The organism is uncultured Roseibium sp. (assembly GCF_947496995.1).
In the GTDB taxonomy this organism is placed as follows: domain Bacteria; phylum Pseudomonadota; class Alphaproteobacteria; order Rhizobiales; family Stappiaceae; genus Roseibium.
Genome location: NZ_CANMFD010000001.1, coordinates 1,605,180 through 1,835,865, shown reverse-complemented (window position 1 = coordinate 1,835,865; position 230,686 = coordinate 1,605,180). Strand labels below are relative to the sequence as shown.

Genomic DNA, 230,686 nt, shown 5'->3' with positions numbered 1-230,686 from the left:
CGGAGCGCGCCTTCCGCCAAGCCCGTCGGCCGAGCAATACGACCTCTTCCGCGAGTATCTGCAGGCCAGACACGAAAATGGCGGCATGACGGAGATGAGCGTTCTCGACTACGCGATGATGGTCGAGGACACCCATGTGGAGACGCTGGTGCTCGAATACCGTCGCCGCGGGCCTGACAGTTTCCTGACCGGAACCGGGGACGGACCGCTGCTCGGCGTCGCACTCAGCGATCAGCTCTCCGACGGGCTGTCGATGGTCTATTCCTTCTACGATCCGACCTATGAGGCAACCGCGCTCGGCACCTACATGATCCTCGATCATATCAACCGGGCGCGCAGGTTGCGTCTGCCATACGTCTATCTGGGCTATTGGGTCGAAGGCTCGGCCAAGATGGCCTACAAGGCACGCTTCCGGCCGCAGGAACATCTGGGACCGAACGGCTGGGTGGTCGTCGACGCGGACGCGACCGTCAAGGAATGACACTCCCCTATTGACGGGCGAAGTACAATTTTCAGGGAATATGCAGGCGGATCTTGTCAAAGACGGATCTGAACATCTCTTCCGTCAGGCGCCCGGTGTTGGTGTTGTAGCGTGAGCAGTGATAGCTGTCGAAGAGGTCCATCCCGTATCCGGGCAACTCATGCTGCGCGCCGTGGCCGAAGGGATATCGCGCCCTTTTGAGGTCTAGTGCGGTCAGAAAGGTCTCATGGGCGATGCGTCCGAGCGCCAGAACCGCGCGGATGGACGGATTGGCGGCCAGTGTCGCCAGCAGATAGGGCCGGCACGTCCTGATCTCCTCGCCGGTCGGCTTGTTCTGCGGTGGCAGACAGCGGACCGCATTGGTGATCAGGGCGTCGTTCAGCGTCAGCCCGTCATCGGGCCGGGCACGATAAGTGCCCTCCGCGAACCCGTAGTCGAGCATGGTCTTGTAGAGCAGGTCCCCGGCATAGTCGCCGGTGAACGGACGGCCGGTGGCATTGGCGCCCCTCATTCCCGGCGCCAGGCCAATGACGAGAAGACGCGGCTTTGATGCCCCGAAGGATGGAACCGGTGCGTTGTGCCAGCCGGGATGAAGCCCCTGCAGCTCCTCGCGAAAGGCGACAAGCCGAGGGCATGCCGAACAATCCGAAGGCGGGTCGACCGGTCCCATATCTGCATTCGCGAAGATCATTTGCCGACCTTAGTAGTCGTCGTCCTCGTCATCGTCATCGACGTCCGCCGCCATCTGCGGGCGCACGGGGCGCTCGGAAGGGTCACGGCCGATCTTGTTGGCAAGGCTTGCCAGATCAATGAAGTGATCCGCCTGCCGGCGCAGGTCGTCGGCGATCATGGGCGGCTGGGTTTTCAGGGTCGAGACAACACTGACCTTGCGGCCCTTGCGCTGCAACGCCTCGACCAGCGAACGGAAGTCGCCGTCACCGGAGAACAGCACGATGTGGTCGACGGACTCGACCAGCTCCATGGCATCGACGGCAAGCTCGATATCCATGTTGCCCTTCACCTTGCGGCGCCCGGCGCTATCAACAAATTCCTTCACCGGCTTCGTGATGACCTTGTAGCCGTTATAGTCCAGCCAATCGATCAGCGGGCGGATGGAGGAATATTCCTGATCTTCTATCAGCGCCGTGTAATAGTAGGCGCGCAGAAGGTAGGCGTGTCCCTGGAACTCTTTCAACAATCGCTTGTAGTCGATGTCGAAACCGATGGCTTTGGCCGTCGAATACAAGTTGGCTCCGTCAATGAACAAAGCAACCTTTTCTCGAGCGTCAAACATCCTATTTGAAACCTTTCAGAGTGATATGTGCTGTTTTTTAATTTGCGACGGCTTCCCAGGCTTCCCGCAGCCTGACATTGCTAGTCCAATACTTTAAACAACACATATTTGCTGTAATGGGACTGCTAATTTTCGCAACTCCAGACAGCTTATATTTTTGTTTTTCCCGAACGGTCCTTGATTCTCAGCAAGTCCGTTCAGGTGCCCTACACCATTATATTGGACAGCCGCAACGCAAAAGCGAGAGCCGATTTGAAAAAGGCTGCGAAAATTCGGCACAAAGCCTCAGTCCTCTCCCAATGTAGCACACACCACCCGTCAGGTCTGGCGGGGGGTTGCTTTTTGGAAACGTGAACACTATACGCTGTTTCTTCAAGTTCCTTAAACCTATGGAGACGTCGAATGGCGCGCGTGACCGTCGAGGACTGCATCGACAAGGTCGAAAACCGGTTTGAGCTGGTACTGATTGCTGCGCATCGCGCTCGCATGATTTCCAGCGGCTCTCCGCTTACGATCGACCGCGACAACGACAAGAACCCCGTCGTTGCCCTTCGTGAGATCGCCGAGCAGACCGTCAGCCCGGAAGACATGAAGGAAGACCTGATCCACTCGTTGCAGAAATTTGTGGAAGTCGATGAGCCGGAGGCAGATGCCGTGCCGGTTGTTCCTTCCGCAAATCAGCACCAGGTGACACAGGTCAATGCCGTCGATGACGGCGCGGTCGAGTTCGACCGTATGTCCGAAGAAGACCTTCTGCGCGGCCTTGAAGGCCTGGTTCCGCCGGAGCGAACCGACGACGTGTGATTTTTCGTCACAGGCAGGCCTGAAGCGCGTCCGGTCCCTTCCGGCGCTTCGGCCTGTCTTTCTTTTTCATTCTGCTGATCTCCCGGCCGGTTGCCGGGTTCGGTTGCTGCCATGATGCGTCAATACGAACTCGTTGAACGGGTTACGCGCTATAATCCGGAAGCGGACGAAGCCTTGCTCAACAAGGCTTACGTCTATGCCATGCAAAAGCACGGCAGCCAGATGCGCGCATCGGGCGATCCCTATTTCTCCCATCCTCTCGAAGTCGCCGCCATCCTGACCGGACTGCGTCTGGATGACGCGACCATTGCCGTCGCGCTGCTGCACGACACGATCGAGGACACGGACGCCACCCGGGCGGAAATCGACAGCCTCTTCGGCGAGGAGATCGGCAAGCTCGTCGAGGGTCTGACCAAGATCAAGCGTCTCGATCTGGTGTCCCAGAAAGCCAACCAGGCGGAGAACTTCCGCAAGCTTCTGCTCGCCATCGCCGACGACGTGCGCGTGCTCCTGGTGAAACTGGCGGATCGTCTGCACAACATGCGCACGCTCCATCACATGCCGGAGCACAAGCGCGGCCGCATCGCCGAAGAGACCATGGAGATCTATGCGCCGCTGGCCGGGCGCATGGGCATGCATGACATGCGCGAGGAGCTGGAGGACATTTCCTTCCGCACACTCAACCCGGAAGCCTATGAGACCATCACCGAAAGACTGGAAGATCTGCGCGAACGCAACAAGGACCTGATCCTTGAGATCGAATCCACTCTCACGGAACGGCTCAGCGAACGCGGCATGGCGGCACTCGTCAAGGGACGGGAGAAACGCCCCTACTCGATCTTCCGCAAGATGCAGCGCAAGGCGATCGGCTTCGAGCAGCTCTCCGATATCTACGGCTTCCGGGTGACCGTCGGCACGGTTGAGGCCTGCTACAGGGTTCTGGGGGTCATCCATACGACCTGGCCGACCGTTCCCGGGCGGTTCAAGGACTATATCTCGACGCCGAAACAGAACGACTACAAGTCGATCCACACCACCATTGTGGGTCCTTCCCGCCAGCGCGTTGAACTTCAGATCCGCACCATTTCCATGGACAGGGTCGCCGAATACGGAATTGCCGCCCACGCCCTCTACAAGGACGGCGAGTTGGGCGGCCGCAATATTGCCCACTACTCGGAATCGGAAGACTTCCGCGCCTTCGAATGGCTGCGGCGGACGACGGAACTGCTCGCCCAGGGAGACACGCCCGAAGAGTTTCTGGAAAACACCAAACTGGAGCTCTTCCACGACCAGGTCTTCTGCTTCACGCCCAAGGGCCGCCTGATCGCCTTGCCGCGCGGTGCGACACCCATCGATTTCGCCTATGCGGTCCACACCGGCATCGGCAATACCTGCGTCGGCTGCAAGATCAACGGCAAGATCATGCCGCTGGTGACCGAACTCCACAACGGCGACGAGGTGGAGATCATCCGCTCGCCCGCGCAAACACCGCCGCCTGCCTGGGAGACAATCGCCGTCACCGGCAAGGCGCGGGCAGCCATCCGCCGGGCGACGCGCGAATCCGTGCGCAAGCAATATGGCGCCCTCGGCGAACACATCCTCACACGCGCCTTCGCGCGCGCCGAGAAAGCCTATTCGGAAGACCTTCTTGTCGCCGTTCTGGACGAACATCATCAGGCCAGCGTTGCGGATCTGCTGGCCGCCGTCGGCCGCGGCGACCTGAGTGCGCAAGCGGTCCTGAAATCGGCGCATCCCGATTACCAGGACGAACGTGTCGCGATTTCCGGCCCGCCCGTGGAAGAAGGCTGGTTCGACCTGAAACAGGGGCATGGCCTGAAGTTCCGCATACCGCCGGGCGAACTGGATCACGAGCGGCAGGTATCTGGCCCCGCCGACGAGAACGGTGCCGGCCCGGCCCTGCCGATCCGCGGCCTGTCCGGCGATATTCCGGTCACCTACGCTCCGGACGGCGGTGCTGTCCCCGGTGACCGTATCGTCGGCATCTTGACCCCTTCGGAAGGACTGACCATCTATCCCATACAGTCTCCCTCCCTGAAGGAATTCGACGATCAGACGGAGCGCTGGGTGGATGTCAGATGGGATATAGACGTCGATAATCCGGAGCGGTTTCCTGCGCGCCTCGATATCTCGGCGGCCAATGAACCGGGCTCACTTGCGACAATCGCCCAAGTGATCGGTGAAAACAGTGGAAATATCGACAATGTGAAGATGATGCAGAGGGCGCATGATTTCCATCAGATGATTATCGATCTGGAAGTCTGGGACCTGAAGCATCTGAACCGGATCATCAATCAACTGCGTTCCAAACCGAATGTTTCAAGCGTCAGCCGGGTCAACGGATAGCTGCGCGTCAGATTGAGGGAAACTGTTTATGACACGTGACGAAGTCTTGTCCCTGTTCCGGGAATCCGGCGCGATCCTGGAAGGGCATTTCATTCTGACGTCGGGCCTGCGCAGCCCCGTGTTTCTGCAGAAAGCCCGGGTGTTCATGTATCCCGACAAGACCGAGAAACTCTGCAAGGCTCTGGCGGAAAAGATCAGGGCCGCCAACCTCGGCCAGATCGACTACATTGTCTCCCCTGCCCTTGGCGGTCTCATTCCGGGTTATGAGACCGCCCGTCATCTCGGCGTTCCGGCAATGTGGGTGGAGCGTGAGGACGGCGAATTCCGGCTGCGCCGTTTCGAACTTCCCAAGGGAGCACGGGTCATCGTTGTTGAGGATATCGTGACAACCGGGCTCTCCAGCCGGGAAACGGTAACCTCGTTGAAATCTCTTGGTGCTGAAGTCCTCGCACTGGCGTGCCTCATCGACCGGTCGGGCGGTGAAGCCGATGCGTCCGTACCGGTCATTGCTTTGGCGCAATACAAGGTGCCGGCCTATGAGCCGGACAATCTCCCGCCGGAACTGGCAGCCCTGCCGGCGGTCAAACCGGGCAGCCGCGGGTTGACCTGAGCAGGAACGAGCAGGAACAACGGAGACCACCTCAAGACCATGCTGTTTCGCCGAAGAAATAGGCCATCCCGCGTCGAGCGCCTGCGCGTCGCCGTGTGGCCCCGCAACAGCTGGTCCCGGTCAACGCGTTATTTCAGCAAGCGTGTACTGCGGCTTACGGCAACACCGCACACCATCGCCATCGGGTTTGCCGCCGGCGCGTTCGCTTCCTTCACTCCGCTGATCGGCTTCCACTTCCTGACCGCTTTCGCTCTGGCCTACCTGCTGCGCGGCAATCTTATTGCCGCAGCGCTCGGGACCTCCGTCGGCAACCCGCTGACATTCCCCTTCATCTGGGCCATCACCTACAAGATCGGCCAGTGGGTGCTGCACGGCCGGGCACCAAGGGCCGATCCTCACCAGGTTCACCAGCAATTTCAGCACGGGCTTTGGGAGAGATCTTTCGATGCCCTCTGGCCGATGCTCAAACCGATGTTCATCGGGGCGGTTCCTCTCGGTCTGATCGTCGGTTCGATTTCCTACGTGGTCGTCCTGAAAAGCGTCGAAGTTTATCAGCGCCGCCGGCGGCGCACGCTCGCTGGAAAGAACGGCCGCCTCTTCCCCGCACCCGATACGCCTGCGGAAGAAGACGGCAGCGCTTGAAAAAAAGCCGAACGATCCTCATAAGTGCCCTGGGCCAGCTTTCTTCGGCCCGGCAACCATGAATTCCCTTCCTCGTCATGGCGCCGCGGGGAGAAAGCGCAGCGGCCTTCGCATGAAGTTCTCCCGAAGGGCTCGCCGCGTCTGTTTTTAAGGGTATGACCATTCACGGGAAGCTTTCCCCGCATTGCTTCCATTCGATTGAAGAGCTAAGAGTCCCGCTGAATGGCGGCGTCTCCCTCCGGGATTCCGGACAACTTGCCTAAGGGATAAAATGAGCGTGACAGACCACAAGAAAGACAAGGAAGGCGGCCTTTACGAGACTGTGAAGGTCATCGTCCAGGCTCTGCTGCTTGCCCTGATCGTCCGGACCTTCCTTTTCCAGCCGTTCAACATCCCTTCCGGCTCCATGAAGGATACGCTGCTCATCGGCGACTATCTTTTCGTGTCCAAATACAGCTACGGCTATTCGCGCTTCTCGTTCCCCTTCGGGCTCGGCCCCTTCTCCGGACGGGTGTTCGCTTCGGATCCCGAGCGCGGCGATGTGGCCGTCTTCAAACTTCCGACCAACACGTCGATCGACTACATCAAACGGGTGATCGGCCTGCCCGGCGATACCATCCAGGTGACCGACGGTATCGTTCATATCAACGGCGTGCCGGTCAAACGCGAGCGTATCGACGACTATATCGAACAGTCTCCGTCCGGCGTTGTGCGCCGGGTTCCGCGTTTCAGGGAAACCCTTCCGAACGGCGTCTCCTACGATACGCTCGATCTCACGACACGCGGCCAGCTCGATAATACGCGCGAGTACAAGGTGCCGGAAGGTCATTATTTCATGATGGGCGACAACCGGGACAATTCCGTCGACAGCCGTGTCCTGAGCCGCGTCGGGTATGTGCCGATCGAAAACTTCATGGGACGCGCGGAAGTCCTGTTCTTCTCCATCAAGGACGAAACACCGGCCTGGCAGATCTGGACCTGGCCATGGAACGTGCGCTGGGAGCGGATCGGCCGGACGCTTTGAGCTCCCGGCTCCGCGTCCGTCTCCGCTGAAGGACCAGGCAGGTCGCATGATCAAGCAACCACAACAGCAAAAGAACTCCATCTCGGCACTCAAGGCTGCGCTGCATTACGATTTCAGGGATCTGGAACTGTTGCGCGTCGCGTTGACGCATGCAAGCGCGCTCACCCCGTCGGAGACAGTCGCGGGAAGCTATCAGCGCCTGGAGTTTCTCGGCGACCGGGTGCTCGGTCTGGCGATCGCGTCCATGCTGCACCGTCACTTTCCCAAGGCCGACGAAGGCGAGTTGGCCCGGCGCTTCAACCATATGGTCAAGCGTGAAACCTGCGCGGAGATCGCGCAGGAACTGGGCATCGGTGACGCCATGCGCATCGGTCTTGCGGAAGCGCAGACCGGTGGACGCAAGAAGACAGCACTGCTCGCCGATATCTGTGAGTCGGTGATCGCCGCTATCTATCTGGATGGCGGCTACGAGGCGGCAGAGGCTTTTATCCAGCGCCTTTGGGAACCGCGTATGTTATCGTGGTCGGGACCGCTCAGGGATGCCAAGACCACCTTGCAGGAATGGGCGCAGTCCAGAAGTCTGCCGACACCGCATTATGAAGTTACCGGCCGGGACGGGCCCGATCATGAACCGAATTTCACGGTATCGGTGATCGTGCAGGGCCTGAAACCCGGTGAAGGCAAAGGCGGTTCGAAACGGATCGCAGAACAGAGCGCGGCCGAGGCCGTGCTCCGCCGTGAAGGCGTTTGGAAGGAATAGAAGTACCTTGAGCGACGAAGACCAGGATGTGAGCCCTACCGGCGAACCGGAGGAAGAGGATAACGGCTACCAGCCCCCCAAGGGCCGGTTCGACTTTCCCCTGCCCGATCCCGTTTCAGCCATGCCGTCTGATACGAAGGCCGGCTTCATCGCCCTCATCGGTGCGCCGAATGCGGGTAAATCCACCCTGATCAATCAGCTTGTCGGCACCAAGGTCTCCATCGTGACCCACAAGGTGCAGACCACGAGGTCCATCGTGCGCGGCGTTGCCATGCACGGCAAGGCCCAGCTCGTGTTCATCGATACGCCCGGTATCTTCAAGCCGAAACGCCGTCTGGACCGCGCCATGGTCGATACCGCCTGGGGCGGTGCACGGGACGCCGACCTGATCGCGCTTCTGATCGATTCCCGCAAGGGCATCGACGAGGAAGTCGAAAACATCCTGAAACGGCTTTCAGGCCAGTCGGCGCCAAAGGTGCTGATCCTGAACAAGACGGATATCACCAAAGGCGAAAAGCTGCTGAAACTGGCGCAGAAAGCCAACGAATTCGCGCCGTTCGAGGAAACCTTCATGGTTTCGGCTCTGACCGGCGACGGAACCGAGACCATTCTGGACTATTTTGCCTCCAAGGTGCCTGAAGGCCCCTGGCTTTATCCCGAGGACCAGCCCTCCGACCTGCCCCTGCGCATTCTCGCGGCCGAGATCACCCGGGAAAAGCTGTTCGAACGGCTGCATCAGGAACTGCCCTATATTTCCACCGTCGAGACCGAACGCTGGGAAACCCGCAAGGACGGCTCGGCGCGCATCGAACAGACGATCTACGTTGAGCGCGACAGTCAGAAGAGTATCGTCCTGGGAAAGAGCGGCCAGACCATCAAGGCGATCTCGCAGATGGCCCGTCACGAACTTTCCGAAATTATCGGGGCGCCCGTGCATCTGTTTCTGTTCGTGAAAGTCAGGGAAAACTGGGCCGACGACCCGGAACGCTATCGGGAAATGGGGCTTGAGTTTCCGAAGTAAGACCACAGAGCGTTGATTATTCCATCCGCTGAAACCGGTCTCCACTAGGTCCTGATCCACGCTCTTTGGTATAATTGGCGTCCCGGGCCAGAATCCGCCAAACTCCGGATCGGCTCTTTACGCAGGAAACAGCATTTGGAATGGACCGGACGCGGGATTGTCCTGACCACCCGCAAGCATGGCGAAAACGATGTCATTCTGGAGGTGCTGACGCTCGAGCGGGGCCGGCATCTCGGCCTGGTGCGTGGCGGCCGTTCGAAACGCCACCGTCCGGTGCTTCAGCCCGGCAACGAGGTGGAGCTCACCTGGAAGGCCCGTCTTTCTGATCATCTCGGCCAGTTTCAGGTTGATCCGGTTACCCTGCGCGCCGGCGACCTGATGACCAGTTCTGTCGGCTTGACCGGCGTCCAGCATCTGGCTTTTCTCGTCAGGCTTCTCCCGGAACGGCACCCCTACCCCGGACTGTTCAACGCCGTCAGCGTCGTGCTGGACCATCTGGACGCGGCGGAGACGGCGGGCGCTCTTGTCATCAGGTTCGAACTGGAGCTCTTGCGCGAACTCGGGATAGGTCTCGATCTTTCCTCCTGCGCAGCGACAGGAACCCGGGACGACCTTGCCTATGTGTCCCCGAAATCGGCACGCGCGGTCAGCCGCGAGGCCGGCCTGCCCTTTCATGACAAGCTTCTGCCGCTGCCGTCGTTCCTGCTGGACGGCCAGCGTCAGGCCGGCAGTGAACTGATGTGGACAGACATCACCCAAGGCTTTGACCTGACGAGCTTTTTCCTGAATCGCCATCTTCAGGAGAGAGAGGCCACAGACAGCGGCACACGCTCGCAGCTTCTCGGCGCTCTGGAAAAACGCTACCGCGAGGACTTCCCGTGGAACTTTTAGGCCGCCACTAACGCCAAAAGAACCCACAGCCGGTCGAAATCCGTTGAAAATCCGCCGATCCCGCCTGTGAATGCCCGCAAGCGAATTGCGCTGATTGCCTGAACCGGCTAGCAAGCAGATATGGGAAAAGAGACCACACTACCGCCCGGCGGCATTGAAGGCATCAACCTGAAGGACGCGCTGGAAGAGCGCTACCTGAACTATGCGCTGTCGACCATCATGCACCGGGCCTTGCCCGACGTGCGCGATGGATTGAAACCGGTGCACCGGCGCCTTCTCTATGCCATGCGTCTTTTGAAACTGGACCCCGGTTCCGGGTTCAAGAAATGCGCCCGTGTCGTCGGCGACGTGATCGGTAAATACCATCCGCACGGCGATCAGGCCGTCTATGACGCCCTCGTCCGGCTTGCCCAGGATTTTGCTCAACGTTATCCGCTGATCGACGGCCAGGGCAACTTCGGCAATGTCGACGGCGATAACGCCGCCGCGATGCGCTACACCGAAGCGCGCATGACCGACACGGCCCGGCGCCTTCTGGACGGGCTTGACGAGAACGCCATCGACTTCCGGGAAACCTATGACGGCGAGGACAAGGAGCCCATTGTCCTGCCCGGCGGTTTCCCGAACCTGCTCGGCAACGGCTCCTCTGGTATCGCCGTCGGCATGGCGACCTCGATCCCGCCGCACAACGCCTTCGAACTGTGCCAGGCCTGCGAACACCTGATCCGCAACCCGAAAGCCGAAGTCGACGAACTTCTGGAGTTTATCAAGGGACCGGATTTCCCGACCGGGGGACTTCTGGTCTCCGATCAGGGGTCCATCCGCGAAGCCTATGCGACGGGGCGCGGCAGCTTCCGCGTAAGGGCGCGCTGGGAAGTGGAAGATCTCGGCCGCGGCCAGTGGGCGATCGTCGTCACGGAAATCCCCTATCAGGTTCAGAAATCGCGCCTGATCGAAAAGATCGCCGAGCTTCTGACGGCCCGCAGGCTGCCTCTGCTCGACGATGTCCGGGACGAATCGGCGGAAGACATCCGCGTCGTTCTGGTGCCCCGCTCGCGCAATGTCGATGCGAACATCCTCATGGAGTCGCTGTTCAAGCTGACGGACCTTGAAAACAGGTTCTCGCTGAACATGAACGTGCTGTCCATGGGCAAGGTGCCCAAGGTCATGGGCGTGAAGCAGGTGCTGCGCGAATGGCTGGACCACCGCAAGGAGGTGCTGATCCGGCGCTCCGAACACCGGCTGGGCCAGATCAATCACCGGCTTGAGGTTCTGGAAGGCTATCTCGTCGCCTATCTGAACCTGGACGAGGTGATCCGCATCATCCGCGAAGAGGACAATGCCAAGGCCGAACTTATCCGGACCTTCGAGCTGACCGACGTGCAGGCCGAAGCCATCCTCAACATGCGTTTGAGATCCTTGCGCAAGCTTGAGGAACTGGAAATCCGCAAGGAGCATGACAAGCTCACCGCGGAAAAGGACGGCCTCACCACACTGCTCGGCTCCGACGCGCGTCAGTGGACGAAGATTTCCAAGGAAATCGCCGAGATCTCCAAGGTCTACGGCCCGGAAACCGAAATCGGCAAACGGCGGACCGACCGGGCGGAAGCACCGGAAACGGATCTGGTCGATATCCAGCAGGCGATGATCGAAAAGGAACCGGTCACCGTCATCATTTCGGAGAAGGGCTGGATCCGCGCACTGAAGGGCCATCAGGCAGACCTTTCCACCCTGACCTTCAAGCAGGGCGACAAGCTGAAACTGTCCTTCCATGCGGAGACGACCGACAAAATCCTGGTCTTCTCCACGGGCGGCAAGTTCTTCACACTCGGCGCCGACCGCCTGCCGGGCGGACGCGGACATGGCGAGCCGATCCGCCTGATGGTGGAGATGGACGAATCCCAGGATGTGGTGAGTGCCTTCGTGCACAAGCCGGGCCGCAATCTCCTGCTCGCCAGCAACGAGGCGCGCGGCTTCATCGTCGGCGAGAACGACGTGATCGCCAACACCCGCAAGGGGAAACAGGTTCTCAACCTCACAATGCCCGCCGAGGCAACGCTCTGCGTGGAGGCCGCCGGCGACCAGGTGGCGATCATCGGCGAGAACCGGAAGCTTCTTCTGTTCCCGCTGGCCCAGATCCCGCAGATGGGACGCGGACGTGGTGTGCGCCTGCAACGCTACCGGGACGGCAACCTCGCCGATATCCGCGTCTTCAAGGGCGAAGAAGGTCTCACCTGGAGTGACAGTTCCGGCCGCAGCTTCACCCGGTCACTGGAGGAGCTCGCGGAATGGCGCGGCGAGCGCGGCCAGGCGGGCCGCCTGCCGCCAACAGGCTTCCCGCGATCCAACAAGTTTGGGCCGGGACGCCTGTAGACAATGAGGGCAGCGCACCGGCGCTGCCTTGAGGGCCTGTGTTCAGGTAAATCAGACCGGCCACAGGCCACGCTTTCTTCAGGTGAACGGCTTCCTCTTCAAATCCGTGCGCTTTTTCCACTCGACGCACAGGTTGCCAGCGGGCACTCTACAGTGAAAAAGATGGCCTGGAGGGACCGATGATAAGCGCGTTTACGTTCAATACCAGCCAACGTATCGTCTTTGAAAACGGCTCTTCGGCCCAGCTCAGCCGTCATGCAGCGCCATTTCTCGGTGAGCGTCCGTTTCTGGTGACAGACCCGGGCATTGTCGCCCTGGGTTTGCAGGACCCATGCGAGGCCTCCTTGCGGCAGGCCGGATGCGTGGTGGCGCGATTTACCGATGTCACCGCGGACCCGCCGAGAGCCCTGGTGGACAAGGCCATCGATGCAGCCAGGGCTCATGGAGCGACATCCGTTGTCGGGTTCGGCGGCGGGTCGTCGCTGGACGTTGCTAAACTCGTGGCCCTGATCGCCAGAAGCGACGAAGACCTGGATGATGCCTGGGGCATCGGCAACGCGAAGGGGCCACGGTTGCCGCTCGTTCTCGTTCCCACGACGGCGGGGACCGGGTCCGAGGTGACGCCGATTTCGATCATCACCGTCGGAGAAGAGGAAAAGCGCGGCGTCGTCTCCCCGCTCCTGCTTCCGGACCTGGCCGTTCTGGATCCTCTCTTGACGCTCGGCCTTCCGGCTCCGGTCACAGCGGCGACCGGTATTGACGCGATGGTTCATGCCATCGAGGCTTATGCGTCGAAATCTGCCAACAACAACCCCTTGTCCAGAACACTGGCCGTCGAAGCCCTCAGGCTCCTGGGGGCGAACATCGAGCAGGCGGTGCAGTCACCCGGCGACGAGGATGCACGGGGCGCGATGCTGCTCGGCTCGATGCTGGCGGGAATGGCCTTTGCAAATTCACCCGTTGCCGCAGTACACGCCCTCGCCTATCCGCTCGGCGGCACCTTTCACGTTCCGCACGGGCTGTCCAATGCGCTGGTCCTGCCGCATGTGCTGGAATTCAACAATGCTGTTGCCGCGCAGACCTATGCGGAGATCGCCCCGGCCCTGTTTCCCGACCTTGCCGGCATCGAGGACGTACCCGAACGCGCCGGACAATTTGCCGGCCGTCTGGCGGCGCTGTCTGCAAAACTGGGTCTGCAGACCCGGTTGCGGGATGTCGGCGTCGGCGAGGCCGACGTGCCGAAACTGGCTGCGGACGCCATGAAACAGACCAGACTTCTGGTGAACAATCCGAGAGAGCTGACGGAAGCCAATGCATTGGCCATTTACCAGGCTGCCTTATGACGTCCACAGATTATCCACCGGCTCCTCGCCCCGAACCGCTTTCACGCGAAGATTTCAGAGACTTCCTCACAATCCCCACACGGTGGATGGATGTGGATATCTACGGCCATGTTAACAACGTGCAGTATTTCAGCTATTTCGACACGGCTGTGAACCGCTGGTATGTAGAACACGACATCCTTGATCCGGCAAACAGTTCTCAGATCTTTCTCGTGGTCGAGTCCGGATGCCACTATTTCAGCGAGCTGAATTTCCCCGATGACGTCATCGCCGGGCTGAGAATAGAAAAAATCGGCTCAAGCTCTGTGGTTTTTCAAATCGGATTGTTTTCCGGTGGAGCTTCGACAACTGCGGCCCATGGCCGGTTCGTGCATGTCCATGTCGACCGCGCTTCGCGCAGGCCGGTGCCGATTCCGGAACAAAAACGAGCTGTTCTAAGCCGCTTGACGCTATGAATGACGTTATTTCGCGGCTAAGAACCTTGCCGTGTCCATGCACAGGTTTCGCACAGCAAATGCTCTGCACAAGACAGAACATCATTCGCAGTTACTACACAGGATACAAACAGCTTATGCGCAGCTTCTCAACAGGCTACGCACAGGCCATGCTTTAGCGGCAAGACAAGTTCAACCGGCGTTCTTCATGATACGCGATTTCTCGCGGTCCCAGTCGCGCTTCTTTTCCGTTGCGCGCTTGTCGTGCAGCTTCTTGCCGCGCGCGACGGCCAGTTCCAGCTTCGCACGTCCCTGGTCGTTGAAATAAAGCTTGAGCGGGACAATCGTCTTGCCTTCCTTCTGGACGGCCCCCGCCAGCTTGCCGATCTCGCGCTTGTGCAAAAGCAGCTTTCGCGGCCGGCGAGGCTCATGGTTGAACCGGTTCGCCTGCAGGTACTCAGGAATATAGACGTTGTAGATCCAGATTTCGCCGCCACGCTCGGCCGCATAGGATTCGGCGATATTCGCCTTGCCGTTGCGCAGGGATTTCACTTCCGTTCCCTGCAGCTCGATCCCGGCTTCCAGCGTATCCTCGATTTCGAAATTGAACCGGGCTTTCCGGTTGTCGGAAATGATCGTCCGTCCCGGAACGCCCCCTTTTTTCGGAGCCATTTTTATCCTTCCGAGCTTTCCCTGCTCAATTGATCAGACCGGCATGAGCCATCGCACTGCGGACTTCTGTCTGCGCCGCTTCGGAAATCGGCAGCAACGGCAGGCGCAGCTCTTCCTCAATCTTGCCCAGCAACGAGAGCGCATATTTCGCGCCACCCGGGCTCGGTTCAAGGAACAGCGCACGGTGCAAGGGCGCCAGACGGTCCTGGTAGTCAAGCGCCGTCCTGAAGTCTCCGGCGAGCGTTGCAGCCTGGAATTCCGCGCACAGGCGCGGGGCGACATTCGCGGTCACCGAGATGCAGCCCACGCCGCCATGGGCATTGAACGCCAGGGCGGAAATGTCCTCGCCGGAAAGCTGAATGAAGTCCGGACCGCACAGATGGCGCTGCCGGCTTGCTTTTGCAAGATCGGCGGTCGCATCTTTCACACCCTTGATGTTCTCACAGGTCTCGTAGAGCTCCGCCATGGTTTCCGGCGTCATGTCGACGATGGACCGGCCCGGGATGTTGTAGATGAGGATCGGCAGACCAACAGCCTTGTCGATGGCGCTGAAATGCGCCTTCAAACCGGCCTGGTTCGGCTTGTTGTAATAAGGAGTAACGACCAGAAGACCGTCGGCACCGGCTTTTTCCGCATGCTGGGCGAAATCAATCGCTTCCACGGTGTTGTTCGATCCCGCACCCGCGATGACCGGAACACGGCCCGCGGCCGCTTCCACGCAAAGTTCGATAACCCGCTTGTGTTCGTCATGGGTGAGCGTCGGGCTTTCGCCTGTCGTGCCGACCGGCACAAGTCCGGAAGAGCCTTCGGCGATCTGCCATTCCACAAAGTCCTGAAACCGTTTCTCATCAAGCGCTCCGTCCTTGAACGGGGTAATCAGCGCTGGAATGGAGCCTTTGAACATCTCGGTTTCCTCTTGGATGAAGTTTCTTGTGGCTGTGGTCTGGACGTTGCCGGGTTTCGATGGAGGCGCACCATACTCATCTGCCGGTCAAGGGGCAATGCTCCGCTCGTCATTCCGGCCCGGCTTCGCGACATTTCTGCGTCCTGCTGGGGCTTTTGGGCGACACGGGCCCGTAACCTTGAAAGACCCTACCAACGTCAACAAACAAGAAGCTGTTCGATGATGTCGGTATAAGGAGTCTTCCTATTGGCAGCCGGTCGGAAACGCCTTTATCCTTGTGGAAGCCGGCTTACCAATTATCGCGCGGGAGGCGCTCATGCATACTGTCTTGCAAACAGCGGGATCGGCTTCCGGTTCCCAATCGCCTCGTTCACGATTCACCTGGAAGAGCCCCGACGGTCTCACGCTAGCCGGGTGTGAGTGGCTTCCAGCACGGAACAATCCGGAGGTGACCGCGGCAGAAATTCCGGTTCTCTGCCTCCCAGGACTTTCGAGAAACACACGCGATTTCAATGATCTATCTGAATATCTTCAGTCCCTGGGTCACCATGTGATCGCGCTCGACTACCGCGGCAGGGGCATGAGCGAATGGGATCCCGACTGGCGGAACTACGATCTGACCATCGAAGGCAAGGACATCGATGCAGCAATCGAGCAGCTTGGGCTTGAGCGTTTCGCCCTTCTCGGTACGTCAAGGGGTGGCTTGCACGCACTTGCCATGAGCGGACGGTATCCGGCCGAGCGCATGGCGGCGGTGATTTTCAACGATGTCGGTCCGCATCTGGAGATGCGCGCCATCCACCGGATCGCGGCGACGCTCGGGCACAGGATGACCCATGCCTCGCTTGAAGATGCGGCAGTTTCCTTGCAGCAAACACTGGGAAATCAGTTTCCCGCATTTCATCTTTCCGACTGGCGAAAATTTGCAGGACAAGTGGCGTCCGAAAATGGCGGACGGATGGTCATGGATTACGACCCGGCTCTCGCACATCAGTTGGCGAGCCTGGACGACGCTACTCCGATCGCGGATCTCTGGGATTTATACGAAAAGCTGACGGACCGCCCTGTCCTCATTCTTCATGGAGAACATTCCGATCTCCTGAGCGAGGAGACGTGCCGGCGTATGCTGGACACCCACCCGAACGCGCGATTGAAAACAATCCGCGACCAGGGACATGCTCCCGTACTGTGGGAAAGGGAAACCCAGGAAGAAATCGCTCGGTTCCTGGAAGAACTTTAATCCGGCAGATCCTTGAAAATCGGACGTTCCACCGGCTTCATGGTTTCAGCACAACGCCCGAGGCGGTGTTTGCATTGCACATCCGTCGGGGCGAGTTCCTGATTTCAATCTGACGCAGCCTGTTTCAGGCACTTGGACGAACAGGAAACATGTCTGCGAAATTCTTCCCAAAAAAAGACAAAAGAAAACCCGGCGTTTCCGCCGGGTTTTCCCTCAAACCTCAAGATGAGGATTGATTAGAACGTGCGCTGCATACGAACACCGAAGAGGAGTTCGTCGGTGTCGCCAGTGACGTCGTAGTCGGTGTTGGCGTAACCAACGTCAGCACCCATTACGAAACCGGAGACCGGCTCCCACTGTACGGAACCGTCGATTGCCCAACGGGTCACATCGTTCAGGCCAGCGGCTGCGTCAACGTCGAGGTAAGAACCGTCGAGTGCGAGACCGATGGTCGAAGTTGCCTGGATGAAGGCACCAGCGGACAGGGAGTAACCTGTGGAGGTGTCACCCGAACCGTTGCTGTCTGCAACACCACCGAAGGTGGAGATGTAGGCCATTGCGCCGTCGCCGTAGAAACCCTGGAAGAAGATGTTCGAACCCGGGGTAACCATCGGCAGGTTAACGACTACGCCACCGCCGACTGCAAAGCCCATTTCGTCTTCGCCGCCGTTGTTGCCGCCGTTAGCAGCTGCATCCGGGTAAACCTGGTGCAGAGCACCGGACAGCTGTGCGGAACCCCAACCCTGGGAGATGCCGAGAGCAGCAACGACGTCCGGAGCACGTGTGCCGCCGTAGTTCACTACGCCGCCGCCTGCTGCGGAGCCGGTAACTTCACGGCTGGAACGGTCTTCAAGAGCGATGGTTGCGGAGAAACCGTTGCCGAAAGCTGCAGTGTAAGCAACCTGGTTCACGGTTACGTCCGACCAGTCACGGCTGACAACACCGATGAAGGCCTGGCCAGTGAAGATGTCGAAGTTAGAAGTCAGACGACCAGCTGTCAGGCCGCCCCACTGGATGTAGGCGTTGTCCATGGCGAAACCGGAGTTGTCACCATTCTGGGAGTTGCCGTACATGGAGACGTATGCGCGCAGCGTGCCGAATTCGGTAGCCGTGCGAGCGTCAAGGTACAGGTAACCACGAGCCAGCCAAGAGTAGCCGTCGGAGTCACGATCGCTCCAAGCGCCATCTTCGAGAACGTTGTTGGCTACGATCTGGGTACGAACACGGCCGCCAACGCGGAGGCAGGTTTCGGTGCCCGGGATGTAGTAGAAGCGTGCGCCGTAAGCGTCACAGACGCGAACGTAATCGACCGGCTCCGGAGCAACCGGAAGATCGGCTGCCTGGGCGGTGGTAGCTGTAGCAACTGCTGCAGCGCCGAGCATCAAGCTCTTGAGTTTCATATCTGACCTCCAATCAGTCATTTCAATTGGCACTAAGAATAAGTACCATTGTCCCCGCGAATTAAGTCTGTGTTTGCCACCGACCGGAGGTTGGATGTCCGAGGCATGCAAACCAGTGCGGCTCGAAGCCGCTCGCAAAATGACCATACGCATCCGCATTCCCTGTTCAACATCGAAAACGCCCTACCCCTACCCAGGGGGCTGTTTTCAAAAACCGGTGTTGCGCGAATGTCACAAAAACGGAGGGGAAATTTAGACTCTGTTAGGAAACAGCGCCTGAAAGAGCCTCGTCGGGCTCATTTCACAAGACGTCCCGGCGACTCAAATACGCCGCTTCCGCGTTTTGTACAGAATCAAAACGGGGACGGCCCGGCAGATTGGAGCCTGCCGGGCCGCATGACTGACTGGAGTTCAGAGTCTTCAGTCAGATCCTAATCGGATGATTAGAACGTGCGCTGCATACGAACACCGAAGAGAAGCTCGTCGCTGTCGCCTACAGTGTCGGTGTCGGTGTTGGCGTAACCAACGTCAGCACCCATTACGAAACCGGAGACCGGCTCCCACTGTACGGAACCGTCGATTGCCCAACGGGTCACATCGTTCAGGCCAGCGGCTGCGTCGATGTCAGAGTAGGAACCGTCGAGAGCCAGACCGATGGTCGAAGTTGCCTGGATGAAGGCACCAGCGGACAGGGACCAACCGGTGGACAGGTCGCCCGAGCCGTTGCTGTCGGCTACGCCAGCCTGGTTGCCCATGTAGGACAGAGCGCCGTCAGCATAGAAACCCTGGAAGAAGATGTTCGAACCAGAGGTGACCATCGGCAGGTTGAAGACAACGCCACCGCCGACTGCAAAGCCCATTTCGTCTTCGCCGCCGTTGTTGCCGCCGTTAGCAGCTGCGTTCGGGTAAACCTGATGCAGAGCACCGGAAACCTGAGCAGAACCCCAACCCTGGGAAATGCCGAGAGCAGCAACGACGTCCGGAGCACGCGTTCCACCATAGTCACCGCTTTCGCGGCTGGAACGGTCTTCAAGAGCGATGGTTGCAGAGAAGCCGTTGCCGAAAGCAGCGGTGTAGGCAACCTGGTTCAGAGTCTTATCCGACCAATCGCGACCGACAACACCAACCAGGACCTGACCGGTGAAGATGTCGAAGTTGGAACCCAGACGACCAGCCGTCAGGCCGCCCCACTGGATGTAGGCGTTGTCCATGGCGAAACCGGAGTTGTCACCATTCTGGGAGTTGCCGTACATGGAAACGTATGCGCGCAGCGTGCCGAATTCGGTAGCCGTGCGGGCGTCGAGGAAGAGGTAACCACGAGCCAGCCAGGAGTAGCCGTCGGAGTCGCGCTGACCCCAGGCACCGTCTTCGAGAACGTTGTTGATCACAACCTGGGTACGAACACGGCCGCCAACGCGGAGGCAGGTCTCGGTGCCCGGGATGTAGTAGAAGCGTGCGCCGTAAGCGTCACAGACGCGAACGTAATCAACCGGCTCCGGAGCAACCGGAAGGTCGGCTGCCTGGGCGGTGGTAGCTGTAGCAACTGCTGCAGCGCCGAGCATCAAGCTCTTGAGTTTCATTATCTGACCTCCAAAGTCAATTTCTATTGGGACCTGAGCCGCACCTCGAAAAGCTTGGCAGATCCCGTCCCCGCGATTTCCTAAAAAAACGATCCGGTAAATTCAAACGAACCGTTTTTACTGACGATTACTCGCCGTCGCAGATCTCAAGAACCAAACCTGAAGCTCGTCAGCAAGCTCAAAATAGCCAATCAGGGCAAGGACAGCAGGACATGTGTGCTTTTTGCAACATGCTGTAATGCAACACTTAATTCCTTACCCGGCGTCATTTTGTTGAAAGTGAATCCGCATATTTAATTAATTGTTAAAGATCGATATACTTGCCTCGAAGCCCATACTTATAGATTTATATAAAATTCCGAAAAATATTGAAACGTTCTTATGACGCAGTGCAAAATTTTGTGATGTCATCAGCGTAAATATCAAAGTAAATAGATTTATTTTCTTGTTATTGTGGCGAAGAATAAAAATTTTGCCTCTTTTTGGTCGTTATTTCGCCTAGAAAATGCACCTTCCCCTAGCGCACAATCGATTGCAGACGGAAACGCCCCACTTTCCGGGAAAAAGACACGCATCCGCCTGAGGCCCGAACCAATCGGCCTCCTTACGCTGCAATGTGAAAGTTTGGAGATTCGTGCCTGTTTCAGGAAAACCGCCAGGGGTCCCCTTTCAGAAACAGGTCACAAGCACCCTAATTCAGCGCAGGAAAACAGTAATCCCAGCGCTTTCCCCGTTGGCATCGAGGATCGTGACATTCAGGTAGCCCGGTGCGTCCGGCTGCCAGACCAGTTGATGTCTGTGTGCCTTCTCGGCGAGCGGCGTTCCGTTGACCAGAACCGAAAACGGCGTCGAACCGCCCTTGAGCTTGACGACAAGCGGCTGAGACCGCCCGTCCCCGTTGCCGTGCGCGCCGAATCCCAGATCCAGTTCGGCCCCATCGGGCGGGTAGGATATTCTCAAGGCATCACTGACGCGTGCGGCCTCGTGGCGTCCCGGCAGCCTGGCATATCTGAGCGGCTCCGGTACCTCGCGCTCCGTCATCTGGAGGACGTCCGGCGGAGCCTCGGGCAGCGGCCTGCGGCCGGGTCCCAGTTTCTGGAAAATTTCAAACAGCACGGGAACCGCCGCACTTGCCCCGGTTTCGCCGGGAACCGGGGTTCCGTCCGCCCGGCCGAGCCAGACCGCGACCACATAGCGTCCGTCGTAGCCGACGGCCCATGCATCCCGGTAGCCGTAGGCCGTTCCGGTTTTGTAGGCGATGTGGGAGGTCTCGGCCCCTTGGGCCTGGGGAAGACCCGCGAGAATATCGCTCACCAGCCATGCGGACTTGCGAGACAGAACATCGGCCGTCTGGCCCGAAACGGCACCTGCCCCCTTGTCGGCTCCCGTGGCATGCGTGGAATCGCGTTCGCAGTCAGTGCGGCAGACGGACAGGGAAACCGGTTCGCCTTGCCGCGCCAGCGACGCATAGAGCTGTGTCAGGTCCTTCAGGGTCAAACCGAGGCCGCCCAGACCGATCGCAAGGCCCGGCGCTGCCCCCTTCTCCAGAGTGGGCCGGACCCCTGCCCGCTTGAGCCTGGCCATCAGTCTTGCAGGACCGACGGCCTCCAGCAATTGCACCGCAGGCGTGTTCAAAGACAGCTGCAACGCCTCGCGAAGGGTGACGGTGCCTTGATAGGCCTGATCGAAGTTGGTCGGCTTGTAGCCGCCGATGTCCGTCGGCCTGTCATGGATAAAGCTTTCCGGAAGACCTATGCCTTCCTCGAAAGCCAGTCCGTAAATGAAGGGCTTGAGAGTCGATCCCGGGGAGCGGACCGCGCGGGTCATGTCGACATGTCCCTGTCTGGTGCCGTCCAGAAGATCAGGAGCGCCGATGCTTGCCAGAATGTCTCCGGTCCGGTGATCGGCGACCATGACAGCCATCGAGACCGGTTTCGGATGGGAACCGATCTTCTGGCGGGACAGTTTCTCCAGCGCTGCCTGCAGGTCCCGGTCGATCGTCAGCCTGTGCACCGGTTTCAGCGGGTCGGTCAGGCGGGCATGCCGGCTTTCATGGGCTGCCAGGAAGGGCATGGGATCGCGTGCCGCCCGCACAGGTTCGGCGGCGGCCGAGCCGGCCTCTTCCGGCGTCAGGACACCGGCGGTGGCGGCACGCGCCAGCACCCGGTTGCGCGCAGTGCGCGCATTTTCGCGAAACCGGTCGGGCCGCCGCGCTTCCGGGCTCTGCGGCAGGGCGACAAGCAAAGCCGCCTCCGCCGGGGTCAAGCGTCTGGGCTCCTTGCCGAACCATGTCAGACTGGCGGCGCGGATACCTTCAAGATTGCCTCCGAAAGGCGCCCGAAGCGCGTAGAGCCGCAGGATGTCCTGCTTGGACAGGCTCCGCTCGAGCTGAACGGCTTTCAGAAGCTGCTCGTATTTCCGGCTGAAGGTCCTTGTCGGCACCTCGTCCAGAAGCCTCGCCACCTGCATGGTCAACGTTGAGCCGCCCGAGACGATGCGTCCGGCGCGCGCGCTCTGGAGGGCTGAGCGGACCAGAGCGCGGACGTCGATCCCGCCATGGTCGAAAAACCGCCTGTCCTCGAAGGCAAGCAGCATCTGGAAATAGAGCGGATCGATCTCTTCCAGATCAACCGGCAGCCGCCACTTGTCATCGCTGCTGGTAAACGCTCTCAGCAGCCTGTCGTCCCGGTCGAGTACCGTGACCGAAAGAGACAAGTCGCCGATTTGCGGCAGGGGCGGCAGCGCGTTGAAGTCGTCGCGGACCTTGAGCCCACCGCCGACGGCAAGCACGAGCACCCCCAATCCGGCGGCGATTGCCCACCGCCGGGTTAAGCGCCAGCCTTGTAGCAGCCCTTTTTTCATTGTCCTGCCTTGCCGGCCCTAGCGGGTCGGTCCGAGAACGACAAACCGGCCGGTTGCCGTGATCGCGCGCCGGTCCGGCCGGTACATGTCTTCAACGGATGCCGGGGGATGGGCAAAAGTTCCCGGCGTCGCCGCGCGGGCAAGGTAGGCGAAGGTCATTTCCCTGCCCTGTTGCCGGGTCTGATCCACCGCCACTTCGAAACGGTCGGAATAGAAGGCGGAGTGTTCCGGCTGATCGATGGTGGACAGGAACGACAGGCCGCCAAGATCCCCGGACCGCACCAGGCGCGGGTTGTCGATGACAAAGCCCGCAGGCAGCCGGTCGACCACCATCAGCCGCCCGGGCTGATCCGTCAGCGCGCGGACCGTCACCACGATCGCCAGACGGGTGTTGACGGGGACCGCTGAGGGATCCACCGGATTGCCGTCAAGATCATAGACCGTGCGTTCAACCGCGAAGTCCTTGCCACCAGCAGGTTCCGGCGTCACAGGCTGTCCGACGACCGAAACCAGAAGGTCCGTCGCCTCGCCGCCGTTGTTCGTCACGGCAGCCGGAGCCCCTGCGATGGCCATTCCGTCCAGGGACCATGCCAGGCGCCCGGGTGTTTCTTCGCCATCAACCGAGATCCGGGCTTCCTGCGCCGATTCGTTCAACGCCTGCGCGGCGAGAAGCAGCCAGGCCATGTCCTGCGTCGAGCGCGAGGAGGTGCGTGTCTGCGCGGTTTTCAGAAATTCAACCGCTTCTCCGGTCAAGTCGGCGCCCATGGATGTGGAGACGACATAGTCGGTCACGCCGGCGCTGTCGCGCAGGACGGAGCCGTAGTCGTCCCGGTATGTCTGCTGTTTGTCCTCGGGCAAGGCGGCAAGGGCAGCCCTGAATCCGGTTTCGGCACGCTGACGTTCGCCATAGAGGGCAAGGCTGGCCGCCAACTGGGCCTTTGCCAGCGGTGTCGCGAAGCTTTGCAGCCTGGCATCGAGGTAATAGCGCAGATCGCCCATGGACGCGCGGCCGTTGCGGGCCAGCACATAAAGCGCATAGGCGATTCCCTCGCCGCCATCCTGAAAATCGGACGCATAGGCGAGCCGGTTCTCCAGATTGTCCAATGCGGTGGTGAAGGCGACCTCGGGAACCTGATAGCCCTTTTCCTTCGCGCGGGTGAGGAAATCCGTCACATAGGCATCAAGCCAGGTGTCGCCGCCGCCATAACTGTTCCACAGGCCGAAATCGCCTGAAGACGACTGATTGGCAAGCACTCCGGCTATCGCCTTGACCACCCGCTCGCGAATGGCGCTGTCCGACCCAAGACCTGCGGCCTCGGCGACGTCACTCAGATAAAGCAGCGGCAGAGCGCGGCTGGTTGTCTGTTCCGTGCAGCCGAAAGGATAGCGGTCGAGCGCATCCAGAAGGCCTGCAACATCGATACTCGCCGCGCCGCCCGCCGTCAGGGTCACGCTGACGGTTTCTGGACGCAACCCATCGAAACTGTCGGCGGTCAGCGACAGGCTTCCGCCCGAAGCCAGCTGGAACGCGGAATTTCGAACCACATTCGGCTGGGTATCCCTGATCTCGACGCCGAAGCGCTTGATATAGGTCTTGCCCTCAGGCCCGGTCAGCGAGGCCACAACTTCACTGTTGCCGGCCTCCTTGCCGGCGGAAACCGGCAGGAGGACAAGAGCTTTCCTGCCCGCTTCGATTTCTAGCGTCCGGTTCTGAACCGCCGTGCCGTCCTCAAGCGTCAGCCCGTCCGCAACGGAAACATCCAGCGCATAGGCGCCGGGTGCGCCGTCGACATTGTCGATCTCGATGGCCAATCGTGACTGGTCACCAGGCGCGAGGAATGCCGGCGCACTTGCCGTCATCACCACCGGTGAGCGGACTTCCACCTCCCGGTCCGCATGACCGACCCCGTCCTTCGTCCAGGCCACAGCCATCACCTTCAGGGCGCCGTTGAAAGCCGGTATGTCGAAGGAAACCACGGCTTCGCCGTCGGTTCCCACATCCACAAGGCCGGAGAACAGCGCGACCGGTTCATCATCCGGCGGCGGGGCGTCCAGACGCATGCCCATGGCATCGCCTCCGGAGCGAACCCGCCCCATCGTGCCCGCCATGCGGTCGATCAGCTGTCCGTAGAGATCGCGGACATCGGTGCCGAGCCGACGCTGGCCGAAATACCAACCTTCCGGATCGGGTGTTTCGTATCGTGTGAGGTTCAGGATGCCGACATCCACGGCCGCCACGGTGAGATAGGCTTGTGTGCCGGGTTCGAGGTTGGCAAGCCGGACCGGGATCTCCAGCGTCGTTTCGGGCAGGATCCGATCAGGCGCGGTCAGTTCGACGTCGATGGCCCGGTTGCCCGGATCGACCTGCAGCCAGGAAAGACCGATCGCCCGCGAGGGCATGCGTCTCTGCTCGAGATCCATCGGCCGGTAGAGGCTGGCCGTGATATAGGCCCCTGCGCCCCAGTCATCGCTGACCGGAATTTCCACCTCGGTTTCCTCGCCGGTCACTTCCACCGTGCGGCTGGCAAGAAGGCCACCGGAGACGACATTGACCACGGCGATCCCGGCCATCTGCGGCTTCAGCCGCAAGATGGCGGTGTCGCCCGGCCTGTAGCTCGACTTGTCCAGCCCGACATCAAGATAATCCGGTGTGTCCGAGGTGGCATCGGCAGTATACCAGCCGGCGTCGAAGGTGACGCTGGTGGATGTCTGGAGAGAACCGCTGCCCTGGATATCAAGCCGGTACTCCCCCCATTCCACCGGCAGCGACAGACGGGCGGGCGCGCCGGGCGCTGTTTCGATCTCACCGCTCGCCACCCGCTGCGAAGTGGTGATGGGTTCATAGGACCAGCGTCCGTCCAGGCGGTACCACTGATAACGGCGGTCGATTTTGGAAAGTGTCCAGCCAAGCCCGGAGGCTGTCTCTTCCTCGCCATCGGCACCAACGACAATGATCGAGAAGTCAGCCGGTCCGCCCTCGTCGACACCGCCGTCAAAAGCCGGTTTGATACCGATCCGCGGGCCATCGAGGGCCACCGGCAGATCCAGGTTGCGCTCGACATAACGCCCGCCGGCCTCGACAAGGCGCGCATTCAACTGGCCGTCATAGAGCATCGTCGCCTCGGGCAACTCCGGAAGGCTGACTTCGAAGCTGAGCTTGCCCTCATCGTCGGTTTTCAAACCGGAAGGGATCTCGCCGCGCTGCGAATAGGCTTCCTCGTCCTCCAGTCCGAACCGATAACCCGGATATGCTTCCAGGGTGCGGACCGGACGAAGGATGATGTCCCCTTCCAGGGACTGCCCGCTTGCGGGAGAGCCATAGAGGAACTTGGCGGAGAGCGAAATTTCCGTCGGCCCGGTCCGGCTGAAGGTCTTCGCGCCGGTCTCAAGCTCGAAATCGACCCGTTCGGGCTGATAGTCCTCCACCAGGAAGGTTTCCTGGGCCAGCGAGCTGCCTTTCGGATCGGCATAGACATGCCACGACCAGATGCCCTGCTGCGCGGATTGCGCGAGTGTCAGGTCCTGCAGGTGTCCACCGAGGCCACTGTCATTGACGGTAAAGCGAGCGTGCTCGACGCCGTCCGGGCGGGTAAAGACCAGCGTCAGCGGAAAATCTTCCTGTGCGACTGCGCTCGCATTGCGCAGGAGCGCCTGGGCATGAACGGTTTCCCCGGCCTTGTAGATGCCCCGGTCAGTCCAGGCGAACACATCCAGCGGTCCGGGTGCCGGGCGGCCTTCGACACCCCGGTCCGAAAGATCGAATGCCGGTTTGCGCAAGTCGAGGAAGGAATAGTCACCGGAGCCGGTTTCCGCGACCAGGATGCCGGGGGCCCGACCGCCGCGGCCGCGTGTCAGACCGGGAGCGAATTCCGCGAAGCCTTCCGCATTGGAGCTTGTCTCGCCGAGAATCTCGTTGTTCACGGCAAGCAGCCGGACCGTCACGCCCTCAAGAGCCTCGGCGGTGGACAGCGAGCGAATGTTCGCCGCGATGCCGTCATCTCCGGTAAGTGCGGTCACGCCCAGATCCGAGACGAGGAACCATTGCGTTGCCTGGGTTCCCCAGCGGTTCTGAAGGTCAAGCCTGGAGCGCGCCGTCATAGCGTAGATACCAGGTTTCAGTTCAATGCCGGTTTCGGTGATCGGTATCGCCGTGGTGATGTCCTGATTGAGCCGGTTTTCCGTTTCCACGATGCCGGACCAGATTTTCTCCCCGAGTTCGTCGCCGATCTGCTCGGCTTCATAGGCATTGAGCTGCCGCAGGAACCTGTTTTCCCGCAGGGTATCGGCGACGGACCGGTCGCCGATCCTGTAGATCGACGCTTCCACTTCACTGGTGTTCACCGAAACGATGGGAATGGTCGGGTTGCCGCCGGCAGGCAGAACGTAGGAGCGGCCGAGGAAATTCACCGTCGGCGTGCGGTCCTTAACATAGGCGGATATCTCGACGGACTTCTCGAGCTTTTCACCGTCCGCCGCAGGAAGACCGCTGCGCGCGTTCACCTGATAGCGCTTGCCGTGCTGAAGGCCGTCCACACAGATCTGGTTGCCCTCCGCCTCGACTGACAGGAGCCCCTCACCGCGCATGGTGACGTAGGGGTTCATATCCTGGCCGACCGGCAGTTTCTGCGAGAAGACAAGGCAGATGCGCGGAGAGACGCTGTCGGAATCCACCTGATGATCGACAATCCGGAAACCGTGTTTCGCCACCAAATTGTCATAGCGGCTGCGCAGGCCGGAATTTTCCTCAAGCGCCAGCGACGCGCGCAAGGCCTTGATCGCCGTCTTGAACTCGCTGCGCCGTTCCAGTGACCGGCTCAAGAGGTCAAGCGCCTGCGCTTGCTCGGGGACGCTCACCGCGCGCAAATATGCGTTCACGGCGGCGGAAACCGCATTTTTCTGCTTGTTCTCCCGGTCCTGCCAGTTCTCCGGTTCCTGCAGAAGCAGCGCGGCCGTCAATTGCTTCCAGACATCGAAGTCACCGGGCTCCAGCACAGCCAACTGCAGAAAATCGGCCTCCGCCAGCGACCCGTTGCGGCTGGACAGAGCTGCCTGACCGTCACGGCGGAGCTGATCCGCGCTCTGGCCACGGGGGCGGACGGAATTGGCAATACTGAGGGAATAGGTCTCGGCAGCTTCGAGCCGTGATTGCGGCAGGAACGCGAGCTCTGCCTTCCGGTCGGCACTCAGATCCGGCCGCGGTGCCTGAACCTCGACGACCCGGCCCGCAATTGCACCGGAAAAGCCCTGCAATTCGCCGAAGTCGGATTTCAGGAAGCACCAGCCGGCGGAGGTGTTGAACGTGAAGGCGCGGCACTGATCGTCCTGCAGGCAGACGGACTTGCATCCTTCAAGATCGACGTCCTTCACCGTTCGATAGTCGCTGCCGAAAAAGTCAGCGTCTTCAATGGTGACGATGCGCCGGTCCTGGGCTTCGGCAGTGGAAACCGGCATGGCCGCTCCCCAGCCCAGCAGTGACGTCAGAACCAAGGCAAGGGCGAAGGATGTGCGACCGTTTTTCATCTGATGTCCTGAAAATGACTGAAATCTAAAAGAAAGCTGCGAAAAAGGAGACATGGCCAGACCTCCCGGGCCGAGAACTTTTCCCATCAAGGCACCGGATCATGACAAGGACAAGGCAAAAATGCACTGCTGAGAAAAAGCCGGTGAAGTTCCGGGCGGACGTCAAGAAAAGGATGGGGCAGCGTCGACGGCAGTGATCGCGATACGCAAGGTCCCGGGTGTTATCCTATCCGCACGATCAGTTCATCCACCAGCAGACCGACCTCCTGCGCCGCCTTGCTGGAGGGCGCTTCCTCCATCACCGAGTGTCCTCTTCCCATGGCCGAGGCGAAAACGGTGCGGTTTCCAAGGCGGGCGTCCAGGGCATCGTAACCGGAGGCCTTGATCGCATCCGCCATTTCCTGCGTAAGGGACGCGCGGGGCGGTACCCGGTTGAGAATCAACAGGGCGGGCGTATCCTCGCGGGCGGCCAGTTGAACGGTTTGCGCCGTTGCCCACAGGTCGACCGGTGTCGGCTGGATTGGAACGATCACGAAATCGGCGGCGTCAATGGCGGGCTTGGCGTCGGTGTCGGTCTTGGGCGCCGTGTCGATCACCACGTAGCCGTGGGATCTGGCAAGCGATCTTGCTTCCCGCCGCGCGCCCCAGCCGGATGCAGTGCGAAATTCCAGGCCGGTGTTGTCCTCTCCCAGCCGGTTTTCCCGCGCTTCGTACCAGGTGCCGAGAGACCCTTGCGGGTCCACATCGAGGATTGCGACCGGTTCGCCCGATTGTCTTGCGAGCGCCACGGCGAGATGCGCAGCGAGCGTCGTTTTTCCCGAGCCGCCCTTTTGCTGCGCAACAGTCAAAATTCGTCCCGACATGTCATTCCTCCAGAAAATCGCCAATATATTGCGCCGCGTTCTACTGCATTGCAACAAACCATTGCCGGACACGATGCATATACGCATCGCCATCAGGTTTGATGAAGTAAACCGCGCTGCAAATCGGGTATCGTTTCGAAAGAACGCAGGGATCCGGAGAGCTTTCAAAGCCCCCCACCCGTCTTTCTGGAAAACGTCGCGTTAAATTGACCTCAGGAAATCGCCCGACCGCATTTGCAATGCAAACGCTGCCTTAGGCGCATTCCTTCCGCTTAAACGCGGCAGTCTCTAGCGTCCACCAAGGGCGTAATAGACGTTCCAGGAGGGCCGACCCGTTTCCGGCATGCCGTATTTAGCTTCCGCCTTGCGGATACCCGCCCGCGTTGCCGGACCGACCTTGCCGTCAGGCTCGCCCACGTCGAAACCGTTCCGGTTCAGCAGTTTCTGGAGGTCGAGCCGCTGGGCCCGGGACAGCCCGGGATTGTTGGTCGGCCACGGGGTCTTGAACGGCTCGCCGCCGGAAACCAGTTCGGACAGAAGGGCAATCGCCAGGCCGTAGGATGTCGAGGCATTGTAGGATCGCAGCGCGCGGAAGTTCCGGGTGACGAGAAAAGCCGGTCCATTCGCACCGGCCGGGCGGATCAGCGCCGCCTCGAGATTGCCGGAAAGACGGTTGCCATCGATGCCGACAAGGCCGCGTTTGCCCCAGGTGGCGAGCGAGGAATAGGACTTCCGGCCGGAAGGACCCGAGTATCCGTCCGGCACCTTGACCTCATAGCCCCAGGCACGGCTGTTCTTCCAACCGGCGTTCTTCAGAAAATTCGCCGTCGACGCGAGCGCGTCCGGCACCGAGTTGACCAGATCCTTGCGGCCGTCGCCGTCGTAATCGACCGCCAGACTGTTATAGGTGCTCGGCATGAACTGGGTCTGGCCGAAAGCCCCCGCCCAGGACCCGCGAAAATCCTTTGCCGGAACATCGCCGCGCGAGGCGATCTGCAAGGTCTTGATCAGTTCGCCGCGGAAATATTTCTGGCGGCGTTTACCCGCGCAGGCCAGGTTCGCCAAGGCGTGCGGCGTATAGAAGTCGCCCTGAAACTGGCCGTAATCGCTTTCGATGCCCCAGACGGCCAGCACCACGTGACGATCCACACCGTAGCGTTTCTCGATCGCGGCCAGCGTGCGGGCGTGTTTCTTCAGGTTCGACTTGCCATCCTTGATCCGCTGAGCGTCGACCAGAAAGGCCATATAGTCCCAGATTTCAGTCTTGTGTTCAGGCTGGGACGTGGAAAAGCGGATGACCTTCTCGTCATATTTCGCGCCCGAGAGCATGCTTTCGGCAACGTCCGGACGAACGCCTGCGGAGACAGCCTGTTTCTTCAGGGCCGCGACACAGCTTTCAATCGCATGCGCCGGACCGGTTGCCGGAAGGAACCCAAGTCCGCCTCCTATGACCGCAGCTGCCAGTTTCCATTCCATGCCTTGTCGCATTGCCCGCTCCGTCCCCCTCGAATCACCTCAAGACGCTGCCATGCCACCACGACCTAAATGCGGCACAAATCAGGATCTGGCAGTTATCAAGCGAAAAGCAATGACAGATGACATCACCCGGATTTTCGGCCCTCGATCAATTTGCGGCGCAGCCAGCCTGAAGTCTGGTCCATCGCTATGACCACAACGATGGTGAGAATGATGATGTAGCTGGTGTTTTCCCAGTCGCGGGAGGTCTTCATGGTTTCCACCAGAAGCAGGCCGATGCCCCCTGCCCCGAGCGCGCCGATGACTGTGGCCGAGCGGGTGTTGGATTCCAGATAATAAAGCACCTGGGAGACGAACACCGGCAGGATCTGGGGGATCACGCCAAAGCGGTAGCGCTGGATCTGGCTTGCCCCGGTCGCCTTGACGCCTTCCACCTGCCTGTTGTCGATGTTTTCCAGAGCCTCGGAAAACAGCTTTCCAAGCGAACCTGTGTCCGTGAAGGCAATTGCCAGCGCTCCGGTCAGCGGCCCGAGCCCGAAGGCGCGGATGAAGATCAGCGACCAGATCAGCATGTCGATGCCGCGCAGGAAATCGAACAGCCGGCGGGTACCGAACCGCAGCACCTGCGACGGGGTGAAATTACGCGCCGCCAGAAAGGCCAGCGGCAGGCCGAACAGGGCGGCCGTGAGGGTTCCGAGCACGGCCATCATGATCGTTTCGAACAGCGCCACGAACACATCGCCATGCTGCCAGTCGGGATTGCCAAGGAATTCGTGAACGATGAACCACAGGTTCGAATAGTCCGGATCCAAACGGTCGGCACTGAGCGCAAGCGCATAAAGCTGGCTGAAGGACTGGCCATGCAGCGGCGACCTGAACGGGAACCAGAAATTTTCCCAGCCGCCGAAATAGTTATGGATCTCGATCTTTGTCTTGGTGACCTGCAAACGCTTGTCGAGGCTGGGGCGGGCGTCGAGCTTGCGCGGATCGTCCTTGAGCCAATCGGGAACCTCGCCCTCGGGAAGGATGGTCTCGACGCCCTTTTTGGTAGCCGTCGTCTCGATCATTCCATAGCCGGGAACGTCGAAATAGGCCGTGTTGCCCTTGATCTCGACGGTGTAGCCGTCGCCAAGGTCGACAAAGGCGTTTTTGCCGTCGAGCGTCACCCAGTCGGGCAGCTCTGCGTTGTCATAGGTGGCGGTCCGCTCGCCTTCGATCGCAACTTCCATCTCGCCGCGGCGGAAGTCCTTGGTGACGTGCACCTTGTAGGCGACGGAGTCCGTAGCCAGGATCGCCGCCCGTTCGGGCTGGGCCCTGGACAGAAGGTCCGACACGTCGAATGCGAACCACGTGTAGACGAGATAGGCAACGACGGCCAACGGTGCCAGAACCGTTATCCAGGCTCTGCGGCGCACCTTCTGCCAGACATCGCCGAGATTTACGACCGGTTCGAGGGTATCGGTTGTCATGTCAGATCCCCTCAATGCGCCCGGCCGGAGCCGACCAGCCTGCCGCGCAGGTAGGACGACAGCTGGTCGATGGCCATGATGGTGAGAAACAGGAGCACGAAGATCGCCGCGGTTTCATCCCCTGCCCCCTTGCCCCAGCCGATGGTCCGCCGGAGTTCCTGGCCGATACCACCCGCACCGACGAAGCCGAGAATGGCCGAGGCGCGCACGTTGATTTCAAGACGGAGAAGAAAGTAGCTCAGGTAGTTCGGCGCGACTTGCGGCATCACCGCGAAGCGGATGCGCTGCAGCCAGCTCGCGCCGCAGGCGGACAGGCCCTCAATGGGTCTGCGATCGATGTTCTCGTTGACCTCGGAAAAAAGCTTGCCCAGCGCCCCGGCCGTGTGGAAGGCAACGGCGATCATGGCCGGCACCGGGCTGGAGCCCAGAACGAAGATCAGGAACAGCGCGACGATCAGTTCCGGAAAGGCGCGCATGATGTCCATCATGCGCCGGACCACCGGAATGAGCGGACCCCAGCTGTCGACGTTACGTGTGGAGGCCATGGCCAGAACGACTGCAATCGCACCGCCGAGAAGGGTCGCGACCCCGGCGATGTTCAGCGTTTCCAGCATCGCCGGAGCAAAATGCACCACCAGCGCGAAAAACGCCGGACCGGCCTGCCAGGCCTCCACGACGATCTCGCCGGGATAGTCGAAGAACTTGGACAGGCCCTGCAGAAAGCCGCCGGAATTCATCTCGTTGGCCTTCGAATAGCCGGAAACGAGAACCGCAACCAGCAGCAACAGGCCGATCATCGAATAGAGCTGGCGGTGTTTGCGCAGCGACAGAATTTCCTGCTCGAGAGCGGCAACGGCCATGTCGGTGGAACCTTGAAGTTATGGTTTTGAATGTCCGCTCCGGCTTTCTACGGAGCCTGGACAGATGCCGGACTCCCGACGTGTCATTACTACGCAAGCAGGGATGACACCCGGAGGAAACGGATACCAAAACGCGGACCGGAGACCGGCCCGCGTTCTTTTGGAACGATGTGATTATTCGCTCTTGGCCTTGCGTGCTTCCACGATGGAAACGTAAGCGTCGTGGGTGATCGGCATGAAGCCCTTGGTGTCACCTGCTGCAACGCCGTAAGCGCATTCCGGATCGAGGGAGTTCAGAGACGCCATCAGAGCTGTCATCTGGATCTTCACGTCTTCCGGCAGCTTCTTGGACAGAACGATCGGGCCTTCCGGGATCACCGGCGAACGCCAGATTTCCTGGATTTCGGTCATGTCGATCAGACCGGCATCGGAAGCCTTGCGCAACGCGCCGGAGTTGTAGCCGTCTTCCCATTCGCCGAGGCCGTCGGCCCAGGTGACGCCGGCGTCGATGTCGCCGTTGGAAACGGCAACGATGGTCTGCTCATGGCCGCCGGTGAAAACGACATCGCCGAAATAGTCGCCCGGGGTCATGGAGTAGCCGAGTTTCGGAATTTCGATGGAGGGGATCAGGTAGCCGGAAGTGGAATTGGGGTCACCAAAACCGAACTTCCTGCCCTTCATGTCTTCCAGAGAGTTGATCTCGCTGTCGACGCGGGCGAAGCCGATGGAATAGTAGCCGTAGCTGCCGTCGACGTTGACCTTCACCAGCACCGGATCAACAGCTTCCGGATCGGTCAGAAAGACCTTCGCGTAGCCGGACGCGCCGAGCCAGGCCATGTCGAGGTTGCCGCCGAGCAGGCCTTCGATCACGCCGTTATAGTCGGCCGGGGCGAAGAGCTTGACCGGAACACCGAGCAGGTCGGCGGTTTTCTCTTCCAGGCACTCGTAGGCGCGCAGACGGTCCGAAGCGTTTTCACCGCCCAGGATGCCAATGCGGAATTCGGTGATTTCTGCTGCACCGGCAACAGAAGCGTTCAGAGCGATCATGCTGACAGCAGCAAGCGCGGCAATTTTGGAAACGAGTTTCATTTGGGACACTCCCCGAGAGTTCTCGATGTAGATGACGTTTGGAAGATGCGCGGGCGGCTCAAACCGCCGCCGCCGCCGGGGTCATCGCTCCGGCGGATTCTTGTGAACCGGACTGGCCGGCATCGATGGCAGTGGAGGTCGCGGCCTCGTTGAAGCTTTCATTGGCGCCATAGATCTCGCGTGCGACGTGGGTCGTCAGCTCCTCGGGCTTGCCGTCAAAGACAAGGAACCCGTCGCGCATGCCGATCACCCGGTCGCAATAGTTGCGCGCCGTATCGAGCGTGTGCAGATTGCAGATGACGATCTTGTTGTCGCGCTCGTGGATTTCGCGCAGTGCGTCCATGACGATCTTGGCGTTCATGGGATCAAGCGAGGCGATCGGCTCGTCCGCAAGGATCATGTGCGGGTCCTGCATCAGTGCGCGGGCGATCGCCACGCGCTGCTGCTGGCCGCCCGACAGTTCCTCGGCGCGTTTGTTGGCTTCCTGGACAATGCCGAGACGGTCGAGCGCGGCGAGCGCAGTCCTGACATCGTCCTCGCCGAAGATATTGAAGAGGCTCTTGAGCGTCCCGTGGCCGTTCAGACGCCCGAGCATCACGTTGGTCACCACGTCGAGACGCGGGACCAGGTTGAACTGCTGGAACACCATGGCGCAATCGCGCTGCCAGCGGCGCATCATGCCGCCCCTGAGGCTGAGGATGTCACGGTCTTCGAAGAGGATCTGGCCGGACGTTGCCGGGGTCAGCCGGTTGATCATGCGCAGCAGGGTCGATTTCCCCGCGCCGGAGCGCCCGATGATCCCGATCATCATTGGCTTGCCGATGTCGAAACTGACCTTGTTCACCGCGGTCCGAAACCCGAAGGTCTTGGTCACTTCTCGAAATTGAATCACCCGCCAGCCCTGTCCGTGTCTGTTCATCTTGCCAGCGACAAGAGCCATCGGACCGTTACAAACAGATGACAGTTACTTGAACCGAAGGTCAAAGATTTATGACAGATGAATGACATTCAAGCGGGACAGCCGGCAAATCCGCGAAGTTCTGAAAACTTCAGCTTCACAATCAGCGACTTATTTATAAAGGCGAGAAAAAACGAATTGCCGCTTTTTGAAGCAGACGCGGATCTTTGTGCCAGACGACCCGCGATCAGGCATTCAGATTTTCATGGTGAAGAGTGTTCAAAAAACTGAATACTGTCATAGGGGTGTCATCTATCCGTCATCACGCACTTTGTCTGGCTCGCTATAAACCTCATTCGCCTGTCTGCAACCCTCCATCCGGAGCATCGAATGTCCGTCCCAACGCAAAAACCCGTGCTGAGCGAAGCCCCCAATGTTCACGTCGAGGCAACGGTCCTTGATTGCGAACTTGGCATCTGGACGGAGGTAGGCGCGCGCACCGAAATGCGCGAGAGCCGCATGGGCGACTATTCCTATATCGTCGAGGATGGCGACGTGGTCTGGTCGACCATCGGAAAGTTCTGCTCCATCGCCCGCCGCGTGCGCCTCAATCCGGGCAACCACGCCACCTGGCGCGCGTCCCAGCACCACTTCACCTACCGTGCGGCGGCCTATGGGCTGGGTGAGGACGATGCCGGCTTCTTCCAGTGGCGCAAGGATGACTGGGTGACCATCGGCCACGATGTGTGGATCGGCCACAATGTCACCGTGCTTGCCGGCGTCACGATCGGAACCGGCGCGATTATCGCCGCGGGCGCCGTCGTCTCGAAGGATGTCGCGCCCTACACGATCGTCGGCGGCGTCGCCGCAAAACCGATCAAGCGCCGGTTCACGGTTCCCCAGGAGGAAGCCCTCATGGAAATCGCCTGGTGGGACTGGACACACGCGCAGCTCAAGGAACGACTGCCGGATTTCCGCCAGTTGCCGATTGACGCCTTTATCGAGAAATACCGGTAAAGCCCATTGCCCCCTTCCGCGCAAAGACGCGATACGGGCGAGTTAACTTTGCGACGAGACCTGGCTCTGTCCGGACCAGCGGTGATAGACCGCCCCGCGCAGGGTGGCGGGCAGAAGACCGAGGGCGCCGATGGCTGCGGACATGGGACGCGGGAAGGAAATTTCGGTCCGCCCCGACCTCGCCGCACCGACGATCTGCCTCGCAGCCTGCCGAGGGGTCATGCTGAACGGCCGCCAGGTGCCGCTCTCTCCCATGCCTTCACTGAGGAAGCCTGGCAGTGCGATCGTGATTCCGACGCCGGTGCCCGCAAGGCGCGCGGACATTGAAAGTCCGTATGCCCTCAGCCCCGCTTTTGTCGCCGCATAGACGGGCGCATCCGGATAACCGAGCAGCGCCGAAAGCGAACTTATCAGAACGAGCCGCCCTCCGCCGTTGCCAATCATCATTTCCGAGGCGATGCGGCACTGTTCGATGGCCGACCTCAAGTTGATCTCAATCAGCGAAGCGGTCCGCCCAGGATCCTCGCAAAGCGCCCCTTGCGGAGACGGTCCGCCGAGCCCTGCATTGACAATCATCCAGTCGAGCGGCGCTCGCTCGCGGCATGCGGCGAGCCAGAGCCTCAGCGCATCGTCATCACCGACATCTACCGGTGCCGGGTGGATCTCGGCCCTTCCCTCCTCCGGCACCCTCCGGGAAATGCCGTCAAGACGGCCGATATCGAGATCGGACACGGACAGATGCGCGGCCAAGGGCGACAGGACGTCGATCAAGGCACGACCGAGTTGCCCTCCCGCACCGCTAATGGCCACATGCCGCGGCCTTGACCCGCTCATGCCGCACTCATCGCGCTTTCTCCGGCACCGGTGAGCGCTTCGGGAAACCGGGTACTGACAGTTTGAAATGCTTCCAGGGCCCGGCAAAAACCGGCCTCGGTCAGAGTCGGAGGGAAAGTGATCCGAAGCAGATCCTTGCCCTTCGGCACACCGGGATTGACCGCCGGGCTGACAAGAACTCCGGCGTCTGCAAGCGCCATGGTCACCTTGAAGGCCAGAGCATCATTTCCCAACAGGATAGGCACCATCTGGGTTCCGTCTCCGCCGCATCGCCATCCCATGGAACGCAAGGCCTGACGCGCCCGGTCTCCAAGAGCGCAGGCCCGTTCCGCGATTTCCGGCTCCGCGATCAAAATGTCGAGGGAGGCAAGGGCTGCCGCCGCTTGCCCTGGGGCAAGAGCATTGCTGAAAAGAAAGGAGCGTGCGTTGAAACGAAGGTGATCGATGAGATCCGCGGAGCCGGCGACGAACCCGCCCGTCGAGGCGAAACACTTGCTGAAGACACCCATGATGACCGGAATCCTGTCGGTCATGCCCGTTGCATGTGCAAGGCCCCGCCCCTGCGGCCCGAGAACGCCACAGCCGTGGGCATCGTCCAGCATGACCCAGGCGCCATGCTTGTCGGCCACGTCGACGATCTGCTCAAGCGGCGCGACGTCGCCTGCCAGGGAATAGATGCTGTCGATCAGGACCAGCTTGCGCTCATGTTCCGACCCCGCCAGCCTGGCGCTCAGATCCTCGACGTTGTTGTGGCGGATGCGATATCGCTCCGCGCCGGAGAGCATCACCCCGTCGAGAATGCAGGCATGGACTTCGGCATCGAAGTAGGCGCCGTCGTGACGGCCGATCAGTGCCGGAATGGCGCCAATGTTGGCAAGGTAGCCCGTGGTGAAGACGAGCGCCGCTTCCTTGCCGAGAAAATGGGCCAAGCGGGTCTCAAGCTCCTCATGGACGGGCCTAGTTCCCGTCAGAAGGCGGCTCGACGTACAGGAGGTGCCGTATTTCTCGCTCGCCCTGGATGCCGCTTCGACCACGCGAGGGTCCTGCGCGAGGCCCAGGTAATTGGTGGAGCCGAGCAGGAGAAGCCTGCGGCCGTCGATGTCGGCCTCGTTCTGTCCTGCCGGCGTCTGGGCCTTGTGGTAGAGATAATGCCCGTCGGTACGGATTTGTCGGACGCGCTGCATCATCGCGTTGTCGTAAATCCTGTTTTGAAATGCGGTATCCGCCGCCTGACGCTTGTTGCTCATAAATGCCCCCACTCAAATTACCAACACCACCATGAATACCTGCGCTTTATACGCTTTTATATTTCACCCTACAATTGTATTCGTGAATATATACATGTTATTTATTTATTAAATTTTGAATATTACTTAAATATATTATAATTTACTATCTAAGTATACGTAAATTCATTCATTATTCTAAGCTCGATCTTGTTGGCTTTTTCCGGAGATGCCCTGAAATGATATTCTGACGGATGACCGGCTTCATCTCTCCGTACCCCATGAGGATGACGGTGCGGCTTAAACCGGCGGTGCGGGATCAATCAGGGGCCATCGGTCATGGTGTGGCACGCTGATGGCAATCACCTGAGGGAACGGACCCCACGATCAGATCGGGAAGCGCTTTTCATTCCCCTGGACGTGCTGATATGGTTTGCCGCACTCTTGCAGGATGAAGACCGATGGTAATGCGTGAAGCCACATGCCGTTGCGGCCAGTTGAAGGCGGTTTGCCAGGGCGAACCGGTGCGCGTTTCCGTCTGTCATTGCCTTGAATGCCAGAAACGCACTGGAAGCGCCTTTTCCGCCCAGGCCCGCTGGCCGGACGACAAGGTCACTCTCAGCGGAGAGTTTTCAGAATGGCATCGGACAGCAGACAGCGGTCACAAGGCCACCTACAGGTTTTGCCCGACCTGCGGCGCCACTGTTTCCTATGTGATCGAAGGATGGCCGGGTGTCATCGCCATTCCTCTCGGGGCGTTCGCCGATCCGCAGTTTCCGGCCCCGCGCTTTTCCGTCTATGAACATCGCAAACATGACTGGACGACCGTTCTGGGAGAAAACGTGGAACACTCGTCGGACCCGGCCATTGCCTTTACCCAGGGCGAACTCCGTCCGGCAAAACAGGATCAGGTCTGAGTTTTGGCTCCGCTTACCCGCATAATTCTTTACGTCAGGGATGTGGAACGCAGCGCAGCGTTCTACGCGTGTCACTTCGGATTTTCCGTTCTCCAATCTCCGGCAGACAGGATCACCGAACTGGTCCCTGCAGACGGCGGTGCGCATCTTCTTCTGCACAAGGCCGGCAAAGCGCAGAAACTCGGTCAGGTGGCGGTGAAGCTGGTCTTCGACATCGAGGACATTCCCGGCTTTTGCGCGACGGCAAAGAGCCAGGGACTTGTTTTCGGAACGTCTCATCAGGCGGACGGATATCAGTTCGCGAACGCCAAGGATCCCGATGGCAATTCCCTGCAAGTGTCCAGCCGGGCCTATCGCGAAACCGCGAGCGGTTAAGGTGTGGACTCCCCCGTCGATAGCTTTCGCGTTAAGCTCGCTTCATGTCGAATGAAACCGCAGTCCTGGAAACCAGTCTCGGCGCCTCCTTACGCCGGTGGAGGGTGCTGAACCGCATCAAGCAGGAAGCGCTGGCCTGTGATCTTGGTGTTTCCCAGAGCAGGATTTCCCGCTGGGAGAGCGGTCTTGCGCAGCCGAATGGCGTGGAAAGAGCGAAAATCACCCGGCTGCTCCGCGCCCGGCCGCAAACAGCCGCCGACCGGGCCTTGCTGGATCTGGTAACACTGGCATCGGAACCGGTTCATCTGGTTTGCGATCTCACTCACCGTCTTCTGGCGATTTCTCCGGCGCGGGCACGGGAGTGGCATCTGCCGGTCGCGCAGTTCATGAACCGTCCGCTCTGGCGATTTGCCTCGGACGGTATCCGGGCAATGGAATTCAAACTGGTGGACTATGGCTGGTTCGAACCGATGTCCGCGGATATCGTCTACGAGACCGAGCGGGCAAGTTTTCCCGAGATGACCATCCCGGAAAGCCGGATCAGGATTTCCCGGCTGCCGCTTTCGGACGGCAGCTTTGCCCGCCTGGTGCGCGAAGCTCCCCGGGACGCGCTGCGCGCATAAAATATTCACCGCATGGCCTGGCATGGGCGAGCCCGTTACTCTTGCCGTCATGACACAGATGACACCCCCTCCTCCCGTGTGCGACCAGCAGATGGACGACAAAAGACTGTCCGGGATCCTGGCGTTTCTCCAGTCCGCCGAACAGCTGAAGGACACGATCCGGTCCGGCTCGACCCGCAACGGCCGGCCGGAAAGCACAGCCGAGCACAGCTGGCGCCTCGCGCTCATGGTGCTGCTTCTTGAGAAGGAGCTTGCAGGCATCGATTTTCTCAAGCTCTTGAAGCTCTGCCTGATCCACGATCTCGGAGAGGCGATATCCGGGGACATTCCCGCTCCCGACCAGAAGCCAGGCGACGATCGCCAGGAGCGCGAACGGCGGGATTTCCAGACCCTTTGCACGGCACTCCCCAAGGACCTGGCGGAAGACCTGATTGCCTTGTGGGACGAATACGCCAAGGCCGCGTCAGTGGAGGCACGCTTTGCCAAGGCCTTCGACAAGCTGGAAACGATCTTCCAGCATCTGCTGATGCCGCCGCCCGGCGCAAGCTTCTACAAGTTCAATCTGACCTACGGACGCGACCGCACGGAGTATCATCCGCTGACACAGCAGATCCGTGAGCGGGCCGACGCCGGAACCCGCGAAATGATCCGGGTTCTGGAAGACGCGGTCTCCCGGTCTTCAACCAACCTTGCTGTTGATGAACAGTAATCGTTTGATTTTACGCTCGTGAAAGCCTGTCCACACATCCTCGGGACAGATGCCGCCTTCATCGTCCCCAGAGCTTGATGATCCATATTCTACAAGTACTTGACCACGACAGAACAAGCATTTTTCCGTCAACCGGGACAATGCGATCAAACGGGTTCCTATCAAGTGAGCTTGGTATAAGGTGCCGTTTCCATGTGGAATGTCAGGTAACGCATCCACTCTATTGAACGTGAATTTTTGGGGGTGAATGTGAAGTCAGGCAAAATCTTCAGCGGTGCTGTTTTTATAGGATCACTCTTGGCCGGTTGCCAAAGCGACGGTCAGAACGACGGCCCGGGCTACGGGTCCAGGCCTTATTCGGATCCCGTTTTCACGGGTGCCGAACCGATTATGCCACCCCCATTCAACGGGCGTATCAGTCGTGACTATTCCAGCTCGAAAACCAAAAGCTGGGTGTCTTCGGACGGAACCATTCACAAGAAAAGTTCAGGCACAAGCGTCAACATGTCCGTCGATCCCAATGCCGCCGCCGACATGGTCGCAGAGCTGTTGGGGACGACATCCGGTGGGAACAGTTACACCCACAACGCCGCAGCTTCTCCCCAGTCTTACGTTGGCAAATGGAGCATCTCGATATCTGGCAGGGAGTGCAGCCTGACATTGCGCCAGGGGCAAGGCAGCGGTGGCAGCGCGACGGTGTTCGGCTGTCTGAACACGGAACTCTCAGACGTCAGACGTTGGAGCCTGCGTGGCTATGAACTGGTTCTGATCGGCATGTTCGACAAACAGATTGCGAGTTTGCGGGTGACCCAGCCAAACCGAATGGATGGCTCTGCCCACGGAAAGACGCGGGTCACCGCCTGGCGGTAAAGATTGACGGCAGTCCGGGGGATATTTGCCTTGGGCCGCCATTTCTCCTTTGAGCTGAAATCCCGTTTTGGCCCACTTCGGTGCGGAGCCTGTCGTTTGATTTCTGGGCTTTTGCCACCCGTAATTGCAATGTCATTCTCAAGGCCGGAGCCCTTGAACCGGACCGGTTCTGAAGTGTTGTAATATGCTGCCTGCGTTCAACCGGATGCAGGGTGCTCCTGAGGAGGAACAATCATGTACACTATTCTGCCGCGCAGCCGGGGCTCCGTTCTGGGTATCGAAATCAACGGAAAAGTGGATATCGCCCAGGAAAGGGAGCTTGTCGCCAAGGCGGAAGAGCTGATCGGTGCACATGGCAAGATCAGCCTGCTTGTGGTCCTCGGAGATCACGTGGGCACATCATTCGAAGCGGCCATGGCGGACATGAAGTGGACGCTCGCCAACATGAAGCACCTGGCGAAGATCGCGATCGTCAGCGACAGCAAGCTGCTGGCTGCCCTCGTGGCCGTCGACGCGGCATTCGCGAAGCTGGCCAGCATCGAGGAAAAGCATTTCGACAAGGCCGACGTCGAAACCGCCTGGCACTGGATCGAAAGCTGATTGCTCCACCCTTCCGGTGCGCATTTCGTTCAGCCGGTTCTGGGGAACAGCTCTCCGGAAAACCATGGATCATGTGCAGATGCGGGCGCAGCCGTGCCGCGCCCCAAAAACCCGAAGAGCGGAGAACCTGCGTATCAGCGGCGGCGACCTCCGCCGCGCCGGGCGCCCCCTCCCCGCTGTGGTTGCGGACGTGAGCGCTGCACATTGCGTTGACGGTTGATCTGCTGATTGCCGGCCTGACGCGCCCTGTTGTCCCGGTTCAGATGCGCCGGAGCCTGTGGCCGTTGCGCCGGACGTTGCACATTCGGCCTCTGGACCGCCGGCGGCTTTTGCACAGACGGTCTTTGCACTGCGGGCCGCTCTGCCGGTCTTTGCACTGTCGGGCGCTGCACGTTCGGAGTTTGAACGTTGGGGCGCTGTCCCGACGGCAGGTTCGCCGGACGCTGCACATTGGGCCGGTTTCCGGCATTCGGCCGGTTCTGGATCCTGTCGCCGGCCGGACGGTTTGCCACTCCCGCCCCTGCTCCGGCACCGAGCCTGGCCCCTGCTCCGGTATTGGCGAGCCTGTTCTGTATGTTTTCCCGTGATGGGGCAGCAACATCTCCCCAGCGGCCACTTTCGAATTTCTGCCAGTTGTCGCCATCGCGGCGGTAGACCGCGCCGTCCTGTCCGGCGAAGACATCGCCGCGGCGGTCGAGATTGGCCACGCGGCCGGGACTTCCATCCTGCTGCCAGCGTTTCACCGCACCCGCCTGAAGATCGCGGGTGCGCGACCATTGCGGTCCGGTCACGACCTTGCCGCCCCAGGACCCGTAAATGCCGCGCGCGCCACCGGCGACAACACGGTTGCCGGTGCGCGGGTTATAGGCGGAGATGAAGCCGGCACTGCCGCGCGGACCGCTGATGGCCGCCCCGCGGATATAGCCACCGGTGCGGGGATTGTAGACGCCGCCACCGGCAATGCCGCGCAGAGGGCCGTAGGCATAGCCGTAGCGGCCATAGGTGCCGCGCACCGGATTGTAGAAAGCGCCGATGCCGTAGGTCACGGGTCTTGGGAAATAGATCGGCCGATAGCCGGGGCGGTACCAGGGCCGGTAATAGTAGCCGGTGCCGTAGACAAACACGCCCCAGGCCAGAAAGCCCGTCAGATAGCCCATCGTGTAGCCGTACCACACCGCATCGGGTTCGGTTTCATAGATGCGCACATACGTCACGTTGTAGACCGGCGAGGATGGCGGGATGGTGTAGATTGCGTCCGGGACCGACGTCGCGACCGCAAACGGTCCCTCCGGGCCGTCCCCGACGAACCAGACGCCGTCCTGCAGCACATAATATTTCGCGCCCACCTGGATCACCTGATCACTCGTGTTGACCGCATAGGACATCGATGTGCCCTCGATCGGCTCGAATTCCGGATCGCCCGCATAAGCGACATCCGTACTGAGCGAGCCCAGCTCGACCCGTGCCGTTGTCGGGATGCTGGCCTTCAGGCGCGCCTGGGAAGCTTCCGAAGTACCCGGAATGGACGAGCGGACCGAGTAGTAAGGCGCGTCTTCGGGAATGTTCAGGAAATCGGACGGCATGTCAGGCGTGGTGAAGGTCCATGGCCCGTCGAGCGATGCCGATTTGAACCAGCGGCCGGAAACCAGGATGTACCAGGTGGACGTCGATTTCAGGAAAAACACGTCACTGTCGGTGTTGGACGCCCACTCCAGATCGGTTCCGGTCACCTGTTCAAGCTCAGGCTCACCTTCAAAGACGATCATCTCCGCAGGTTTGTCGGAATAGATGACTTTCGGCGCCGCGTTGTCCGGGAACGGTTCGCCGGGGATGGCCTCGCGGGTCTCCTTCCAGTTATCATCATCCGGCAAGGTTTTGATCAGGTCGGGAAGTTCGGCGACCGGTTGCCAGCCCGCAGACACATCCTTCGTTGTCAGCCAGGCCTTTTCGTCACGCAGATAGAGCTCTCCGGTTTCGTCGATCCTGAGGATGTCCCAGTTGGTGTTGACGACGAAACTCAGGCCCTGTTCGCCCTTGACGGGAGCGAAGATCGGCGCGCCTTCCGTCTGCACCAGAATGGCGGGCGAGGTCGACACGAAGACCGGCGGAGCGTCGGTCCCGAGCCCCTGGACGTCTTCCATGCGCTGGTATTCGGCAAGGCCGGCCGTGATCCGGTCCTCCTTCACCGTGATTGTGCCGGTCGGCATTATCTTGCCGACCTGTAACGAGAGATCAGTGAGTGCGCTCCTGTCGAGCGCCGAGAAATCAAGCTTCGTCACCTGGAGAGCGCTGACATCGACCTCGCCCTTGTCGGTGTCCGCCACTGTCTGGCCGCTCACGCCGATCACGCCGAAGACCGGCTTGGCGTCCTTGTTTTCAAGATATTCCGCGGCAACCAGCGCCTTGAGCGTCTTGAAATTGTCCCATTGCGTAAACTGCGGCTGATAGAGAACGAGTGTCGCGCCGCCATCGGTCTGGAAGGAGCGCGGCCAGCCCGTGGTTTGTTCCGGTTCGGTCAGTTGCAGGTACTTGCCGCTGACGAACCCGTTGCGGCCGCCGTAGCTGACGGAACACCAGGCACCGCTGTCGTCGCAGTTGTCGAGCTCCACCGCGGTGCCGTTGGGCACCGTGCCGAAGGAACCGTAGCCGGTTCCAGGACCCTGCCGGAAATTGACATTGGCCGTGGTGACGGCCGGGGCGGCCAGTACGCCGTTGACGAGAACAGATTGAACGAGCAACGCCGAGGAAAGGACGACGGAAACAGTCTTGCGCATGGCAGCCTCCAAAAAGCAGCCCGCGGCGGATCTTGCCGATCCCGCACGCTGACCACTTGCAACCTATCAGCAAACGCGGCCCGAAGCACGAACCACGGCCTCAAGATAATGCTGGACGCCCCTATTCCCTGTGCGGCGCGTCACAGGTAGTTGTCTGGTAAAGTGACAATCTGTCTGCAAGATGCGTCGTTCGACTGCAGCACCGGACCCGGGAGATTAACCAACATGCGGATATCGCGCCGCTTCCTTACTGCCGCCCTGGCGGGACTTGCGTGGCTCGGCTCTCTTGCCATCGCGCCGCCGGAACAGGCGCAGGCAGAAATTTTCTACTGCCAGAGCACCCGCACGCCACAGGGAAGCCTGCCGTATTGCAACTTCCTGCTTTTCGACAAGTCCTTCACCCGCCACAAGCAGGTCATCGTTGCCCAGGGAGCATTCCGCGAAGTGGATATCAACGGCCGCTATGACGTCTTCTGTGTTCTGGTGCAGAGAAATCAGGGCAGACCGGGCCAGTTCGACTACCGCAAAGAGCAGTGCCGGCAAACCGATACGGGGCGGAACTATCAGTTTCCGATCAAGGCCCTGAACATGCGCCGGGGCCGCGACGGGTTCAGTTCGGATACCGTGCAGACGTTCCTGCCCAACGAAGGCTGGTAACCGATCTCCGGCGCGACGCCGGGCTATCCAATTTGCTTTTTCAGACCGTTTTTGCGCTTCAGCAAGCGACCGAAGAAAGCGCCTTTGCGGCCATCGCCACAGCCTGACCGGTGCGGGCGGACTGCTGGGCAGCGAGGCCCATTTCGACGGCGCGGCGGCCGTCCTCCAGCGTCACATCAGGAAGATCCTTTTCCCCGCGCACGACGGCAGCAAATCCGGCGTGCTGATAATAGGTCGAGCCGTTGTGGTCGCCCGCCTCGAGAAGAGCCGTGTCCACCGGAATGTCGATGTGGCGCGGTCCCTTGGGACTGCGCGGTGAAACGACAAGCATCGGCACGGGCGGATCGCCCAGGTCCTCCGGCCAGAAACGTCCGGGCCCGGGCACGAAAGCTTCCACCTTGCCCTGCGGCCCAACGGCAGAGACTTCCTCCTGGAAACGCGAGCCTTCCGCGAACATGCAAAGTTCCAGCATGGCGCGAGCACCGTTCTCGAACTCCACGATCACATAGCCATTGTCGAGCACATCCGGCCGTTCGCCGTCGTAAATCTCGTCCTTGTGATTGGTATCCTGTCCGGCCGACGCCATCACGCGTACCGGCTCGCATTTCATGATCAGCCGCATGAGATCGAAAAAATGGCAGCATTTTTCGACGAACGTCCCGCCGGAATAGCGGTTGAAGCGGTTCCAGGCCCCGACCTTGTGAAGAAAGGGAAAGCGGTGCTCCCGGATCGTCAGCATCCTGACACCGCCGGTGACCTCTTCGGCGCGCGCGATCAGGGCCGCGATCGGCGGCATGTAGCGGTATTCCATCGCCACCCAGACCGGCGCCGGATAATTGGCCCTGAAGGTCTCCAGCTCGGCGAGATCCCTCGGGTCCGTGAACAGCGGTTTTTCGACAAGTAACGGCAGAGGGCGTTTCCTGCGGATTTCCTCCATTTGCGGCAAATGGCAGTGGTTCGGGCTGGCAATCAGAAGGCAGTCCAGCGCTTCCACGTCCAGCAATGCATCGACAGAGCCTGCAAATTCGGCGCCCGGCGCAAATTCCGCCGCGGCCCGGGCCATTGCCGGGTCAGGTTCGAATATCGCCGTCACTTCGGTATCCGGTAGAAGGGCAATGTTGCGCAGATGTTCCTGCCCCATCATGCCACAACCGATCACACCGTATCTCACCTTCACAGGCATTTAAGTCCTCCTTGGATGGCAGGTCTTCAGGTTACCCGACGCCCGCCTTGTCTATTTCAACCGCTGTACGTAATGCGCCCTGTCGGTGTCGAACCAGGTTCGCGAATATTCGACCGGCTCCGGTCGGTCCGCCCAGCTGAACCGCTCGATATAGCCGGTGAGCGTTCCCGCCGGCTTGGAAAATTCAGCCGGCGCCCATTCGGGCACCTTGCCGATGGTGACCCTGTCCTCGGCGCGGACGATCCAGAAACCGAGATGCTTCTGATAGAATCGGTAGAGGGAATCGGACATGAACTCCCGCTTCACCTGACCGGCGTCACCGTCGAGCCAGATTTCCTCCACCGCGATAATGACGTCGTTGAGATATCTGAGGCGGCGGATACGGGTGCCCTCGTCACTGGTGCCGAAGTCCGGCAGGTCCTGCGGTTTGCGCAGCCGGTCCAGCTCCAGAATGTCGGCGCGCGGCAATCCTCCGCCCGTCAGCAGCTCCAGACGGAACATCGCGTAGACACTGTCGCCGGTGCCGCCCTGGCGTATGTAGTTTCCCGAACCCTGGACCCGCTCGAGTAAGCCTTTTTCCGTAAGGTCCGCCAGCGCCTTGCGCAGGGTGCCGATCGAGATTCCCAGCTCCTCGGCCATGTCCCGCTCGGGCGGCAAGCGTTCGCCGTCGATCAGCCGGCCGGCGGCGATATCGCGGATCAAAAGCTCGCTGATCTGCACATATAAGGGCAGAGCATTGGAGGAATGCGAGGCCATCGGCATGGCGGTCTGGTTGCCTGTTCTGCAAAATTGATACACTATTGATTTACATCAAAACGGGTGATATGCAAGAAGAAATCGAAGGCAAAATGAAGCCATTCGAAAACAAATGAAAACTCCGGAACGGCACACGTTCTTTCGAACGCGGACAGGACGTTCCGGCAATTTTGGGATCGCTCAACCCGTCTTCGTGCGGCGCGCACAGGCAGGTTGTTCCAGGGAGGTATTTCATGACCATTGTCCCGGTAACTTCGCCGGATCTCGATGCCGCGGAGGTTTCCTGGTTCGCGGCGCTGTGCTCCGACGATTATCAGTTTCTGGGCGTACCGGAAGGCCACTTGCGATCGTCCTGGAACCATTGTTCCGCGATCGTCAAAACCGCCGAGCAGCAGGGCTTTCGCAATATCCTGTGTCCGTCCTCCTATCAGGTCGGACAGGACACCCTGTCCTTCGTCGCCGGCTGCGCGCCGATCACCGACAAGATCAATCTTCTGGCTGCGGTCCGCTGCGGGGAGATGCAGCCGATCATGCTGGCGCGCACCATCGCGACGCTCGATCACATGCTCGAGGGCCGACTGACGGTCAACATCATTTCCTCCGACTTTCCCGGCGAACAGGCGGACAGCGCCTATCGTTACCAGCGTTCCCGGGAAGTCGTCGAAATCCTGAAACAGGCCTGGACCCGCGATGAGATCGACTATGAAGGCGAGGTCTACACCTTCAAGGGCCTGACCACCGATCCGGTCCGGCCTTACCAGACTGGCGGACCGCTGCTCTACTTCGGCGGTTACTCGCCGGCAGCGCTGGAGCTTTGTGGCCAGCATTGCGATGTCTACCTGATGTGGCCGGAAAAAATGGAAGAGCTGGAAGGCCGCATGAAGGCGGTCAATGCAGTGGCGGAAAACCACGGCCGCACCCTGGACTACGGCCTGCGCGTCCACATGATCGTGCGCGACACGGAAAAGGAAGCGCAGGAATACGCCGACTACATCGTCTCCAAACTGGACGACGACCAGGGAACAGCCATCCGCGAACGCGCGCTCGATGCGAAATCCCTCGGCGTCAGCCATCAGGCGAAGAACCGCGAGATCGCCGATGCGTTCGGCTATATCGAGCCCAATCTGTGGACCGGTGTCGGACGGGCAAGATCGGGCTGCGGCGCCGCGCTCGTCGGCTCGACCGATCAGGTCCTGTCGAAAATCGAGGCCTATCAGAAAATGGGCATCCGCGCCTTCATCTTCTCCGGCTATCCGCATATCGAAGAGGCGGAGCATTTCGGCTCGCGGGTCATGCCGCACCTGAAGACCTGCTCGCTGCCGCAGGCTTACGGCCGCGTTCCGGCCGAGACACCTGCAACCCCGCTCGGCACTGGAGTACGCCGCTAATGGAACGCGTCAGTCTTTCCGAAAACCTTGAATTCTCACGCCTGATTTATGGCATGTGGCGCATCGGAGACGATACGGACACCTCCCCTGCTTATGTGGAAAGAAAGATCCAGATCTGTCTCGATCAGGGGATCACCACCTTCGACCAGGCGGATATCTATGGCGGTTACACCGCCGAGGCCGTGCTCGGAGGGGCGCTCAAAGCCAATCCCTCGCTGCGCGAGCGCATGGAAATCGTCACCAAATGCGACATCGTCGCCCCTGCCGGACGCTACGCCGACAAGACGGTGAAATACTACGACACCTCTCGCGCCCATATTGAAATGTCGGTCGAGACCTCACTTGCCGACATGGGCATCGAAACCATCGACCTGCTGCTGATCCACCGTCCGGACCCGTTGATGGATCATCACGAGACCGGCAGCGCGCTCGACGATCTGGTGAAGAGTGGAAAAGTGAAATCCGTCGGGGTTTCCAACTTCCGTCCCTGGGACTGGGAGTTGCTGCAATCGGCGATGTCGACGCAGCTCTTCACCAACCAGATCGAAATTTCCCTGAAGGAGATATCTCCTTTCACCAATGGCGATCTCGCCTTTCATCAGAGGCTCGGCACACGGCTGATGGCCTGGTCGCCGCTCGGCGGCGGCGCGCTGATTGCAGAACGCGGCCGGCTCGGCGCTGTGCTCGACGAACTTGCCGGAGATCATGGTGTCGACCGCTCCGCGGTTGCCATTGCCTTCCTGCTGGCGCATCCGGCGCAGCTCCTGCCTGTCCTGGGCACCAACAACCCGGACCGGATTGCCAGGATCTCCGATGCCCTGAAAGTCAATCTGGATCGCGAAACCTGGTACCGCCTTTATGAGGCGGCCCTCGGACAAGAGGTGCCCTGATGACCATGCAGACTGCCAATCATACCGTGACCTTCGAGCCCGATGCCGAGAATACCCGCCTGCTGCGGGACGCCTTTGGCCGTTTTGCCACCGGCGTCACCATCGTGACCACGGGATCGGTGGACGGTCCCGTCGGCATTACGGCCAACAGCTTTTCCTCCGTTTCCCTGGAACCGCCTCTGGTTCTGTGGATGCCGGACAAGGGGTCGCGGCGGTTCCGCTATTTCGAGACTGCCGAACATTATGCCATCCACGTCCTCAGCCATGAGCAGGCCGAGGTGTGCAGCGGCTTTGTACGCAACGCCCATGCCTTCGACCAGTTGAGTTACAAGGTGGATGAAAACGGCGTGCCGCTGATCGAAAACTGTCTGGCACGGTTCGAATGCAAACGTTTTACCGCCTATGAGGGCGGCGATCACCTGATCGTCCTGGGAGAGGTCCTGCAGGCGGAAATGCGCACGGGAGATGCGCTTACCTTTTTTGCGGGCAAACTGGGACAAACCGCACCACAATAAGAACCGGTATAGGGACGGCTGACCGCCCCGCGCGGAAATGCAGATTTAGGGAGGAGCCCGGATGGGCGTATTGTTGGCGGTCCTTGCACCGCTCGACTTCGTCAATTCGCACCTGTTGCGGATTGGACGAGCGATCGGCATTGTCGCCGTGGCCTTGATGGTGGTTGCGATCCTGATTCAGGTCGTGTTCCGCTATGTTCTCAACAATGCTCTGCCCTGGCCCGACGAAGCTGCGCGTTTCTGCATGCTCTGGATGACCGGCCTGATGGCGCCGACCGCCCTGCGGCGCGGCGGCTTTGTCGCCATCGACATGTTCGGCCATGCCCTGCCCCGCATCCCGGGCAACATTCTGACTCTCTTCCTGCTGCTGATCTCCCTTACCGTTCTGATCATCGCGATCAGGATCGGTTATTCGGAAGTCACCGGCTTCGGCGGCAATTTCGCGACCGCTTCTCTTTATGTCCCGGGCAATTTCACCCTCAGCGAATGGATCCGCGTGCCACGCAGCTGGATGATGGCCTCGATTTTCGTCGGCGTGATTCTGCTGGCGATGGTCAATGTGGAACTCATCCTGCGCAGCTTCATATCCCTGCTGGGCGGCGGATCTCGGCTGACGGACATACCTGATCCGGACATGGCGGGGGCAGACTGATGCTTATCTGGTTCCTTCCGGTCTTTCTCTTCTTCCTGATGCTCGGCCTGCCGGTCTTCTTCGGACTTCTCGCCGCGCCCGGCCTGCTGCTGTGGATGAACGGTCAGGAGCGCGACATCGTGCTGCTCTACCGTAACGTCTACAACGGCATGGACAGCTTTCCTCTGATGGCGATTCCGTTCTTCATGCTCGCGGGCGAACTGATGAACAAGGGCGGCATCACCATGCGGCTGGTGGAGTTTTCACAGGCGCTGATGGGCCATCTTCGCGGCGGTCTTGCGCATGTGAACATTCTCTCCTCGATGTTGTTCGCCGGATTGTCCGGGTCGGCGGTCGCCGATACCTCTGCTCTCGGCTCCATGCTGATTCCGGCAATGGAAAAGCAGGGCTACACCCGCAAGTTCGCAGCCGCGATCACCGCGGCGAGCTCGGTTATCGGCCCGATCATCCCGCCTTCGGGCATCATGATCATCTATGCCTATGTGATGGGGGAAAGTGTCGCCGCCCTGTTTCTGGCGGGCATCGTGCCGGGGATCATGGTGGGCGTCGGCCTGATGATCATGGTCAAGTTCATGGCCGACAAATACGACTTTCCCGCCTCGAGCCGCCGCTACACGTGGGGTGAGCGTGGCAACGCCTCGCTGAAAGCCTTCTTCCCCCTGCTGACGCCGGTCATCATCATGGGCGGTATTCTGGCCGGGATTTTCACACCGACGGAAGCCGCGGCCGTCGCCGTGGCCTATGCTCTGTTCATCGGCCTCTTCGTGTTGCGGTCGATCAGGCCGTCGGAAATTCCGGGCGTGCTGAACCGGGCCGGCATCACGTCGGCCGTCGTGCTTCTGCTGGTCGGTGCGGCAATGGCCTTCAAGACAGTCGTCAGTCTCAGCCACGCGCCGGAGATCATGGCCGACTTCGTGCTGTCCCTGTCGCAAAATCCGCTGATCCTGCTGTTCCTGATCAACATCCTGCTGTTCGTGGTGGGCATGTTCCTGGATGCGGGACCGGCGATCATCATTCTGGGGCCGATCCTCGGTCCCATCTTCATCTCGATGGGTGTCGATCCCATCCACTTCGCCATCATCATGAGTGTGAACCTGACCGTCGGTCTGGCCACGCCGCCGATGGGGCTGGTGCTCTTTGTCGCGGCGTCGGTTTCAGGAGAACGGGTTGAAACCATAGCCAAGGCCATTCTGCCGTTTCTGGCGGTAGAGATCGCGGTGATCTTCCTGATCACCTACATACCGGCACTTTCCATGACGATCCCGCGTCTGACCGGATTTGCCAACTGATATTGAGTTTTAAAGGGAGGTACCTAATGCTCAAATCTGCACTCAAAACGCTCACCGTCGCGGCGATGCTCGCCGGTTCGTCGCTGAGCGCCATAGCCGCGGACTACACGCTGCGCGCGACGGCCAACTCCAACGAGAACGACGAAGACTATGACGGTCTGGTCGTGTTCAAGAACTTCGTGGAAGCCGCATCCAACGGCGCGATCGAGGTCGAACTCTTCATCGGGACGCAGTTGTGCTCAAACGGAGCGGAATGTCTTCAGGGTGTCGCCGACGGCGCCATCGACATCTACATCTCCACCTCCGGCGGCGCTTCGGGCATCTTCCCTTATGTTCAGGTTCTCGACCTGCCCTACATGATGGCCGACGACCGGATCGCGGAACACGTTCTTTCCGGCGACTTCACCCGCGCCATGCGCGCCATGGCCCTGGAGGATTCCCAGAATTCCATCCGCCTGATGACCATCGGCAATACCGGCGGCTGGCGGAACTTTGCCAACACCAAGCGTCGCGTCGCAACGCCGTCGGACCTTGAAGGTCTCAAGATCCGCACCGTCGTCGCCGACCTGCCGCAGGAACTGGTGAAGTCCCTGGGTGCTTCGCCGACGCCGATCCCGTGGCCTGAACTGTTCACCTCGTTCCAGACGGGCGTCGTGGAAGGCTCCAAGAACGGCATCACCGACATCATGGGCATGAAGTTCCCCGATGCCGGCCTTCAATACGTGACCCTCGACGGCCATGCCTACATGGGCGCCCTGTGGTGGATGAACAACGAGAAGTTCCTCTCCATGCCGGAAGACCTGCGCCGTGTCGTGGTCGATGGTTTCTATGCTCTTCAGCAGGCGACATTCGCCTCGCCGAAGCGCAAATCCATCCAGGCCTATGAAGACTTCGTTGCCGGTGGCGGCGATCTCTACGTTCCGACGCCGGAGCAGAAGTCCGCCTTCAAGGAAGCTGCCGCTCCGGTTTACGACTGGTTCAAGGCCAATGTCGGCCGCGGCGAGGAAATCTTCGGCGCACTCGAGAAAGCCGTCTCGGAGGCTGAAGCTTCCATCGACGGCAGCCGCAAGGCTGATCTGAACTGAAGCTGACGCACGTGTCACGCCCTGCCCTGCGGGGCGTGACACTCACTTTTCTTCACCTTCATTGCAGCACCTGAGCCTGCAGGCCATGAGAAGACAGAGGGAGGACAGACATTCGAGATTTCTCATCCGCCCAGCGCTCCCAGAACCGAGCCCTGAGCCGATCAGAAGCCTTCATCGGAACGGATACATCCAGACCTTGTAGTCGCCCACAAGAACATGCGCTTTTTCAATCTCATCCCGGGTCATCTTCTTGACCACCTCTTCCAGAGAGATCGCCGCATCGGGATCCCCCCCGATGGCGGAGAGCGTGTACCACATGTAGGCGCGAACGAGATCCGGCGCCGGCAGCCCGCGTCCGACTTCATAGTACCAGCCGACCCCGGACTGGGCGCCCGGATGGCCTTTCATGGCACTTCTGAGATACCATTCGAACGCCCGCTGGTCGTCGCGCTCGACGCCCAGGCCCATGGCGTACATCACGCCGATCAGCTCCTCCGCGTCCGCGTTGCCGGAGCGCGCCGCGGGCCAGAGTTCCTGCATCGCCTCCTCGTAGCGGTCGGCCTCCATCAGGTCGCGCGCTTCCTCGATTTCGGCAAGGGCCGGCGTGCTCAGCAAGGCAAGGCCGACAAGGGCAATCATAAGCTTTCCAGTCATTCGATCCTGTCTGTCCCCCTAATTGTTCTTCTTGCTGCCCCTGCCCTGGCGGCGGAGTTTCCCGCGCCGCTCGGTCCTGACGATTTCATTGCCTTCGACCGCAGACAGGCAGCGCTCGGACAGCTTCTCTTTTACGACAGGATCCTGTCCGGCAACAGGAATATCGCCTGTGCCACCTGCCATCACCCCAGGCTGGGCACAAGCGACCGTCTGTCTCTCGGGATCGGTGAAGGCGGCGAAGGACTGGGGCTTGAACGTACTGCCGGTCTGGGCGGGAACCGTATCCGCAAACGGATCCCCCGCAATGCGCCGGGGCTGTGGAACCTCGGGGCGAAGAACCTTCACACACTGTTTCACGACGGCCGCCTGTCGATCGCCGAGACCTATGAAAACGGCTTCAACTCGCCCGCCGAGGAATGGCTGCCAAAGGGGTTCAATTCCCTGCTTGCCGCCCAGGCGGTTTTCCCGGTAACCGCCCAGTTCGAGATGGCCGGAAATCCTAAGGAAAACGAGATCGCAGGCGCGATCCACGACCGGATCGACGCCGCCTGGCCGATCCTGGCCAAGCGCGTGCGGATAATTCCGGAGTACGGGCAGATGTTCGTTGCGGCTTTCGATCATATCGATGCGCCGGAAGACGTGACGATCGTGGAGATCTCCAATGCCCTTGCGGCATTCCAGGCCCTCGAGTGGCAAAGCTTCGACAGCCCGTTCGACCGGTTTCTGGCTGGAGACACAGCAGCGCTGGACGGCAGCCAGAGACACGGAGCGGAGCTTTTCTACGGAAAGGCCGGCTGCTCTGCGTGCCACTCCGGCAAACTTCTCAGCGACCAGAAATTCCATGCCCTCGGTCTGCCGCCCTTCGGTCCCGGCCGCACGCGCCGCTTCGATCCGATGGTACGCGATGTCGGCGCGATGGGGGAAACCGACCGGCTGGAAGACGCCTACAGGTTCCGCACGCCGATGCTGCGCAATGTCGAGCTTACCGCTCCTTACGGGCACAACGGGGCCTATCCGACGCTGGAAGGCATCGTCCGCCATCATCTCGATCCCGACGGCATGCTCAACTCCTGGCGGCCTGAAACGGCCAGCCTGCCGGACGCCCCCTGGCTCGCCGGCATAGATTTCATGGTCTGGAAAGACCCGCGTGAGCTGGCGCGTCAGGCGCGCTTCCGGGATATTTCGGCAATCCCGCTTTCCGACCGGGACATTTCCGATCTGGTGGCATTCCTGAAGGCCCTGACCGGGTCCGCCTCCGTCACCACCCCTCCTTTCGGCATTCCGGACAAGGTTCCGAGCGGATTGCCGGTTGACCGCTAGCCGTTGAGCAGAATAGAGCACTTTGCATGGTTAAACCTTTGAAAGACAGGGCGAACGTCCTGTTCCCCGGAATTGTTATTGCCGGGCTTGTGGCAATCGCCGCGCAGTTTTTGAACGACCACTACGGCGCACCCGCCATGCTGATGGCAATTCTGCTTGGAATGCCGTTGAACTTTCTTTCAGAAGAAGAAAGAACCGCCGAAGGCATCGCCTTTTCCGCGAGGACGCTGCTGCGGCTCGGGGTCGCCTTGCTGGGCGTGCGCATCAGCGTCGAAATGGTGCAGGCTCTCGGCCTGCCCTTTCTGGCGCTTGTTGTTCTGGGAGTGCTGGCGACCATCGGGGTCTCGCTGCTGATCGGCCGGCTTTTCGGCCGCGACCGGCTGTTTTCGTTTCTTACCGGCGGAGCAGTGGCGATCTGCGGGGCGTCCGCGGCAATGGCCATCGGATCGATCCTGCCGAAGCGTGAACACGGTGAGCGGGACCTCGCCTTTACGGTCATCACCGTCACCGTGCTGTCGACGCTGGCGATGATCTTCTACCCGATCCTGACGAATTCTCTCGGGCTTTCCATCGACGAAACCGGGGTTTTCCTCGGCGGGACGATCCATGATGTTGCCCAGGTGGTGGGCGCCGGATTTTCGATTTCAGAGGAAACCGGCGATCTGTCCACGCTGGTCAAGCTGATCCGGGTCACCCTGCTCGCCCCTATCGTGCTCGTTGCGGCCCTTGTGCTGCGCAAGGGCGCCGCTCCCGGCGCCGCCCGTCCACCGCTGGTGCCCGGCTTCGTGATCGCTTTCCTCGTGCTGGCTGCCTGCAATTCCTTCGGTCTGATCCCGGACGTCGCCAAGGAAACCGCAGGCCATGTCTCCCGGTGGGCGCTACTGGCCGCAATTGCCGCAGTAGGCATGAAGACCTCGCTCCCGAAACTCCTTGAAGTCGGCGGACCCGCCATCTGGATGATGCTGACGCAAACAGTCTTCCTGGCGCTGTTCGTCCTCGGGGGTATCTGGCTGATCGGGTAGAGGCTATGGCAGAATTCGGAGGGAGGCGTCCAGGGCACCGACCTTAAACACCTCGGCTGGCTCCATCAGCAGCCTCCAGTTCCTTGCGCACAAGAGCGATGTTTCGGAACGTCAAAACGCCGAACCCGACGATACCTGCAATCGACAGCCACAGGCTAAGCAACTGCAATTGCGAAAGATCGCCGAATTCTCGCAGCCTGAAAAACAGCAATGCAATTGCAAACAAGGGCAGGAGAATTGCACTGAACATGAGCTCGACAAGCCCTCCGTCAACCCCCCCTCGGCGATGAATGGCGGCGTTTGCCGACAAATTTTTCAGCGAAAACAGATGTATTTGCGTCAGACTAAGCGGCAGCCATGCAAAGTTCCGGAAGTCCTGAATGTTCCCTGGCGCTATGCGGACAAGATGGCGGGTGTGGCAGCTAAAATAGTAGCTGAGGAAAAACAATATCAGCGGGGCAGCAAAGACGACCAGCAATCCGGGAACGTTTGTTCCCAAAATGGAAACGGACTGGCTGGCCGGGCTCGATTTTTCAATGTCCTGTTCGAGGTTAAGCGACAGGACACCAAGTTTTTCAGCATAGAAGCCATTGGGAGCGTCTTTGAGGTTCGTCGCAAATTTCACCTCACCATTTTCGATACGAACAAGTTCGTTATCGAAGTTCCGGCCGGACAACCAGTGCAAGAACGAACTGTTCGGAATGGCTTTCATTTCGCCGGTAAATGTTGCCGAAAAAGCTGGTGTGGCCCCCGTTCTGACTGCCTCAACCAAATCGAAATAGATGCCGATGCTGTGGACCCCATCGGGTAAAAATGAACTGGCATCGGTTTCGTAGTCGCCAATTCCGATTGAAATACTGTCAATTCGTCTTCCGGCATCCGGATGTTGAGAAAAGAAATAGGCGATTTCCTCGAGCAGTTCATCGGTGTCGGGGACCAGAATTTGCGCATCCCGGTCAAGATCCAGCCCGTTCAGCGCGTTCAGCTGAATCAATGATGCGTTTTCGACTTCGCTCAAAATTGTGTTGTCGACCTGAAGCTTTCCAACGTGGATAGGCTGCAGGAAAGCTTCAGCGATATCGTCCAGACCAAAAATCAGGTGATTTCCAGCGTCAAGTTTTTCGGAAACACGTTCAAAGATCGGCTGGAGTTCTTTCTCTGCAGCCTCTTCGACGAGATCAGCCAGAAATACCTCGTATTCGACGAAGGGCAATTCGATAAGCGAGTCGACAACTTCCTTCTGAAGCTTTTTATCGGGTGGAGATTCAACAGAGAGCGCAAATATTATCGCGACCAGAGCCACCGTCATAATCAATCGATGAAGTCCACGGGCAGACTTCAGCGCATCTTCAACCATCACTCAGGTTCCTTGCCTCACACAACAGTTCCACCTTAACGAGCACTTTGGGGAAGAAAACCGGTTTTCGAAGGAAATTTCCCGTGTCCATTAGTTGCTGGACTTCAACCTGATTGCCCCGTAGTCGGGAGGATGCTCAAAGCCCTTGAAATCAACCGACAGGGCTTTTCTTGACCTCATGAGTGTGAAATATAGCTTTACCTTCACTGATGGGACCGCCCCAGCGAAATTGCGGCGACGCTCTTCGGCGACCCGCCCGCATCAGCCCGGAAATTCGAAAGCGCCTTGATGAAAAGCTACATCACGACCCCGATCTACTACGTCAACGGTTCTCCGCATATCGGTCATGCTTTTACTTCCGTCATGGCCGATATCCTGAAACGCAACCGCGTAGCGCTGGGATACGAGTTGATGCTGTCCACCGGCGTTGACGAACACGGCCAGAAGAACCAGGAAGCGGCGGCCGAGCTTGACATGTCGGTGACTGATTACCTGGAGATGCGCGGCAAGGAATTCCGCGACGTATTCGACCGTCTGGGCGTTGCCTACGACTATTTCGTGCGGACCAGCCGGGAGGGTCACAAGACGGCCGTCGCCGGCATGGAACAGGCGATCTTCGACAAGGGCCTGATCGTCAAGAAACAATATACCGGCACCTACTGCAAGGGTTGCGAAGAGTTCAAGAAAGAGTCCGACCTGACCGAGGATGGCCAGTGTCCGCTGCACCCGACCATGAAGGTGGAGCAGACGGATGAGACCAACTACTTCCTGAAGATGGAGCCGTACCGCGAACGGCTGCTGCAGCATATTGCCGACAATCCGGATTTCGTTCAGCCGGAAGCCTTCCGCAACGAGCTGAAGCAGATGCTGTCAGAGCCGCTGGAAGACCTGTGCATCTCGCGGCCGAAGGCCCGTGTGACGCTCGGGGTCGACCTGCCTTTCGACCCGGACTTCGTGACTTATGTCTGGTTCGATGCCCTTGCCAACTACCTGACCAATATCGGCTGGCCGGAAGAAGGCTACGAGGACTGGTGGGCGGAGTGCGAGCACCTGATCGGCAAGGATATCCTGAAGCCGCACGGCGTCTACTGGCCGATCATGCTGATGGCCGCCGGCCTGCCGCTGCCGAAGAAACTTTCCGTGCACAGCCACTGGGTCGGCGCCGGCGGCGTGAAGATGTCGAAGTCCATCGGCAATGTCGTCGACCCGATCGAGGTGATCGACAAGCTGGGCGTCGATGCGCTGCGCTGGTATCTGGCCCGCCACATGCGCGCCGACAGCGACAGCCAGATCTCCGTCGACCTGATCACCCAGACCTACAACAGCGAGCTGGGCAACAAGGTGGGCAACCTCCTGTCGCGCGCCGCGAAATTCTCCAAGGCGCGCTTCGACGGCAAGCTGCCCGCGCCCGGTCCTCTGAACGCCCAGGACGAGGCCATCCGCAAGTCCGTTGTCGAAGCGACCACGGGCATGAGCGCGTGGATGAACCTTGCCGACATTCCCGCGCGGGCGCAGGCGATCATTACCGTTGCCGACGAGATGAACAACTATTTCGCCGAACAGGCACCGTGGGACCTCATCAAGAACGAGGACACACGGGAACGCTGCCAGACGGTGATCTACGTGACACTCGACTGCCTGCGCATCGTCATGGAAGCCCTGCAGCAGATCATCCCGGGCTCAGCGGGCAAGGCGCTGGAAATGCTGAATGCACCGGAGGTAGCCTGCCCCTGGAAACCGGAGCTCGACAAGCTTCAGGGCAACAGCGACCTCAATGAAATCGAGACGCTGTTTCCCAGGGTTCAATAATATTTGGCGTAAATTCGGCGGCCGCTCTGTCATGCGGGGTCGCCGGAACGTCACATGCCGGGAAAAACAGACCCCTCAGCGCCCGGCAGCGTGAGGATCAGTCTCCATCGGCACTCGTGTCCCCGCACGGGAAAGACGAACAGGAAGAGGACCATCAGGCGCGGCGGGATGCGGGTCGTCCTTTTCGCTCCGGATCGAAAGAGCCTCCCGGAACGTGGCGAGACGGTCGAGAACGGCTTGCCGCTTTTCGTCGAGATCGGCTCTGAGACGGTCGATCTGCTCGAGCTTTTTCACGAGTTGCGGAATGCCGCCCTCGCAGGGTCCTGCGCCCTCGTCGGAGAGGCAGGCCGCCATCGCGCGGACCTCGCGGGTTGAAAAGCCCGTGTCGATGAGATCACGGATCCGGCCCGCGCGGCGCAGGTCGGCGGGGTCATAGCTGCGATAACCGTTCTCCGCGCGGCGGGTTTCCATGAGGCCCGCCTTTTCGTAGTGGCGCAGCATGCGCTCCGTGATTCCAAGCCGTTCGGCTGCTTCCTTGATCTGCATTCCGGCTCCTTTCCACGCGGTTCCGTAGCGTGTCGCATTCAGGCGGATATAGGGTTTCCCGAATTCAATTGAATGCGACACGGTCTAGCACCTTGACACTAGTGTCAGGGTCAACCCTTCTTTTCAAGAAGGCGAACGCAACAGCTGCTGCAGCGGCAATCCGGCGGGCCTCCCTCCCCCATCAAGGGAAAGGGAAGCCGCATGTTTCATTGTTGGTGGCTCTAACTCCGCAGTGACCAGCCGCCGTCAATGGTGATCACCTGTGCGGTGAGCCATTCATTGGCCGAACTGCCGAGCCTCAGGATCCACGGCACAAGATCGGAGGTCACCCCGCGCCGTCCCAACGGGACCTGTGCAGCCTCGGCCTCCTCTATGGATTGCGCGACTTCGGCGGGAAGCCCCATCATGCCGGTCAGGGCACCGCTCTTGACGGGCCCGGGCGAGACGGCATTCACCCTGATACCGTCCTTTGCAAGCTCGATGGCCCAGGATCGGGTCAGATGCTCAAGCGCCGCCTTGGTGGCCGCGTAGTGGGCCAGGCCCGGCGCCGCGTTTCGAGAAATCGCTGTTCCGATATTGACGACCGCGCCTTTGCTTTCCCGCAAAGTCGCCTGCGCCTCCTTCAAGAGAAGCGACGGGGCAACGATGTTGACCGCGCAGATGTCCGAGATTGTCTCCGCATCGTAAGCTTCGATGGCGAGCGGTTTCCCGGCCCCGGCATTGTTGACGATCAGATCCAGTCTGCCCCAACGGGCCATCGCCGCCTCGACAATGCGCCTGCCGCCGGCGGGGTCGGCGCTGTCGGCCTGCACGGCCTCGATCGCCGCGCTTCTGCCGGCAACGCCGGCAAGCTTCGCCTCATCACGTCCCGTGATGACCACATTCGCTCCGCGCTCGATCAACGCCAAAGCCGTGGCTTGCCCGATGCCGGAGCTTCCGCCCGTTACGATTGCGACCTTGCCCTGCCAGTTCGTCTGTTCACTCATTCCGGTTCGCTTCCCTGATTGACACCTGCGCTCATGCGCCTCGTGCCGGTCCTAGCGGATTGACGCTAGTGTCAGGGTCAAGACCGAATTTCAGGGTGCCAGTTGAGTGAATGCCGCCCTGAGTTTGCCGGCGGCCCAAGGACGTCAGGAAAACCCGCGCTAGAACAGTGCGGAGAATTTCGCGTTGAAGCCGTGGTTCTGCGACTTTTCGCCGAGCTCACCATGATAGCTGACGTCGAACCTTGCTCTTTCGCCCAGGCCGAAAATCACACCCGTCTCGACAAGGGCCGTGTCGCGGTCGAGCGGCGTGCCGCTGATCTTGAAGCCGTCGCCGGTGGCAAAGCGCATTGTCGAGGTGGCAGCCGGATCGCCAAGGACATGAGACCAGCCGACAGAACCGCTGAGCGAGGCGGTAACATGATCGCCGGCGGCCACCTGCCACTCGGTCCGCAGGCCGAGAGTGGTGACGCCGAGGGTCTGCGATGTAGCATCGACGGAGAGAGCCGAAGCGCCGCCGGTCTCCGTGAAGGCATCGCTGCGCTGATGGAGCAGGGCGACGCCCGCGAACGGCTCGAACCGGGCGGCACCGGTGCCGAAGGAATAGCCGGCTTCGCCGAAGAGCTGTGCGGTGGCTGCGTTATAGTTCGCGCTTAATGTGTTCGTCAGCGTTCCGGCGGTCACCTTGCGGCTGGTAGAGACGTCATGGAGGGTGTAGTTGGCGCCCATCCGCAGGCCCAGCGGGCCAAATTGACGGCCTGCATAAGCGCCAAGCATGTAGCTTCCGGCATCGCCTGACGATGCACGGGCATCGACATCGAAGCTGGTATTACCATAGCCGGCCATCACACCGGTGCGCCAGCCACCCAGGATTTCCATGTCCGCGCCCAGGACCATGCCGCCACCGGAATGGTCCATGGTACTTGCATTGCCGTCGCCGCCAATCCTGCCCCAGTTGCCATAGGCCTGGCCCCAGGCGACTGCCCGACCGGAGGCTGCGGGAGCTTCGCCGGGACCATTGAAGGCGATCATTGGCATATCGCCGGAGGCCACGCTGTCAAAGGCTCCGCGAATGCGCTCGCCCACGGCATCGCGGGCAACGCTGCTCTGCTGGATCAGAAGCGTGTTCGTGGAACTGTGCACCTCGCCCGACAGGGAATCGAAGGCGAATCGGGCATCCCCCTCGCTCAGGACAACCACCGCGTCATAGACCGCATTGCCGGCACCCAGGCTGCTGACACCGCCCGCGGCCCCACGTTGGTTCGCGGTCTTCGCGGCAGAGGCGAAGCTTGACGCATTACGCGTCAACTCTAGGGTGACCTTGTTGGCACCATAGCCAAGGGCGGCGTCGAGGAAAGCGAAGTCCTCGCTGACCGAACCGAAGGTGCCGGTGACACCCGCCGCCCCGGTCAGGATCGTGTAAGTGGTGGTCGGGGCATAGGTGGAGCCGTCATCGGTGCCGTTTTCCGCCGACACTTGGACGGTTGCGCCACTGTCGATGGTCACGGTGCCCGTGGCGGCGATCTTGTCGGCATTGCCGTCCTTGTCGACCTCGACCGCGTAGGTGGAGCCTGCGGCAAAGCTGGTATTGCCGGTGACATTGAGCGTGCCGATGGAATTGCCCGGCGCAACCGTGCTGCCGGAGTTCGCCGTCAGCGCGCCGACAGTCCCCGAGCCGTTCAAGGTGCCGCCGTTCAGGGTTATCGCGCCCGCGCTGCCGTTGACTGTGAGTGCGCCGCCGGAGACGGTAATCCCGTTGGAGAAGGCCCCCGTGGAGGAAATCGAAAGCGTCCCCTCGCCCGATTTCGCAAGCCCGTCCCCGCTCAGGGTTCCGGTGAGCGCAAGCGTGCTGGAGCTCGCCGTGGCAATCGAAAGGCCGCCCGTGTTCGGATCGATATCGCCCGACAACGTCCAGCTAGACCCCTCCGTCAGGCTGAGCGTGGCGACGCCGGAAAAATCTGCGTCTTCAGTCCCGGACCCGTCCAGTTCCAGCGTGCCGTCCGCCGTTCCCAGATAGACGTCCCCGGTCAAGGCGCTTCCGCTGTACATCTTGAGGGTATTGCCCGAATTCTCAAGATAGATCGCATGATTCCGGGTCGTGCCATCGCCGCTCAGCCCCCCCGAGACCGTTCCGCGATTGACGATTTCCACCGCGCCGAGGCCCGTGCCGACCAGATGAATGCCGATGCCGCCGGTTCCATGAGACCCGACATTTCCCCCGCCGCTTCCCGCGCCTCCAGCGCCGCCGTTCCCGCCGGCGATCACAGTGGAGGAGCCCGAAAGTTCGACACGTGTCATGGCCGAGTTGATCAGGAAGCCGTCACCACCGTCACCGCCGTCACCACCGTCTGTCGCAGCGAGGTTGTAGGCGGTCGTACCACCGGCACCGCCGGCTCCTCCGGTGAAGCTGGTTGCGCCGAAAACCTGCGTCGCGGCTGCCGAGGCCTGTGCAGCTCCACCGTTGGTCCCGTCCCCTCCCGGGGTGGAGACAGGCGTGAAGGTAACAGGCGCACCGGGTAAGTTTAACCCGGACGCGGACAACGGGGTTCCTCCAGTGTTGGCCACCACCACGGTGGTGTTCACGTCTTCCGGGGTAATGCTCATGGTGTCGTTGGAACCGGTTTGGGTGACTGTCGCCCGAACGCCGTCGATGGCGTCAACCTCGGCGGCCAGGTCCTGCAGCGTGTCCCCCGTATTGATCGATATGAAGACGGCAGGTGAACCATTAACGGAAACAGAGATTTGATCGAAGTTGTTAACGCCCGCCAGTGCGGTCAAGTCCGTGGTGTCGAAATCCAGACCGGTGGTCAGGGTGGTCACGACCAGCGTGTCGTTGAGGCCGATTGATGACCCGTTTGTGCCGTTCGCGCCGACCACGGGCGAGGCAGCATGCCCCCCGGCCGGGAACAGCGAAACCGCAGCAACGGACGCCATGGCCCAGGCGTATGGTGACCAGTACCGGGACCCACGAGTGAGCGGTGGGCCCATTGGCCTTGCTGTGCTGTCCCCTGGCTGCAAGAAACGGTTGGCGTCATTCAAGTTTCGGGCCTGAGGCGGTACAGCTGTTTCGGACGACAAGAATTTTTTCCTCAGGCTAGCGTGAGGGACTCTGCGTTCCCTCGTCCAAGTTCTTTGCGCGCACACTAGAGTCATTGCCTGACGTCAGCTATCCGAATTCGGCAAAACAGAGATGGTTAAATAAAATTTTCACGAAGCGAGCGTCATCGAAGGCGTTTCGCCGAACATGAGCCTGTAGTCTCCGGCAAAGCGGCCGAGATGCAGGAAGCCATAGCGCATCGCAACTTGGGTGATCGTGACGCTCTGCGGATCAGACGCGGCAAGCACCGCGCGGACGCGGTTCAACCGGCGGGCCCGCAGATAGGCGACCGGAGACAGACCGACATATTCGTGCAAGGCGTAGCGCAGGGTTCGCTCGGACACGCCGAGCGCGGCGCAGATATCGACGAGTGTTGGCAGTTCGTCGGCATCAAGGCTTTCATCGACAAAGGAACGGGCCGTTCGCCCGATCTGCAAAGCACGCCGTCGTTCGTTGAAAGTCGGTGCGATGTCCTCTTCGGTGCCAGTGGCTATTTGCAGAATGGTCTGCAAAAGATGGCCACGCATGACATTCGGGTCCAGCGGCGCTCCATGCGCTGCAGCCTCCCGGGCCGTACGGAGCCAGAGATCGACGGCGCTCTTTAATTCGCTTCGGCGACAGGTGGCCAGCGGCACAACGCTTTTCGGAGGCTTCTCCCAGAAACCCGGATTGAGAATCCGTGCACCTTGCAGAAACTGCTCCTGACCAAAGGCGATATAGACGGTTTCGCCTCCGGCAGGGACAAAGACATCGTACTCGACGTTCCCGGGCATGAAGAAGACCGTTTCGCCCTCTTCGACGCAATGTTCGGTAAACCTGGACCTCCGAGCTTTCGTGCAGAAGGACAAGGTGCAGAAGTCAGGCGGCGTTGCGCCAAGTTTGTGGATCGACGTTTCCTGGCGCTCACGGACAACCTGGTGTGTTCCAAGATCAAGGCTGTCCAGTTGCGCCACCGTGCCGCCATGACTGAGCTGATGGCACTCCATCTCGACCCAGGGCTGAAGCCGCGCCTGAGCGGCGGGGTCCTCGATAACTGCCGATTGAAAAACAATGCTGTCGCTGACCGGTTTCACAATCCCGGCCGTTTGTTCCGCAACAGCCGGTGCTTGCCGGCCAACTATACCTTCCGGTGGCCGCATCGGCATTTCGCTGTCTCACCGGAAATGATCACGCTCAAGTTCTGTTGGCTCCCGCAAATGAAAAGTCGGCGCATGTTATGTAATTGTCATTATCGTCATAAATTACTATCTCACCAATCCGGACAAAAGGCGAATGCCGAAGATCAGATCAGCCCGGCGGTCGCCATGGCCCGGTCGATGGCCTGCCTTGTCTCGGCTGTCACCGGGGTGAGCGGCAGGCGGACATCTTCCAGACAGAGGCCAAGGCGCGAGAGCGCGTATTTCACGCAGGCAGCCGGCGGTTCCAGGAACACCGCCGAATGAAGCGGCAACAGGCGATCCTGATAGTCGCGCGCCAGCTTCAGATCCTCGGCAAGGGAAGCTTCCTGAAACGCCGCACACAGGCGCGGCGCCACATTGGCGGTGACTGAGATGCAGCCAACTCCGCCATGGGCGTTGAACCCGAGCGCGGCAGCGTCTTCCGCACTGAACTGCAGAAAATTCCGGCCGCAGAGCGCACGTTGCTTGCTGACCCGTTCCATGCTGCCGGTGGCATCCTTGACCCCGATAATCCTGGGCCAGCGGGCCATTTCGGCCATGGTTTCGGGCAAGATGTCGATCACGCAGCGGCCGGGAATATTGTAGAGGATAATCGGCAGTGTGCTGTTGTCGTGCAGGACCCGGTAATGGCTGAGCAGTCCCGCCTGGTTCGGCTTGTTGTAATAGGGCGTGACGATGAGCGCGGCATCGGCACCGGCGGCTTCCGCGGCCTGGAGCATGTCGAGGGTTTGAGCGGTCGCGTTGGAGCCCGTGCCTGCGATAACAGGCACGCGGCCGTTCACAAGCTCCACAACCCGCCTTATGAGATCCTTGTGCTCGTCTTTTGAGACCGTCGGGCTTTCGCCGGTGGTGCCGACAGCAACGATACCGTGACTGCCTTCGGCCAGATGCCATTCGACGAGCCGCTCAAGAGCCGAGACATCCACCTTGCCGTCCCTGAAGGGCGTTACCAGTGCGGGAATGGATCCTCTGATGTCGGGCATTGAACTTCCTCGCATTGAGCTGCCATAGCCGGACTCGGCTCTTCGTCACCTGTTATTTGTTGCACAAGCTGTGACATCAAAAAGGGCCGAAAGGCAACCGTTCAGCATGCGACACCATGGGCAGGACCTCACGCCGCCAGAAAGTCGAGCCGCTCGTCCAGCCGGGCCGGCGTGATCTCGAGGATGTCCACGGCAACCACGTTGCCGGTCACGAACGGATCCTGGCGAACAAAGGCTTCCAGGTCTTCGCGTGTGACGTTGTGTGCGAAAATACCGCCGCCCATGTTCGGCTGCAGACTGCCGACCATCAGAAATATTCCTTCATCGAAACCTCGTTGGATCCAGGCCTTGTGACCTTCCATCAGGTCCCCTGCCCCGGCCTTGTTTTCCGAGAATTTCAGCGTAACAACAAACATCGGTTTTCCTTTCAGCTGGACTTGTCGATTTTCCCTGGCGAGCGCTGTGGACGTCAGGGGTTCCCTGTCGCCTGTTGCCGGACAGACTCGAGCCACTGAAGGATGCGTTCGACTTCGCGCCGGACGAAGGCTTCATCCCCGAAAGCCTGGGCAACGGTGGCGACGCCCTGGCTCCAGCTCAGAACATGCAGCGCGTTTTCCCGGGCGGCTGTGCCGCAGCCGAGGTCCTCGAACTGCCGTGTCAGCCAGTCCCGGAAGAGCGTCATGATCCGGTTGGCGTTGTCGGTGGACGCGTGCCCGAGCTTGGTCAGTTCCGTCACAAGCGTTCCGACCGGGCAGCCATGAGCCATGATTTTTGTCTGGTTGGCGATCACGATCCTGACGAAACATTCGATGCGTCGGGCCGGGTCGGGTGCGGTTTCATCCCAGCCGGCCAGCAGTCTTTCACGATCTGCAAGACGCTTTTCTATGACCGCATCGAGGATCTCGTCCTTGGTTTTGAAATGATAATAGAAGTTGCCGCGCGAGATGCTGACCGCCGCCGCGATATCCGCGAAGGACGTCGCCGCGAAGCCCCGGGCATAGAACAGCTCATCCGCCGCATCGACGATCTGCTGCCGGGTGGCCTTCGCTGCCATTGCACTGTTCCTGCTGTAAAGCCGCCGCCTGAGCGGCTTGTTGCGATTACTAGGACAAACGTCCTAAGTGTCTTTCTAGGACAATCATCCTAATCAGTCAATTCGATATCTCGGGATTGTCCCGAGTGACAGGTCACCGTAACGGGCGTTTCCAGGGGGCCAATTCGGGATTGCCAGGCATCTCACGCCAATGTGAAGGGTCGTTGCAACCAATCCTGACAGCCCTTGTCAGGATTGGTTTTCTATTTTCCCAGCCATCGAGCGGGAACTAACCCGCGTTGGAATAGTTTAAAATAGTGCCCTGAAACCAAGGTTCTGTGGACTATTCTTTGCTTGAGAGGCCGTGATGGTACCATTCAGAACATTGTTTCATTTTCTCAACAAGCCGGCTTTTTGCGTCCGCGCAGTGCATTCATGCACCGACCGGTTGCAAATTTCGACATTGGAAACGCCTGAAGCGCTCTTACTTTCAAGTCGCCCGGCACACCGTCTGGCATCCCATCTGGTGGCGCTCACAGGACCGGCAGGAGGCATATTGCCGGGTCCCGCGTGGAGGAACGCAAATGACTAACCTGGACGGACGGGCAGAACCGTTCCCGGCATCCGCAGCTTCGGACCTGTTCGAGACGGTCAGGGCGCAATCCCTTGCTCTGGTCGCGCCGCTGAACGACGAGGACATGGGCCTGCAGTCGATGGAGGATGCCAGCCCTCCCAAGTGGCACCTGGCGCACACGACCTGGTTTTTCGAGGAATTCATCCTCAAACCCGCACTTCCCGGCTACCGGCCGAAGGACGACCGCTTCGCGGTGCTTTTCAATTCCTACTACGTGCAGGCCGGCCCCCGGCACACCCGCTCCCGGCGCGGTCTGTTGTCGAGGCCGACCGTTACCGATGTTCTCAGCTACCGGTCCCATGTGGAGGACGCTCTGCGCGAAGGTCTCGCGACGGACGCTTTCGCGCTGGATCCGGAGCGCCTGGATGCGCTGATGACACTGGGCTGTCATCACGAGATGCAGCACCAGGAACTGCTGGTGACCGACCTTCTCAACGCCTTTTCCTACAACCCGCTCCTTCCCGCCTATATCGAGCCCAGGCACACTCATGTCAGCGCGGTGCAGGAAAGCAGCTGGACGGCTTACGATGGCGGATTGCTGGAGATCGGCCATGACGGTGAAGGGTTCGCCTATGACTGCGAAGGCCCGCGCCACAAGGTGTGGCTCGATCCCTATCGGCTCTCGGACAGACCCGTCACCAACGGCGAGTGGATCGCCTTCATGGAAGACGGCGGTTACGACAACCAGACGCTCTGGCTCATGGAAGGCTGGGCGGTTCGCGAGAAAAACGGCTGGGACTCGCCGCTCTACTGGTGGCGCCAGGATGGTGCCTGGTGGACCTACACGTTGCAGGGTCCCCGCCCCGTCGATCACGCCGCCCCGGTGGTTCACGTCAGTTACTACGAGGCCGATGCCTTTGCCCGCTGGGCCGGGGCCCGCCTGCCGACGGAAGCGGAATGGGAAGCGGCAGCCGAGCCGACGGATATCGACGGCAATTTTCTGGAAGACGGAAATTTCGCGCCGGTCGGACGCAGGCCCGGCCTGTGGGGCGATGTGTGGCAATGGACCAGCAGCGCCTTTTCCCCCTATCCCGGCTTCAAGCCGCCGGAGGGCGCCATCGGCGAGTACAACGGCAAGTTCATGGTGAACCAGATGGTGCTGCGCGGCGGCTCCTGCGCCACGCCAAAGCAGCAGATGCGTTCCTCCTACCGCACCTTCTTCTATCCCCACCAGCGCTGGCAAATGCTCGGCCTGAGACTGGCAGCAGACCAATGACCAAACACGTCTCCCCGGACATCGCCAAAGCCGCGTTCAAATCCGAGATCCTTGCGGGTCTGAAAGCGCCGCGAAAGGCGCTCAGCAGCAAATGGCTCTACGACGATGTCGGGTCGCATCTGTTCGAGGCCATCACCGAGCTGGATGCGTATTATCCGACCCGCACCGAACTTGCGATCCTGGCGGACAACGTGCGGAAATACCGGCACCTGCCCGGCGCCAGCGGCGCAATGGTGGAACTTGGCAGCGGCTCCAGCCGCAAGACCAACCTGCTGCTGGGAGCCTTCGAGGATCTTTCGGTCTATATGCCGGTCGACATTTCCGCCAACCATCTGCAGGACGCCGCCGAACGGGTACGGCGTGCCTATCCCTCGCTGGCCGTCATCCCGGTCGCCGCTGACTTCACGCAGCCGCTTGGAAAGCTGCCGCTTCTGCCGGAGCTGCCTGTGCTGGTGTTCTTTCCCGGTTCTACAATCGGCAATTTCGAACGCTCGGAAGCCGCCGAGCTTCTGGGCAATATCCGCAGTGCCATGCCGGAGGCGACCATGATCATCGGGGTCGACAGGCCGAAGGACGAGGCGGTCCTGGTCGAGGCCTATGACGATCCGGCAGGTGTCACTGCGGCATTCAACCGGAACCTGCTGCAACGGATCAATCGCGAACTGGCGGCAGATTTCGACCTTGCCGCCTTTGCGCACCGGGCAGTGTGGAACGCGGGCGAAAGCCGCATCGAGATGCACCTGGAAAGTCTTCGCAACCAGACGGTGACAGTGAGCGGCGAAAGCATCTCCTTCACCGAAGGCGAAACCATCCACACGGAGAATTCGCACAAATACAGCGAAGAGGCTTTTTCCTCGATCGTCAGCAAGGCCGGATGGCGGGTTCTCAATCAGGACAGCGACAAGGACAATCTCTTTTCGGTCTATACCCTGCAGACGATATAGAGCTCGCCTGGCCTGGCAAAATGTGCAACCGGCCCCTGCCGTTCTCACGGCAAGGGCTTGGCGTTTTCGGCTGCCCGCTCAGCGCTCGGCAACAGCCAGCCGGAGCGCCAGGCCGACAAACACCAGACCCGCAAGCCGATTGAGCCGGACCTGCGCTTTCGGAGACCGCTTCAGGAACGCACCGAGCATTCCTCCACCCAGCGCGACCCCGCCGAATACAAGGATCGTGGCCACGATAAACAGCGCGCCGAAGATGAGGATCTGCCCGGGAACGGAACCGCGCGCCGGATCGGCGAATTGCGGCAGGAAAGCCAGAAAAAAAATCGCGACCTTCGGGTTGCTCACATTCATCACGATCCCGCGCCGGTACAGCGTCCAGGCGGACAAGGCAGGACTGTTGCCGCCGGAAATTTCTGTTTTTCCTGCCCGGAAGGCCTGGAACGCGAGGTAAAGCAGATAGCCCGCCCCGGCGAATTTCAGCAGGGTAAACGCCAGCTCGGAAGTCTGAAAGATGGCCGCAACCCCTAGTGCGACGGCGATGGTGTGGACGATCAAACCCGTGCAAAGACCCAGCGTCACGACCAGCCCCGCGAAACGGCCATAAAGCGCGGATTGGGTCAGAACGAAGATATTGTCCGGCCCCGGGGCAACGCCCAGCGCGACTGCAGCGGCAAAAAAGACGGTCAGGACGTCGAACGGAATCACCGGCTTGCTCCCCTATTTCAAGCTCGACCTTTGGAACGCTGAGCGTCCGGGGTCAAGTCCGGCAACGGGATCGGCGTCAGGCCGAACATCGATTCGCCGTCGTGCCTTGGCTATGTCCATGGTCAAACAAATCAATGTTAGCGCTTGCCGGGCCTTGATCGGGTATGCTGATGTGAACCCGGACAGCGGGGCCAACGCCAAGGAAGCCTGAACGCATGAGATTGAAACCGAGATTTCCAGGTGTCTTTCTGGCCGCCTTTCTGGTGCTTGCCGGCGCTGCATCCGCGCAGCAGTTCGTGACATTGGGAACGGCCGGCGTGACCGGGGTCTATTATCCCGCGGGCGGCGCCATATGCCGCCTTGTCAACCTTGGCCGCAAGGATCACGGCATCCGCTGCCTGGTGGAATCCACCGGAGGATCCGTACAGAATGCTAATTCCGTCCGTGACAACACTCTCGATTTCGCCATCGTGCAATCGGACATCCAGGCGGCGAGCCTTCAGGGCACCGGCGCATTTGCCGCCGAAGGGCCCGACACAGAGCTGCGTTCGCTCTTTTCCCTGCATGCAGAACCGATGCATCTGATGGCTCGTGCGGAAGCCGGCATCAAGGGGCCCGAAGATCTGAAGGGCAAGGACGTCAATATCGGCAACCCCGGATCCGGTACACTTGTCATGGCGGACCTGCTCCTGAAATACACGGGCCTTTCCTCCGATGACCTGTCGCTGGCCGCGGATCTGAGTTCAACCGAACAGGTCCCTGCCCTGTGCAACGACAAACTGGACGCCAGTATCTGGGTCGCCGGGCTACCGAACGCTTCCACCCAGGAAGCGGTCTCCACATGCGATATCCGGCTGGTTCCGATCGCCGGCGATGCGATAGACAAGTTGCTTGCCGAAAACCCGGCCTATGCGGCAGCCGTCATTCCGGGCGGACTTTACCAGGGCAATCCGGACGATGTGCCGACCTGGGGACCGAAAGCGACCGTTGTGACCTCGGCGAGAATGCCCGAAGAGGTCGTTTATACGATCGTTGCCGCTGTCTTCGACAATTTCGAAGACTTCAAGAAGCTGCATCCGGCGCTCGAGCGGCTCACGCCGCAGGACATGATCAAGGAAGGGCTGACCGCCGATCTTCATCCGGGCGCGCTGAAGTACTACCGGGAACAAGGCTGGCTTTAGGATAGGGATTTGTGATCTTCGGATCGTTCGGAAAACATGACTTTATGAGTTCATGGCCTAGGCAAATCGGGTTGGTCATACTATTTGATCGTAATATTGCGATGGTTCGCGCAGAAATCTGCGCGTGAACTTCCGCAGACACGTTCAAGTCAATCCGGTTCTGGAGCATTTTCCCCATGAGTGACGCAACCTACACCCCGCCCAAGGTCTGGACCTGGGAACAGCCGAGCGGCGGCCAGTTCGCCAATATCAACCGGCCGATCTCCGGAGCCACCCATGAGAAGGACCTGCCGGTGGGCAAGCACCCGCTGCAGCTTTATTCTCTCGGGACGCCGAACGGGGTGAAGGTGACCATCATGCTCGAGGAGCTTCTGGCGCTCGGTCATCAGGGCGCGGAATACGACGCCTGGCTGATCAAGATTGGTGATGGCGACCAGTTCTCCAGCGGTTTCGTCGCCGCCAACCCGAACTCGAAAATTCCGGCCGTGGTCGACCGCAGCTCCGACAAGCCAGTCCGCGTGTTCGAATCCGGTTCCATTCTGCTTTATCTCGCCGAAAAATTCGGCGAGTTTCTGCCGAAGGACCCCGCAGCCCGCACGGAAATGATGAACTGGCTGTTCTGGCAGATGGGCTCTGCGCCTTATATCGGCGGCGGCTTCGGCCATTTCTATGCCTATGCGCCGGAGAAGTACCAGTATCCCATCGACCGCTTCACGATGGAAGCAAAACGCCAGATGGACGTCCTCGACAAGGCGCTGGGCGAACGGCCCTACATCGCCGGTGACGAGTACACCATCGCCGATATCGCCATTTTCCCATGGTATGGCGGCCTGGTACTTGGCCGCGCCTATAATGCCGGAGAATTTCTCGCGGTCCACGAATACAAGAACCTTCTGGCCTGGGCGCAGAAAATCGACGCTCGCCCGGCGGTGGTCCGTGGCCGCAAGGTCAACCGCGTGACCGAAGACAAGTCCGAAGGTGTGGCGGAGCGTCACGATGCATCGGATCTGGATGCAATCACCGACACCGCTGCGGAGTAACCGGAAATCACGGGCGGCTGGCCGACAGGGTCAGCCGCCTGTTTTCGCGACCCAAGGATTAGAGAGCCTGCAAACTGCCCTGATTCCACACGATCCGGATGGAAAACACTAAAACCTCCTCCCATCCGAGTATTTGACGGCGGCGTGAACGCAAAGACGCGCGGCAATGCTCCATTTGAGCCTGCCAACATTCTGCGGCAAAAAGCTGCTTTCTCGGATCCCTCCCGAAATACCGTCCGAAACATCGGTCAACACACCTTGTCATAGGTAGAATTTTCGTCTCTATATTCGCAGCGCGCTTGTGGGGGGTACGCGGATCGTTCGGCCCTCCTGTCCAAAGGCCACGCCTGCGTCACCATCTTGGAGCGACATATGCCAGAAGCCCTAAAAATCGGCACACCAAAGGAAACCTTCCCGGGAGAGGCCCGCGTGGCAATGACCCCGGACTCGGCGAAGCAGTTACAAAAGCTCGGCTACAGCTGCCTTATCCAGAGCGGCGCGGGAGCCGCGGCCGGTTTTTCCGACAAGGCGTATGAAGACGCCGGTGTCGAGGTCATCAAGACCGCCGCAAGCCTCTGGAAGAAATCCGACATCGTCACAAAGGTGCGCCAGCCCGACGAAAAGGAAGCGCGGCACCTGACCAAGGGCAAGACGCTGATTTCCTTCTTCAACCCGGGCGGCAACGAAGCGGGCATGGAAGCCGCCAGGGCCAAGGGCGCCAACGTGATCGCCATGGAAATGGTGCCGCGGATCTCGCGCGCGCAGAAGATGGACGCGCTCAGCTCGATGGCCAACATTGCCGGCTACCGCACCGTCATCGAGGCCGGCAACAATTTCGGTCGTTTCTTTACCGGACAGATCACCGCCGCCGGCAAAGTTCCCCCGGCGAAAGTGCTCGTCGTCGGCGCCGGCGTCGCCGGCCTTGCCGCCATCGGCACCGCCACGTCGCTCGGTGCGGTGACCTATGCTTTCGACGTGCGCCCGGAGGTGGCCGAGCAGGTCGAATCCATGGGCGCCGAATTTGTCTATCTGGATTTTGAGGAAGAGCAGCAGGACGGCGCCGCCTCCGGCGGCTATGCCAGCGTCTCCTCTCCGGAATTCCGCGAAGCCCAGCTTGCCAAGTTCCGTGAACTTGCACCGGAAATGGACATCGTCATCACCACGGCGCTGATCCCGAACCGCCCGGCTCCGAAGCTGTGGCTGGAGGACATGATCGCAGCGATGAAACCCGGCTCGGTGATCGTCGATCTGGCGGCAGAGCGCGGCGGCAACGCGGAAGGCACGGTTCCCGACGAAAAGGTGGTCACCGCCAACGGTGTCACCATCGTCGGCTATACCGACTTCCCCTCCCGCATGGCGTCCCAGGCGTCCACCCTCTATGCCACCAACATCCGTCACATGCTGAGCGACCTGACCCCGGAAAAAGACGGGCAGATCGTCCACAACATGGAAGACGACGTCATTCGCGGTGCGACGGTGACCTATCAGGGTGAAATCACCTTCCCGCCGCCGCCGCCGAAAGTTCAGGCGATTGCGGCCAAGCCCAAGGAAAAGCCGAAGGAACTGACCCCGGAGGAGAAGCGCGCCCAGGAGGTCGCCGCCTTCAAGGCACAGACCAAGCAACAGGTGTCCCTGCTTGTCGGCGGCGGCCTGCTGCTGCTGCTCGTGGGCCTGATCGCCCCGGCCAGCTTCATGCAGCATTTCATCGTCTTCGTGCTGGCCGTCTTCGTCGGCTTCCAGGTGATCTGGAATGTCAGCCATTCGCTGCATACGCCGCTCATGGCGGTGACCAACGCCATTTCGTCGATCATCATCCTCGGTGCGATGATGCAGATCGGGTCCGGGTCCTTCCTGGTGATCCTGCTGGCTGGTCTCTCCGTCTTCATGGCCGGGATCAACATCTTCGGCGGTTTCCTTGTCACCAGGCGCATGCTTGCCATGTTCCAGAAATCCTAAGGAGGCCGAGCGATGGAATTCGGTTTCACGACGGCTGCCTATGTGGTTGCAGCTGTACTGTTCATCCTTTCACTGGGCGGCCTTTCGGGGCAGGAAAGTGCGAAACGCGCGGTCTGGTACGGCATTGCCGGCATGGCGCTGGCGGTTGTCGCCACGCTTATCGGCCCGGGCTCCGGCCTCTGGCTTCTGTCGCTGGTGCTGATCGCAGGTGGCGGGATCATCGGCTATTACGTCGCACAACGCGTCCAGATGACCGAGATGCCTCAGCTGGTAGCAGCAATGCACTCGCTGGTGGGCCTGGCCGCCGTTTTCGTCGGCTTCAACGCCTACATCGAGCTTGGCCGTGTCCTCACCATGGGCTCTGAAGAGCGTGAAGCGCTGGAAGGCTTTGCAGCGATCCTGGCGCACAAGAGCCCGGTCGAGCAGTCGATCCTGAAGGTCGAGGTCTTCCTCGGCGTGTTCATCGGTGCGATCACCTTCACCGGATCGGTCGTCGCCTTCGGCAAGCTCGCAGGCAAGATCACCTCCAAGGCGGAAAAGCTGCCGGGCGGTCACATGCTGAACGCCGGTGCGGGTATCCTCAGCCTCATCCTGCTGATCCTGTTCCTGAACGGCGCCGGCATCTGGACACTCATCCTGATGACGCTGCTGGCCTTCTTCATCGGCTATCACCTGATCATGGGCATCGGCGGCGCCGACATGCCGGTGGTGGTGTCGATGCTGAACTCCTATTCGGGCTGGGCCGCGGCGGCCATCGGCTTCTCGCTCGGCAACGATCTGCTGATCGTCGTAGGTGCACTGGTCGGCTCCTCAGGTGCGATCCTCAGCTACATCATGTGCAAGGCGATGAACCGTTCGTTCGTCTCCGTCATCCTGGGCGGGTTCGGCAACACCACCGGCCCTGCCATGGAAGTTGAAGGCGAACAGATCGCCATCGATGCGGACGGCGTGATCACCGCCCTTGATGACGCCGACAGCGTCATCATCGTTCCCGGCTATGGCATGGCCGTTGCCCAGGCACAGCAGTCGGTCAGCGAACTGACCAAGCGCCTGCGGGCCAAGGGCAAGAATGTGCGCTTTGCGATCCACCCGGTCGCCGGACGCCTTCCCGGCCACATGAACGTGCTTCTGGCGGAAGCCAAGGTGCCTTACGACATCGTCATGGAAATGGACGAGATCAATGACGACTTTCCCGATACGGATGTCGTCATCGTCATCGGCTCCAACGACATCGTCAACCCGGCGGCCCAGGAAGACCCGAACTCGCCCATCGCCGGCATGCCGGTTCTGGAAGTCTGGAAAGCAAAGCAGGTCTTCGTTTCCAAGCGCGGCCAGGGCACGGGTTACTCCGGTATCGAGAACCCGCTCTTCTACAAGGAGAACACGCGGATGTTCTACGGCGACGCCAAGGCCAGCCTCGACAAGCTTCTGACTCAGATCAGCTAAGAGAAGCCAGCACGTATGACAAAAAGGCCATCCCGGGCGACCGGGGTGGCCTTTTTTGTTTCCCTCTTGCGAGGCTGCATCCCTTCAGGACGATCCCGCGCTTTCGGAGGCTGCGAACCAAGGTCAATGACCGGGCAAACCGACTTCAGCAGGTGTTATTTCTTGTCGAACAGGAAATAGTCCGGCCAGAGATCCCGGAACGTCCCGATGTCGATCTGCAGCTTGTTGAGATGGTTGTTCATGGCGGCAACGGCGGCCTCCGCGTCGCCGCGCTCGATAGCATCGAGGACGGAGGCGTGTTCTGCGACGATCAATGCCATTCTGCCCGTCTGCGGCAGTGTAAGCCGGCGGTAGCGCTCGACCTGAAGCCTGATCTTCTCGATCATGGACCAGATACCGGGATAGCCGCTCGCGGCAGCCACCCCTGCGTGAAAGGCGTTGTCGGCGTCATGGAACGCCTGTTCGTCACCAGAGGCGCACAGCTCGTATTCGCGCTGAATGATGGCCCGAAGCTCCATGATCTGGCTCTTGCTGGCCTTGGCGGTCGCCTCGCGGACACAGGCTTCTTCCAGCGCCTTGCGGGCGACAATCGCCTCATGCAGGACGGCGACCGGAATGCGGGCAACAAAGGTTCCGGATTTCGGAATGACATCCACCAGCTGTTCTTCCGCCAGTCTGAGGATCGCTTCGCGAACCGGGGTCCGGCTGATTCCGTATCTTTCCGTGATCTCTTTTTCGACGAGCGGCGTTCCCGGCGTCAGGGTGACGTCGACGATCGCATCGCGCAGATCGCGATAGACGATCTCCGAGTTTCGCGTCGCCTGTCCGGCATGCCTGTCAGGCGCCCCGCGCGGCGGCGAATTCGGCGCTCTCTGCTTGCGAACCTTCAATTCGGCAGAAGACCTTTCATTCAACGATACGGCCATCACTTCTCCTGAAACCAGGCCGGGTAAAAGTTCGCGGCAGCACTTCACTGCCATGAGAACCGGCGGTTTCTCTCGGTATTTCCCGAGAGGGCCTAGCAGTTGGCGGCCGGTCTGACCAGATCGAATTCGTTTGCATTCCGTAAATATGTCATATACGTAAAATATCTTGTATACTAGTTATGCATAAATTGGCCAGACGAGCGGAGGAGTTCGGCTCCGGCCAACGGGAGGACAGATATGTTTGGAAAAAAGGTAACGCGGGGCCTTTTGGCCGCCGCTATGACGGTTGCCCTTGCGGGTCAGGCCCTGGCGGCGGATCTGAAATGGGCGCACGTCTATGAGGAAGGCTCCAGCTACCACAAGTGGGCGCTCTGGGCAGCAGAACAGATCAAGGAAAAGACTGACGGACGGGTCACAATTTCAGTCTACCCCGCCTCGTCACTCGGCAAGGAAGCGGAGATCAACGAAGGCCTGACCATCGGCTCCGTCGACATGATCTACACCGGCCCGAACTTCGCGGAACGCGATTATGGCCCTATCGCCATATCCGACTACCCCTTCATGCTGAAGGATTACGACCACTGGAAAGCCTACCGCGACAGCGATCTCTTTACGGACCTGTCCGACGGCTACAAGGACGCCACCGGCCATACGGTCATGGGCATCACCTGGTACGGCTACCGGCACGTGACTTCCAAGTTCCCGATCACCAAACCGGCGGACATGGAAGGCCTGAAAATCCGCGTTCCGGATTCGCCGCTGATGGTACTGTTCCCGAATGCGGTTGGCGCCAATCCGACCCCGATCGCCTTCTCGGAAGTTTACCTGGCCCTGCAGCAGGGTGTCGTGGACGCCCAGGAGAACCCACTGCCGACCATCAAGTTCAAGAAGTTCTACGAGGTCCAGTCGAACATCAACCTGACCGGTCATATCGGCAACTCGCTGATCGTCGTGGTTTCCGAGAACGCCATGGGCCAATTGGGCGATGACGCCGCGACCGTCGATGCCGTCATCAAGGACGCCCTGGCGCAGAACGCGGAAGAAATCTACCAGTCCGAACAGGATCTGGTGCAGTGGTTCCGCGATGAAGGCATTCAGATCAACGAAGTCGACAAGGCAGCCTTCCAGGCAGCTGTCGCTCCCATCCTAACGGATGAATCGAAGGTGCCCTATACCCAGGAACATTATGAGCGGATGCAGGCACTCGCTCAATGAACCAGGAGACTGAAGCGGCGGCGGACACGAACGACCCCGCCGCTGCGGAAACGCAGAAAGGGCGCACTTCAGGTGCGCCCGGCCTGCTGCAGTTCGAGGATGCGGAAACCGACCTCAGCGGTCTCAGATGGATCGACGGCCCGGGAATTTTCGTTTTCTGGGTTCTGGCCGTGGTCGTTTTCCTGCAATTCTTCACCCGCTACGTCCTGAACGATTCCCTGGCCTGGACCGAAGAGGTGGCACGCTACCTCCTGATCCTGGTCTGTTTCCTGGGATCGATCACGGCGACGCGGCGCGGGTCCCACATCACGCTCGAATTCCTGATGCGCATGGTCCCGCCAGCTGCCGCGAAAGGGCTGACTGTCCTGTCGCAGGCAATCACGCTTGGGTTTTTCAGCGCCATGACCTGGATCGGCATAGAGCTGACCCAGAAGACCCGGCAAAAAATGATCTCCCTGCCCATCCCCAAGGCCTGGATCTATACGATCTGCGTGATCGCGCTCGGCATCATGGCTTTCTACTCGGCCATCTGGCTGTGGCGACGGCTGCGCCAGACGCCGGATGAAGTCGTGCGTTCGCTGGACGCGCACCTGCCCACCGATTGAGGTTAATACCGCATGGCCATCGTGCTCATGATCCTGTTTCTGTTTGCGCTGATGATCATCGGCGTACCGGTCGCCGCCGCCCTGGCGCTGGCCTCGCTGGCGTTTATCGTCTTTGAGGGCATGCCGCCGATGATCGTGCTGGCGAACATGGTCAACGGTATCAATTCGTTTCCGCTGATCGCGGTGCCGTTCTTCATTCTGGCCGGCAACCTTATGAATTCGGCCGGCATCACGACCCGGATCTTTGCCTTTGCACGGGCGACCGTCGGCTGGATGCATGGCGGACTGGGGCACGTCAACGTGGGTGCGAGCGTCATCTTCGCGGGCATGTCGGGCGCGGCGGTGGCCGATGCCGGCGGGCTCGGGAATATCGAGATCAAGGCGATGCGCGATTCCGGTTACGACACGGATTTCGCTGTCGGCATCACGGCGGCCTCCTCGACCATCGGGCCGATCATCCCCCCTTCCCTGCCCCTGGTCATCTACGGCGTCATTGCGGATGCATCCATCGGCCAGCTGTTCATGGCCGGTATCGTGCCAGGCCTGATGATGGCGCTGGCGCTGATGGCAATGGTCGCCTGGTACTCACGCCGCCGCAATTACCCCCGCGACCAGGCATTCGTCCTGGGACGTTTCGGGCGGACATTCCTCGATGCATTGTTGCCGCTGATGACACCGGCGATCATCATCGGCGGTATCATGTTCGGCATATTCACGCCGACGGAAGCGGCCATTGCCGCCGTTGCCTGGTGTCTCTTTCTCGGCGTCGGCGTCTACCGCACGCTGAACTGGAGGAAGATCCTCAAGGTCTCGTTCGAAACAGTGGAGACGACGTCCGCGATCATGCTCATCGTCGCAGCCTCGACGATCTTTGCGTGGATCCTGACCGCCAACCAGACCGCCCGGCAATTCTCCGAAGTCATGGTAGCCCTGACGGACAACAAAGTGGCGCTGCTCCTGATCATCACCATGATCATTCTGGTGATCGGACTTTTCATGGAGACCATCGCGGCGATCACCATCCTTACGCCGGTATTGCTGCCGGTCGCCGTCGGCCTCGGCATCGACCCGGTGCATTTCGGCATCATCATGATCCTCAACCTGATGATCGGACTGCTGACGCCACCGGTGGGCATGGTGCTTTACGTGCTGTCCAAGGTGGCCCATGTGCCATTCGAGCGATGTGTGACCGCAACGGCTCCGTTTCTGATCCCGCTTGTGGCTGTCCTGCTGCTGCTCACCTTCGTGCCGGCATTTTCCATGTGGCTGCCGACGATGATCTACCGTTAGGTCTTCAGTGACTTGGCAGACGTGAGAGTGTGGGTCTCCGCAGTTGGAGACTTCGGTCCGTGTTGCTTCGGCTGCATCGATACGTGTTTTGCTGAAACGCCATTTCCGCAGCGCCCCTTCATCTGAAATGAACCGCCAGCACGGGGCAGGATCGATGAAGAGGGCGTGATCGCGATTCTACTGAAAGTCGTTCCTCCAAAAGCGGAACTCTTCGCGTGTAGGGATATCTTAATTTTTAAGGTGTTATTTTTACAGGGATATTTTGACCGACTTGTTCGGCAGTCTCTCATGAACGTGCTGATTTCGGATTGCTAAAATTAAGTCGTTCGCGTTTCGGGTTGCTTGAGAAAATCGGGGTTAGGGTTTTGTGATATCTTGGGAGAAATGCCGGGTCAGTCCGGCAGGACGCTGCTGCAGTAGGCAGCTTCCGCTCTCCTTTTGGAGCTCCGGCGCCAGCATAACCGGCGGCGATAAAATTTGGGAGGCTGCGACGCAACTGGCTGATGGGGGGAAACATCGACGCGCCGGATTGCGCCACTGATCAGTCGTACGCCTGACATACAAACGGACCCAAGGTCCACCGCAGCCAGGAAACGACGCCTGGCTCGCCTGAACGAACGCGGGTGTTTGACTTTCCCGCAGAACCCATAGGGAGGACCTTGCCAGGTGCCTGTATCAGTTCAAGAAGAGAAATTGGCCATTGATGGCGGAACACCAGTCCGTACGGCGCCCCTGCCCTGGGAGCTTCCCGGTGCGCACTGGATCGGCGAGGAAGAACGTGAACTGGTCGACCGGGTGCTGCGCTCGCAGAGCCCGTTCCGGTTTTATGGCATCAATCCCCAATACATGGTGGAAACCCTGGAGCGGGAATGGTGTGAAACCTACGGACACAAACACGCACTGGCCGTCTCATCCGGAACGGCTGCCTTGTCCATCGCCCTGTCCGCCCTTGAAGTCGGCCCGGGAGACGAAGTTCTGGTCGCCGGGTACATGTGGGTGAGTTGCATGTCCGCCATCGTGCGGGCGGGGGCCATTCCCCGGCTGGTCGATATCGACGACACATTCTGCATGGACGTCAAGGATCTTGAGAGCAAGATCAATCCCCGCAGCCGGGCCATCTTGCTGGTCCACATGAGCGGCGCTCCCGGACATGTGGCGGAAATCGCCGAACTTGCGCGCAAAAACGGACTGGGGCTCATTGAAGATTGCGCACAGGCTGCAGGCGCGAGCCAGAACGGAACACCCGTTGGCCGTTTCGGCGACATCGCCACGTTCAGTTTTCAGATGAACAAGAACATGACGTCCGGCGACGGTGGAATGATCGTCTGCAAGGATGAGGACCTGTTCCGCCGGATCGTTGCCATGCACGACCTCGGCTATGCCCGCAATGAAGCCGGCCGTTTCGATCCGCAGGATGAAACCTGCCAGTTCTGGGGTATCGGCGCCCGCATGTCGGATCTGACCGGCGCAATGGCACTGGCGCAATCGCGCAAGCTGGGCCAGATCACCGGAGCCATGCGCAGTGCAAAATGGCGCATTCGCGAAGCGCTGTCCGCATATCCGGAAATTCAGTTACGCCATGTCATCGACCCGGAAGGCGACAGCGGCCCCTTCATGATCATGACCTTCGAGGACGCGGACATGTGCTCGCGCTTCATGGCCGCCGTCAAGGCAGAGGGCATCCACGGACCGGAAGGGTCGCTGAGTTGCCTGCCCATGCGCGACTGGGGTCTGCACTGGTATTTCAACATTCCCAGTCTGACGGAAAAGCGATCGAATACCCGGGACGGTTTCCCCTGGTCGCACCCCGACAACGCCTTTGCATCGCAGATCAACTACCACCGCGGGCTTCTGCCGGTGTGTGATGATCTGCACGATCGTTCCGGACTGCTGTCGATCGCCTCCATCCTGAGCGATGGGGATGTCGACGACATAATCCGTGCATTCCGCAAAGTTGCTGCCGCCTATTTCAATCGCTGAGGCCCAAATCCATGAAATCTCTGTCTTCGGTCCTGACCTCCGACCTGTTTTCCATTGCAAAAGCCACGACAAATATCGACGTCCTGATCGTCGGTTCGGGGACGGCGGGCGTCACCAGTGCGATAGAACTGGCCAACAAGGGCCTGTCCGTCGTGATCCTTGAGGCCGGCCCGTTCGTGCTTCCAAGCCACGTCGGCTCCACCCCGTTCCGCAGCCGCAGCGATCTGACACCGCAGATCCATAATCTCGTGCGTTACAGAACCGCCTGGACGGACCGCGCCCATTTCGACGAAACCGTGTCTCCGCCCCTGAACAGCGATGCATGGTCGACGGTCGGCGGACGGACCCTCTTCTGGGGTGGCTGTACCCCCCGCTTCACGGAATGGGATTTTGCCGACTGGCCCGTCACCTACGACGAGTTCGAACCTTATTACCAGAAGGCAGAGAACCTGATGCACGTCTCGGGCCCCAATACGGACCGGCCGGCCTTTTTCCGGGGCGATGCGCAACAGGGGTTTCTCGACCGCCTGAACGACGCCGGAATTGAAGCCGTGCATGCCTCCACCGGCGTCGACACCCAGGAGCCCCGCAACGGCTATATGCCACGCGGTTTCGACAGTTCTTCCGACCGGCTGATCCGCAGCGGGCTTCTGTCTCGCGAAGTGGAGCGCGGACGGATCGTTCTGGTTCCCGATGCGATCGCCGAGCGGGTCGACCACGACGGCAGCACCGTCACCGGCCTGATCGTCAAGGGGACCGACGATGACAAGCGTTTCAGGCTGGTCGCCCGGCACTACACATTTGCCGGTGGAGCAATCCAGTCGACCCGCCTTGCCCTGGCGTCGGGTCTGAAGGACCTGCACCCGGATGTCGGCACCCACATCGCCGATCACCAGTTCATTCAGGGGCTGTTCAAACTGCGCAAGCCGCTGAAAGAACCGATCTATGCGTTTCTGCCGCCGACCAAGGAACGCCCCTATCACATCCAGATCCAGGGACCGTTCGCCGAAACCTGGTACACCCCCTATCACGCTACCGTCTGGCTCGATTGCGACCCTGACGGGCTCTATCTCCTCGCCTATTGCTTCGGCGTCGGGGAATCCTCGGAAACAAATGAAGTCGTGCTCACCAAAGGCCAGGGCGATGGCCCCGGAGACATGGGCCAATATGCAGTCATCGCCGACCGCAGCGACGGCGACAAGCGTATCCTGGGCGAAATGGATGCTTTCCTGCCGCAGGTTGCTGAAGCCATCGACGCAGAGCTTCTGAGAACCCAGGTCAATCCGCTGGGAGCCGCCCTGCACGAGATTGGCGGGCTGCGTATGTCAAAAGAAGAAGATGCCGGGGTGACCAATCCCTTCGGTCAGTTCTGGCGCCTGCCCAACCTGTCCGTCGCGGATGCGGCCGCATGGCCTTCACAGGGGTCGGCCAACAGCTACCTCACGATCACTGCATGGTCTCTGCGCCATGCCGAAGGCGTCTATGCACGCTTGTCGGCCTGAACCCGAAGGATGATTTGAATGCTGTTACGATTGGTTTCCCTGGCCGCGCTGTTCGGCCTGCTGTTCGGCTTCGATGAAGGCGTGATTGCCGGAGCCCTGCCCCTGATCACCAAGACCTTCGACATCTCGGCGACCGGTGAAGGCTTCATGACGGCCGCGGTCCCCTTGGGGGCTGTCGCCGGAGCTATCCTGGCGGCGATGTATGCCGACAGTCTTGGGCGGCGCAAGGTGCTGATACTGTGCTCGGTCCTGTTCGCAATCGGCGCGGTCGCGGCCGGTCTGGCCACGGGTCTGGAATTTCTTGTCGGCGCACGTCTGATGCTGGGTGTCGCCATCGGGGCATCCGCCCTGGCGGCCCCGATGTTCCTGGCCGAGCTCGCCCCGGCGAAATACAGGGGCGCGGTGGTTTCGGCCTTTCAGCTGATGATCACGGTCGGCATTCTTTCGTCCTATCTTCTGGATCTGGTTCTTGAACCCCTTGGCGCGTGGCGGTGGATGCTGGCGCTCGGTGCGGTGCCTGCACTTGTGTCGCTGATCGGAATAGCCCTGTCGCCCGAGAGCCCCCGCTGGCTGGCCATGAACGGTTCACATGACAAGGCAATCAAGGTTATCGGCCTTGTTCAGCCCCATCTGTCCAAGGAAGAAGCCACTCATGTCGTCACTGAAATCGAGCGCACGCAAGCGTCCGGGGTCGCCGAACCGGGCTGGAGCGCATTCCTGACCGAAAACGTCCGTCCGCTGGTGATTTTCACCATCGCTGCCTTTGTTTTCCAGCAGGTCAGCGGCATCAATGCCGTCATCTATTATGCTCCGATCATCATGAAACATGCCGGTTTCGACGGTTCCAGCACCCAGTTGGCCGCGACCGTCGGCATCGGCGTGGTGAACGTGCTGATGACGATCGTCGCCATGTTCGTCGTCGACCGTTTTGGTCGCCGCCCCCTTCTTATCCTCGGCTTCATCGGCACCGCGCTCAGCCTTGTGGTGATCGCCTACGCCATGCAGGCCGACAAGCCTGAGCTGGCGCCGCTGGCCCTGGCCGGTCTGTTCGCCTATATCGCCTTCTTCGCGGTCAGTCTTGGGCCGTTGCCGTGGCTGTACATGTCCGAATTGTTCCCGCTGGCGCTGCGCAGCCGGGGCATGGCCATGGCCTCGGTCGCGAACTGGAGCTGCAACTTCATCGTGGTGTTTTCTTTCCCGGTGGTTCTGGCGCATTTCGGCGCGGTGGCGACCTTCGCCCTGTTCGGAATTTTCTGCACCCTCGGAGCGATTTTCTCCTGGTTCTACGCCCCTGAAACCAAGGGCGTCAGTCTTGAAGAGATCGAAATGCGCCACAGTCCTGTCGCGGCATGACGCTCACTCAAGTCACCGGCACGCGGCTCTACCTTGCGGTAGGCCGCGTGTCCTTCCTGACGATTTGCGCAGGCCTGCTGTTCGGTTACAGCACGGCCAGCATTGCAGGATGGCTGGACGAAATCGGCCGCGAATTCTCCCTCGGCACCGGGGGCAAGGAATATGTGACCGTTTCGCTGGTGTTCTGCTGCTTTCTGGGAGCGATCGCCGCCGGCCCCCTGGCGCGGGCATTCGGGCGACGGATCACGCTGCTGACAGCCTTCGGGCTGGCCGCAGCCGGATATGGCCTCACCCTCACCCATCCCGACCTGCCCGGACTGATCGCCGCGCGCGTCCTGATCGGCCTGTCCGTCGGCTTGTCTTCCATGGCAGGACCGATGTACGCGGGCGAAGCGACACCGGCCCGCTTCCGCGGAAGCGTCGTCTCCCTGTTCCAGCTTGCCGTCACCATGGGGATACTGGCCGCCTATACCGTCCCGCTCCTGATAGAGGACCCCGCTGCATGGGCCCATGGCATCGGCCTGGGTATCGTGATCGCCGTGGCGGGATTTGCCGCGCTGCTGATGGTGCCGGAAAGCCCGGTGTGGCTTGCGAGGGTCGGGCGAAACGCCGAAGCGGAAGCCGTTTCCGCGTCGCTTGGCCTTGAACGGGTTCCCGTTGCAGAAGGGGCCGCACGTCCGACGTTGTCCCTCTGGAAAACACTGCGCATCGGGTCGACCCCTGCAGTTCTGACCTTGTGCTGCGGCTTGTTCATTCTGCAGAACCTGAGCGGCATCGACGGAATTCTTTATTATGCTCCCGCAATCTTCGTCGACCTGGGCTTCTCGCCGGGAACGGCCGCCCTCGGCGCCACTTTCGGTCTCGGCCTGATCAATCTGATCGCAACTGTCGTCGCCATCGCAACGGTCGACAGGCTGGGGCGCAGGCCGCTTGCCATCTTCGGATCCCTCGTCATGGTCATCGGCCTTCTGGGCGTTGTCGCCGCCCAGGTCTGGTCCCTGCCCATCCTCGGCCTGATCGCCCTGTGCGTCTACATCGGCGCCTTTGCCGTCAGCCTCGGCCCCCTGCCCTATGTCCTCATGTCCGAACTGGTTCCCTCGACCATCCGGGAAACCGGGATCTCGGTGGCGTCGGCCACCAGCTGGCTGTTCAACGCGCTGATTGCCTTCGTCTTCCTGACCGGTGTTTCCTCCATCGGGCTCGACGGCGTCTTCCTGATCTTCGCGGCGGTCTGTGTCTGCTCGCTGGTCATTTCGCTTGTCTGGTTGCCGGAAACCAAATCCAGAAACCTCGCGACAATCGAAAGCAACGTCATCGCCGGAATTCCCCTGCGCCAGTTGGGCGATGCAAACCAGGGACATGCGCCCGCTCAGGATGCCAGCTCCTCCCTCAAGTGAGGGCTGGCGGTTCCTTCCGGCCTAACGACGTTGAATTGCCGGTAGAAAGCGATCCTGATCGTATTCGGCAAGGAACGCACCGACGACCGTCGTGCAGGCTTTGCGTTTTCCGAATGCGGTGGGAACTGATGTCTTGGAGAAAGGTCCGGCGGACGACTGGACTATTGCCCGCAGAAGGCTGGCGGCAAAAAGCCATTCACACCGGAAAAAAGATGGCGGAGAGGAAGGGATTCGAACCCTCGAGACCCTTCCGGGCCTACTCCCTTAGCAGGGGAGCGCCTTCGACCACTCGGCCACCTCTCCGGTTCGTTCCGTTTAGAGGCGGACGCTTTGGGACGCAAGCCCTTTTTGGCCGCAGGCGGCTGTTTTCCACGCCGGGTGGGCACCTGCGTTCTCATGGGATCGCGCAGCCGCCGGGACAGGAATACAGACCGGCTTTTAGCTAAAATCAGGACAGTTTTGTGGGGGCTCCGTTTACGGTGTTGGAAGATCCGCCGGGACAGATCCCACACAAAAAGGCAATTTTCACATGCTTGTCACGGAAGGCATGCACCACTCGGGGGCAATCGGGTTGACGGTATAACAACGGAACATTGCTGTTGCGCGGGTTCGCGAGCTTGCGAGTGTGGCGAGTAATACGAAGCAGCGCCGGCAAGCGGCTGACGGATGGAACCATTGATAAACCAATTCATTGGTACATTAACGCAAGGTGGATGAAATCACACCGGCATCGCGGAGCGGCGGGAAGTGTTCGTCAAACCTCGCGGCGAGCCGGGCGGCATGCTGAAGACCAGGGCGCAGGCTCCCAGATGAAAACGAAACGTTCCGGATGAATATTACCCTGCCTGCCCCTTTGCAGATGCCCGAAACTCTGAGGAAGGCTTGCTGATCTCATGCATCTGCCGACCTTTCATGACAAAGCTGTGCGTGTCTTCGCAGACGGATTGGAGAAGCAGGCTCTCTTGACGAGAGCTTTCTCCCCTTCCCTGCCCGGCGCACGCGGGTGTAAAGCCGGCCGGTGGACTACCAATCGTGACGCGGACAACGGGTTCCGCGGGCGGTTTCAGATAACAACAAAACTTCTGCAGAATGCGGAGGGTATATAAGTGCACATCAAACACATCGACCCGGCCAACATGAAAGGCCTGTCAGGGCAGCATATTCAGGAACTCGACGCGTTCCTCAAACACACGTCCGGTGTTCTGCGCCCCGGCATGCCACTGTTCGACCGTGTGGTCTTCACCTCCCCGCGTGCGGATGGGGACCACATCCCCAAAATCGGCTATGTGGGCAAGGGCAGCTACATCCAGGATGTGATGGCCGGACAGTTCGGCGCCGATTTCGCGTCCGCGATCCGCAACCAGGATCCGCGGTTCGATGCCGCCGTAGCCGGGGGCTTTGCAAGGGCTGCCCAGGGTCACCGCGTTTGCGAACTGGTGGAAATGGAAGTCACTCCGCCCGGTGCCCTCAAGGGTATCCCGGTCAGCTATTACCGGCTTATCGACCGTCTCTGGCTGGGTGCGCCCAGCCCGGTGCTCGTCAATCTGACGCTTCCGACGCTGACACAGTTTCACGAACTTCAATTCTTGCAAGATAAAGAACATCTCTGGCGGAATTGAACAGGAACATGTCATCCTGGCGTCTGTCCGGCGGAAGATTGAGCCACCTGGTCGCATAGGGGTAGGTGTGTAGCGCGCCGTAGACCTCGCCCAAGGACTTGCCCACCCTGTCGGCCCGCGCCAGCCCGACGCTGGCAATAGCCGCCCGCCAGGTCACGAAGCCCAGATAGAGGTTCATCCTGGAGATGAGCGCCAGACGTTCGAGGGACTTTCGCGCCGAGGCGTATCCCGGGACGTTCAACGCATCGCCGGAATAGATCACTTTCCCCTTGATCTTCAGCATCGGCGGACATTCCCAGGACGGGTCGACCGGGAACTCGCTGCCATAGATGCGCGCAAGCTGCATCCGGTGATAGTTCAGGTAGTCCATGCCCCCCGTGTCGAAGAGCTGGCTGCAGTAAAACGAAACCGGTTCGCCGTCGGCCAGAGCCACGTGACAGAACCCGTTATGCTTGTTGAAGTCGAAGAAGCGGCTTTGAAAAAACGGCGTGACATCCTTGCCGGCGTTCGTCAGCAGCGGGCCCACTTCCTCGAAATCGTTGAGCACCCGAACAGAGCAACCAAGTGCCAGCAGCCGCGAACGACACGCGGAATAGGCATTTATCAACGTTGCAATGTCTTCCGGCCCCAAGGAAAGTCCCTTCGAATTTTTATGTCACAGATTGGTATAATTGCGGGCGTTTAAAAATCACAAAGATATATTTCCAACCCGAGCCCCCTGTGGAAAGCACACCTAAGGCGTCCCGCGCCGCCATTCCGGCTACAAAATCATTTCAATTTGCTCTGCGGAACCGGAATAATTTGAACTGATCCACCTTGCCGCGAGGGCAACGGGCGTGGTGACCGGGACCGATGCTCCGGCCACGAGGAGAGCATCGGCAGATGGCCGGTCAGCGTTCGAATCGGCGACCGGGCATACCTTGTTCAAGCTGACGCTGGCCGGCGGCGGGGTCAACCAGCCACCACTTGCAAGGACCGCAGGATGCATCCGCCGGACGTTCAAGGGTCTGTGAACCATAAAACCGACACAGTGTTCGGCCTGGGATATACAGGGAACTGCCGGATACAGGGGGGCATCGATGGAATTTGCAGAGCGCGCAAATATCAACCATCTGATCGCCGACCGCTTCCCCTGGCTGTGCGCGATCTGGCTGCATGTTTTCGTCTTCGCAGTTCTGGCCAGCCAGGCGGTACGAGAGCTGTCCATTCCCTCAGCACCCGAACCGATGACGGTGGAAATCGTCGTTGAGCCTCGCCTTCTCCCGTCGGAGGAGCTTTCGGCGTCGAGCAGCCCTGAAACGGATAATGCAGCATCGGCAGTGCCGGAAGCCGCCGAACAAGCGGCCCTCACGCCTGACACTTTAGGAACGGAAACGGTTCCGGCCGATCCGGAGGCAGAGAGCGTGCCGCAGGGAAAAACGCCGGACACCGGTTGGGTAACCGCGACAGGATATTACGCAAGCGATGTCTTGAAGGATCCCCGATCGTTACAGGCCCGGCAGGCGCTGACGCAGGTGACGGGAGACGACAGGATTGAGCAGCTTTGCGCGCTCGAGGCCATGGAACAGGTTCGCCACACGCTCCCCGAATTCCGTCCGACGCGGCTCATGCCGCATGCACGGCGCAATTCGTTCCGGAAAGAAAACGTGGTGTTTGCTCCGGCGGCTGCACTGCGGAGCAATCGGATCTGGTATGAAATCGCCTATAAATGCCAGCTGGATGGCAGCGGATCGGCGATCACGGCTTTTGAATATGCGCTCGGCGCGCCGATCGTCCGCGCGCAATGGGACGAGCTCGGCCTTGCCCCGATCCACTGACCGGTCAAACGCTTCACTGAAATAGTCACAATCCTGACGCGGCGGGAAAAGCCGCTGCGTCAGAACAAGTCGGGCAATGGAATAACCGTAAGGCAGGCAGCCTTGACCGGCCTCAATGCATCGAAAGCCATTCACGAGCCGAACGCTGAGCTGCGGCAATCTCGGCTGGGCTCATTTCGCCGGAGATTTCCTTGCGGTAGCGGGCGGCATCGTCATTGCCTTTCAGGGCAGCGATGTTGAACCACTTGTGCGCGGTAACCAGATCGGTGCTGCCGTGCCGGCCGCAAGCGCTGTCCAGACCCATCTGGAACAGGATGTCGGCGGTAACAGGCTTTTCGCCCATGATGGCCATGTCGGCCGAATGCATTTCAAAACGAGCCATGATGCTCCCCTTTTCAATCTCTGTAAGACTTCCCTAGAAACGCAAGCTTTTGCGAAGCTTTCCCTGTCGTTTCTTGACAACTACTTGATCAGTTACGGTTAAATAGCCGGTTAAAATGTAAGTTTAACGTAATGAGAATAAAAATTTAAATAAGTCTGAAATTCACATTACGGTAAGCATGTGATTTCGATTTTCCCTTATAAATCAGTGGCATTAGCTGAAAAATCGACAGATGGGATCAAGGTTTTGTTCACCATGGAATCGTTTGCTCACAAAAATGGCCGGCTTTCCGTCAATCGCGGCAGCGGCGTTATGCTCCTTCCTGCCTGGCCGCACGGTTCCTAGAAAAAAACTGCGGTGCTGACGTAGGGAGACGGGTTTCCAGTCAAATGGCAAAGTTATACCTTCCCTTTCCGTAAACGTAAGACTAAGCGTATCGGGAGGAAAACGTGCTGAAATCCTTATTGACCACTGTCGTCATCGCGACGGCCTTGATGGCACCATCCGGGGGCCCTGCGCTTGCGGCAGACGCCACTGGCGACTGGATGCGTGCGAACGGGGCATCAAAAATCAGGATTGCACCGTGTGGCGGTGCGCTCTGCGGCAAGCTGATCTGGCTTCGCGATCCCCGCAAGGATACGAAAAACCCGGATGCCGCAAAGCGCGGCAGGCCGCTGCTCGGGGTGCAGATCGTGCAATCGATGCAGCCGACCGGCAAGGACGGCCAGTGGAAAGGCAAGGTCTATAATGCCGAGGACGGCAAGACCTATACCGGTTTCATCGCGCTGACAGGCGCGGACAAGCTGAAACTCGAAGGCTGCGTCATGGGCGGGCTCATCTGCAAGGGGGAGACCTGGTCCCGCGTCCAATAGACCGCAACCATTCAGGTCTGACCGCCAGATCCTCGCGATCTGGCCATCGCCCCGTCGCAATTGCCGGTAAAGATTGCCATGCAATTCCACCAGCACTGCGGCGGGGTAAATTCTTGCATATTTTCAGGTCTCATCTTTCGCAAACCAGATCTCTCGGAAAACTTGTCCGGGCCAGCCTGGTCATTTCGAGCGTTCTGTTCGCGGGCGGCACCGCCTTGGCTGCTCCCGATATCACTGGCACATGGCGGACACCGGAAGGGGCGGTGATCCGGATCACCGACTGCGGCAAGGTCCCTTGCGGCAAGATCGTCGATTTCAAGCCGCCGAGTGGCCATACGGTCCAATCGACGCGTGACGCCAACAACAAAGACGCCTCCAAACGCAACCGCAAGGTTCTCGGACTGACAGTGCTCTGGCGCATGAAACCGGAGAGCAACAGCTGGAGCGGCCGCGTCTACGATCCGCGACGCGGTTTCAGCGCGAATGCCACCATCCGCAGGACCGGCGGCTCCGAACTGGAAGTCCAAGGCTGTGTGCGCGTGGTGTTCAATGTCTGTGAGAAAGAGATCTGGCGGAAGGTCAACTGAACCGCGCAGGTGTTGCGGCTGCCTGAATTCAGCCGACAGCCTTCTTCCCCTCAGACCAGCATCTTCTTGTAGCCGAGATGACTCTGGTCGTAGCCAAGGCGTTTGTAGAAGAGATGCGAACCCTCGCGCTCCCGGTTGGACGTGAGCTGCAGCAGACAGGCATCCGCCTGTCTGGCGAGTTCCTCGGCCTTGTCCATCATCAGGCGGCCGACACCGGTTCCGCGCTGGTCCTGGCGCACATGCACACTCTCCAGTTCCACCCGCGGGCGGCCCTGGAAGGCGATCCCCTTGAGGAAATGGATCTGAAAGGTGCCGATCACCTCCTCGTCCTCATTCACGGCCACATAGATGTCGGCTTCCGGCGCGGCGCACAGGGCGTCGAAGGCTGGGCGGTATGCCTGCCAGCTGGAATGTTCCTTGTCCCGGCGCACGCTCGTGGCGCCCGCATTGATGACCGCAACGATCTCGCGAAGATGTTCGGGGCGGGCTTTTTCGATCCTGATTGTCTTCGACATGATGATCCGACTTCTGAAGCCCTGAGGCTGGATTGAAAATGACCGGCGCGGGTCCCTACCGGCATATCGGGCTGGAGGGATCAAGCTCCGCAACGCCCCACCAGGTGGTTCGCCAGCCCTGTGGCCGCAAAAGATGCGGCCAGGAGCCGGTCAGATAGCGCGCGGAAACAGGCGCCTCCGCCAGCCAGAACGCATTTCTCGCAAAACGGACTTCCGCCGTCTCACCCGGCTCGTGCTCGCTCTCCTCCCAGACAAAGAAACACTTGCCGCGCGGCTCGGTTCTGGCCGGAATTGCCTTGGTGACGACCCGGGCATCGGGGAAGAGCACACGCAGGTTTCCACCCGTGTAGCCGTCTTCGGCAATCAGCGTGGCATTTGCGGCCCCCAGGCCGCTGAGCGGTGCTTGCAGGTCCGCGTAGGGCTTCATGTGCCGGCATTTGCCGCCGCACCAGAACCGGTCGGGAGCGAGAATGCCCGGCACACGGGCGAAAAAGGCGACAGCCACCAAGGCCAGCACGACGCCACCGAGCCAGCGCCACTGGCTGCGGAAGCCGAACCGCTCGAGATCGGCGAACAGATAGACCGGCAGGAGGAGCAGCAGCGGGTGCATGTGCCGTTCCTTCACATAGGTCGCGCCGGTCACGAAGATCAGCAGCGCCGTCAGGAGGATCATGAACAAAACCGTGCGCCCGCACAGCCTGGCAACATCGCTCACCTGCGGCCGGAGCGGTTGTTTACGACCCAGATAGCGCGGCCAGAAGACAAGCAGCAGCAGTGGGACCAGCGGTACGGAGAAGCCGATCAGCCCGAAGACAAGTTTGCCAAGCCCCTCGCCTGCCCTTGCGATATGCGAGGTTTCCGCCGTGACGCCCATGGTCTGGGATACCGAAGACAACAGCGTCAGGCCTTCGCTTGCGATCCACCACGCATAGGGGCTGTAGACGAGCGCGGCCGCCAGTGGGACAAGCAGAAGTCCGGCAAGGCGCAGCCTCGAGCGCCATTGACCATCGCTCAAGGCAGCCAGGAACAGGGCCAGCACGAAGAGAGGATAGGAATGTTTGCCGAGCAGGCCGGCGCCGACGCTGAGGCCGAGGAGAAGGTAAAAGCCCAGCCTGCCCGTCTCGAGAGCCTTGACGAACCAGAAGGCACTCGCCGCGCAGGCGGCGGTCAGCACCACCGTATGGGTGACGCCTTCGTGCAGGTTCCAGCCAAATTGGTAATAAAGCGAATAGGAGAAGACACAAAGGGCCGCAAGACGCGGATCGGCGATTGCCTTGCGCGCGATCAGAAACAGGAACAGTGCGGCAAGCGAGATCAGCCCGTATTTTACGGAAAGCGCGGCCTGCACTGTCGGTCCGAAGACCTGCTGGGCCGACCACAGCAGCCACTCATACAGTGGCGGCTGGCGCAGCATGTAGCCCGGTTCCAGCGTCTGGACGAGCACGTTCTCGAACATGTCGTCGGTGCCCAGAACAGGCGTCGACAGAGCGCGCAGAAGCAGATGCGCCAGGCCCCACGCGGCAACGATACCCCAGACACCGAAAGGCGTTGCGTAAAAAGGCGTTCTGGCGGGAAAGGTCTGTCCGGCGGAAGTCATGAGCCCCGAAGCATGCTGAAACGTCTTCCAGCCGTTTAGCGCATTTGCAGGAGGTTTCCTAGATCAGCCTGCGTCCGCTCGAACGCAGACTGATCCGGTTTTCCAAATCAGCCGAGCCGTTTTCCTTCGCATGAAGCCGATCAGACCCTAGTCGAGCCCGATCTTCTTCTTCAGCATGTCGTTCACCGCCTGCGGGTTGGCCTTGCCCTGGGACTGTTTCATCACCTGGCCGACGAACCAGCCGAGAAGGCCGGGCTTGTCTTTCGCCTGCTCGACCTTTTCCGGATTGGCGGCGATGATCTCGTCAACGATGGTCTCAATCGCGCCCAGGTCAGTCACCTGCTTCATGCCGCGCTCTTCGACGATTTTCGACGGGTCGCCGCCTTCGGTCCAGACGATCTCGAAGAGGTCCTTGGCGATCTTGCCGGAAATGACACCTTCCTTGATGAGATCGACGATCGCGCCGAGCTGATCGGCGGAAATCGGGCTTTCGGAAAGGTCCTGGCCTTCCTTGTTCAGGCGGCCGAAGAATTCGTTGATCACCCAGTTGGCGGAAAGCTTGGCGTCACGGCCCTTTGCGACATCCTCGAAGAAGTCTGCGGACGCCTTTTCGGCCACCAGAATGTCGGCATCATAGGCGGTCAGGCCGTAGTCGCCGATGAAACGGGCCTTCTTGTCGTCCGGCAGTTCCGGCAGATGTTTGGCGAGTTCGTCGACATAGGCTTGCGTGAATTCCAGCGGCAGCAGGTCCGGATCCGGGAAATAGCGGTAGTCATGCGCTTCTTCCTTCGAGCGCATGGAGCGGGTCTCGCCTTTTACCGCGTCGAACAGACGGGTTTCCTGGTCGATCTCGCCGCCATCTTCCAGGATCGCGACCTGGCGGCGGGCTTCATATTCGATCGCCTGTCCGACGAAGCGGATGGAGTTAACGTTCTTGATCTCGCAGCGTGTGCCGAACGCACCGCCCGGCCGGCGCACGGAGACGTTGACGTCCGCCCGCATGGAACCCTGGTCCATGTTGCCGTCGCAGGTGCCGAGGTAGCGCAGGATGGTGCGCAGCTTGGTGAGATAGGCCCTGGCTTCGTCCGCGCATCTGAGATCCGGCTTGGAAACGATCTCCATCAGCGCGACGCCCGAGCGGTTCAGATCGACGAAGGACATGGTCGGATGCTGGTCGTGCAGCGACTTGCCGGCGTCCTGCTCCAGATGCAGCCGTTCGACACCGATCTCGACCTGCTCGTCCGGCATGTCGAGCAGGACCTTGCCCTCTCCGACAATCGGCTGCTTGAACTGGGAGATCTGGTAGCCCTGCGGCAGGTCCGGATAGAAATAGTTCTTCCGGTCGAAAACGGATTTCAGGTTTATCTCCGATTTCAGACCAAGACCGGTACGGATTGCCTGACGCACGCATTCCTCGTTGATAACCGGCAGCATGCCGGGCATGGCCGCATCCACGAGGCTGACATTATCGTTCGGATCCTTGCCGAATTCGGTCGAGGCACCGGAAAAGAGCTTGGCCTGGGACGTCACCTGGGCATGAACTTCCATGCCGATCACGATTTCCCAATCGCCGGTCGCGCCCTTGATGAATTTCTTCGGATCGGGTGTGCGTACGTCGACAAGCGTCATGTTCGTCAAAAATCCTGTTCTATTCTTGCCTGCGCCTGTTCCGGCAGCGGGGGAAGTATTGCTGCGGTGCGCTTTTTCAGCGGAGTGAGGCTCTAGCACTCTAAAATCGATCAACTTTTCGCCCTCCGATCGTTTCCGATCAGAGGTCTGATGATCTAGTCGGGAATTGCCCTGCCTGCAAGGTTTTCCTTATCCGGATGAGCAGGTTTGCCGAGTTTTACGGGCTTCCGCACGAGGGTTCAAGGAACCTCGGACAACACATGCCGATTTCAGTCCGCTTCGGACGCTTCGTCAGGAGATGCCGGATGCGGCGCGTTGCCCGTGCGCATGATGAAGCCGATGAGGACCGCCACGGCCTGATACAGCTCGACCGGAATTTCCTGGTCTATCTCGATCTGCGACAGGGCCTCGGCCATCATCGGGTTCTCTTCTATGGGAACTCCGGCCTGGCGCGCGATCTCCTCGATCTGTTCGGCAATCGTGCCCTCACCCTTGGCGGTGACCTGCGGTGTGCCCTCATTGTCGTAATGAAGGGCGACGGCGAGTTTCTTGCCGGGACTGTCTTTTTTCGTCACGCGTTTTTCCCCGTCAGGATTGCCGGTCGATCAGTGCGCCGTATCTTGCGGCGGTAGCGGGCGGCAGGCCGCGGATCAGTCTGAGTTCCTGCAGATCCAGACCGGCGTCCGCGAAAGCCGCCTCCATGGTGTCGCGAAGGGCGTTCAATTTGTCGAAGGTTTCCCTGCGATCGACCCAAAGACTGGTGTAAGTGCCGCCGCCGCGCAGGCTGATCGCCGCCTCGAGCGGGCCGGTCGCCGTCAGGTCTAGGGCAAACCGCAATCGCCATGCGGGTTCAGCATCGTCCTCATCGCCCTTGCCGCCGCCGTCCCGGCCGATCTGCATCTGCATCACGGCGGTCTCCTGGCCAAGCGCAAGGGGGAGTTCGAGGACCAGATCCATGGGGCGGCCTGCCGTCTGCGGACGATCGTCACCGGCCAGGCCGGAATTGACCAGTTGCGTCAAACGCATCCGGGCAAGTGTGGAATCCACCTCCTGAAGCAGGGCCTGAAGGTTCTGCGGAGCGCTTCCGGTCCAGTACCCGCTTGCGCCCTGCTGTGCCTGTCCTCGTGGCGCAACGTGCCGGGACGGAACGGCCGGTTGCCCCGCCGGACGGGTCACCTGAGCCTCCGCGCCCAGTTGCTGCAGCAAGGTCTTGAGCGACAACAGCGCCGACTTCAGATCCGGAAGAGGTTGCGGGCCGCCACCCGGCCGCATTGCCTGCGCCTCGCTGAACTGGCCGGACAGGCGCACCGCCTGTTGAAGGTCCTTGCCTGCGGATGTAGCCGGGTTCAATCTCAGCCCGAGAATCTGCTGCATGGCCTTTGCCACCGTATCCGGGAGAGAGACCTTTCCGGCCGCCTGAGCGCTCATCAGGGCCCCCACTTGCGCGAACATGCCTCCGAGGCTCGCTTGCTGCTCGGCCAGGGGCTGGCGCACCATGGCGGCGGCCTGCTGAAGCGCGCTTCTCCCGGCCGGCACAGCCTCTCCTGCCGGGGCGGCCTGCGCCGCGCGCCCGCCAGCGGCGGGATAAGGCTGCGCGGGAATGGCGCGGGAAAGCGGCGTATCGGGCAGTGCTCCCCTGACGGCGGCCCCTGCCGGAAGACCCGGCTGAGCCGTTGCTTGGGTTCCGGGCGCGGGCGCGCTACCGGGCGGTTGCGCCGGACTTCCGCCGGATGTCGACGCAAGCTGCACCGCGGCCGGCGCTGTCCCCTGGCTTCCCGTCCCGCCTTGCACAGTCTGTCCGGCACCCGGCGTCGCGCCACTGACCGATGGTGCGGCAGAAGCGGTGGCCCCGGCAGCAGGCTGGCCCGGAAGAGCGGTTTGGCCGGCTGGAGCCTGAGGGTTGGCGACTTGCGGTGCTCCCGCAGCTCCTTGCGGGACCTGTGCACCTGCTGGAGGCAGCGCCGGGGTCCCGGCGGGAGCCTGCCCGCCGGCGTTGACCTGACCTGTCGCCTGCCCCGCGGCAGGAGAAAGCCCGGGATTTGCGGAACCCGGGACAGCCGGTCCACCGGAGACCAATCCCTGAGGGGGTTGAGCCGAAACCGGTGGTGCAGGGGCTGCCGGGCCCTGTCCGGATATCACCGGCGCCGATGGTGAGAGCGTGGGAGTTCCCGCCGCGGACTGGACGGCTGCGCCTTGTGGCGCGGGCACTGCCGGAGCCTGTGGCTGGCTGCCCGATGCAGCTCCCACCTGGGGCGTCCCCACAGCCTGCAGACTGCCCGGAAGCGGCAGCTGGGTGCCCGGCAGTTGAGCGGGACGTGCGGCAACGGAGCCGCCACCCCCGGAACTATCCGGAGTGGACAAGGTCTGAACCAGATGCGTCAGGGTCGGATCGGCGCGCAGGATCGTATTGTTTGCGAGCGATGACGAAGTCCCGGAAGACGTCTGCCCCGCCACGGCGGGCTGATTTGCCGGCAGGGGTTTGAGAAGCTGATCCGACGGGGGAGCCTTGGCGGGAATATTGGCGAGCGTGATGCGGATTTCCGGCAGTTGCTTGCTGCCCGATACCGTGACCGTGACATCCGCGCCCGGAGGAAGCGGAGCGGATGCACGCAGCTCGATCCGGGCGTCCGCCGTTGCCAGCCGGATGACTCCGCCGGGCAGGTTTGCCTCCACCCTTGCCTTTATTTCCGTACCCGGCTCCAGCCCCTGGGTGGAAGCGCTGCCTGCGGCTCCCTGGGCTATCGGCAGCGCCGTCACCGTTTCAACCATCACACCGTCCCCGGGTGTTTCACACTATCTGAGAATCGAGAGAACCGAGTATGGCCGTTTTGGCAATGCTTGCCCAGACTTGACGCTGATCAAGGATAAGGCCCTGCGGATCGGGCAGTTTCTCACTATCAACCGGGAGAGGCCGGATGCAGCCGGTTCGGCCGGCAGAGGAGAGCGAACGTGAACTGGATGGAGCGCCTCAAGGAGCGCGCGGAACTGATGGGCCAGATGATCGAGACGATCGGAGCCATGGACAATGGCCCTGCCGGTGCGCAGGCCGACCGGGTCCTTCGCTCCGCCGCCCTCCGGTGCGTCAGATGCAAGCATACCGAAGCCTGCCGGCAGTGGCTGGCAGATCATTCGGGAGGCGCCGAGAAGGCCATGGCGGACTGCCCGAACGCCTCTCTGTTCAACAGCTTGAAAGAACACTAGGGTCCGGACTTCGATCCCGCATCCGCAGACGGCAGGACCCTGGACCTCAGGTCCGGTGCCTTCTTTTTTGCAGCCAATACGCCAGACCACCGGCCAGCAAGCCTCCCGCAAACCGAAACGGAAACATTGCCAGCGCGCCGGCATCCTGCGAGATCGGCAGCGGCAATTGCAGCATTCCGACCGCAGCTTCCAGAATCAGGGACAAGGCAGCCGCGGCAAAGCCCGCAATCCAGAGCTTTTGTGGCTGATCCGCACGCCATCCCAGATAGACGCCGATAATAAGTGCAAACGGATTGAAAAGACCCGATAGTCCAAAGAGATCGAGCCATGTGTCGGAGAGCATCGTCATGAAGTCCTCTTACAGTCGGCAAAACGAAAAAGCGAGGCCTTTTGCCTCGTTACGCATCCGGAGCGCGCGACAAATTGTTACAGTATTTCCATGTTTATCTTGGACCAATAGGTCAAATTACAGCATTCCCCGACGAAATTCGTTGAGATATATGAGCATTTCCAACAACATGAATGGGTACTCACCTTATTATTTGCCATTTTATTTTCCAGATAGTTGTGCTAGCTTCGTTCAAGGAAGCAAATAATACGATCTGCTTTTATCCAGAACTTTATCTATTAGATAAGATTTAATCCTCATGACATTACTTACATCTATAGAAGCTGACGATCCTACCGTTGAAGATTTGAGTAAATCAGGTCGCAGACTTGCGATCCATTGCGATTGCTGTGGCCGGTTCCGCTATATGAACGCACTCAGATTTTCCGGCGACAAAAAGGTCTCGGCGCTGAGCAAGACCCTCACCTGCGGCACCTGTGGCTCAAGTGATGTCAGGGCAGTCGCCGTCTCCCGAAATCCCGGCAACGGCTATTGGCCGGCGGAATTCAGCTGAGCGGTGCAATTGTCACGCCTTAGGGTGACCTTCCCCAAATACAATTTGCACCTTTGAACGTTGCACAGTCCCCTTCGTGCATGGTAATGGCATTTCATCCATTTGAGAGGCTTTATGCGCGGATTACGCGAGACCCGGTAATACCCGGCTGAACACAGCCGGGCGATACATATCAGCACCGCATGCGAAATGCTGCGGTGACTGCGGATTTGTATTCGAAACCGGACTACCCAATCTCAATGGACATTTCCAAAGCTGAACAGCGGGTGCTTCACCTGTTGGCTCAAGGCGGCTGCATTCTCGTGGAAAAGGACGAGAACGGTCGCATCATCAAACACGCTACCGTTACGCGGGATGGATGGTACTGGGGAGGCTGCTCCCAGCGGCTGTTCCGCAAACTGAAGTACAACCGCCTGATCGCGTCCAGAAACAGCGGACCCTACCAGATCACCCAATTGGGGCTGAGGCGGGTACGGTCGCAGCCGGACAACCGGTGAGCGGACGCAATCACGCCAACGATACGAAAAATGCGCGCCGGGCTTCCGGCGCGCATGAATTTCCTCACCCATCAGAGCGCCACCCGCTGTCTTATTCCTCAGGCCCGAGGTAGTCGGACTGGTCGCCCAGGAGGTACCGCGGGCCCCGGCCGTGCCGGGCGGCGGCATCACCAGCGTTGTACAACCGGCAGCTTTTCAGAGACAGACATCCACAGCCGATACAGGCGTCCAGCTTGTCCCTGAGCGCCTTCATGCGCTCGATCCTCCGGTCCAGGTGGCTGCGGAACTGCCGGCTGATGCGTGTCCAGTCCGCCTTCGTGGGAGCCCTGCCGTCCGGAAGCAGCTTCAGTTGCTCGGCGATTTCGGCGATGGAAAAGCCGAATTCCTGCGCCACGAGAACAAAGGAAAGACGTCGGATATCGGCGCGCATAAAACGGCGCTGCCCCCCGGAATTGCGGGTCGGGTGGACGAGGCCCTTTTCTTCATAGAACCGGATGGCGGATACCGAAAGGCCGGTGCGGTCCGCCAGGTCGCCAATGGTAAGATCTCCGGCTCTGACGGGTTTTTTCAAAAATCCTGACCTCTCCTCTTGACCTCAACTTAACTTGAGGAATTATCTCAGGTGTCCTGATTGAGTCAAACCCTGAAAGGACATCTCATGAGCAGCGCATTTCTGGAACATGTAAACGTTACGGTGAGCGATCCCGCTGCGACCGCGAAACGGCTGGGAGACTGGTTCGGCTGGAGTATCCGCTGGAAAGGCGACAGCCTCGGCGGCGGGACGACCTATCATATCGGCAATGACAGCAGCTATGTCGCCGCCTATTCGCCCGCCGAGCCGCCGAAGAAATCAGACGCCGTCAGCTACCACATCCATGGCGGGCTCAACCACATCGCGGTGGTCGTGGACGATCTGGACGAAACGGAAGCGCGCATCAAGGCCGGTGGCTACGAAACCAAAAACCACGCCGACTACGAGCCTGGCCGGCGGTTCTATTTCCACGACGATGACGGCATCGAATTCGAAGTGGTCAGCTACGCAACCTGAAGCCGGGCCATCGCCTCCCACAGAAGGTCCCGGCGGTGCCTGAGCACCGCCGGGCACTCATCACCGAGGCGCCATGCGGATGGCGCCGTCCAGACGGATGGTTTCGCCGTTCAGCATGTCGTTTTCACAAATCGATCTGACGAGCTGCGCATATTCGGCAGCCCGGCCGAGGCGGGAGGGGAACGGTACCTGTTGACCGAGCGAGTCCTGCACTTCCTGCGAAAGGCCGAGCAGCATCGGTGTTTCAAAAATACCGGGCGCGATGGTCATCACCCGGATGCCGGATCTGGAAAGATCGCGTGCGACCGGCAATGTCATTCCGGCGACACCCGCCTTCGAGGCCGCGTAAGCGACCTGGCCGATCTGGCCGTCGAATGCGGCAACGGAGGCGGTCGATACGATCAAGCCCCGTCCGCCGTCAGCGGTACACGGCTCGAGTTCCGCCATGCCGGTCGCTGCGATCGACAGGCAGCGGAACGAGCCGACCAGATTGACCGCGATCACCTTCTCGAACATGTCCATCGGATGGGCTTCGCCCCGCGACGTCGTCTTGGCGACCGGTGCAATACCGGCGCAATTGACCAGAATGCGTTCCTGGCCATGGGCGGCGCGGGCCGCTTCGAAACCGGCCTCCACGCTGGCCTGGTCGGTCACGTCGACATCGGCGAACAACCCTCCGATGTCAGCGGCCACTGCCTGTCCCTGCTCCCCATTACGGTCAAAGAGGGTTACCTTGACACCTTCGGAGGCAAGCATGCGGGCCGTTGCCGCTCCGAGGCCTGAGGCACCGCCGGTAACGATGGCCGAAAGAGTTGAATCCAGATTCATTTTTCGCCTCCACAATCCATTGAAATCAATGGTCTAATTCTTTTCCATTGACGAATAGGTCAAATTTTCGAGCAAGGTGACCGAGATTGATCCTCCGGTCAAGCATGTTTGCATCCCGTCGGGCGGATCAGTGGGCCAGGACGACCAGATCGAGCGGTTGCGGAATGCCCGCCACATTTGCGCCGGGCCTCTCCTCGATCAAAGGCACCTGCAAGCCTTGCGCGCGGGCAAGTTCCCAGGTGGCCCTGTCGGTCAAGGCCTTGGTATGCTGGGCCTTGTTGGCGTCTTCCAGTTTCGCCGCCCGGTTGACCGCATCGCCGATGACGGTGAACTCCAGCCTGGACTTCGAGCCGATCACCCCGGCAGTGACCTTCCCGGCGGCAACCGCCGTGCCCACCCTCAGAGAGCCGGGCCAGCCGGCGGCGGAAAACCGGTGTTGGCCGGCATCGACAGTTTCGATCAGGCGCGTGGCCGCCCGCAGTGCGTCGGCGGCAAACGTGGTCGACGGTTGGATGGCGCCGAAGGTGGCCAGGATACCGTCCCCCAGAAACTTGTCGACACGTCCCCCCTCCTGATTGATCACTTCCACCACAAGGTTCTGATACTCCGCAAGGACAGCCAGAACGGTCTCCGGAGGCAGTCCGGCGGATGTGGCGGTGAAGCTCCGGATGTCGGCATAAAGGATCGCCGCCTCCCGCAAGTTGCCCTCCCCGGCCTGCAGTTGCGTATCCGCTCCGGTAATCGACGCGGCGACTTCAGGTGCGAAGAACCGGCGCAGGTCCATCGCCGCCGCATGGTCGCGGGTGGCCTCGAAGAGCATCGACCGCCCCCGGTAGAGTGCGACGGAAAGGATGATCGTCACCGCGAAGATGACCATCGTCTTGTCGAGCTCAGCCCCGATCAGGATCGTGTTTCCGGTCAGATACTCAACGTAATTGCGGGTCACCCGCATATGGTCCATGTCCGCCAGAACCGCATAGAAAACCAGTCCGAGCCAGCCTGCGACGGCCGCCAGGCCCGTCGTCAGAACAAAGCGCGGGTCGAACCTGAGCGCCCGCAGGGCAATAAAAATGAACACATACATCAGGGTCGGCGTCTTGAGATAAAACGTCGGGTGCTGGCCGTATTGAATGTGGAAGGAAAATATCAGCCCGACCAGCAGCGCCATGTCGACACCGATCGAAACCAGCAGATACCAGTTCGGCAGCTCGAACCTGTAGGAGAGAAACAGCCGCAGCACCGTGAAAAGAAAATAGATGCCAAGAGCGATAGGCACGAAATTGAACCCGGCGGAGCCTTCCGCCCTGGGCGCAATCGCATAAAGGCTCGAAAAGAACAACACCAGGCCCAGCTGGACCCAGCCGATCAACCGCTCTGACGTCGCCTCGTTGGATCGGATTTCCGCGCGCACCCTTGCCGGTATTCCGGCATCCGGCGGGCCGCCACGGAAAATATAATACAAGGTGTCGCGGTAAGAGCTCATGGGTATCCGGTCCGGAGCCCCCGACGCTCACAAGAACGCGGGTTGATTTGCATGAAGACGTGGAGTTTCAACTTTCAAACCGGAATGTGCAACACGCGGGCGGGTAAATTGACCGTCGCGTGAGATCACTCCCGTGACAACATGTCTTGGGAAACTGACGCCCGGATCAACAGTCTTCCCGTGGCTACCAGCCGCCCTGCAGGCGCATCTGTTCGGTTTTGCTGACCAGTTCGCTTTGGCGCCGGCATCCGGATTTCGACAGGGCGGCCTTGATCTGGTTCCGCACGGTATAAATGCTGACCTGGCGGTTCTGCGCGATCTCCGCGAGTGTCAGCCCGTCGGCGAGCAGCAGCGCGGACTGGGCTTCTGCCTGGCTGAGACCGAAAGCCGTCTGCATCATTTCCTGAATGGAGACCTGGCTGACATCCTTCTTGATTGCAATCAGGATGGTCGTGATCGATTTTGTCAAAAAGCCTGCAAAAGGCGACCAGTCCAGTTCGCCCATGCGCAGTCCCATAAGACGGCAGGTCCACCCCTGTCCCCGTCCGTCGGTAAGACGCCAGCTCTTGAAGATGTTTTGATTGCCCTTGAGCTGAAGCCGGCAAAGAGTTGCGAACTGCCTTTGATCCTCTTCGGAAGAGAACTTGAGACGGCGATTGAACCCGCTGCCCACCGGCGTTCCCCTGTCCAGCATCTCTTGCGCAACGTCGCACGCGTGGTGGATCGTCATGGTGGGATCCACGACGAATATCGCCGTATCCGCACCGAGCATATGATGCTCGGCCGCCCATTTCTCGAACGACAACCCTGAGATGGTGCGACTGATTTCGAGCGACTGGCGGATAACCGGCGTCAATGCCTCACACAGACGAAGCCATTCCCGCTCGTATTTGTCGCGATCCTTGGCCCGCAAATTTCCGCCTATGAGGACCATCCGGCCTGAATCGTTCGCAAGCATCGATCCGCCGCCGCCGTAGATATCCTCCTGCGGCCGGATGATGTCCGCGTAAAACCCGGTTTTCTTCAGCCTCTCCGGCGCGCAGAGCTGATCGGCGGAAATGGACGCACCGACCGCGCATTTTTCAAAATTCGCCGCGAACGGGTTCTTGTCGGCATAATGGGTTTCATAAAGCTTCACAAATTCCGGATCGTAGCCTGAGGCATAGGCAAGCGGAGCTGCTTTGGTCAGTTGGTCAAAGCCGATGAGCTGGGTGCACACCCGCGTACCGATTGCCTGTCCCATTTCGTCAAGCAACTGCTGCCAGCAATCCGGGTCCATTGCCGCGGCAACGGCAATGTTCGAGAGGTGAAAATATTTTTCCGCAGCAACGCCCAAGATTCCCCCAAAGCCCCGATGTTAAATATTCTGGCGGGTCCAGTTAGCTCGACTCCACCCCTTCGATTGATGGTTTTGTTGCTGGATAGTCCAAATGGACCATGCACCTAATGTATACACCCTGTAAACAACTATTGATCGTATTGGGCTGCTGTTCGGAGCAAATTTTCGAGTTTCGGTGAGCAGTTTCCCGGTTGCGCTTCAGGGATTCCCGCATTCCTGCAACCGGCATTCGATCAATTTTTTAGCTGTAGTGTTTTTTTTGGGCGGCCGTTTGGGCCGCCCTTTTTTTTGCAATCGATCGCATCGAACAAGGCTCCGTTGAGGCTCGCAACGATGCGAAGTTGCCAAGCCCGGTCTTGGTTCGGGAAGGTCATTTACTCCAGCGCGTGGGAGCGCGGGCTCTCTGACAATGTTCTGGACGAACCATTCATTATCCTGCGAACGGCAGGTTTGTTCAGTCTCTAGGCTTCATCAGGCTATGGCACACCGCATGGCCTCTTTCTGGATGACGAACAAAGGCAGAAACGCCAATATATGGGCAGAAAGACAGCGATATCGCAGGACTTTCCGGCGAAAACCCTCAGACCAGTGCCCCTTCGGCAATCGTCCGGTTCTTCGCCAATGCGACGGAGCCGCTCGGCTCCCCTGCGCGCGACGGCCACCCTTGCGGGGACCCTCCACCCGGAAGTGTGTGAAGGAGCGAGATTGAAAATACTCCCGAAGGAACGGATGTCGGTGATACAGCCGCATTGGACAGGAAGCCTGACCCGTTCTTTTCCAGCCCATCCGTCAAGGTCACGTTTTCTACCGCCATCAGATCAAGCTCCTTGCGCGGTGGCAAAGGGATCACCCCTTCACATCCTGCTGCGTGCAGGATGCTTTTTTGACCGACAGAAGAGATGGGATCGCCGGGAGGGGCGCGACACAACCGTCACCTCCGATTTAGCTGCCGACACTGCTTTTGGAGACCGGTAACAGCACGGATCCGCGCAACGCGGCCCGTTAGGCCTGGCTTAAGGGCTGTCGATCGAGTTCCTGTTGCTCTGGAATGAGACCTGACGTCTTAGGGCAGCAGGATCATGCCCTCGCTTGCGACCAGCATGCCCGGATAGGCGTTCTGGGCGGCAAGGCCGATTTCATCGAGTTCGTCGTCCGAGCGGAGCGGATCGTGATGGAAGAGAACGGGGGTCTTGACGTTACCGGCTTTCGACAGCTCCACGGCCTTTTGCCAGGTGGAATGTCCCCACCCCTTGAAGACCGGATATTCCTCGTCGGTGAACATGGCGTCGTAGATCATGACATCCGCGTCCCGGACGAACTCCGGCAGGGCGGCATCGATCTCCGGATCTCCGTGTTCATGGTCGGTAATGATGCAGATCGATTTGCCGTGATAGTCGAAGCGGTAGCCGCAGGCACCGCCTGGATGATTGAGGCGGGTTGTCTTGATCACCAGGTCGTCGGTGCGCGGAATGGGTTCGCCTGCGGTAAAGGATTTGAACTCGACCGCTTTCAGGGTTTTGGCCGCGACCGGAAAGATCGGCGGCGACATGATGCGGCTGACGATATCGACCAGACTGGTGTCGTCCTGAAAGTGGCCCGCCCAGGCGGTTACCTCGAAATTGGGATCGTAGGCCGGCTTGAAGAAAGGCAATCCGCAAATATGATCGAGATGCGTGTGGGTGAACAGCAGATCGAATGAACGTGGTCTGCATCCGCACAGCTCCATGCCGAGGTTTCGCGCGCCGGAGCCGCAATCGACGAGCACGAGAGCGTCGCCTGCCCGGATCTCGAAACAGGAGGTTTCGCCTCCGTATCGCAATGTGCTCGACCCGGGTGTCGGGGTGGATCCCCTGACGCCCCAACAGCGAAGCGAAAATTCTTCAGCCACGTATTACTCCCTAACCGCCGGCAGCTCCCCGGCGCGCATCGGCCAGATCACGGGTCGTCCGTTCAAGCCGCAGCGCCAGTGTCCGCATGACTTCCAGCGAAATATCCGGAAATTCTTTCAGCAGTTTCAGAAAATCATCTTTCGAAACCGTTAGAACGTCCATGTTATTTGCGGCGACCAGTGTGGCAGTCCTCGGGACATCGCAAAGAATGGCTATTTCGCCGACGATGGAATTCTCCGAGACCTGGGCGACTTTCTTCTCTCCTTCCGGCGTGTGAACCAGAACATCCGCATCACCCGAGAGAATGATAAACGCGCAGTCGCCCTCTTCTCCCTGGGAACACAGGCGTTCGCCCGCCGGATATTCCGTCCTGTCACTTATAAATGCCAGAAGACGCAATTTGGTTTCATCAATACCGTGGAACAGCGGGACCTTTCGCAGGGCTTCGACTTCGGTTTCCAGTGTCATTTTTGCCTCCTGGACAGATCGTGCATATCCCGGCCTGTTCGCAATCCTGCATCAGACCGGGGTCTGCAGGCTCGCCGCGCTCCAGTATTCGCCGCCATATCGTTACCCCTTATCTGAAATGCGCCCCTGGTCCAGAATGAACCGCTGATCGAATTCGGCCGCTATATCGGCATTGGACGTCCCGAACAGGAAAGTCTTTCCAGACAGTATTTCCTGAAGACCACGGCGCAATGCTTTGTCGTCTTCGGTCGTTCCTGTGGCGATATCATCCAATATGGTGATTTTTGCATTTTTCAGAAGACCCCGGACCAATGCAATACGGCGTCGCTGGCCTGCCGACAGACGGGACCCGGACACGCCGACATGATAACCGAAGCCCGCGTAGATGATCGGACGCCGCAAGCCTGTCTCTTCCACGATCGTGCGGATGACGTCGTCGATGCGCCTGCGGGCGTCCCTGCGATCGACCCTTGCCCGGCCGAAAAGGAGGTTATCCTCGATGGTGAGCGGCGGCAGATAGACGTCCGGATCGAAGGCAACAAAGGCCGAATTATCCTTGACCACGGTCTCCAGGAACCTCTTGCGGGCCGCTATGACCTCATCGCGAAGCTCATCGGTCATGATTCCCAGACGATGCCGGGCAGGCACCAGCTTGAAGGCCAGCCCCCTGAGCCTGGACCTGTCCGCATCGGTCAGTCCCGGCCGCTGCTGCTCTGACTTGGCGATCCGCACGATCCGCTCGAATTCGGGGATTTCATCCTGGGTGATGAAGGAATACGCCCCCAGAAGTCCGCTGTCGCCGGAGACGTTGGAGAACAGTTCCAGCATGGTTTCGGCGATCTTCAAGCCAACTTTGCGCAACTTTTCGTCAAGCCCGGTCTCGGTAAGGAACGCCCTCACCTCCTCCATTTCCGGCACCTGATCCATGGTGATTTCAGGATCGGAGGGAACGGCGAAGAATAGGTTGTCGGCAAGGTTCGCACTGGCATTGAAGCGATCGGGATGCCAGAGCTCAACCAGGCCTTCGAGGGCCGGTTCATGCAGGATGCGATCTGCAAGGTTCTTGCGTACGTTCAGGATCTTTCCGGCAAATGTGTCATCCATCGACGGATCAAACCGCGACTGCAGCCCGAGGCGGTAGATGTCCTTGTCGAGCCCAACGGCTTCCAGAAGCTCCAGAGCCTTTTCGTCGAGCGTATGGATGCTGTCGGCGCCTGCTGCTTCCAGATCGTCCCAGACAGCTTCGAGGTCGTAGAGCGGGTTGCGGGTTTCCTTCGCTTCGCTGACCCGTCGTTTGTACAGCCTGAGAGCTTCGCCCTCGCGTTCGGGCAGAATCAGCGGCCTGTGACGCAGACCGTAGTAGAGGTTGTCGCGGATGGTGCCGGTCCAAACGTGGACAGCCCCGCCGACGTAGGCGATTTCGCGGCCGAGGGTCGAATCCGTCAGCTTGTCCAGATCGTGCTCCCCGATGCAGATCTTGCCCGACGAGGGCGAGACCAGCCCCGCCGCAAGCTGCAGCACTTCGGACCGGCCGGAGCCGTCTGGCCCGGCGATCGCGCAGGCTGTGCCCGCGGGAACGGTCAGGGATATTTCCATGACCTCCTGGCCGGCGGCACCGCCCGAGAAACTCACATTATCGAACTTGAGATCGCCGCTCAGCTCGGCCTTCTCGTCGCTTGTCAGCCGGTCGAGTTCGTGGATGTCCGGCGGATCGAAATTCTCGACAACCGTCTGATACTTGACGCTGACGTCCGCGGTCATCTGGTAGTAGGACAAAAGCTCCTTCCAGGGGCCTGCCAGATCCTTGTAAGCTGCGATCACCGCCAGCAGCGCACCGATGCTCAAGTTGCCCTCGATCACCAGATAGCCGCCGATCAGATAGAAGAAGAACGGCGTCAGCTGGTTCATGAAGTTGTTCAGGAACTTGATCAGGAATTTGCGGTTGAAGATCTCGTAGCGGATCCTGAAATTCTCATACAGACGATCGGATATATCGGCTGAATGCCACGCGGCAGCATCGTTGGCATGGATCTCCGCCACGCCTGTGATGCTTTCGCCCACCTTGTCGGCGATCACGCGGATGTTGCGGACCCGCTGGCGCGACAGTATGACGACCCGCTTCTGCAAATAGGGAATGACGTATCCCTGAATGGGATAGGAGCTGATCGCAGCAAGGCCCAGCAGCGGGTCCTGCATGAAGATGAACCCGATCTGGACCACCAGCATGCCGCCCTGATAGGCCGGTAGCGCGAACGCCTCGCCGATAAACCCGCCGACATCCTCGACTTCCGATGTAATCATCGGAATGATCTCGCCGGAGCTCACCTTGCGAAAATGCGGCAGCCGGAAGCGCAGGACGCGCTGGAAGAGCTCGAAGCGCAAGCGCCGCAGCATGCGCTCGCCAAGACGGCCCTTAAAAACGTTCAGATAGAATTTCAGCCCGTTGGAAACGACCACGAGACCCAGAAATGTAAAACACAGCAGAAGCAGATAGGGCACCTGATCGAAATCGAAGCCCAGTATATTCCGCGGAAAATTGTCCCCCTGAACTGCATCGTTCACAATCAGTTTCGGCAGTTCCAGCAGAACATAGACCACTGGATAAGACAGAACGGTGACCAGAAGAATGTAGATCTGTTGCCGAGCGCTATACTTCCAAATAAAGCTAAAAAGGCTTTTTTCCATCAATTCATCCAAACAGACATGGATCATATATGTGCAAGCAGATCACATCCGGTATATTAACGATCCCAATTCGTTGTGCCAGTCTGGATTAGCATTTGCCACAAGCACTTTGATAGTGTCATTTGACCGTTCCCTGTCGAAAGTTTCGTGTCAAGCCATAACGGGACGTGACAAAGGCCAATCACTTGAGACATAAGGCCTCCGGCCACTCCCTACGAAGACAGGCTGAACTGACATGAGCGATTTCGTCCGGACAAGACGCCAGGATAGCAAGCGGGTTTCCGGACCTTGTCCATTGCCGGACGGGCGAGAGCTTTGCTCGGTGGCAGCTCTGCACCGGGAACGGCCCGGCAACGCGTTTTGCCTTGCCGAAGCCTGGCAGGTTTTTGCTCGACTTCAGGCGGTGCATCGTCGTTTCTTGCACCTTTTCGGCCTGTCTAATAAGAATGTGGCTTGGGGAAGCTTTACAATTCCAGGGGCAGTATGAGTTCCAAGACGCCGAAGATACTGATCTACAGCCACGATTCCTTCGGACTTGGCCATCTGCGGCGGTGCCGCGCGATTGCTCATTCCCTCGTCGGCGATTTCGATACGCTGTCCGTGCTTATCCTTTCAGGCTCGCCGATCATCGGCAGTTTCGAGTTCCGCTCGCGCGTAGACTTTGTCCGCATTCCCGGCGTCATCAAACTGCGCAACGGCGAATACACGCCGCTTTCCCTGCATATCAACATCGATCAGACGCTGGCGATCCGCTCGTCGATCATCGAACACACGGCCAAGGTGTTCGAGCCCGATATCTTCATCGTCGACAAGGAGCCGCTTGGCCTGCGCGGTGAAGTGCTGCGCACGCTCGAGGCGCTCAAGGAGACCGACACCCGGCTGGTGCTCGGTCTGCGGGACGTCATGGACGACCCGGCGGTTCTCAAGGAAGAATGGGACCGCAAGAACGTCTACCCCGCGCTGAGGGATCTTTACGACGATATCTGGATCTACGGCCCGCAGGACATCTGCAATCCGCTTGAAGGCATAAGCCTGCCCGACAACGTTACGGACAAGCTCCGCTACACCGGATACCTGCGGCGCGAATTGCCCAATGCGGTCAAGGACGACCCGCCGCCGACACCCTTCGGCGAGGAACCTTATATTCTGGTCACCCCCGGAGGCGGGGGCGACGGCGTTGAAATGGTGGACTGGGTGATGCGCGCCTATGAAACCCGGCAGCGGCCGCTGTTTCCCGCTCTGATCGTGCTAGGCCCGTTCATGCCCGCGGCGGCGGCTGCCCAGTTCAGCGAACGGGCGGAACATTTGCGCGATGTCGAGATCATCCGCTTCACGCCCCAGATCGAGCCGTATCTCGCCCATGCAACCGCGATCGTCGGCATGGGCGGCTACAACACCTTCTGCGAGATCCTGTCCTTCGACAAGCCGACACTGATGGTGCCGCGCGTGATCCCGCGCCGCGAGCAGGCCATCCGGGCAGAACGGGCGGAACAAAGCGGTCTTCTCAAAGTGCTGCCGATCGATCGCTATCCGGATTCAGACCTTATGTCGGCAGCCTTGTCGGAGCTCCCGGACATGGCGGCGCCCTCCTCCGCCGGTGTCGACAATCTTCTCGGTGGTCTTGATGTAATCACCACCCGCGTGGGTGGGATTTTCGAAGAACAACTGGTCGATGACGGCCGTAAACTGGTCAATTTCTAACCGGCGGACCGTGCCCCTTCCGCGTCCCGCATCAAGAGCCCGTCGATGTCCCGTATTGCCATTGTGGTCAAAGGCTACCCGCGCCTTTCCGAGACCTTCATTGCCCAGGAAATTCTCGGGCTGGAACGGCGGGGCATCGGCGTCCTGATCGTCGCCCTGCGCAAGCCCTACGACCCGTTCATTCACGACCTGCACCGGCAGATTTCCGCCGAGGTGATGTATCTTCCCGAATACGTCAAGGACGATCCGGCGCGTGTCGCAAGGGCGAAACGCTGGGCCGAGAAGCAGCCGACTTATGAAGCCGCAAAAGCCTTGTTCGATGCAGATCTCGCCCGCCAGCCGAACGCGGACCGCCGCCGCCGCTGGGCACAGGGCTGCGTTTTTGCTCACGAGCTGCCGGACGATATTTCCTGGATCTATACCCATTACCTGCACACGCCCTGCTCGGCCGCCAGATATGCTGCCCATCTTTCCGGGCGCGGCTGGTCGTTTTCCGCCCATGCCAAGGACATCTGGACCAGTCCGGAATGGGACCTGAAGACGAAAATCAACGATGCTGCCTGGGGCGTCACCTGTACGCGCGTCAACGTCGAACATCTGAACGGCCTGTCCGACGACCCAGGCAAGGTGGAGCTGCTTTATCACGGCCTGGATTTCTCGGGCTTTCCGCCGCCCGACCAGGTACCGTCCCATCGGGACGGCACAGGAGAGCCGGTCCGGCTCGTCTCCGTCGGGCGGGCGGTGGAGAAAAAAGGTTATGACGATCTTCTTGCAGCGCTCGCCCGGCTTCCCGGTGACCTCAACTGGCACTTCACCCATATCGGCGGCGGCGAACTGTCGGATGCCCTGAAGGCCGAAGCCGGCAAGCTGGGTCTTTCAGACAGGATCGACTGGCGCGGGGCGCAGCCGCGCGAGGAAGTCATTTCCGCCTGTCAGAAGGCGGACCTCTTCATCCTGCCGTCCAAACTGGCTAAGTCCGGCGACCGGGACGGGCTGCCCAATGTCCTGATGGAAGCCCAGTCGATGGGCCTTTGCTGCCTGTCCACCCGCGTGTCGGCCATTCCGGAACTCATCCGGGACGGCGAGACCGGCGTGCTTGTGGCTCCCGGTGCACGCGAAGACCTTGCGCAGGCCATGGAAGGTCTCATCCGGGATCCGGCGCGGCGCAACGCGCTCGGCCTTGCGGCCTCCCGGCTGGTGCGCAAGGATTTTGCCACCGATCCGGGACTTGACCGCCTGGCGGAAAAATTCCGTAAGGTGCTCTGAGGTGCCGGGTCACCGCCTTACGCCTCAGCAAGGAACCTCATGAAGATCGCCTTTACCGCTCCGATGAAACCGCTGGACCATCCGGTGCCTTCCGGGGACCGGACAATGGGACGCCTGATCGTCAAGGCACTGGAGGCGGCCGGGCATGAGGTCACCGTTGCCAGCACCTTCCGCTCGTGGCGCAAGGAAGGGAGCACCGCCATTCAGGCGGCCGTGAAGGCGGAGGCCCTGCAGGAAGTTGAGCGGATCGCCGCCGACTGGCAAAAAACCGGCTACAGGCCGGATCTGTTTCTGACCTATCACCTCTATCACAAGGCACCCGACTGGATCGGCCCCGCGCTGGCAGAGCGATTTGCCCTGCCCTACGCCATTGTCGAAGCCAGCCGCGCCCCGAAGCGCCAGACGGACGACTGGGCTTTCGGATTTGCCGCTGCCGATGCAGCACTGCACCGGGCGGATGCGGTCGCGGCGATCCATAATGCCGACGCGGAATGCCTGGGCGCGGCCGTTCCTGACGAGCGCCTGGAGGTGCTTCTGCCGTTTCTGGATACAGCCCCCTACCGGCAGGCCTCCGAGGCCGCCAAGCCGCTGGCGGCCCTGCCCTTGAAGCTGCTTGCGGTCGGCATGATGCGCGAAGGCGACAAGACCAGATCCTATGAGGTTCTGGCCGAAGCGCTGACACAGGTGCGGGACAGGTCCTGGCAATTGACGATCATCGGCGACGGGCCGAACCGGGACCATGTGAAGAAGCTGTTCCCGCCGGAAAAGGTCGCCTGGCTGGGCGCCCTGCCCGAGGACCGGATTGCCGTTCACTATGCCCGCCACGATCTGCTCGTCTGGCCGGCAATCCGTGAAGCCTACGGTCTTGTGCTTCTGGAAGCTCAAGCCGCGGGCATCGGCATTATCGCGGGAGATACGTTCGGGGTGCCGGATATCGTTGTCGACGGCGAAACCGGTCTCCTGTCGGCGGAAGGCGATGCGGCGGGTTTCGCCGCCAATCTGGAGCGGGTGCTGGACGACCCTTCCCTGGCCGACCGGCTGGGACATGCCGCCAGCCAGCATATCGATAGCCGCCATTCGCTTGACGCCGGGGCGGGGCGGCTCGATGCCTTTGTCCGCAAGGCCGTGCAAACCTACGAAGCGCGCACGGAGACTGCCGTTCCATGAGCTTCAAGGCCTTCATCCATGTGCAGCATCTGCTGGGCACCGGCCATGTGGTCCGGGCCGCAGGTATCGGCAAGGCGTTGGCCGCCAGAGGCGTAGAGGTGACACTCGCCAGCGGCAACAGGATCCCGCCGACACTGGACACCGGCAGACTTACAATCGTCGAGCTTCCGGCCTGCAAGAGCCCGGACGCCGCTTTCAAGCGTCTTGTCACTTTGGACAATCAAGATATTGACGAGACTTGGAAATCCGCCCGCGTTAATGCATCGATTCAAGCGTTCGAAGCAGATGACTTCGATCTGCTGCTGACGGAGACCTACCCCTTCGGCCGCCGTCAGCTCGATTTCGAACTGACGCCGCTTTTGGAAACCGCCAGGGCGCGTGCAAAGCCGCCGCTGATTGCCACTTCCATCCGTGACATCCTGGTGCGCAAGAAGGAACTCTGGAAAGAGGAATGGATGGCGGATCAGGCGCTCAGATACTACGACCGTATCCTGATCCATTCCGATCCGGATTTCATTCAGCTCGCTGACAGTTTTCCCTTTGCGGACCGGGTTGCCCCGCTCGTGCGCTACACCGGCTATGTCGGTGGCGGCGCACGCCCCGCGGCGGAGGCAAGCGACGGCGAGGACGAGGTGATCATCTCCTGCGGCGGCGGCGCTGTGGCGGAAGGGCTGCTGTCGGCCGCGCTGGACGCCCGCCCGCTTTCCCGGCGCGCGGAGGATACGCCCTGGCGGGTGCTGATCGGTCACGATGTGTCCCCTGAAGCCTTTGCCGTCTATCAAGGACGCGCGGGAAAAGGCGTGATCGTCGAGCGTGCCCGCCGGGATTTTCCCGAGCTGCTGAAACGCGCCCGGCTTTCTGTGAGCCAGGCCGGATATAATACCGTACTCGATATCCTGATCGCAGGTGTTGCAGCCGTGCTGGTGCCGTTTGCACAGGCCAATGAGACCGAGCAGAGCCAGCGGGCGCAGGCGCTGGCCAACCATGGCCGCGCGATCGTCGTGCCGGAAGCGGGCCTGACCCCGGAACGGCTGGCAGCCGCTATCGACGACGCTCTTGCCCTGCCCCGCAGTCATCACCAGGTGATGCTCGGTGGCGCGGAGAAAAGCGCCGATATCCTTCTGGAAGATCTGGAGGGCCGCAAGAGATGACGCAAGACCTGCAACGTTTCAGGAACGAACTGACCGCCCATCTGGACTGGTTCGCGGAGCGAAACCGCAAGGTCCACTTCTGGTGGCGGGACGACGATGCGATTGAGCCAACCCCGGCGCTTGAGCGCATGCTCGATCTGGCCAACCGGCACGGTGTCGACATCGCCCTTGCTGTCATCCCCAAGGATGCCACCCAAGCCTTGGCTGACCGGCTTTGCAACGAGCCGCATGCCCATGTTCTGCAGCACGGCTGGCAGCACAGGAACTTTCAGCGCAAGGATCTCGGCGAAAAGGCGGCCGAACTCGGCTCGCGCCGCGATCCTCAGGAGCTGATCGGTCAGCTCGCACAGGGCAAGGCGCGGCTGGAGGATTTGTTTGGCGACAAATTCATTGCCGCCATGGTTCCGCCGTGGAACCGGATCGATGCGGAAATCTCCCGCCGTCTGCCGGAGATCGGCCTGCCGGGTCTGTCCACTTTCACCTGGCACAATTTTCCGCGCGCCCATCAGGTCCAGTCGCATGTCGACATCATCAAATGGAAGAAGCAGGTGCGTTTCATCGGCTGGGAAAGCGCACGGCTGCGCTTCGACCTGCAGCTCACCCGCCGCCGCAATACGGGAAGCGAGCCGCTCGGCCTGTTGACCCACCATCTGGCCCATGACGAGGGCTGTTTCGAATTTCTTGAAGAATTTCTGGCGATTGCCGCGCATCATGACGGCGCTGAATGGCCGGACGTGAAGGGGCTGTTTGACGGTTTGAGTTCGCTGCGTTCACGCTGACTTATGGATTCTGGATCTGCGTGCACCTTTGGCGCACTTGTCTGGAATGACGAGGAGGCCAAAGAAACAAACATCGCTCCGGCGCGCTTTATTCCGCCGCCTCTACCTGTTCCCGCAAGACCCTGCCGTAGTCCTTCCTCAGCAGCGCCAGCTTGGGGTCGATATAGGTCTTGCAGAAGGGCCGATCCGGGCCGCTCAGATAGTAATTGCGGAAGCGCTCGTCGGAGGCCTTGAAGGCAGACAGGGTGAGGACTTTCGTCACCAGTGGGGCATCGAAACCGCGTTGCAGGGCGTGCAGCACACGGCCGATTTTCACACCCGTTCCCGCGTCATAGACGTAGATCGCGCTGCGGTACTTGCCGCGCATCTTGTGAGCGGAGGTGCTGGAATGGGTTCTGAGATGGATCTCGATCAGGACTTCCAGCGGCAGCACCGCCGGGTCGAAGGTGACTATAACACCCTCGGACCATGCGTTATCCGGCGGATCGGAGCTGATGAAGCCCTGTTCCACTCTGGATATGCCCGCAATCGCCTGAAAGACGGCTTCGGTGCACCAATGACACCCGCCGCCAAGCCCGATCTTCACCTCTGCCTCCGTCATTTGTCTCACCGGCGCACAGTGTGACGCGTCCCGGCAGGGAAGCAAAACGGCTCGGCGAAGATTCCCCCAGAGGAGATCGCGGTTGCGGGGAATGGCTGCTGGAGCCGCGGTCGAAACACCGAAGTTTTCAGTGCTCCGACCGCAGCCTTCGAGCCGTAATCCAACCTCAAGCGGTGCCGCCCAGACCCTCGGCCAGGTCCCGATTTTCCGCAGGGCGCAGCTTGTAAAGAACGATCCCGGCGATCAGTGTCATGCCGACATGACCGACAAGGGATGACTGTGTATAGGCTCCAAAACCCATCATGAACGTCCGTCCGACCAGCGGGGCAAGGAGGCCTTGCGCGACGAACCAGAGGATCACGCCCGCGACCGCACCTGACAGAACGAGATTCAGCCGGGTGGCCATATGCGTCAGCAGCACGAAAGCCGAGAAGCCGATAGCACCAACGCCGAAGTGCACGAGGAAGCCCATCCAGTGCGGAAGAGTGACCCCGAAGCCGATATTCGCCAATGCGACGATCAGGTTGGCCGGCTGCAGAACAACACCAAAGAGAAGCGGCGAAACGAGCCACGCATAGGCTTCGAATGCAATTTCAGCCACAAGGCCGGCGATGAGGAGATTCCGGAGTGTAATGGACATTGATTTTTCTGGCTTTCCTGGAAAGTTTCGTTGTTTCGCGATCATGATCGCCGCAGATAGATACTCCCGCCTGGTCGCGTAAGGCCGGATCTCGCCAATGTGACTGCGGTTCATATCTTGTGAGCGCCGCGAACGGCGTTGACGGGCGGGCAGCGGAACATATTTCTTGCGAAGGCGGCCGCCGAATTGACAGCACCGGACCCGCATCCTCATATGAGACACATTGCGTTTCAGGAGCCCCCATGTCCGATCACGACCATGACCATGATCACTCAGACCTTTCCGACACGGAGTTGCGTGTCAGGGCTCTGGAGACCCTGCTGACGGAAAAAGGCTATATCGATCCGCCAGCTCTGGATGCGCTGATCGAAACCTATGAGACGAAGATCGGCCCGAAGAACGGCGCGATGGTCGTTGCGAGAAGCTGGGTGGACGCGGATTATCGCGACAGGCTGCTGGCGGACGCGACGGCGGCGATAACCGAGTTCGGTTTCACCGGGCGTCAGGGCGAACATATGGTGGCGGTCGAGAACACCGACGAGACCCACAACATGGTCGTCTGCACGCTGTGTTCCTGCTACCCGTGGACCGTGCTCGGCCTGCCGCCGGTGTGGTATAAATCCGCGCCCTACCGCTCCCGCGCCGTGCGCGATCCGCGCGGCGTGCTGGAGGAATTCGGTGTCCGGCTGCCTCGGGGCAAACATATCCGGGTGTGGGATTCAACCGCGGAGGTCCGCTATCTGGTCATCCCGCAAAGGCCGCTGGGAACCGACGACTGGAGCGAAGACGACCTAGCCGCGCTTGTCACCCGCGACAGCATGATCGGCACCGGCCTGGCGATCGACCCTCTGGTGAAGGAGCCGACCGCATGAACGGTGCTCAGGATCTTGGCGGCCAGATGGGCTTCGGGCCGATTGAAATGGAAAAGGACGAGCCGAATTTCCACGCCAAATGGGAAGAACGCGCCTTTGCCATCACCCTTGCCATGGGCGCGACGGGCTCATGGACGCTCGATGCCTCTCGCCATGCCCGCGAAGCGCTGCACCCGGCCGACTATCTATCCTCAAGCTATTACGAGATCTGGACCAAGGGTCTGGAGAGGCTGGTGGTTACCCACGGCCTGGCGACCGACGAGGAGTTGAAACAGGCCAAAGTTCTGGTACCGGCCAAACCCGTCAAGCGGGTCCTCAAGGCCGAAGACGTTGCAGATGTGCTGGCGAAAGGTGCGCCGGTGGACCGTCCCCGGCAGCAGGCTGCCAGATACCGGGTGGGCGACAGGGTGCACACCAAGCGCATGCATCCGGTGACGCACACCCGCCTGCCCCGCTACGCCCGCGACGTTGTCGGTCGCATCGAAGTCATCCACGGCGTTCACGTCTTTCCCGACAGCAACGCCCACGACAAGGGCGAGCAGCCCTGCTGCCTGTACGGCGTCGCTTTCAACGGCACGGATATCTGGGGACCGGACAGCGACCCGGACCTCAGCCTGCATCTCGATCTCTGGGAGCCTTATCTTGACCTTGCCTGAGGCATCGATAAAAGCCGCGTTGCCCGACCTGCCGCTGGACCGGGACGGCGAACCGGTGTTCGGCGCACCATGGGAAGCCCGGGTGTTCGCGATGACCGTGAAGGCTCATGAAGCCGGGCTCTTTACCTGGAAGGAATGGACGCAGGCCCTCGGCGCGGAGCTTGCCGGAGACGGGGAAACTGCACCGGAAAGCCCCGGCTATTACGACCGTTGGCTGGCGGTATTCGAGACCCTGTTGACGGCAAAGGGCGTTGCCGCCGGCGGTCAGTTGGCCGCCCTGAAGGTCGCCTGGGACAAAGCCGCTCATGCAACGCCACATGGACAGCCTATCGAACTCGACAAGGGGCGGATCTGAGATGGAGCTGAAAGTCCCGCCGGTCATTGTTCTTGTGCTCGCGGCGCTCCTGCTTTGGGTGGGGGCCTGGCTGATGCCGCATCTTTCCATCGCCCTGCCGGGCCGGAAGCTGCTCGCGGTGCTGCTGGTCCTTGCCGGCTTGGTTCCCGGAATTCAGGCCATTCTGGCCTTCCGGCAGCGCAAGACGACGACCAACCCGATGAGGCCGGAAAACGCCTCCGTTCTTGTCACCGACGGCGTTTACCGGTTCACGCGCAACCCGATGTATCTCGGCATCCTGGCGCTGCTGCTGGCGGAGGCCATCTGGCTCGGCACCCTGACGGCGCTGATCATCGTGCCCGGCTTTGTCTGGTACATGACCGAATTTCAGATCAAGCCGGAGGAAGAGCGCCTGACCGACCTCTTCGGCGCGCCCTATCGCGATTATCTCGGCCGGGTGCGCCGCTGGATTTGACGGCGGGCGGGGCGAAAATCACGTCCCCATGTAGAGCGCGCTCTTGTCCTTGAAGGCATCGGCTGCGAACCGCAGGAAAGTGCGTATCCTGGAGACGTTCTTCAGGTCCGGATGGGTCAGTATCCATATGTCGAAATAGGGCAGCGGGTCGAGGCCGGGCAAGCGGATGAGTTCGGGGTCCGGGTCACCGAGAAAACACGGCAGCCGGCCAATTCCCATGCCCGCCTTTACCGCCGCGCAGTGAGCAATCATGTCGTCCGTGACAAGGGAGACATAAGCGCCCGGGTAGCGGGCACGGATATCCTTGGGAACTCCCCGCCCCCACCATTTGAAGGCGACACAGGCGAGCGGTGCCGGATCGTGGCTGACACCCAGCGTGCCGCTGAATCTGCGTGCGAAGTCGCGCGACATGTAAAAGCCCCGGCGCTGGCCCGTCGCTAGGCGGCCGAAGAGGTTGGCGTCCGGATTGTTGGTCACGCGCACGGCGATATCGGCCTCGCGCCGGTGAAGGCTCAAGACTTCGTTCGCCGCGATCATCTCAAGCTCGATACGCGGATGGCGCTCGGCAAACTGCTTCATGATATCCGCGAGCTGCACCTGGAACAGAAGCTGTGCTGCCGTGACCCTGAGGACGCCCTCAAGCTCGGTATCCTGCGCGGTGATGCGGGTGTCGAGCGCCAGGATTTCCGCTTCCATGCGCCTTGCGGCGGTAATCGCCTCTTCTCCGGCGGCCGTCGGCGTGAAGCCTTCCGGCAGGCGGTCGAACAATCGGGTGCCCATGCGTCTTTCAAAGGCCGACAAGCGCCGGGAAACGGTGGAATGGGTCACCCCCAATCCCCGCGCCGCCTTCACCAGACTGCCTGCCTTTGAGACCGCGAGCACGAATTTCAAGTCATCCCAGTTATCCATCCTGTGCATATTTGCACATCTTCCTTCCGAATTTGAAGATTTTTTCGCAGTGTCCGTCTGCGGTAGCTTGCAAACGTCATTTCAAAAGGAGACCGACATGACCGTTCAAGCCCTCGCCCTGATCACGATTACCGACAGGGAAACGCTCAGCACCTATCGCGACAAGGCGGCAGAAGCGCTTGCCAGACACGGCGGCAGCCTGATTGTCGTCGATCCGGATCCCCAGGTTCTGGAAGCCGCCGGTGACACACCCGACATCGCCGCCCTCCTGTCCTTTCCCGACTTGGATTCGGCCAGGGCCTGGCGGGAAGACCCGGACCTCGCGGCCACCCACGCCCTGCGCAACAAGGGCGGCAAGTCGACGATCGTGATGCTGCCGGGTTGAAGACCTGGTCCGGTCGGCCCGAGTGTTCGCATTCGGGCCGGGGCGTTGCTGCAAACATTGGTGTCACCCCGTGCGAGCGGAGTGAGACCCGGGGCCCACTCATTTCCAGAGAGCAGGCCAATTGAAGTAACTCTCAAGTGAAAAATTCAACCTTTTCAACAAGCTGCACCGCGAGTTGGCCCCGGCTCTGCGCTTCGCTTGTCCGGGGAGACACCAGAAGAGAGCATCTCCACTTGCTCCCCTCTCCCCCTTAGGGGGAGAGGGGAGCAAAGCTGACAGAGGGGGGGGTGAAGCGACCCAGCATATTCGGCGAAACTGTGTCGTTCCGAGAGGCTGAGCCCCCCTCTGTCTCCTTGCGGAGACATCTCCCCCTCAAAGGGGGGAGACTGGTGCGAGCGGTATGGTTCGTCATTCCGCCTTCAGGAAAACGTCGCGACTTGCTGCTACGAACCAGAGGCGTTTCGCCGTCGCATCTGCCTGCGCAGAGGGCAAAGCCTTGCGCCGTCGTACAATCTTTAGGCGGCTTGTCTGTCGCCGGGCCGAAAAACCCGTATTTCTCCCGGCGCAACATGGCATGAAACTTGCGCTTGCTCTCAAGGTCATAAGACCGCATTGGGGGATTAACATGAGCGGAAACGCAGCGCGTTTAAGTGCAATTTCTACAATCACATCGACACCGCCGGTTGAATCGGGTTTCGATTTTGCGTCCAGCCCGACCAGCAGCGTCTGGGGCCAGAATGTTTTCAGCCTGAACGAGATGGAGCAGCGCCTTCCCAAGGCGATTTTCAAGTCGTTGAAAAACACCATCACATCGGGTGAGCCCCTGGACATCGACACCGCCGATGCCGTCGCCGAGGCGATGAAGACCTGGGCGATCTCGAAGGGCGTGACCCATTACGCGCACGTCTTTTATCCGCTCACCGGCCTGACCGCCGAAAAGCACGATTCCTTCTTCGATCCCGACAGCAACGGCGGAACCATCGGCACCTTCGCGGGCAAGGCGCTGATCCAGGGCGAGCCCGACGGGTCTTCCTTTCCCAATGGCGGCATCCGCCAGACCTTCGAGGCGCGCGGCTACACGATCTGGGACGTCACCAGCGCGGCCTATATCATCGAGAACCCCAACGGCACGACGCTGTGCATTCCGACGGCCTTCGTTTCCTGGACCGGAGAAGCGCTCGACAAGAAGACCCCGGTGCTGCGCTCGATGCAGGCCCTCAACAAACATGCGCAGCGGGTGCTGAGTTTCTTCGGCACAAACGGCCCGTTCGTCTCATCGTCGGCCGGTGCGGAACAGGAATATTTCCTGGTCGACAACAATTTCTTCTATGCGCGCCCGGACCTGCTGGCCGCCGGCAGAACCCTGTTCGGTGCGCCGCCGCCGAAGGGTCAGGAGTTTGACGACCATTATTTCGGCGCCATCCCGGAGCGCGTCCAGGCCTTCATGTTCGAAGTCGAGCGCGAATGCTTCAAGCTCGGCATTCCGGCCAAGACCCGGCATAACGAGGTGGCCCCCGGTCAGTTCGAACTCGCCCCGGTCTATGAAATGGCGAATGTCGCGACGGATCACCAGCAACTGGTCATGACCACCTTGAAGAAGGTGGCGCAGAAATACGGCATGACCTGCCTGCTGCACGAAAAGCCCTTCGCCGGCGTCAACGGCAGTGGCAAGCATGTGAACTTTTCGATGGGGTCTCCGAAGGCGGGCAATCTGTTCGATCCCGGCGATACACCGGCGGAAAATGCACAGTTTCTCGTCTTCTGCGCCGCGATGATCTCGGCGGTCTACAAACACGCCAAGCTGCTGCGCAACGTCGTCGCCTCCGCCTCGAACGATCACCGTCTGGGGGCCAACGAGGCCCCGCCCGCCATCCTCTCCGTGTTCCTTGGCACCGAGCTCAACCAGGTGATGGAATCCATCGTCAACGGCAGCCCGGTGACCTCCAGGAAAACGCCGCTCAACATCGGTGTCGATGTGCTGCCGCAGATCCCGAAGGATTCTGGCGACCGCAACCGCACCAGCCCGATGGCCTTCACCGGCAACCGGTTCGAATTCCGGGCCGTGGGTTCCAACCAGTCCATCGCCGGGCCGATGGTCGCCATGAACACCATCATGGCGGAAGCGCTCGATGAAGCGGCAACGGCACTGGAGGCGTCCGATACCAGTACGCAGGAGAAGCTCGGCGCGGCCGTCGCGGCCTACGTGAAGACCGTCTGGCAGGACTGTTCGAGCGTTGTCTTCAACGGCGACGGCTATGCCGCTGAATGGCAGGTCGAGGCGGCAAAGCGCGGCCTTCCCAATCTTGTCGCCACGCCGGATGCCCTCGGTGTCATCAAGGAACAGACCTACACCGATCTGTTCGCCAAATACGGCGTCCTGTCGGAACGCGAACTGGACTCGCGCTACGAGGTCTATTCCGAGCAATATATCGCCAGCGTGAACGTCGAATCCAACCTGGTCGTGGAAATGGCCAGGACGATGATCTTCCCGGCGGCGGTGCGCTACCAGGGCGAACTGGCGGCCAGCCTCGTCAACCTGAAGGCATTGGGCATCGAGGCGGACCATGACACCCTTACCAAGGTGACCGGCCTGATCAAGAAGCTTCAGGATTCCGTCGCGGAGCTGGTGGCCCTTAAAGCCAGCGAGCACGACGCGCAGAACGTCGCCGCCCACTGCTTCATGATCAAGGAGACCGTGCTGCCGAAAATGCTGGAAATCCGCGGCTACGTGGATGCGCTGGAAGAGCTGGTGGCAGACGACCTGTGGCCGCTGCCGACCTATCAGGAAATGCTGTTTATCAAGTAGGACTTGAGGAACGGGAAATGGGCCTGTGCGGCGGTGTGCGCCGGACAGGCCTTAAAAGCAGTGCTGCCCCTCACCCCACAGGCTTGACCAGCCGCATCCGCCACGTCACGCCCTTCTTGTCGGAGACGAGGCGGTAGTCGTCGAGCACGGTCCATTGGCTCTCGTCGTCGGTTGCCTGCCAGAGAGCGTCGATCAGGCGGTTGGCGCCGGATTCCGGGCGTTTGGGGGAGTACATGGAAAGCGCAATGACGCCGTCCGGTTTCAGGAAAGGGCGATAGCGGGCGACGAGGGCGGCCGGGTCTTCGGCGAAATGCAGAACCTCGTTGAAGACGATGGCTGAGAAGGTCTCGCCGTTCTTCGGCGCGAACGTGTGCATGTCCCCTGCCCGCAAGGAGGCGATGGCCGGGTCGACATCGGCGATTTCGAGGGAGGCCGGGGAGAGATCCATGCCGACATAGCGCTTGATGCCCATGGGCTGCAGGCGTTCGTACAAGAGCCCTTCGCCACAACCGATGTCGAGAACCTCGTCCATGGACCCGGTCAGATTGAGCCACATGCCGATGATGCCGTAGCGGCCGCTTTCGGGCAGCGAGCGCAGAAAGGCCCAGCGCCCGGCTTCGTATTCCTCATCCCAGCCTTCGGCGGTGGTGGCGTTTTTAGACATGGTGTTTCCTGACGGCAAAGGCGGGCCGAGGGGCCCGCCGGAACGAATGGATTTTCAAAAGCATCACTTATAGGGATCTGCCGCATCGCGCAAACCGTCGCCGAGAAAATTGAACGCCAGAACCACGATGATGATCGGCAGCACCGGTGCCATCAGCCAGGGATAGACGGTGACTACGGAAATGTTCTGCGCCTCGTTCAAGAGAACGCCCCAGGAAACGGCCGGACGGCGCAGGCCGAGATTGAGGTAGGACAGCGCGGTTTCGCCCAGGATCATCGCCGGGATCGACAGGGTCGCGGAGGCGATGATGTGGCTGGTGAAACCGGGCAGCAGATGGCGGGTGATCACCCGGCCGGGCTTGGCGCCCATGAGCACCGCGGCCTTGGCGTATTCCTCCTCGCGCAGCGACAGCAGCTTGGAGCGCACGGCGCGCGCTAGCCCCGGCCAGTCGAGCAGACCGAGAATGATCGTCAGACCGAAATAGATCCACACGGGGCCCCAGGTGACCGGCAGCGCCGCCGAGAGCGCCATCCACAGGGGCAATTCCGGCAGCGATCTGATGATTTCGATCATCCGCTGGATGATGTTGTCGAGGAAGCCGCCGAAATAGCCGGCGATACCGCCGAAGAACAGTCCGAGCACGATGGAGATCGTCACGCCGACGATGCCGACCGTGAGCGACAGCCTGGCGCCGTAGACAAGACCGGAAAACTGGTCACGGCCGAGCCTGTCGGTGCCCAGAAGGAAGAGCGTTCCCCCTTCCGCCGGACAGAACAGGTGAAAGGTGGTGTCGAACAGCCCCCAGAATTCATAGGGCGCACCGTTGCAGAAGAAGCGGATCCGCTGCACATCGCTGGTATCGTCCGTAAAGACCCATTGCAGGGTCTCCATGTCGAGGGACGACTTCATGCCGTAGACGAACGGCCCGACCAGACGGCCATCATGGAAGAGGTGCACCGGCTGCGGCGGCGCATAGAGGTGGTCGCTGTCGCGCAGGTTCGGTGTATAGGGAGCGATCGTCTCGGCGAAGGGAACGCAGAGGTAGAACAGAATCAGGACAATGCCCGACCAGACGGCAAGCTTGTGGCGCTTGAACTTCCACCACATGATCTGCCACTGGGACGCCTGGAAGAAGCGTTCCTGTGCGGCCGTCATCTCCTCGGTGACAGCGGGATTGAAGGGAGCCGGGTCGACGTAGTGTTCGACCTCGCGCTTCGGGGTTCCGTCTTTCGGGTCCATGCTCATGACGCCGCCCTCCCACCAAGACGTATCCTGGGATCGAGGACCGCCAGCAGCAGGTCGGAGATCAGCATGCCGATCAGCGTGAGCACGGCGACAAAGAGCAGGATGAAGCCGGAGAGGAACTGGTCCTGAGACTGCAGGGCCGACAGCAGGACGGGCCCGACGGTCGGCAGGCTCATCACCACGGAGACGATCACCGAGCCGGACACCAGCGACGGGATCAGGTTGCCGATATCGGCAATGAACGGATTGATGGCCATCCGCAGCGGATATTTGATCAGGAGCTGGTTTTCCTTCAGGCCCTTGGCACGGCCGGTGGTGACATACTGCTTGTGCAGTTCATCGAGAAGATTGGCGCGAAGACGCCGGATCATGGCGGCGGTACCGGACGTTCCGATAACGATGGTGGGGATGATCAGATGTGCCAGCACCGACATCGCCTTGTCGAAACTCCACGGCTGGTCGATATACTGCGGCGCCATCAGGCCGCCGACGGACAGGCCGAACCAAAGGTTGAACAGATACAGCAGTATCAGCGCCAGCAGGAAGTTGGGCGTTGCCAGGCCGATATAGCCGATGAAGGTGAAACCGTAGTCCCCCCAGGAATATTGCCGCGTCGCCGAATAGATCCCGATCGGAAAGGACACGACATAGACGAACAGGATCGTGGCGAAGTTGAGCACGATGGTCAGCGGCAGTGTCGGGCCGACGACCTGGTCGACCGGTTTGTCGAACTCGAACGACCAGCCCCAGTTGCCCTGAATGAGCCCGTCCAGGCCGTGCGGTCCGGGCCAGAGACCGATCCAGACGAGGTAGCGTTCGAAAAACGGCCTGTCGAGCGAGAACTCCTTGCGCAGGAATTCCAGCTTGGCGATGGAGGATTGCTCACCGGTGGATTTCAGCGCCGCGATCTGGTTGGAAATGTAATCTCCGGAGGGCAGTTCGATGATGAAGAATATCAGCAGACTGATCACGAACAATGTCGGGATCATCATCAGAATCCGGCGAAAAATATAATAAAGCACCTAATATCCCCTCTGCCCCGATTGTGTCCTCAAGGCAGTCCCCGGAGCAACCTGTTCTCGAACGGACAAAGGTTACTCCAACAGTTTTCAACCGATCAACCTGTCCGCTTTCCCTTGCTCTCATGCGAAAGCGGATCGATCCCGGTCAATTCCCCTCAGGCCGGCGGCTCCGGCCTTGTCAGAGTGAAGCGGCGGAACAGGCCGCCGCTTCACTGCGTTTCGGGTTCCGGGCGTCAGTCGGCCTTGTAGAATTCATCCATGCGGTGAATGCCGAAATGCGCGCCCGGGTCCCAGCCGTAGATGCCTTCGAGCGGAACGTTCTCGACATCCTTGATCACCACCGGCTGGGGAACGCTGGAAACCAGACCGATATGGATGGTTTCGTCGGCGTGGATCTGCAGCATTTCCTCCCAGATCTTCGTCCGTTCTTCAGCTGTTCTGGAAGTGAGCCAGGAATTGTACAATTCCATCAGGCGTTCGGCAGGTTTCCAGTCCGGCTTTTCACCGCCCTCGCCGCCGGTCTCGTAGTAGTCGCCCCAGGCATTCCAGTTAAGCCTGTCCCCATGCACCGGTGCGTAGTCTTCCGGCGGCATTTCGGAGGTCGGGATACCGTTTTCAAAACCCCACCAGACGGACATGACCAGCTCGCCGGTGATTGCCCGCTCACGCATGTTGTCGCGCTGGCTCGGCTTTGCAAACAGTTCGACGCCGACTTCCCGCCACATCTCGGTGACGAGTTCCAGGGCATCGTCCTGCACCTGTTCCTCACCCGCCGTTTCAACGATGATTTCCAGCGGCCGTCCGTCAGGCATCAGGCGGATGCCGTCGTCATTGCGTTCCGTCAGGCCGATCTCGTCCAGCAGCGCATTGGCCTGTTCGGGATCATAGTCCGCCCATTTGTCGGTGTATTCGACCTTGTAGAGCGGGCTGGCGGGCAGAACGGTGTCGTTGCCCGGCTTGCCGAGCCCGAAAAACAAGACGCGGTTGAGCAGCTTGCGGTCGATCGCCAGTGACAGCGCATGGCGGAAACGGGTATCGCGCAGCAACTCGCGCCAGACCGGGTCCTTGACCGTCAGGTTCGGCAGGATGGAGATCTCCGAGCCCTTGGTGTTGGCCCAGAGAGCCGTGGTGTAGTCGTTCTGCTTTTCGCCCTTCTTGAGCACGGTGATATCGGCAAAGTTGAGATTGCGTGCCTGAAGATTGCTTTCGCCCGCCTGGGCTTTCGCCGGGATCAGCTTGCCGTCGGCAACGGTCATGACGACGTTGTCGATATAGGGAAGCTGCTGACCGGCGGTGTCGACCCGGTGGTAAAAGGGATTGCGTTCCAGAATGAAGCGCAGATCGCTGTCGCTGCGCTTGCGCACCCAGGGCTGAAGGCTGGGAATATCGACATTCTGGGCGTTGTACATGTCGTCTTTTTTGTTGTGCAGCGGCGCCCAGCTGCGGGCCTTCACCTTTTCCGCTTCGCCGGCAATGAAATCCGGATCGCCGTATTTTTCATGAAACTGTTTCAGGTAATGCGCCGGGCGGTAGATGAACGGCGGCCGCGATTTTGCCAGTTCCGGCAGGAAAAGCGGGTTCGGATCCTCCCAGGTGAAGCGCACCGTGGTCTCGTCCAGAACCTCGAAAACGGGCGGTTTGCCGTTGACCTGGAGGAACGGCGGCAGTCCGGAGGGGTTCAGGCTCTCGTTGCTGACGACATCCTCGAAATAATAGCGGATGTCCTCTGCGCCGAAGGGTTGACCGTCCGACCACTTGTGCCCCTTGCGGGTCTGCAGCGTGAAGATCCGGCCGTCCTCGACCGTCACGTCTTTCAGGATGTCGGGAACGAGTTCCAGTTCCTCGTTATAGCCGACAAGGCGCGCATAGCCCCAGACGTTGATCAGGCGGACATCCTTGGCGCGGCCGATCAGTGTGTCGATCGATCCGCCCTGCTTGCCGGTCTGGCGGCCCTTGGCTTCAAGATCCACGACCAGTGGTTCGGCGGGCAGCCGCTCAGCCACAGGCGGCAGGGAAGGATCGAGACCCGGCGTTTCCTTCAGGTCCAGCGCGGCCACCGGCCCCGCGATCATTGCGGCGGTCAGGAACAGACCCGCCCTTAAGGAATTCAAGAGATTCATGCTGCAGTCCCCTCAAGCGCCCCGGCATTCTTCAGGCCGGGTGCACAGACAAAATGATCCGGTTCCATTTCGACGAGTGACGGTTCGACACCGTCTGTCAGGCGGAAGGGTTCCGGCCAAAGTTGCGGCTCGGATGCCCGTTTGGCATCGAGAGCGGCAAAATCGAGTTGCGCCGACAGATCCGGTTCGGGAACCGCCGACAAGAGCGCCTTGGTATAGGGATGAAGCGGATTGCCGGTCACGGTGCGCGTCTCGCCCATTTCCACGAGGCGGCCGCGGCACATCACGGCAATCCGGTCCGCAAGATAATCCACCACCGCCAGATTGTGGCTGACGAACAGGTAGGTCAGATTGAGATCCCGTTTCAGATCCTGCAGCAGGTTGAGGATCTGCGCCTGAACCGACACGTCCAGGGCGGAGGTCGGTTCGTCACACAGGATGAATTCCGGATTGAGCGCAAGCGCCCGGGCGATGCCGATGCGCTGTCGCTGGCCGCCGGAGAAGGAATGCGGATAGCGGCGCAGGAAGCGCGGATCGAGGCCGACCAGATCCATCAGGCTGCGTGCGCGTTCCGCGCGCTCCTGCGGTGTGCCGATGCCGTGCACCTCGAAGGGTTCCATCAGGATGTCGTTGATGGTCATGCGCGGATTGAGCGAGGAGAACGGATCCTGGAAAATCAGCTGCACCCGGCGGCGGTAATCCATCAGATCCGCACCCTTCAGCGCGGCGATGTCTTCCAGCCCCTTGCCGCGATTATAGAGAACCTTGCCGCCCTGCAGATCGATTGCGCGCAGGATCGCCTTGGCGGCGGTGGTCTTGCCGGACCCGGATTCGCCGACCAGTCCGAGACATTCGCCACGGCGGATGGTCAGGTTGATGTCGTCCAGTGCGGTCAGCGTCTTGGCCTTGCCGCCGAGAAACGAGCTTTTGCGCAGGGTGAATGTCTTGGTGACGTTGCGCATTTCCACCAGCGGCTCACCGGGGGCGACGTCGCAGTGCGGCCGGTTGCGGGTCAGGTCTTCCGATTTCAGGATGATCGGCCGGATCGGCACCAGCCGTTCGTCCCTGTCCATGTGGAAGCTCGGCACCGCGTTGAGCAAGGCCTTGAGGTAATCGTGCTGCGGATCGGAAAACAGCTGCTGAGCGGTGCCCTTTTCCATGATACGGCCATGATAGATGACCGCGATCTCATCGGCCATGTTGGCGACCACGCCGAAATCATGGGTGATCAACAGCACCGACATGCGCAGTTCGGCCTGTACCTCGCGAATGAGCTTGAGGATATCCGCCTGGATTGTCACATCCAGGGCCGTGGTCGGTTCGTCGGCGATCAACAGTGCCGGCCGGCAGATCATCGCCATGGCAATCATGGCCCGCTGCCGCAGGCCGCCGGAGAGCTCGAACGGATAGGTGTCCAGCGCCCGTTCCGGATCGGGAAACTGCACGAGACGCAGCATTTCCTTGGTGAGTTCACGGGCTTGCGCACCCGAGACGTTGCGGTGCAGAAGCGCTGCCTCGCCGATCTGGTCGCCGATGGTGTGCAGCGGCGACAGGGAGGTCATCGGCTCCTGAAAGATAATTGCGATGCGGTTGCCGCGCAGGTGCCGCATCCGCGGGCCCTTGCGCTCCAGCGTGGCGATGTCGACAGGCGGTTCCGCCCCGGTCGGATCCGCCAGGATCACCTTGCCCGAGGTGATCGCCGCCGCCTGGGGCAGCAGACCCATGATCGTCTGGGAAATGACCGTCTTGCCAGAACCGGATTCCCCGACGAGCGCGACTGTCCGGTTTTCGGGCACCACGAACGACACATCGTCGACGGCCCGGACAAAACCTTCCGCTGTATTGAAATCGACTGTCAGTCCCTCGATCGAGAGAACATTCACCACGCTTTTCCTTCCCGCCCAGGATTGATTTGGAGTGACTTACTAAGCCCATGTTTCAAAACAAAGACAACCAAAATCGCAGGAGGATAGCAATGCAGAAAAGCAACCGAAGCGTCTGTGATTTGCGTCACATTCGCAAAAAAATCCTTTTCTGTTCAGAATCTTGGTCACAGCCCGGGTTCAGGCAAGTATTTGGGGCAAGTTCTTTCAGATACGGAATTTCGAATTTCTGCCTACCGGCTGTTCCGGCAGGCTGTTGCAGCCTCAAACGACCAGAAGACAGATCGTGCTCCCGCCAGCAAGCGTCTGCGGCAGACGTCAGCCTTGCAGGTTTTCCTGCAGAAATGTGCGCATCGATGCGGCCGGGCGTCCGATCAACCGCTCGAGCATCGGATCGGTGGCGGCGAATTCTCCAGCCCGTGCGGCCCGGAAATAGCCCATCATGATCTCCACCGCGCGTTCAGGCATGCCCCTTGCCCTCGCGCCCGACATCCAGGCTTCATCGCCCAGAACATCACGTGTCACCGGTTTACCCAGGACACCGGAGGCCAGTGCGGCGAGGTCGGCAAGATCCAGCGCCTCCCCGGCGGCCAGGGGCGGCGTTGGGCCATCGACCTCCTCAACGCCCGCCAGCATGGCAGCATCGGCCGCGGCAAGGTCGTCATGCGTGGTCCAGGCAACCTTGCCGTCCTGCGGGACTGCAAGCAGCCCGTCCGCAAAGCCCCGGGCATTTATCATAAGTGCGCTGGCGGCATAGAAGCCGTGGCGAAGGGCTGTCCAGGCCAGTCCGGATGCCTCCAGCATGCGCTCCGTTGCCGCGTGATCGCGTCCGGGTGGAAACTGCGAGGCGTCAGAGGCGGAAACCTGGCTCGTGTAGAGCAATCGTTCGGCGCCAACCTGCTTTGCAGCGGCTATCGCGACGCTGTGCTGCGCGAGCGGATCGCCGCCGGTGGCGGCCGCGTTGGAGGAAACCAGCAAAATCCGCTCGGCGCCTTCGAAGGAGGCCAGCAGGCTTGCGAGGTCGGTGTAGTTGCCGCGCCGCACCCGGATGCCGAGGGCAGACAGATCGCGCGCGCGATCCGGGTCCCGGACGCTGACCCCCAACCGGCCTGCGGGCACAAGAGAGAGAAGATGTTCGACGATCCTGCGGCCAAGCTGGCCTGTAGCGCCTGTGACAATCAACATGATGGTGTTCCGTTCCCTGGCTGAACAAAGAGAGAGAGAAGCGCTCCGGACGACAGCCTCGATATGCGCTGCCGAACCACTTCCGCTGACCAGAATGACTGTTTCCTGATGATTGATAATCCAGCGTATTCGAAATACTCTGTTCTCTATGGCGAACAATCATGATGACCCAAGCCTCGATGACCTTTCCGTCCTGCTTTCCGTGCTGGAAGAAGGCGGGTTTCGCGCCGCGTCGAAACGGCTCGGGATTTCTCCGTCGAACGTCAGCGAGACCGTTTCACGGCTCGAGGCACGGCTCGGAGTACCGCTTTTGCTGCGGACGACACGCAGTGTCATGCCGACCGAGGCCGGGCGCAGCCTTGCCGAGCGCATCACTCCGCTGATTGCGGAAACACGGGCAGCTCTAGCCGATGCGGCTAGCTCCAAAGGCAGAGTCAGCGGCAGGCTCACGCTCAACGTGCCCGGTGCGGTCGTGCCGGATATTCTGCCGCCCATCATCGACCGTTTTCTGCTGCTTCATCCTGACGTGAAGGTCGAACTCGTGATCGAGAACAGTCTGGTGGATGCCATCGCCAAGGGGTGCGATGCGGGTATCAGATATGGTGAGCAACTGGCGCAGGACATGATTTCCGTGCCCATCGGGCCTCGCTCTCAACAGCTCGCGCTTGCCGCCGCGCCCGCCTACCTCGCGGCGCGCACCGCCCCTTGCGAACCGGAGGAGCTGCTCGATCACGATTGCATCCGCTATCGCCTTCCCAGCGGCCCCTTGTTGCCGTGGGAGCTCCGCAAGGGCAAGGAGGCGATAACGGTCGACCCGCGAGCGCGCCTGATCGTCAGCGTGAATTCGGTGCATACCGCGATAATCTATGCCCGCCTCGGACACGGAATTATCCGAACCTTCCGGAACTGGCTCGAAGATGACTTCGACGCAGGAACGCTGCGGCCCGTACTGCAAGACTGGTGGCCGACGGTCGACGGTCCGCGCCTCTACTATCCCGGCAGACTTGCGCCGGCACCGCTGCGGGCTTTCATAGAACTGGTCGCGCGGGAACGGTCGCCAACATGACCGGCCCCGACAAAACCCTCAAGCCCGGGCATTCGTCTGGTGTTCGGGACTACTGCGCTGCGCTTACGGGCACGTCTTGTGCCTCGGAGGCGCTTGGGGACGCCTCCGCGAACGGATCCAGCCAGTAAACTTCCATCAGGCCGCTACGGCCGCGCAGATGATGCTCTCCAACGGGACGGTGGTTTCGCTCGGCGGGAAGCTGCGCGATGGTATCCGCGCTTGCCAGGATGGTCACTTCCGGAGAGCCGGGGGCTTCCTTGCCCAATGTCTGCAGGCGCTCGGCCGCATTCACCGTGTCGCCGACGACCGTATAGTTCCAGCGGTCAAGCGCGCCGACGTTGCCGACAACGGCATGTCCGGTGTGAATGCCGATCCGCAGGCACATTTGCGGCCGCCCGTTCTGCGCCGCCTCCTCGTTGGCCGCGTGAAAGGCCGAGGCGATCCTTCGGGCGGTCCTTACCGCCGCTTCGGCATGGTCGTGGCGCGCATCCGGAGCGCCCCAGAAGGCCAGCATGCCGTCGCCCAGGAACTTGTCCACCGTGCCCCCCTCTCCTTCGACGGCTTCCACCAGAATGGCGAAGTGGTCGTTGAGGAGACCTGCGGTTTCTTCCGCGGAGAGATGTTCGGACAAGGCGGTGAACCCGACGATATCCGTGAACACGATCGTCAGCTCCGCGCGTCGCGCTTCGGCCGCCTTGCCGCCGCCGAGGCGCATGAGCTTGATGAACAGCGAGCGCGGCACGTAGGGGTTCATGGCCTTCAGGCCCTCCACCATGGAGTTGAAAGCCAGGGCAACCTGATCGACCTCCGCGACCCGGCTGCGCGGGAGCGGTTCGACCTCGTTCAGCGACAGGCTGCCGACCCGTTGCGACTGAACCGCGAGATTGCGCAGGGGGCGGGCAACCCGCAGGCCTAGCCAATAGGCGATCAGCACGGAAATCGCCAGGGCGCCGAAGCCGACGAACATCGAGCCCGCCAGTCGTTTGACTTCCCTGGAAACGGTTGCGCCGCGGTAATACTGCCCGACAATCCAGGGCTGGTCGCTGAACCCGTCGAGACTGGCCTTCATGACGATAAAACTCTCGTCATTGGCCTCGACACGCGAGACCTCGATACCCCGGTCGGCCGCTTTCTGGAACTCCTCGAGCCGCTCCTCATCAACCAGAGCGGCGATGACCGGGTCTCCCGCGGTTCTCCAGGGGGCTGGCAGTGCATTATTCATGCCTCCTCCGGTCTGGAGCCAGTCCTGATCGGAGTGCATGATCAGCTGACCTTCACCGGAAATGATAAAGACAGTGTTGTCGTTACCTTCATCCTGCGTGGTGACGATATGGGCCAGATCTTCCATTGTGCTGGCCGCCGTCAGAGTTCCGATCACCTTGCCGTCGCGCACCAGCGGGACCGATACATTTGCAAACAGACCGACTTCCTGACGCACGAGCGGTCCCCAGGTCGGAGGACTGTCCACCGCAAGCAGCGGAAGTTCCTGAACGGTCATTCCGGGAGGCGGAACATCGGTTTCGACCCGCCACAGCTTCCCCGACGGGGCCCGGAACATGCCGATCCGCCTGCCTTCCGGATCGGTCAAGGCCAATGTGCTCACATCTGCGTTGGCGCTCAGGACAATCGAAAGATCTTCCAGCGTCTTGTCCGGGTTGTCGAACCCGATCGTCCCGTTGTCGAAATAGGGTTTGAGCCCGATAACCGCATTTTCGACCGATTTGAAATGCGTGCGAAGCTGGGTTTCCAGTGCATCCGTACTCAGGATGGTCTTGTCGTTGAGAAGCGAGAACGTATTGCGGAAATTCGCCGAGACCGACAATCCCAGCACCAGACCGATTGCGATTGCCACGAAAGCGCCGAAGCCGAGCCCGACGATTGTCGTCAAGGGCCACTTCATGCGCCGTCCGCTGCGTTTCATGATCGCCATCGGGCGAAATCCTCTTTCAGTAGCGATCAGCTTACCTGCCAAAGTGTTGGCGTCAAATTAAGGCGAATCCCGCAAGCAATGTAACTGAACGGTCAGAAATTGTATCAGGACCGGTCCGGCGCGCGTTTTCTCAAGGCAAGTTCCTGCAACAGGATGATCGTCTTGGCGTCACAGATCTCTCCGGCTCGAATCATGTCCAGCGCTTCTGACAGGGGTATATGGAGGACCTCTATGTCCTCCCCCTCGTGCATTTCACCGCCACCTTCGGACACCTTGTTCCCCAGATGGTATGTGCCGGTAAAAAAGGAAAGGTATTCCGTTACCGAACCCGGGCTCATATGGACATCGAAGAGGTGTTCCAGAACGGAGATGTCGAAGCCGGTCTCCTCGATCAGCTCCGCCCGCATCCGATCCACCGGCTGAGCGCCTTCCAGCAGCCCGGCGGGCGTCTCGATGAGGAAAGGGTCCTTGCCGTTCAGCCAGACCGGTAGGCGGAACTGCCGGGTCAGCAGGACACAGTCGGTTTCAGGATTGTAAAGCAGGCAGGTCACGCCATTGCCCCCGTCATAGGCTTCGCGGGTCTGCTCCTGCCAGCTGCCGTCCCGGCGTCGTAATTCGAACCTGTATCTGGTCAGCGTGCCCCAGTCGTTGGAAAGGACACTGGACTCCAGAATTTTCAGAAACTCCGGCTCAGCCATGGCGATATCCAAAGTCGGGTTCACGGGGACGCCATGAAAGAGACATCCCCAGCGGGCGGGTCAATCTTAAATGTCCGGCTCGACGGCATCGGCCACCAGCCCGAGCTCTGCCAGGATTTCCTGCGTATGTTCGCCGAGCCCGGGCGCGGCGCGCTCCAGAACAAGAGACGCGTTGCGGAATTTGATCGGCGTGCGAACCGAAGCGACCGAACCGCCCGCGACCCCGTTCGCGGGCAACTCGACCTTCAGGTCCCTGTGCTTCACCTGCGTGTCATTGAAGACATCCTCGACGGAATTGATCGGCCCGGCAGGAACGCCCTCCAACTCCAGCGCATCGAGAATATCGTCGCGCATCCGCGTCGCGGTCTGTGCAGCCAGAAGCGGTACCAACTCCGAGCGGGATGCCACCCGCGCGGCGTTGGTGGCAAACTTCGGTTCCTCTGCCAGCTCCGGCAGGCCAAGCGCGCCGCACAGACGCCTGAACTGGCCGTCATTTCCGACGGCAATGATCAGGTGCCCGTCCCTTGCCGGAAAGATCTGGTAGGGAACGATGTTGGGGTGAGCATTGCCGAGCCGCTTCGGCGACTTGCCGGTGACGAAATAATTGAGCGCCTGATTGGCGAGAACACCCACCTGGGCATCCAGAAGAGCCATGTCCACCCATTCGCCCTCGCCCGTCTCGTCGCGCCGGCGCAGCGCGGAGAGAATTCCGACGACGCCGTAAAGACCGGTGAATATATCGGCGAAGGCAACGCCGATTTTCTGCGGCTCCCCCTCCGGCTCGCCGGTCAGGTCCATGATCCCGCCCATGCCCTGGATCATGAAGTCGTAGCCCGCGCGGTGAGCATAGGGTCCGTCCTGGCCGAAGCCGGTGATCGAGCAATAGACCAGCTTCGGATTGACCTCCCGCAGGCTTTCATAATCCAGGCCATACTTGGCAAGACCGCCGACCTTGAAATTCTCGATCAGGACATCCGCGTCCGCGACCAGCCTGCGGACGATCTCCTGCCCCTCATCGGTGCGAAAATCGACTGCAATCGAGCGCTTGCCGCGGTTGCAGGCATGAAAATAGGCGGCATCCCGGTCCTCGCCCGCCTCGTCCTTGAGAAACGGCGGTCCCCAGCCTCTGGTGTCGTCCCCCTGAGGGGCTTCGACCTTGATCACGTCCGCGCCGAGATCGGCGAGGGTCTGGCCCGTCCAGGGGCCGGCGAGAATCCGGGCGAGTTCGACGACCTTGATGCCTTTGAGCGGCGCGTTCATGCGCGAATCCTCGAATTTCAAGCTTCCGCGACCTTGCGGTAGATGTGGTAGCGGCCCGGGTGAATGCCTTCCGGCTTCTCAAGGGTTTCGAAATTCGACAGATGAAGTTCGAGCGCGGTCAGCACGTAACCGCCGACAGCCATGCGCTCGTCGAGCAGCGGTTCAAGCCAGTTGACGATGGCAAGATCGTTGGTGGGGTCTGCGGAACCGATATCGATATGAGCAAAGGATGCCCTGGCTCCGACGCGGGGACCGCAAAAGGCCAGCGTGTCGCGAATGTCGCCCAGGATCATGTGTTCGGCATCGGGTGCGCAGCTCGGGTGGCAGTTCATGGCCAGATCGAACACGAAGATTTCCTTGCCGGGATAGATTTCCCGCAGGTGATCATAGGTGCGGCCGTTGCCGAGGCCCAGCTCAAGGACAGGTCCCTCGACTTCGTTGACCTTGTCGACCAGATGCTCCAGCAGGATTTTCTGCGAGGTCATACGGCGGATAAAACTGTCCAGACGGCTCATTAAAAAACTTCCTGTTACTGACAACGCTCCTCACATAGACAATGCCTTGCGTCAGGTCAAAGCCGTCTCCGACAATTCACTGTTACGGTCTCCCGGCCGACCCGTTGGCCTGGCAAGGGAAACAGGTCTTTGCCATGAACCCCGATCATGCTAACGGCTAAGCGAAAGGCGGGTTTCCTTTTTTCCCGCCGCGATTTGTTCAGCTGATCTGCTTCAGGAGACCTCGATGCGTTCCGAAACGGCGCCGGCCATCCGGCTGGAAGACTATCAACCGCCCGCCTATCGCATCGACAAGGTTCATCTGGACGTTCTTCTCGACCCGGCGGCAACGAAAATCACAGCCACGCTGTCGGTTGCCCGGGCAGAGGGCACCAAAGAAGGTGCGCCGCTGGTTCTCGATGGCGACGAGTTGGCACTTGCCGGCCTGAAACAGAACGGCGAAGACCTGCCGGGATCCGCTTATGTGGCAGCGCCGGACCGACTTGAAATCAAGAGCCCGCCGGCCGCGCCTTTCGAGCTGACCATCGAGACCGAAGTCAATCCGGACGCCAATACCAAGTTGATGGGGCTCTTCCGGTCCTCGGGAACCTATTGCACCCAGTGCGAGGCGGAAGGCTTCCGCCGCATCACCTATTTCCTCGACCGGCCCGATGTTCTGGCGGTCTATACGACCCGCATCGAGGCACCGAAGGCGGATTGTCCGGTGCTGCTCGGCAACGGCAATCTCGTTGAAGAGGGTGCCGTTGAAGGTACCGACCGCCACTACGCCGTCTGGCACGACCCGCATCCCAAGCCCGCCTATCTGTTTGCCCTTGTCGCCGGAGACCTCGCCGAAGTTCCCGACAGGTTCACCACGTCTTCGGGGAAGGATGTCGCGCTCAACATCTACGTGGAGCACGGCAAGGAAACCCTGTGCGCCTGGGCGATGGATTCGCTCAAGCGCTCGATGCGCTGGGACGAGGAAGTCTTTGGCCGCGAATACGATCTGGATGTGTTCAACATCGTCGCGGTGTCGGATTTCAACATGGGCGCGATGGAGAACAAGGGTCTCAACATCTTCAACGACAAATACGTTCTGGCAGCCCCGGAAACCGCGACCGATCAGGACTACGCCAATATCGAGGCGGTGATCGCGCACGAGTATTTCCATAACTGGACCGGCAACCGCATCACCTGCCGAGACTGGTTCCAGCTCTGCCTCAAGGAAGGCCTGACCGTCTTCCGCGACCAGGAATTCTCCGCCGACATGCGCTCGCGTCCGGTCAAGCGTATCGCCGATGTGAGCCTGCTGAAATCCCACCAGTTCCCGGAAGACGCCGGACCGCTTGCCCACCCCGTGCGTCCGCGCCTCTATCACGAGATCAACAACTTCTACACGGCCACGGTTTACGAAAAGGGCGCCGAAGTCGTGCGCATGCTCAAGACCCTGTTGGGCAGTGAGACATTCCGTGCGGGCCTCGACCTCTACTTTGAGCGCCATGACGGCGAGGCAACGACCATCGAGGCGTTTCTGGCGTGTTTCGAGGAAGCAGCCGGCACCGATCTCGGTCAATTCGCCCTGTGGTACGATCAAGCCGGCACGCCGGTGGTGACGGTCAAGACACGCTACGATTCCAGCCACCAGACCTTTTCCGTTTCCCTCGCCCAGGAAATCCCGCCCGTGCCGGGACAGAAATCGAGCAAACCCGCCGTCATACCGCTTCGCTTCGGTCTGATCGGCCCCAATGGCGAGGACATCGACATTACAAGTGCGCCCAAGGGCGCCCGGATTGCCGGTGACGTCATTGTGCTTGAGAAAGCCCGGCAGGAGATAACGTTCCGCAATATTTCTTCCGCGCCGGTCCTGTCGCTGCTGCGCGACTTCTCCGCGCCTGTCCGCCTCCACCAGGAACTCCAGTCGGACGAGCTTCAGTTCCAGGCCGCTCAGGACAGCGATCCCTTCAACCGCTGGCAGGCGGTGCAGACCCTTGCAATGCAGGACCTCGTCCGGCTGGCAGGTCTGATCCGGGACGACAAAGCCGCCGTGCCTTCCGAGGATGTCATACGGGTCTTCGGGTCGGTGCTGAGCGACATGTCCCTGGACGCCGCGCTGAAGGCCCAGGCCCTCACCCTGCCGAGCGAAGCCGACATTGCTCAGGAGATCGGCAAGGATGTCGACCCGGATGCTGTCCATGCGGCCCGCAAGCTGCTCCGCCAGGCCGTTGCCCGCCAGCATGGCGATATTCTTCTCGGCCTGGTCACCGGACTGTCCGGCGATGCCGCCTATTCCCCGGATGCCGCCGCAGCCGGGAAACGCGCCCTGTCCAACCGGGCGCTCTACTACTACGCGGCCACCGGAGCCCCCGATGCCGCCGGGCTGGTCTGGGAGCTGTTCACCAAAGCCGACAACATGACGGACCGGCTGGCGGCGCTGACCCTTATGGTCCATGACCACATGCCCCGTGAAGCGGAGGCCATCGAGCTCTACAAGGCGCGGCACGAGACAAATTCGCTCGCCATGGACAAATGGTTCATGGTTCAGGCGACAGCGCCTGGAGACGAGACGCCGGCGAAAGTCCGCGCCCTGATGAAACAGCCGCTTTACGATGCAGGCAATCCGAACCGTGTGCGGGCCTTGCTGCAGTCCTTCGCCACCGGGAATCCTACCCAGTTCGCCCGTGCCGACGGAACCGGATTTGAGCTGATTGCCGAATCGGTTCTGGAGATCGACAAGCGTAATCCGCAAGTCGCCTCGCGCCTCCTCACCAGTTTCCGCTCCTGGCGCGCGCTTGACCCACAACGATCTGCCCTTGCTGAATCTGCCCTCCTGAGGGTTTCTTCATGCGAAGATCTGTCAAGAGACAGCCGCGATATCGTCGACAGAACACTGCAATAGTGGGCAATACTGTGAGAAGTTAACGCGAGACCAGCAAAGACGGGCACGCGTTAACCATTTTCTTCTTGGCCGGGGCTGGACAAAAACAGACCTTTTGATTCAAATGGAAGTGATTCGGGGCGATCTCCGAGGCGGCGGATTTTGAGGCACACTTCCTATGGCGCGAGCAATAGCTGGCGACGCGATTTCGCGGCGCGGCGAGAAGGAGTCGGATAGCAAGACGAGCGCAAGCCGGGCAGGCTTGCCCTTGCAGTCTCTGTTCGCTTCCCTTCTGGAAAGCCTTTCGCGCACGGACGGCTTCATGCGCCGCGCCATTCCCGGTCTGGCGATCCTCTTCATTGTCATCCTTGCAATGTTCCGTACCGGCGAGCTGATCAACAGCTTCTCGGAAACCCGGCAAACCGCCCAGAGTACGCTCAGCCTGATGGCGACCGTCGTCGCCAACAGCCTTGGCGATGCAGAAGCCGCGCTGCCGGAAGCCGGTTACAGGACAATCCTGAAACGCAATCTCGCCAACAGCCTTCCGGCCGGCGCAACCAGCAAGGGCCGGATTTTCCTGGTCACGGATGAGACGGGCAAGATCGTCGCCTCAGCACCGCCGCAGCCGGCTCTGGAAAATCGTCCGGTCACCGATATTCTCAGCCCGTCCCAGCCCCTGACCGTCTTCGGCGCACGCGCGGGCGTCCTGTCCGTTCCTGCGGACATCGGCGGCGGCGATGGAGACGAACAGGTGCTTGCCACCGTACATTACCTTGACGGCCGTCTGGGCATGATTGCCGTCCTGCAGCCGGAAAGCCAGATCTTCGTCGAATGGCGCGACGAGCTGTCGACGAATGTCACGCTTTTCGTCGGCACCTCCCTGGTTCTTCTCGCGATGATCTACGGCTTTTTCAGCCAGGCGACGCGCGCCGAGGCCGCAGATGAGATGTATGCCGCCACGAGGGCACGGATCGACACCGCCCTCACCCATGGACGCTGCGGACTGTTTGACTGGGACCTGTCCAGAGGACGGATGTTCTGGTCCTCTTCGCTCTATGAGCTTCTCGGCCGGGAGCCGAAGGACGACATCCTGAGCTTTGCCGACGTTGCCGACATCACCCATCCGGACGACATCGACCTGCTCGGCCTTGCCGAACATCTCTTGGAAAGCGGCGAAACGCTTGTCGACGAGACTTTCCGGATGCGCCACGCCGACGGCAGCTGGATCTGGCTGCGTGCCCGGGGAGAGATTCAGTCCGAGACGGGCCGGGCCGAGCCGCATCTGATCGGCATCTGCATCGATATCACCGAGCAGCATCGGCTGGCCGAGCAAAGCCGGATGGCGGACCTGCGCCTGCGCGATGCGATCGAAACAATTTCCGAAGCATTCGTTCTGTGGAACCACAAAAACGAGCTGGTGATCTGCAATTCCAATTACCAGTCGCTGCATAGCCTGCCGAGTTCGGTGATCAAGTCGGGCACCCCCTACAAGGACGTGATGGCCGCCGCCTCGAACGCGGAAGTCGCGCCGCAGCCGGTCACTGTCACCCAGCGCGGCGGCGCGCCGGACGGCTCCTATGAGGCGCAGTTGGAAGACGGCCGCTGGCTGCAGATTTCCGAACGCCGCACCAAGGACGGCGGTTTCGTTTCGGTCGGCACCGACATCACCGCGCTGAAGAAACACGAAGAGAAGCTGCTGGACTCCGAACGCCGGTTGAAGGCCACTGTCACCGACCTGCAGAAATCCCGGCAGACGCTGGAAGTCCAGGCCCGTCAACTCGTTGACCTGGCGGACAAGTACCAGGAAGAAAAGACACGGGCGGAAGCGGCCAACAAGGCGAAATCGGAGTTCCTGGCCAATATTTCGCATGAGCTCAGAACCCCGCTCAATGCGATCATCGGTTTCTCGGACATCATGACCCAGGAAATGTTCGGGCCGATCGGCACCGATCGTTACAACGACTACTGCAAGGACATCTATTCCTCGGGAACTTACCTGCTCAACGTGATCAACGACATTCTCGACATGTCCAAGATCGAAGCCGGACGGATGACCATCGAAACGGAAGCGGTCAATGCTTCCGCCGCCGCGGAAGACGCCAGCCGGATCGTCACGGGAGCCGCGACGGAAAAGAACATCACCGTGAACACCGATCTGCCTGCGGATATCTCCGTCCAGGCGGACAAGCGGGCATTGAAGCAGATCCTGCTGAACCTGCTCGCCAACGCGGTGAAATTCACCCCCGACGACGGCACGGTCACCCTCAGGGCGCGTCCGCGCGGCGACAAGCTGCGCTTCGAAGTGAGCGATACCGGCATCGGCATCTGCGAACGGGACATTGAACGTCTCGCCCAGCCCTTCGTTCAGGTGGAAAACCAGTTCACCAAGACCCACCAGGGCTCCGGCCTCGGTCTTGCAATCGCCCGGTCTCTGGTGGAACTGCACGGCGGCACCCTGACAATCCAGTCGGAAGTCCGAAAAGGCACGACGGTCAGCTTCACGCTGCCGCTGGCGGACCCGGACGCGGCCTGACCCGGCGCCCCCTGCCCCCGGCTTTCAGGACGATTCCGAATCGTCAGGTTCGGCGTCTCACCGTCAGTTGCCCGTTTATTCGGTATTCCAGCCGGTTTGCTCGAGGCGTCCGTTTCCAAATACATGTGAATCAATTGTAAAAAGCGACAAGAACCCCATCATCTCCGCGGCTTCGCGGTTGTGGACTGGAAGGTTTTTGTTTCTACCTGTTTTATCAAGAGTTTGTGTCTTCAGGGAGTGCCCCGGCGTCACGCGCTCATACTGGAGCCAATCGGCTTAGCCGCCGACTATCGAACGCAGGCAGGAACCGATGCCCTTCTCACCGATCTGTTTTCCGCGGAATGCCAAAAGTCTCTCCGCTGCATGTGTTCCCTGCGCGTCCCGACAGCGCCGCGCAACTCTGCTGCTGGCAACGGCCATGACCGGCAGTCTCGTTCTGTTGCTGACCCCGATGTCGCCTGCCCTGGCCTCTATCGATACTGTTGACGGCGCCAGCTACACGGTGATCGGCAGCGGCGCCGGGGCCCCGGGCACACTGGGCCATCCGTGGGCAAATGGCGGCGCGATCACCATTGGCGACAGCGGCACAGGGTCGGTGGCCGTTTCGGCCGGCGGCGAGGTCACGAGCGCTGGTGGGTCTCTCGGCAAACAGGTCGGTTCCGAGGGGACGATCACGGTGGACGGGGCCGGGTCTCAATGGCTCAACAGCGTCGACCTCGGCGTTGGCGAACTGGGCACAGGGACACTGACCATTACCAACGGCGGCAAGGTCACGACCGTCCTCGGGCAGATTGGCAACCAGGCCGGTTCCGAGGGAACGGTAACAGTGACCGGATCGGGGTCGCAATGGGTCACCACCACAGGTGTCAATGTCGGCAATCAAGGCACGGGCACGCTGATGGTTTCCGACGGCGGCAAGTTCAGCGGCGACGACATCGATATCGGGTGGCTCACGGGCTCGACCGGCACCGCGACCGTCACGGGTCAAGGCTCTCTCATCGAGGCGGCCAACGGGTCCATCCTGGGCAATGACGGCTCGGGAAGTCTGACACTCGCCGACGGGGGCAAAATGACCCTTAACGCGGGCAGCGGCACACTGAGCATCGCAAAGAACGGCGGGTCCACAGGCACGCTGAACATCGGCGCGGCGGCAGGCAGCGCGGCGGCTGCGGCCGGAACGCTCAACTCCGACACCGTGGCCTTTGGCAGCGGCACCGGCAAGATCGTGTTCAATCACACCGAAACCGATTACGCCTTCGATGCCGACATCACAGGCAGCGGCACCCTTGTCAGTGAAGCCGGTGTGACAAAGCTCAGCGGAGACCTGTCAGGCTTCACGGGGACCACCACCATCAACGGCGGCACCCTCGCCTTCAACAGCACCTTCACCACGGCGATCACGGTCGCAAGCGGCGGAACCATCGGCGGCACCGGAACGGTGAGCAGTTTCTCGCTGTCGTCCGGGGCCACCGTCGCGCCCGGCAATTCCATCGGCACACTCAATGTGGCGGGAAATGTCAACTTCGTTTCCGGCTCCACCTACGCGGTCGAGGTCGACAAGGACGGTAACTCCGACAAGCTGGCCGCCACCGGCACGGTCACCATCGACAGCGGTGCCAAGGTCACCGTCGAGGCTGAAAACGGCACAGACAACGGTTCCACCTATAACACCTCGACCACCTACACGATCCTGACCGCAGGTAGCGGTGTCACCGGTACCTTCGGCTCCGTGAGCGACAACTTTGCCTATCTGGACGCCACGCTCGGCTATGGCGCCAACGCGGTCACCCTGACGCTGACACGCAACAGTTCCGGCCTGGCGTCCACGGCCAATACGGGAAACCAGCGCGCAACGGCCAATGGTGTACAAAGCCTGGGGTCGGGAAATACCGTCTACGACGCAGTCGTCGTGCTCAGCGGGGCGGACGCAAGAGAGGCTTTCGACAGTCTTTCGGGCGAGGTGCATGCCTCCGCCAACACGCTTCTGGTCCAGCAGAGCCGCTTCGGCCGCGATGCCGTCGGCGAACGCATCCGCGGCGCCTTCGACGGCCTGGCGGCCGGCGATCTGCCGATGATCGCCTTCAATGGACCCGGCGAGGCGCCGGACAGCTCCCTGGGCGTCACCGCCTGGGGCAAGGCCTATGGCAGTTGGGGGGAAACCAGCGGCGACAGCAATGCGGCGCAAGTGGATCACACCAGCGGCGGCTTCTTTCTCGGTCTCGATGCGGACATCTTCAACGGCTGGCGCGCCGGTATGCTGGCCGGTTATGGCAAGAGCAGCTTCGACGCCGATGCCCGCGCCTCGTCTGGAGATGCCGACAGCTATCAACTCGGGGCCTATGCCGGCCGTCAGTTCGGCGCGATTGCTCTGCACCTGGGCGCCGGTTACGCCTGGCACGATGTCTCCACCACGCGCAATGTCAGCGCGGGCACGCTGACAAATACCCTGCGGGCCGACTATGCCGCCTCCACGGCGCATGTCTTCGGTGAAGCAGGCTATATGTTCGAGACCGGGTCCGCCCGTATCGAACCCTTCGCGGGAGCTGCCCTCATCTATCAGCAAAGCGATGGCTTCACCGAGACCGGCGGTGCGGCGGCACTCACCGTTGCCTCGACCTCGCAGACCCTGGGTACCACCACGCTTGGCGTTCGGGCGGAAACACAGATCGCCGCCACCGGCGCGTTCAACGCCGCATTGTTCGGCAGCCTCGGCTGGCGTCACGCCATCGGCGATCTTGATGCGGCCTCGACGATGCAGTTTTCCGGCGGCGATGCGTTCGAAATCTCCGGAACGCCGCTCGACCGAGACGCAGCTCTGGTCGAAGCCGGCCTGAACCTCGGCTTCAGCGACAGTGTCAAGGGCTCCCTCAGCTACAACGGCGAACTGGGCGCAACCGCTCGCGATCACGGCATATTCGCCAGGCTTTCGGCACGGTTCTAGAGAAATTCGCGTTGAATTGAATTCGGGAAATCGCCCGAACGCATTTACCATGTAAATGCAGCTGTGGGCGCCTTCCTGAGCCTCATGTCTCCGATTGGACGCGACAGGCTCTAATTTACCGGCGGAGGTGGCGGCGGAGCATTCAGGATGGGGTTGCCTTGAGTTTCCGGGTGTTCCGTGTCCAGCCCCGCTAGCCGGAAGATTGTCTCCACCCGCTGTTCAAACTCCATCTTCTGGCCCATCTCGCGGACGGCGTTCACCTGTTTTCTCTGTTCCCCGGCAATATCCAGATGCATCCCGTGTCTCGGATTGGCGTTCTGAAACCTGCTGAGGTTGATACCGGCCCTGCTGCTGAAATCCTGGCTCATCTCTTCGGGAAACTGTGTGCGCTCCAGCGCGGTGAAGATGAGGATTGCCCGGTACATTCCGAAGCTCTGACCGTCTGTCTCACCGGCTTCGAACCTCTGGCTGTTCGGCCTTTCCGGGTGAATGTCCGGCGGCTCGGCGCCATGTCCGATGCCTGTTCCGACTGACGCAACCAGTTTCGGAAGTTCCGACCCGAAGTATCTTAGGTTTCTTTTCTTGTACTTGGTGATGATCCTGATGACTTCCTGGCGTGTTTCCCTGTCTTTGCAGTAGACAAGGACGGTGTCGCTCTTGACCGCACCGGGTGCTGCGACTTTCGCGCTGGTGACGCCGGGCAGATGCCAGACCTTCTTCAGGATCGCACTGAACGCATTCGCCCTCGTCGGCTCCTTGAGATTCACATAGACACGTTCGGTGCATGGGGGCATCGGACGCTTCTGAAAATGGATGAATGCGGCGACCCAGTCCCTCGGTTCCGGGAAATCTGCAAGATCCCTCATTTTTTTCACTTCGTTGGTCTGGCACAGGTATCTGATACGCCCGTCAAGCTTGTTGTGCAGTTTCCTGTAGAGCGTTCCGGAGAAGGTGGTCATCGTCCTTTCGGAGACACGCTTGCCGGCGGTCGCGCCGCAGATGTAGCCATAAATCTCCCTGACCGCCCGGTTGCCCGGCGACATATGCGTCTGTCCTTTCGGCCGACCTGTGGCCCGGGCCTTTTCCATCAGTTCCGCCCGTCTCAACCAGGCCCAGTCCACAATGTTCTTCAAGTCCCGATGCAGCGCCATTTGATCTCTCCGTGCACTTCGCCTGGAGCGAATTTGGAGGATCGGGCCCACACTTCCCTGTGCCGCGCGTCACCGCGCAAGCACGCGCCGGTCTTTTTCCGATAGTGAGACACTGCGCACCCCGGCTTACCTAAACCGCGGCAGGTTCGGATCCAGCACGGCCTTCGCCCCCCTGGAAGGCCCTGCCCGATCAGTCCCCGGCGGGTTGAACCTCACCGACGAGCCGGACGAACGCTGCCCGCACCCTTGCCTGGAGGTCGGCAAGTTCCGTTTCCAGCCGGGCAAAGGTCGGACTTCCCGAGACCTGGACCAGAAGGTTGAGGACCCCGCCGGGCGCTTCCGCCGGGACAAATTTTCCGGTGAGGGTCAAGCGCAGAACCTGGGTCAGGCGCTGATAGAGCCGCAGTGCCTCCAGCAGCAATTCGGCCTCGCCGATTTCCAGGCAGCCGGCATCACGCAGAAATTCCAGCGCCTGCTCGGTTCCCTGCGCCAGAACGGCCGGGTTTTCCCCGGCGTGCGCAAGTTGAAGGCACTGGGCAATGAATTCAATGTCGACCAGTCCACCTCCGACCTGTTTCAGATCCCAGATGTCTCTTGTTCCCTTGTCCTTTTCAATCCGGGCACGCATCGTTCGCACATCGTCGGCAAGCTTCTTCGTGTCGCGCGGCTGCGTGAGTGTCCTGCAGATATTTTCGTAGATCTTCTGCCGGAACCTCTGAGACGTGGAGGCAATCACCCGGCCACGGGTCAGGGCCATGTGCTCCCAGGTCCAGGCGCTCTTTTCCTGATAATCGATGAAGCCGTCCAGATTGGTCGCCAGCGGCCCGGCATTTCCGGACGGACGCAGACGGAAGTCGACTTCGTAGAGAGAGCCTTCCGCCGTCGGCGCGGACAGGGCGGTGACCAGGCGCTGTGTCAGGCGGGTGTAATACTGCGGGATCGCCAGAGGCCGCTTGCCATCGGACATCTTCGCGTCCGGCGGAGCCTCGTAGAGCAGGATCAGATCGAGATCGGAGGCAGCGGTCATTTCCCGGCCGCCCAGTTTTCCCATGGCAAGCACGGCGACGTTCCCGCCCTCAACCTTGCCGTGGCTCTCCCCGACATGGTTCATGACCTGCGTCAGGATACGGTCAACCACCACCTCGGCCAGCCGGGCCAGCGCGAAGCCGACCCTGTCAGCGGACAGCGTATCGGAAATCAGGCGCAGGCCGATGAGAAACTGCTGTTCCTGGGTAAAGATCCTCGCGCGGTCCAGGGCCTCTTCGTAAAATCTCGCCTGCCCGAGCGTCCGATCAAGGCCGGTGCGGAACTCCTCGACACTCGGCATCGCGCCGAAGAAGGCCGGATCCAGCACGGCATCGAGCACATGCACCCGTTTGGAAACCGTATCGGCCATGCGCGGTGCGGCGCCCATGGTGGTGGCGAGAAGCGTCAGGAGGTGCGGATTGGATTTCAGCAGGGCAAAGAGCTGCACGCCCGCCGGCAATTTCGCCAGAAAGCTGTCAAAGGACCGCAGCGCCGCGTCGGCATTCTCCGTGGCGGCCAAGGCCCCGAGAAGAGTGGGATGCAGTTCCGTGAGCCGTTCGCGCGCCTGGGACGAGCGGGTGCACGGGTAGCGTCCGAAATGCCATGATTTGACGATGGCGGCGGCGTCCGCCGGGTTCTTGAAGCCGAGCCCGGAGAGCGTTTCCAATGTATTCGGGTCATGATCGTCACCCGTAAAGACAAGGTTGCCGAGTTCTGACGACAGCGCCGGCTCGTCCTCGAAAAGTTCCGCGTAATGATGCTGGACCTTGCGCGCATGTTCCAGGAATTCCGTTTCGAAGGCCTGAAGGCTGTCAAACCCCATCAGCGCGGCGATACGCATCACCCCTTCCCTGTCCTTGGGCAGAAGCTGGGTCTGCTCGTCGTTGAGCATCTGGATGCGGTGTTCGACAGTGCGCAGGAAGCGATAGGCTTGCGCCATCTCGTCACGCGCTTCCGGACGGATCCAGTCCGCCTCGCAAAGTGCGTCCAGCATGTCCAGCGTCCGCCGGCCCCGGAGGGCGGGATTGCGGCCGCCGGCGATGAGCTGCTGCGTCTGGACGAAGAATTCCACCTCGCGAATGCCGCCACGGCCGAGCTTCACGTTGTGCCCCGCCACGGCGATGACACTGTGGCCCTTGTGCATGTGGATCTGCCGCTTGATCGACTGGACGTCGGCGATCGCGGCGAAATCGAGATATTTACGCCAGATAAAAGGAACGATTTCCTGCAGGAACGCTTCCCCTGCCGGAATATCGCCCGCGCAGGGCCGCGCCTTTATCAGCGCCGCGCGCTCCCAATTCTGGCCGAGGGATTCGTAGTAGACCAGTGCCGCGGGAACGGACATCGCCAGCGGAGTCGCCCCGGGATCGGGACGCAGGCGCAGATCGGTGCGGAAGACATATCCGTCGGCGGTTCTGTCCTGCATGATCTTGACCAGCCGCCGCGTCAGCCGGACGAATTCCACCGGGGCTTCCGCCGTGCCCGCCATGGGAGCCTGTTCGGGATCGTAGAGAACGATCAGATCGATATCGGAAGAATAATTCAGTTCGTTGGCGCCATGTTTGCCCATGGCAAGCACGATCAGGCCGCTGCCTTCTTCCGGTTTTTCCGGATCTGGCGGATTGAACTTGTTGCGGCGGGCAAGATCGTCCAGGCAGAACCGGATCGCGGCCGTGAGCGCGGCATCGGCAAAGCCGGCAAGGGCTCCGGTCACCAGGTCGAGATCCGCCGCTCCGCAGACATCGGCAAGACCGAGGGTCAGGGCCAGATCCTGCTTCAGCAAACGCAGCGCCCGCATGATGCCGGCCTCGTCCTCGGCGCGCGCTTGTGAGGCATCGGCCAGAATTCGCCTGATCCGGACTTCGGGACCTTCCTCGAGAATATGCAGAAGCCTTGAGGGGTCGGTCAGCATGAGATCGCGCAGGAAAGGCGAGTTGCCGATAATGCCCGTCAGGAAATCTTTCACTTCCGGCTTCTTCTGAAAGAGCGCACCGAGGGAAGCCCCGGCTTCTGCATGCGCAAGAAGGTCCTTCAGAAAAAGAGCCGCATGGACAGGATCGGGAGCTACCGGAACCACCGAAATGCGATCGGCGAGCGCGGCTTTTCCGCCGTCATCTTCCAAGTGGCTGTCTTGCGTTTTCGGATGTCCTGCCCCGTCCATCACCACCCCCGTCACCCACCGTTGCCAAATCGATCCGGGCGGAAAGGCCCGGACCCTTACTGTTGAAGTGCAATTCTCCACCATGCAGGCGTGCCACCGCCTTGACCAGGCTCAAGCCCAGGCCCGTGCCCGGTTCGGAACGGCTTTCCTCCAGGCGGACGAAACGTTCCTTGACCCGGTCCTGATCCTTTTGCGGAATGCCGGGACCGGCGTCCGTTACGGTCAGTACAACGCGGCCGGCCTCTTCCTTGCCGGACAGGCGGATCAGCAGCTCGCCGCTTTCCGAGCGGCCGTATTTTAGGGCGTTTTCAATGAGATTGACGAGGACCTGGCTGATCAGATCCTTGTTGCAGTCCGCCTTGAGACCAGCGGGAACATCCGTTTCCAACCGACCGCCTTCATCCTCGATCAAGGGTTCGTAGAGCTCGGCGATCTCCGCGACAAGCTTGTCGATGTCCACCGGCCCCATGACCGATCCGGGAGCCGTGGATTCGATCCGGGCGATCCGCAGAAGCGCGTTGAAGATGCGCAGCAGATTGTCGGTTTCCTCGAGCGTCGCTTCCAGCGCCGGACGATACGCCGTTTCCCCCTCCGCCTCGCGCAAGGTGGTTTCCACGCGGGTCCGGAGCCGCGTCAGCGGGGTCTTCAGGTCATGGGCGATGTTGTCGGTCACATCCCTCATCGACTGCATTAGCAGTTCGATCCGCTCCAGCATGGCGTTGAGGCTGACGGCCAGCCGGTCGAATTCGTCCTCGTTGCCCGCCAGCGTCAGCCGTCTGGACAGGTCACCATTCATGATGGTGCGGGCGGTCGCGGAGATTTCGTCGATACGCTTCATCACCCGGCGGCTGACGAACAGCCAGGTGATCACTGCCATGATCACGACCAGGATCAGCCAGAGCCGCAGAGCATTGGCCAGCAGATTTGAAAAGAGCAACTGGTCGCCGAGATCCCGGCCGACAAGCAGGCGGAACCCGCCGCGCAGTTCGAATATTCGGACCATCGCCTGGCGTTCGATGTCTTCCGTGTCCTGACCGAGGCGCGTGTAGCGCACCCTGCGCAGCCCGCCATCGGCCTCCTCCAGCACGATGGTCGGCAGGCGCGCGATGTTCCCGGCCAGGGCATTGCCTGCGAAATCGACCAGCAGGTAGAGGCTGGCGTCGGGGTGGCGGGAGCGGCGGTCGATGGTGTCCACCAGATCGCGCAGCCCTCCCCGCACATAGATGTCGGACAGTCCCTTCAGTTCCGCGTCAACGGTCTGGACAACCTGCTCCGACATCAGCGTGTCGGTGCTGTCGGAAATATAAAACAGCAGGAACCCGGACATCACCGTGAAGACGGCGATATAGAGCAGCGACAGCTTGAAAGCGGTCGTTCTGGTGAATTTAGTGAACCGTGTCACGGATGGTGTACCCGGCGCCGCGGATCGTATGCAGGAGCGGTGTGTCAAATTCCTTGTCGATCTTGCCGCGAAGCCGGGAAATATGGACATCGATCACGTTCGTCTGCGGATCGAAGTGATATTCCCAGACGTTTTCCAGCAGCATCGTGCGGGTGACCACCTGGCCGGCGTGCTGCATGAGATATTCCAGCAAGCGAAATTCGCGCGGCTGGAGCGGGATGTCCGTTTCGCCGCGCCGGCAGGAACGGGTCATGCGATCAAGTGTCAGGTCACCGACGGTGTAGGTCGTTTCCACCTGCTGGGCCGACTTCGGGCGTCGGGCCAGAGCCTCGATACGGGCCTGCAGCTCGGTGAATGCGTAGGGTTTGGGAAGGTAATCGTCACCACCGGCCTGAAGGCCTTTCACCCTGTCGTCCACCTGACCAAGCGCGGAAAGGATCAGGGCCGGGGTGTGGTTGTTTTCCCGGCGCAGTTCCTTGATGAGCGAAAGCCCGTCCAGCTTCGGAAGCATCCGGTCGACGATGAGAATATCGTAGCTGCTGTCGATGGCCATCTGCAGCCCGGTCTGTCCGTCGGCCGCCTGGTCCGCCGTATGGCCGAGTTCACTCAGGCCCTTGACGAGATAACCGGCAGCTTCGGGATCATCTTCAATAACGAGAATTCTCAACATACCCCCCTTTTACCTTGAGTTGTGTCGGAATAACAATGGCCGGGGCGGCCATGCCGGGTTCTTTACGTTGAACCCAAGGCAAGGACCGGTCCGTCGGGTTTCGGGGCAGAGGGCGGACCGGCCCTGCCGTCAGGTACCGGCTCCCGAGGGAGCCGGTTCCCGATCAGGCGAGGTTCATGGGAAGGGCCACGAACCGTGTCGTTTCGTTGGCTTCAACCCGGAACAGAACCGCCTTGCGGCCGTCCTTTTCAGCCTTTTCAAGAGCCTTGAGGACATCTGCGGGGCTTTCGACCTTCACGCCGGCAACTTCCAGAATGGCATCGCCGGGATTGAGACCCTTCTCGGCAGCAGCGCTGTCAGGGTCGATTTCGGCGATGAAAACGCCCTTCCCTTCAAGACCGGCCTCTTCCCGGGTCATCAGCACAAGGCCGAGTTCGTCCAGGCTGGTTTTGGTCTTTTCAGTCTGCGTTGCCGCTGCGACCTGTTCCTTCTCCTGCAGGCGGCCCAGCGTGACCGAAACGTCCTGCTCTTCGCCGTCGCGCCAGATCGTCACGTCGATGCGTGTGTCCGGATCGTAGGTGGCGATGATCTTGGAAAGCTCACGCGGACCTTTCACGCTGGCGCCGTTGACGGCCAGGATGGTGTCGCCCGAGCGCAATCCAGCCTTCTCGGCCGGGCTGTCTTCCTGTGCTTCCGCGACAATCGCGCCGCGAGCCTCATCAAGGCCGAGGCTTTCGGCGATATCATCGGTGACGTTCTGGATCTGAACGCCCAGCCAACCGCGAACGACGGTCCCGTCATCCTTCAGCTCCATGATGACATCTTGCGCGGTCGAGGCAGGGATCGCGAACGCGATGCCGACATTGCCGCCGGAGGGCGAGAAGATCGCCGCGTTCACACCGATGACTTCGCCGTGCATGTTGAAGGCCGGACCGCCGGAGTTGCCCCGGTTGACGGGCGCATCGATCTGGATGAAGTCGTCGTAGGGACCTGCGCCGATATCACGGCCGCGGGCGGAGACGATACCGGCCGTAACGGAGCCGCCAAGGCCGAAGGGGTTGCCGATGGCAACTGTCCATTCGCCGACCTGCGGTGCTTCCTTGGCGAATTCGACATAGGTGAAGTCCTTGTCGCCCTCGACCTTCAGCAGAGCCAGATCCGTACGCTTGTCGGCGCCGATCAGGGTCGCGTCAAATTCCTTGCCGTCCTGGTCGATGACCGTGAACTCGGTCCCCTTGTCGATCACATGCTGGTTGGTGACGACATAACCGTCTGCGGAAATGAAGAACCCAGAGCCCTGCGACATGCCGTACTGACGCGGGGAACGACGCTGGTTCTGTCCTTCCTCGCCGCCGCGGCCGCCGAATTCACGGAAAAACCGCTCAAAAGGATGTCCTTCCGGAAGCCCCTTGAAGAATTCCTGGGAATTGTCCTTGCCGCCGAAGTTCATCATCCGCGGCTCCACGGCCTGCTTCACCTGAACGGAGACAACGGCCGGGCTGACAGTGCGGACAACCTGGGAAAAGTCGGTCGGCGCCTGTGCATCCACACGAACCGCGTCCGCAAATGCGAGCTGGCTGGGAACAATGGTTTGCGCGCTCAAGAGGCCGGCGGCACCAAGTGCAACCGCTCCTGCCATCAGCTTGGCGCGGCGGGACCGCAAGAGTGAGACTGAGCCACGATTTTTCATATTTTCTTCCTCTACCGACATTCGACTTGAAGGTCACTTTGACCGCGAGCGGGGATTCGCGCGTCTGGTTCGATGAGGAAGATAGGCAAGCCATCCTTACAGGCGCCTGTCGGTAGCATTACGTTTTTGTAAGGTTGCCCCGGAGCCGATGGCAATTGCTCGCATTTAAGACAAAAACGCTTCGAAAATGTCGGGCATTCTTTAATATTTAGGTACTTATCCTAATGACAATAGCATCAATATCCACGCCATTGGAATCGAGTTGTCCCCCTCCCGATGACACCCTTGAGTACCCTTGTCGAGAGTTGCCCAAAGGAAAAACGCGATCATCTGGCCGCATTTGTGGCCGATCAGCTCGCCACGGGACTGAATTCTCTGGACGCAGGTGAAGTCGACTCGCTCAACGCCGTTCTGGCAAATACCCTGTCGGATCTTGAACACTCGACGAAGCGGAGGATCAGCGAAAAGCTCGCCGGCAGTTCATCCACCTCGCGCGATCTGGCACGCCTGCTGGCGTCCGAAGAGGCCTCTATCGCGGCCCCCATGCTCGAGAAGTCTCCCGCCTTGAGCGAAGAAGACCTGATGCAGCTCGCACGTGAAAAAGGTCAGGAACACCTGAAGGCGATCTCGCAGAGAGGGGTTCTCAGCCGCGAACTCACAACGCTGCTTCTGTCTCTGGGAGACGCCGAAGTTCGCAGGTTCATTCTCTGCAATCTGGGGGCGGACATCTCGCCGGAGGACTTCGACCGGCTCGTTGCGGAACTGCCCGGCAAGATGGGCAACAAGATTTCCCATCTGCGCAAGTCGAACGAGCAACTCATCCAGGATTTGCTCAGGGAGGAAAGCGACCTGACCGTCGGCCCGGAGCTCGCCGAGCGCGATATCCGCATTCCGATCGCGGACTGGCTTGCCATCCTCAAAACAGGCGGTGTTCATCTGGATCAGGTTCTGACCCAACTCTGCCTCGACAAGAACCTGATGGCCGTCGCCTCTCTCATGGCGGAAGTCTCCGGTGTGCCCGAACAGACCGTGTCCCACCTTATGGTCCGTTTCGATGCCACCGGCCTTGCCGTGATCTGCAAGACGCTCGGTGTCGGCGATCTGGCCTACTCGACATTGTGCCGTGTCCGGGGAAGTCACCTGCGCCTGCCTGCGTCGATCATCACGCTCTGGGCATCCAACTACAGCCTCCTGGATGCACGCGACGCGACCCGGCTTCTGAACCTGATGGTCATGCAACTGGAGAACGCCCAGAAAGCCGCCGCGCCGCCAAAGGAACTCGCCCGCATCACTTCGTAGAAGTCTCGGCCGGTATTTCCTCGGGAAACAGAACCGGCGCATCGCCGTTGCTCCAGCGGGGCCATTTGTGCATGACCGCATGGTACAGCTCGGAGCGTTCGAAGGCTTCCAGCCAGTGCAGCAGTCCACTCCAGCCCTCACCCTCGAACCACGTCCGGTCCGTGTTGGCGAACTGGCGCACAAAAGGCAGAACGGCAAAATCGGCGAGCGCAGGCCTTGTCCCGGACAACCAGGGGCTTGCCGACAGCCGGTTATCGAGACGCCACAGGAAATCGGAAGCTCTGGAGCGCTCCTCCTCCCGGACGGCGTCCGGGTGGCGGGTGTCGTATTTGTAGCGGTCGAGATGGTGCTTGAAAGGGCCGTCGCATTCTTCGATCAGGTTGAACATTCCGGTGGTGTCGCCGACTTCCGGGACGAGCCATCGTTCAGGATCGTTGCGTTCCAGCGCCCAGAGCATGATGTCCAGGCTCTCGTCCACTACGTTCTCTCCATCCTTGAGACACGGAACAGTGGCGGATGGAGAGGTTTTCAGGAATTCAGGCGCTTTTTCCCGCAGAACAATCTCACGCAGTTCGACTGTCTGCCCGCTCACGGAGATCGCAAGCCTGGCCCGGATGGCATATGGGCAGCGGCGGAAGGAGTAGAGGATCGGACGTTCAAGCATATCAGTCCCATGAAGCAAAGCCGGAATTGCGTCAAGATTTTCAGTCGTGCAGCCAGCTTGCGGGCACAAGTCTTGCCGGGAACGGCTCGCAGAGACTAAGTAATTTTGCCAGTGTTTTTTTGACCTTATTCACGGCTTGTAAAGGAAATTCTGCGAAACTTCTGGTAATAGGGTGGCTCCATGATCGATACACTTCTCCAGCTTGCCAAAGAAAGTTCTTCGAAGAAAAAGCACCAGCTTGCTGAGCATGTTACAGGCTTGCTCGCGGCAAGAACCGATGATGTCGGCTCGGAAGAATCGAATCTTCTCAATGGCATGCTGGAAGGTGTTTACGGTTCCCTTGACCCGGAGACACGCAAGGAAGTGTCGGAGCGACTTGCCGACACACTGGCGACGTCCTCCAGTCTTGCAGCCACGATTGCCGCGGACGATCTACCCGTCGCCAAAGCCGTCCTGGAACGCTCACAATCCCTGACGGATGCGGATCTGCTGAAGATCGCCGAAACCAAAAGCCAGGGACATCTCCTGGCCATGGCAAAGCGCGATCATGTCGGCAAGGACCTTTCCCAATTCATGCTCAAACGGGGCGACAGGGAGGTCAAGCAGACCCTTGCTGCCAATCTGGGCGCCGAAATCACCATGGCCGAGTTCGAGGCCCTGGTTAAGGACATGCCCCGGCAACTGGGTGACCGCCTCCGGCATCTGCGCAAATCCAACGAGGAGGTGCTGGATGACCTTTTCAAGGACGACAGCGAAGTCGCAGCAGGCGCCGAACTGACAAGGCGGCCAGCCAAAATCGGCCCGAAGTCCTGGGTGGTGGGTATCCAGCTCGGCAAGACAACCCTGAACAAGGCGGTGTATCAGCTTGCCGTTGAACACAACCTCCTCGACGTAGTCGCTCTTCTGTCCTTCTTCTCTGCGCTGGACATGAAATATGTCCACAAGCTCATGATCCGCTACGACTCGACCGGTATCGCCACCGTCTGCAGGTCTACGGGCATCGGCGCGAAGGAATTTCAGGCGATTTGCAAGGAGCGTTGCAAGCACCTGAAATTTCCGGAAAGCACCGGCAGCAAGTGGCTCACCAATTACCATATGCTGGACGAGACAGATGCGCGGCGGCTGCTCGCCCTCATGAAAATCAGGCTGAAAACCGTCAGACAGGAAGTGGCGGCTTAGGTGTGCTTTCCAATGAGGTTGTTCAGCGATTGTGGTTCAGGCGACTGACCGGTGAACAACCTCATTGGAAAGCACACCTAGTCTTTCGCCGCGTGACGTCACACCCAGGCGCCACTTACGCGGACTGCATGCCTCCCGGCCATTTCAAGCAGCGTTGAAGCCTCCTGCAGCCCATCCTCTGCCTCACCTTCCTTGGGCTCAGCGCAACTCGGTGAGCTGTCATCGCACACAAGTGCTTCCGTGCGGCTTGTTCGCGAGAACATTTTGGCTTCCGGAGCGGTCGGGTAATGATTTCTACGTAGATGTTTTCGATACACCATCAACAAACCAACAATATGTGGATATGGCTACTTCATCATCGACACAATTATCGTTAATTATCGCGATAATTACCTAGAGTTTTCGCAAATATGAAAATTTCCTTATTTGCTTTATCTTGTTGTAAACGTCTTTTCGGTAGTCGTAACGCAAGAAAAGCGGATGACCCCATATGATCACCAAACTTCTCAACGTTGCCCAGGAAAGTTCACCGGAAAAGCGGCATCAACTGGTTGAGCATGTTACCCGCCTGTTCGTGAAAGGCGCGGACAGTTGCCAGACGGAAGAGATCGCGATTTTCAATTCCGTTCTGGAAAGCATGCTTCCGATGATGGAGCCGGCTCAGAAACGGGCGATTTCGGAAAAGCTTGCTCCGATCGACAGCACCTCACAGCAGGTTGCCTGCGAGTTGGGCCGTGAGGATATCGACATCGCCCGCCCCATGCTGACCTCTTCCAATGCCCTCGACATGACCGATATCCTCTACCTCGCGAAAACGATGGGGCAAGGTCATCTCCTTGCAATTTCGAAACGCAAGCATCTGGAATCGCGGGTGACGGACGTCCTTCTGGAGCGCGGCGAAAAGCCCGTCAAACAGTCGGTCGCCGAGAACGCGGGTGCGGAAATCTCCGGTTGGGGTTCCCGCATGCTGATCAAGCTGGCGGAGAATGACGAGACGATCCGCGACGCGATGATGGAACGTTCAGACATCACGGAAGTCGACTATGACAAATTGATCAGCCTGATGCCGGAGCCGCAGCAGATCAGGATCCGTCGAATGCGTGACGAAAATGAAGCACTGCTTCACGACCTCTTCCGGGAGGCCAGCAAGATCGTCACCAGCACCAAACTGGAACGCAAGGCGACGCGCATCTGTGCTAAGGTCACCTTGAAGGAAGTCCGCACCGGCCAGCGCTCGCTGGGAAAGGCCATCACGCAGCTTTCGCTGTCCAACAACCTGTTCGACATCAGTTTCCTGCTTGCCGAGATGTCGGGCATGGAACAGAAATACGTGACCAACGTCATGCTTCGCTACGATGCTACGGGCGTTGCGGTTCTCTGCCGGGCGCTTGGCGTTGAAGATGGTGAGTACTCGGCTTTGTGCCGTGCGCGCGCGAACCACAGTAAACAGCCGCAATCGACCGTCGAGAAATGGGCAAACGATTACGAGGCGCTCTCCGACAAGGACGCCCGCCGCCTGCTGTCATTCACGAAAATACGGCTCGGTACGCTGCAAAGAGAACTCGCCTGAAGTTTCCTGCGCTCAAGTGAATGCACGAGACTATTGCGGAAATCGCCGCGCCAATCCTCAGGTCTTTGACGGAACCTCCCGCGTCACCACCGCCGCTCCGGCCTCCAGTGTCCTGTGAACCGGGCACTTGTCGGCGATTTCCAGCATGCGTTGCCGTGTGGTCTCATCGAGATCTCCCTCAAGGGAGATCAGCCGTTCGAACCTGTCGATCCTCCCGCCGTGCGCTTTCAGGTCGTCAGAGCATTCCTCGCAGTCCGCTGCGTGAACCTTGCCATGCAGGATACGCGTGCCGATCCTTTCGACATCGATACCTTTCCTGTCGGCATACATGCGCAGTGTCATGACCGTGCAGGCTCCAAGCGCGGCCGACAGATAACCGTAAGGCGACGGCCCGCTGTCCAGACCGCCGACTTCCACGGGTTCGTCGGCAAGCAACCTGTGCGCTCCGCTCGTCACCATCACCTGGTATTTCCCCAGGCCGGTTTCCTGGACCTCGACCCCGTCCTTCACCTCGCTGGCGGTCTCGCGTGCGCCCATGTCCAGATATCTGCCCGCCCAGGCAGCAATCACCCTGGCGGCATAGCTGGCGTCCTCTTCTGCCGACAGCAGATGGTCTGCCGTATCCAGCGAGACAAAGCTCTTGGGGTGGCGCGCCGCCACGAAGATATTGGTGGCGTTGTCTATGCCGACCGTCTCGTCGAGCGGCGCATGCATGACCAGGAGGGCCTTGTGCAATTCCGCGGTCTTTTCCCTGACCGACTGCGCCTGCAGATCGTCGAGAAACTCGCTGCGGATCGTGAAACGGCGGCCAGCAAGGGTCACCTCCCCTGCCCCCTTTTCGCGTATTTCCTCGATGGAGCCATTGAAATTGTGAAGAACGTGATCGGCATCGGAGGGCGCACCGATCGTCACCACTGCCCGCGCTTCGGGAATGTCGCCCGCCACGGCAAGCATCGCGGCGCCGCCGAGCGAATGCCCGATCAGGAGCTGTGGTGCTTCATAGGTCTTGCGGAGAAAATCCGCGGCCAGCTTCAGATCCTCCACATTGGAGGAAAAGCCTGTGGAGGAGAAATCGCCACCGCTGCCGCCCAGGCCGGTAAAATCGAAGCGCAGAACCGCAATGCCTTCCGCGCTGAGTGCGGCGGCGATATGACGGGCGGCAACGATGTCCTTGGAACAGGTAAAACAATGCGCAAACAGCGCAAAGGCTCTGACTTTTCCGGGGGGAAGATCCAGCCGGGCTGCGAGCCGTGCGCCATGAGCGCCGTCGAATTCCAGTTTCAGCGGACGGTTTGCCATTCGTGGGCCTCCTCGCGAGATACAGCATTTGAAGAACGCTTCAGAAGTAACCGCGCGAGCCGGGTATGCAAGTCACTCCCACAGACAACTTCGTGAAAGGATTGACCGCCGGCACAAAATGACAGCCCGGCGGTCGATATTGTCCCGTAGCCGCTGCTCAGGATCTCAGGATCTTCTTGGTCGAATTCACCGCATTGGCGATGCGCGTATAATGCACTTTACGCTTTTGCGAGTTCCCTGCGGAACGAAGCAGCTTTGTGGCGGTTTCCTCGATCGCCTTGGATGCAAGTTTGTTCACCTCGCGGAGTGCCGCTTTGGAAACTGCCCGGTAGGATTTGTTGCCCAGCTTGGCTTTCGGGGCTTTCCGGTCCTGGTTCTTGCCGACGATCCCTTTCAGCGTTCTGGAAAGCTTTCGCAATTCCGAATTCACGGTGGAGTAGTCCGGCTTCCTGCCTGTGGCGCCGCTCGCCTGCGAAAAGACGCGCTGCAAACAGTCCAGCCTGTAGACGACCTCCAGCCGGCTGCATTCGCTCGCGCCTCTCTGGATCTGTTTGACGACCGCCTGGGTGACGTCATCGGCAAATGCCAATTGCAGAAGACCGTCATTTGACACCGGCTGTCCGACTTGCCCGAGGATCTCGTCGGAGCGGAACCCTTCGACAGACAGGTCCAGCGACGTGTCATCGGAAGACCCCGTCCAGGCAGCCTGGCTCGAGGTTGTGAAAACGCCGGAGATTGCAACACCGGCAAGAACGAGAATGGCTTTTGCAGAAATGGAAACATGCATTTGAATTTCCCCAGAACTTATCAGATTTATAAAAGAACATTGCCGAGGTTCCCCAATCTGCAAAGGAACGTCCGGAAGAGTATTATTGCGAAAGACCGTATGCCCGGCGCAATCCGCGCCTGGTTTGCGGACCGAATTGTCCGTCAATCGCGCCTTCATAAAATGCCCGGTCAGTCAATCTTGCCTGCAACGCCCGCCGGGTTCCCTGCTTGAACATGTCGGGGCTTTCCGAAAGGAGGCTCAGAACCTGTTCGTTGCCGGTCCTGAGCGCCTGATAAAGATAATTCGCAGCATCCTCCAGAGACCGGTCCTCGACATCACCGTCATCTATCAAAGCCGCATAATTAAACATGGCTTCAGGGTGACGCAGGTCGGCGGCACGCTGAAAGAACTCGATCGCCTTGACCGGATCGCGGGGAACACCCAGCCCTCCCTGAAAATGCAGGAAGCCGAGATCGTTGATCGCATCGGCAAAGTTTTCAGCTGCCGACTGCCGGTACAGGTTCAAAGCTTCGTCAATATCCTGATCGACGCCAATGCCCCTCTCGTAGAGCCGTGCGAGTTCGAACATCGCTTCGGGATCCCCGGCATCGGAAGCCTGCCGCAAGAGCTCTGCCGCGCGCTCCGGGTCATAGCGTTTTTCGTTCGGGTCCAGCCGCATGTAGGCCAGCCCCTTCAAGGCACGTATGTCTCCCTTGTCCGCCAGCGCCGTGAGCTGATTTTCCTGGTCGACTTCAAGCGTGGCCCAGGCATTCTTTCTCTCGGCAGCCTCCAGGGCGTTGATCATCTGCTTCTGGCCGGCGAGGAAATAGGGTTCGCCGGACAAGGACCCATATGTGTGCGGTTCCTGCATGTTGCCGGTCGTCTGAAGGACGGTGTCGCGAATTTGCCGGAAAGCCAGTCCGATCTCCAGGTCTCTAATCTGCAACGTGTCGGAGAGCGCGCGAGCGAAGGGGCTGTTGCTGCCGTCACCATCCAGCGCCGTCGCTCCGGCCTTCGCAGCATAGGCGACCAAGGTTCCGCGTTCCGGCGATGGCGGGGCAAGGCCGCTCAAAGGGGCGGGTTCGTCGAGGGCGATGATTTCCACACTCTCGTGATGTTCAAACGGATCGTTGCGGCAGGAATCCAGAACCACGATCCGCAACTGCCTGGCCTTGTCGACAGCTCCCAGGATCTCGTTGAGGGAAATGGAGGACTGAGCCACTTCCTTTCTGGACGCCGCGGCGGAGTCGGCGGGAATGAGAAAATTCTGTCCCCCGACTTCAACGCCGTGACCGGCAAAATAGACCAGCGCCACATCCGCGGTTTCCGCCTCGAACGCAAAGTCTTCAAGCAGGGCGCGGAATTCAATCAGTCCCAGGTCGTATTTCTCGACCACGTCGAATTGTAGCGATCTGAGTGTGTTGGAGATCAGCGCGCCGTCCCGAAGCGTGTTGTCGAGATCGGGAACATTCAGGTAGTCGCCAATACCCACGACCAGCGCCAGCCGCTTTTCCGGAAATTCGGTTGTTTCAGCGAATGCCCTGACAGAATACGCACTGACGAGCGTCAGAAAAACAAAAGCTCCGGCGACAAAAAATCGCGATGGCCAGCTGTAGGATCCAGTCCGAGAAAGTAATCCTGACATCATGAAATACCAATGATTTTGAAAAGACTTGGATACTGAATAGTGTCAAGGTTACAGCAGCAATGCAATTTGTGAAAGTCTCGAGCTTGAGCCCCTTCCGATCATATTAAATCACTCGACCGGACAATGCCTTAGCCGTTGTCGTCCAGCAACGCCTTCAGCCTGCGTTCTTCCTCCTCGGAAAGTCCTGCGACGGGAGTGTCGGCAGCCTGAGCTGCCTGTGTCCGGCGTTTGCGCAGGGCAAGGAAAATCGCAAGAAGACCCGCTACCAGCGCCAGAGGTCCTGCCGCCCAGAGGGCAAACGTGTGCCAGGCGAACCTGGGTTTGAGCAACACGAACTCGCCGTAGCGGGAGACGAGATAGTCGATCACCTGGGCATCGCTGTCGCCCGCGACAAGGCGCTCGCGGACCAGGACCCGCAGATCCTTGGCCAGAGGCGCGTCGCTGTCGTCGATGGACTGGTTCTGACACACCATGCAGCGCAGCTCGGCGGACAGCACCCGTGCCCGCGCTTCCAGCGCCGGATCGGCCAGAACCTCGTCCGGGGCGACAGCCATGGCCGGCGATGCCAGCAGGCAGAGGCACAGGAGAAAGCTGGTGAGAAGGGATCGGATCATCGCATGTCTACTCCGCCGGCGCCGGCGCAGCCGATTTGCGTTTTCTGGCCGGTTTCGGTGCACCGACGCGAAGCCGCCTGTCGGCAATCGATATAGCGCCCCCCAGGGCCATGATCACGCAGCCGATCCAGATCAGAGTTATCAGCGGCTTGAAATAGACCCGGACATCGACAGCGCCGTCGCCCCGGCTTTCTCCGAGGGACAGATAGAGCTGCGAGAACCCGGTGGTGTGGATGGCCGCCTCGGTTGTCGGCATCTGGCGAGCCGTATAGACGCGCTTCGAGGGATCGAGTTCGGCGACGAAGATGCCGCCCTGGCGGATCGTGAAATGACCGACTTCCTCGGTGAAATTCGGGCCGCGCCGGGGCGCTGCGCCATCGAATGTCAGTTGATAGCCGGACAGCTCCACGACGTCTCCCGGCCGCATGGTCGCGATCCGCTCTTCCTGAAACGCCGAGGCGGTCACGATACCCAGAACGGTCAGGCCGACGCCGAAATGGGCCATGGTGGTTCCCCAGGCCGATCCCGGCAGGCCGACCAGGCGCGAGAAGGCACGGGAGGGGCCGATCTCGAGGATTTTCACCCGGGTGAGAATTTCAGAGACCGCACCTGCCATGACCCAGACAGCAAGGCCGACGCCCAGTGGAGCGAGAACCTTTTCCATGCCCCAGAGCCAGAATGTGAAGATCGTCATCAAGATGGCGAGGCCGAAGGCCGCGTAGAGCCGTTGGGACGCCGCCAGCAGGTCGCCGCGTTTCCAGGAAAGCACGGGGCCGAAGGGAACTGCGATCAGCAGCGGCACCATCAACGGTCCGAAGGTCAGATTGAAGAACGGCGCGCCAACGGAGATCTTCTCTCCGGTCACCGCGTCCAGAAACAGGGGATAGAGCGTGCCGACAAAAACGGCGGCGCAGGCGGAGGTGAGGAACAGGTTGTTCAGCACCAGCGCCCCTTCCCTGCTGATCGGCGCGAAGAGCCCGCCCTGTTTGAGCGCCGGCGCCCGCCAGGCGTAGAGCGCCAGGGACCCGCCGATGAAGAAACACAGCAGAGCCAGAATAAAGACACCGCGCGTCGGATCGGTAGCGAATGCATGCACGGAAGTCAGGACACCGGAGCGGACCAGGAAAGTTCCCAGCAGCGACAGCGAGAATGTGAAGATCGCCAGAAGGATGGTCCAGATCTTCAGCGCTTCCCGCCGCTCCATGACGATGGCGGAATGCAGAAGGGCCGTCCCGGCCAGCCAGGGCATCAGGCTTGCGTTTTCAACCGGATCCCAGAACCACCAGCCCCCCCAGCCAAGTTCGTAATAGGCCCAGTAGGAGCCCATTGCGATGCCCAGGGTCAGAAAGCTCCAGGCGAGCAACGTCCAGGGGCGAACCCACCGCGCCCAGGCGGCATCCGTGCGCCCAAGGATCAGAGCGGCGACGGCGAAGGAGAACGTGATCGAGAAGCCGACATAGCCAACATAAAGAAGCGGCGGATGGATCGCCAGACCGATGTCCTGAAGGATGGGATTGAGATCAGCGCCTTCCAGCGGCGGATTGACAACGCGTGTGAACGGATTGGATGTTGCCAGCAGGAAAAGAATGAACCCGGCGGAAATCCAGCCCTGGACCGCCAGCGTCGCAGCGCGCAGATCCTTCGGGAGATTGCCTCCGAAAAACCCGACAAGTGCGCCGAAGAACACCAGGATCAGCACCCACAGCAGCATCGAGCCTTCATGATTGCCCCAGACGCCGGTGAACTTGTAGATCAGCGGCTTGGCGGAATGGGAGTTTTCCAGAACGTTGAGAACCGAGAAATCCGCAGTCAGATAGGCGTTGGTCAACACGGCGAAGGACAGCAGCACCATGACAAACGTCGTCACGGAAACCGGCGGGGCGACGGCCATGAGCCGGTCATCTCCGGCTAACGCGCCCCACAGGGGGACAACGGATTGCACAAGCGACAGGGCAAACGCCAGCACCAGCGCGTAATGTCCGAATTCGACGATCATTGACCCTCCCAGATTCCGTTCAGCAGATCATGGACCCACAAGGTCACAAACCTGTAATGTCAGTTGGCCGCAGCGTTTTCGCCCTGCCAATGGCCCTGTTTCTTCAGCGCTTCGGCCACTTCCTTGGGTATGTAGTTTTCATCGTGCTTCGCAAGCACGCTGTCGGCGACGAAGACCCCGGCCGGATTGACAAACCCTTCGGTCACCACACCCTGCCCTTCGCGGAAGAGGTCCGGCAATATTCCTTTATAGGTCACCGCTACCGTGTTCTCCATGTCGGTGACACGAAAACTAACTTCCGCATTGTCGGAGCGCACGACCGAGCCGTCCTCGACCAGACCGCCCAACCGGATTCGCTGTCCGGGCGGTAAAGGCGTGAGGGCGATATCGGTCGGGCTCTGAAAGAAAACGAGTTCGTCATAGAGAGCAAACAGGATCAGACCGAACGCCGTGGCGAGAACCACACCCGCCGTGCCGATAAGGGTCAACCTTCTTTGTTTGCGTGTCATTTCTTTTCCGCCCGCTTTCCGCTGCCTGCTGCCCCTTGAGGCGCGGAAGTCTCTTCTTTTCTCAAGATCCTGTTAAACCAAGTTGCCTTGCCACGTCCTTGATTGAGGACAAATCCTCTGGCTTGTCGGCATAAGCGGCTTGTGCTTCCTCAAGCGCCTTTTCCGCGCTCTGTCTGTCGCCCAGGACGACGTAGGCCTGTATCAGCTGCTTCCATTCCGATGCGGACCCACCCTCATTGGCGAGCCGTTCGGCGAGGCCTGCGACCATCCCGCGGATCATTGCCTGTCTGTCCACCGGGCTCATGTCCTGCGATGCAGCAACATCCTCCTGTGACGGTCCGCGTGGCGCAGGCGTTTGACTGCCGGGATCCGATGGCCCGTCAGACCCTGAAAGCTCCGCCAGTTCATTGCGCGCGGCGCCTACCCAGGCTTCCGTGCCCTCGGCGCCTGCCAAAAGATTGCGCCAGGCTTCGATCGCCTCTGCTTTTTTACCTTCCTGCCCCAGGGCAAGCGCCAGGAAAAAGCGTGGCTTGACGGCAGTTGCATCCATCGCAGCAGCCTGCTCAAAAGCCTGCCGCGCTTCTGCCGGGACAAGCCCCTGGTTGGCGATGACCATCGCCTCGCCCATATCGGTGAGCCAGTCCTGTCTCGGCCCGAGAAGGCGAATTGCCTGGGCATAGGCCCGGGCGGACTCCTGCGGCCGGCCGATCGACAGATAGACCGGTGCAATCACCACCCATCCCTGTCCGTCTTCCGGATTTTCCGACAGATGTCGCTCGACCCGGGCAATGAGAACATCCACCGATTGCTCTTCCGCCGGCGCTTCGAGCCTGGCGGAGAGCGGGGCGTCGGGCAGATCCGGGGCTCCGAAGAGAAGATAAATGCCGACCGCCACGGCCGGCAGCCCGACCAGTGCCACTCCCTGGGCAAATTTCAGTCCTGGTCCCCGGGAGCCTCTGCCGGTTTCCTGCCCGTGGGCGTCATGCGCGTTGAGCAGCCGCCGGGCAATTTCCGTGCGCGCCGCGCCGGCCGCTTCCGGCTCGATCAAACCACGTTTCAACTCCGCCTCGATGGCGCTGAGCTGATCGCGATAAACGGCCTCGTCCGCGTTCCCGGACGGGGTGTCCGCCGAACGCCGGGCTCTCGACAAAGGCACAAGCACGGACAGGGCGGCGACGGCCGTCATGACAGCGATAAGGATCCAAAATACCATGGGTGCACTATAGACCGCCCAATCCCGGCAAAAGCAAGATGGCACCACTGTGACCGGCGGTCGCGGCTCAGGCCGTCAGATACGGCGAAAAGAAGGAAAAACGGCCGGAAGCTATCTGCTGCCCAATGCGTGGGCCACCAGCTTGCGCTCCGGATTGCCCTGGACTGACGCTGTCAATTTCCGCGCCTTGGCGACGGCAGCCTGGCGGCTGCGGCGGAGCTGGTTGGCATATTCTGAGCCGAAATAGATCTCCGACAGCATGATCGCCACATCGGCGGCGGCCAGGTGGGCCTGCAATTGCCGGCCCCGGGCCTTGCCGAGATCGGAGATTTGCGACCGGGTGACGATTTCCAGCGTCTGCTCGACAGCCTGCCGGGTCCGCTTGCCGACCTCGTTGACGGCAAAGGTCTCGGAGGCGTTGCGGACCATGTTCACCACGCGCAGTGTCCGCACCGCGTCGTCGATGGCTTCCTGGTCGATCTGCAGTTTGCCGGCCTGGTCGAATTTCGGCACCTGGAGCGCCTTTCGGACAGCCCCATGGGCGTTGTTCAGCTCCGTCGTCACAACGTTGGACAGGCTGCGCTTGGTTTCCGCCAGACGCTTGTGCCACTTGCCGGAGACGGACAGATCCATGTCCCGTTCGACACCGCGCACCAGCGAATGATATTCCAGCAGCGCCTGCGAAAAGGCGACCGGATCCGGATTGTTCTTGCAATGCTCGAGCGCCAGGATCTGAAGCCGTTCGGCCTCGCTCATCACGACATCGACAAACGGCGCGAACTGAGACTTCTCGATTGCCTTGGGATCGTCGTCACCGGCAAGGCGACCGGCAAAACTGCACAGGGCCGCCGGCGCGTCGGCGCGATCAACCAGAGCGGCGGCGATGACGGAGACATGGTCGGGAAACCGGTACGAGCATTTGTCCACCAGCCGCAGGACATCCGTGTCGCGCTTCAGCCTTTGTTCGTTGATGCGTTCGGGAATGTTCTGCAGAAACGGCACGAGCCAGCGCTCGGCGGAAAAAATCTTCTGTATGTCCCTGAGTTCGGCAATGCCGCGTTCTCCGCCGAGTTCGATGCCCATCCGGCGCCGCTGCGTATCGGAAACCTCGCAGCGGTGCAGCGCTTCGCCGACGGCGTCCACGGACCGGGTGCGCAGGGCCTGAACGAGTGCGGCAACCCGCTCGCCGCTGACCTTCGTGTTGCCTGCCTGTTCCAGAACGGTCTGGAAATCGTCCGGCATGAGATCGCGTCCGAGCCATTTCCAGACACGGTTGAGCATGTTCCGGTTGATGCGGGCTTCCTGCCGGATCGGTAGGGTTTCGTTGATCAGAAAGTCCTCCAGCGGCGAGAAGAACATGCGCTGGATCTGGTTTCGTCTCTGGATGCCGCCGTCGATTTCCGGCGTCAGCGCACCCGGAGTGCGCAGGAGACCAAGAGCCGCGGTAAGAATGACCTGAAGGTTGGGATCGGGATTCTTCTGAAATTGGGCCCGTTCCATATTCCGGACCAAAGCCTCGACCGCCTGCGGCCTGAGACTGCTCAGATAGGATTTGATTTTATGTTCAAGCTGGTCAGAATTTGTCATTCACAGCGTCAATCGCGATCCGAATCCGGACGATATTAGCGCCATAAGGTTTAACTAAGTGTTGAGAATAATTTCAGGTTTTGGAAACACACGGTTGACCGGAAGGCCCGCTGCGAGCCTGCCCGCAGCCCCTGTTCAACCGATCACCTGCCATGCACCGCGATCGGTTTCGCAGGCCGTGCCTCTGGCCTGCAGAACACGTCCCTGCAGAACCATCTCGTGGGTGAATTCCCGACAGCTCGTCTCGTTGACGAAATAGACCGGACCGGGACGCACCTGGCCGCTGCGGCCGGTGCGCTCGTTCTGCCAGGCAACCGAAACGCCCAGGCCCCGCGCCCGCAGGGCCCGGTCCTGCGCATCTTCCGCCGCACGGCGGTCGGAAGGCTCGAGCGCTTCGCCGAGTTCGTTGTTCACCAGTACGGAAATGGCTGTATTCGCCTCGGACCCGGCCACACCGGATTTCGGATCGCCAAAGAACGACCCCAATCCGGCGGTGTCGCTTGAATTGGACGTCATGGAGCATCCTGCCAGAAGGATGGCAAGAGCAACACATGTGGCACCGCGCAAAAACATGCTCGAAAGCTCCCGGAGCAATCAGTTTCAAGGCAGGCTCTCCCGGCACCGGGACAGCGGACCGATGTCTCGATCCGGCGTCCCCGATCGCGCCACCAGGGCACGGGATGATCATGGAAGCCGGTCAGAACCCGCAGATGAACCTTTGTTATTTTCAATTTGTGGCCGAACTTGGCCTTCATACAGTCTTTGACGCCACTATCTGCGTCAATTTTCATCACATTTCTTTTCGTCCGGTCCCTATCGTCTGTCGACAAGCGCCGGCAAGGTCAGTCTGGCTTTCAGGCCGCCCAGCGCCGATCCGTCCAGCTCGAGCGTACCGCCGTAAAGCGCGGCAAGATCGGCCACGATCGACAGGCCCAGCCCGGTGCCTGGCACGGTTTCGTCAAGCCTTCTGCCGCGTTTGACCGCCTCTGCCCGCTCTTCGAGCGTCAGTCCGGGACCGTCGTCTTCCACGGTAATCGTGAACATGTCCCGATTGGTCGCCGGGTCGATCAGGGAGGCAACCGTCACCGAAACCCGGGCGGCAGCCCACTTGCAGGCATTGTCGATGAGATTGCCGCCCATTTCCTCCAGGTCCTGGCTTTCGCCGCGAAAGCGGATCTCGCCGCTCTGCTCAAAGCCGACGGCAATGCCGTTGTCCTGGTAGATCTTGTTCATGGCGCGAATCAGCCGGGACAGCACGGGCTCCGTTTCGCACGAGACGCCGATCACCCGGCGCTGCGCCGCCATGCGTGCGCGCTCCAGATGATGCTGTATCTGGGTGGACATGATCTGCGCCTGTTCGGAAACCTTGTCCGCCAGTGGCCCTCCGGCGGTGCGGGCTTCGTTGGAAATCACCGACAGCGGCGTCTTCAGTCCGTGCGCCAGATTGCCGACATGGGTGCGCGCCCGCTCGACGATCTCCTTGTTGGAGCCGATGAGCGCGTTCAGTTCCACCGCCAGCGGCGCAATTTCCCGAGGCAGGGCCTCATCGATGCGCTCGGCTTCGCCCTGACGGACGGCCGAAAGCGAAGCGCCCAGGCGGGCAAGCGGTTTCAACCCGATGCGGACCTGCAGGAAGATCGCCAGGATCAGGCCGAGGCCGACAATGCACAAGGTCAGCGCGACCATACGGCCGAATTCGTAGATATCGGCCCAGAAGTCCGCCGTCGCGGCTGCAACGGCAATGATGTAAGGCGTCTCCCCGACCGAGATGTTCTGTTGCAGGACGCGGATTTCGTCTCCGCCCGGTCCGGCAACGAACCCGGCACTGCTCTCCTTATCACCGATGGCCGGCACGTTGAGAGGATCGCCCACCAGCGATTTGGAGGCTCCGATAATTTCCGCGTTGCCTGCCCGGCGAACTGTCCAGTACCAGCCGGACAGCGGCAGGGAAAAGCGGGGATCGCCGCTGTAGTCCGCCACCGACAGCGTGGCGCTCGCCCCGTCATCTGCGGCATCCGTCTCCAGCATTCCGGAAATCAGCGCGTTGATGTGAATTTCAAGCTGACTGTCGAAGGCGCGCTCGCTTGCCCGCTGGTAGAGGCTCACCAGAAAGACACCAGCCAGGGCAAGCGCGACGGTGGACCAGACAGCGGCAACGAACACAAGACGCGCGGCAAGCGAGCGCTGCGGCTTGCGGACCGTTTGAGGCTCCCCCGCGGTTGAAGCCTCACTTGTCACCGTCTGCTCCCAGACGGTACCCGAGACCCCGGATGGTTTCGATCAGATCCGAGCCGATCTTCTTGCGCAAACGGCCGACAAAAACCTCGACCGTGTTGGAATCGCGGTCGAAATCCTGATCGTACAGATGTTCGGTGAGTTCCGTTCGTGAGATCACCTTGCCCTGATGATGCAGCAGATAGGACAGCAGCCGGTATTCATGGGAGGTCAGCTTGATCGCCGAGCCGTCCACGGTGACCTTGCCTGCGCGCAGGTCGAGACGCACGGAACCGCAGGTCAGCTCGTTGGAGGCATGACCGGCCGCCCGGCGGACAAGCGCGCGGACCCTCGCCAGCACTTCCTCCATGTGAAAGGGCTTGGCGACGTAATCGTCCGCACCGGCATCGATCCCTGCGACCTTGTCCGACCAGCGGTCCCGGGCGGTGAGGATCAGCACCGGCATCGTCCTGCCGTCGCGGCGCCAGGTTTCCAGAACCGACAACCCGTCCAGCGTCGGGAGGCCGAGATCCAGCACAACCGCGTCATAGGGTTCGGTGTCGCCCAGATAATGCCCGTCCTCCCCATCGGTCGCACTGTCGACCACATAGCCGGCTTCTTCCAGAGCGGTGACGATCTGGCGGTTCAGATCGGTATCGTCTTCAACAACAAGAATGCGCATGAGTTCCGACTTTTCGAAGTTCAGTGAAATGACCCGGCGGCCCCCACGCATGCGCGGGGCCGGCACCTTGATCGTCCATCTAGCGGGCGCTGACTGTGACCGTCGTCACCTTGCCGCCGTTCTTGACCGAAAGAACATAGACATAGCCCCCGCCCTGCTCACACAGCTGGGCCTTCAGGATTTCCCCCTGAACCCGGCCCTTGACGGACCCCAGCGAAGCCGCCTGGCCGCTGGCAACGACCTTGCGGGCCGCGGCGTCCGACAGACAGGCCGCCTGCGCCGGTCCCACCGCGGCGAAAAGGAGGACAAGAATGACAAATATGTGTTTCACGGGTTCGATTCCGGTTCTGCTCACGAAGTGTTGGGCAAGGTGTAATCAATTTCACATGAACGCAAGCTGAACCGGTTGTTTGGGGAATGGGGCGGAGGGTCGTTGGGGCTTTTGGAAGATGCATCAGACCGGATATGAAGGCGACTTGCGGATGAGCAAGCTGCCAAGCGGAAATCAAACCGAAAAAATTCCAGGGACGCTTTCGGCCCTTTGCTGCCGTTCGTCCGCCCCCATGTAGCTGCGGTGCAACCTGTCGCAGGAGACATTCGCGACAACCGCTAAGCCAAGGCACTCGGTAAAGTCGGCAGAGCGGACTTTACTGCCGTTCCAACAATTCAAATGAAAGTCCGCATCCTGCAAAGCACAGTTCATCGTCCTCTAGTCCGACGGCGGTTGAAGCCAAGCTGTTGAAAGCGCCCAGTCCTCGGCTCCGACCATCAGAAGATCAAAGACTGGATCTTTAATGTCGTAATAGGCGTCTTCGTCTGTCGGAAAGTGAAGCGCAAGTTGTTGCTTAATCGCGCCGTATGCCTTTGCTGCCAGTGGATGTGCGCGAAGGTAGTCTCGGCAAAGGAGTGGATAGCGCTGGTTGAAGCGACCTTTCTCGCGGACATGTATGTTCGCCACAAATGGTTCGTTACAGCGAAAGAACTGTTTAGCCAATTCATCCTGCGGCAAAGACATGCCCGGTGGACAATGGTCACAGATTGGCCGACCGAGGCTACATCCCGCTGCAACCATTGCTTCCGTTTCGAGGTCTTTCAGAGACGCCAAGCTGATCTGGATATCAATGACATTTTTGGCGACAAGATTCGGTACTGCGGTCGAACCAATATGATGGATTAAACCGCCTTCAGGTAAGGCTCTCTCAATCAATGCTTTGATAATTGAAAATTGGGCCGGCCAATTCGGATTGGCAGGAAGAATTTTGATCGACATTGTCTGCCTTATCTCATTGCTATGGTTCTTCATAGCAGACCTTTATAGGCTGCGCAGCATCTGGAGGTTTCGGCCCCAAGCGGACATCGCTGCACCGGGTAGCGAATGACTGAAACGAGCCCGTCCTTCGGATGCTGCATTCCAAGCTAACGTCAGCTATGGACAAACAGAACAGTCGAGTCCGTCAAAATCTGGATCAGTCTTTCGAGAATTCACGCTCGACTTCTTGGGCGAGCCAGCCGCCAAACCCGATCAATAACTCCGTAAGTTCGCCCTTGCTCAACTCAGGTCGGTTCGGAAGCTGCAAAACACGCCGCATATCTTCAGCTTTTTCCGGATAGTATTTGGCGAAGGCATCGCAGGCGATTTCTGGATCGGTTGTCCAACTCTGTTCGCGTGCGGTGACAAGTGAAAATCCTGTTCTGATGAACTTTCGAGATATCCGGTCACCAAGACTGCAAATTGCGTCAGTCGGTGACGTCTCCAGAAGCAAAAGATAGTTCTCGCGGACTTTTTTGAAGTCACCGTTGAAGGCTTTCGCGACCTGTCGGGTAGGTTTGAACTTGGGTAAAGAGTCCTGCATCCTCTCCCCCAGAACACATACGCAGAGGTGCTTGATGAAGCATCCAATTCCGTGAATATCACTATGAATTTCCTCAAGAAATGTGACCCCGACCCCAACTTCCCTTACGACTTTCGAGTACTTATGTGACAGGGCTGCTTCTGCAGTCTTGATTTGGGATGTCAAAGTCTCAGTCGGCTTGCGATGGAGGACGACCAGAACATCCAGATCCGATGTCGGCACTTGGGCAAGTCCGGTCACGACACTGCCGTAAAGATGCAATCCGTGAAGGTCTTCTCCGATCACCGAGCCCAACGTTTTTGTCGCGTCTTCGACAACCTTGAGAAATGGTACGGGAATATTTGAGGCCATCACACCCGTTGCAATGAAGCCCTGATAATCGACGCCGTAGGTGCCAGAACCGCGCATGTTGATCTTTCTTTTCGCATCTGTTGTGTCGATTGTATCCAAGTGGAAACCATCCGAAAATTAAAACCCGGTCAATCAGATCTGCGCCCTGCATTTCTGTCACTATCAGAATTCAAGAGAACCAGAGGAATAGCCGACATTCGCGCAGCCGCAGCGAAAGCTCACTTTGTCCGCGGAGCTGCCGTTAGTGTAGAGCGCAACAAAAGCCCGCTTCCCGCCCTGCTCAGACCTTCGTTCGTGTTGCAGCGAACGACAGCTTTCAGAATGAAATTGAAAAGCGGTGAACGTCCAAATTGGACGCGCGTTAAGGGTGCTGAAGCCTCACCCCAATACGCCCGGCAAATCACGCGCTCCGTGCAGCACTCGGATAATTCTGACCTCGTCGCCTGAATGGAGAAAGAAAATCAGGTAGCGGCCGTGTCTGGCTGAACGCACTCCCTCGCCCAACGCGTCTCGCCGGGGAGGATTTTCAGGGGTGCGCAATTACTTGTCATCCCGGTTTGCCGCGCAGCGGCAAGACCGGGATCCAGAACTCCGTGTTGTCGGGGATGGAATACAAAACTAAGGCGGCAGGTTACTGGGTCCCCGCCTTCGCGGGGACGACAACCGAGAGTGAGAGAGAGGCGAAGACGCTGCTGCGCGCCAGTTCTCGCTTGACCGGACAGTCGTTCCCGCAACTGAAGGCCATGAGTCCTACAGCGCCACCAGTTCCTCCGTCTGCAGATCGTCGTAGCGGCCCTTGAAGTGTTCGAAGACCTGCAGGGTGCGGCGGGCAATGCCGGTCCAGCCGAAGGAGCGGCGGGCGAAGCGGGCGCCTTCCACGGCCAGTGTGTCGCGCAGCCAGGGATATTGCATCGGCATGTTGAGCATGGCGGCGAACTCTTCCGGCCGCTTGGGGTCGGCGACCAGGGCGTGGCGGCCGAACTCGATCTGCTCGTGTAGACCGCCATGGACGGTGACGACCGTCGGCGTGCCGCAGGCCATCGCCTCCACCGCCGTCATGCCGAAGGGCTCGTAGCGGGAGGGCAAGGCGAAGATGCCCGGCGCGCGGTAGAAATCGGCCAGGTCGTCATCTTCCACGTAGCCGCGCCAGCTTATGGCGTCCGAAACGCCCATGTCGGAGGCAACCTGCTTCCACTGGTTGAGGAGCGCGATATCGCTGTCGGAATTTGCCCCCGCCGCCAGCACCAGGCGCGCATCGGGCTGCAGTTTGAGAAGGTGCGGCAGGCTTTCGATGATGAGGTCGTAGCCCTTGTTTTCCGCCGCCCGGCCGACGACGTAGATATCCGTCTCGCGGATATCGTGCTTCAGCCGCGCCGCGGCCACCCTGTCCGGCGTCGACGGCGTGAACCTGCCCTCGTCGATACCCGGCGGGATCATGGTGATGTGTTCTCTGGGAAGCTGGTATTGCTCGATGATCAGATCGGTCTGCTGCTCGGTCGTCGCAATGACGTGATCGCAGTTGCGGTAGAGCACGAATTCCTTCTGGATCCGTTCGTCGAAGCGGTAACCCGCCATCTCCTCTTCACCGGCCCCGACCATGTCGTGCCGTTTCCACCAGCCAAGAGAGTGCGGCGTGTGGATGTGGGGGATCTGCAGTTCCTCGGCGATCTTCTGACCGGCGACGCCCGCGTCCCAGTAGTGGCTGTTGATGACGTCGTAGTGAATGTTGCGGTGACGGATCATGGCAAGCGCGTTGGTGACAAAGTCGCCGTACCAGTCGTGCATGTCCTCCTTGCGGATGAAATCCTCGCCACCGAATGGCACGCGCACAACGCGCAGGTTGTCATTGACGATATCCTCGGCCGGCTGGCCCTCGAACTGACGCGTCATGACATCGACCCGGTAGCCGAGCCGGGCAAACCGCTTGGCAAGCTCCAGCACGAAAACCACCTGGCCGCCCGTGTCCGGTTTTCCCAGTTCGGGTGTCCCGGCGACATAGCCGTGCAGCGAAATCATCAGGAGTGATCCGATGTTGTGCTTGTTCATGTGGTCCAACCTTTTTTACGTGTTTAGTTCTCCGTCTTCCCAGGCTTTCAGTTTGGCTCGTGTCGTTCAGGTTGCTGCTTGCTGCAGCATTCCCAATTCTATCAGCCCCTCGAGGACCCCGGCAGCATGATTCGCGCTCGCACGGTAGGTTTTCTCGCGCGGCATCGCGGCGAGGAGTTCCTCACGCGCATTGCCGACGGCGATCGCCCTGCCAGCTGCTTCGAAGAGGGCCAGGTCGTTGCCTGAGTCCCCCGCCGCCACCGTGTGTTCCATCGGGATTGCGAGATGATCCGCAAGGTGGCGCATGGCAGCGTCCTTACCGGCACCGGGCGCGAGAATGTCGAGATCGCTCGCACCTGAGTATATATATTTAAGCGGGATGCGTTCCTTTTCCAGACGTTCCAGTATCCGTTCCACCTCCAGCTTCCCCGGAACGGCAAAGCTGGCTTTCCCTTCCGTCTGGAAAATGTCGGCATGCGGCGAAAATCCAAGTTCCATGACCAGCCTGCGAACATCCTTGTCCGGCCAGTCGAGGAATTGCTTCTGCCAGCTCTCCAACAGATAACGGCCCAGCCGGATTTCGGTTCCCAAACCGGTGATGATCGCGTCGGCTGCAAAGTCCGCCGGAAAATACTCCGCCAGCGTCCTGTCGACGCTGACCGCCGGACGGCTTGAGTTCAGGGCCAGCTTGCAGCCTTCGTGCCGCAGCTTGAGCGATTGCCAGAGCCGGTTCAGGTCTTCCCGGTTTCCGGTCAGCGTATCGTCGATATCGCTGACCAGAAGCCAGGGCTGCGGACTGCCGGTTTTGCCGTTCACAGTCCTTCCACCTCCTCTTCGGGGGCGACATAGGTCGTGGTGTAGACCTGCGCGGCGGTGTCCTCGGTGACCGGACGCCGCAAGGTTCCTATTTCGAGATCCTTCAGGCAGACGGCGGCGCTTTCGGTGTAGAAGCCGACGCCTCCTTCGGTGAAAGCGTCGTCAACGAGGCTGAGCACCACATGGCCGTCGATGGAAAACTCGATGTAGAGACCGTGGGCGACGACCTCGATCTGCCATGGGCCATGACCGCCGCCGCGGAAACTTGCGTCCTGAAGCGGATCGAAGCGGAAGGCGTGTTCGAATTCAGGCGTCGGGTTGGCCCCCCAGGCCCGCATCTGCGCCATGCCGTTGATCAGGTCGAGGGACAGGTAATAGCCGTCGCCTTCCTCGTTCATGCGCAGCACCAGCCCGGTCTTGCCCGACCCTTCCAGCATCAACTGCGTCCGCAGACGGAAATCCTCGTGTTTTCCGGGCAAAAGGAAAGCTTCATAGCCGCTCTTGCACGACAGATGCAGGCCGTCCGCACGGTCTATCGCGGAGGCGTGGGGGTTTCCGTAGAGCGTCTTGCACTGATAGGACGCCGTCACGCTTTCGCGGTGGGTCACCAGAGCGTCGAAGCCCGAATAGGATTTGACCTTGAGCCGGCCCGCCTTGTCGCTCACCAGCCGCTTCGGCGGGGGCAGCAGCTTCTTGACCGTTTCGCGTCCGTGGACATTTTCCGTCTTGGAAAAGAAGTTGAAGAGCAGCAGGTCGCCATCGGCCCGGCAGATCCGGCCGGCATAATTGCCCGACGGCAGGATCACGTTGTCGAAGAAATTCTCGTAAGGCCCCTCTATGGAATTGGCATACCAGTAGTGGATCTTGGTGTCCTCGCGGATCGACCCGAGGAGGTAATAGCGGTCGTCGAGCTTGAAAAGATTCGGCACCTCGACGTCATCGTAAAGGCCCGGACGGTGCAAGGGGGCCTCGAAGCTGAACTTGTCCGCCGTTGTCTCGCGGGCAAGACCCACGCAGCCGCGGCGGATAACCGGCCCGTCCTTCACCCGCGCCGAATTCAGCAACAGCCGCTCTCCGGTCTCGCTGTCATGATAGAAGAACGGATCGCGAAAGCTGACCCAGTGGCGGCCCTCATCGATCGAGCTTTCGTAATGCGGTGCGGGAATTTCAAGGGGATAGGCTCCGCCGTTGCAGCGCTCCCAATGGTAAAGATCCTTCGAGCGCGCAAGACCGACGCGCTGGACACGCCCGAATTCGGAGCGCGCGAGACCCGTATAGAACATGCGCCATTCCCCCGGACGATCGGGATCGGCGGTCACATGCATGGTCCACAGCATGTCGTCGTCCCAGGCACCGGGCTCACCGACAAAAAGCGCGTTCTTGACCCGGCGCCAGGTCATGCCGTCGGGACTGACCGCATGGGCGATGAAATCGTGATTGGGCAGAACCAGATGAAAGAGATGAAAGAGGCCATCATGATAAACGACATCGACGTCGCCGATGTCAGACCTCAGAAATCCGTGGGATGCGTACATGCTCCAACCCTGCCCAGTTGTATCCGTTCGTTCAAGTCCTGTGGCCCATTAATTTGCATTGCAGCATTTAACGTCGCCTTTATGGCACGCTCCTCTTTGCATGCGGCGCGCCATACCGTTAACCTGCAGCGGCAGCCTTGGGGATATCATATGCATCGCCGCATTCGGATGCCGAACCTGCCACGACCGGACATGTCGCAGTCTTCAGGAATGCTGACAAGTGCCGCCCTCCTTTTGACAGTCCTCTGTCTGGCAACACCCTGGACACCTGCACGCGCCGCCCCCTGTTCCCTTGCGCTGGTGCTTGCCATGGACGGTTCGGCGAGCGTCGATGCGCGCGAACATGATCTTCAGCTCAACGGTCTTGCGAACGCGCTTGAGGACCCGGACGTGGTGGGGGCGATCGAGGCCGTCGGCGGTATCTGGGTGACGAGCTTCGAGTGGAGCGGCAGATATCAGCAACTGCTGCAGCTCGGCTGGCAGAAGCTTGTCGATACGCAAAGCGCCGAAAAGGCCGCGGCCACCCTGCGCGGATCCAGCAGGGGCTACACCGAATTTCCGACCGCTATCGGCTACGCCCTCGGATATGCCTCCGTGCGGATGCGGGAAGCGCCGGAGCCGTGCGACCGCAAGGTGGTCGATATCGCCGGCGACGGTATCAACAACGAAGGCTTCGGCCCGCAGAGCGCCTATCGCGCCTTCGATTTTTCGGACATTACCGTCAATGGCCTCGTTGTTGCCGGTCAGGACACCGCCCCGGTCAGCTATTACCGGAACAATGTGCTCAGGGGTCCCGGCGCGTTCATCGAGGTGGCGGAGGATTATGACGACTATGCCCGCGCCATGAAACGCAAGCTGCTGCGCGAGATATTCGGCAGCGGGTATGCGGCGCTGCACTGACCACCGGCCCCTGCCGGACCGGAAAGGTCAGTTCCGCGTTCCCTGGTAGCCTTCTTCTTCCATCAGGCAGTAAAAATCCTTCAGGGATTTGCCCGGTTCCCTGGAGAACCTGTCCCCCGTCTCGCGGATTTCGGAAATGCGGTCCAGGCGGAACATGCGGAAATCCTCGCGCAGTTCGCACCATGCGACCAGCGTCCAGACCTTGCCCCAGAACCACAGGCCCAGCGGACGAACCACCCGGGTGGATGCATCGCCCTTCCCGTCGCAATAGGCGATGGACAGACGTTTGCGGGCATCCGCCGCCGCTTCGAGGAAATCGATATACGCCCGGACCTCCTGGGTCATTTCCGATGCGACCGCGTGGATCTCCACCTCGTTGTGGCGCACACGCATTCTTTCCGGCAGGACCGCATCGATCTTGATCATCGCCTCTTCGGCGGCCCGGGCCATCGCCGCTCCGCCCCACGCGCGGATCAGACGCGCACCGGCGAGCAATGCGACCACTTCGTCGCGGGAGAACATGAGAGGCGGCAGATCATAGCCGTCGCGCATGATGTAGCCGACCCCGGCGGCCCCTTCGATGGGAACGCCGGAAGCCTGCAGGTCGGCAATATCGCGATAGACGGTCCGCTCGGACACTTCCAGCCATTCGGAGAGCTGACGCGCCCGGACAAGCCGGCCGCCGCGCAGATGCTGCACGATCTGGAAGAGGCGGTCGGCACGTCTCATGATGCGGGCTCCTTAGGGTCTGTGAACAATCAGGTCTGGGTCGCGGCGTGAGCCGGATTTCGAAGAGATTTGGCGCAAAACGCCGATTTCGGCGTCGCAATGTCTTGAAAGGGAACACCCTTCCGGCGACCTTGCTTCTTGACCTGGGCGTTTTGCATACAAACCTCGACCAAATCCTGATCGTCCACAGACCTTAAGGCGCGAACATGCCGATGGAATTGCCGTCAGGATCAATCCCGTAGGCAAACCGGCCTGCGGGAATTGCGACGGGATCGGAAATAACCTCTCCTCCGGCCCTGGCGAAACGTTCCATCGTCGATTCGAGGCCATCCGGACAGGCAAGATGAATGGTCGATCCGGTGCCTTTTTCCGGGGGCTTGCCGGGATAGAGATGCCCGGCCGTGCCACCGTTCTTGACCGGGAACATCGCAAATTCATCCGGGCCCATGTCGGTGACACGGACAAGTTCCGTCTGGAAAACGTCGTTATAGAACGCAATCGCCTTGTCCAGATCCAGGACCGGAATCTCCATCCATATGGTGAAGTTATCGGGAATGAAGGTCATGCAAAGTCTCCTTTGGTGCTGCAATGCGCATCACCATAGCAAGGCCCTCCTGACAGCCTTCTGTCAGGATAGTGACAGTCAGTTGCGTTTTAAAGCACTGGAAAATCGGCAGCTATGAAGTTCGCCCCGCCCGAGAAATCCGTCACATGGCAGGAGAGCCGATCCCCTTAGACGTGCGCACGCGGGCACCGAGGTTCTTGCGGCGATTGAAAAAATCAGGAAAGCGATTGCTCTGCGATTGATCTGTCTCAAGGTGGATTGCACCGGCAAACGGCAATTTGGGGATCTCATAAGGAGGCAATAATGAGCCACGTTCCCCACGAACTGCATGAAGAATTTCCTGAAGCGGCCGAAACGCTGCACGCCCTGAAGACCAACGATGCCCATTTCGCACGGCTTGCCGACGAATATCACACCGTGAACCGGGAAGTGCATCGCATCGAAACGGACGTGGAACCTGCGTCCGACGAGGCTCTGGAAGAGCTGAAGAAAAAACGCCTGCTCCTGAAAGATCAGATCGCCGCCCTTTTGGCGGCTGCGGCTAACACCGCGTCCTGAGCCCCTCCTTTTCAGGCCGGTGTTAGAGCCCGCGTCGCCCCCGTCCGGCGGCGCGGGCCACCCTGTCGCAAGCGACACGGTTTCCCGTCCGCCCCCGTTTAGTCGAGTCTCGCGGGCGCCGGGAGGAACAGGATAGCCGTAAAAAGAAGGCGCCGCAGCTTGGAAAAAGCCGGGCGCCAGTCTGGGGAGGAACGACCCTCATCGTTCAAAGGAGAATGTGGGTTCTCGACCCCAGACTTGCAAGGCAAGCCTGTGTGAGGCTTGCGTGAGACGCCGCCTGCCCTCCCCGGGAAACCTTGACGAGGCGGTTGCACTGCTGTCTTCTTGCCGAAAAGCATCACTTCGGACCCACTCATGGCACCTGCCCGTTTCGCCCTGTTTCTGCTAATGGTTTTCCCATCGGCCGCCCTTGCCGCGGATCACTGCGTCGATGTTCAGGCAAAAAAGGGATGGCAGCAGATGTCCCTGCCCGAAGGCAGGATCGACAAGATCGGCTATTCGGGAAGCTGGAGCGTGATCAACGGTCACGCCGCAGCCGTCGGCCCGCGCGGCTATTCCGGTCAGGGGGCTCGCAAACTCGGTCCGCTGTTCGGATACAAATACGATCAGGCCTACGCCTTCGGTGAGATGCTGGTGCGCGACCAGGCCGGGAGGATCGTTCCTTTCGCCGAATTCGCGGCGCTTGCCGTCAATGCCGGAGATCCCGCCGGAGTCTACGCCTTCCGGATCAACGACAAGGATATTGCCCTGTGGGACAATGCCGGTGCGATCCGGGTCTGCGTTTCCATGCGCTGAGATCAACTTCCCCTCAACTTTCAATCGACATCCGTTACACGACATGAAAGTCCGCTCTCGTCACCGGCTCGGCGAGGAGCATTGGCCTGACCACGGCAGGCGCCATGTTCGACCTCATCTCAACACGTGACGATCGTCACAGATTTTCTGAAAAACCCTTTTGCATCAGTGATGCGGGATCATCAGGCCTGCGCGCTGTCGCTGCAAAAATGCGCGACCACCTGCCGTTCGTGGGGACGGCTGCGGTGTTCGAAAAGATAAATTCCCTGCCAGGTGCCCAGCGCCATACGGCCATCGGAAACCGGAATGGACAGGGACACCGGCATGAGCGCGGCCTTGATGTGGGCGGGCATATCGTCCGGCCCTTCGAACGTGTGAACGAGATAGCTCATGGACGGATCGTCCGCCGGAGGCACAAGGCGGCTGAAAAAGGCCTTGAGGTCCCTTTGTACATCGGGATCGGCATTCTCCTGGATCAGCAGCGAACAGGACGTGTGGCGGACAAACAGCGTGAGCAGCCCGTCACCTGCGCCCTCTTCGCCAAGCCAGCCCGCCACCTGGCGGGTAAATTCATAAAGGTCCTGACCGTTGGTCCGGATCGAGAATGTGGTCTGCATGCAAATCCTTCAGCCACTGGATCAGCTTCCGTGCTCATTCAGGCAACAAATACTGCGATGGCAACAGTTCGGACAGGCTTAAGCGATCGTGTTCGGCGTTGCAAATCCGGACAGAAGGACCACCTGCCAGGTGGTTTGTCCTTGCCTGTCTCCCAGATCCACTGCAAAGGAATGCGATGTCCGTTTCCCGCCAAAAGATCCTGATCGCCAGTCTCGGCACGCGCGGCGATGTTCAGCCCTATGCCGCGCTCGCCCAGGAGTTGCGCCGTGCTGGCGCCGATGTCGTGCTGTGCACGGGCGAAGGCTTCGAAGAGATGATCGAGTCTACCGGGGCGACGCCCCGCTCGGTGCCGATCAATTATCAGACGCTTCTGCAAGATCCTGCCATCAGGGAAGCACTGTTTTCGGTCAAAGGCGCGGTCCGTTCGGCCCGCAGGAACATGCGTTTGCAGCAGGAAGTCACGCTTGCCCTCTGGCGTGCCGGACTTGAAGAGAAACCGGATCTCATCCTGTTCAACCTGAAGGCCAGTGTGATGACACTCGTCGCACGGCGGCTGAATGTTCCGGCCCTGCCGACGGCCCTGCAGCCGGTGACCGCACCGACCGGCGACTTTCCCGTGCCTCTTTTCGGCCTGCCGGATCTCGGCAGAACCTTCAACCGGATAAGCTACTCCGTGCTTCGCCAACTCATGAGAGCAGGATTTGCCTCGATCATGAAGCCGCTGCGCGAGGAAGCCAAAAAAGAACTGGCCGTTTCTGGTTCACAGTTGGACGGTTACATGCCGGACGGCAGCAAAGCGCTGAGCCTGCAGGCCTTTTCACGTGCACTGGTGCCGACGCCAAACGACTGGACGGACGAGAACTGGCAGTGCGGCTACTGGCTGAGCGAACCGGATCCCGACTATCGCCCCCCGGCGGAGCTGGCCGCTTTCCTGAAGTCCGGAACCGCGCCGGTTTATCTCGGCTTCGGGTCGATGCCGAGCAAGGGCCCGCAGGACCTGGCGCAAACCGTTCTTTCCGCCCTCAGGATCACCGGACAGCGGGCGATCCTTTCCACCGGCTGGGGCGGACTGGGAGTAGATGCGATTCCCGCCGACCTCAAGGACCGGGTGCTGCTGCTGGAAAAGGCGCCGCACAGCTGGCTTTTTCCGCGCTGTTCCGCGATCGTCCATCATGGCGGGGCCGGCACGACGCATGAGGCGGTTCGTTGGGGGAAGCCTTCCCTCATCTGCCCTGTCTTTGCCGATCAGCCTTTCTGGGGCACCCGTGTGCATGGCATCGGCGCCGGACCGGTGCCGATCCCGCAGAAAAAGCTGACACCTGAAAATCTCGCGGAGGCGCTTCGCGATCTTGAAAACCCTGCCTACCGGGAAAAAGCGGAACGTGCGGCGGCTGTCATGGCGAGCGAACCCGGTGCAAGGGAAACGGCCAGGCGGCTGATCGAACGGTTTCTGCAGCCCTGATACCCGTCTTTCATTGCAGCTGCCGTGTCTTATCAACGGGTCAGGCGTCCATTGCCGCCTACCGGCCTTTTCTTTTCCTGCCCGGCCTGACACAACTAATGGAGCAAGCTTTTCAAGGAGTCACCTGCCCGTGTTCCCTGCCCGCTATACCGTTTTTGTTCTTTGCATCCTTCTTGCCGTCATCAGCATCATCTTGATGTTCACCGTTTCCGGCCACTTCCTCTGGCCGTTCCTGGTTTTCGCGGCGCTGTCGGTGACCGGTGTTCTGGACCTGCGCCAGAGCGCGCACGCGGTCCTGCGCAATTATCCGGTGACCGGCCACTTCCGGTATCTTTTTGAATCCATCCGCCCGGAACTGCGGCAATATTTTTTCGAAAGCAACCAGGACGGCAAACCGTTTTCGCGAGAGCGCCGGTCCATGGTCTACGACCGGGCGAAGAACATCGAGGACGTGCTGCCGTTCGGGACCGAACAGGATGTCTATGAAGATTCCTATTCCTGGGTGAACCATTCCGTCTGTCCCAAGCCGGTCAACCACGAAGACCTGCGCGTCACTATCGGCGGACCGGAATGCAAGCAGCCTTATTCGGCCTCGCTGTTCAATATCTCCGCGATGAGCTTCGGCGCGCTTTCAGGCAACGCCATTCTGGCCCTCAACAAGGGTGCGAAGGCGGGCAATTTCTTCCACGACACCGGTGAAGGCAGCGTGTCGCGCTATCACAGGGAAGGTGGCGGCGATCTCGTCTGGGAACTGGGAAGCGGCTATTTCGGCTGCCGGGCCGAGGACGGAACCTTCGATCCGGAAAAATTCAAGAGCCAGGCGGCGAACCCGCAGATCAAGATGATCGAAATCAAGATGAGCCAGGGTGCGAAACCCGGTCATGGCGGCGTGCTTCCCGCTCCGAAGGTCACCAAGGAGATCGCCGAAGCAAGAGGCGTTCCCATGGGCCAGGACTGTGTCTCGCCCTCGCATCATTCGGCATTTTCCACGCCGGTCGAACTTCTGGAGTTCATCCGCACCCTGAGGGAACTGTCAGGAGGCAAGCCGGTCGGCTTCAAACTGTGCCTGGGTCACCGCTGGGAGTTCATGGCGATCATGAAAGCCATGCTGAAGACAGGCATCAAGCCGGATTTCATCGTTGTCGACGGCTCCGAAGGCGGAACCGGCGCAGCGCCCATCGAGTTCGCCAACCGGCTCGGAACGCCTTTGCGTCAGGGCCTTTCCTTCGTTCACAACTGCCTGGTCGGAGCCGGTCTGCGCGATGACATCAAGATCGGCGCCAGCGGCAAATTGTTCAGCGCTTTCGATCTCGCCGGAGCCATCTGCCTGGGTGCGGACTGGATCAACTCGGCACGCGGCTTCATGTTTGCCGTCGGCTGCATTCAGTCCCAGAGCTGCCACACCAACCGTTGCCCGACCGGTGTCGCCACCCAGGATCTGAAGCGCCAGCAAGCTCTGGTGGTTCCCGACAAGGCAGAAAGGGTGACGAATTTCCATAGCAACACGCTTGATGCCCTGATCGAATTCACCGCCGCGGCCGGTCTCAGCCACCCGCGCGAATTCAAGCCGGAGCATTTTTATCTCCGCGAAGGACAGCGCGAAATCCTCCCTGCGAGCGCGGCTCTCACCTGGCTGAAAAAGGGCGCCCTGCTCGACGAGGCACACAACATTCCCGGTTATTCGACCTATTGGGATATGGCGGTTGCAGAGCATTTCGAACCGTCACGCTCCGTCGCATCGGCCAAGGCTCTGCATGGCCGCCACGGACATCATTAGAGCCTGGCGCGTTGAATTGAATTCAGGAAATCGCCCGAGCGCATGTGCAATGCAACCGCTGCGCCGGGCGGCTTTCTGAAAACGCGAACCCGCGTGAACGCGCCACGCCCTGGATCAGCGAACATTCAACCGGTACCGATTGGACCGCCAAAATTACGCTTTCAGATGCCTTCCGCCAGGCGGACCGCGAACTCTCCGGCTTCGTGCGAACGGATTACCGCATGGCGGACAAGGTCGTCGAAGTGGCCGGAAAAGAGCTGAACGTGGCGGGTGTTGGAGAACGCCAGGTAGCGCTGGCCCAGGTATAGCGCCGCCCACTTCTGCCCGAAAACCGTGAAGGGCGCGGAATAGCGGTCGTTGGCTCCGAACAGATGCAGGCGCAGGGAGGGATAGAGGTCATTCAACGTCCGGCCCATCACGTCCAGCTGCTCGCGGCGGGCGTCGGCCGGCAGGCCGGCCCACATGCCCTCTCCTTCCGCAAACCCCTCCAGGGATTCCCTGGGGAGCGCTATCTCCATATCGGATTCTGCCCGGCTCAGGAGCGCGCGCTGGTCGCGGGTTCCGATGATGGCCTGATCGGCAGTGCGCAGCGTTTCGCCGGCATACTCGAAGGCCAGAACGGCTTCGGTCTTGAGGACATCGGGAAGATTAGCCGGGACATGGCGGATCTTTGCCCCCACCGCATCGCGATACCAGGCAAGCAAATGCTCATCGACGGGATGGCGGTCTGTTTCTGCCACCTGAACCGCCTGATCGAGGATTTCCGCCGCCGCGCCCCTGTGGGTCGACAGACCCAGCAGCCAGTCCGACGAGACGCTGAGCGCCGTCGCGATGGCCGCCAGTGCCTGGCCATTGGGAAGGCGGGGTGCTTCCTCGGACAGCAATTGCGAGACCGTGGACCGATCCAGTCCCGCACCGCGCGCCAGATCGCTGCGGTTCATCTCCCGGCTGCGCAGAGCATCGGACAGGCGTTCGCGAAAAAGTTCGGCACGGTCTCTTTTATCCATGAAGGGAGTATTGTCTCCAGGATTTCGGAAAATCAACAGGCGGCCGGGTTATTACTTTTCCAACACGACAGCCCGTGAGGGCTGCCGAATATGCGGCATCTGTAAGGCCGGATTTTCCCTGATCGTACGTCCTTGCGAACGGGCCACCGGCGGAGGTTTACTCCGCAGCGCTGAGCGCGAGAAAACCGCCGGACTGACGTTCCCAGAGCGCTGCATAGAGCCCGCCCCTGGCGAGAAGCTCCCGGTGGCTGCCCTCCTCGACAATCCTGCCCGCTTCCATCACCACCAGCCGGTCCAGGGCGGCGATGGTCGACAGCCGGTGGGCGACAGCCAGGGTGGTCCTGCCGTCCATCATCCGCGCCAGGTTCTCCTGAATGGCCTGCTCAGCCTCGCTGTCGAGGGCGGACGTGGCCTCGTCCAGGATGAGGACGGGTGCGTTTTTCAAGAGCACCCGGGCGATGGCGATACGTTGGCGCTGCCCCCCCGAGAGCTTTACTCCCCTGTCGCCGACATGAGCGGCGAGACCTTCACGGCCTTTGCTGTCCTTTTGCTCCTCGATGAAGTCAAGCGCCTCGGCAGCCTTCGCAATCTCACGGATCTCATCGTCGTTCGCATCCGGCCTGCCATAGCGGATGTTGTCGCGGATGGAGCGGTTGAGCAGGGAAATATCCTGGGTCACGACGCCGATCCGGCTGCGCAGCGAAGCCTGCGTGACGTCGCGAACGTCCTGACCGTCAATCAGGATGCGACCAGCGGATACATCGCGCAGGCGCATCAGCAGCGAGATCACGGTCGATTTTCCCGCCCCGGAAAGACCGACTAGGCCGACCCGTTCGCCCGGAGCGATCGTCAGGTTGAAATTCTCCAGAACCGGGGCGCGGTCCTTCTGATAGGCGAAGGTGACATTCTCGAATCGGATCTCTCCGGCGCTCACATCGAGGTCGGCGGCCTCCGGATTGTCGGTGATCTTCGGCCGGCTGGTCATGATCGGCATGGCGTCGCGGATCGTTCCGAGCGTGCTGGTGATCGACTGGCCGACGCCGATGAAACTCGACGAGGCATGCGACAGCGAACGGGTCACGGTCAGGCCGGCGACAAAATCGCCAATGGTGACCCAGCCTCCGGTCATGCCCCAGAAGCCGATTGACACAACGCCCAGGATCATCAGGACGTTGAGCGCATAGACGCTGCTGTCGGTCAGGATGTAGGACCGGTTTTCGCTATGACGGGTATCGATCGTCTCGCCGATCACCTTGCGGATGGCGCCGGCCTCCGAATCCTCGGCCGCGAACAGTTTCACCATGGCGATGTTGGAATAGACATCCGTCATGGCACCGGTCGCCCGGGAATTTGCCGCCGCTACCCTGGCTGCGCGCTGCATATAGGTCGGAATGGCCAGCCAGGCGACCAGCATGTTGGCAACGATCCAGAAGAAGACCGGGACTGCCAGCGGCCAGGCGAGCGCCAGCAGCAACAGAAAAGATCCCCCGAACTGGATGATCAGAAAGGGAACGGTCTCGATCGCCAGCATCATCTGGCGATGAACCGACATCGTCACCTGGGCGATTCGCGAGGCCACCTGCCCGGCGAACGTGTCTTCGAAAAACGCCAGGTCCTGGGCCTCGACCGCCTTGTGGGCCTGCCAGCGCATCGCCGCGGGCAGAAGGATACGCACCGTCTGGAAGGCGAACGTCTGGCGCAGAAGGAAGGCCAGCGGATCGATGATCACGAACAGCAGGAAAATTCCGCACAGGAACCAGACGTGTCCAATCAGGAAGTCCTGCGCGCCTTGCGATGTCACGCCGTCAACCACGTAGGAGATCGTCCAGATGCCCGCCAGTCCCAGGCCCGAGGAGATCATGGCCAGCAGCGAGACAATGACCAGTTGTGTGCGGAACATGCCGGCGAAGTGCAGGACAAGATGCATCGGGCTCTTGTCCGGCAAGGGTGTCAGCGGAAGATCGAGCGGCTTCAGATGCGTCTCGAATGGGTGAAAATACCGGTCGATCAGCCGCGCAAGAAACGGCTTTGCGAATGACACGCGTTCAAACTCCTCATGAGACCCGGGTTATGCCCTCGGCTCTATCCTGTAGGCACAGCGCCGGTCGCCGGACAGTTGGTGTTCCGTACGGGTGACGACCACTTCCGCTCCGAGAACATCCCTGAAAAGCCGCAGTTCTGACTGGCAGAACCCGTTGCAGGCGGTTGCGGCCGCGCAGATCGAGCAGTGGTTTTCAATCAGAAGATAGCCGTCTTCATCCTCGGCCACTTCGGCCATGTAACCTTCCAGATTGCGCAAGCCAGCCAGAACCGACACCTTGTCGGACAGCCTCACGGCACCGCCCATGGCCTGCGCATACGATTGGCGGCTTTGGGCTTCCCGGTGAGATATCAGCTTTTCGAGGCCGTCCGCACCGAAAAGATCGTCAAGCCCGTTGAGCAGTCCAAGAACCAGGTTCGAATGATTGTCCGGAAATTGCCAATGGCCTTTGGCCGTCAGGCGCCAGACTCGCTTCGGCCGCCCGACGGAGCCTTTCACGTCGTCGAAGGCCACCTGCTCTTCCTGAAGCAGCCCGTCCAGGTGCTGCCGGACAGCTACGGACGTCACGCTCAACCCTGCAGCCAGTTCCGCCGCAGTCTGGGGACCGGAGCATTTCAGCGCGTTCAGGAGTCTGGTTCGGGTGCGGTCAGCCATGCCGTTCTATATACTCCAATTCCATCATAAAAAAATAGTTGGCTTTTCTTATTGGCGCTCACCGCGGCTTCCCATTGACGATGGCGGATATAAGGTAAATGCTGTGCTTGCAGAGGAGGTTGACGCAGCAGGGTCTGTTTCCGCCGGCTTTTCGGCAAGGTGACGACAGAAGAATGCAACCGGTTATAACCACGAGTTGAAATTGATTTGCTTCCTCAACGTCAATACAGTATCCAGCACAATCATTTTATTTCCGCCGCCTGACTGTATTGATTCTCGGCAACGTCGAAATATCCGGAATTTATTCATGTCAGGTGAGCTCACTATTCTTTCACCTGCCTGCACGTAGACATAAACGATGCTGGAGATATTAATGGACAAGATCAGGGCTTTCGCGAGATGGATGATGATCGATCCGCGTCATCCCGAGCTTGCCCAGGCTCAGTACCGCGAGCTGAAGACCCAGATCCCGTCGCTTTATGCCCTGCTGATGGTCAACGCCATCGCGGTCTCCTATACCCACTACGACAGCACGCCCTTTTATCTCACCGTCGGCATCCTTGCTCCGATCCTGGTTTTCACCTCGATCCGGCTCCTCGTGTGGACCTCGTCGCGTGGAAAGGAACTCGGACCGGAAGAAGCGATCAGCAAAATGCGGCGGACCGTTCTGACGGGCAGCCTCATGGCGGCGATCTATATCGCATGGTCGCTCAGTCTCGACGGATACGGCAGCGAGGCCGAACGCGGCCATGTCGCCCTGTTTATCGCGATCACGGTAATCGGCTGCATTTTCTGCCTGATGAACCTGCCCCAGGCGGCGCTGATGGTCATGTTCATCGTGACATTGCCCTATCTCGTTTATTACATCCGTCTGGGCGAAGATGTTTACACCGCCATCGCATTGAACATTTTCCTGGTCTGCCTGGTCGCCTTGCAGGTGCTTCTGCGCAGTTACAGAAGCTTCTGCAAACTCATCCAGTCCCAGGCGGAGCTGGCAGCAAAACAGCTCGAGACAGCGCGGCTGAATGCCGAAAACGAGCGCCTGGCCCAGACAGACGCCCTGACCGAGCTGCCGAACCGCCGCTATTTCTTCAACCGGCTGGAAGCCCTGATCGCGACGGACGAGAAGACCGAAAACCAGTTCGCCGTCGGTGTGGTCGATCTGGACCGCTTCAAGCCGATCAACGACACCTACGGTCACCAGATCGGAGACCTGCTCCTTTCGGAAGTGGGCAACCGGCTGAAGGCGATGGATCTGCCCGGTGTCGAGATCTGCCGTCTCGGCGGAGATGAATTCGGCTTTCTCTTTCCCGGCGACCGGTCAGAAGCCGAAAGAATCGGCCGGGCCATGTGTGCCCGCATCAGCGAGCCCTACAAGGTCGGCGACCTGAGAATGTCCGTCGGAGCTTCCTGCGGCATCGCCCTTTATCCGGAGGCCGGAAGCTCAGCGCATGTTCTCTTCGACCGCTCCGACTACGCACTTTACCATTCCAAGACCACTTCTCGCGGCAGAACCACCGTCTATTCGACCGAACACGAGGCCCGCATCCGTTCCGAAAGGGCCATTGAATGCGCGCTGCAAAGCGCCGATCTGTCGAAGGAGTTCCAGGTCTACTTTCAACCGATCGTTTCCCTGCCGGATCGCGCGGTCGTCGGGTTCGAGGCCCTTGCCCGGTGGCAGACCCCGGATATGAACTGGATCTGTCCCGACACGTTCATTCCGATCGCCGAACGTACGGGACTGATCCACCGCCTGACCCTCTCGCTGTTCGACACGGCGCTGCGACAGCTCAAGTCGCTCCCAGGTGATCTGGGCCTGTCGTTCAACCTGTCGGCGCATGATGTCACCTCGCCTGAAACGGTGGCTTCTCTCCTAGACGTCATCCGCCGGCACCAGCACGATCCGCGCCTGATCACTTTCGAGATCACCGAAACGGCCGTTATCGGCAGTTATGAAGCGGCGGAACTCTGCCTGCAGACCCTGCGCGAAGCGGGCGTCAAACTGGCGCTCGACGATTTCGGAACCGGCTATTCCAGCCTCGGATATCTACACCGGCTGCCGATCGACTGCGTGAAGATAGATCGCAGCTTCGTTTCGGGACTCGACGACCCGGTCGCGAAAGGCGTGGTGAAGTCCATCGTCAATCTCTGCCAGTCCATGCAGATGCTCTGCGTCGTGGAAGGTGTAGAGGAAGCCGCCCAGCTGGACGTGCTCCAGTCCCTGCAGTGCCGTCTGGTGCAGGGGTATCACTTCAGTCCGGCCCTGCCCTTTGCGGAGGTCCATGACACCGCCCGGAAGACCGGTACCGTCGCCGGCCTTCCTCTTGCCGGTTGCGCCAAGAGCGAAACTCGGCAGGCGTCCAGCGCCTAGGTGTGGACCCATGGCAGGCGGGACAAAACGGCAGAAGGAGATGCGCAAGGTGCTGCGGGCGCTTCTGCCCCGGGTGCCGATGAGCGATGCGGAAGCGATCCTCACGATCGCCCTGGCCGGCCACCTGCGCCATCTGCCGCCCTCCATTGCGCTCTGGCAGGCGACGACCAGCCACGTGCGCCATGAGCACACCGACTACGACGCGCTTCTGGACGACGGCTATGAGCGCGACGCTGCCCGCTATTTCGTCGTCGGCGAGATGAACGACCTTCTTCGCGACTGGGGCTGCAACAGGGAAGTGCAAAGCGAGGACAGCGCGGCCGAGTAGAGCCTTCGTCTCAAGGCCGCCGCGCAATCAGGTCGATTTCCACCAGCGCATCGACAGCCAGACCGGACACGCCCACACATGTGCGTCCGGGCAGTTGGCCCTCGGGGAAAAACCCACGGTAAGTCTCGTTCATCGTCTGATAGTCGCGTTTGAACTCGGTGAGATAAACCCTTACGAACGTTACGTTCTCCAGGCCAAGTTCAACCCCTGCCAGGACCAGCTCGAGATTTTCCATCACCCGCACTGTCTGCGCCGCGATCCCCTCCGGCAATGGCGCGTCCGGGGCGTTGGGATCGGTCGGCATCTGGCCGGTGACGAACACCCAGCCATCGGCTTCGACGGCATGCGAGAACGGTGCGACAGGGCGGGGTGCCCGGTCGACCATGTGATGGATGGGAAGCATGGAGGTCTCCTTCGGCAGGTCAAACATGCCGCTCAGAGTACTCGCTCAGGTGCGGGGGTAAATCCATTGTTCGGGAATATGCGCTGTCACCGCCTGCCCTGCAGTGATAAGGCCCGGTTTTTCGACAAAACCCACCAGCCCGCGCAATCCGGCGGCCCTTTGCGGAAACAGGAGGTCCAGTCCCTCCCGTCCGGGATTGCGGGCCGCAATTGCAGCACCTGCGAACCGGCAGGGCGTGTTCTCGCCATCCACGCGAATGACGGCGCCGCCTTCGAAGGCAAGGCGGGTGCGCGGCGGCACACGGGTGAAACTGGCGATCCCGGAGACCAGGATGTTGCCGCCGATCCACTCTGCCTTGACCTCATCAAGCTCCATGCGCTCCGCGATCAGGCTCAGTTCCTCGGCAGAAAGCAGGGAGACCTGCCTTTCGTTGCACATTTCCGTTCCGCGCGGATACCAGGGCTCCCGGCCGCCCGACTTGCGGGCGAACCCGGAATGCCTGTCGCCCGGGATACCCTCCAGGGTCAGTTCCAGGGCATCGACGGGCTCCGTCTGGAAATCTTCCGGTGACGGTGTCCGGTATATGCTTTCCACCCTGCCGAACGCCTTGAATTTCGGCGCGACCTTGATGTCGTCCGGCCAGAGTGCGAGTTGGTCCGTCATGCAGATCTCCTGTCCATTTGCGGGCGGGACTTTAAGCCGGACTTCCGGCGCGGACCAGCAAATCTCCTTGATGCATTGATCGGTTCCTTTGATAGATCGGCCTACCGGGAGGCGTGAAGGCGGTATCGGCCCATCGCCTGGCCGAGAACTCCTCACCGCAATGCGTTGATCACAGCGCCGTTCCACATGCCGTCCTGGCGCAAACCATCCAGGCATTGCACGACCTTGCGGGCGTAATAGAGCATCGCAACCCAGTCGACCATGATCCCGGTCCCGGCCGAAGCCGTCTCGGGCATGGCGGCCATCCAGTCTTCGACCAGCGCGGGGTCGGTCTGCTTTTCCCGGCCCTCAAGCACGGCCTCGAATTCGGCCCGCAGGCGATTGTCCATCCGGGTGATGATCGGGACGATCGCCGGATCCGGCTGGCGCTCCCCGGCCTCGCCAAGCACGGTCGCCCGCGCTTCGCGATACAGAACGATATAGTCGGCCATGACAACGACCATGACGTCGAGGCCGTTCGACGCATTCGAAAACGACGACCAGGGGGCCTGCTCCGTGCGGTAGGAGCCTGCCGTGGAGACCAGCCTGGAGGCCGCTTCGTTCAGCCGGGCATAGGCGACCCTTTCCTCACCTTCTGACCGGTCCGGGGCCGTGAGGAATTCCACGCAGGAGGCAAGGTAGGATGTGGTGAGGTCATGAATGCTTTGCCCGGTGCGCCCGGGAAACAGCAGCCAGGCAACGGCCAGACCGACCGCCGCCCCGATCATCGTGTCGTAAAGGCGGACCCAGAACTCGACGAGCGGAAAATGCTCCAGGGTCTGCAGGCCGACCATCACCATGAAGCTGATGATCCCCACCGCGGTGGCGTAATTGCGGTCAACAAACACGAGGATGGCCGGGATCGACAGCACCACGAGCGTGAGCCGAATATCCGGGTAACCGGACAACAGCGGGTCGACAGTCAGGGCAATCAGAACTCCTGCGGCCGTTCCGATGGTTCTTTGCACGGTTTTGCGAATGGTCACCCCGAGGCTGTTGGTCAGGATGATGATGATCGTGAGCGTGACCCAGTAGGCATGGCTCAGGTCGAAATGGGCCGCAACAGCGTAGCCGACGGATGCGGCGACCGCTGCCTGCAACGCAAACCGCCAGGAAAGCCTCCGCCAGAACCTTTCAGTCGTTTTGTCCGGAGCCCCGGCAGCATGGGCAGCAACAGGCGCGCATTTCGACGAAAGCAGCGAGAGCCTGCGGAAAGCCTGTGCAATCCTGAAGACCTGAAACCGGTCGTCCCGCGAAAGTGTCCCGGCATTCTGCGTCCAGTCCTCATCGGACGCTGCGGACCCGGTGCCGTATGCGATGCGATCGCGAAGCAGAAGCACTGTCTCGCGAAAACCGGGATTGCACGAAAGCCACGCGCGGCCGTCCGGCGAGAGTTGCGAGACAGCGTCGCGCACGACCTCAAGAGCGAGTTGCAGCATCACGGCGGATTCCGGCGGCAGCCCTTGGATGGCAGTTTTCCGGTCAAGCAATCCTGCGGAGAGCCGGAGTTCCGTTCTGATTGCGGCCAGTTCTGCCGAGGACCCGCCATTGACCGGTGCGGATGTCTCTGCCCCAAGAGTGATCCCTTCGAGCTGCTCGGCAACGGCCTGTCGAAAAACCTTTTCTATCCTTTGGTAGGTCCTTTCGGGCGAGGGCCGCCACAGGAGGATGCGGATACAAATCGCAACTGCGGTTCCCACGACCGCCATGGCGGGGAGCCACATGCCGGGGGCGTGAGACTGGCTGAAAAGGATCACAAGCAGCCAGGACATCGCAACGACACGCCCGCCGCGTTGCCAGAGACCTCCGAGCCCGTCCAGCGCGAAACCGAAGGTAATCGCCACGATCCAAAGCACCTGCAGCACAATGGGCGCCGAACTTCCCGAAAGGTTGACGGCCAAGGCTCCGGTCGCGGATACGGTGGTGATGATCAGGCCAAGCCGGACGATATCCGCCGCTTCCTGTCTGCAGGTCGAGACCGGGGTAAACAGGATGCAGAACGCCGCCGGAAAAGCCGTCACAACAGCGAGCGTGAACGCCGGCACGGATGTCACAAACCGACCGAGCCATACCGCCAGGGCGACTGCGGCAAGGATGGTCAGCATCAGATCCACGCCGCGCACGAGGCGAATGGCGCCGGGATCGTACCGCAACACCCCGGTAACGATCCGGCCGGCTTGCTGCAACATCGCCATGTTCGCTATCGCCCCCTCTTGCATTGCGCCGGAAACCTCCAGGTCCCGTTCAAAGGATGGATTTCAGGCCCTGAAAGCAGAAAAGGCAGCCCTTCGGACCGCCTTTCCCAAATGAGACAACGCCGTCCCCGACTATCGGGTCAGCGGCTTGTACTTGATCCGGCGCGGGTCGGCAGCATGGGCACCGAGGCGGCGGACCTTGTCCTTTTCGTAGTCCTCGAAGTTGCCTTCGAACCATTCCACGTGGCTGTCGCCCTCGAAGGCGAGCATGTGCGTGGCAAGACGGTCGAGGAACATGCGGTCATGCGAGATGACCACGGCGCAGCCGGCGTAGTTTTCCAGCGCGTCTTCGAGGGCGGCCAGGGTCTCGGTGTCGAGATCGTTGGTCGGCTCATCGAGCAGGAGAACGTTGGCGCCCTGCTTCAGGACCTTGGCCAGATGCACCCGGTTGCGCTGCCCGCCGGAAAGATCGCCGACCTTGGCCTGCTGGGCCGGGCCCTTGAAGTTGAAGGACGAGCAATAGGCGCGCGAGTTGATTTCCTTGTCGTCGAGGTAGATCACCTCGGCGCCGCCGGAGATTTCTTCCCAGACATTGTTTGCCGGGTTGAGCGCATCGCGCGACTGGTCGACATAGCCCATATGGACGGTGTCGCCGACGATGACCTCGCCGCTGTCAGGCTTTTCCTGGCCGGTGAGCATCTTGAAGAGCGTGGATTTACCGGCGCCGTTCGGGCCGATGACGCCGACGATGCCGCCGCGCGGCAGCTTGAAGGACAGATTGTCGATCAACAGGCGGTCTTCAAAGCCTTTCGAGACATTCTTGACCTCGATGACGTTGGCGCCGAGACGCTCGCCCACCGGGATCAGGATCTGTTCGATGGACGGCATACGCTCTTCCTGAGCGGACAACAGGTCCTCGAAGGCCCGGATACGGGCTTTCGACTTGGTCTGGCGGCCCTTCGGGCTCATGCCCATCCATTCACGCTCGCGGGAAATCGCACGGGAGCGCGCCATGTCCTCACGGCCCTCCTGCTCCATGCGCTTGGACTTCTTCTCCAGATAGGCGGAGTAGTTGCCCTCGTAAGGAATGCCCGCCCCACGGTCGAGCTCCAGGATCCAGCCGGTGACGTTGTCGAGGAAGTAGCGATCGTGGGTGATGATCAGGACGGAGCCCTTGAATTCCCGCAGATGCCGCTCCAGCCAGTGAACGGTTTCCGCGTCCAGGTGGTTGGTCGGCTCATCCAGCAGCAGCAGGTCCGGCTCCGACAGCAGCAGCTGGCAAAGCGCCACACGGCGGCGCTCGCCGCCTGAAAGGTTGTCGACAGCGGCATCGGCCGGCGGGCAGCGCAGGGCTTCCATCGCCATTTCCACTTGGCTTTCCAGGTTCCACAGATCCTGGGCGTCGATCTCATCCTGAAGCCGGGCGCCTTCGTCCGCGGTTTCGTCGGAGTAGTTCATCATCAGCTCGTTGTAGCGGTCGAGCTTGGCCTGCTTGTGCGCGACACCTTCCATGACGTTTTCCATCACGGTCTTGGTTTCGTCCAGCTTCGGCTCCTGCGGAAGATAGCCGACCTTGGCGCCTTCGGCGGCCCAGGCCTCGCCGGTATATTCCTTGTCGAGACCGGCCATGATCTTCAGAAGCGTCGACTTGCCCGCCCCGTTCGGACCCAGGATACCGATCTTGGCATCCGGGTAGAAACTGAGGTTGACGTTGTCGAGGACCTTCTTGTTGTTATAGGCCTTGGAGAGGCCGTGCATGTGATAGATGAACTGGCGCGCCATGGGGCTCCGCTTCTCCACTTGAAAAAACTATCGGGATTCTCTGGATTGCTGCGGGGTCTTTTAGGGGAAATGACCGTCCGGGGCAATGGGGGAAGACGGATTAGGAAGCCCCGGTTCGAGAAATCGTCATTGCGGACAAGTGCAACCCCGGCTACGTGCAGATCCGAAAGACAGCGCGGCTGGGTGAGTGCGGTCAACGCCTGTTTCAAGGTGCTTGCTTGCAGCGCCAAACCTGCCTGAATCAGGACCTGCGCCCGGTTTTGCCCACGGGTCCGGTGGGACGCAGCAGCGCCGCAGGCTGCAGCGTATTGCCGCAAACTCCTGAAGCAACCGTACCCGGGCAAAGCATTTGGGCCTTTTTTCCCGGAGCGGTTGCCCGTAAGCTTGCTGTAGATTTTCTTCTCAATTCCCCATTTCCACCGGATCCGCCATGACACCCGTTGAAATTCTGATGCCCCGCCCGATGCCGCTGCTTGTTCAGGAGAAGCTGGACGCGGAGTTTGTCGTTCACAAGCTGTTCGAGGCCGATGACCCCGACGCGCTCCTGAGAGAGGTCGGCGCAAAGGTCCGCGGTGTGGCGGCGATGGGCGGCAAGATGGATGCGGCGTTTCTTGCCAAGGTCCCGAACGCGGAAATCATTGCCAGCTTCGGGGTGGGCTACGATCATATCAACACCGGCGACTGTCTTGCCGCCGAGGTGATGGTCACCCACACGCCGGATGTGCTGACCAGCGAAGTCGCCGATACGGCGCTCGGCCTGCTGCTGATGACCGTACGCGAATTGGGCCAGGCGGAAAAATGGCTTCGCGACGGCAAATGGACCGGCGAAGGCCCCTATCCGCTGACCCAGGCAACGCTCCAGGGCCGCAAACTCGGGATCTTCGGGCTCGGACGCATCGGCAAGGCCATCGCCAGACGCGCGGAGGCGTTTGATCTCGAGGTTCATTATTACGGCCGCAACCGGCAGGAAGACGTGGACTACCCCTATCACCCGACCTTGAAGGAAATGGCGGCTGCCTGCGACACGCTGATGGTGGTGGCTCCCGGCGGCGCGTCAACCCAGCATGCCGTCAACGCAGAGGTGCTGGAGGCGCTGGGGCCTGAAGGCATATTGATCAATATCGGCCGTGGCACAGTCGTCGACGAGGAAGCGCTTATCAGCGCACTTGAAAAGGGCACGATCCACGGCGCCGGTCTGGACGTCTTCGAAAACGAACCCAACGTGCCGGAAAAGCTGATGCAGCTTCCCCGGGTCACACTGCTGCCCCACGTCGGCTCCGCCTCCCAGGCGACCCGCAACGCCATGGGCCAACTGGTGGTCGATAACCTGAAAAGCTGGTTCGAGACCGGCAAGGCCGTGACTCCGGTTCCGGAGATGGGCTGACCAGCCCTGCTGTGGAAAACGGTCCGATGACCTGATCCGATCTGCCGTGAGGAAGACGCCCCTGCGGGGCGCTTCAGACCGGTGACAAACCCTCAGGGTGTCATTCCGGACCCGTGAAGTGGAGCCGAGCACCGATCCGGGACCGGTGAGCCGTAGTCTGCCGAATAAATAAAGCAGTTCCGTCAAGGTTTGTGCCTCCCCGATCCCGGCTCGCGCTTCGCTTGGCCGGGATGACAGCCGGGGGGGGCTGCTGCTGCAATCGAGTGAACGGTATCCGGAGGAGGCCTCCCGGTCTTCCAGGGAAGCACGGGCGGTTACGTTCTTGATTTGGCAACGCTCCCTTGCTCCGGGTGTCACCACGGGCACAGCGAAGCGGAGACCCGGGCCCACTCGCGGTGCCGCTTGCTGAAGCAAGACCGATTGTTCATCGGCGGTCGCTACCCGCTTCGAGCCTGCGTGCCGTATTGTTTATCCTGGGACTGTGTGTGAAGCGGCCCTGGAGACACCCAACTGAGCCTCTGCCCCGGCTCAGCGCTGCGCTTGGCCGGGGTGACATCCAAGGGTGGTATTCAGCTTCTCAGTTCACTCAACAGAGTTGACGACCGCAGGAGTTCGTCTTCCCGGACGAAGCGTAGCGGAGATCCGGGACCGGTGAGCCGTAGTCTGCCGAATTGATAAAACAGTTCCGCCAAAGGTTTGTGCCTCCCCGATCCCGGCTCGCGCTTCGCTTGGCCGGGATGACAGCCGGGGGTGGTATTCAGCTAATCAGTTCACTCAACAGGGTTGATGACGACCGAGGGGGACGGATTTTATCAGCCATCTGAGCCCCCCTGCGGGCGGCGCTTCACCCTTGGTTTTTCACCGGACACCAGAACGGTGAGAAGGTGCTGCCCATGTTCGCGCTGACCGTCATCATGAGCAGCATATCGGCGAAGGCGAAGTCCGCCGGGGATCTCGGGCAGGCAGGCCTTGTGGCGAGGCATCCGCCGTCGATGAAGGCGTCATGCTCCTCGACAAATCCCGGCGTCAGGGCCTTCCCGTCGACGCTTTCAAGCGCATGGCGGACCATCTCGCGGTAATAGCCGCAATTTCGCGCCCGCCGTTCGTCCCGCGTTTCCTGTGCGGCAGAGGCGGAGACGACGGCTCCAAGGGCGATTGCGCTAAGGATCATGATCCGGGCCGATTTGTAACAAGACAAGCAACTCTCCTTCGGCGTGACTGCTCACAAGCTCGGGAAGCCTCCGGGCGGGTTACAGAACCCGCCCGGGAACACCTTCAATCGACAAGACTGTCGGCAAGTGCCGCGCCGATTTCGGCAATGGCCCCGTTGCGCGCCACAAAGGATGCGGTTGTTCCGGTGATGTAGACCGCGATCACCACCGGGGCGCGGCCCGTCGGCCAGATGACGCCGATATCGTTGCGCGAGCCATTGCCACCCGCGCCCGTCTTGTCGGCAATCCGCCAATCCTGCGGAAGACCGGCGCGCAGCGTGTCGTCGCCCACCTTGTTGTCTTCCATCCACCGTGTCAGTTGCGCGCGTGCGTCAGCGCTCAGGGCATCCCCCAACAGAAGCGTTTGCAAGGTGGCCGCGGCGGCCGCCGGTGTCGTGGTGTCTCTCTCATCTCCCGGATGGCCGGAATTCAGCTCCGGCTCGCGCCGGTCGAGACGTGTTTCCGTGTCGCCAATCCCCCGCAGGAAGCGGTTCAACCCGTCCGGTCCGCCGATCTGTTCAAACACCAGATTTGCGGCGGCGTTGTCGCTTATCGTGACTGTTGCCTCACAGAGCTCGAGAAGGGTCATGCCGTCAGACCCGATTTTCTTTTCGGTGACCGGCGAATAAGAGACCAGATCCTCTTGGCGTATCTTCACCCGCAACGCCGGGTCCAGATCTCCGGCTTCGCCCTTGTCCAGAAGCGCCGCGCAGAGAAATGCCTTGAAAGTGCTGTTGAGCGGAAAGCGCTCGTCCGCAAGATGGCTCCAGCTCTTTCCGGTTTCCGTGTCGATGACGGCGACACCGACCCGTGCCGGCAGACGGTCAGTAATATCCTCCACGGCCTTCGCCAGCGGCGCAGGATCGAAATCGGCGGCGACGGCGCTGGAGACCCATTCGGGAGCAACCGTGAAAAAGGCAAGCGCAAGGGTCAACGCGCGACGGCGTTTCCGGTTCATCATCTGAAAACCTCTAGTTGTCTGTTCTATCCACCTTGCCGCCCGCGATCATCCAATCCAGTGGTGCGGCTCAGGGTTTTCAAACCATGCCGTTGCCACAGTCATTACGCAAATGACGATTAATACCATCAGACATGAGAAAAAATTGGTCTTCCGGAGGCAGTCATGGACGTATCACAATTGCCGCTGAATGCCCTGCGGGCCTTTGAGGCTTCCGCCCGGCTCGGCAGCTTTACCCGCGCCGGGCTGGAGCTGCGCGTTTCCCAGACGGCGATCAGCCATCAGGTGAAGGCGCTGGAAGATGTGCTGCAGGTCTCGCTGTTCGAACGCCTGCCGCGCGGCGTTGTGCTGACCGACGAGGGTCATGCACTGCTGCCGGTCCTTACCGATGCCTTCCGGCGGATGAGCGCGGCGCTCAGCCGGTTCGAGGACGGCAATTTCCGCGAGGTGCTGACGGTCGGCGTGGTCGGTTCGTTCGCGACTGGCTGGCTGCTGCCGCGCCTGCCGGAGTTTGCCGGGTCCAATCCGCACATTGATCTTCGCCTGAAGACCAACAACAATCGCGCGGACATGCTCGTCGACGGGCTGGACTGTTTCATCCGTTTCGGCGATGGCGCCTGGCATGCGACCAATGCGGAAAAACTGATGGATGCTCCGCTTGCACCGCTCTGCGCGCCGGAGACCGCCGCGCGCCTGACAAGCCCGGCAGACCTGTTGCGCGAGCCATTGCTGAGATCCTACCGGATGGATGAATGGGCCATGTGGTTTCAGACAGCCGGACTGCCGCCGCCCCGGACGCGCGGCTGGATGTTCGACAGTTCGCTCGCAATGGTCGAGGCAGCCGCCCAGGGCTCCGGCGTGGCGCTCGCTCCGGTTTCGATGTTCTCCCGCCACATCGGCTCCGGAGAGATCGTGCAGCCTTTCGAAACGACCACCCGCACCGGCAGCTACTGGCTCACCTGGCTGAAATCGCGGGAGGAAACCGGCGCCATGCAGAAATTCCGCTTATGGCTGACGGCGGCCGCGTCAGGTTCGGCCGTAACCTGACACCGCCGACGGCGACAAAAACGCCCTGTCTGTCAGACCCCGATCAATCTTCTTCGGTGTCAGGCTTGTGCCCGACAACCATCTCCCGTTTTCCGGCAAACCCGCCGGTCTTTTCAATCGTGAAACCGGCTGCCTGGAGATTGCGCCGGACCCAGCCGGCAGCGGTATAGGTCGCCAGCGTGCCGCCAGGCCCGGTCAGGCGAGCGGCCGCCTTCAGCAGGTCCGCATCCCAGAGGCCCGGATTTTTTGCAGGGCTGAATCCGTCGAGATACCAGGCGTCCACAGGTGCGATGCCGCCCTCCTCGGTTCCGCTCTCTGGTCCCTGCAATCGGATCTCCGCGATCAGCTCGCGCGCATCGCCAATTCCGATCAGCAGCCGCGCACCGGCAACATTCAGCCGGTTCCAGCCGGGCTCCGGGTTCCAGACGGCAATGAGGTCCTGCGCAAGCTCTGACAATTCAGGAAAAGCGCCGAGCGCCCGGCGAAGCTGGTCGGCCGTCATCGGGTAAAGCTCGAAGGACAGGAACGTGAGCGCGGGCGCGTCCGGCACATTTCGCAGGGCCACGAGCGTGGTCAGAAAATTGAGCCCGGTGCCGAAACCGAATTCTGCAATCGTGAAGGTGTCGCGGCCATGCAAGCGCCCGGGCAACCCGTTGCCTTTCAGGAAAACGTGACGGGTTTCCTCCAGCCCGCCGGCTCTGGAAAAATAGGTGTCGTCGAAGCCCTGCGCCCTGGGCACGTCGCCGTCGAGCCATTCCAGATCCGGAGCCTTGATGGTCATCGTTCCTGTTTCTGCCTGTTTCGAGAAAGGGCAAACATTCAGACTGTCTTGCAAAAGCCTTTGCCTTGACCGTCCTGCTCTCATAAGAGAGCCAATCTGAACAATCAATCGACAAGGAGCCGCCCGGACATGGCGCAGACCTCCGACGGACCGTTCGACGTCGCCATTGCCGGGGCCGGTATTTTCGGCCTGTCCGTTGCCCATGCGGCGATCAGGGCCGGGCTCAAGGTGGTTGTGCTGGAAGCCGACCGGGTTGGGGCAGGATCAAGCGGCGGGCTGCTCGGTGCGCTGATGCCGCATATGCCGGCGCGCTGGAACCCGAAGAAGGAGTTTCAGTTTCAGGCGCTTTCAGGTCTTGAAGCGCATATCGGGCAACTGGAAGCCGAAACCGGCCTTGCCTGCGGCTACCGCCGCTGCGGCCGTATTCTGCCGCTGACCACCCGGGACAAGCTCGAGCATCATCTGGAACGCGCGGAAGAGAGCAAATTGCGCTGGCATCCCGAAGAGACCGGTTTTTCCTATCAGGTGGAAGCGGCTGGAAGCCGTTCGGACTGGCTGGCGCCGGAGGCGGCCCCTTTCGGCATCGTCTACGAGACCCTGGCGGCCCGCATTTCCCCGCGCGCATACCTTGCCGCCCTCGCCGCCTATGTCCGCCGCAACGGTACCTTGATCGAGGGGGCGGAGGTGACCGGGTTCGACGAAGCGGCCGGCCGGGTGTTGCTGTCAGGTGGTGCCGGGCCGGTCGCGGCCGGAGGCCTTGTCATCAGCGGAGGCTTCCAGGCCTTCGACCTGATCGAGACGCTGACCGGGGAGAGGATCGGGCGCGGCGAAAAAGGCCAGGCGCTGCTTCTGGAAGGCGCGGACCTTGCCGGCAAACCGGCGATCTACTGTGACGGGCTTTATGTGGTGCCCCATGACGACGGTACGGTCGCGATCGGCAGCACATCGGACCGGGAGTTCACGGACAACACCCCCTCGCCCGAGCGCTCCAACGAACTGTTGCGACGTGCGACCACCTTCTGCCCGCAGTTGGCCGGACGCGCAGTCATTTCGCAGTGGGCCGGGATCCGCCCGCGCTGTCACAAGCGCGACCCGCTCATCGGCCGGCTGCCGGGCTTCGACACCCTCTATGCGGCAACGGGCGGGTTCAAGATTTCTTTCGGAATTGCCCATCTGGTCGCTGATTGTCTGGTTGCGGACATAACCGGGCGGGATCCGGCCCACTCTCTTCCGGCAACATTCCGGCCGGACAACCATTTCGGCGTCGCCCGCCTTGAGGCGGACAGATAAGTCCCCGAGAGGGCCTGCAGCTGTCAAAGTGGAGAGAGGTCGTGTCCGGGATCGTCTGATCGCGCGGTGTCAGAGGGCGGCGGCGAGCGCGTAAAGGGCGTAGATGCTCAGCGCGATGGAACCCCAGAAGAGGAGGTTTTTCGCCACCATCAGCGGGACATGCGCCGTCTCGTCCTGTTGCCGCGTCTGCATGGACCGATTGTCCTCATCCAGATCGGGCCGGCAGACTTCACGAGCGGCTGTCACGGCCCTTGCCATTACGAAGTTCCCTTAAATGACAACAACGCGGATATACGGGAAAAGTTCCCGATCCGCCTACTATAGCGTTTAAGAGGCAAGGGTTAACACCTGCTTAAGATCACTATGAATGCAATCTTAACTCCCATCATGCCGAATTTGATAATATGCACAAGTGATTCAGGTATTTTCGGCTGCCGGGGTACGGCAGTTTTCCTGAATTTTCCTATCGAGACAGCAGGAAAGACAGCCCAGCATGAGCCTTGAAAGCGTCCGCAACCATCTTGCCAGCGCAGCACCCGAGCTCGAAGTGATCGTGACGGAGCACAGCAGTGCCACCGTCGACCTGGCCGCACTGGCCCACGGTGTGGCGCCCGGTCAGATCGCCAAGACACTGTCGCTGCAGGTCAAGGAGAGGATCTTTCTGCTGGTTACCGCAGGAGACGCACGGCTGGACAACAAGAAGGCGAAAGCGGCCTTCGGCGGAAAGGTGAAAATGCTCGCACTGGAAGAGGTCGAAGCCCTGACGGGTCACCCTGTCGGTGGCGTCTGCCCCTTCGGCCTTGCCGCGCCTCTGCCCGTCTATTGCGACGGTTCCCTGAAAGCCTACGACATCGTCATACCCGCGGCCGGAGCGACCAACGCAGCTGTAAGGATCGCGCCGGAACGTATGGCGGACATAACCGGCGCCGAATGGGTCGACGTCTGCCAGTCCCCACCCGGGACCACCTGAGCCCCATACAGGGGCTGGATGTTCAGATCCGGTAATAGTCCCTGTACCATTCGACGAACCGTGCAACCCCTTCCTGCACCGGGGTGCGGGGCCGGTATCCGGTCAGTCGCTGCAACAGGTCCGCATTGGCCCAGGTGGCAGGAACGTCACCGGCCTGCATCGGCATCAGATTGCGCTCCGCCTTCCGTCCCGTCGCCGCTTCGATCGCCTCGATGTAATCGGTCAGCTGAACAGAGGTGGAATTGCCGATGTTGACCACCCGCCAGGGCGCCACCGGCGACAGGCTGTCGCCTTCGGGAACGTCCTCGCCCTCGACGGGGCGCACGGGAACCGCGTCCATCAACAGGCGGATGCCCTCGACCAGATCCTCCACATAGGTGAAGTCCCGTTTCATGTCGCCGTAATTGTAGACGTCGATGGGACGGCCCTCGAGGATCGCCTTGGTGAACTTGAACAGCGCCATGTCGGGGCGGCCCCAGGGGCCGTAAACGGTGAAGAAACGGAACATGGTGACCGGCAAGCCGTAGAGATGGGCATAGGAATGCGCCATGTTCTCGGTCGCCTTCTTGGTTGCCGCGTAGAACGACATCTGATGGTCGGCCTTGTCCGTCTCCGTGTAAGGCATTTCGGTATTGGCGCCATAGGCCGATGAGGTCGAGGCCAGAAGCATGTGCTCCGGCGGAAACGCTCGGGCAGCCTCCAGCAGCTCGAACGTGCCGCAGATATTGCTTTCCAGATAGGAACGCGGCGCCTCGATGGAGTAGCGCACGCCTGCCTGGGCGGCCAGATGGATGACGAAGTCGGGTTTTTCGGCGCTGAACAGCGACATGAGCAGATCGGCCGTCTCGACCCGGTCGTTCACCGCCCTGAAATGCTCGTGCTGCAGCAGCATCTGCTGGCGGCGCTCCTTCAGGCGGACGTCGTAATAGTCCGTCATAGCGTCGAGGCCGATCACCCGGAAGCCGTCCTCAAGCAGACGCGTGCAGAGAAAATAGCCGATAAATCCCGCCGACCCGGTCACCAAAACGGTTTTCATTCGCTGCACGAAGCCCCTCAACCGATAAACAGATTATGCAAGCGGTCTTAAAAGGCTTCGTCTGCGTGGGCAACGGCTAAGACGAAATTGTTTCCCGCACCGGCGATCTCCCGATGACGTATCCCGGCCACCGCCACGATCGCCAGCCGCTGCCCTTGCCTCGGGGTCCCCAGGTCATTGCGGTAAACGCAGACTGCCGTGCCGGGGTGTACCCGTGGTCCCGGTTATCTGCTCGATGAGCTGATGACCGGGACCGAGCACGTGCAAGAATTGCGTGCTCCCGGCGTTCGGCGGAACGCAGACAGGATGGTCAAATGCCTTCGCCATCCTCGGCGAAGCCGGCCAGGAAGCCTTTCTCCCGCAGATAGGTGATGATTTCCTCGGCGACTTCTTCCGGATCGCGGCCAACGTTCCTGATGTGGATTTCCGGGTTTTCCGGAGCCTCATACGGGCTGTCGATGCCGGTGAAGTTCTTGATCTCGCCCCGGTCGGCCTTGGCGTAGAGACCCTTGGGGTCGCGTCTGCGGCATTCCTCGATGGGCGTATCGACAAAGACCTCGATGAACTCGCCCTCGCCCATCAGGTCGCGCGCCATCCTTCGCTCCGACCTGAAGGGGGAAATGAAGGACACGAGCGTGATCAGGCCGGCATCGGTGAACAGCTTTGCAACTTCACCCACCCGGCGGATGTTCTCCACCCGGTCGGCATCGGTGAAGCCGAGGTCCTTGTTGAGGCCGTGGCGGACGTTGTCGCCGTCGAGCGTATAGGTCTGGCGGCCGTCGACATGCAGCTTTTTCTCCACCATGGAGGCGATGGTGGACTTGCCGGAGCCGGACAGGCCGGTGAACCAGAGAACGGCAGGCTTCTGGCCGAGCTTCTGGGAGCGCGCCGTCTTGTCGATTTCCAGCGCCTGCCAGTGGATGTTGCTCGCCCGGCGCAGGGCGAACCAGACCATGCCCGCACCGACGGTCGCATTGGATATGCGGTCGATCAGGATGAACGCACCGGTCGTGCGGTTCGCCTCATAGGGGTCGAAGGGCACGGCGGAAGACAGCGAGAAATTGCAGAAGGCGATCTCGTTGAGTTCCAGGGTTTTGCCGGCCATATGTTCGAAGGTATTGACGTTGATCTTGTGCTTGATCTCCGAAACGGTCGCGGTGACGGTTCTGGCTCCGATCTTCAACATATACGGGCGGCCCGGCAGCAGCGGTTCGTCGGACATCCAGATGAGATGGGCCGCGAACTGGTCCGCGACTTCCGGCCGATGCGCCGCAGAGGACAACAGATCTCCGCGGGAGATGTCGATCTCGTCTTCCAGCGTGAGGGTAATGGCTTCCCCTGCCCGCGCTTCAGGCACTTCGCCATCCGGGCCGATAATAGACTTCACCCTGGAGGACTTCGCCGGGCCGGCAACGACCAGTTCCTCGCCGACGGTCACCCGGCCGCTGGCGATGGTGCCGGAATAGCCACGGAAGTCGAGATTCGGCCGGTTGACCCACTGGACCGGGAAGCGGAACGGGGCTTCCAGCGCATGCTCGCCGAACTCCACGGTTTCCAGATGCTCCAGCAGCGTCGGACCGGAATACCAGCTCATTTTGTCGCTTTTCGCGGTGACGTTGTCGCCGTAGCGCGCGGACATAGGGATCGCTTCCAGGGTTTCGAAATCGAAGCCGCTGGCGAAGCTTTCGAAGTCCTTGCGGATCTCCTCGAAACGTTCCTGCGAGAAGCCGACCAGGTCGATCTTGTTGATCGCCAGAACCACATGCCGGATTCCCAGCAGCGAGGCGATGAAGGCGTGCCGCCGGGTCTGCACCATGAGGCCGTTGCGCGCATCGACAAGCAGCACGGCCAGATCGGCCGTGGAAGCGCCGGTCGCCATGTTGCGGGTATACTGCTCGTGGCCGGGCGTATCGGCAACGATGAACTTGCGTTTGTCGGTGGCGAAGAACCGATAGGCGACATCGATCGTGATGCCCTGTTCCCGCTCGGCTTCCAGCCCGTCCACCAGCAGCGCCAGATCGATATCCTCTCCGACCGTGCCGTGCTTCCTGGAGTCGCGTTCCAGCGCCGCGAGCTGGTCCTCGAAGATCAGCTTGGTGTCGTACAGCAGGCGGCCGATCAGGGTCGACTTGCCGTCATCGACGGAACCGCACGTCAGGAACCGGAGCTGATCCTTGGTTTCCTGGGCGAGGATGTATTCGTTGACGGCAGCTTCTGCGGTTTCCTGAATATCTGCGATGGTCATCCTAGAAATATCCTTCCCGCTTTTTCTTTTCCATCGAAGCGCTTTCGTCCTTGTCAATCAGACGGCCCTGGCGTTCGGAGGTCCGGGCGATCAGCATTTCGCGGACAATGGCGGGCAGCGTGTCGGCGTCGGATTCAATCGCGCCCGTCAGCGGATAGCAGCCAAGGGTACGGAAACGGACCATCTTCTCCTCAATTGTTTCACCGGCCTGCAGCTTCATGCGCTCGTCGTCGACCATGATCAGCATGCCGTCGCGCTCCACCACGGGACGGGGCGCGGCGAAATACAGCGGAACCATCGGGATGTCTTCCGTCAGGATGTATTGCCAGATGTCCAGCTCGGTCCAGTTGGACAGCGGAAAGGCGCGGATGCTCTCCCCCTTGGCAACCCGGGCGTTGTAGAGGTTCCACAATTCCGGACGCTGGTTTTTCGGGTCCCAGCCGTGATTGGCGTTGCGGAAGGAGAAAACCCGTTCCTTGGCGCGGGACTTCTCCTCGTCCCGGCGCGCGCCGCCGAAGGCCGCGTCGAAACCATATTTGTCCAGCGCCTGCTTCAGCGCCTCGGTTTTCATGATGCGGGTGTGAACCGAGGAGCCATGGTCGAACGGGCTGATGTTCTTTTCCAGCCCTTCCGGATTGGTATGAACGATCAGGTCTAGGCCGAGACGTTTGGCGGTGTCGTCGCGGAAGCGGATCATCTCGCGGAACTTCCAGGTGGTGTCCACATGCAGCAGCGGGAAAGGCGGTTTTGACGGATAGAACGCCTTCATGGCCAGATGCAGCATGACGCCGCTGTCCTTGCCGATGGAATACAGCATCACCGGGTTGGAGAACTCCGCCGCCACCTCGCGGATGATGTGGATGCTTTCCGCCTCAAGCCGCTTCAGGTTGCTGAGGCGCTCGGGCGTGACGCCGTGAGATTGCATGTTCATGTTCGCTTTTTCCGTTCGTGCCGGCGGTCCGGCTCAACACTCGTCTGTCCGAAAGTGGTTCGCGTGCGGTGTCTCAGGCGGCAGATGCCAGAGCCGGCAGCAGCTCGCGTGAGCTGACGGCAATGAAATGCGCGTTGCGCAGGTCGTCCTTTCGGGCCCCTTGCGGCACGCGATAGGCGAAGTCCTCATGGGTTTCGGCCAGGACGACGGCGCCGCCTGCCGCACGCACCACCGCGTCTCCCGCGGCAATGTCCCACTGCATGGTCGGCGCAAGGCGCGGATAAAGATCCGCCCTGCCGGCCGCGACCCAGCACAATTTCAGCGACGATCCGACCGACAGCTGCTCGGCAACCTTCAAGCGACCGATCAGTTCGGCCGTCTCGTCCGACATGTGCGACCGGCTGGCGAGCACACTCAAGCCTTCCGCCGGCGGTGTTCTGACCTTGATGGGCTTGACGGCGGTTATATCACCGCCTTCAATCCGGCCGGAGAATGCCTGGCCGGCGGCAGCGTCACCTTCGAGGGTGCCGCCCCAGAAAATTTCGCCAAGCGCCGGGGCCGATACGACGCCGTAGACCGGCTTGCCGTGATCGATCAAGGCGATATTGACCGTGAATTCGCCGTTCTTCTTGAGAAATTCCTTGGTGCCGTCGAGCGGATCGACGAGAAAATAGCGATCTCCGACGGCCGGCAGATGTCCTGCCTCGACCGCTTCCTCGGCGACAACAGGCACCCCCGGAAAGCCTTCAGCCAGCCCCGCCAGGATGATTTTCTCCGCCACGGCGTCGGCTTTCGTGACCGGAGAGCCGTCGGCCTTGTTCTCGACGTCGAACGGTTCGGCGTAGATTTTCAGGATTTCCTCGCCGGCCCGGATCGCAAGGCGGTTCAGGAAGGATATCTGATCATTTGTCATTAACGCCTCAACCCGTTCAAATTCCGAAATATTTTCACAATTTCCGCCCGTTTTTCCTGGCCGCAAATAGAAAGAAAGAACTGTATCATTACAAGGAATGGCGTTCCACGAATGCGGCCGAAAAGAAAAAGCTTCCACTCCCGGAGGACCGCCTTAGGGGGTTTTGTTCCCGCACTCAAGGCAACCGCAGGCGCATGAGCTCGGGACAGCCTGAAAATTCACGGATTGGCAAGGCATTTGCTGATAAGATAGCTGACAGACGGTAAAAACCTTCGTGCGTAACCAAGAGATGTGAGATGACCATGTCGGACGCCAAGCCAGAACCGCAGCCCAACCATGCGGACGCAGACGACAGCGATTTGCTGCCGCGCGAGCGGCGGGCGCGCGTCTTCAAGAAGGGACGAATGATTTTCCAGAGCGGCCTGCGTTCCATACCGTGCACGGTGCGCAACCTGTCCGATGGCGGTGCGATGCTGGAATTCGAACAGGCGTTTCTACTGCCGAAGGAATTCGACCTGCAGATCGACCTGGAGGATTACGAAGTCACCTGCGAGCGCCGCTGGGAAGACGGCCTGCGTTGCGGCGTGCAGTTCGTCAGCGAAAAACGCCACACTTCCAAGCAACGCGCCCAAGTGCTGAAAACCTCCGAGGACGCCTTGAAGACCGAGGTCGACGAGCGCACGGAAAGCCTCGACAGTTTCTTTGCCCGCAAGATTGCCGCCGAGAAACCGCAACAGACTGGACAACCGGTGCAACGCGCCCGCCCGGCCAGCACCGGCAAACCGACTTTCGGGAAACGGCGGTAGTCACCGGCCGGCGCTTTTCCTGTTCCGCTATTGCGGCTCCAGAGGCTCTTCCGGCTTTGGTACCGACGGCGGTTCAGCCGGCCTTTGAACGACCTTTTCCACCAGAAGTCTCAGATCGGCCGGCATCGTGAAGCCGGCGATCACTTCATGATAGCGGATCCCGGCCCGCCGAAGCGCCTCTTTCTTGACTGCATCGCGTGCGGCTGCGGTGCCCTGATGATGGCCCGTTCCCTGATACTCGATCACATGACGCGGCAGGCAGTTCTCGTCGACCAGCAGCAGGTCCACCCGCTTTGAATTGATACAGCTGTAGGCGTCCTGACTTTCGCTCTTCAGGATTTCGCCAAGCGAGACCTGCGCCATCACCTGCCAATCGGGATTGCGGCTTACAACGACACGGTCCAGTTCCCTGAAGACGCGCGCTTCGCTCTTGTTGAGAAGCGGCTGAGCCTGGAATTTCGCTTCCATGACGATGCGCAACTGCTCCGCCGCGTCGCGCAGGTCCACCGTCTTGCCGGGACGCACCGAAGGGACCACGCGGAGATTTCGTTTCGGAGGTGCCGGCCACTGGCGTGTCTGCTTTTTCCGCTTCCAGAAAATGCGTTCCCTTTTTCGCAGGAAAGTCTCGATGGCCATGCCGGCCAGTACGCCCACGACAAAAACGAAGACGAGCAGCGGGTCTATTTTTTCAAGGATCTCGGCAATCTCGGCGGAAATGCCTGAAAGAGAGTTTGTCTCGATGACCTTTGCCATGTTCGTCTCAACACTGAATTCCCTAGAGCGTATTTCATGACATCACAACTTTAAGGAACCATAAAAGACTAAATCACCAATATTGAGACTCAATGCGTTTCTAAAGGAGGGGCACAATCTCCTGGACGCTTAATCGCGCCGCGATCTAGCGAACGCAAAAACCATTTGCACCATGGAAGGGGCGTGCCCCCGACCGACTCCTCTGCCCTACTCCGCGCCGAACGCCTTTCGGATGGCCTGTCTCATGGCTTCTATCGGTGGCGTGACCGTACCGGGGCGCAGGCCCAGAACAAGGTTGGAGACCGGCATCGGGCCGCCGCTCAAATCCACCTGCCGCAGGTTTTCGCTCAGGCTCGTCTCGCCAAGCAATCCGGCGGCGATCCCGGCTTCGATTGCGGCGGCGACGCCGGCAACGCTCTGGCTGGAATAGACGATCCGGAAGGGACGGCCCGCAGCGCGCAGGGCGTCCAGGGCCGCGTCGCGCCACCAGCAGTCGCGGTCGAACAGTGCAATCGGAAGCGGGTCGCGGGCCAGAAGATCGTGATGGCGCGAGACCATCCAGCAGGTCCGCTCCCGGCGCAGAACCTCGGCCCCCGGGGGCGGATGCGCCGCTTCATATATGGCCAGGTCCAGCGCTCCGGAAGTCAGCGCATCGGGGAACCCCGCGCTCATTGCACATGTAACTTCCAGATCGACACGCGGGTGGGATTGCGCGAATGCGCCGACAATTCCCGAAAGCGTTTCCTTGCTCTGGTCGTCGGGAATGCCGAGACGCAATCTGCCATCAAGATCGTCCGAGGTCAGCTCGCGCAGGGCAGCGTCCAGCTTGCCGGTCACCTCCCGCGCCACCGGAAGCAGGCGCTCGCCCGCGTCTGTCAGAATGACGCCGCGCCCGTGCCGTTCGAAGACCGGCTGACCGAGCGTTGCCTCCAGTTTGCCGATCTGCAGACTGGCGGCCGATTGCGACCTGAAGATCCGCGCGGCCCCTTGCGTGACACTGCCGGCCTCGGCCACAGCGAGAAAGGTGCGCAGTATATCGCTGTCAAGCTGTGCCATTGGCAATCCTCATGTCTGGATTATGAATTACCCGTTTCACATATGGCAAGCAACCTCCGACACTCAGGGAACAATTGCAAGGAGGCTGCCATGTCCGAACGTATTGAACCGGGTTCCCGCCCGATATTCCGACTGGTTGCGTGGCTCGGCTTGCTGGGCCTCACCGTTGCAGGAACGCTGGTCTGGCCTTCGCAGGCCCGGGAGATGGCGCGGTTCGTGATACTCGGACTGGTGTCGGTCGCGCCGCTTGTGATACCGGGGATTTTCCTTTCCGCCTGGATGATGGCCAGCGGCGCCGACGCCCATATTGCGCGGGCCTTCGAGGGACGGCGCGTCACCGCCATCCTTGCAGCCTCGGCCATCGGAGCGGTAACGCCGGTCTGCGGGGTCACCGTGTTGCCACTGATGGCCGGCCTCTTGGCCGCGGGCATACCGCTGGCGCCGGTCATGGCCTTCTGGCTGTCATCGCCGGTCACCGATCCGGCGATGCTGGCGACAACGGCGGCCACACTCGGGATGGGATTTGCCGCCGGCAAGACACTCGCGGCCTTCGGCCTCGGCCTCTGGGGCGGCATGATCACGTCGGTCTTTGCGAAAAGAAGCTGGGCGACAGCCGCTCTGCGCAGCAACGCCATCACCGGTAACATTTCGAAATCCGCTTGCGGCACGCACCTGCCCTTCGATGCACGGATCTGGAAGGACGCGGCACGGCGCGGGATATTCCGGCGGACCTTCAGTGCCACGACACGGCTGATCCTGATCTGCCTCATTCCGGCATTCGCGGCGGAATTTGCGCTGAACGCTGCCCTGCGGCCGGAAGCGCTGGCCGCCTATGTGGGCGAGGATGTCTGGTGGGCCATTCCCTTTGCCGTTTTCGTCGGCGCGCCGGCCTATCTGGACGGATACGCGGCCCTGCCGCTGACGCGCGGCCTGATGGAGCACGGCATGTCCCCCGGTGCGGCCATGGCTTTCCTGGTTTCCGGCGGTGTCGTCAGCATCTGGGGTGCGATGGCGATCTTCCCCGTCCTCAGGCTGACACCCTTCCTTCTCTACCTCGCCCTCGCGGTCAGCGGGTCGCTGATCGCCGGTTATGTCTATGGCTGGCTTGCGTGAGCTCCTAAGGTTTTCTGCGGCCGGTCAGAGGCCTCACGACGACGCCCTCCTATCTGTCGAGGGTGGCCCTGGACCGGTCCCATAGCCCCGTTATTTCCTCGGACAGCGTTAACGGATCGAAGGGCTTCACAATGATACCTGTTGCGCCGAGTTTCATGTAGGCTTCCTGCTCATGGGTTTGAGCCTTGGCTGTCATGAAGACGACCGGGATATCCTTCGCTTCGGGCATTTTGCGAAGGTGTTCGAATGTTTCCGGACCACTCATCTTCGGCATCATGACGTCCATCAGGATGAGCTGCGGCGCGAATTCGATCACCGTCTCGAGCGCTTTGGGGCCGCTGTCGCAATGTTTTGCGTTGAAGCCACCAAGATCCTCAAGGGTCATCATGACGACCTGGGCGATCGACTCGTCGTCTTCGACGTACAGGATCCTCGTCAATTTCTCAGGCATTGTTCACGCTGGCCTTCTCGTCGGGCAGGCAGACAGGCAGGGTAAAGGTGAAAATCGAGCCCACGCCCTCTTCGCTCTCGAATTTTACCGTACCATCGAATGCTTCGATAATTTTCTGGGTAATGTTCAATCCAAGTCCGCTGCCGCCTTTCACCCGGGTTTCGGACCCGTCCGCCTGAGCAAACTTTTCAAAAACCTTGTTGCGGAAGACCTCGGGGATACCCTGACCGTGATCGCGCACCGAAATCGTTGCCTCGCCGGCGGAAGTCAGGGACACGCGGATTTCGATCCTGTCTCCTTCATCGGAAAACTTGGCCGCATTGGACAACAGATTGACCAGTGCCTGGTTGAACCTGTCCTGATCGAGGTTCACATAGACGTCCGGCACGTCGAAACGCAGTTCGAATTCGACGCCGTATTTTTCCGCAAAGGACTGCTGTCTCTCGACAACATCGCTGACAAGCCGGCAGATTTCGACGGCCTCCAGCCGGTATTCCATCTTGCCGGCGGCGATCTTCTCAATGTCGAGTATATCGTTGACGAGACGAGACAGGCGCTGGCAATTGTCATAGGAAAGCTGAAGCAGTTTCCGGCTTTTCTCGTCGACGTTGGCGCCGGCCTTGGCCATGAGCAGACCGAGAGAGCCCTGAATTGACGTCAGGGGCGTGCGCAATTCATGGCTGACCGTTGAAATGAATTCATCCTTCATTCGGTCGAGTTTCTTGCGCTCGCTGATATTCTGAAGGATGCCGATGACGCGGGTCGGACGTTCGCCTTCCTCGCAGGCTGCCTCCGCCTGAAGCTGGACCATCTTCTCCATACCGCCGGCAAGCTGGAGGCGGCAGTCGATGTTCAGGGCGCCTCGCTTGTTCAACAGCCTGGTCAGGGCCGAGTTGATCATCGGCCGGTCGTCGGGATGAATGAAGGCAAGGAACCGGTCCACGGTCTTCGAGGCGGTGTCAGGCTTCGTGTTCAGGATGCGATTGACTTCATCGGACCACCAGAACACCCCGGTCTCGACATTCAATTCCCAATTGCCGAGAGACGCGATCCGTTGTGCCTGAGCAAGTCTGTGCTCGCTGACCGACAGGCTGCGGGTCTTTTCCATGACCATTGCCCGAAGCATCTCGGCCCTGCCACTGACAAGCAGGAAGAACGAGGCGATAATTCCGGTAATCAAGACCCCGCCCAGCAGGATGATCCAGGAATTCGCCGAGCGGTTCTGAGCAAGGAATTCAGGGGTCGGGTTGATCTCGAAGCGCCAACGGCGGCCGGCAAAGTCGATGAGGGTTGTAACAGTGAACTGTGTCGCGCCCCCGAAAACGCCCGTTTCGTCGAGAACACTGACGCCGTCGTCGGCGCGCTGGCTCTGAAAGAGAAACTGATCGGTTGGAGGGGCGCTGTCATCGAACAGACGGAAAATAAACTGCTCCGACGCTATGTCATCAAGCGCGGCGTTTACAATGTCATCCCCCCTGAGGACACCGACCATATAGCCGTCGATATGCCGTCTGCGGTCCTCGAGGGTTACGGGGCTGGTGCCCGGCTTGTAAACGGGCATGAAGACGAGCACGCCGAACTGTTCGCCAGTTTCCTGAACGAGCGTAATTCTGCTGGTTGCGATCGGCTGCCCGGTGTCTCTGGCCTTCTCGAAAGCTTGTCTGCGTGTGACATTCGACCCGACGTCGAACCCGTGAGCGCCCTTGTTGACGTCATACGGCTCGATAAAATGCACGGCGACATAGTCCTGACGCTCTGACGCGGGGACCAGTCCGGCCGTGTCGTGCCGCTCGACGACGGCAAATTCCTCAAAGCCCTCGTCGCGCGTTCGCTGTTCGAACGCCGCGCGGTCCTGCGGGTAGATCACCGGATTCCAGGACAACGCCTGAATGCCTTCGAACGATCTGAACGCACGATCGGAAAACGCCTTGAACGTCTGCCTGTCCAGGTCCGGCGACGCAACACGCAGGCCGGCAAGGGAGTTGAGCACGTTGATCTGCTGCTCAAGGGTGCGTTCAAGCGCGGGCGGAAGTGACGCGGCTTGCCGGGCAAAGTTCAACTGCAGGCGCTCGCGGTCAAAATCCGATCCGGCCACGGTCAATATGACCGTCAGCAGGAACGATACCAGGATCGGCACCGTGACGATCATGCGCCTTGGTTTCCAGTCCGCCGAAAAGCCCAGGAGCCAGACCAGGGACAGAGGCACGAAAATGAACACCCCGATCGTGTCACCCGCCCACCAGGTTCCGAGGTTTGCCAGATAGTCCGTCATCGAGACCTTGCCGGCGGCATAGAGAACCGACGTTCCGATAGTCGAATTGATCAGGCATGCGACGGGTCCGGCCCAGAAGAAAAACGAAAACACCTGTTTTTCCGTGTCGAGACGGTTTGGATAACCTGCAAATTTCCGGACGAGGAGAGAACTTGCGACCGCCTGAAGAACCGCCCCGCCAGCGATACCGGCAGGCACTGCCGCGGCCTGCAGGACATCCGCAAGAGATCCGGCCTCCATGTCCAGGCTGAAATTGGTGAGAAAGGACCCGAAGAAGATCCCGGGCCAGACCCTGTGGCCGTAAGCCAGTATAACGGCCACCGCAATTCCCGATGGCGGCCAGATCACGGTTGCATACCCGGGCGGGATGGCAAGCTGCAAGCCAAGCTTCCCAAGAGCAGCATAGGCAATGGCTATTGCAATAATTCGCAATACACTTGAAAGCATACGAATATTTCTCTCTGCCACTTACTGCATTATTTTTAATTTTCCGTCTCTTAAACGTACCCGTAAAATATTTATACAATCTATACGATGAGTTTTATGTTTTTGTTATTCGATAAACATCAGCAAATAACGCAATGGTGGATATATCACTATAAGTACTTCTTGGTTGTTTTGAGTTGGTTCACAGACGCGGGATCAGTTCACGCAAAGGGAAGCGGGTCAAATTCTGGCTGGCAACACAGCGGATGGGTTTAAAGCCCAGCCAAAACCCGATTTACTGTAACGCGCAAGAACAGTTGGCAGTCAGGGTTTTTTCGGGATTAAATGGGATCAACTGATTTTTGGCGGTTCTCTGCCACTTCGGGCGAGACCAGGCCATACAGGGTGCGCAACTTCACTTGGCAGCAATTGGGCCAGTCCGGCAGTGTGCGATTTGTGCCATCCGAAAAAGCGCAATGAATTCAATTGCCGCGCAATTTCAAGGTAGCAACCTTTGCCGGAATTTGGCGGCGAGTTGCTACCTTCTGAAAATCCGCAGAAATCCGCGGTGAAACGGGCGAATGCCCCGAATTCGCCTCATGCCAAGGTAGCAACTTTCAAGATCGGTTGAAGGGGCGTTTCTGAGCTCTTCAAACATTCGTCAAATGCCGCCGAATTGCCACCCTGCCCTCGACCAGAATTTCCATATCATACGTTATGCGAATCCGGCCCCTGACGGCCGCATGCCGGGCTCGTGGGCTTACCGGGGCGCAGATGCCGAATTGCGGATGGCAAAAAACCGCCGTCACTAGTCAAGATGCTTCAAAGCGGACTGTCAACCTTCTTCTCGGGACTGGCAGCTACGCGGACCTTCTTGCCGTTCATCCAACTGATCATCGCGGCGCTTATCTTATTGCGACATTGGCGCTGAAGACCAGTTAGCGGCTAACGGAGGTCAAAGGAAAAGAGTTGCAGTTTTGCCCAGCCTCAAAGCTTAGCTGCACGGCTTATCCGGATATTTTTCGCGATTTTCTATGATGATTTCTTTCGGGGAGCTGGAAAGAATATACGCTTCATTTTGGAGATTGGATAGCCGATCGAAGTCGTCAAAATCCGTGAGTGCTACTGTTTTCAAAAAGGTTAGATCTCCCGCAACCGCTTCGTCATCCAAAAGCTTATGGATCGCGGCGCCATCGATTTTCCCGGCTTCTGCCAATTTGCACAGAGCCACCACTGCGGTTCGATAGCTTGGTGTCCGCCAAATACGAAAAGACGAGTATCTTGCGGCGTCACTGGTCTCGAAGGCGGTTTTGGACGAGCGAAACACTGCACGCAGAATTGGAAACGCTTCTTTGCCTAGAGTCGTAACACTAGCGAAGGCGGAAGAGGTCGTGTTGATGGTCAGCGGATCCTTTGCCAGCGTTGCCAATTGATTTTTGTGCTTCAAGAGCTGGTCTGGCGGCAAGTTCGCGATTTCGCGACCTATTGATTTCAAAGAGCCTCGAACTTTTAGGAGGCCTTCGCTGTGCGCAATGTCCGTGTAATGCCGTGTAACGGCAAACAAGCTGTTCGAGAGGACGGACCATTGTTCATTCGTATCTGGCCTTAAGGCTTCGATCAGGTCAGGGGCGATTTTATGGGATGCGAACTCCCCAGAAGCGATAAAGTTTCCCGCGATCTCAAAAGCGGCCGGGGATCTATCGCGTCCTTTCAAAACAACGCCGTCCACGTAACTCCAAACCAGGGATCTTTGTTGTTTGGTGAGTTGTCCCTTTTTCAGAAGTTCGAGAATTTGGTCTTTGTTGCCCGGGCTCTGTAGCACGCTTCGTGCTTCTGACAGTTGTTGTTCGGAGAGAAACAGATTCTCTAGCGCAGGCATTTCCTGTATTTCGATTCTGCGTCTGAAGAACCCGCCTTCCACACTTGTATGGGAACCTTTTGCAATCGAAAATGGTGCCAAAATCGGTGCCGGTGGAAATGCGGACACGGCGGTGAATTGAAAGACTTTGGAGGCCCTTCCGTCCACGAGCGCGAAAATACTTGTACGGTCGGCGTATATCGCCTCCATGAAAGGATTAAAGCCTGACGCCCAGATGTCTTGGACAGATTTGTTCTTGTCGCCCGTCACAAGGATAAGATCCGGGGTTATCGCGTCGTCTTCCACTTTTTTGACGCAGCGGCCATTTTCGGCGAAATATGTCCGCAAATTGCTGGCAATACCCCTTGTGGAGTATTCACAAGAATCGACGCTCGTCGGCAAAAGCTCGAATGTGTTGCCTTTGAATTCGGTCGGAAGTTCGCTTTCCACGGGCCCTTCCGAGATTGTAACTCTTCTCACGCCAGCCAAGAAAATCAGCAACTCGCAGACGTCACCGCATTTGTCTATCCTTCGGGCGCCGATTACAAAAACCGACTTGCCTGAAAAGTCGGGGCTTTGCACCAGATCCGCAGAGGTGAATGTATTGGCCTTTAAGGTCAGATAAATTGCCATCAGTTGACAAATTGCGGCGGATAAACCCAAACCAAGCAGGATGCTCAAGATAATGTTTCTTGCGGTCTTGGCAGGCCAAGCATAGATCTGAATGTAGTAGAATGGCAGCGATAGAGCCAGCGTCAGACCAACGGTAGGAATTGTTCCAACTATGAATGCGAGAGGGATCGTGATGATCCCAATCAAAAATCCGAGGGTCATAACGGCCCCCGGCCCTAACATAAAAACGCCAGCCATCACGGTGATAACAACAAATGTGGGATAGACGAAGAGCGCGAATTTGCTAGGCGATTTCACACTATAGTCTCATCAAATTTATTTCTGCTTCAAGCGTGCATAAATCAATAGCCTCAACGTCAGGTTAAATCATCTGAAGCAGGTTGATCTCGGTTTGAAATTTCCCAGCGCTGTTCGGTGACTTGGCTTGTGCGCGTTCCCGCTCGAGTTTCATGTTCAGCGAACCGCACCAAAGGTCCGGCATGGGCTCAAACCGGACTTCTACCGCATATGAAACGAACGGCAGCGATCTAGTTTTTGAGAACATTTCATATGGCGCGTTATGCGAATCCGGTTTCAAGCCGGATCTCTTCAAAATCAATTTTTCAGGAAAACTGGCTGGGGTGGAAGGATTCGAACCTTCGCATGCCGGTACCAAAAACCGGTGCCTTACCGCTTGGCTACACCCCAACGCCGTGGGAACGCTGTATAGCGATGTCGCTTGATCTGCGCAAGTGTTCCCGTGGCCGTTGCCCCTCCCCTCTACCAAGGTTTTCCCCAGACGGATTTGGAGGGCTCCCGGGACGTGGCGAGGCTCTCCACGAGTGGCATCTTCAGAACGGGACCGCAGGCAGCATTGGCCGGACGCCCGGGGAGCTGGAGCCGACTGTACGAGAGGTTCGGGGTCGCGCTACGCCTGTAGGCGATACCGCGTGCAGCCTCGTCAGGAAGGCGCGCCCACAGGAAACCACGACGGCTTTTGGTCTGCGGTTTGACCAGTCTTCTGACTCGATAGAACCCGCCTCGGGCCGGCCCGTTTCCTTGCGGTTTTTCATGGGTTTCAAAAAAAGCGGCAGCGCCGAAGCAAAGCTCTTGCGGGAAGAGGTCAGCTTTGCTAAATGACGCTCCACGCAGCGTGGCCTTGCCCGCTGTTCCCGGTGGGCTTTCATCCATGAAGCCCGGTATCAAGTCGGAGTGTAGCGCAGCCTGGTAGCGCACCTCGTTCGGGACGAGGGGGTCGGAGGTTCGAATCCTCTCACTCCGACCATTTTTTCAAAAAGTTAGCGAAGAGTTCGCACCTGATGACATAGGTCCGTCACGGATCGAGATGTCAGGTCAGGCGACCGCGCGCCGTCCGGAAGCCCGCGAGCTCTCCGAGGCGCTGTCCCCCGCAAATCCGTGAAGAAGCGCCCTACTCGCCCGGCACCTGGCCGAGCGATCTTGCGGCGTCGATCTCGGTGTGGAGGCGTTCCTCTTCCTGGGCGGCGGGGACGATGAAGCGGCCGAGGAGAAGGTAGGCGACCGGGGTCAGAAACAGGGTGGATGCGGTCGCGAGGCCCAGGCCGCCGACGATGACATAGCCAAGGGCGATACGTGCTTCCGCACCGGCACCGCTGGCCATGATCAGCGGCACGCCGCCAACGATCGTGCAGATCATCGTCATCATCACCGGCCGCAGGCGGATGTTGGCGGCGTTCTCGATCGCCTCGCGCACGTTCTGGCCGCGGTCGCGCAGCTGGTTGGCGAATTCGACGATCAGAATGCCGTTCTTGGCCATGATCCCCACCAGCAGCACAAGCCCGATCTGCGAATAGACATTCAGCGTCGTGCCGGTCAGCAGCATGGCGAACACCGCGCAGGCAAGGCCCAGGGGCACGGTCGCCATGATGATGATGGCACTGATGAAGCTTTCGAACTGGGCGGCCAACACCAGCAGGATGATGACGATGGCAAACCCGAAGGTGCGCGCCATGCTTGACGACTGCTCACCCAGCGTTGCGGTTTCGGCAAGCGGGATGATGCGCGCGCCGGGCGGCAGAAGCGGTTCGGCGATCTCCTGCGCCGCCGCATAGGCATCGCCGAGGGCGACCCCGGGAGCGAGCGCGGAGGTGATGGCGACGGCGCGCAGCTGTTGCTCGCGCGCCAGGGACGGCGGCACGGCTTTTTCGGTCAGGGTGGCGATGGTAGAGACCGGGACGAACCGGCCGTCGCCGGTCCTGATGAAGATGTTCTCCATGTCCGTCGGGTCGTTGACCGGGTTGGTGGTGGAGACGAACTTCACGTCGAAGGCCTGGTCGTTGATGAAAACCTGGCCGATCTTGCGTCCGTCGAGCATCGCCTGCATGGCCGAGCCGAGGCCGTTGATGTCGATGCCGAGATCGGAGGCGCGTTCGCGGTCGATGGAGACAGACAGCTGCGGCTGGGTGGCTTCCGTCGACAGGCGCACCTGGCGGAAACGCGGATCCTTTTCCATCTCCGAGATGATGCTTTCCGCTGTCGTGCCGAGGCGGGCGTAATCGCTGCCTGCGACGGCGAACTGCAGGCCGGAGCCCGCGCCCCGGATGCCGAGGCTGTTGGGCTGGAAGGCGAAGGCGCGCACGCCGGGAACATCGCGCACCAGCGCATTGACTTCCGACAGGATCTGCTGCTGCGAGCGGGAGCGGTCCTCCCAGGGGGCCAGCCGCATCACCATGAAGCCGCTGTTCTTGGAGCCGCCGGTTCCGGCAATGGAGAAGGTGCTGATGATTTCACCGCTGTCGCGATAGGGCTGCAGCAGGTTCTCGATCTGGCGCATCTCCTGGGACAGGTAATCCAGACTGACGCCCTGTGGGGCGGAAATGCGCAGGAAAGCCATGGAGCGGTCCTCCGTCGGCGTCAGTTCCGACTTGATGGTGCCGAACAGGACCCCTGCCGATGCGGCGAAGAGGACGGAGATAGCCACGACCACCATCGGCGCGTCGAGGCAGACTTTCAGGCAGCGGCCGTAAAGGCCGCCGAGAAAACGCCCGAAGGCGCCGACAGGACCGCTGTGGCCCGACTTCTCCTCACCGGAGTGCGCCTTCAGGATGCGCGAGGCGAGCATCGGGCACAGCGACAGGGCGACGATGGACGACAGGAACACGGCGATGGCGAGCACGAAGCCGAATTCGCGGAACAGGCCGCCGGTCTGCCCCGGCAGAAACGACAGGGGCACGAAGACCGCGATCAACGTCGCGGTGGTCGCCAGAACCGCGAAGAACACCTCTTCCGTACCAAGGACCGCCGCCGCACGCGGGCCGATGCCCTCGTTGCGCCGGCGCACGATGTTTTCAAGCACCACGATCGCGTCGTCCACCACCAGCCCGGTGGCCAGCACCAGCGCCAGCAGGGTCAGGATATTGATGGAGAACCCGGCCAGATAGATGGCCGCCAGGGTGCCGATCAGGGCCACCGGCAGGGACACGCCGGGAATGAGCGTCGCGCGCCAGTCCCACAGGAAAATGTAGATGATCAGCAGGACGATGCTGACGGCAATCGCCAGGGCGATCTCGACCTCGTGAATGGCGCCGTTGATGAAGGTGGCGTCGTCGCTGGTCACCTCGATGAAGGTTCCCGCCGGCAGGTTCTCCTGGATGCGCTCCGCGGTGTCGCGCACGCCTTCCGATATTTCCAGCGTGTTCGACTGGGCGGAGCGGATGACACCGAGACCGATGCCGGACTTGCCGTTGGCGCGCAACTGGGTCTGGCCGAGATCCGGCCCGAGCGTCACGGTGACGAAGTCCCGGAGCCGGGCGCGCCGGTTGACGATGATGTTCTCGAACGCCTCGGGCGTGTCGATCGCGGCAGTGGCGCGCACGATCAGGTCCTGGTTTTGGCTGGTCAGGGATCCGGCCGGCGTGTCGAAGGCCATGGACGACAGCGCGTTGGCGACATCGGCAATCGTCAGGTTGAGGCTGGCCATCTTGGCCTGGTCGATATCGATGCGGAAGATCTTGCTGCGGTCGCCATAGACCTGGACATCGGCGACACCGGGAACGGAGGCAAGCGTATCGGCGATCTCGTCCTCGACGAGGACGGTCATGTCCTCGACCGTCATGGTGTCGGAGATCAGCCCGAGCCGCACGACCGGCTGGGCGTTGGCGTCGGCCTTGATGATCCGGGAGGGGTCGGCGTCTTCCGGCAGGTCGTTGACGATCCGGCCCAGCGCATCGCGCATGTCGGAGGCGGCGACGTCAAGATCGACATCGTCGGCAAATTCGACGGTGACGCGGCTGCGGCCGAATGACGACGCGGAAGAGATCGACTTGACGCCGGATACACGCGCAACGGCCCCCTCGATGACGCCCGTGACTTCACGGTCGATGGTTTCGGCGGCGGCGGCCGGATAGTCGGTGCTGACGGTGATGACCGGCCGGTCGACGTCGGGCAACTCGCGCACCTCGACGCCGAAGATGGCGGCGACACCGGCCACGACGATCAGCATGTTGATCACGAAAGCCAGAACGGGACGCCGGACGAAAAGGCCGGTGAAACCGAGGTCCTTGAGACGATCCATCTTCATCGTGTTCTCACAATCCCTTAAGAACCGCTTTCGGTCGATGTCGGCCGGGGCGGCTCATCCGACGCCGGGGCCTGCTTACGGCCTGCAATTGCCAGCTCCGCGCCCTGGCGCACGAGGTGAATGCCTTCGGTCACGACCTCATCGGCGGGCGTGAGCGGCGCATCCACAAGCACGCTGTCGGTGTTGCGCTGGATGATGTTGACGGGCACACGCGCGCCCTTGCCGTCGCGCACGGCCCAGACGAAGGCGCCGTCCGAGCCCCATTGCACGGCAAGCGGATCGACCGCCGGGTATTCGTCGCCGGGAAATGTCATCGCCACCTGAAACGACATGCCGGCCCGCAGCTTGTCTGCCCTGTTGGGAATGCGCGCGCGCACCTGCAGCGTTCTGCTGTCGATATCGATGCGGTTGTCGACGGCGCTGATCACGCCGGTGAAGGTTTCACCCGGGCGCGCCACGGAGGTTGCGGTCAACGGCGCCCCGACCTGAATCGCGGAGGCGTAGCGTTCGGGAACCCAGAAATCGACCAGGATTTCGCTGCGGTCATCGATGGTGGCGATAACCGTCTGCGAGGAGACGTAGTTGCCGGAGGTGATGGGCAGAATGCCGACGACGCCGCCAATCGGTGTTTCGACCGAGCGCCGCGACAGGGCCAGCTGGGCTTCCTGAAGCAGCAGGCGCGCGTTCTCCACCTCAAGTTCGGCATCGGTGACCTGAACGGCAGTCGCCGTGTTGGTCTTGAGCAGCGCCTGCATGCGTTTCAGGCGCGCTTCCGCGTCCTTTAGCGCATTGGCCGCGCGCTCCACGGCAATCTCTTCGGCATCGGAATCAAGCCGGGCGATCACGTCCCCCGGCTTCACGACTGCCCCGGACCTTACCAGGACTTCGTTCATCCGACCGCTGGTGTATGGAGTGAGGGCAACGGACTGAAGGGCAATGCTGGTGCCAATCGCGGAAAGACGATCATTGATGGTGACTTCCACCACGGGCGTCACGACGACCGCGCCCTGCTGGGGGCCCCGTCCGCGCCTTGGCTTGCCGTCGTCATCCGGCGCGACCTCGGCCACCGCGAAGGACAGCCAGTCAATACCCAGGGCGGACAATTGCGCTCCAGCGCCCGGATAATAACGAACCCAGATCACCGCCGCGATGCCGATCACGAGCAGGGTCAGCAAGAACTGTTTCCAAACCGACACGCACAAATCCCCTCAATTTCAGCAATTCATTGCTGTGTATTTCTACATATCCCCCGTAAAAATTATCTACGCCAAGTCCCCGGCTCCAACAATCGAAATTGTGTCGCAAAATGTACGCGCGGCAACACCCGCCGGTTTTCCTGCTCAGGGCTGGGGATATCTACGCACCTGCGGGCGTCATGCGCGCTTCGTCGAGCAGTTTCTTCAACACCGCGTGATCGCCGATCTGATTGGCCATCAGCAGGATCAGCCGGGCGTTATAGGCGTCGCTCTCTTCCTTGGTGAGGCCCTCATGTGCTGTCAGAAGATCGGCGTAAAAGGTATCCGGCTCCGCCAGATTAGGTGTGGTGATGATATCCGCCATCAGATCTCCCCTCCCTTGCCGAGCGCAATCGACAGCGCCGCCGTTACGTCTTCCCAGTTAAGCGACTTCCAGCGGGCCGCGACATGCTGGTCGGGGCGTATCAGGTAGACCGCTTCTTCAGCTTCCCCCAGATAGCGCGCCCTGAGTTCCGGCCCGATGTCCTCATGCGCAACAGTCAGCCCCTTCAGCGGCACTCCCAGAAGTTCGCTTTGCGCCGGCACCTCGATGCCCAGCCCCAGAAGCGTGAAGTCGCCATCGGTTCCCTCCAGCAGCCACGAGCGGCCCGCCGGGGCATCCACCGGAGGACTGCCGGGACGGGTGCGGGCGGGCAGGCCTTGCGCATCAGGACCGTTCAACGGCGAGCCGTCATAGGTGCAGGGCACGGACAGACGGCCGGAATTCACCATCGGCCGGGCGAAGGCATGACGCTCGGAGAGATCCAGAACCGCGTCGCGGAAGATCCGGCTGATCTCCGATTTCGGCGTGATGAAATCCGTCGAGCGGCTGCTCTGGAGAATATTCTCGTCCGCCGCCGTCTCGCGTTCGAAATCATATGATTCAATCAGCGCTTCCGGCGCCTTGCCGGACAGAACCAGCTTCAGCTTCCAGCCGAGATTGTCGATATCCTGAAAGCCGGAATTGGCGCCGCGCGCCCCGAAGGGCGAGACCTGATGGGCACTGTCGCCGGCGAAGATCACACGTCCATGGCGGAACTTCTCCATCCGGCAACACTGGAAGGAATAGACCGACACCCACTCCAGGTCGAACTCGACGCCCTCGCCCAGCATGTCTTTCAGCCGCGGAATGACATTTTCCGGTTTCTTTTCCTCTTCCTTGTCGACATGCCAGCCGAGCTGCAGGTCGATCCGCCAGACGCCGTCCGGCTGTTTGTGCAGCAGGGCCGACTGGTCCCGGTTGAAGGGCGGGTCGAACCAGAACCAGCGTTCGGTCGGAAAATCCGCTTTCATGACCACATCGGCAATGAGGAAATTGTCCTCGAAAATGCGCCCCTCGAACTCCAGCCCGAGCATCTTGCGGGTGGGCGAACCGGCCCCGTCGCAGGCAATCAGCCAGTCGGCTTCCAGTTCGTAGTCGCCGTCCATGGTGCGCACGGTCAGGGCCGCATGGTCCGTCTTGCGGTCGAGACCGACCACCTTGTTGCCGCCGCGCAGTTCCACCGGCTTGCCCGCCACCTGAAGCGCCCGGATGCGCTCGACCAGGTAGAGCTCGCAATAATACTGCTGCAGATTGATGAAGGCCGGGTGTTTGTGGCCCTCCTCGGGCAGCAGGTTGAACTCGTAGACCTGCCGGTCGCCGAAGAACACCTTGCCGACGTTCCAGACGACGCCCTTGTTGACCAGTTCCTCTGCGCAGCCGAGGCGGTCGAGGATTTCCAGCGTTCGTTTGGAAAAGCAGATCGCGCGCGAACCGGAGCTCACCTTGTCGTTGTCGTCCAGAACGACGACCGGAATGTCGGCCTGGGCAAGATCGATTGCCATGGCCAGACCGACCGGCCCCGCGCCGACGATGATGACCGGATGGCGCACCGGCTTGCCGGCGTCCTGGTCGGCGCAGCGCTTGTACGGATACAGCGGCGCTTCAAACAATTTGGTCACAGGCTCTCCTCCCGGCTCCCGCGTCACAGATATCTTTCGGCCGCCGGATGGCGCTCGAATTTCAGAAAGAACTCATCCAGTTGCGGCGGCGAGACACTCGTGCCGGCCAGCATGGCGTGAACCTGGCCGCGGTGATGGACCTGATGCTGGAACAGATGCAGCAGCGTTGCGCCGATTGTCTCGGTATGCCGGCCCTTTTCGCCCCTGTCCTGTCCGACAGCCCGCTCCAGATCCGCCTCCCGCAGATCGTCGCAAAAGGAGATGAGCGACCGGTCCAGTCCCTGCTGAACCGCTCTCAGCTCCGCTGCCGTATCGAGGGGCGGCGCGTCGTAGACCGAACGGCCCCGCCCCTCTTCCTTCAGGGCATCGAGATAATAGCGGTCCACCTCGCAAATATGATTGAGGGTGTCCCGGATCGAGGGAAAAAAGCCGCTGCGCTCGGCCGCAAACTCTGCCTGATCGAGTTTGCAGCAAGCCTCGAGAAGCCGGTCGTTGGCGTAGGCATTGTTGCGCGCCATCAGGCGCAGATGCTCAAGGGCAATGCTCATCGGTTAGCCTTGCAGATCCGCCCACATCTGAGCATCGCGCTCGGCTGTCCAGATGCGCGGCGTATCGATGTCGAGCGCCTCGTCATAGGCACGGGCGACGTTGAACGGCAGGCAATGTTCATAGATCGCATAGTCGGAGAATTTCGGGTCGCAGGCCGCCCGGCAAGCATCCCAGGCTTCTTTCAGGGAACCGCCGCGCAGGGCGACACGGGCGACCGGCAGATAGGTCGAACGGACGAAATCCCGGGTGGAATCAAGCGCCGCGTTGACCATGTCCGGACCGATGAGCGCGTCACCACGGCCCGGTGCGATGGCGTCGAGATTGAAATTGCGGATGCGCTCCACGGTGCCCGGCCAGTCGTGGAAGTGACCGTCGCCGCAGTAGCAGGCCGAGTGATATTCGACGATGTCGCCGGTGAACATCACATTGGCATCGGGCACGTAGACCACCATGTCGCCGGCGGTATGCGCGCGGCCGAGGAACATCAGGTCGATGCGGCGCTTGCCGAGGTAGACCGTCATGCGGTCGTTGAAGGTGGTCGTCGGCCAGGTCAGGCCCGGAATGCTCTCGTGGCCCTGGAAGAGACGCGGAAAGCGGGCGAACTCGCTGTCCCAGTCTTCCTGGCCGCGCTCGGCGACCATGGAGCGGGCCTTTTCACTCATGATGACGGTCTGAGCGCCATAGGCGGAGGCGCCCAGCACGCGCACGGCGTGATAATGGGTCAGCGCCAGATGAGTGATCGGCTTGTCGGTAACCGAGCGCACCTTCTCGATCACCTTACTGGCAAGACGCGGCGTTGCCTGCGCCTCGATGATCATCACGCTGTCGTCGCCGATGATGACCCCGGAATTCGGATCGCCCTCGGCGGTAAAAGCCCACAGATCCCGGCCGATCTCCGTGAAAGAGATTTCCTTCTCGGTCATATCTCCGGCGGATGCGAATTTTTTGGTCATCGGTTCTCCTAGAGCCTGTCACAAGACTTCTGTGTGGTACCCCCACCCCTAACCCCTCCCCACAAGGGGGAGGGGGATCACGCAGAGCCTGCCGGCGGTGAGGTTCTTTCTTGAAAATACAATACTGGTTTTCTGGGTCTCACCTGAAACGAGGTCAGTCCCCCTCCCCCTTGTGGGGAGGGGTTAGGGGTGGGGGTCCAACGCCTCAATTTTTTCAACCGTCTGCTCGATCGCTCCGAAAATCGAATGGCCGTCGCCGTCCAGCATCTCGATGCGCACCGTATCGCCGAATTTCAGGAACGGGGTTTTGGCCTCGCCCTCCAGGAGGGTTTCCACGACCCGCTGCTCGGCAATGCAGGAGTAGCCCGCGCCGCCCTGGTCCAGCGGTTTTCCGGGGCCGCCATCGAGCTTGTTGGAAACCGTGCCGGAACCGATGATCGTTCCGGCTGACAGACTGCGCGTTCTGGCGGCATGTGCGATCAGGTCGCCGAAGTCGAAGGTCATGTCGATGCCGGCGTTCGCGCGGCCGAAAGGTGCGCCATTAAGGTCGACTTGCAGCGGCAGATGCAGCTTGCCGCCCTTCCAGGCATCGCCGAGTTCGTCCGGTGTCACGGCGACCGGCGAGAAGGCGGAGGACGGCTTGGACTGGAAGAAGCCGAAGCCCTTGGAAAGCTCGCCCGGGATCAGTCCGCGCAGGGAGACGTCATTGACCAGAAGGACGAGCCGGATGGCCTCGCGGGCGTCTGCCGGGCCGACGCCCATCGGCACGTCGCCGGTGATGACGGCGATCTCGCCTTCCATGTCGATGCCCCAGGCCTCGTCGCGCATCCTGACCGGATCGCGCGGAGCCAGGAACGTGTCGGATCCGCCCTGATACATCAGCGGATCTGTCCAGAAGGTGTCGGGCATATTGGCGCCGCGCGCCTTGCGCACGAGTTCGACGTGATTGACATAGGCCGAGCCGTCCGCCCACTGGTAGGCGCGCGGCAAAGGCGAGAGAGCCTCATGCTCGTGAAAGCGGATCATCGGCACCGCTTCATGGGAAAGGCTTTCGGACAACAGCTGCAGTTTCGGCGCCACCTGGTCCCAATCGTCCAGGGCCGCCTGCAGAGTTGGGGCGATATGGCCCGCCTCGGTGCACCAGGTGAGCCTGTCATTGACCACCACCAGCCTGCCGTCTCGGCTGCCGTCCTTGAGCGTTGCCAGTTTCATGTGTGCGATCCGCTTCCTGTGATCGTCAACCTTCGAGGCTGACGATGGTTTCTCCCGCAAAGGCGTCCGTCGCCTTCAGCAAATCCGTTTCATCAAAGACCGGCAGTTCCACTGGAAAGTGCCGGCGAAGACGCGCCCCGTTACCGGTTCCTGCGAGGATCTTCTCCCGCTTCCGGCGAGGCCTCACAAACCAGAAGATCGCAGTCTCAGGCGAAGTCCGCAAGCGCCGGAAATCCGAGCGGTGCCAGCAAACCGGAAAGGACCAGGCGGTCTTCCCTTGCCGAGGTTTATAACCCGCTCATTCCTTTTTCCCGGGCTTCTCCCAGGTTCCTTCCGGAGTGCCGTCGAATCTTTTCTCCAGCGTGTTCCAGCAGTCGATGTAGTCGTCCTGCAGGGGTGCTTCCTTCGCGGCGAACTCGGTCAGTTGCTGCGGAAACCGGGTTTCGAACATGAAGGACATCGTATTGTCGAGCTTTTCCGCCTTCAGGTCCGCATTGGAGGCTCCTTCAAAGGCATTCTTGTCGGGACCGTGCGGCAGCATCATGTTGTGCAGGCTCATGCCGCCGGGCACGAAGCCCTGCGGCTTGGCGTCATACTGTCCGTAGATGTTGCCCATCAGCTCGGACATGATGTTCTTGTGATACCAGGGCGGACGGAAGGTATTTTCCGCAACCATCCAGCGCTCGCGGAACAGCACGAAATCGATATTGGCGGTTCCCGGAACGCCGGAAGGCGCGGTCAGCACCGTGAAGATGGACGGATCGGGATGATCGAACAGGACCGCGCCTATCGGGCAATAGGTGCTGAGATCATACTTGCAGGGCGCGTAATTTCCGTGCCATGCGACCACGTCCAGCGGCGAGTGGCCAATCTTCGTTTCGTGGAACCCGCCGCACCATTTCACCGTGACAGTGGACGGCACCTCGCGGTCCTCGAAATGAGCGACCGGGGTCTTGAAATCCCGGCGATTGGCCATGCAGTTGGCCCCGATAGGTCCCCTGCCCGGCAATTCGAACTTCTGGCCGTAGTTTTCGCAGACGAACCCGCGGGCCGGTCCCTCGATCACCTCGACCCGGTAGACCAGTCCGCGCGGCAGGATTGCGATCTCTCCGGGCTCCAGCTCGATCACGCCGAGTTCGGTGCAAAACCGCAGGACACCTTCCTGCGGCACGACCAGAAGCTCACTGTCGGCGGAGTAGAAATATTCGTCCTCCATGGACTTCGTGACCAGATAGATATGGCTCGCCATGCCGACCTGGGTATTCACATCGCCCGCCGTCGTCATGGTGTGCATGCCGGTTAGCCAGGTCAGCTCCAGCCCGGAATGCGGCACCGGATCCCAGCGGTACTGGCCGAGCGAAATCACATCCTCACAGATATTCGGAGCCGATTTCCAGAACGGCAGGTCGATCTTCCTGAACCGGCTGGTGTGCCTGACCGACGGGCGGATGCGGTAACACCAGGTGCGCTCGTTCTGATGGGAAGGCGCGGTGAAGGCCGTGCCGGAAAGCTGTTCGCCGTAAAGACCATAGGCGCATTTCTGAGGGCTGTTCATGCCCTGTGGCAGCGCACCCGGCAGGGCCTCGGTCTCGAAGTCATTGCCGAAGCCCGGCATATAACCCAGATCCGGCGCGTTGCGGCGGCTGTTCACGTGGTAGGGACTGCTGTCCGT

General features: G+C 60.5%; 196 protein-coding genes and 3 tRNA genes (2 of these 199 only partly in view). 83 read left to right on the top strand and 116 right to left on the bottom strand.

Annotated features, from left to right (window positions below; translation table 11 throughout):
• Positions 1-481, top strand: partial view of an arginyltransferase gene (locus Q1B40_RS08160; protein WP_299812270.1) — the 3' portion only. 287 nt of this gene lie to the left of the window's left edge; the window shows 481 of its 768 coding nt (coding positions 288-768); its start codon lies beyond the left edge, outside the window; it ends in the stop codon at positions 479-481.
• 31 nt (positions 482-512) lie between these two features.
• Here Q1B40_RS08160 and Q1B40_RS08155 read toward each other — a convergent pair whose 3' ends face one another.
• On the bottom strand, positions 513-1,172 hold the full coding sequence (locus Q1B40_RS08155) for a uracil-DNA glycosylase (RefSeq protein WP_299812268.1): 660 nt from the start codon (positions 1,170-1,172) through the stop codon (positions 513-515).
• A gap of 9 nt (positions 1,173-1,181) precedes the next feature.
• The gene (locus tag Q1B40_RS08150; protein WP_068415210.1) at positions 1,182-1,775 is read right to left on the bottom strand and encodes an NYN domain-containing protein; all 594 of its coding nucleotides are present in this window, start codon (positions 1,773-1,775) and stop codon (positions 1,182-1,184) included.
• Between the two features lie 402 nt (positions 1,776-2,177).
• Here Q1B40_RS08150 and rpoZ point away from each other — a divergent pair, with 402 nt between their 5' ends.
• The 11 genes from rpoZ (at position 2,178) to Q1B40_RS08095 (ending at position 14,062) form a co-directional block, all read left to right on the top strand.
• Positions 2,178-2,579, top strand: a complete 402-nt coding sequence (gene rpoZ, locus Q1B40_RS08145) for a DNA-directed RNA polymerase subunit omega (RefSeq protein WP_103224606.1) — start codon at positions 2,178-2,180, stop codon at positions 2,577-2,579.
• Between the two features lie 111 nt (positions 2,580-2,690).
• The gene (locus Q1B40_RS08140; protein ID WP_299812255.1) at positions 2,691-4,943 is read left to right on the top strand and encodes a bifunctional (p)ppGpp synthetase/guanosine-3',5'-bis(diphosphate) 3'-pyrophosphohydrolase; all 2,253 of its coding nucleotides are present in this window, start codon (positions 2,691-2,693) and stop codon (positions 4,941-4,943) included.
• 28 nt (positions 4,944-4,971) lie between these two features.
• A complete protein-coding gene (gene pyrE / locus Q1B40_RS08135; protein ID WP_299812253.1) occupies positions 4,972-5,553 on the top strand; it encodes an orotate phosphoribosyltransferase in 582 nt (193 codons plus the stop codon).
• Positions 5,554-5,592: 39 nt separating this feature from the next.
• Positions 5,593-6,195 (top strand): DUF2062 domain-containing protein, encoded by a 603-nt coding sequence (locus tag Q1B40_RS08130; protein ID WP_299812252.1) that lies wholly within the window; start codon positions 5,593-5,595, stop codon positions 6,193-6,195.
• 271 nt (positions 6,196-6,466) lie between these two features.
• Positions 6,467-7,219, top strand: coding sequence for a signal peptidase I (gene lepB, locus Q1B40_RS08125; protein WP_299812250.1), 753 nt, complete (start codon positions 6,467-6,469; stop codon positions 7,217-7,219).
• 46 nt (positions 7,220-7,265) lie between these two features.
• Positions 7,266-7,979 (top strand): ribonuclease III, encoded by a 714-nt coding sequence (rnc, locus tag Q1B40_RS08120; RefSeq protein WP_299812247.1) that lies wholly within the window; start codon positions 7,266-7,268, stop codon positions 7,977-7,979.
• 121 nt (positions 7,980-8,100) lie between these two features.
• Entirely contained in the window at positions 8,101-9,000 is a 900-nt protein-coding gene (gene era, locus Q1B40_RS08115; protein WP_299812584.1) for a GTPase Era, read from the top strand.
• A gap of 135 nt (positions 9,001-9,135) precedes the next feature.
• On the top strand, positions 9,136-9,891 hold the full coding sequence (gene recO, locus Q1B40_RS08110) for a DNA repair protein RecO (RefSeq protein WP_299812245.1): 756 nt from the start codon (positions 9,136-9,138) through the stop codon (positions 9,889-9,891).
• 120 nt (positions 9,892-10,011) lie between these two features.
• Entirely contained in the window at positions 10,012-12,264 is a 2,253-nt protein-coding gene (gene parC, locus Q1B40_RS08105; protein WP_299812243.1) for a DNA topoisomerase IV subunit A, read from the top strand.
• 179 nt (positions 12,265-12,443) lie between these two features.
• Positions 12,444-13,607: an iron-containing alcohol dehydrogenase gene (locus tag Q1B40_RS08100; protein ID WP_299812241.1), complete on the top strand. Its 1,164-nt coding sequence runs from the start codon at positions 12,444-12,446 to the stop codon at positions 13,605-13,607.
• Entirely contained in the window at positions 13,604-14,062 is a 459-nt protein-coding gene (locus Q1B40_RS08095) for a thioesterase family protein (protein WP_299812239.1), read from the top strand. The genes Q1B40_RS08100 and Q1B40_RS08095 overlap by 4 nt, the downstream gene beginning before the upstream one ends.
• Before the next feature lie 171 nt (positions 14,063-14,233).
• Here the strand turns inward: Q1B40_RS08095 and smpB are convergent, their stop codons facing one another.
• Complete coding sequence (gene smpB, locus Q1B40_RS08090; protein ID WP_299812237.1) at positions 14,234-14,713, bottom strand: SsrA-binding protein SmpB; 480 nt, start codon at positions 14,711-14,713, stop codon at positions 14,234-14,236.
• A gap of 25 nt (positions 14,714-14,738) precedes the next feature.
• Positions 14,739-15,617 (bottom strand): 4-hydroxy-tetrahydrodipicolinate synthase, encoded by an 879-nt coding sequence (gene dapA, locus Q1B40_RS08085; protein ID WP_299812235.1) that lies wholly within the window; start codon positions 15,615-15,617, stop codon positions 14,739-14,741.
• A 448-nt stretch (positions 15,618-16,065) separates the two neighbouring features.
• On the opposite strand from dapA (Q1B40_RS08085), the gene Q1B40_RS08080 reads away from it, so the two are divergent.
• Positions 16,066-16,857, top strand: coding sequence for an alpha/beta hydrolase (locus tag Q1B40_RS08080; protein WP_299812233.1), 792 nt, complete (start codon positions 16,066-16,068; stop codon positions 16,855-16,857).
• 236 nt (positions 16,858-17,093) lie between these two features.
• Here the strand turns inward: Q1B40_RS08080 and Q1B40_RS08075 are convergent, their stop codons facing one another.
• The 10 genes from Q1B40_RS08075 to phnC form a co-directional block, all read right to left on the bottom strand.
• The gene (locus tag Q1B40_RS08075; RefSeq protein WP_299812231.1) at positions 17,094-18,257 is read right to left on the bottom strand and encodes a porin; all 1,164 of its coding nucleotides are present in this window, start codon (positions 18,255-18,257) and stop codon (positions 17,094-17,096) included.
• 443 nt (positions 18,258-18,700) lie between these two features.
• Positions 18,701-19,837, bottom strand: coding sequence for a porin (locus Q1B40_RS08070; RefSeq protein WP_299812229.1), 1,137 nt, complete (start codon positions 19,835-19,837; stop codon positions 18,701-18,703).
• A gap of 696 nt (positions 19,838-20,533) precedes the next feature.
• Positions 20,534-22,699 (bottom strand): penicillin-binding protein 1C, encoded by a 2,166-nt coding sequence (gene pbpC, locus Q1B40_RS08065; protein WP_299812227.1) that lies wholly within the window; start codon positions 22,697-22,699, stop codon positions 20,534-20,536.
• Between the two features lie 18 nt (positions 22,700-22,717).
• On the bottom strand, positions 22,718-28,219 hold the full coding sequence (locus Q1B40_RS08060) for an alpha-2-macroglobulin family protein (RefSeq protein ID WP_299812225.1): 5,502 nt from the start codon (positions 28,217-28,219) through the stop codon (positions 22,718-22,720).
• Positions 28,220-28,440: 221 nt separating this feature from the next.
• Positions 28,441-29,082 (bottom strand): ParA family partition ATPase, encoded by a 642-nt coding sequence (gene parA / locus Q1B40_RS08055; RefSeq protein WP_299812223.1) that lies wholly within the window; start codon positions 29,080-29,082, stop codon positions 28,441-28,443.
• Between the two features lie 288 nt (positions 29,083-29,370).
• Positions 29,371-30,570, bottom strand: a complete 1,200-nt coding sequence (locus Q1B40_RS08050; RefSeq protein ID WP_299812221.1) for a lytic murein transglycosylase — start codon at positions 30,568-30,570, stop codon at positions 29,371-29,373.
• A 113-nt stretch (positions 30,571-30,683) separates the two neighbouring features.
• Complete coding sequence (phnE, locus tag Q1B40_RS08045; RefSeq protein ID WP_299812219.1) at positions 30,684-32,027, bottom strand: phosphonate ABC transporter, permease protein PhnE; 1,344 nt, start codon at positions 32,025-32,027, stop codon at positions 30,684-30,686.
• A gap of 11 nt (positions 32,028-32,038) precedes the next feature.
• A complete protein-coding gene (gene phnE, locus Q1B40_RS08040) occupies positions 32,039-32,887 on the bottom strand; it encodes a phosphonate ABC transporter, permease protein PhnE (protein WP_299812193.1) in 849 nt (282 codons plus the stop codon).
• 174 nt (positions 32,888-33,061) lie between these two features.
• Positions 33,062-33,976 carry a phosphonate ABC transporter substrate-binding protein gene (gene phnD, locus Q1B40_RS08035; protein WP_299812191.1) on the bottom strand — a complete coding sequence of 305 codons (915 nt, stop codon included), beginning with the start codon at positions 33,974-33,976 and terminating at the stop codon, positions 33,062-33,064.
• Positions 33,977-34,034: 58 nt separating this feature from the next.
• Complete coding sequence (phnC, locus tag Q1B40_RS08030; protein WP_299812582.1) at positions 34,035-34,868, bottom strand: phosphonate ABC transporter ATP-binding protein; 834 nt, start codon at positions 34,866-34,868, stop codon at positions 34,035-34,037.
• Between the two features lie 396 nt (positions 34,869-35,264).
• Here phnC and Q1B40_RS08025 point away from each other — a divergent pair, with 396 nt between their 5' ends.
• Positions 35,265-35,891, top strand: a complete 627-nt coding sequence (locus tag Q1B40_RS08025; protein WP_299812189.1) for a DapH/DapD/GlmU-related protein — start codon at positions 35,265-35,267, stop codon at positions 35,889-35,891.
• Positions 35,892-35,933: 42 nt separating this feature from the next.
• Here Q1B40_RS08025 and Q1B40_RS08020 read toward each other — a convergent pair whose 3' ends face one another.
• Both Q1B40_RS08020 and Q1B40_RS08015 read right to left on the bottom strand, forming a co-directional pair.
• Entirely contained in the window at positions 35,934-36,725 is a 792-nt protein-coding gene (locus Q1B40_RS08020; protein ID WP_299812187.1) for an SDR family oxidoreductase, read from the bottom strand.
• The gene (locus Q1B40_RS08015; RefSeq protein ID WP_299812185.1) at positions 36,722-37,972 is read right to left on the bottom strand and encodes an aminotransferase class I/II-fold pyridoxal phosphate-dependent enzyme; all 1,251 of its coding nucleotides are present in this window, start codon (positions 37,970-37,972) and stop codon (positions 36,722-36,724) included. Before Q1B40_RS08015 ends, Q1B40_RS08020 begins: the two co-directional genes overlap by 4 nt.
• 446 nt (positions 37,973-38,418) lie before the next feature.
• On the opposite strand from Q1B40_RS08015, the gene Q1B40_RS08010 reads away from it, so the two are divergent.
• From Q1B40_RS08010 to Q1B40_RS07985, 6 genes are all read left to right on the top strand, one after another.
• Positions 38,419-38,868, top strand: coding sequence for a GFA family protein (locus Q1B40_RS08010; RefSeq protein ID WP_299812183.1), 450 nt, complete (start codon positions 38,419-38,421; stop codon positions 38,866-38,868).
• Positions 38,869-38,871: 3 nt separating this feature from the next.
• On the top strand, positions 38,872-39,243 hold the full coding sequence (locus Q1B40_RS08005; RefSeq protein ID WP_299812180.1) for a VOC family protein: 372 nt from the start codon (positions 38,872-38,874) through the stop codon (positions 39,241-39,243).
• Positions 39,244-39,287: 44 nt separating this feature from the next.
• The gene (locus Q1B40_RS08000) at positions 39,288-39,866 is read left to right on the top strand and encodes a helix-turn-helix transcriptional regulator (RefSeq protein WP_299812178.1); all 579 of its coding nucleotides are present in this window, start codon (positions 39,288-39,290) and stop codon (positions 39,864-39,866) included.
• 91 nt (positions 39,867-39,957) lie between these two features.
• On the top strand, positions 39,958-40,575 hold the full coding sequence (locus Q1B40_RS07995) for an HD family hydrolase (protein ID WP_299812176.1): 618 nt from the start codon (positions 39,958-39,960) through the stop codon (positions 40,573-40,575).
• Positions 40,576-40,965: 390 nt separating this feature from the next.
• Positions 40,966-41,445 carry an AprI/Inh family metalloprotease inhibitor gene (locus Q1B40_RS07990; protein WP_299812174.1) on the top strand — a complete coding sequence of 160 codons (480 nt, stop codon included), beginning with the start codon at positions 40,966-40,968 and terminating at the stop codon, positions 41,443-41,445.
• 234 nt (positions 41,446-41,679) lie between these two features.
• Positions 41,680-42,045 carry an STAS/SEC14 domain-containing protein gene (locus tag Q1B40_RS07985; protein WP_299812172.1) on the top strand — a complete coding sequence of 122 codons (366 nt, stop codon included), beginning with the start codon at positions 41,680-41,682 and terminating at the stop codon, positions 42,043-42,045.
• Between the two features lie 134 nt (positions 42,046-42,179).
• Here Q1B40_RS07985 and Q1B40_RS07980 read toward each other — a convergent pair whose 3' ends face one another.
• Entirely contained in the window at positions 42,180-44,819 is a 2,640-nt protein-coding gene (locus tag Q1B40_RS07980) for an SH3 domain-containing protein (RefSeq protein WP_299812170.1), read from the bottom strand.
• Positions 44,820-45,044: 225 nt separating this feature from the next.
• Here Q1B40_RS07980 and Q1B40_RS07975 point away from each other — a divergent pair, with 225 nt between their 5' ends.
• The gene (locus Q1B40_RS07975; RefSeq protein ID WP_299812168.1) at positions 45,045-45,476 is read left to right on the top strand and encodes a hypothetical protein; all 432 of its coding nucleotides are present in this window, start codon (positions 45,045-45,047) and stop codon (positions 45,474-45,476) included.
• A gap of 58 nt (positions 45,477-45,534) precedes the next feature.
• Here Q1B40_RS07975 and Q1B40_RS07970 read toward each other — a convergent pair whose 3' ends face one another.
• The gene (locus Q1B40_RS07970; protein WP_299812166.1) at positions 45,535-46,659 is read right to left on the bottom strand and encodes a Gfo/Idh/MocA family oxidoreductase; all 1,125 of its coding nucleotides are present in this window, start codon (positions 46,657-46,659) and stop codon (positions 45,535-45,537) included.
• A 51-nt stretch (positions 46,660-46,710) separates the two neighbouring features.
• Positions 46,711-47,421 carry a GntR family transcriptional regulator gene (locus Q1B40_RS07965; RefSeq protein ID WP_299812164.1) on the bottom strand — a complete coding sequence of 237 codons (711 nt, stop codon included), beginning with the start codon at positions 47,419-47,421 and terminating at the stop codon, positions 46,711-46,713.
• A 227-nt stretch (positions 47,422-47,648) separates the two neighbouring features.
• On the opposite strand from Q1B40_RS07965, the gene Q1B40_RS07960 reads away from it, so the two are divergent.
• The 6 genes from Q1B40_RS07960 (at position 47,649) to dctP (ending at position 53,234) form a co-directional block, all read left to right on the top strand.
• A complete protein-coding gene (locus Q1B40_RS07960) occupies positions 47,649-48,803 on the top strand; it encodes an LLM class flavin-dependent oxidoreductase (RefSeq protein WP_299812162.1) in 1,155 nt (384 codons plus the stop codon).
• Positions 48,803-49,693 carry an aldo/keto reductase family oxidoreductase gene (locus tag Q1B40_RS07955; RefSeq protein WP_299812160.1) on the top strand — a complete coding sequence of 297 codons (891 nt, stop codon included), beginning with the start codon at positions 48,803-48,805 and terminating at the stop codon, positions 49,691-49,693. The genes Q1B40_RS07960 and Q1B40_RS07955 overlap by 1 nt, the downstream gene beginning before the upstream one ends.
• A complete protein-coding gene (locus Q1B40_RS07950) occupies positions 49,693-50,208 on the top strand; it encodes a flavin reductase family protein (protein WP_299812158.1) in 516 nt (171 codons plus the stop codon). The genes Q1B40_RS07955 and Q1B40_RS07950 overlap by 1 nt, the downstream gene beginning before the upstream one ends.
• 61 nt (positions 50,209-50,269) lie before the next feature.
• Positions 50,270-50,860: a TRAP transporter small permease gene (locus Q1B40_RS07945; protein WP_299812156.1), complete on the top strand. Its 591-nt coding sequence runs from the start codon at positions 50,270-50,272 to the stop codon at positions 50,858-50,860.
• Positions 50,860-52,149 (top strand): TRAP transporter large permease, encoded by a 1,290-nt coding sequence (locus tag Q1B40_RS07940; RefSeq protein WP_299812154.1) that lies wholly within the window; start codon positions 50,860-50,862, stop codon positions 52,147-52,149. Before Q1B40_RS07945 ends, Q1B40_RS07940 begins: the two co-directional genes overlap by 1 nt.
• Positions 52,150-52,175: 26 nt before the next feature.
• Entirely contained in the window at positions 52,176-53,234 is a 1,059-nt protein-coding gene (gene dctP, locus Q1B40_RS07935; protein ID WP_299812152.1) for a TRAP transporter substrate-binding protein DctP, read from the top strand.
• A 171-nt stretch (positions 53,235-53,405) separates the two neighbouring features.
• On the opposite strand, the gene Q1B40_RS07930 is transcribed toward dctP, so the two are convergent.
• Positions 53,406-53,642 (bottom strand): hypothetical protein, encoded by a 237-nt coding sequence (locus Q1B40_RS07930; RefSeq protein WP_299812580.1) that lies wholly within the window; start codon positions 53,640-53,642, stop codon positions 53,406-53,408.
• 126 nt (positions 53,643-53,768) lie between these two features.
• Between Q1B40_RS07930 and Q1B40_RS07925 the strand changes: the two genes are divergently transcribed.
• Positions 53,769-55,208, top strand: a complete 1,440-nt coding sequence (locus tag Q1B40_RS07925) for a cytochrome c peroxidase (RefSeq protein WP_299812579.1) — start codon at positions 53,769-53,771, stop codon at positions 55,206-55,208.
• A 26-nt stretch (positions 55,209-55,234) separates the two neighbouring features.
• Positions 55,235-56,230, top strand: a complete 996-nt coding sequence (locus Q1B40_RS07920) for a YeiH family protein (protein ID WP_299812150.1) — start codon at positions 55,235-55,237, stop codon at positions 56,228-56,230.
• Positions 56,231-56,273: 43 nt separating this feature from the next.
• Here the strand turns inward: Q1B40_RS07920 and Q1B40_RS07915 are convergent, their stop codons facing one another.
• Positions 56,274-57,587, bottom strand: coding sequence for a hypothetical protein (locus Q1B40_RS07915; RefSeq protein ID WP_299812148.1), 1,314 nt, complete (start codon positions 57,585-57,587; stop codon positions 56,274-56,276).
• Positions 57,588-57,875: 288 nt separating this feature from the next.
• Between Q1B40_RS07915 and metG the strand changes: the two genes are divergently transcribed.
• Positions 57,876-59,396 (top strand): methionine--tRNA ligase, encoded by a 1,521-nt coding sequence (metG, locus tag Q1B40_RS07910; protein WP_299812146.1) that lies wholly within the window; start codon positions 57,876-57,878, stop codon positions 59,394-59,396.
• A 75-nt stretch (positions 59,397-59,471) separates the two neighbouring features.
• Here the strand turns inward: metG and Q1B40_RS07905 are convergent, their stop codons facing one another.
• The 7 genes from Q1B40_RS07905 to Q1B40_RS07875 form a co-directional block, all read right to left on the bottom strand.
• Positions 59,472-60,023, bottom strand: coding sequence for a MerR family transcriptional regulator (locus Q1B40_RS07905; protein ID WP_299812144.1), 552 nt, complete (start codon positions 60,021-60,023; stop codon positions 59,472-59,474).
• A gap of 140 nt (positions 60,024-60,163) precedes the next feature.
• Entirely contained in the window at positions 60,164-60,928 is a 765-nt protein-coding gene (locus Q1B40_RS07900) for an SDR family NAD(P)-dependent oxidoreductase (RefSeq protein WP_299812142.1), read from the bottom strand.
• Positions 60,929-61,087: 159 nt separating this feature from the next.
• Positions 61,088-63,859, bottom strand: coding sequence for an autotransporter domain-containing protein (locus tag Q1B40_RS07895; RefSeq protein WP_299812140.1), 2,772 nt, complete (start codon positions 63,857-63,859; stop codon positions 61,088-61,090).
• Between the two features lie 273 nt (positions 63,860-64,132).
• On the bottom strand, positions 64,133-65,095 hold the full coding sequence (locus tag Q1B40_RS07890; RefSeq protein WP_299812138.1) for a helix-turn-helix domain-containing protein: 963 nt from the start codon (positions 65,093-65,095) through the stop codon (positions 64,133-64,135).
• 209 nt (positions 65,096-65,304) lie between these two features.
• On the bottom strand, positions 65,305-66,183 hold the full coding sequence (gene dapA, locus Q1B40_RS07885; protein WP_299812136.1) for a 4-hydroxy-tetrahydrodipicolinate synthase: 879 nt from the start codon (positions 66,181-66,183) through the stop codon (positions 65,305-65,307).
• A gap of 128 nt (positions 66,184-66,311) precedes the next feature.
• Entirely contained in the window at positions 66,312-66,599 is a 288-nt protein-coding gene (locus Q1B40_RS07880; RefSeq protein WP_299812134.1) for a hypothetical protein, read from the bottom strand.
• A 53-nt stretch (positions 66,600-66,652) separates the two neighbouring features.
• Positions 66,653-67,237, bottom strand: a complete 585-nt coding sequence (locus Q1B40_RS07875; RefSeq protein WP_299812132.1) for a TetR/AcrR family transcriptional regulator — start codon at positions 67,235-67,237, stop codon at positions 66,653-66,655.
• 563 nt (positions 67,238-67,800) lie between these two features.
• Here Q1B40_RS07875 and egtB point away from each other — a divergent pair.
• Both egtB and egtD read left to right on the top strand, forming a co-directional pair.
• On the top strand, positions 67,801-69,066 hold the full coding sequence (gene egtB / locus Q1B40_RS07870) for an ergothioneine biosynthesis protein EgtB (RefSeq protein WP_299812130.1): 1,266 nt from the start codon (positions 67,801-67,803) through the stop codon (positions 69,064-69,066).
• Entirely contained in the window at positions 69,063-70,010 is a 948-nt protein-coding gene (gene egtD, locus Q1B40_RS07865) for an L-histidine N(alpha)-methyltransferase (RefSeq protein ID WP_299812128.1), read from the top strand. The genes egtB and egtD overlap by 4 nt, the downstream gene beginning before the upstream one ends.
• Positions 70,011-70,088: 78 nt before the next feature.
• On the opposite strand, the gene Q1B40_RS07860 is transcribed toward egtD, so the two are convergent.
• Positions 70,089-70,715, bottom strand: coding sequence for a LysE family translocator (locus Q1B40_RS07860; protein WP_299812126.1), 627 nt, complete (start codon positions 70,713-70,715; stop codon positions 70,089-70,091).
• A 215-nt stretch (positions 70,716-70,930) separates the two neighbouring features.
• Here Q1B40_RS07860 and Q1B40_RS07855 point away from each other — a divergent pair, with 215 nt between their 5' ends.
• The 4 genes from Q1B40_RS07855 to Q1B40_RS07840 all read left to right on the top strand — a co-directional run bounded on the left by Q1B40_RS07855 (position 70,931) and on the right by Q1B40_RS07840 (position 76,338).
• A complete protein-coding gene (locus tag Q1B40_RS07855; RefSeq protein ID WP_299812124.1) occupies positions 70,931-71,896 on the top strand; it encodes a TAXI family TRAP transporter solute-binding subunit in 966 nt (321 codons plus the stop codon).
• Positions 71,897-72,072: 176 nt separating this feature from the next.
• Positions 72,073-72,936 (top strand): glutathione-dependent disulfide-bond oxidoreductase, encoded by an 864-nt coding sequence (gene yghU / locus Q1B40_RS07850; RefSeq protein ID WP_299812122.1) that lies wholly within the window; start codon positions 72,073-72,075, stop codon positions 72,934-72,936.
• Positions 72,937-73,308: 372 nt separating this feature from the next.
• Positions 73,309-74,892 (top strand): Re/Si-specific NAD(P)(+) transhydrogenase subunit alpha, encoded by a 1,584-nt coding sequence (locus Q1B40_RS07845; RefSeq protein WP_299812121.1) that lies wholly within the window; start codon positions 73,309-73,311, stop codon positions 74,890-74,892.
• A gap of 12 nt (positions 74,893-74,904) precedes the next feature.
• Entirely contained in the window at positions 74,905-76,338 is a 1,434-nt protein-coding gene (locus tag Q1B40_RS07840; protein WP_299812119.1) for an NAD(P)(+) transhydrogenase (Re/Si-specific) subunit beta, read from the top strand.
• 155 nt (positions 76,339-76,493) lie between these two features.
• Here Q1B40_RS07840 and Q1B40_RS07835 read toward each other — a convergent pair whose 3' ends face one another.
• Positions 76,494-77,264, bottom strand: coding sequence for a GntR family transcriptional regulator (locus Q1B40_RS07835; protein ID WP_299812117.1), 771 nt, complete (start codon positions 77,262-77,264; stop codon positions 76,494-76,496).
• A 237-nt stretch (positions 77,265-77,501) separates the two neighbouring features.
• Between Q1B40_RS07835 and Q1B40_RS07830 the strand changes: the two genes are divergently transcribed.
• The 7 genes from Q1B40_RS07830 to Q1B40_RS07800 all read left to right on the top strand — a co-directional run bounded on the left by Q1B40_RS07830 (position 77,502) and on the right by Q1B40_RS07800 (position 86,606).
• Positions 77,502-78,479, top strand: coding sequence for a sialic acid TRAP transporter substrate-binding protein SiaP (locus tag Q1B40_RS07830; protein ID WP_299812115.1), 978 nt, complete (start codon positions 77,502-77,504; stop codon positions 78,477-78,479).
• Entirely contained in the window at positions 78,476-79,084 is a 609-nt protein-coding gene (locus Q1B40_RS07825) for a TRAP transporter small permease (RefSeq protein WP_299812114.1), read from the top strand. The genes Q1B40_RS07830 and Q1B40_RS07825 overlap by 4 nt, the downstream gene beginning before the upstream one ends.
• A gap of 12 nt (positions 79,085-79,096) precedes the next feature.
• Complete coding sequence (locus Q1B40_RS07820; RefSeq protein WP_299812112.1) at positions 79,097-80,374, top strand: TRAP transporter large permease; 1,278 nt, start codon at positions 79,097-79,099, stop codon at positions 80,372-80,374.
• Between the two features lie 693 nt (positions 80,375-81,067).
• Entirely contained in the window at positions 81,068-82,354 is a 1,287-nt protein-coding gene (locus Q1B40_RS07815) for a DegT/DnrJ/EryC1/StrS aminotransferase family protein (protein ID WP_299812110.1), read from the top strand.
• An 11-nt stretch (positions 82,355-82,365) separates the two neighbouring features.
• Positions 82,366-83,856, top strand: a complete 1,491-nt coding sequence (locus Q1B40_RS07810; RefSeq protein WP_299812108.1) for a GMC oxidoreductase — start codon at positions 82,366-82,368, stop codon at positions 83,854-83,856.
• 18 nt (positions 83,857-83,874) lie between these two features.
• Positions 83,875-85,209 carry a sugar porter family MFS transporter gene (locus Q1B40_RS07805; protein WP_299812106.1) on the top strand — a complete coding sequence of 445 codons (1,335 nt, stop codon included), beginning with the start codon at positions 83,875-83,877 and terminating at the stop codon, positions 85,207-85,209.
• The gene (locus tag Q1B40_RS07800; RefSeq protein ID WP_299812104.1) at positions 85,206-86,606 is read left to right on the top strand and encodes a sugar porter family MFS transporter; all 1,401 of its coding nucleotides are present in this window, start codon (positions 85,206-85,208) and stop codon (positions 86,604-86,606) included. The genes Q1B40_RS07805 and Q1B40_RS07800 overlap by 4 nt, the downstream gene beginning before the upstream one ends.
• 213 nt (positions 86,607-86,819) lie before the next feature.
• Here Q1B40_RS07800 and Q1B40_RS07795 read toward each other — a convergent pair.
• Positions 86,820-86,909, bottom strand: a tRNA-Ser gene (locus Q1B40_RS07795).
• A gap of 803 nt (positions 86,910-87,712) precedes the next feature.
• Here Q1B40_RS07795 and Q1B40_RS07790 point away from each other — a divergent pair.
• Positions 87,713-88,225, top strand: coding sequence for a hypothetical protein (locus Q1B40_RS07790; protein ID WP_299812102.1), 513 nt, complete (start codon positions 87,713-87,715; stop codon positions 88,223-88,225).
• Here Q1B40_RS07790 and Q1B40_RS07785 read toward each other — a convergent pair.
• Positions 88,146-88,772 carry a hypothetical protein gene (locus Q1B40_RS07785; RefSeq protein ID WP_299812100.1) on the bottom strand — a complete coding sequence of 209 codons (627 nt, stop codon included), beginning with the start codon at positions 88,770-88,772 and terminating at the stop codon, positions 88,146-88,148. The two genes, Q1B40_RS07790 and Q1B40_RS07785, sit on opposite strands and share 80 nt — an antisense overlap.
• 532 nt (positions 88,773-89,304) lie before the next feature.
• On the opposite strand from Q1B40_RS07785, the gene Q1B40_RS07780 reads away from it, so the two are divergent.
• The gene (locus tag Q1B40_RS07780) at positions 89,305-90,042 is read left to right on the top strand and encodes a DUF930 domain-containing protein (protein ID WP_299812098.1); all 738 of its coding nucleotides are present in this window, start codon (positions 89,305-89,307) and stop codon (positions 90,040-90,042) included.
• Between the two features lie 112 nt (positions 90,043-90,154).
• Here the strand turns inward: Q1B40_RS07780 and Q1B40_RS07775 are convergent, their stop codons facing one another.
• The gene (locus Q1B40_RS07775) at positions 90,155-90,424 is read right to left on the bottom strand and encodes a hypothetical protein (protein WP_299812096.1); all 270 of its coding nucleotides are present in this window, start codon (positions 90,422-90,424) and stop codon (positions 90,155-90,157) included.
• Between the two features lie 449 nt (positions 90,425-90,873).
• On the opposite strand from Q1B40_RS07775, the gene Q1B40_RS07770 reads away from it, so the two are divergent.
• Entirely contained in the window at positions 90,874-91,296 is a 423-nt protein-coding gene (locus Q1B40_RS07770) for a DUF2147 domain-containing protein (protein WP_299812094.1), read from the top strand.
• Positions 91,297-91,409: 113 nt separating this feature from the next.
• Positions 91,410-91,883, top strand: coding sequence for a DUF2147 domain-containing protein (locus tag Q1B40_RS07765; RefSeq protein ID WP_299812092.1), 474 nt, complete (start codon positions 91,410-91,412; stop codon positions 91,881-91,883).
• A gap of 50 nt (positions 91,884-91,933) precedes the next feature.
• On the opposite strand, the gene Q1B40_RS07760 is transcribed toward Q1B40_RS07765, so the two are convergent.
• From Q1B40_RS07760 to Q1B40_RS07740, 5 genes are all read right to left on the bottom strand, one after another.
• Positions 91,934-92,398: a GNAT family N-acetyltransferase gene (locus Q1B40_RS07760; RefSeq protein WP_299812091.1), complete on the bottom strand. Its 465-nt coding sequence runs from the start codon at positions 92,396-92,398 to the stop codon at positions 91,934-91,936.
• A 55-nt stretch (positions 92,399-92,453) separates the two neighbouring features.
• Positions 92,454-93,995, bottom strand: a complete 1,542-nt coding sequence (locus Q1B40_RS07755; RefSeq protein WP_299812089.1) for a glycosyltransferase family 39 protein — start codon at positions 93,993-93,995, stop codon at positions 92,454-92,456.
• 147 nt (positions 93,996-94,142) lie between these two features.
• Positions 94,143-95,624 carry an Asp-tRNA(Asn)/Glu-tRNA(Gln) amidotransferase subunit GatB gene (gatB, locus tag Q1B40_RS07750; RefSeq protein WP_299812087.1) on the bottom strand — a complete coding sequence of 494 codons (1,482 nt, stop codon included), beginning with the start codon at positions 95,622-95,624 and terminating at the stop codon, positions 94,143-94,145.
• Positions 95,625-95,893: 269 nt separating this feature from the next.
• Positions 95,894-96,199: an EscU/YscU/HrcU family type III secretion system export apparatus switch protein gene (locus Q1B40_RS07745; RefSeq protein ID WP_299812085.1), complete on the bottom strand. Its 306-nt coding sequence runs from the start codon at positions 96,197-96,199 to the stop codon at positions 95,894-95,896.
• A gap of 13 nt (positions 96,200-96,212) precedes the next feature.
• Positions 96,213-98,393 carry a flagellar hook-length control protein FliK gene (locus Q1B40_RS07740; protein ID WP_299812083.1) on the bottom strand — a complete coding sequence of 727 codons (2,181 nt, stop codon included), beginning with the start codon at positions 98,391-98,393 and terminating at the stop codon, positions 96,213-96,215.
• Between the two features lie 189 nt (positions 98,394-98,582).
• Between Q1B40_RS07740 and Q1B40_RS07735 the strand changes: the two genes are divergently transcribed.
• Complete coding sequence (locus Q1B40_RS07735; RefSeq protein WP_299812577.1) at positions 98,583-98,825, top strand: DUF6455 family protein; 243 nt, start codon at positions 98,583-98,585, stop codon at positions 98,823-98,825.
• Between the two features lie 46 nt (positions 98,826-98,871).
• On the opposite strand, the gene Q1B40_RS07730 is transcribed toward Q1B40_RS07735, so the two are convergent.
• Positions 98,872-99,174: a phosphatidylglycerophosphatase gene (locus tag Q1B40_RS07730; protein ID WP_299812081.1), complete on the bottom strand. Its 303-nt coding sequence runs from the start codon at positions 99,172-99,174 to the stop codon at positions 98,872-98,874.
• A 298-nt stretch (positions 99,175-99,472) separates the two neighbouring features.
• Between Q1B40_RS07730 and Q1B40_RS07725 the strand changes: the two genes are divergently transcribed.
• Together Q1B40_RS07725 and Q1B40_RS07720 are read left to right on the top strand one after the other, a co-directional pair.
• Positions 99,473-99,727, top strand: coding sequence for a hypothetical protein (locus Q1B40_RS07725; RefSeq protein WP_299812079.1), 255 nt, complete (start codon positions 99,473-99,475; stop codon positions 99,725-99,727).
• Positions 99,728-99,966: 239 nt separating this feature from the next.
• Positions 99,967-100,224, top strand: a complete 258-nt coding sequence (locus Q1B40_RS07720; RefSeq protein ID WP_299812077.1) for a YjhX family toxin — start codon at positions 99,967-99,969, stop codon at positions 100,222-100,224.
• A gap of 91 nt (positions 100,225-100,315) precedes the next feature.
• Here Q1B40_RS07720 and soxR read toward each other — a convergent pair whose 3' ends face one another.
• A complete protein-coding gene (gene soxR / locus Q1B40_RS07715) occupies positions 100,316-100,795 on the bottom strand; it encodes a redox-sensitive transcriptional activator SoxR (RefSeq protein WP_299812076.1) in 480 nt (159 codons plus the stop codon).
• 87 nt (positions 100,796-100,882) lie between these two features.
• Here soxR and Q1B40_RS07710 point away from each other — a divergent pair, with 87 nt between their 5' ends.
• Positions 100,883-101,272 (top strand): VOC family protein, encoded by a 390-nt coding sequence (locus tag Q1B40_RS07710; protein ID WP_299812074.1) that lies wholly within the window; start codon positions 100,883-100,885, stop codon positions 101,270-101,272.
• A gap of 60 nt (positions 101,273-101,332) precedes the next feature.
• Here the strand turns inward: Q1B40_RS07710 and Q1B40_RS07705 are convergent, their stop codons facing one another.
• The 7 genes from Q1B40_RS07705 to Q1B40_RS07675 form a co-directional block, all read right to left on the bottom strand.
• Complete coding sequence (locus Q1B40_RS07705; protein WP_299812072.1) at positions 101,333-102,100, bottom strand: SDR family NAD(P)-dependent oxidoreductase; 768 nt, start codon at positions 102,098-102,100, stop codon at positions 101,333-101,335.
• A 127-nt stretch (positions 102,101-102,227) separates the two neighbouring features.
• A complete protein-coding gene (locus Q1B40_RS07700; RefSeq protein ID WP_299812070.1) occupies positions 102,228-103,583 on the bottom strand; it encodes an adenylate/guanylate cyclase domain-containing protein in 1,356 nt (451 codons plus the stop codon).
• A gap of 184 nt (positions 103,584-103,767) precedes the next feature.
• Positions 103,768-104,919 carry a helix-turn-helix transcriptional regulator gene (locus Q1B40_RS07695; RefSeq protein WP_299812068.1) on the bottom strand — a complete coding sequence of 384 codons (1,152 nt, stop codon included), beginning with the start codon at positions 104,917-104,919 and terminating at the stop codon, positions 103,768-103,770.
• 583 nt (positions 104,920-105,502) lie between these two features.
• On the bottom strand, positions 105,503-105,736 hold the full coding sequence (locus Q1B40_RS07690; protein ID WP_299812066.1) for a hypothetical protein: 234 nt from the start codon (positions 105,734-105,736) through the stop codon (positions 105,503-105,505).
• A 249-nt stretch (positions 105,737-105,985) separates the two neighbouring features.
• Positions 105,986-106,810, bottom strand: a complete 825-nt coding sequence (locus Q1B40_RS07685) for an MBL fold metallo-hydrolase (protein ID WP_299812064.1) — start codon at positions 106,808-106,810, stop codon at positions 105,986-105,988.
• Positions 106,811-106,820: 10 nt separating this feature from the next.
• A complete protein-coding gene (locus Q1B40_RS07680) occupies positions 106,821-107,279 on the bottom strand; it encodes a Crp/Fnr family transcriptional regulator (protein ID WP_299812061.1) in 459 nt (152 codons plus the stop codon).
• A 102-nt stretch (positions 107,280-107,381) separates the two neighbouring features.
• Positions 107,382-109,964: an ATP-binding cassette domain-containing protein gene (locus tag Q1B40_RS07675; protein ID WP_299812059.1), complete on the bottom strand. Its 2,583-nt coding sequence runs from the start codon at positions 109,962-109,964 to the stop codon at positions 107,382-107,384.
• A 483-nt stretch (positions 109,965-110,447) separates the two neighbouring features.
• Between Q1B40_RS07675 and Q1B40_RS07670 the strand changes: the two genes are divergently transcribed.
• Genes Q1B40_RS07670 through Q1B40_RS07650 form a run of 5 tightly spaced genes read left to right on the top strand, consistent with a single transcriptional unit; the run spans position 110,448 to position 116,028 of the window.
• On the top strand, positions 110,448-111,665 hold the full coding sequence (locus tag Q1B40_RS07670) for a glycosyltransferase (RefSeq protein WP_299812057.1): 1,218 nt from the start codon (positions 110,448-110,450) through the stop codon (positions 111,663-111,665).
• Between the two features lie 45 nt (positions 111,666-111,710).
• Positions 111,711-112,931, top strand: coding sequence for a glycosyltransferase family 4 protein (locus Q1B40_RS07665; protein ID WP_299812055.1), 1,221 nt, complete (start codon positions 111,711-111,713; stop codon positions 112,929-112,931).
• Between the two features lie 39 nt (positions 112,932-112,970).
• Complete coding sequence (locus tag Q1B40_RS07660; RefSeq protein WP_299812053.1) at positions 112,971-114,098, top strand: glycosyltransferase family 4 protein; 1,128 nt, start codon at positions 112,971-112,973, stop codon at positions 114,096-114,098.
• Entirely contained in the window at positions 114,095-115,249 is a 1,155-nt protein-coding gene (locus tag Q1B40_RS07655; RefSeq protein WP_299812051.1) for a glycosyltransferase, read from the top strand. The genes Q1B40_RS07660 and Q1B40_RS07655 overlap by 4 nt, the downstream gene beginning before the upstream one ends.
• Positions 115,246-116,028, top strand: coding sequence for a polysaccharide deacetylase family protein (locus Q1B40_RS07650; RefSeq protein ID WP_299812049.1), 783 nt, complete (start codon positions 115,246-115,248; stop codon positions 116,026-116,028). Before Q1B40_RS07655 ends, Q1B40_RS07650 begins: the two co-directional genes overlap by 4 nt.
• 88 nt (positions 116,029-116,116) lie before the next feature.
• Here Q1B40_RS07650 and Q1B40_RS07645 read toward each other — a convergent pair whose 3' ends face one another.
• A complete protein-coding gene (locus tag Q1B40_RS07645) occupies positions 116,117-116,629 on the bottom strand; it encodes a peptide-methionine (S)-S-oxide reductase (protein WP_299812047.1) in 513 nt (170 codons plus the stop codon).
• A 166-nt stretch (positions 116,630-116,795) separates the two neighbouring features.
• Positions 116,796-117,269, bottom strand: a complete 474-nt coding sequence (locus tag Q1B40_RS07640) for a hypothetical protein (RefSeq protein ID WP_299812045.1) — start codon at positions 117,267-117,269, stop codon at positions 116,796-116,798.
• Between the two features lie 242 nt (positions 117,270-117,511).
• Here Q1B40_RS07640 and nthA point away from each other — a divergent pair, with 242 nt between their 5' ends.
• The 4 genes from nthA to Q1B40_RS07620 are packed head-to-tail and all read left to right on the top strand — an operon-like array spanning position 117,512 to position 119,606.
• Entirely contained in the window at positions 117,512-118,141 is a 630-nt protein-coding gene (gene nthA / locus Q1B40_RS07635; RefSeq protein ID WP_299812043.1) for a nitrile hydratase subunit alpha, read from the top strand.
• On the top strand, positions 118,138-118,797 hold the full coding sequence (gene nthB, locus Q1B40_RS07630; protein WP_299812041.1) for a nitrile hydratase subunit beta: 660 nt from the start codon (positions 118,138-118,140) through the stop codon (positions 118,795-118,797). Before nthA ends, nthB begins: the two co-directional genes overlap by 4 nt.
• Positions 118,784-119,152, top strand: coding sequence for a nitrile hydratase accessory protein (locus Q1B40_RS07625; RefSeq protein ID WP_299812039.1), 369 nt, complete (start codon positions 118,784-118,786; stop codon positions 119,150-119,152). Before nthB ends, Q1B40_RS07625 begins: the two co-directional genes overlap by 14 nt.
• 1 nt (position 119,153) lies before the next feature.
• A complete protein-coding gene (locus Q1B40_RS07620; protein WP_299812037.1) occupies positions 119,154-119,606 on the top strand; it encodes an isoprenylcysteine carboxylmethyltransferase family protein in 453 nt (150 codons plus the stop codon).
• 18 nt (positions 119,607-119,624) lie between these two features.
• Here the strand turns inward: Q1B40_RS07620 and Q1B40_RS07615 are convergent, their stop codons facing one another.
• Positions 119,625-120,524 (bottom strand): LysR family transcriptional regulator, encoded by a 900-nt coding sequence (locus Q1B40_RS07615; protein ID WP_299812035.1) that lies wholly within the window; start codon positions 120,522-120,524, stop codon positions 119,625-119,627.
• Between the two features lie 88 nt (positions 120,525-120,612).
• Between Q1B40_RS07615 and Q1B40_RS07610 the strand changes: the two genes are divergently transcribed.
• Positions 120,613-120,900 (top strand): DUF1330 domain-containing protein, encoded by a 288-nt coding sequence (locus tag Q1B40_RS07610; protein ID WP_299812033.1) that lies wholly within the window; start codon positions 120,613-120,615, stop codon positions 120,898-120,900.
• 625 nt (positions 120,901-121,525) lie between these two features.
• On the top strand, positions 121,526-123,706 hold the full coding sequence (locus tag Q1B40_RS07605) for a glutamine synthetase III (RefSeq protein WP_299812031.1): 2,181 nt from the start codon (positions 121,526-121,528) through the stop codon (positions 123,704-123,706).
• 70 nt (positions 123,707-123,776) lie between these two features.
• Here the strand turns inward: Q1B40_RS07605 and Q1B40_RS07600 are convergent, their stop codons facing one another.
• From Q1B40_RS07600 to Q1B40_RS07575, 6 genes are all read right to left on the bottom strand, one after another.
• Positions 123,777-124,370, bottom strand: coding sequence for a trans-aconitate 2-methyltransferase (locus tag Q1B40_RS07600; protein ID WP_299812029.1), 594 nt, complete (start codon positions 124,368-124,370; stop codon positions 123,777-123,779).
• A 63-nt stretch (positions 124,371-124,433) separates the two neighbouring features.
• Complete coding sequence (locus Q1B40_RS07595; RefSeq protein WP_299812027.1) at positions 124,434-125,615, bottom strand: ABC transporter permease; 1,182 nt, start codon at positions 125,613-125,615, stop codon at positions 124,434-124,436.
• On the bottom strand, positions 125,612-126,637 hold the full coding sequence (locus Q1B40_RS07590; protein ID WP_299812026.1) for an ABC transporter permease: 1,026 nt from the start codon (positions 126,635-126,637) through the stop codon (positions 125,612-125,614). The genes Q1B40_RS07595 and Q1B40_RS07590 overlap by 4 nt, the downstream gene beginning before the upstream one ends.
• 233 nt (positions 126,638-126,870) lie before the next feature.
• Positions 126,871-128,757 carry an ABC transporter substrate-binding protein gene (locus tag Q1B40_RS07585; protein WP_299812024.1) on the bottom strand — a complete coding sequence of 629 codons (1,887 nt, stop codon included), beginning with the start codon at positions 128,755-128,757 and terminating at the stop codon, positions 126,871-126,873.
• The gene (locus Q1B40_RS07580; RefSeq protein ID WP_299812022.1) at positions 128,754-130,640 is read right to left on the bottom strand and encodes an ABC transporter ATP-binding protein; all 1,887 of its coding nucleotides are present in this window, start codon (positions 130,638-130,640) and stop codon (positions 128,754-128,756) included. The genes Q1B40_RS07585 and Q1B40_RS07580 overlap by 4 nt, the downstream gene beginning before the upstream one ends.
• A gap of 318 nt (positions 130,641-130,958) precedes the next feature.
• A complete protein-coding gene (locus Q1B40_RS07575) occupies positions 130,959-131,825 on the bottom strand; it encodes an NAD(P)H-binding protein (RefSeq protein ID WP_299812020.1) in 867 nt (288 codons plus the stop codon).
• 148 nt (positions 131,826-131,973) lie between these two features.
• Here Q1B40_RS07575 and Q1B40_RS07570 point away from each other — a divergent pair, with 148 nt between their 5' ends.
• On the top strand, positions 131,974-132,891 hold the full coding sequence (locus Q1B40_RS07570) for a LysR family transcriptional regulator (RefSeq protein ID WP_299812018.1): 918 nt from the start codon (positions 131,974-131,976) through the stop codon (positions 132,889-132,891).
• Between the two features lie 49 nt (positions 132,892-132,940).
• Here Q1B40_RS07570 and Q1B40_RS07565 read toward each other — a convergent pair whose 3' ends face one another.
• From Q1B40_RS07565 to Q1B40_RS07550, 4 genes are all read right to left on the bottom strand, one after another.
• On the bottom strand, positions 132,941-134,821 hold the full coding sequence (locus Q1B40_RS07565; protein ID WP_299812016.1) for an adenylate/guanylate cyclase domain-containing protein: 1,881 nt from the start codon (positions 134,819-134,821) through the stop codon (positions 132,941-132,943).
• Positions 134,822-134,925: 104 nt separating this feature from the next.
• The gene (locus Q1B40_RS07560; protein WP_299812014.1) at positions 134,926-135,519 is read right to left on the bottom strand and encodes an NUDIX domain-containing protein; all 594 of its coding nucleotides are present in this window, start codon (positions 135,517-135,519) and stop codon (positions 134,926-134,928) included.
• A 66-nt stretch (positions 135,520-135,585) separates the two neighbouring features.
• Positions 135,586-136,779 (bottom strand): CaiB/BaiF CoA-transferase family protein, encoded by a 1,194-nt coding sequence (locus tag Q1B40_RS07555; RefSeq protein ID WP_299812012.1) that lies wholly within the window; start codon positions 136,777-136,779, stop codon positions 135,586-135,588.
• A 17-nt stretch (positions 136,780-136,796) separates the two neighbouring features.
• Entirely contained in the window at positions 136,797-137,294 is a 498-nt protein-coding gene (locus tag Q1B40_RS07550) for a class I SAM-dependent methyltransferase (protein WP_299812010.1), read from the bottom strand.
• Between the two features lie 226 nt (positions 137,295-137,520).
• On the opposite strand from Q1B40_RS07550, the gene pepN reads away from it, so the two are divergent.
• From pepN to Q1B40_RS07535, 3 genes are all read left to right on the top strand, one after another.
• Complete coding sequence (gene pepN / locus Q1B40_RS07545; protein WP_299812008.1) at positions 137,521-140,169, top strand: aminopeptidase N; 2,649 nt, start codon at positions 137,521-137,523, stop codon at positions 140,167-140,169.
• A gap of 157 nt (positions 140,170-140,326) precedes the next feature.
• Positions 140,327-142,681 carry a PAS domain-containing sensor histidine kinase gene (locus tag Q1B40_RS07540; protein ID WP_299812006.1) on the top strand — a complete coding sequence of 785 codons (2,355 nt, stop codon included), beginning with the start codon at positions 140,327-140,329 and terminating at the stop codon, positions 142,679-142,681.
• 418 nt (positions 142,682-143,099) lie between these two features.
• Positions 143,100-145,622, top strand: coding sequence for an autotransporter domain-containing protein (locus Q1B40_RS07535; protein ID WP_299812004.1), 2,523 nt, complete (start codon positions 143,100-143,102; stop codon positions 145,620-145,622).
• Between the two features lie 110 nt (positions 145,623-145,732).
• Here the strand turns inward: Q1B40_RS07535 and Q1B40_RS07530 are convergent, their stop codons facing one another.
• From Q1B40_RS07530 to Q1B40_RS07510, 5 genes are all read right to left on the bottom strand, one after another.
• A complete protein-coding gene (locus Q1B40_RS07530) occupies positions 145,733-146,773 on the bottom strand; it encodes a T3SS effector HopA1 family protein (RefSeq protein WP_299812002.1) in 1,041 nt (346 codons plus the stop codon).
• Between the two features lie 190 nt (positions 146,774-146,963).
• The gene (locus Q1B40_RS07525) at positions 146,964-149,921 is read right to left on the bottom strand and encodes a bifunctional [glutamine synthetase] adenylyltransferase/[glutamine synthetase]-adenylyl-L-tyrosine phosphorylase (protein WP_299812000.1); all 2,958 of its coding nucleotides are present in this window, start codon (positions 149,919-149,921) and stop codon (positions 146,964-146,966) included.
• Entirely contained in the window at positions 149,911-151,362 is a 1,452-nt protein-coding gene (locus tag Q1B40_RS07520) for a HAMP domain-containing sensor histidine kinase (protein WP_299811998.1), read from the bottom strand. The genes Q1B40_RS07525 and Q1B40_RS07520 overlap by 11 nt, the downstream gene beginning before the upstream one ends.
• Entirely contained in the window at positions 151,346-152,032 is a 687-nt protein-coding gene (locus Q1B40_RS07515; RefSeq protein ID WP_299811996.1) for a response regulator transcription factor, read from the bottom strand. Before Q1B40_RS07515 ends, Q1B40_RS07520 begins: the two co-directional genes overlap by 17 nt.
• 163 nt (positions 152,033-152,195) lie before the next feature.
• Positions 152,196-153,722: a Do family serine endopeptidase gene (locus Q1B40_RS07510; protein ID WP_299811994.1), complete on the bottom strand. Its 1,527-nt coding sequence runs from the start codon at positions 153,720-153,722 to the stop codon at positions 152,196-152,198.
• Positions 153,723-153,998: 276 nt separating this feature from the next.
• On the opposite strand from Q1B40_RS07510, the gene Q1B40_RS07505 reads away from it, so the two are divergent.
• Positions 153,999-155,021: a DUF2336 domain-containing protein gene (locus Q1B40_RS07505; RefSeq protein WP_299811992.1), complete on the top strand. Its 1,023-nt coding sequence runs from the start codon at positions 153,999-154,001 to the stop codon at positions 155,019-155,021.
• Here Q1B40_RS07505 and Q1B40_RS07500 read toward each other — a convergent pair.
• Entirely contained in the window at positions 155,011-155,685 is a 675-nt protein-coding gene (locus Q1B40_RS07500) for a glutathione S-transferase (RefSeq protein WP_299811990.1), read from the bottom strand. The two genes, Q1B40_RS07505 and Q1B40_RS07500, sit on opposite strands and share 11 nt — an antisense overlap.
• Before the next feature lie 180 nt (positions 155,686-155,865).
• On the opposite strand from Q1B40_RS07500, the gene Q1B40_RS07495 reads away from it, so the two are divergent.
• The gene (locus tag Q1B40_RS07495; protein ID WP_299811988.1) at positions 155,866-156,864 is read left to right on the top strand and encodes a DUF2336 domain-containing protein; all 999 of its coding nucleotides are present in this window, start codon (positions 155,866-155,868) and stop codon (positions 156,862-156,864) included.
• Positions 156,865-157,354: 490 nt separating this feature from the next.
• Positions 157,355-158,434, top strand: coding sequence for a DUF2336 domain-containing protein (locus Q1B40_RS07490; protein ID WP_299811986.1), 1,080 nt, complete (start codon positions 157,355-157,357; stop codon positions 158,432-158,434).
• Between the two features lie 57 nt (positions 158,435-158,491).
• Here Q1B40_RS07490 and Q1B40_RS07485 read toward each other — a convergent pair whose 3' ends face one another.
• The 18 genes from Q1B40_RS07485 to Q1B40_RS07400 form a co-directional block, all read right to left on the bottom strand.
• A complete protein-coding gene (locus Q1B40_RS07485) occupies positions 158,492-159,733 on the bottom strand; it encodes a bifunctional alpha/beta hydrolase/OsmC family protein (protein ID WP_299811984.1) in 1,242 nt (413 codons plus the stop codon).
• 157 nt (positions 159,734-159,890) lie between these two features.
• Positions 159,891-160,520, bottom strand: coding sequence for a hypothetical protein (locus tag Q1B40_RS07480; protein ID WP_299811983.1), 630 nt, complete (start codon positions 160,518-160,520; stop codon positions 159,891-159,893).
• Between the two features lie 82 nt (positions 160,521-160,602).
• Positions 160,603-162,147, bottom strand: coding sequence for a caspase family protein (locus Q1B40_RS07475; RefSeq protein WP_299811981.1), 1,545 nt, complete (start codon positions 162,145-162,147; stop codon positions 160,603-160,605).
• 131 nt (positions 162,148-162,278) lie between these two features.
• Positions 162,279-162,764, bottom strand: a complete 486-nt coding sequence (locus Q1B40_RS07470; RefSeq protein ID WP_299811978.1) for a cytochrome c-type biogenesis protein — start codon at positions 162,762-162,764, stop codon at positions 162,279-162,281.
• Between the two features lie 7 nt (positions 162,765-162,771).
• Positions 162,772-164,760: a heme lyase CcmF/NrfE family subunit gene (locus Q1B40_RS07465; RefSeq protein ID WP_299811976.1), complete on the bottom strand. Its 1,989-nt coding sequence runs from the start codon at positions 164,758-164,760 to the stop codon at positions 162,772-162,774.
• A 59-nt stretch (positions 164,761-164,819) separates the two neighbouring features.
• Positions 164,820-165,269 carry a cytochrome c maturation protein CcmE gene (gene ccmE / locus Q1B40_RS07460; RefSeq protein ID WP_299811975.1) on the bottom strand — a complete coding sequence of 150 codons (450 nt, stop codon included), beginning with the start codon at positions 165,267-165,269 and terminating at the stop codon, positions 164,820-164,822.
• A gap of 61 nt (positions 165,270-165,330) precedes the next feature.
• Positions 165,331-166,482: a c-type cytochrome biogenesis protein CcmI gene (gene ccmI / locus Q1B40_RS07455; RefSeq protein WP_299811973.1), complete on the bottom strand. Its 1,152-nt coding sequence runs from the start codon at positions 166,480-166,482 to the stop codon at positions 165,331-165,333.
• Positions 166,483-166,593: 111 nt separating this feature from the next.
• Positions 166,594-167,982 (bottom strand): hypothetical protein, encoded by a 1,389-nt coding sequence (locus Q1B40_RS07450; RefSeq protein ID WP_299811971.1) that lies wholly within the window; start codon positions 167,980-167,982, stop codon positions 166,594-166,596.
• Positions 167,983-168,204: 222 nt separating this feature from the next.
• Positions 168,205-168,585, bottom strand: coding sequence for an RT0821/Lpp0805 family surface protein (locus tag Q1B40_RS07445; RefSeq protein WP_299811969.1), 381 nt, complete (start codon positions 168,583-168,585; stop codon positions 168,205-168,207).
• Positions 168,586-168,882: 297 nt separating this feature from the next.
• On the bottom strand, positions 168,883-170,307 hold the full coding sequence (locus tag Q1B40_RS07440; protein WP_299811967.1) for an ATP-binding protein: 1,425 nt from the start codon (positions 170,305-170,307) through the stop codon (positions 168,883-168,885).
• Positions 170,297-170,965, bottom strand: a complete 669-nt coding sequence (locus tag Q1B40_RS07435) for a response regulator transcription factor (RefSeq protein ID WP_299812575.1) — start codon at positions 170,963-170,965, stop codon at positions 170,297-170,299. Before Q1B40_RS07435 ends, Q1B40_RS07440 begins: the two co-directional genes overlap by 11 nt.
• A 79-nt stretch (positions 170,966-171,044) precedes the next feature.
• Positions 171,045-171,296: a PepSY domain-containing protein gene (locus Q1B40_RS07430; protein ID WP_208987424.1), complete on the bottom strand. Its 252-nt coding sequence runs from the start codon at positions 171,294-171,296 to the stop codon at positions 171,045-171,047.
• Between the two features lie 378 nt (positions 171,297-171,674).
• On the bottom strand, positions 171,675-172,235 hold the full coding sequence (locus Q1B40_RS07425; protein WP_299811960.1) for a GrpB family protein: 561 nt from the start codon (positions 172,233-172,235) through the stop codon (positions 171,675-171,677).
• A 196-nt stretch (positions 172,236-172,431) separates the two neighbouring features.
• Positions 172,432-173,268: a nucleotidyltransferase domain-containing protein gene (locus tag Q1B40_RS07420; protein ID WP_299811958.1), complete on the bottom strand. Its 837-nt coding sequence runs from the start codon at positions 173,266-173,268 to the stop codon at positions 172,432-172,434.
• Between the two features lie 279 nt (positions 173,269-173,547).
• Positions 173,548-173,709, bottom strand: coding sequence for a type II toxin-antitoxin system RelE/ParE family toxin (locus tag Q1B40_RS07415; protein ID WP_299811956.1), 162 nt, complete (start codon positions 173,707-173,709; stop codon positions 173,548-173,550).
• 210 nt (positions 173,710-173,919) lie between these two features.
• Positions 173,920-175,215 carry a glycosyltransferase gene (locus Q1B40_RS07410; RefSeq protein ID WP_299811954.1) on the bottom strand — a complete coding sequence of 432 codons (1,296 nt, stop codon included), beginning with the start codon at positions 175,213-175,215 and terminating at the stop codon, positions 173,920-173,922.
• A gap of 66 nt (positions 175,216-175,281) precedes the next feature.
• Positions 175,282-176,031, bottom strand: a complete 750-nt coding sequence (locus Q1B40_RS07405; RefSeq protein ID WP_299811952.1) for an HAD-IIB family hydrolase — start codon at positions 176,029-176,031, stop codon at positions 175,282-175,284.
• The gene (locus Q1B40_RS07400; RefSeq protein ID WP_299811950.1) at positions 176,028-177,566 is read right to left on the bottom strand and encodes a glycosyl hydrolase; all 1,539 of its coding nucleotides are present in this window, start codon (positions 177,564-177,566) and stop codon (positions 176,028-176,030) included. Before Q1B40_RS07400 ends, Q1B40_RS07405 begins: the two co-directional genes overlap by 4 nt.
• Before the next feature lie 150 nt (positions 177,567-177,716).
• Here Q1B40_RS07400 and Q1B40_RS07395 point away from each other — a divergent pair, with 150 nt between their 5' ends.
• Positions 177,717-178,466, top strand: coding sequence for a DUF1194 domain-containing protein (locus tag Q1B40_RS07395; RefSeq protein WP_299811948.1), 750 nt, complete (start codon positions 177,717-177,719; stop codon positions 178,464-178,466).
• 27 nt (positions 178,467-178,493) lie between these two features.
• Here the strand turns inward: Q1B40_RS07395 and Q1B40_RS07390 are convergent, their stop codons facing one another.
• Positions 178,494-179,195: a YafY family protein gene (locus Q1B40_RS07390; RefSeq protein ID WP_299811946.1), complete on the bottom strand. Its 702-nt coding sequence runs from the start codon at positions 179,193-179,195 to the stop codon at positions 178,494-178,496.
• A gap of 193 nt (positions 179,196-179,388) precedes the next feature.
• Entirely contained in the window at positions 179,389-179,760 is a 372-nt protein-coding gene (locus tag Q1B40_RS07385; protein ID WP_299811944.1) for a VOC family protein, read from the bottom strand.
• A 303-nt stretch (positions 179,761-180,063) separates the two neighbouring features.
• Between Q1B40_RS07385 and Q1B40_RS07380 the strand changes: the two genes are divergently transcribed.
• Together Q1B40_RS07380 and Q1B40_RS07375 are read left to right on the top strand one after the other, a co-directional pair.
• Complete coding sequence (locus Q1B40_RS07380) at positions 180,064-180,318, top strand: DUF465 domain-containing protein (RefSeq protein ID WP_299811942.1); 255 nt, start codon at positions 180,064-180,066, stop codon at positions 180,316-180,318.
• 354 nt (positions 180,319-180,672) lie between these two features.
• Complete coding sequence (locus Q1B40_RS07375; protein WP_299811940.1) at positions 180,673-181,113, top strand: hypothetical protein; 441 nt, start codon at positions 180,673-180,675, stop codon at positions 181,111-181,113.
• Between the two features lie 182 nt (positions 181,114-181,295).
• Here Q1B40_RS07375 and Q1B40_RS07370 read toward each other — a convergent pair whose 3' ends face one another.
• Positions 181,296-181,730, bottom strand: coding sequence for a secondary thiamine-phosphate synthase enzyme YjbQ (locus Q1B40_RS07370; protein ID WP_299811938.1), 435 nt, complete (start codon positions 181,728-181,730; stop codon positions 181,296-181,298).
• 176 nt (positions 181,731-181,906) lie between these two features.
• Between Q1B40_RS07370 and Q1B40_RS07365 the strand changes: the two genes are divergently transcribed.
• Both Q1B40_RS07365 and Q1B40_RS07360 read left to right on the top strand, forming a co-directional pair.
• Entirely contained in the window at positions 181,907-183,193 is a 1,287-nt protein-coding gene (locus Q1B40_RS07365) for a glycosyltransferase (protein WP_299811936.1), read from the top strand.
• Between the two features lie 130 nt (positions 183,194-183,323).
• Complete coding sequence (locus tag Q1B40_RS07360; RefSeq protein WP_299811934.1) at positions 183,324-184,970, top strand: FMN-binding glutamate synthase family protein; 1,647 nt, start codon at positions 183,324-183,326, stop codon at positions 184,968-184,970.
• A 161-nt stretch (positions 184,971-185,131) separates the two neighbouring features.
• On the opposite strand, the gene Q1B40_RS07355 is transcribed toward Q1B40_RS07360, so the two are convergent.
• The 3 genes from Q1B40_RS07355 to Q1B40_RS07345 form a co-directional block, all read right to left on the bottom strand.
• Positions 185,132-185,977: a helix-turn-helix domain-containing protein gene (locus Q1B40_RS07355; RefSeq protein WP_299811932.1), complete on the bottom strand. Its 846-nt coding sequence runs from the start codon at positions 185,975-185,977 to the stop codon at positions 185,132-185,134.
• 157 nt (positions 185,978-186,134) lie between these two features.
• A complete protein-coding gene (locus tag Q1B40_RS07350) occupies positions 186,135-188,018 on the bottom strand; it encodes an ABC transporter ATP-binding protein (protein ID WP_299811930.1) in 1,884 nt (627 codons plus the stop codon).
• Between the two features lie 27 nt (positions 188,019-188,045).
• Positions 188,046-188,672, bottom strand: coding sequence for a metalloregulator ArsR/SmtB family transcription factor (locus Q1B40_RS07345; protein WP_299811928.1), 627 nt, complete (start codon positions 188,670-188,672; stop codon positions 188,046-188,048).
• 373 nt (positions 188,673-189,045) lie between these two features.
• Between Q1B40_RS07345 and Q1B40_RS07340 the strand changes: the two genes are divergently transcribed.
• A complete protein-coding gene (locus Q1B40_RS07340) occupies positions 189,046-191,043 on the top strand; it encodes an EAL domain-containing protein (protein ID WP_299811926.1) in 1,998 nt (665 codons plus the stop codon).
• Positions 191,044-191,053: 10 nt separating this feature from the next.
• Positions 191,054-191,371 carry a DUF2293 domain-containing protein gene (locus tag Q1B40_RS07335; RefSeq protein WP_299811924.1) on the top strand — a complete coding sequence of 106 codons (318 nt, stop codon included), beginning with the start codon at positions 191,054-191,056 and terminating at the stop codon, positions 191,369-191,371.
• Between the two features lie 10 nt (positions 191,372-191,381).
• Here the strand turns inward: Q1B40_RS07335 and Q1B40_RS07330 are convergent, their stop codons facing one another.
• The 4 genes from Q1B40_RS07330 to ettA all read right to left on the bottom strand — a co-directional run bounded on the left by Q1B40_RS07330 (position 191,382) and on the right by ettA (position 196,453).
• A complete protein-coding gene (locus Q1B40_RS07330; RefSeq protein WP_299811922.1) occupies positions 191,382-191,774 on the bottom strand; it encodes a RidA family protein in 393 nt (130 codons plus the stop codon).
• 45 nt (positions 191,775-191,819) lie between these two features.
• Positions 191,820-192,437, bottom strand: coding sequence for an MOSC domain-containing protein (locus tag Q1B40_RS07325; protein ID WP_299811920.1), 618 nt, complete (start codon positions 192,435-192,437; stop codon positions 191,820-191,822).
• A gap of 152 nt (positions 192,438-192,589) precedes the next feature.
• A complete protein-coding gene (locus Q1B40_RS07320; RefSeq protein WP_299811918.1) occupies positions 192,590-194,671 on the bottom strand; it encodes an FUSC family protein in 2,082 nt (693 codons plus the stop codon).
• Between the two features lie 132 nt (positions 194,672-194,803).
• The gene (gene ettA / locus Q1B40_RS07315) at positions 194,804-196,453 is read right to left on the bottom strand and encodes an energy-dependent translational throttle protein EttA (protein WP_299811916.1); all 1,650 of its coding nucleotides are present in this window, start codon (positions 196,451-196,453) and stop codon (positions 194,804-194,806) included.
• 430 nt (positions 196,454-196,883) lie between these two features.
• On the opposite strand from ettA, the gene Q1B40_RS07310 reads away from it, so the two are divergent.
• Entirely contained in the window at positions 196,884-197,837 is a 954-nt protein-coding gene (locus Q1B40_RS07310) for a 2-hydroxyacid dehydrogenase (RefSeq protein WP_299811914.1), read from the top strand.
• Between the two features lie 844 nt (positions 197,838-198,681).
• Here Q1B40_RS07310 and Q1B40_RS07305 read toward each other — a convergent pair.
• Entirely contained in the window at positions 198,682-199,035 is a 354-nt protein-coding gene (locus tag Q1B40_RS07305; RefSeq protein ID WP_299811912.1) for a hypothetical protein, read from the bottom strand.
• Positions 199,036-199,112: 77 nt separating this feature from the next.
• Positions 199,113-200,009 (bottom strand): class A beta-lactamase, encoded by an 897-nt coding sequence (gene bla / locus Q1B40_RS07300; RefSeq protein ID WP_299811910.1) that lies wholly within the window; start codon positions 200,007-200,009, stop codon positions 199,113-199,115.
• Between the two features lie 162 nt (positions 200,010-200,171).
• Here bla and Q1B40_RS07295 point away from each other — a divergent pair, with 162 nt between their 5' ends.
• Positions 200,172-201,053, top strand: a complete 882-nt coding sequence (locus Q1B40_RS07295) for a LysR family transcriptional regulator (protein WP_299811908.1) — start codon at positions 200,172-200,174, stop codon at positions 201,051-201,053.
• 43 nt (positions 201,054-201,096) lie between these two features.
• On the opposite strand, the gene mnmD is transcribed toward Q1B40_RS07295, so the two are convergent.
• On the bottom strand, positions 201,097-201,834 hold the full coding sequence (gene mnmD, locus Q1B40_RS07290) for a tRNA (5-methylaminomethyl-2-thiouridine)(34)-methyltransferase MnmD (RefSeq protein WP_299811905.1): 738 nt from the start codon (positions 201,832-201,834) through the stop codon (positions 201,097-201,099).
• A 129-nt stretch (positions 201,835-201,963) separates the two neighbouring features.
• On the opposite strand from mnmD, the gene Q1B40_RS07285 reads away from it, so the two are divergent.
• The gene (locus Q1B40_RS07285; protein ID WP_299811903.1) at positions 201,964-203,124 is read left to right on the top strand and encodes an FAD-binding oxidoreductase; all 1,161 of its coding nucleotides are present in this window, start codon (positions 201,964-201,966) and stop codon (positions 203,122-203,124) included.
• Between the two features lie 69 nt (positions 203,125-203,193).
• On the opposite strand, the gene Q1B40_RS07280 is transcribed toward Q1B40_RS07285, so the two are convergent.
• Entirely contained in the window at positions 203,194-203,382 is a 189-nt protein-coding gene (locus Q1B40_RS07280) for a hypothetical protein (protein ID WP_299811901.1), read from the bottom strand.
• A 235-nt stretch (positions 203,383-203,617) separates the two neighbouring features.
• Between Q1B40_RS07280 and Q1B40_RS07275 the strand changes: the two genes are divergently transcribed.
• On the top strand, positions 203,618-204,094 hold the full coding sequence (locus Q1B40_RS07275) for a YbaK/EbsC family protein (protein WP_299811899.1): 477 nt from the start codon (positions 203,618-203,620) through the stop codon (positions 204,092-204,094).
• Positions 204,095-204,116: 22 nt separating this feature from the next.
• On the opposite strand, the gene Q1B40_RS07270 is transcribed toward Q1B40_RS07275, so the two are convergent.
• From Q1B40_RS07270 to cysQ, 4 genes are all read right to left on the bottom strand, one after another.
• The gene (locus Q1B40_RS07270; protein ID WP_299811897.1) at positions 204,117-205,130 is read right to left on the bottom strand and encodes an NAD-dependent epimerase/dehydratase family protein; all 1,014 of its coding nucleotides are present in this window, start codon (positions 205,128-205,130) and stop codon (positions 204,117-204,119) included.
• Positions 205,131-205,440: 310 nt separating this feature from the next.
• Positions 205,441-207,375 (bottom strand): sulfate adenylyltransferase subunit CysN, encoded by a 1,935-nt coding sequence (gene cysN / locus Q1B40_RS07265; RefSeq protein ID WP_299811895.1) that lies wholly within the window; start codon positions 207,373-207,375, stop codon positions 205,441-205,443.
• Position 207,376: 1 nt separating this feature from the next.
• Complete coding sequence (gene cysD, locus Q1B40_RS07260) at positions 207,377-208,306, bottom strand: sulfate adenylyltransferase subunit CysD (protein ID WP_299811893.1); 930 nt, start codon at positions 208,304-208,306, stop codon at positions 207,377-207,379.
• 73 nt (positions 208,307-208,379) lie between these two features.
• Positions 208,380-209,219 carry a 3'(2'),5'-bisphosphate nucleotidase CysQ gene (cysQ, locus tag Q1B40_RS07255; RefSeq protein ID WP_299811891.1) on the bottom strand — a complete coding sequence of 280 codons (840 nt, stop codon included), beginning with the start codon at positions 209,217-209,219 and terminating at the stop codon, positions 208,380-208,382.
• A 296-nt stretch (positions 209,220-209,515) separates the two neighbouring features.
• Here cysQ and Q1B40_RS07250 point away from each other — a divergent pair, with 296 nt between their 5' ends.
• The gene (locus Q1B40_RS07250; protein ID WP_299811889.1) at positions 209,516-210,025 is read left to right on the top strand and encodes a PilZ domain-containing protein; all 510 of its coding nucleotides are present in this window, start codon (positions 209,516-209,518) and stop codon (positions 210,023-210,025) included.
• Positions 210,026-210,052: 27 nt separating this feature from the next.
• Here Q1B40_RS07250 and Q1B40_RS07245 read toward each other — a convergent pair whose 3' ends face one another.
• Positions 210,053-210,778, bottom strand: a complete 726-nt coding sequence (locus tag Q1B40_RS07245) for a DUF2726 domain-containing protein (RefSeq protein WP_299811887.1) — start codon at positions 210,776-210,778, stop codon at positions 210,053-210,055.
• A gap of 207 nt (positions 210,779-210,985) precedes the next feature.
• Complete coding sequence (locus Q1B40_RS07240) at positions 210,986-211,834, bottom strand: LysR family transcriptional regulator (RefSeq protein ID WP_299811885.1); 849 nt, start codon at positions 211,832-211,834, stop codon at positions 210,986-210,988.
• Positions 211,835-211,924: 90 nt separating this feature from the next.
• On the opposite strand from Q1B40_RS07240, the gene Q1B40_RS07235 reads away from it, so the two are divergent.
• Positions 211,925-212,947: a permease gene (locus Q1B40_RS07235; protein WP_299811883.1), complete on the top strand. Its 1,023-nt coding sequence runs from the start codon at positions 211,925-211,927 to the stop codon at positions 212,945-212,947.
• A 49-nt stretch (positions 212,948-212,996) separates the two neighbouring features.
• Here Q1B40_RS07235 and Q1B40_RS07230 read toward each other — a convergent pair whose 3' ends face one another.
• The 4 genes from Q1B40_RS07230 to Q1B40_RS07215 form a co-directional block, all read right to left on the bottom strand.
• Positions 212,997-213,398 (bottom strand): response regulator, encoded by a 402-nt coding sequence (locus tag Q1B40_RS07230; protein ID WP_299811881.1) that lies wholly within the window; start codon positions 213,396-213,398, stop codon positions 212,997-212,999.
• Positions 213,391-216,117: a CHASE domain-containing protein gene (locus Q1B40_RS07225; RefSeq protein ID WP_299811879.1), complete on the bottom strand. Its 2,727-nt coding sequence runs from the start codon at positions 216,115-216,117 to the stop codon at positions 213,391-213,393. The genes Q1B40_RS07230 and Q1B40_RS07225 overlap by 8 nt, the downstream gene beginning before the upstream one ends.
• 973 nt (positions 216,118-217,090) lie before the next feature.
• Entirely contained in the window at positions 217,091-218,884 is a 1,794-nt protein-coding gene (locus Q1B40_RS07220; RefSeq protein ID WP_299811877.1) for a hypothetical protein, read from the bottom strand.
• 315 nt (positions 218,885-219,199) lie between these two features.
• A tRNA-Gln gene (locus Q1B40_RS07215) sits at positions 219,200-219,274 on the bottom strand.
• A gap of 500 nt (positions 219,275-219,774) precedes the next feature.
• On the opposite strand from Q1B40_RS07215, the gene Q1B40_RS07210 reads away from it, so the two are divergent.
• Positions 219,775-219,851: transfer RNA gene (locus Q1B40_RS07210), tRNA-Pro, on the top strand.
• 144 nt (positions 219,852-219,995) lie between these two features.
• Here the strand turns inward: Q1B40_RS07210 and Q1B40_RS07205 are convergent.
• The 8 genes from Q1B40_RS07205 to hmgA all read right to left on the bottom strand — a co-directional run.
• Positions 219,996-223,124, bottom strand: coding sequence for an efflux RND transporter permease subunit (locus Q1B40_RS07205; protein WP_299811875.1), 3,129 nt, complete (start codon positions 223,122-223,124; stop codon positions 219,996-219,998).
• Positions 223,125-223,141: 17 nt separating this feature from the next.
• Positions 223,142-224,320 (bottom strand): efflux RND transporter periplasmic adaptor subunit, encoded by a 1,179-nt coding sequence (locus tag Q1B40_RS07200; protein ID WP_299811873.1) that lies wholly within the window; start codon positions 224,318-224,320, stop codon positions 223,142-223,144.
• Between the two features lie 160 nt (positions 224,321-224,480).
• On the bottom strand, positions 224,481-224,684 hold the full coding sequence (locus Q1B40_RS07195; protein ID WP_299811872.1) for a DUF2783 domain-containing protein: 204 nt from the start codon (positions 224,682-224,684) through the stop codon (positions 224,481-224,483).
• On the bottom strand, positions 224,684-226,300 hold the full coding sequence (locus Q1B40_RS07190) for an FAD-dependent oxidoreductase (RefSeq protein ID WP_299811870.1): 1,617 nt from the start codon (positions 226,298-226,300) through the stop codon (positions 224,684-224,686). Before Q1B40_RS07190 ends, Q1B40_RS07195 begins: the two co-directional genes overlap by 1 nt.
• Before the next feature lie 23 nt (positions 226,301-226,323).
• Positions 226,324-226,848, bottom strand: a complete 525-nt coding sequence (locus tag Q1B40_RS07185; RefSeq protein WP_299811868.1) for a DinB family protein — start codon at positions 226,846-226,848, stop codon at positions 226,324-226,326.
• Between the two features lie 3 nt (positions 226,849-226,851).
• Positions 226,852-227,802, bottom strand: coding sequence for an MBL fold metallo-hydrolase (locus Q1B40_RS07180; protein WP_299811866.1), 951 nt, complete (start codon positions 227,800-227,802; stop codon positions 226,852-226,854).
• A gap of 183 nt (positions 227,803-227,985) precedes the next feature.
• Complete coding sequence (locus Q1B40_RS07175; protein WP_299811864.1) at positions 227,986-229,014, bottom strand: fumarylacetoacetate hydrolase family protein; 1,029 nt, start codon at positions 229,012-229,014, stop codon at positions 227,986-227,988.
• 298 nt (positions 229,015-229,312) lie between these two features.
• Positions 229,313-230,686, bottom strand: the 3' portion of a protein-coding gene (gene hmgA, locus Q1B40_RS07170) for a homogentisate 1,2-dioxygenase (RefSeq protein WP_299811862.1). It continues 12 nt past the right edge of the window; 1,374 of the gene's 1,386 nt are visible here — the last part of the coding sequence; its start codon lies off the right edge, out of view; the stop codon is at positions 229,313-229,315.

Bases quoted from the DNA above. Each gene is read 5' to 3' on its own strand.
- Q1B40_RS08155 (WP_299812268.1), bottom strand. From the start codon at position 1,172: ATGATCTTCGCGAATGCAGATATGGGACCGGTCGACCCGCCTTCGGAT.
- Q1B40_RS08150 (WP_068415210.1), bottom strand. From the start codon at position 1,775: ATGTTTGACGCTCGAGAAAAGGTTGCTTTGTTCATTGACGGAGCCAAC.
- rpoZ (WP_103224606.1), top strand. From the start codon at position 2,178: ATGGCGCGCGTGACCGTCGAGGACTGCATCGACAAGGTCGAAAACCGG.
- Q1B40_RS08140 (WP_299812255.1), top strand. From the start codon at position 2,691: ATGATGCGTCAATACGAACTCGTTGAACGGGTTACGCGCTATAATCCG.
- pyrE (WP_299812253.1), top strand. From the start codon at position 4,972: ATGACACGTGACGAAGTCTTGTCCCTGTTCCGGGAATCCGGCGCGATC.
- Q1B40_RS08130 (WP_299812252.1), top strand. From the start codon at position 5,593: ATGCTGTTTCGCCGAAGAAATAGGCCATCCCGCGTCGAGCGCCTGCGC.
- lepB (WP_299812250.1), top strand. From the start codon at position 6,467: ATGAGCGTGACAGACCACAAGAAAGACAAGGAAGGCGGCCTTTACGAG.
- rnc (WP_299812247.1), top strand. From the start codon at position 7,266: ATGATCAAGCAACCACAACAGCAAAAGAACTCCATCTCGGCACTCAAG.
- era (WP_299812584.1), top strand. From the start codon at position 8,101: ATGCCGTCTGATACGAAGGCCGGCTTCATCGCCCTCATCGGTGCGCCG.
- parC (WP_299812243.1), top strand. From the start codon at position 10,012: ATGGGAAAAGAGACCACACTACCGCCCGGCGGCATTGAAGGCATCAAC.
- Q1B40_RS08100 (WP_299812241.1), top strand. From the start codon at position 12,444: ATGATAAGCGCGTTTACGTTCAATACCAGCCAACGTATCGTCTTTGAA.
- Q1B40_RS08095 (WP_299812239.1), top strand. From the start codon at position 13,604: ATGACGTCCACAGATTATCCACCGGCTCCTCGCCCCGAACCGCTTTCA.
- smpB (WP_299812237.1), bottom strand. From the start codon at position 14,713: ATGGCTCCGAAAAAAGGGGGCGTTCCGGGACGGACGATCATTTCCGAC.
- dapA (WP_299812235.1), bottom strand. From the start codon at position 15,617: ATGTTCAAAGGCTCCATTCCAGCGCTGATTACCCCGTTCAAGGACGGA.
- Q1B40_RS08075 (WP_299812231.1), bottom strand. From the start codon at position 18,257: ATGAAACTCAAGAGCTTGATGCTCGGCGCTGCAGCAGTTGCTACAGCT.
- Q1B40_RS08070 (WP_299812229.1), bottom strand. From the start codon at position 19,837: ATGAAACTCAAGAGCTTGATGCTCGGCGCTGCAGCAGTTGCTACAGCT.
- pbpC (WP_299812227.1), bottom strand. From the start codon at position 22,699: ATGAAAAAAGGGCTGCTACAAGGCTGGCGCTTAACCCGGCGGTGGGCA.
- Q1B40_RS08060 (WP_299812225.1), bottom strand. From the start codon at position 28,219: ATGAAAAACGGTCGCACATCCTTCGCCCTTGCCTTGGTTCTGACGTCA.
- parA (WP_299812223.1), bottom strand. From the start codon at position 29,082: ATGTCGGGACGAATTTTGACTGTTGCGCAGCAAAAGGGCGGCTCGGGA.
- Q1B40_RS08050 (WP_299812221.1), bottom strand. From the start codon at position 30,570: ATGCGACAAGGCATGGAATGGAAACTGGCAGCTGCGGTCATAGGAGGC.
- phnE (WP_299812219.1), bottom strand. From the start codon at position 32,027: ATGACAACCGATACCCTCGAACCGGTCGTAAATCTCGGCGATGTCTGG.
- phnE (WP_299812193.1), bottom strand. From the start codon at position 32,887: ATGGCCGTTGCCGCTCTCGAGCAGGAAATTCTGTCGCTGCGCAAACAC.
- phnD (WP_299812191.1), bottom strand. From the start codon at position 33,976: ATGAAACTCGTTTCCAAAATTGCCGCGCTTGCTGCTGTCAGCATGATC.
- Q1B40_RS08025 (WP_299812189.1), top strand. From the start codon at position 35,265: ATGTCCGTCCCAACGCAAAAACCCGTGCTGAGCGAAGCCCCCAATGTT.
- Q1B40_RS08020 (WP_299812187.1), bottom strand. From the start codon at position 36,725: ATGAGCGGGTCAAGGCCGCGGCATGTGGCCATTAGCGGTGCGGGAGGG.
- Q1B40_RS08015 (WP_299812185.1), bottom strand. From the start codon at position 37,972: ATGAGCAACAAGCGTCAGGCGGCGGATACCGCATTTCAAAACAGGATT.
- Q1B40_RS08010 (WP_299812183.1), top strand. From the start codon at position 38,419: ATGCGTGAAGCCACATGCCGTTGCGGCCAGTTGAAGGCGGTTTGCCAG.
- Q1B40_RS08000 (WP_299812178.1), top strand. From the start codon at position 39,288: ATGTCGAATGAAACCGCAGTCCTGGAAACCAGTCTCGGCGCCTCCTTA.
- Q1B40_RS07995 (WP_299812176.1), top strand. From the start codon at position 39,958: ATGGACGACAAAAGACTGTCCGGGATCCTGGCGTTTCTCCAGTCCGCC.
- Q1B40_RS07990 (WP_299812174.1), top strand. From the start codon at position 40,966: ATGCCACCCCCATTCAACGGGCGTATCAGTCGTGACTATTCCAGCTCG.
- Q1B40_RS07985 (WP_299812172.1), top strand. From the start codon at position 41,680: ATGTACACTATTCTGCCGCGCAGCCGGGGCTCCGTTCTGGGTATCGAA.
- Q1B40_RS07980 (WP_299812170.1), bottom strand. From the start codon at position 44,819: ATGCGCAAGACTGTTTCCGTCGTCCTTTCCTCGGCGTTGCTCGTTCAA.
- Q1B40_RS07975 (WP_299812168.1), top strand. From the start codon at position 45,045: ATGCGGATATCGCGCCGCTTCCTTACTGCCGCCCTGGCGGGACTTGCG.
- Q1B40_RS07970 (WP_299812166.1), bottom strand. From the start codon at position 46,659: ATGCCTGTGAAGGTGAGATACGGTGTGATCGGTTGTGGCATGATGGGG.
- Q1B40_RS07965 (WP_299812164.1), bottom strand. From the start codon at position 47,421: ATGCCGATGGCCTCGCATTCCTCCAATGCTCTGCCCTTATATGTGCAG.
- Q1B40_RS07960 (WP_299812162.1), top strand. From the start codon at position 47,649: ATGACCATTGTCCCGGTAACTTCGCCGGATCTCGATGCCGCGGAGGTT.
- Q1B40_RS07955 (WP_299812160.1), top strand. From the start codon at position 48,803: ATGGAACGCGTCAGTCTTTCCGAAAACCTTGAATTCTCACGCCTGATT.
- Q1B40_RS07950 (WP_299812158.1), top strand. From the start codon at position 49,693: ATGACCATGCAGACTGCCAATCATACCGTGACCTTCGAGCCCGATGCC.
- Q1B40_RS07945 (WP_299812156.1), top strand. From the start codon at position 50,270: ATGGGCGTATTGTTGGCGGTCCTTGCACCGCTCGACTTCGTCAATTCG.
- Q1B40_RS07940 (WP_299812154.1), top strand. From the start codon at position 50,860: ATGCTTATCTGGTTCCTTCCGGTCTTTCTCTTCTTCCTGATGCTCGGC.
- dctP (WP_299812152.1), top strand. From the start codon at position 52,176: ATGCTCAAATCTGCACTCAAAACGCTCACCGTCGCGGCGATGCTCGCC.
- Q1B40_RS07930 (WP_299812580.1), bottom strand. From the start codon at position 53,642: ATGAAAGGCCATCCGGGCGCCCAGTCCGGGGTCGGCTGGTACTATGAA.
- Q1B40_RS07920 (WP_299812150.1), top strand. From the start codon at position 55,235: ATGGTTAAACCTTTGAAAGACAGGGCGAACGTCCTGTTCCCCGGAATT.
- Q1B40_RS07915 (WP_299812148.1), bottom strand. From the start codon at position 57,587: ATGGTTGAAGATGCGCTGAAGTCTGCCCGTGGACTTCATCGATTGATT.
- metG (WP_299812146.1), top strand. From the start codon at position 57,876: ATGAAAAGCTACATCACGACCCCGATCTACTACGTCAACGGTTCTCCG.
- Q1B40_RS07900 (WP_299812142.1), bottom strand. From the start codon at position 60,928: ATGAGTGAACAGACGAACTGGCAGGGCAAGGTCGCAATCGTAACGGGC.
- Q1B40_RS07895 (WP_299812140.1), bottom strand. From the start codon at position 63,859: ATGGCGTCCGTTGCTGCGGTTTCGCTGTTCCCGGCCGGGGGGCATGCT.
- dapA (WP_299812136.1), bottom strand. From the start codon at position 66,183: ATGCCCGACATCAGAGGATCCATTCCCGCACTGGTAACGCCCTTCAGG.
- Q1B40_RS07880 (WP_299812134.1), bottom strand. From the start codon at position 66,599: ATGTTTGTTGTTACGCTGAAATTCTCGGAAAACAAGGCCGGGGCAGGG.
- Q1B40_RS07875 (WP_299812132.1), bottom strand. From the start codon at position 67,237: ATGGCAGCGAAGGCCACCCGGCAGCAGATCGTCGATGCGGCGGATGAG.
- egtB (WP_299812130.1), top strand. From the start codon at position 67,801: ATGACTAACCTGGACGGACGGGCAGAACCGTTCCCGGCATCCGCAGCT.
- egtD (WP_299812128.1), top strand. From the start codon at position 69,063: ATGACCAAACACGTCTCCCCGGACATCGCCAAAGCCGCGTTCAAATCC.
- Q1B40_RS07855 (WP_299812124.1), top strand. From the start codon at position 70,931: ATGAGATTGAAACCGAGATTTCCAGGTGTCTTTCTGGCCGCCTTTCTG.
- yghU (WP_299812122.1), top strand. From the start codon at position 72,073: ATGAGTGACGCAACCTACACCCCGCCCAAGGTCTGGACCTGGGAACAG.
- Q1B40_RS07845 (WP_299812121.1), top strand. From the start codon at position 73,309: ATGCCAGAAGCCCTAAAAATCGGCACACCAAAGGAAACCTTCCCGGGA.
- Q1B40_RS07840 (WP_299812119.1), top strand. From the start codon at position 74,905: ATGGAATTCGGTTTCACGACGGCTGCCTATGTGGTTGCAGCTGTACTG.
- Q1B40_RS07835 (WP_299812117.1), bottom strand. From the start codon at position 77,264: ATGGCCGTATCGTTGAATGAAAGGTCTTCTGCCGAATTGAAGGTTCGC.
- Q1B40_RS07830 (WP_299812115.1), top strand. From the start codon at position 77,502: ATGTTTGGAAAAAAGGTAACGCGGGGCCTTTTGGCCGCCGCTATGACG.
- Q1B40_RS07825 (WP_299812114.1), top strand. From the start codon at position 78,476: ATGAACCAGGAGACTGAAGCGGCGGCGGACACGAACGACCCCGCCGCT.
- Q1B40_RS07820 (WP_299812112.1), top strand. From the start codon at position 79,097: ATGGCCATCGTGCTCATGATCCTGTTTCTGTTTGCGCTGATGATCATC.
- Q1B40_RS07810 (WP_299812108.1), top strand. From the start codon at position 82,366: ATGAAATCTCTGTCTTCGGTCCTGACCTCCGACCTGTTTTCCATTGCA.
- Q1B40_RS07805 (WP_299812106.1), top strand. From the start codon at position 83,875: ATGCTGTTACGATTGGTTTCCCTGGCCGCGCTGTTCGGCCTGCTGTTC.
- Q1B40_RS07800 (WP_299812104.1), top strand. From the start codon at position 85,206: ATGACGCTCACTCAAGTCACCGGCACGCGGCTCTACCTTGCGGTAGGC.
- Q1B40_RS07780 (WP_299812098.1), top strand. From the start codon at position 89,305: ATGGAATTTGCAGAGCGCGCAAATATCAACCATCTGATCGCCGACCGC.
- Q1B40_RS07775 (WP_299812096.1), bottom strand. From the start codon at position 90,424: ATGGCTCGTTTTGAAATGCATTCGGCCGACATGGCCATCATGGGCGAA.
- Q1B40_RS07760 (WP_299812091.1), bottom strand. From the start codon at position 92,398: ATGTCGAAGACAATCAGGATCGAAAAAGCCCGCCCCGAACATCTTCGC.
- Q1B40_RS07755 (WP_299812089.1), bottom strand. From the start codon at position 93,995: ATGACTTCCGCCGGACAGACCTTTCCCGCCAGAACGCCTTTTTACGCA.
- gatB (WP_299812087.1), bottom strand. From the start codon at position 95,624: ATGACGCTTGTCGACGTACGCACACCCGATCCGAAGAAATTCATCAAG.
- Q1B40_RS07740 (WP_299812083.1), bottom strand. From the start codon at position 98,393: ATGGTTGAAACGGTGACGGCGCTGCCGATAGCCCAGGGAGCCGCAGGC.
- Q1B40_RS07735 (WP_299812577.1), top strand. From the start codon at position 98,583: ATGGAGCGCCTCAAGGAGCGCGCGGAACTGATGGGCCAGATGATCGAG.
- Q1B40_RS07730 (WP_299812081.1), bottom strand. From the start codon at position 99,174: ATGACGATGCTCTCCGACACATGGCTCGATCTCTTTGGACTATCGGGT.
- Q1B40_RS07725 (WP_299812079.1), top strand. From the start codon at position 99,473: ATGACATTACTTACATCTATAGAAGCTGACGATCCTACCGTTGAAGAT.
- Q1B40_RS07720 (WP_299812077.1), top strand. From the start codon at position 99,967: ATGGACATTTCCAAAGCTGAACAGCGGGTGCTTCACCTGTTGGCTCAA.
- Q1B40_RS07710 (WP_299812074.1), top strand. From the start codon at position 100,883: ATGAGCAGCGCATTTCTGGAACATGTAAACGTTACGGTGAGCGATCCC.
- Q1B40_RS07705 (WP_299812072.1), bottom strand. From the start codon at position 102,100: ATGAATCTGGATTCAACTCTTTCGGCCATCGTTACCGGCGGTGCCTCA.
- Q1B40_RS07700 (WP_299812070.1), bottom strand. From the start codon at position 103,583: ATGAGCTCTTACCGCGACACCTTGTATTATATTTTCCGTGGCGGCCCG.
- Q1B40_RS07690 (WP_299812066.1), bottom strand. From the start codon at position 105,736: ATGGCGGTAGAAAACGTGACCTTGACGGATGGGCTGGAAAAGAACGGG.
- Q1B40_RS07680 (WP_299812061.1), bottom strand. From the start codon at position 107,279: ATGACACTGGAAACCGAAGTCGAAGCCCTGCGAAAGGTCCCGCTGTTC.
- Q1B40_RS07675 (WP_299812059.1), bottom strand. From the start codon at position 109,964: ATGGAAAAAAGCCTTTTTAGCTTTATTTGGAAGTATAGCGCTCGGCAA.
- Q1B40_RS07670 (WP_299812057.1), top strand. From the start codon at position 110,448: ATGAGTTCCAAGACGCCGAAGATACTGATCTACAGCCACGATTCCTTC.
- Q1B40_RS07665 (WP_299812055.1), top strand. From the start codon at position 111,711: ATGTCCCGTATTGCCATTGTGGTCAAAGGCTACCCGCGCCTTTCCGAG.
- Q1B40_RS07660 (WP_299812053.1), top strand. From the start codon at position 112,971: ATGAAGATCGCCTTTACCGCTCCGATGAAACCGCTGGACCATCCGGTG.
- Q1B40_RS07655 (WP_299812051.1), top strand. From the start codon at position 114,095: ATGAGCTTCAAGGCCTTCATCCATGTGCAGCATCTGCTGGGCACCGGC.
- Q1B40_RS07650 (WP_299812049.1), top strand. From the start codon at position 115,246: ATGACGCAAGACCTGCAACGTTTCAGGAACGAACTGACCGCCCATCTG.
- Q1B40_RS07645 (WP_299812047.1), bottom strand. From the start codon at position 116,629: ATGACGGAGGCAGAGGTGAAGATCGGGCTTGGCGGCGGGTGTCATTGG.
- Q1B40_RS07640 (WP_299812045.1), bottom strand. From the start codon at position 117,269: ATGTCCATTACACTCCGGAATCTCCTCATCGCCGGCCTTGTGGCTGAA.
- nthA (WP_299812043.1), top strand. From the start codon at position 117,512: ATGTCCGATCACGACCATGACCATGATCACTCAGACCTTTCCGACACG.
- nthB (WP_299812041.1), top strand. From the start codon at position 118,138: ATGAACGGTGCTCAGGATCTTGGCGGCCAGATGGGCTTCGGGCCGATT.
- Q1B40_RS07620 (WP_299812037.1), top strand. From the start codon at position 119,154: ATGGAGCTGAAAGTCCCGCCGGTCATTGTTCTTGTGCTCGCGGCGCTC.
- Q1B40_RS07615 (WP_299812035.1), bottom strand. From the start codon at position 120,524: ATGCACAGGATGGATAACTGGGATGACTTGAAATTCGTGCTCGCGGTC.
- Q1B40_RS07610 (WP_299812033.1), top strand. From the start codon at position 120,613: ATGACCGTTCAAGCCCTCGCCCTGATCACGATTACCGACAGGGAAACG.
- Q1B40_RS07605 (WP_299812031.1), top strand. From the start codon at position 121,526: ATGAGCGGAAACGCAGCGCGTTTAAGTGCAATTTCTACAATCACATCG.
- Q1B40_RS07600 (WP_299812029.1), bottom strand. From the start codon at position 124,370: ATGTCTAAAAACGCCACCACCGCCGAAGGCTGGGATGAGGAATACGAA.
- Q1B40_RS07595 (WP_299812027.1), bottom strand. From the start codon at position 125,615: ATGAGCATGGACCCGAAAGACGGAACCCCGAAGCGCGAGGTCGAACAC.
- Q1B40_RS07585 (WP_299812024.1), bottom strand. From the start codon at position 128,757: ATGAATCTCTTGAATTCCTTAAGGGCGGGTCTGTTCCTGACCGCCGCA.
- Q1B40_RS07575 (WP_299812020.1), bottom strand. From the start codon at position 131,825: ATGTTGATTGTCACAGGCGCTACAGGCCAGCTTGGCCGCAGGATCGTC.
- Q1B40_RS07570 (WP_299812018.1), top strand. From the start codon at position 131,974: ATGGCGAACAATCATGATGACCCAAGCCTCGATGACCTTTCCGTCCTG.
- Q1B40_RS07565 (WP_299812016.1), bottom strand. From the start codon at position 134,821: ATGGCGATCATGAAACGCAGCGGACGGCGCATGAAGTGGCCCTTGACG.
- Q1B40_RS07560 (WP_299812014.1), bottom strand. From the start codon at position 135,519: ATGGCTGAGCCGGAGTTTCTGAAAATTCTGGAGTCCAGTGTCCTTTCC.
- Q1B40_RS07555 (WP_299812012.1), bottom strand. From the start codon at position 136,779: ATGAACGCGCCGCTCAAAGGCATCAAGGTCGTCGAACTCGCCCGGATT.
- Q1B40_RS07550 (WP_299812010.1), bottom strand. From the start codon at position 137,294: ATGAGCCGTCTGGACAGTTTTATCCGCCGTATGACCTCGCAGAAAATC.
- pepN (WP_299812008.1), top strand. From the start codon at position 137,521: ATGCGTTCCGAAACGGCGCCGGCCATCCGGCTGGAAGACTATCAACCG.
- Q1B40_RS07540 (WP_299812006.1), top strand. From the start codon at position 140,327: ATGGCGCGAGCAATAGCTGGCGACGCGATTTCGCGGCGCGGCGAGAAG.
- Q1B40_RS07535 (WP_299812004.1), top strand. From the start codon at position 143,100: ATGACCGGCAGTCTCGTTCTGTTGCTGACCCCGATGTCGCCTGCCCTG.
- Q1B40_RS07530 (WP_299812002.1), bottom strand. From the start codon at position 146,773: ATGGCGCTGCATCGGGACTTGAAGAACATTGTGGACTGGGCCTGGTTG.
- Q1B40_RS07515 (WP_299811996.1), bottom strand. From the start codon at position 152,032: ATGTTGAGAATTCTCGTTATTGAAGATGATCCCGAAGCTGCCGGTTAT.
- Q1B40_RS07510 (WP_299811994.1), bottom strand. From the start codon at position 153,722: ATGAAAAATCGTGGCTCAGTCTCACTCTTGCGGTCCCGCCGCGCCAAG.
- Q1B40_RS07505 (WP_299811992.1), top strand. From the start codon at position 153,999: ATGACACCCTTGAGTACCCTTGTCGAGAGTTGCCCAAAGGAAAAACGC.
- Q1B40_RS07500 (WP_299811990.1), bottom strand. From the start codon at position 155,685: ATGCTTGAACGTCCGATCCTCTACTCCTTCCGCCGCTGCCCATATGCC.
- Q1B40_RS07495 (WP_299811988.1), top strand. From the start codon at position 155,866: ATGATCGATACACTTCTCCAGCTTGCCAAAGAAAGTTCTTCGAAGAAA.
- Q1B40_RS07490 (WP_299811986.1), top strand. From the start codon at position 157,355: ATGATCACCAAACTTCTCAACGTTGCCCAGGAAAGTTCACCGGAAAAG.
- Q1B40_RS07485 (WP_299811984.1), bottom strand. From the start codon at position 159,733: ATGGCAAACCGTCCGCTGAAACTGGAATTCGACGGCGCTCATGGCGCA.
- Q1B40_RS07480 (WP_299811983.1), bottom strand. From the start codon at position 160,520: ATGCATGTTTCCATTTCTGCAAAAGCCATTCTCGTTCTTGCCGGTGTT.
- Q1B40_RS07475 (WP_299811981.1), bottom strand. From the start codon at position 162,147: ATGTCAGGATTACTTTCTCGGACTGGATCCTACAGCTGGCCATCGCGA.
- Q1B40_RS07470 (WP_299811978.1), bottom strand. From the start codon at position 162,764: ATGATCCGATCCCTTCTCACCAGCTTTCTCCTGTGCCTCTGCCTGCTG.
- Q1B40_RS07465 (WP_299811976.1), bottom strand. From the start codon at position 164,760: ATGATCGTCGAATTCGGACATTACGCGCTGGTGCTGGCGTTTGCCCTG.
- ccmE (WP_299811975.1), bottom strand. From the start codon at position 165,269: ATGACACGCAAACAAAGAAGGTTGACCCTTATCGGCACGGCGGGTGTG.
- ccmI (WP_299811973.1), bottom strand. From the start codon at position 166,482: ATGGTATTTTGGATCCTTATCGCTGTCATGACGGCCGTCGCCGCCCTG.
- Q1B40_RS07450 (WP_299811971.1), bottom strand. From the start codon at position 167,982: ATGGAACGGGCCCAATTTCAGAAGAATCCCGATCCCAACCTTCAGGTC.
- Q1B40_RS07445 (WP_299811969.1), bottom strand. From the start codon at position 168,585: ATGACGTCCAATTCAAGCGACACCGCCGGATTGGGGTCGTTCTTTGGC.
- Q1B40_RS07435 (WP_299812575.1), bottom strand. From the start codon at position 170,965: ATGCGCATTCTTGTTGTTGAAGACGATACCGATCTGAACCGCCAGATC.
- Q1B40_RS07425 (WP_299811960.1), bottom strand. From the start codon at position 172,235: ATGTCGATCAAAATTCTTCCTGCCAATCCGAATTGGCCGGCCCAATTT.
- Q1B40_RS07410 (WP_299811954.1), bottom strand. From the start codon at position 175,215: ATGAACAAGCACAACATCGGATCACTCCTGATGATTTCGCTGCACGGC.
- Q1B40_RS07400 (WP_299811950.1), bottom strand. From the start codon at position 177,566: ATGTACGCATCCCACGGATTTCTGAGGTCTGACATCGGCGACGTCGAT.
- Q1B40_RS07395 (WP_299811948.1), top strand. From the start codon at position 177,717: ATGCATCGCCGCATTCGGATGCCGAACCTGCCACGACCGGACATGTCG.
- Q1B40_RS07390 (WP_299811946.1), bottom strand. From the start codon at position 179,195: ATGAGACGTGCCGACCGCCTCTTCCAGATCGTGCAGCATCTGCGCGGC.
- Q1B40_RS07385 (WP_299811944.1), bottom strand. From the start codon at position 179,760: ATGACCTTCATTCCCGATAACTTCACCATATGGATGGAGATTCCGGTC.
- Q1B40_RS07380 (WP_299811942.1), top strand. From the start codon at position 180,064: ATGAGCCACGTTCCCCACGAACTGCATGAAGAATTTCCTGAAGCGGCC.
- Q1B40_RS07375 (WP_299811940.1), top strand. From the start codon at position 180,673: ATGGCACCTGCCCGTTTCGCCCTGTTTCTGCTAATGGTTTTCCCATCG.
- Q1B40_RS07370 (WP_299811938.1), bottom strand. From the start codon at position 181,730: ATGCAGACCACATTCTCGATCCGGACCAACGGTCAGGACCTTTATGAA.
- Q1B40_RS07365 (WP_299811936.1), top strand. From the start codon at position 181,907: ATGTCCGTTTCCCGCCAAAAGATCCTGATCGCCAGTCTCGGCACGCGC.
- Q1B40_RS07355 (WP_299811932.1), bottom strand. From the start codon at position 185,977: ATGGATAAAAGAGACCGTGCCGAACTTTTTCGCGAACGCCTGTCCGAT.
- Q1B40_RS07345 (WP_299811928.1), bottom strand. From the start codon at position 188,672: ATGGCTGACCGCACCCGAACCAGACTCCTGAACGCGCTGAAATGCTCC.
- Q1B40_RS07340 (WP_299811926.1), top strand. From the start codon at position 189,046: ATGGACAAGATCAGGGCTTTCGCGAGATGGATGATGATCGATCCGCGT.
- Q1B40_RS07335 (WP_299811924.1), top strand. From the start codon at position 191,054: ATGGCAGGCGGGACAAAACGGCAGAAGGAGATGCGCAAGGTGCTGCGG.
- Q1B40_RS07330 (WP_299811922.1), bottom strand. From the start codon at position 191,774: ATGCTTCCCATCCATCACATGGTCGACCGGGCACCCCGCCCTGTCGCA.
- Q1B40_RS07325 (WP_299811920.1), bottom strand. From the start codon at position 192,437: ATGACGGACCAACTCGCACTCTGGCCGGACGACATCAAGGTCGCGCCG.
- Q1B40_RS07320 (WP_299811918.1), bottom strand. From the start codon at position 194,671: ATGGCGATGTTGCAGCAAGCCGGCCGGATCGTTACCGGGGTGTTGCGG.
- ettA (WP_299811916.1), bottom strand. From the start codon at position 196,453: ATGGCGCGCCAGTTCATCTATCACATGCACGGCCTCTCCAAGGCCTAT.
- Q1B40_RS07310 (WP_299811914.1), top strand. From the start codon at position 196,884: ATGACACCCGTTGAAATTCTGATGCCCCGCCCGATGCCGCTGCTTGTT.
- bla (WP_299811910.1), bottom strand. From the start codon at position 200,009: ATGATGAACCGGAAACGCCGTCGCGCGTTGACCCTTGCGCTTGCCTTT.
- Q1B40_RS07295 (WP_299811908.1), top strand. From the start codon at position 200,172: ATGGACGTATCACAATTGCCGCTGAATGCCCTGCGGGCCTTTGAGGCT.
- mnmD (WP_299811905.1), bottom strand. From the start codon at position 201,834: ATGACCATCAAGGCTCCGGATCTGGAATGGCTCGACGGCGACGTGCCC.
- Q1B40_RS07285 (WP_299811903.1), top strand. From the start codon at position 201,964: ATGGCGCAGACCTCCGACGGACCGTTCGACGTCGCCATTGCCGGGGCC.
- Q1B40_RS07280 (WP_299811901.1), bottom strand. From the start codon at position 203,382: ATGGCAAGGGCCGTGACAGCCGCTCGTGAAGTCTGCCGGCCCGATCTG.
- Q1B40_RS07275 (WP_299811899.1), top strand. From the start codon at position 203,618: ATGAGCCTTGAAAGCGTCCGCAACCATCTTGCCAGCGCAGCACCCGAG.
- Q1B40_RS07270 (WP_299811897.1), bottom strand. From the start codon at position 205,130: ATGAAAACCGTTTTGGTGACCGGGTCGGCGGGATTTATCGGCTATTTT.
- cysN (WP_299811895.1), bottom strand. From the start codon at position 207,375: ATGACCATCGCAGATATTCAGGAAACCGCAGAAGCTGCCGTCAACGAA.
- cysD (WP_299811893.1), bottom strand. From the start codon at position 208,306: ATGAACATGCAATCTCACGGCGTCACGCCCGAGCGCCTCAGCAACCTG.
- cysQ (WP_299811891.1), bottom strand. From the start codon at position 209,219: ATGACAAATGATCAGATATCCTTCCTGAACCGCCTTGCGATCCGGGCC.
- Q1B40_RS07250 (WP_299811889.1), top strand. From the start codon at position 209,516: ATGACCATGTCGGACGCCAAGCCAGAACCGCAGCCCAACCATGCGGAC.
- Q1B40_RS07245 (WP_299811887.1), bottom strand. From the start codon at position 210,778: ATGGCAAAGGTCATCGAGACAAACTCTCTTTCAGGCATTTCCGCCGAG.
- Q1B40_RS07240 (WP_299811885.1), bottom strand. From the start codon at position 211,834: ATGGCACAGCTTGACAGCGATATACTGCGCACCTTTCTCGCTGTGGCC.
- Q1B40_RS07235 (WP_299811883.1), top strand. From the start codon at position 211,925: ATGTCCGAACGTATTGAACCGGGTTCCCGCCCGATATTCCGACTGGTT.
- Q1B40_RS07230 (WP_299811881.1), bottom strand. From the start codon at position 213,398: ATGCCTGAGAAATTGACGAGGATCCTGTACGTCGAAGACGACGAGTCG.
- Q1B40_RS07225 (WP_299811879.1), bottom strand. From the start codon at position 216,117: ATGCTTTCAAGTGTATTGCGAATTATTGCAATAGCCATTGCCTATGCT.
- Q1B40_RS07205 (WP_299811875.1), bottom strand. From the start codon at position 223,124: ATGAAGATGGATCGTCTCAAGGACCTCGGTTTCACCGGCCTTTTCGTC.
- Q1B40_RS07195 (WP_299811872.1), bottom strand. From the start codon at position 224,684: ATGGCGGATATCATCACCACACCTAATCTGGCGGAGCCGGATACCTTT.
- Q1B40_RS07185 (WP_299811868.1), bottom strand. From the start codon at position 226,848: ATGAGCATTGCCCTTGAGCATCTGCGCCTGATGGCGCGCAACAATGCC.
- Q1B40_RS07180 (WP_299811866.1), bottom strand. From the start codon at position 227,802: ATGACCAAAAAATTCGCATCCGCCGGAGATATGACCGAGAAGGAAATC.
- Q1B40_RS07175 (WP_299811864.1), bottom strand. From the start codon at position 229,014: ATGAAACTGGCAACGCTCAAGGACGGCAGCCGAGACGGCAGGCTGGTG.